This is a genomic window from Streptomyces uncialis (assembly GCF_001905345.1).
In the GTDB taxonomy this organism is placed as follows: Bacteria; Actinomycetota; Actinomycetes; order Streptomycetales; family Streptomycetaceae; genus Streptomyces; species Streptomyces uncialis.
Genome location: NZ_LFBV01000012.1, coordinates 1 through 230,686, shown reverse-complemented (window position 1 = coordinate 230,686; position 230,686 = coordinate 1). Strand labels below are relative to the sequence as shown.

Genomic DNA, 230,686 nt, shown 5'->3' with positions numbered 1-230,686 from the left:
CCAAGCTCAAGGAAGACCTCACCGCCGCCATCAGGGCGCGTGACGAACTGCGCTCGTCGACGCTCCGGCTGACCCTTACCGCTGTCACCAAGGAAGAGGTCGCGGGGACGACGGCGCGTGAGCTGTCCGACGACGAGGTGCGGCAGGTGATCGCCCGCGAGGCGAAGAAGCGGCGTGAGGCCGCGGACGCCTTCGCGCAGGGCGGCCGGGCGGAGTCGGCCGAGCGGGAGACCGCCGAAGGCGTGGTCCTCGCGGAGTACCTGCCCAAGCAGCTCTCCGACGACGAGCTGCGGGAGATCGTCACGCAGGCCGTCGCGGAGGCCCGCGCGGCCGGTGCGGAAGGGCCCCGCGCGATGGGCCAGGTCATGAAGATCGTCAACCCGAAGGTCGCGGGCCTGGCCGAGGGCGGCCGGGTCGCCGCCCTCGTCAAGCAGCAGCTGGCCGGCTGACCGGCCGTACACACGGCCGTCCACGGTCGTACGGCGGCTGTGCACGGGGTCGCACCCGGCTGTGCACGGAAGGTCGTACGCGGAAGGTCGTACGGCGGCTGTGCACGGACCTGTACGAAGGGCGCCCCCGGTCGATGAGACCGGGGGCGCCCTTCGTATGTGCGTCAGGCCGGGTACCGCCTGCTCCAGCCGCGTACCGCCTTGCTCAAGCCAGGCCCGGGTGACCCGCAGCCCTGGCCCCGATGCCGGAATCCGCCCCGGCCCGGACCTCAGCCCCGACCGCCGCCCATCCCAGCTCCGGGATGAATCCTGAGACCGGCCCCTGGGAGAGTCCCCGGGACCACCAGCCCCGGGATCAGTCCTGCTCGCCGTCGCCAGGCCCCGCCGCCGTGCCGTCCGTCGTGCCCACGTTGCCCGCGTTGTCGCCCGGCTGGCCGTTGCCGTTGCCGTCACCGCGGCCGTCGCCGTCGTTGCCGCCGAGGAGGCCGGCGATCAGGTTCTCGCCGGGCTTGCCGTCCTCCCGGTCGCGGTCACGGTCGCCGTCGCCGTCCTCTTCCTTGTCGCCCTTGTCCTTGTCCTTCTTCGGCGGGTCGGGGATGTCGATGATGTTGAAGCCGGTGGCGGGCCTGTCGGCGACGGCGCCGCTCATCGCGTCCCGCCAGATCGGGCCCGGTACCTGACCACCGAAGACCTTGTCGTGGTAGACACCGCCGATGGTGATGTCGATCATCTTGCGCTCATGGGCCGGGTCGCCGACCCACACCGCGCCCGCGGCGTTCGGCGTGTACCCGACGAACCAGGCCGCGTAGCGGAAGTCCGTCGTACCGGTCTTGCCCGCGCTCGGCCGGGAGCCGAGACCGGCCTCCTGGCCGGTGCCGGCCTCGACCACGCCCTTCAGGAGGGTGTTGACGGTGTCGGCGGTCTTCTCGGACATCGCACGCGAGCACGTCGACTTCGGGACCGGCAGGGACTTCTTCTCGGCGTCGGTGATCGACTGGATCGCCACGGGGGTGCAGTACGTCCCGCGCGAGGCGAAGGTGGCGTACGCGTTCGCCATGGTCAGCGGGGACATCTCCTGGGTGCCCAGGGCGATCGACGGCTCCAGCTGGAGCTTGCCGCCGTCGGCGCGCTCGGCGCCCATCTTCTTGGCCAGCTCGGTGACCGGGCAGATGCCGATGTCGCTGATCAGCTCGACGTAGTAGGTGTTGACCGACTTCGCGGTCGCCTCCTTCATGTCGTACGGGCCGACCTCGGTCTCGTTCTCGTTCTCCAGCTTCTGGCCGCTGGTGTTCAGCCAGGTCTTGCCGTCGCAGTTCGCGATCGGGCTCGGGTAGTCCATCTCGTACGGCGAGTCGTACACCTGGGTGGGGGGCTTGCCGCCCTCCATGGCCGCCGCCGCCACGATCGGCTTGAACGTCGAACCGGGCTGGAAGCCCGCGCCGCCGCCCATGTCGCTGTCGACCGAGAGGTTCAGCACGGTCTCGTGCTTGCCGAGGCCGTAGGGGCGGGACTGGCCCATCGCGAGGATCTTGCCGGAGCCGGGTTCCACGATCGACATGGCCGAGGCGACGTCGTCGGACTTGTAGACGTGGTCCTTGATCGAGTTCTGGACGGACTCCTGTGCCTTGCGGTCCAGGGTCGTGCGGATCGTGAGACCGCCGCGGTTCCAGATCCTCGCGCGGTCCGCCTTCGTCTTGCCGAAGGTGGGATCGGTGAGGAAGACGTTGCGCACGTAGTCGCAGAAGAAGCCGCCGCCGTTGACCGCGGTGATGCAGCCGTTCTGCGGCTTCTTCACCTTCAGGCCGAGGGGCTTGGCCCTGGCCCGGACCTCGTCGGCCCGGCTGATGTCACCGACCTCGGCCATCCGCTGGAGGACGACGTTACGCCGCTTGGTGGCTTCCGCCTCGTCGTTCACCGGGTCGTAGCGGCTGGGCGACTGGACGACACCGGCCAGCAGCGCGGCCTCCTCGACGGCCAGGTCCTTGGCGGGCTTGGAGAAGTAGCGCTGGGCCGCGGCCTCGACGCCGTACGCCTGCTGCCCGAAGAACGTGATGTTCAGATAGTTCTCCAGGATGCGCTTCTTGCCCAGCTCCTCCTCGACCTGGATCGCGTACTTCAGCTCGCGGACCTTGCGGCCGACGGTCTGCTGGGTGGCCTGCGCGACCTTGGTCGGGTCGTCGCCCGCCTCCTCCACGAAGACGTTCTTCACGTACTGCTGGGTGAGGGTGGACGCGCCCTGGGTGACGCCACCGCTCTGCGCGTTCTCGTTCAGCGCGCGCAGGATGCCTTTGGCGTCGATCGCCCCGTGCTCGTAGAAGCGGGAGTCCTCGATCGCGATGATCGCCTTCTGCATGTACGGCGAGATGTCCTTGAGGGGCACCACCGTGCGGTCGCGCGAGTAGACCGTGGCGATCTGGCCGCCCGCGGAGTCCAGGATCGTGGTCCGCTGGCTCAGCGGGGGGCGCTTCAGGTTGGCGGGGATCTCGTCGAACCCCTCGACCGAGCCCTTCGCCGCGAGGCCGAGCGCGCCCGCCGCGGGCAGTGCGATGCCTGCCAGCACCACGCCGGCGAGGACGCTGACACCGAGGAACTTGGCGGCCTGTTGTGTGGGGGACAGCCCGCCGCCCGAGCGCTTGTTTGGCATGGAGGCAGCCTACGTTCTGATTCGCCGGACACACGTATATGCCTTGGCCTAAGCTGCTGCCAACTGTCACAGCAGTACGCCCGGGCATCAACCCTTCAGATGGTCAAACCCCCTTCGCCCCCGGAAAGTTCCCCCTCCCGCGGAGCGCGTGGCGGACGCCGGGCGGCTGCCCGAATCCGCACCCTGTGTCACCCGCCGTCCGATGTGGCGTCAGGGATCTGTCCCGCTTTGTGGCCTACGTCACGTATGCCCCGGGCTCACTCCGTTGGGTGATCTGCCGCGTACGCATAGTCCGTTCGGACCATTCAAGATTGGGCCCGAAGGGGGTGTTGCGCTGTGCCCACCTTCCGTAACGTCCTCAACTGGCGGCGGTGCATATGCCGCTGCCGCCGTGGGGGAGCCTCGATTCGGGAGAGGACGGCGCCGGTATGGGCTGGGTAACCGACTGGAGTGCGCAGGCGGCCTGCCGCACTACCGATCCGGACGAACTGTTCGTACAAGGAGCAGCGCAGAACAGGGCCAAGGCGGTGTGCACCGGATGTCCGGTGCGTACGGAGTGCCTGGCCGACGCGCTGGACAATCGCGTCGAGTTCGGCGTCTGGGGTGGCATGACCGAGCGGGAACGCCGCGCGCTGCTGCGCAGGCGGCCGACGGTCACGTCCTGGCGCAGACTGCTGGAGACCGCGCGCACCGAGTACGAACGAGCCGCGGGCCTGCTGCCCGTGGCCATGGGTGAAGAGGAGACATACGACCAGACGTACGAGGACAGGTACGAGGACGCGTACGAGAGCTACGCGGCCGTCGGGTAGACGGAACGCGCGGATCCGCTCCGCCGGACGCCGCCCTGGTGGCGGACGTGGGCGGGGGCGTGGGTACGCGGGAGTGTCCCGTGGTGTCCGCTTCCGCGCGGCTGTACGTCGTGTGTCACCGTGCGCCGACCTCGTCTCGTCGTCGGGGGTCCGCCGGTACAGGACCGGATGCGGTCCGGTCCGTGCCGACGTGGGCATCCGCGACCGGGGCACGCGCGTGCGTGCTCGCGCCGGGGGCGTTCGCGGCCCGCCGGTGCCTGTCCGTGCGCGGTGTACGGGTGCGCCCGCGGGTGTCCCCGTGGCCGCTCCGCCGTACGCGCGCGTCCCGCTGGTGCTGGTCGGGTCGCGCCGGGTGTGGTGGGGGCTGTTCGTCAGGGAAGACGTGGTTTCGCGGCCGGAGGTTGCCCGGCCGTACGCACGGATCGCTCCGGCGGCCCGGTGGCCGTCGGTGTCCCGCGTACAGCCGTTCGGACGCGGTGTCCCACCGGCTGCCAGGTCGTACGTGGAGCTGTTCGGAGCGGTGACGGCGGTGACGCGAGCCGCTCGGCGCGGTGCTTTCCCGGCCGGTCGGCCGGCCAGGTCGTCGTGTGTGCGGCGGGTCGGGCCGGTGTCTTCCCGGCCGTCCTTCGCGCGACCGCTCAGGCCGGTGGTTCCCCGGTGGGTCCGGGGCCGGCGAGGCGGTCACCGATGTCGCGCAGTCCCGCCAGGTCGTGGACGTCGCCGGGCAGCGCGCCCACCTCCGCCACGGCCACTTCGGGGTGCAGCGCGGTGAAGCGGTCGCGGGTGCGCCGTTCGCGGTCGAGGAGCTGCATCCGCTCGGCGTGCAGGCGCAGCAGACCGACCGTCAGCCGGGCCGGTCCCTGGGGGTCGGCGGAACGCTTCGTACGGTGCGTGTCACGTGGTGCGGGGGTGTCGTCGTGGTGCTCGGGGGAGTCCGGACGGGGCCGGTCGTGGTGCTCGGGGGGCGTGGGTGATCCGGGAGAAGCGGGGGTGCTCCGAAGTCCAGCTTGCCCGGCCGTCTGATCGACAATGCCGCTGTCGGCAAGATTTTCCGGATCGAGATGTTCCGCAGCCGGACCATCCGTATCCGGATGTCCACCGGGGGCGGCCCCCGCGCGCGTGGCGGACGGCTCCGCGGCCCGGGCGTGATGATCGTCCGCACCGGGGCCGCGGAGGTGATCGTCCGCACCCGTCCCGGCGAGGTGGTCGTCCGCACTCGGGCCGGTGTGGTGATCGTCCGTACCGGTCCCGGTGAGGTGCTCGCCGAGGCTCTCGGCGGCGGCCAGCGCGCGTTCGGCCGGGAGATGGGCCGCACCGCTCACATGCACCCGGTTGAGGACCAGTCCGGCGAGCGGCATGTCCTCCGCCGCGAGGCGTTCCACGAAGTACGCGGCCTCCCGCAGGGCGTCCCGCTCCGGCGCGGCGACCACCAGGAACGCCGTACCGGGGGCCTGGAGCAGCCGGTACGTGGCGTCCGCGCGGGTGCGGAAGCCGCCGAACATCGTGTCCATGGCGGCGACGAACGTCTGCACGTCCCGGAGCAGTTGGCCGCCGAGGAGCTTGCCGAGGGCGCCGGTCATCATCGACATCCCGACGTTCAGGAACTTCATGCCGGCCCGGCCGCCGACCTTCGCGGGGGCCATCAGCACCCGGATGAGCTTGCCGTCCAGGAACGAGCCGAGCCGCTTGGGGGCGTCCAGGAAGTCGAGCGCGGAACGCGAGGGCGGGGTGTCCACGACGATGAGGTCCCACTCGTCCCGCGCGCGCAGCTGCCCCAGCTTCTCCATCGCCATGTACTCCTGGGTGCCCGCGAAACCGGCCGAAAGCGACTGGTAGAAGGGGTTCCCCAGGATCGCGGCGGCCCGTTCGGGGTCCGCGTGCGCCTCGACGATCTCGTCGAACGTGCGCTTCATGTCCAGCATCATCGCGTGCAGTTCGCCGCCCGCGCCGTTGTCGATGCCCTTCACACGGCGTGGTGTGTTGTCCAGGGAGTCGATGCCCATGGACTGCGCCAGCCTGCGTGCCGGGTCGATGGTCAGGACGACCACCTTCCGGCCGCGTTCGGCGGCGCGCAGTCCGAGCGCGGCGGCCGTGGTCGTCTTGCCGACACCTCCGGCGCCGCAGCACACGACGATGCGGGTCCTAGGGTCGTCCAGGAGGGGGTCCACGGCGAGCGTCCGCCGGGCGCGCAGCCCGTCCTCACTGCCCGCGTCCTCGGCGGGCCCGCTGCCCGCGGTCCGGTCGGCGGATGGCGTCATACGGCGTCCTGCTTCCTCGGGTCCGTGTCCTGCTTCCTCAGGTCCGCGGCGAGGCGGTACAGGCCCGCGAGGTCCATTCCCCCGGCCAGCAGGGGCAGTTCCCCCAGCGGCAGCCCCAGATCGGCCAGGACGGCCCGCTGGGCGTGCTCCAGGGCATGCCGCTCGGCGTACTCGGCGGCCTGCGCGAGCAGCGGGTCGACGAGGCGCTCGGCGTTGCCGCCCTTGCGCGCGCCGCCGAGTCCGGCGCCGGCGAGCGACTTGGCGACCGCGGTCCGCGCGATACGGCCCTCCCCGCGCACCAGCGCGAGGGAGTCGTCGTCGAGGAGCTGGGGGCGTACCAGGTTGACGATGATCCGGCCCACCGGCAGCCCCGCGGCACGCAGTTCGGCGATGCCGTCGGCGGTCTCCTGGACCGGCATCTCCTCCAGGAGCGTCACCAGGTGCACGGCGGTCTGCGGTGACTTGAGGACCCGCATCACGGCCTGGGCCTGGTGATGTATCGGGCCGATCTTCGCGAGGCCCGCCACCTCGTCGTTCACATTGAGGAAGCGGGTCACCCGGCCCGTCGGCGGCGCGTCCATCACCACGTGGTCGTACACGAAACGGCCGCTCTTGTCCTTGCGGCGGACCGCTTCGCACGCCTTGCCGGTCAGCAGGACGTCACGCAGACCGGGGGCGATGGTGGTGGCGAAGTCGATGGCCCCGAGTTTCTTGAGGGCCCGGCCCGCGCCGCCGAGTTTGTAGAACATCTGGAGGTAGTCCAGCAGCGCCAGCTCGGGGTCGATGGCCAGGGCGAACACCTCCCCGCCCCCGGGAGCCACCGCGATCTTGCGCTCCTCGTACGGAAGGCTTTCCGTCTCGAAGAGCTGCGCGATGCCCTGCCGGCCCTCGACCTCGACCAAGAGGGTGCGCTTGCCCTCGGTCGCGAGGGCGAGCGCCAGTGCGGCGGCGACCGTGGTCTTGCCGGTACCGCCCTTGCCGCTGACGACCTGGAACCTGCTCACGTATTCGAGCCTAACCACTGGCGCGGCGGCCTACGCAGGAGGCCGCCTTTCGCAGCGGATACAGTCGCCGCATGACCAAGTGGGAATACGCAACTGTGCCGCTGCTCGTCCATGCCACGAAGCAGATCCTGGACACCTGGGGCGAGGACGGCTGGGAACTGGTCCAGGTCGTCCCCGGACCGAACCCCGAGCAGCTCGTCGCCTATCTGAAGCGCGCGAGGTCGGCGTGAGCGGCGCCGTCGAGGCCCGTCTCGCGGAGCTGGGTCTGACCCTGCCGCAGGTCGCCGCCCCGCTGGCCGCCTACCAGCCCGCCGTACGCACCGGCTCGCATGTGTACACCGCCGGGCAGCTGCCCATGGTGGAGGGCACGCTCGCGGTGACCGGCAAGGTCGGCGCCGAGGTCACCGCCGAGGAGGCGAAGGAACTCGCGCGCGTGTGCGCGCTGAACGCCCTGGCCGCCGTGAAGTCGGTCGTGGGCGATCTGGACCGGGTGGCGCGCGTGGTGAAGGTCGTCGGGTTCGTCGCCTCGGCGTCGGACTTCACCGGCCAGCCCGGGGTCCTCAACGGCGCCAGTGAGCTGCTGGGCGAGGTCTTCGGCGAGAAGGGCGTGCACGCGCGCAGCGCGGTGGGCGTCGCGGTGCTCCCGCTGGACGCCCCGGTCGAGGTCGAGCTCCTGGTGGAGCTCACCGCCGACTGACGGCCCGCCTGCCGGTCGGTGGCCCCCGGGTGGCCCGTCCGGTCGGCGACCGCCCCACAGGGGCCCTGTGGGGCGGGTACGCGCGTTCCGGCCGTGCCCGTCGGCGCGCGGCCCAAAACGGTGTGATCCCGCACAACGGCGAACCCTCGAAGATCCACGCCCCCCGGGATAGCCTCCCGCCATGGCGAACGGGCAGTGGTACCCCCCTGAGTGGCCGGACCGTATCCGCGCGCTGGCGGACGGCACGCTCGTACCCGCTCCGCCCAGACGCGCCTCCACCGTGATGCTGCTGCGGGACACCGCGCGCGGCCCCGCCGTCCACCTGCTGCGCCGCCGCGCCTCCATGGCCTTCGCCGGGGGCGCGTACGCGTATCCGGGCGGCGGCGTCGACCCCCGTGACGACGACCCCGGCCTCCGCTGGGCGGGGCCCTCGCGCGCGTGGTGGGCCGAGCGGCTCGGCACCGACGAGGCCACCGCGCAGGCGATCGTGTGCGCGGCCGTCCGGGAGACGTACGAGGAGGCCGGGGTGCTGCTCGCGGGCCCCGCGCCCGACGCGGTGGTCTCCGACACCACAGGGGCGGACTGGGAGGCCGACAGAGCGGCCCTGGCGGCCCGTGGGACGTCGTTCGCGGAGTTCCTGGACCGCAGGGGCCTGGTGCTGCGCTCGGACCTCCTGGGCGCCTGGGCGCGCTGGATCACCCCCGAGTTCGAGCCGCGCCGCTACGACACCTGGTTCTTCGTCGCCGTCCTGCCGCCCGGCCAGCGCACCCGCAACGCCTCCACGGAGGCCGACCGTACGGTGTGGGCGCGCCCGGCCGGGGCCGCCGCCCGCTACGACCGGGGCGAGCTGACGATGATGCCGCCGACCATCGCGACCCTGCGTGGGCTCGCGGGCTTCGCCACCGCCGCCGACGCGCTCGCCGCCTCGGCGGACCAGGACCTGACGCCGGTCCTCGCGCGGGCCCGGCTGGAGGGCGACCAGGTGGTGCTGTCGTGGCCGGGGCACGAGGAGTTCACCAAGCAGGTGCCCGCCGGGGGCGCCGACGGGGGTGGCGGGGGTACTGATCAAGGCTTGAGCAGTGGGGTGTCCTCCGGCGGCGCGACCCGGGGCGGTACGTCCGGGGGAGAGGCCGCGCGATGACGGACGCCGCCGCACTTCCCGGCCAGCCGCGCGGCGAGGTCGTCTCCGGAGCGGCGACCACGCGCGCGGTGAACGTCCTCGCGCCGAACCCTTCGGTGATGACCCTGGACGGCACCAACACCTGGATCGTCTCCGAACCCGACTCCCCGCTCGCGGTGGTCATCGACCCCGGACCGCTGCACGGCGGTCATCTGCGTGCCGTCGTCGCGGCGGCCGAGCGGGCGGGCAAGCGGGTCGCCCTGACCCTGCTGACCCATGGCCACCCGGACCACGCGGAGGGCGCGGCCCGCTTCGCGGAGCTGACCGGTACGCCGGTGCGCGCGCTCGACCCGGCACTGAGGCTCGGGGACGAGGGGCTGGCGGCCGGTGACGTCGTCGGCACGGGTGGTCTGGAGCTGCGGGTGGTCGCCGCCCCGGGACACACCGCCGACTCGCTGTGCTTCCATCTCCCGGCCGATCAGGCCGTCCTCACCGGGGACACCGTCCTGGGCCGCGGCACGACCATGGTGGCCCATCCTGACGGCAGGCTGGGCGACTATCTGGACTCGCTGCGCCGGCTGCGCTCGCTCACGGTCGACGACGGCGTCCGTACGGTGCTGCCGGGCCATGGCCCGGTCCTCGACGACGCACAGGGTGCCGTCGAGTTCTATCTGGCCCACCGTGCCCACCGGCTCGCCCAGGTGGAGACCGCCGTCGAGGACGGTGTCGTCACGCCCGAGGCGGTCGTCGCCCGTGTCTACGCGGACGTGGACCGCTCGCTGTGGCCCGCGGCGGAACTGTCGGTGCGCGCGCAGCTGGAGTACCTGCGGGAACACGGGCTCATCTAGGACACCGGATGCCGCCCTGCCGTCGGATGCCGTCCGGGCGGCGGTGCCCGACGGGCCGACCGGCCGCGCGGGGGTGACATGCCGAGGGCCCGCCTCGGTGGGCGGGCCCTCGGGTCACGCGCGTCAGCGGGAGCGCTTCGCCAGCCGCTCCACGTCCAGCAGGATGACCGCGCGGGCCTCCAGCCGGAGCCAGCCACGGCCCGCGAAGTCCGCGAGGGCCTTGTTGACCGTCTCGCGGGAGGCGCCGACGAGCTGGGCCAGCTCCTCCTGGGTGAGGTCGTGCACCACGTGGATGCCTTCCTCGGACTGCACGCCGAAGCGGCGGGACAGGTCCAGCAGGGCGCGGGCGACCCGGCCGGGCACATCGGAGAAGACCAGGTCGGACATCTGGTCGTTGGTCTTGCGCAGGCGCCGGGCGACGGCGCGCAGCAGTGCGGCGGCCACCTCGGGGCGGGCGTTCAGCCAGGGCTGGAGGTCGCCGTGGCCGAGGCCGAGCAGCTTGACCTCGGTGAGCGCGCTCGCCGTGGCGGTCCGCGGTCCGGGGTCGAACAGCGACAGCTCACCGATCAGCTCACCCGGGCCGAGCACGGCCAGCATGTTCTCGCGGCCGTCCGGGGAGGTGCGGTGGAGCTTCACCTTGCCCTCGGTGACCACGTACAGCCGGTCCCCCGGGTCACCCTCGTGGAACAGGGCGTCACCGCGCGCGAGGGTCACCTCGCTCATTGAGGCGCGCAGCTCCGCGGCCTGCTCGTCATCGAGCGCCGCGAAGAGCGGGGCGCGCCGCAGAACGTCGTCCACGAGTTCTCTCCTTGTCGACCTGACTTGACGGGGTGCGTGCTCCCCATCTTGCCGGACGGTCCAAACAGTGTGACCAGTCACAAGTCTGCCGCACGTACGTCCCACACAGTGCCCGTGGGGGCCAATTGGGGGCCAATCCTCCAGGTCCCGGGCAGGTGTCGGTGCCGGGCTCTAGGCTGGCCGGGTGTCCAAATCGCCGGTGAGAGCACAGGCCAAGGGGGCTGGGGAGGTGACGGTGCGCAGTGATTCCGCTGTGGGCGAACATTCGTCCGGGCCTGTCGCAAATGCGGCAAAACGGTCGGGTGGTTCGAGTGGCCGGAGTGGTTCGGGTGCAGGCGCGACGTCGTCCGGCGAGGCTCCGGTGACGGCCTCCGGCGCGGCGTCGACCAGCGATTCCGGAGGGTCCGCGGGGCGGGACGGGTCGGCCGGGTCGGCCGCCGGGTCGGCTGCCGGAGCGTCCGGGGGTGCCCCGGCTGGTGCGTCCGGCGGTGCGCCCGCCAAGAGGTCCGCCAAGGCGCCCGCGAAGGCACCCACCAAAGCCGCCACGGGGTCGGCCAAGGCACCCGCGAAGGCTCCCGAGAAGGCTGAGGCGAAGGGGGCGTCCAAGGCACCCGCCAAGGCGCCCGCCAAGAGCTCCGCGAAGCCACCCGTGAAGGCGGCACGCGGCGAGTCCCGTACCGCTCTCGTGCGGCGGGCGCGGCGGATCAACCGGGAGCTGGCCGAGGTCTATCCCTACGCGCACCCCGAGCTGGACTTCGAGGACAGCTTCCAGCTCCTCGTGGCCACGGTCCTGTCCGCCCAGACCACGGATCTGCGGGTCAACCAGACGACCCCGGCCCTCTTCGCCGCGTACCCGACGCCCGAGGACCTCGCCGCCGCCGACCCCGCGCGCGTGGAGGAACTGATCCGGCCCACCGGGTTCTTCCGGGCCAAGACCAGGTCGATCATCGGGCTCTCCACGGCCCTGCGCGACGACTTCGGGGGCGAGGTCCCGGGCGAGCTCAAGGACCTGGTCAAGCTGCCCGGGGTGGGCCGCAAGACGGCGTTCGTGGTGCTCGGCAATGCCTTCGGGTTCGCCACTTAGGTACCACGGTGCAAGCAACGCTTGCGCTCCCCACCTAGGGACGTGACCCCCAAGGGTCCACTACGACCCTAGGAGTGAAGGCGTGGTCACCAACCCGCTTACCGACGTTCCCGGCACCTTCCTGTCTGCAACGGCCCTTGAAGCCATTGCCGTTGGCTACGTCCGGCAGTCGTCTGCCAAGACCAACAAGACTGAGGCGTCACCCCTCACTCAGCGCGCTGCCATTGAGGGCCGGGCCGCTGAACTCAACGCGCGGTTCGTCCGGCACTACGAAGACATTGGCATTTCCGGGTGGAACCCCGACGCTGAGCGGCCCGGCTTTGAGGAAATGCTCAAGGCGGCCCGTGCCGGTGCGTTCAACATGTTGATTGTGTATGACGTGAGCCGCTTTTCACGCCGGGAAGTGGTTGACGCAATTCCGATCGTCACGGAGCTTCATAGGCTTGGCGTCACCATCGTCAGCGTATGCGATGGTGTTTTCGCCCCGCGCGACACCATGGCGCTTATCTACCTGATCATGCGTCTTGATGCGGCAAACAAAGAGTCAGCCCTCAAGTCCAAGAAGGTGCGTGACGTGAAGGCCGCTCAGCGGGCAAAGGGTTCGTGGCTTGGCGGTCAGACACCGTACGGGCTAGATGCCGAATCGTACGTTGACGGCAAACTCCCGCTTATGCGCCTGATCCACAACAAGGCTGAATCTGCGAACCTTCGCCGGATTGTCGCGCTGATCTTCAAGCACATGAAGGACCCAAATGGACGGAAGCGCGGGCAGCGGAACCCCGGAACGCTTTCCGCGCTGTGCGACAACATGACGAGGGACAAGATTCCGACGCGCGGGCAACGCAAGGGAAAGGAACGCGCAAACTCAACGTGGCAAGTGAAGACGTTGAAAGGCATTCTCATGAATCCCGCCATTGCCGGTATGCGCGCTGAACCGGTCTACAAGCTGCGGGAGAACGGAACGCGAACCAACACGCTCATTGACTACCGGATCATTCGTGACGAAGACGGACGCCCCGAAAGGATCTGCGAAGCGATCATTCCCCCTGCAAAGTGGTTCGTACTTCGGGAATGGCTCAGGGGGCGCGGGCAGGGTGAAGGGGTGGCGCATGGTACGTCTCTCCTGAGCGGCCTTCGGAACGCGGATGGAAAGGCAATTCTCACGTGCGCTTGCGAACGGCCGCAGGGAGCGTTGAACAGTGGCCCAAAGCCTGTGTACCGATGCACGCGCGGGAGCAGCGTTCCGAGCAAGACGGGCGAACATGAGGCGCTGAATGCGGTCATGCAATCCCACCTTGACGCGCACGTTGCGGGCAAGGTATTCGCACTCATTCAGAGCGCCACGGCTGGGGACGCAGATGTCGAAACGGTGGCCATCATGATTGAAGCAACACGGGTATTCTCACGTTCGATTGAGCGCCCGGAAACGGCTGCCGAAAGGACTGAGGTAGTCACAGAACGGGTGGACGCGAACAACGCTCTTTCCGAACTGTACGACGATCTTGACGCCGGTCTTTACGCGGGCAGCATGGGGCGTAGTCGGTTCAAGGAGAAAAAGGCCCGAATTGAGGGGCGTATCACAGCGGCGGAAAAGCGGCTTGGGGAATTGGCCGATCCGGAATCGGTGACGCTGCCTCTTGCCGAGTGGCTGGACGGCGCAGAGAACGGCGACCCTTTGGGTAAGGGCTCATGGTGGGCACGTGCCGCGCTGGCCGACAAGCGCAAGTTCATTGAACTGTTCGTTTGCCGGGTCAGGGTCAAGAGCGTCAAGAACTCTCATCAAGGACGTACGCGGGGTGGCTACGATGTGGCACCGCGAATTGATATTGAGTTCGTTCGCCCCGAAGACGAAGAGGGGGCAGCGGCCAACTCCGCTGCCGCGTAGCGCTGGGGGTGTGACAGAGACGGCCACAACTCCCACTGAGAGCCCCTGAGAATGCCCCGGTAGGCACATCGCCTACCGGGGCATTCCCATGCTCCCTACGGGGTCTTCTTGCCGGTCGGATCAGTGATTCCCGCTCGAACACGGCCCGCGCTCAATGGACGTGCAGTTTCCGTTGTCGTCATAGGTGTGCGTAACCGTCACGGACCCATGGCAATTCGAATCCGGGCATGACTCGGTTGTTGAAGCAACCGCACCCAACGTAGCTACCCTCTTCCGTTCGTGTCTGCACAGACCGCACCGGCCATGAAAGTACGTGCCAACCAGGCACATTGCGCAGCGACCACCCGACCACGGTCGGACCGTCACCAGGTCCGTTGACATAGCCTTCCCTTCCCTTCCCTTCCCACGATGCACACCCTGAGCGCCGGATGTGGGAAGAACGCCGGAACCCGCCCCCGGACTGGCGTAGACGGCCCCCTGTAGCCCCCTGAGCCTTGGTACGGGCCCCTGAGCCTGCCGGGGCTTTCCCGTTCCCGTACGCGGGCGCTGACGGCCGTTCTAGGCTGCCCCCATGGAACGCGACTACAAGATCAGGGACACGGCCTTTACCGGGTGGCTACTCGACAAGGCACGCGCGGCCGGGTGGGACGTGGACAACGACCAGGAAGCCCATAGCACCCTTCGCCTGTCCGCAGCGTTCATCCGGAACGGCGATCTTGCCGACATGGACATGCCCCGACTGGCGGCAGCGCTGGGGGTGTCCGTTGACGACATCGTGGGGGCGGCAGCCAAGGAAATGGCGACGAACACGGCCCTGAACGTGCTACTTGACCGGCCGGACGTGGCGGAGCTGGACGAGCACTTGGATTCGGTCGCGTGGCCGGACGATGGGAAACCCGGAGACGGCCGGTAGCCGTGACCCCTACACTCCGCGCATGAGTGACTACAAGCGGCTTCAAGGCAGCGTGAGCGAAGACCAGTTGACCGACCACGATGTTCGGGCACTACTGCGCGCCCACCAAGACGGGGGGCCAATCAGCCACCTGTTCGAAACGGGAGAGATCAACGACGACACGTTTCCGGCGCTCAGTCAGGCAGCCGAACGCCTTACGGAACAGGGCGACCACGAAGGCGCTGAGACGTTGTGCGACGCGATCTCATACGCGGCGGCAGCCGGTGACCGCCCGCCCGTGGCAGGCTGGCCGACCCGTTGACGGCCCCTGAGAGCGCCTGAGACGGTACCCGGGGCGGCCACGGAGCGACAACAGCCCACGGTGCCCGCAGACGGCCCCTGAGCCCTTCGGGGTTAGGGGGCTTTTCTGTGCCCCATCTATTGGCATGTACATGACTCTACGACGCGGGTCGTGCGCGGAGCGTGAGCATCCGGCCCCTTTCAGCGCGGGTGGTGCGGTGAAACGGTGGTTCGTACCTCATTTTCGATATGCCATAAGAAACCTTCTAGGAAAACGAGGATCAGGCAAGAACCACCGTTTCACCGCACTGTGGCCACCATCACTCGGTACGCCGTCTTGTGATTCGGCAACAAGCGCGCTCTAGGGAACCCTTGCGCTCTAGTAGGGAGTAGAGAGAGCGAGGGAGTGCCGCGCACCCCTCTACAGAAACGGCGGACTGAGTACCCCCGCTCTCTCGACTTCTTGGGGCTCTTCGTGATCCCTTGGCGTGGTGGGTAGCTCTCACGGAATCGCCTAAAGCGTCCAGTCGTCCAGCGGCCTAGGACTCCCCCTTTCCGGGGGCAACCCCGGTTCGAATCCGGGCAGACGCAAGCTAGCCCGCCTAGCCCAACGGTAGAGGCGCACGGCCTAGACCCGTGTTGTTCCCGGTTCGAATCCGGGGGTGGGTACAGATCAGTGACTCACGTGAGTCACTGCCTAGGTAGGGGGTGGTCGTGTGCGCGTCCGGTGTCTTGACTGTCGAGAGTGGGCCATCCGTAAGGGTCGGTGCTCTGCTCACCACAAGGCGCACGAGAATGGTCGGTCGTACCAGTCGCACAGCAAGCGTCGTGCGGCTATCGCTCGTGGGCACAATGCGGCGGCACTGTTGCGTAGGGCTGTACGCAAGGCTGTGAGTGGGACGTGTGCCATATGTCGTGGCACCTTCCTGCCCAGTCAGGTGGACATTGATCACATCAGGCCCCTTGCTCTAGGTGGCGAAGACGTGGCCAGCAACGTTCAGGTGCTGTGCAAGTCGTGTCACAAGACGAAGACGGCCGTGGACTTCGGCAAGCGCCCGTTCTGACGCTCCGGCAGGGGGCGGGGCCGCTCCGAAGTTCCCCGGATTGGCGCGCTGGCGATCCCGGCCCAAGCTCGGAACGTGCGCGCTAGGTGTGACGCCGTTTTGGGGTGCCCGACCCTTGGGGCCACTGGGCAAGCGCGTATCCGGCCACGCGAGAAAGGCACCGTTAAGGGGCCTGTAAGGGCCGTGAAGGGGGTGTCAGCGTGTCCCGGAGCAAGAGCCCCGATCAGCGCACCGGCAACGCCAACACGGCTGCCGAGAGTGCCGCCCCCGTCGTCCATGAGGGACGGGCCCCGCGCGTGCCCGCTGGCCTCAAGCGGGTCGGTCGTGAGGTATGGCGGAACGTCTGGCAGGCGGGCAACGGGGCGTACTCCCCGGAGACTGACCGGAACATCATCTTGCGGTACGCGGAGCTTCACGACCGGCGCGCGTCGCTTCTCGCTGCCGTTGATAACGATGGGCTCATGACCGTGGGTTCGACCGGTCAGCCTGCCGTTCATCCGGCCATGCGTTATGTGGAGTCCACGGAGCGCGAACTGCGGGCGATTGAGACTGTCATCGGCTTCACGCCGGAAGCCCGTATGCGTCTGGGCATCGTGGCAGCGGAAGCGCGACGCGTAGCGGCTGGCCCCGAAGACTTCTGACCAGTGACTCACGTGAGTCACTGGTCAGGCAGAGAGAAAGCCCCCGACTTCCCGGGGACTTGCGGGTCTAGGCGGTGCGGATGAATCGATGGGGCCCCAGTTTGTTGCCGCTGCCGACCGACTGGACGCCGGTAGCGATCCAGCCCGTATGCATGCCGGTCCATTTCTTTAGGTCCCGGACGGAAGTTACCTTGCCCGGAGCCCATGGGCACGGCTCATCTTGGGCACGGAACCATTGGAACGTTCCGATCTCCCTGCCGTCCTCAAGCACGGTGACAGCTTCACCGAAGAAAGTTTCCTGAACGGCCTTCCATGCCTCCCCCTTCGTGGCGTACTCCCCGGGCAGGGGCATCGCGCGTCCGCTAATCATGGGCGTGATGGCGAGGGTGTAGGTGGGCACGTGCTTCCCTCCGTGGAATGCGTTCCAGCACTGCGCGTCGGCAAGTGCCATGCGAGCGGTCACGTAATCGGGGGTGCGGTACACGATGCGGTCACCCTGAACAACCGTGGCGTAGTGCTTGCCGTCAGCCTCTGTGGTCTTGATGTTCATCATGTCTGCCCCTCCCGCTGCCGTCCGTCCTTACGTCGAAAAACCTAGCATGGCGTACGCCGTGTGGGCGAGTGGTTTCCGGGTTTTTCTGGTTCTCGGTTTGCGTGGTGCGGGCTTTGGGTGGGGGTGGCGTATGTCTGGTATCGATCCCGTGATCGCACGCCATATTCCCGCTGACGCGCCGTTCCCTTCTGAGGGTTACCGGGTCGCCAATTGGATTGAGCGCTTTTGCTACCTCACTGGGAGTTTCGCGGGTCAGCCGTTCAAGCTCTTGTCGTGGCAGCGCGAACTACTCATTGACGCGTACCGGCTCGAACAGGATGCGTTCGGGCGTTGGGTTCGTCGGCACCGCATGGCCGTGGTCTGCATTGCCCGCAAGAACGGCAAGTCAACGCTTGCCGCTGCCATCATGCTCTATCACCTGATAGCCGACCGGGCCGATTCTCAGCGTCAGATCATCGCTGCCGCGAATGACCGCAATCAGGCGCGCATGGTCTTCGACGCTGCAAAGCAGATGGTCAATGCGTCCCCGAAGCTGTCGGCCGTCTGCACTGTTCAGCGCGACGTGATCCGTTTCAAGGACTGCACTTACCGTGTGGTGTCTGCGGACGCCGGACGGCAACAGGGGCTCAATCCTTCGGCTGTGTCGCTGGACGAATACGCGTTCAGCAAGTCGGCCGATCTGTTCGACGCGCTCACCCTGGGCAGCGCTGCACGGAACCAGCCGATCACGTGGATTGTCTCGACTGCCGGACCCGACCCGGACGGGCCTTTTGCCAAGCTCTGTGAGCAGGGTGAGCGGGTCAACTCCGGCGAAGCCGAAGACCGGACCCTGTTCTACCGGTCGTGGGGTCCCCGCATCGGGGAACAGGTGGACCACCTTGACCCGGCAGTGTGGCGCGCGTGCAACCCCTCGTTCGAGATCCTGAACGAAGAGGACTTCCGCGCTGCCGCTCAGCGGAGCACCGAAGCAAGCTTCCGGATCTACCGGCTCAGTCAGTTTGTCCGGGGCGCGTCCACGTGGCTGCCTCACGGCCTTTGGGACTCCCTTGCGGCCGATGACACCCTGAGCCCCGGCGAAGCCGTTGTGCTGGGCTTCGACGGGTCTTGGAAGGGTGACAGCACAGCGCTTGTCGCCACCCGCGTGCATGACCTTCGGGTGTTCGTGTTGGGGCATTGGGAAGCGCCTGCCGACGATGCGCATTGGCGCGTCCCCATGGCCGACGTTCGTGACGCTCTACGGTCCGCGCTGGACACGTACAGCGTGCGCACTCTCGTGGCCGACCCATACCGGTGGGAAGAGACGCTAGACAACCTTGAGGCTGAGGGGCATCCCGTTGAGGCGTTCCCAACCAACTCCCTAAAGCGCATGGTTCCGGCGACTCAGATCGTCTATGACGCGTGCCTTGACGGCCGACTGTCGCACGATGGGGACCCGGCCCTTGCCCGACACATTGGGAATGCCGTCCTTAAAGAGGACCGGCACGGCGCACGCGTCACAAAGGAATTCGCGGCATCGCGCCGGAAGATCGACCTTTGCATAGCCATGATCCTTGCCGTTCACGGCGCGGTCATGTTCCGGGAAGACAACCCCCACTTGATCGAAACGGCGATTCTCGCCACGTGGGAGGGAGAAGACGGCCGCGTGTTCAACGTCGGCTCCCCGGATTTCGACCAATACCTAGAAGACGACTAGCTGACTCAGGGCAGTGACTCACGTGAGTCACTGCCTAGGTGAGTCATGCGGGGGGTGGCTCACATGGGCTTTTGGCGTGCGCTCTTCCGGGGGCCGTCTCAGTCAGTCGAGAAGCGGGGATGGGACCCGGCGACGGACCTTTTCCCAATGCCCGGCGTCATATCCGCTGCCGGTCAGAAGGTGGACGCGAATTCGGCGCTCACGGTGTCTGCGGTCTTCGCGTGCGTCCGTCTTCTGAGCGAGACGATATGCACGCTGCCGGTGGCCACCTATTCCCGGAGGGGTGGGGTCCGCAAGGCGATCACTTCCCCAACGTGGCTTGACTACCCGAACGCTGAACCGGGTGGGCTTGGGCGCATTGATCTTCTGTCTCAGGTTGTGCTTTCCCTTCTTCTGGACGGTAACGCCTATCTGGCCGTTCTGTGGGACGGGCCCAACATCGTGGGGCTTGAGGTTCTGGACCCCAGTCGCATTGACACGCATACGGTCGTTGTGGACGACAAGCGGCGCAAGGTCTTCTATGTGGCCGACTATGACGAAGATGGCAACGAAGTCGCTCTAGGCTGGTTCACCACCCGGGAAATCCTGCACATCCCCGGGATGATGCTCCCCGGGGAGTTCACGGGTGTAAGCCCGATCGCCTTTGCTCGTGAGTCCATCGGGCTTGCTATGGCGGCACAGACCTACGGTGCCAAATTCTTTGCCAACGGGGCCATGCCGGGCGCGTTGATCGAAGTCCCCGGGGCGATGTCCGAAGAGGGGCTAGCGCGGGCACGTGAGGCATGGCGACTGGCCAACTCCGGTGCCGAGAATGCGCATCGCGTGGCGCTGCTGACTGAGGGTGCGAAGTTCTCGAAGGTCGCCCTTTCGCCGGACGAAGCACAGTTCTTGCAGACGCGACAGTTTCAGGTTCCGGAAATCTCCCGGATCTTCGGTGTTCCGCCTCACCTCATTGCCGACGCGACGAACTCAACGTCATGGGGTAGCGGCTTGGCTGAGCAGAACCAAGCGTTTGCGATGTTCTCGCTTCGCCCGTGGCTTGAGCGCATTGAGGCGGCCTTTACCCGGCTGCTCTTCGCGGAGACGGCCGACCGCATGAAGTTCGTGAAATTCAGCTTGGACGGTATCCAGCGCGGGGCCCCAAAGGAACGCATGGACATGTATTCCATCGGCTTGCAGCAAGGCATTTACAGCATTGACGAAGTCCGGGCGTGGGAAGACCTAGAGCCCCTGCCGGACGGCGCGGGAGAAGCGCACCGTGTGCCGCTGAACCTTGCCGATGTGACGGCCGATGACGAACCGGCCAAGCCCGCTGCCATTGAGCCCCCGCCCGCAGACGAACCCCCGGCATCCGGGGATGACGAAGAGGGGGAATCCACTGATGACGACGGAGCGAAGGAGTCTGGCCCGACCGGCTGAGATCCGGTCCGAAGGTGAAGCGGTGACCATGCGCGGATACGCGTATCGGTTCCATGAGCTGAGCCACGATCTAGGCGGTTTCCGGGAACGGATCATGCCGGGTGCCGGTGCGGATTCACTCCGCGTGAATGACGTTCTTGCCACCTTCAATCACGACGTGAACAACGTCTTGGGTCGTTCGTTTGCGGGGACGCTGCGGACCGGCGAAGACGGGGATGGGGGTTGGTACGAAATCGACCTACCGAACACCACGGTTGGCCGTGACCTTGCCGAACTACTCAAGCGCGGAGACGTGCGCGGGAGTTCGTTCACCTTCCATGTTCGTGAGGGTGGCCAGCGCGTACACGACGAACTTGACGAGACATCCGGCTTGCCCATTCGAGAGATCACCCGCATGGACGTGGTGGAACTAGGGCCGGTCCTCAATCCGGCCTATCCGACCACGGACGCCGGACTCATGCGCTCCATCGCGCTGACTCTCGGCATTGGCGAAACGCCTAGCAGTGACTCACGTGAGTCACTGCCCATCCATCCGGCGCGCGCCCTGTTTCGCGCGCTCGTACACAAGGGGGGTGTCCAGTAGTGGACGCACAGACTCTTTCCGCGAATTTTGAGGCGCGCGAGAAGGCTTCGGCCGAACTCCGGGCGCTGACTGAGGCGTTCGCCGGTAAGGACATGGACGCTGAGGCGCGAGAGAAGGAGACGCGCCTACTCGACGCCATTGCCGACTATGACGGCCGCGTGAAGCGCGGCATTGAGGCTATCAAGGCTTCCGATTCGGTGAGCGCGCTCATGGCCGGACTCAAGGGAACCGGTAGCAAGAGGGACACCCCGAACAAGCTTGCTGAGGCAGCGGAACAGCTTCGATCGCTCGGAGTCAATCAGTCTGCCGCGTTCGCCCCGGAGAAGCGGGCCGTGGACACCGTGACCGGCAAGAACGTCATGCCGCGAACCCTTTTCGGTCAGCTTCTCGCTGAGGCAATCGAGCGTTCCACGGTCATGCGGAATGGTGCTTCGATCCTTACCACGTCCGGGGGTGAGCCGATCGACTTCACGGTGGTCACTGGCCGCGCGGCTGCGGGCATCGTTGCCGAGAACGCGAACATTCCTGAGAGCACGCCGACCACGGTTCAGCGGTCGATCGGGTCTTTCAAGTACGCGTACGCTTCCGTGGTTTCCACGGAGTTCGTGCAGGATCAGGCGCTTGATCTGGTGGGCTTCCTTGTGGGGGACGCCGGTCCGGCGCTGGGACACGGAATGGGCGCTCACTTCCTGACCGGTACCGGTACGGGCCAGCCGAAGGGCATCCTTACCGCCGCTCCGGCTGCCGTCGCCACGTACGCGGCTACCGCGAAGGACAACACCGTTTCCGACGCGTTCATTGATCTGTTCTATGAGGTTCCGTCGTCCTACCGGGGCAACGCGGTATTCGTCGTTTCCGACAAGACGGCAGCGACTATGCGCAAGTTGAAGGACGCGAACGGTCAGTACCTTTGGCAGAGTGCCTTGACGGCCGGTGCGCCGGACACCTTCAACGGAAAGACCGTGTCCACCGACGCGGAAATGCCGGACGGCAAGGTTCTGTTCGGCGATCTCAGCAAGTACAAGGTTCGCCTTGCCGGTCCGCTCCGCGTTGAGCGATCGGTAGATGTCCGCTTCAACACGGATCAGATTGTGTTCCGGTTCATTCAGCGGGCGGACGGGCTTCTTGTGGATGAGCGTGCCGCGAAGGTTCTGACCGTTACCCCCCGTCCGTAGCGCGGGGATTTCATGGGGCCAGTGACTCACGTGAGTCACTGGCCCCCTTCGCTGGGGGTGCATGTGTCTTACGCGACCGTTGAAGATGTTCGCGCGCTGGACGGCATGGAAGATGTGTCGCTCTTCCCGAACGAGACACTGACGGACGCAATCGCGTACGCGGTTGAGACGGTAGAGAACTACTGCGGACGAAAGTGGGAGGGAACCGACGCGCCCCCGGAAACGATTCGGTGGTGTGTGCGGACTCTCGCGCGTCAATACTGCCTTGACCTTGTGTCCCGTGTGCCGGATCGGGCGCTACAGCTTCAAGGCGAATTCGGATCGGTCCAGTTGGCGCAAGCCGGGGGCACATGGCGACCTACCAGCCTGCCGGAAGTAAATGCCCATCTGAACAGGTACCGGGTGCGGCTACCTTTCATTTTCATCTGAGGGGGCATCCGTGGCGCTGGTATTCGAAGCGAAAGTTGCCCTGTTCGAAGCGCTCAAGGCAGCCGTTCCGGCAGGGGTGCAATGCACCTTCGCGGAGACAGGCAAGAGCGACAGACGGCAACAGGTGTGGCTAGGGGCCACGGGAGACGAAGAGCTTGCGGTCACCGCTATGAGGCAGGGTCCGCGCAAGCCCACGGCCGTCACAAGCTTCGTTGACGTTCACGCGCTAGTGATCCTGCCCGGTGACCCGGTAGGTGCTGAGCGGGCCGTGTACGGCCTTCGTGACGCCATTGTGGGTGCGTGCCGTGCGCTGGCCCCGGGTGCAGTGGTGGGGCTACTGGACGTACGGCCGGAATCCTCCGAATCGGAGACGGCCGAATCAACTGACGGCGCGTATGCCGCGCTGACTGTCCGCGTGAGGATTCGCGGGCGGATCACTTAGGGGGAACGCATGGCGCTAGACGCTGCCATTGGCATTGGCAAGGAAACGGCCTACGGCACTGCCGCCGCATCGACGCTGGGCTATGAGGGCAAATCCGATTCGTGGAAGACCACACGAGAGTTCATCGAATCCGTGGGATTCCGGGCGGGTATGCAGACGGCCCGCGCCGATCGCCGGAATGTGGTCAACATGGGTGGCGAAGGCGAGATAGAGATTGACGTACTGGACGCCGGTGCCGCCGCTCTTTTCTCCGCAATGTTCGACACGTACAACGGTGGCGTTCCGAATGCGACCACAGGGCTTACCACTCACATCTTCGAGAGTGGGGCCAACAGTGCCGCCCCCTCGTTTACGGCGCAGATGATCCGGCCGACCGTGGACGGCAAGTCAGTGGCTTACAAGCATGTCGGGTGCGTGGTCACTGAGTGGGAACTGACCGCTGAGGTAGAGAACGCGGTAACGCTCACGTCCACATTCGACTTTCAGGACGTGTCGCACTCCGATCGGCCAGCCGATGCGCTGCCGATCGTCTACCCGGACGAGTCATACGTCTACGACTGGACCCGTACCGCTATCGCGCTGACCATCAACGGCACGGCCGTTCCCGTGGATGCCAACAAGCTTGAGCTGACTGGCGATCGGGGAATGAAGACGGACCGGCGTTTTCTGCGCGGGAACGCACTCAAGAAGGCCCCTGTCCGGGCGGCTATGCCGACATATGAGGGGACGCTAGCGGGTGAGTTCACGTCCGACGCGCTCACGGTGTACGAAGCCTTCATTGCGGGAACCGTGTCTTCTCTCGTCATCGACTTCACGGGCATCACTCCGGGAACGTCCATGAAGATCGAATCCCCGGCGATTCAGTTCACGGGCGACAGTCCCGAAGCGTCCGTGGACGATGTGACCGTTTCCGAACTTCCGTTCCGGGTGCTGGACCCCGGGGGCGGACGCGCGGCTATCAAGCTCACGTACGTAGAGCCCACGCCGGGTTGGACCCCGCCCGGCCCGTAGCTGACCACCTACTCACGTGAGTAGGTGCTAGGGGGTAGCCGTGGCCGGTAGCCGGTTCTCGGTTCAGGTCGAAGGTTTGAACCAACTGAAGAGGACCCTTCGCACCCTCAAGGACAAAGACCTTTCCAAGCGGGTACGCGAAGTCAACAAGGCGGCAGCGGAATTGGTCCAGCCGGATGCCCGGAGGGGTGTTCCGCAGCGAACAAAGACGCCGAAGGACGCCAAGAAGTACCGGCCCGGAAAGTTGGCCAAGAGCGTCAAGGTGGTCGCGTCGGCCAACTCCGCTGCCGTCAAAGCGGGCACCGCTGCCCGCTCCCCGTACGCGGGAGCAATTCACTTCGGCTTCCCCCGTAGGGGCATCAAGCCGAACAGGTTCCTGTACCGGGCCATGGCCCGGAATTCTGCGCAGGTTTCCGAAACGTACGAGCGTGAGATATCCGCCGTACTCCGCAAGAAATTGGAGAGCTGACCATGCCCAAGAAGAATGTCCCCGCTGAGATTCTGTCGCTGGATATCGACAGCCTTTCCATCGATGAAATCGAGATTATCGAAGAAATCATCGACGGCCCTCTAGACCAGCTTGCCAAGCCGGGGGCGCGAAAGGCGAAGCTACTGCGCGCCATGGCCGTGGTCATCAAGCGCCGTGAGGACCCGTCGTTCTCGGCTGAGGATGCGGGCAAGCTTCGCATTCAGTTCAAGAGCAAGCCGAAGGACCCTTCCAAGCTCAGCGAGTGACCACATGCGCGCGGCTTGTCGGCCATTTCCGGGGCCTTACGTGGGCGGATGTCCGCGCGCTCTCGCTGAGGGATTTCAACACGCTTACAGACCAGATGGTTGCCGATCTTGAGGCACAGCAGAAGCAAGAGCGGCGCACGTCTCGTGGTCGCTCAGGGGGTTCGGCACAAGGGGAGCGGCGCACCCCCGTCATGACGTGAACGGGGGGTTCCAGTGGCTAAGCCGATCACTATCACGCTGTTGGGTGATCTGGACGACCTGAGCCGTTCTCTGACTGAGGGCACGGGCGACGTAACGCGCTTTGCCGACGAAGTCGAGAACGCGCTGAGGGAAGCGACCGAAGAAGCCGAAAGGCTAGGGGACGAAGTCGCCAACGCGGGTGACGAAGCCAGCGGGGAAATGGGCGGCTTCGCGGAACAGTTCGGGGGGCTCGCCGCTGCTGCCGGTCTTGCCATCGGTGCCGGACTGGTTGCCGGTATCGCGTCGGGAATGGAGAAGGAAGCCGGGACCGATCTCCTAGCGGCTCAGCTTGGCGCTTCCCCGGCAGAAGCGAAGACGCTTGGCGAAGCGGCAGGCGCGGTCTATTCGGCCGGATACGGCGAATCGGTGGCCGACGCGAATGAAGCCCTTAAGGGTCTGTGGTCAGAAGGTCTCGTTCCGGCTGGCGCAACGGCCGACGAAATGGCCAACATCAGCAAGCGCGCAATGGATGTTGCGTCTGTGCTGGGGGACGAAGTCGGGCCGACTTCCCGGGCGGTCGGTCAGATGCTCAAGACCGGAATGGCGAAGGATGCCGAACAGGCTTTTGACATCATCGTCCGGGGCGCTCAAGAGGGTGGAAACAAGAGCGAGGATCTTCTAGACACCTTCAATGAGTACAGCACCCAATTCCGGAAACTGGGGCTGGACGGCACTAGCGCCATGGGGCTCATTTCCCAGGGTCTACAGGGTGGCGCACGTGACGCCGATCTAGTCGCAGACACCCTCAAGGAATTCTCCATCGTCGCTATTGCGGGCGGCGAAGAGGTCGAGAGTGCCTATAAGTCGCTGGGGCTGAGCGGCAGGCAGATGCAAGCCGACGTGGCTGCCGGTGGTCCAGCGGCTCAGGCGGCACTAGGGGCGACACTCGACAAGCTAAGGGCCGTCAAGGACCCTGCCGAGAGATCCGCGCTTGCCGTCGCGCTTTTCGGAACGACCGCTGAGGATATGGGCGACGCGCTCTATTCGCTCGACGTGGATACGGCAGCGGCTTCGCTGGGCAAGGTCGAAGGTGCCGCGAAGCGCGCTGGCGACGTGATGCACGACAACGCCAAAAACCGGATCACGGTGTTTTGGCGGGGCCTTACGGGGCTTGCCGTGGACGCGATCGGGGGGACGCTGATACCGGCGCTGGATACGGTCGTAAGCAAGCTCACGACCATGGCTCAGTGGGTGGACCGGAATGCCACACCGATTAGCGTTGTGGCCGGACTCATCACCGCCGTAATGCTGCCCGCGCTGATCACGTGGGGAGTTACGGCTATCACGTCTGCCGCAACGGTGGTTACCGGATGGGTGACGACGGCAACCGCTTCGGTCGGGTCAGCGGCAACACAGGTGGCTAGCTCATGGCTGGTTGTTGGCGGGTGGCTCAAGGCGGGCGCTCAGGCGCTCATATCCGGGGCGCTGGTTGTGGGCCAGTGGATAGCGGCAGGCGCGGCGGCAATCGCCAATGCAGCCGTCATGGTGGCTCAGTGGGTTCTCATGGGCACTCAAGCGATGCTGCAAGCGGCCCGAATGGCTGCCGCATGGCTCATAGCCATGGGCCCGATTGCGTTGGTTATCGCTGCTGTTGTGGCCCTTGCCGTTCTCATCTGGCAAAACTGGGACAAGATCAAGCAATGGACCGGGGCAGCATTTCAGTGGGTTTGGGACAAGGTCAAGGCGGTCTTTGGGTGGCTCAAGGACCTGTTCCTGAACTTCACCGGCCCGGGGCTACTCATCAAGCATTGGGACACCATCAAGGAGAAGACCGCTCAAGCCTTTCAGTGGGTCAAGGACAAGGCTAGAGCCGGACTTGATTCGGTGGTGGGATTCTTCCGGGACCTCCCCGGACGCATCATGGGGCACGTCAGCCGTGTCGGCAGCGCGGCACGCGATATCGGCGCGGCCATCATCAGCAAGCTAGGCGAAGGACTATCGCGCCTTTCATCGTTCGGGCGCGATATCGGCGCTGCCGTTGGTCGGGGCGTCAAGTCCGCAATCAATTCGCTGGTTGACCTACTGAACTGGGCAATTCCTGACCGTATAGGAATCGGCCCTGTGGGGGTGGACCTTCCGGCCAACCCCATTCCGAAGATCAGAGCAATGGGCGGACCCGCTTCGGGACTAACCCGCGTGGGTGAGCGTGGCCCGGAATGGGTGAACCTGCCGGGTGGGTCAAACGTGATCCCGAATCATGCCGCCCCATCGTCCGGCGTCACGGTCAATGTGGCCAGCAATGCGGACCCGTTCGCAATCGGGCGCGAAGTCGCATGGGCGCTTCGGGTCGCGCCCCGGTAGACCAGTGACTCACGTGAGTCACTGGTCCGTTCTCACAAGGGGGATTCATGGCGGAGCTGGACGACTGGACGTGCGAATTCAACGGGCTGGCCATCGGGTTGCCTGACTCCGCCATTTCCCTCGTTTCCGTGGATGGCCTGATTTCGCTGCCGGACATGCGTACGGCGGATCTCACCCTGGTTCAGCGCCACGGCCTCTATCCGGGTGATGACTATATGGGCGGCCGTTCCGTGACGCTTACGCTTGAGGTCTACGGGTCCACGCGGGAAGAGTTCACAACCGCCCTGAACGCCGTTTACGCGGCCTTCGGGCCAGCCGACAGGGAAAGACCGATGCGCTTCCGATTCCCCGGCGTAGCGGGCGACCGAACGGCCTTTGTGAATGCTCGCCCCCGCAAGCGTTCCGGCCCGATTGATCTGAACTTCGCGCACTTCGTGTGTAACGTGGTGGTGGAACTCTTCGCCACCGATCCGCATATCTACGGCGATGGTCTGGTGAGTGCTTCGCTTTCGTCTCCGTGGCAGGGATCGAATCCGAAATTGAGGTTCACTCAGGTGGGGTCGGTGCCCGCGCTGCCAACGATCCGCTTCGACAACGCATTGAATGTCATCCTGGAAAACGAGCTTACCGGCGACTTTTTCGGCGTGACCTTCGGCGGAAATATGACCGTGGATGCGGCCCGGCAAACCGTACTCAGTGACGCGGGTACCGATCTTCGCGGCAGGCTTTACCCGGGGTCCACGTGGCCCGAATTCGGATTCGGGGATCATCGGCTCATCCTCACCAGTGAGGCAGTCACGCGCGCCACCGTGGCTACTTTCACATGGCGGAACAGGTGGGTGTGATGGCCAGCGCCGTGTACTCCGTCGTTCAGACGGACATGAAGACGGGAGATGTCGTTGGGCCCCTCCCCGTGACCGGTGTTGTGTTCACGCACTCGCTCAATGCCAGCGGCACGGCCACGGTGGGCATTCCACTGTTTGCGCCAGAAGCCAACCCCGCAAGCCTTGCGCCCGGCGTCAGCGGGCTTGCCGTACTGCGGAACGGGGCACCCGTGTGGGCGGGAATCCTGTGGGCACTCTCAGCCGATATCGACGCCGGGACGCTCACGCTCAGCGCGGCCGGATTCCACTCCCACTATCAGGGACGGCACTTCCTTACCGGGTGGTCGGCCAAAAGCCTTGAACAGGCGAACATCATCAAGGCTTGGTTCGCTCACCTCAACGCCCGGAACGGCATTGGCACGGACACTAGCCTTGTTCAGTCCACGGGGCGCATGAGAACAACGGTGTGGACCCGCTACGAACTCAAGAACGTTGCCGAAGCGATCGAAGAGCTTGCCGACAACATCGGGGGTTTCAACTTCCGGTACGTGCCCTACTGGGTCACGTCCGGTAAGAAGCTGGGGCATCGGTTCGTGATGTCAACGCGGTCCGGCACGGCACTGCATTCGCTGACGCACCGCGTTGACTGCAACGTGACCGGGGTGAGCTACGACAGTACGGCGCTTTGTACGACGGCCTATGCCACAGGGGCCGACCGGGGCAACGGAGAGAAGATGGTCGGCATCTTCCAGAACCCTTCGCTTGCCGCCCGAATGCCGGAAAGGGTCATGGTCGGCTCTTACACCGATGTGAAGGAAACAACCACGCTCATAGACAAGGCACAGGCCACCATCAACGCGGGGGCGGTACCGGTCGCCATTCCGGAACTCACGCTCTACCCCGGACAGTTCACACCCCTTGACTTCGTGCCGGGAGACGTTGCAGCCGTCACCGCAGACGCCGGATACGTGGCCGTACATGACGAATTCGTGGTGACGGAATGCGCAACCACGGTGGACGTGAACGGGGGCGAGAACATCACGCTAGCGCTAGCGAGTAAGGACCTGTGGAGCAATGCCAACCCAAGCTAATGCCATCCCCCCTTCGCTGGTGAACGAACTATCCGAACTCAAGCGCCGCTTGACGGCCATTGAACGCGCCCCGGCACCCATGGCGAAGTTCGACCGGTACCCGGCAATCGAGTGGGCAGCACAAGACCGGCCGGTCGTAGGCGGCAATATCTGGTCTTCGGTCTCAATCGCCAATGTAACCGGCATGACCTTTGACCGCCTTGAGTGCAAATTCATTACTGACTGGATTATCACCGGCAAGAGGGAAGCCGAAGTGAGGCTAGCCGCATTCCGTCACTACGGAAGCAATTCCCGGGAGTGCGTGAGCGCATCCGGCACGCTGAGACTCAAGGGGAACACGGCGCGCGTCGTCGGTGTCGGAACATTCCGATGGATTCATGGAATCCCGTTCGGGTGGGACTATGCCGACACCACCACCGTGTACACCGTTGAGCTACAACACCGGTATGCGGTCGGACCGGAGGCGTACGACCCGAACGAAATTCAGGTGTTCGGTATGTATAAGCGGGAGAAGGACCGACCCGCTTCTGAGGGTGGCCCCTTCGCCATCCGGAACAGTGCCAACACCGACTGGAATTGGGTTACATACCAGGCTGGCACGAACCGCTCACCGATCGGCTATGTCACCATTCCCGACCGGCAGACCACAAGCAACACAATCAACGGTTCTTACAGTGTTTCGGCTATGCATTATTGCGTGGGGCTTCCCCAGGACCGCATCCCCGAAGCGACCGTAAATGGGTGGGCTTGGTTCAGTGGCGGAGCTAGTCAGTGGGTGCGCGCACCGGACATCACAGAACCAACCTTCGACGTCTAGGGACGTGAAATATGGACACTGCCCGACTGTACGGGGCCATTGAGATCATCGTCCCCCTTCTCGTCTTCCTGGCTTTCGCCATGCATCGATTCCGCACGGGCATGGAAGCATCGTGGCGGGAAGAAGCGGAGAAGTACCGCAGCAAAGCGGAGCGTCAGAGCATAGAGCTTGCGGAACTTCACAAGGAAGTCAAGGAACTCCGGCGCGAGAACGCCGAACTCCGTGAGCAGATCGCGGAACTACTCAGCCGGTAGTCATTCGGGCCAGCGACTCACGTGAGTCACTGGTTCTCTTGCACTCAGGGGGACCCTTTGGCACCACTGCCCAGCAACATCCCCACCGTGACCGTGCGCGGTACCTACGCGGGGCCAGACGGCCGGTCGCTTGCCGGAACGGTCACGTTCAGCGCTCCGGCGATGCTGACGTTTCCGGACAGTGATCTGTTCATCGCTGGCCCCGTAGTCGCCACGCTGGACGAGAACGGGCGATTCTCCGTTCGCCTGCCAGCGACCGACGCCCCGAATATGCAGCCTTCCGGATGGGCCTACGTCGTCAAGGAAAATCTCTCCGGCGTCATCGGTGGTCGCATGTTCAACATGCTGTTGCCGAGAGCGGCAGGCGAGGTTGACCTAGCCGACATCGCACCGGCAGACCCGACTACTCCCAACTACGTTCCCGTTGTGGGGCCGAAGGGTGACAGGGGGAATACCGGGCCTGCCGGTGCGACAGGCCCCCCGGGTCCGACTGGCCCTATGGGTCCTCAAGGGACTCAAGGCGAGCCCGGACGGGATGGCACCGGTACCGGCACCGTGACCGGCGTGAACGGCGTGACACCCAACGCGGCAGGCGAATTGACGCTTACCGCTGCAAGTATCGGCGCGTCTGCCGCTGGCCACACTCACACTGCCGCACAGGTGGGTGCCGTACCGGCGACCGATAGGGGAGTTGCGGGCGGGGTTGCCGCGCTGGACGGTTCCGCCCGCATTCCAAGTGCCCAGCTCCCCGCGAAAATCCCCATTGCCAATCTGCCTGCCGGTACCGCAAGCGGTGTGGCAACACTTGGCGCGAACGGCTATATCCCGGCAGCGCAGATTGACGAAGCCATTGCCGTGAAGTCGGCAGACACCAGCCGTGTCAGTACCGCTACGGCAGCGAACGACAACCATCTAGTGGTTCCGGTTGCCGCGAACGCCACCTATGCCGTTGAGGCCGTAGTGGTGTGGACGAACGGGGGCGGTGGTATGCGGCTGGATTTCGGGGCTCCGTCCGGCGCGTCGATGGTGTGGACAGACAACGATGGAACGGGTGTTACATCGCTCGGCACTGACGTGACGTTCAGCGTCACATCCGGTACGAGCGTCAAGGGTGCACTCAAGGTCGCTGGCACTGCCGGAAGTCTCGCACTTCGATGGGCGCAGAACACGTCTAACGCGGGGGCAACCATCCTTAAGTCGGGTTGCTATCTCAGCGCCCGGCGTATCGCGTAACCCTTCTGCTAGTTCAGCAGACGGTCCTATCTGAATGGAGAACTCGAATGGCCCGATTCAGCGGCGCGACTTGGAAGCCGATTTCCGTCAACTTCAAGAGTGGGGGACAGGAATCCGTCTATGGCGTGGTGATCCACATCATGGACGGCACCCTTGCCGGAACGGATAGCTGGTTCCGCAACCCTGCCGCGAAGGCTTCCAGTCACTTCGGCACCGGACGGACGGGCGCGCTATATCAGTGGGTTGACACGGCCGACCGTGCTTGGACTCAGGCGGACGGAAACCGCACGTGGCTGAGCATCGAGAACGAGGGGCGTGGGGGTGACGCTCTCACGTCCGCTCAGATCGCCCGGTGCGCCGAAGTGCTGGCATGGGCCCACAAGACGCACGGCGTGCCGCTACAGGTCGCCTCAAGCCCTTCGGGGCGTGGGCTGGGCTATCACGCCATGGGCGGTAGGGCGTGGGGCAGTCACCCTTCATGCCCCGGAGCGCGCATCGTCGCTCAGCTTCCGGAAATCGTGAAGCGCGCGAAGGCGCTGACCGGCGAGAAGCCGAAGCCGTCCGGCTATGAGCCGTTCCCCGGCACGAAGTGGTTCAAGAAGAACCCCCGAAGCCCCATCGTGACCGCCATGGGCAAGCGTCTCGTTGCCGTGGGGTGCTCCACCTACACGACCGGCCCCGGACCACAGTGGACGGATGCTGACAAGGCTTCGTACGCCAAGTGGCAGCGCAAGAACGGGCACCGGGGGACCGACGCTGACGGCTGGCCCGGAAAGACCACATGGGATGCCCTCAAGGTCCCCAACGTTTCCTGACACCCGACACAAGGAGAAACCCGAATGACCTTTGCCAAAGAGCACGCCACCCGCCTTTACGCCGTACTGACGGCCGTTCTCGCGCTGACCGCGCATTACATGCCGTCGCTGCCGTCCGCTCTCATTCTCGGCATTGCTGCGGCCGTTCTCGGCACCGGTGAGGCAGTACAGCGTGTGGAGAACGCCAAGACCCTTGACGCGCTGGAAGCCACAGGGCTTGTCGTACGCGCCCGGAAGTACCAGCCGTAGGCAACTGGGGCGCTCTCATGGCTAGGGAAGTCGTCTAGCCGTGGGAGGTAACCCCGCATGAGGTACCCGCATATCGCACTCATTGGCCGTGCCCGGTCCGGAAAGGACACGGTGGCGGCACGGCTGATGTGGCGGTACGCCTACACCCGCGTAGCGTTCGCTGACCCGCTCAAGTCGCTGGCCCTGAGTATCGATCCGATCGTTGCCTATGAACCGTCCGGCTTTGAGCCCCTGCCGACGCGACTGAGTGCCGTTGTGGAGCGCTACGGATGGGAGACGGCCAAGGATCGGTTCCCGGAAGTCCGGCGCGCTCTACAGCGGACCGGGCAGGCGCTACGCGATCAAGACCCCGATCGCTGGCTCAGTATCGCGCTGGACAAGGTGAGCGTGGCCGACACGTGGAACCTCCCCGTGGTGGTGACCGACTGCCGTCATCCCAATGAGGCGGAAGCCCTATCGACGCGGGGGTTCCGGCTGGTCAGGATCGTGCGCCCCGGCGTCAGCGACCGGCCAGCCGACCATGTGAGCGAGACGGCCCTAGACGGCTTCCCTACCGATGCGACCATGGCCAACGCGGGCACGGTCGAAGACCTCAACACCCTTGCCGACGCGCTGATCTGAGCGTCTGTCACGATCGAATGTACGTGCCCCTCATCTGCGAACATGCAGGTGGGGGGCTTTCGTGCGTCCAGACCAGTGACTCACGTGAGTCACTGCCTTGCGTGCCCGTGTGCGCGTATGTCATTGTTGGCCCCGCAAGGCACCGCACAGGGTGGGGCCGGGGGCGAAGGGGCAGACAGTGAACGAGGTTCAGCGCTGGTTGGACGAAGCCCCTTCCCGGTCCTTCTGTGTCATCGGCAAGGGCAAGTCGGCCCACTTCAGTCGGGGCAATGACGAATCCATTTGCGGTCGACTGATGATGCCCGGTAGTCGGTACATCGACGCCAGCGACACGCTTGATTACAGGCCGTGCGGCTCTTGCTGGAAGATCATGGAGCGCGAAAGCGCTGAAATCGCCAAGCGCGAAAACGTCAACGAGGGGGACAAGGTGGCTGCAACAAAGCTCAAGCTCAGTCAGGTTCGGGGAGATGTTCGAGTCGGTGCCGTCCCGGGGTCCGACACCATCCACGCACTCAAGAACTCCGCAACCGCGACGGGGCGCAATATTCCGTACTGCGCCACCCGTACGAAGAACCCCATCCAGTCGTGGGGCAAGGCCAGTGAGCAGAAGCCGAATCTTGAGCTGTGCGTCAAGTGCAGCCCCCTTGTTCCGGCCGGGCGCGTTGAGGTGACCGAAACTCAAGTTTCAATTCCCGGTCTGGATCGTACGGTCTCCGTGAAGACCACAGTACCCACCACCGAAGAGAAGGCGGAAAAGAACATGGTTGCAAAGGGAATGGACAAGGCCGCTCAGGAAAAGGCCGCTGTGGAAATCCGAAGCAGTATCGAGCGTCTGCCTTCGCTGATCCTTGAGGGCAAGGAGGAAGCGGCGAAGGAGCTGACGGACACCATCACGAAGGAAACGAACAAGATCACCGGTACCGGCGCGGCTGCCCTCAAGGCCACTCTTCGTGCCGAGAAGGAAGGCACGGTCAAGAACGCTGAGCTGGACAAGGCGAAGGCGGACAAGGCGAAGGCGGGCAAGCCGAAGGGAACGGATGTCGTCACTCGTGAGACCAAAGACCCCATGAAGGTCAAGGGCATCCCGGAACTCATTGTTCAGGGCCGGGAACTGGTCAAGGAAGTTGCCGCCAACGAATTCAATGGCGCGTTGAAGATCGCTGAAACCATCTTCAAGATGCGGACTTCCATTCTTGACGAAATGGAAGACCCGGACCTTGGGGCCCGTCGGCAGGCTTCCCGCGACGCTGCCGCGCTGGTCTGGAACGGCGTACTTGAGGCGCTGCCCCCGGAGGGGGAAGACGAGAACGCGGACGTGATCCGGGCCTCTATCGGTCAGCTCAAGAAGCAGCAGCGCAACGCGATCGTCGATGTCAGCGTTCTGTACGTCCGCTGGCTGGACACCGAAACGCCGAAGGATGACGCGGAAGCCGACTCGCTTACCGTAGAGCGTGCGAAGTACAAGAAGATGTTTGAGGCGTACCCGGATCTCAAGCCTTCGGACGCCATCCACGCGTACTACGACAAGCACGAGAAGCCGTTGCCGAAGAAGACCCGCGCCGAGACGGCCAAGGAAAATCGGGAACGCAAGGCGCTCCAAGCGGCAAGGATCGAAGAGGCGGTCAAGGCTGGCGACCTCTCCGAGGAAGAAGCGGAAGCCACCCTGAACGGCGGGGAAGCGGAGAAGACGCCCAAGGAAATGCGGGCCGCGTACGCCAAGCGCGTGATGACCGGCTTCAAGTCGCAATTGAAGGCAGCGCGCGCCATTGAGGACACGAAGGCGCAGGATGATGCGCTGGCAGACCTTGAAGAACTTCTGTCGGACCTTCGCAAGGAAATGAAGAAGGCACCCAAGAGCAACTGACCGGCAACCAGGGAACCCCCGGACTCTTCACCGCAAGGGCCGGGGGTTCCTGCTCACAGACCAGTGACTCACGTGAGTCACTGCCGAGGAGGAGGGGGTATCCATGGGAATGGCCGACAACGGCGACCAACGGCACATGCGACGCATGACGCTGGACTACTCGTACGAGCAACTGAACGGACTTCTCACGACGCTGCAAATCGAGAAAGAGCGTTGCGAAGAGGGGGCCAGGAAGGCGACTCACTCGAACGACGCGTTGGGTTTCCGCATGATGGCTCAGTGGACTGGTGAGCACATCGACGCCCTACGGACCGCATGGGAAGGCGGCGAACCCCTTGAGGAGCGCGGGGAATCCCGGGGCGTCACGGTGACCGGCATTCAGAGCGCGGGCACCGTGTACGTCTTCGGTGACGATGCGGAAACGTGCGTCCGCTTTGAAGAGCGGAACGAGAACGGAGGGGACCGGTGACCGGCGAGATTATGGCGCTCTTCGCTTGCGCGGACTGCAAGGCGGAATTCACGGAGTGCCCCGACTGTGTATGCACGATTCGGATTGACCCGCTGACCGGACTTCCGCCCGACGTGATCAGGGTGGACGGACGGGCGGTGTACAACCCCGATTTCGATCCGGAAGCGCTGCACCGTTCTGTGAAGTCGCCCGTGTGTGACGCGTGCGTGAAAGTGCGCAACACCCTTATCCGGGAAGGTGTCTCGGAACCCCAGCTTCTCAAGCAGGGGATTTTCACGCTGGCGACCGACCGGCACCAGACAGCCCACCTTTGAGTGTGCTCCGTCAGGACGACTTCCGAAGCCCCTGAGCGACCATCTGAGCGCCTGCCAGCCCCATCCGGCCCCCGTTGGTCGGGTGGGGCTCTCTCGTGCCCGTAGACGGCCGTACAGGGACTTCCGGGCAGGGGGTTCCGTGCAACGGCTCAGCGCGGTACTTTCTCCCCACCGAACAGCACACACCGACCACACGGAGGATCGAATGCCCCCCAGGACGCGCACTCAGGACCCCAGGATTCCGCACGGTGCCACGACCGGACGCTACGCAATGACGCTCCCTCAAGAGCACGTGAACGCCGTTTTCTCGCTGGTGTCCGGGGCTGTGCCCCCGCTCTACCGGGAACACCCCCCGTACGTCACCCGCACGGGCACTCTCGTTCTCAGCGTGTGGTACCACGATGCCGTGTACATCGTGCACGTGGACGAAGAGCAGAAGTCCGCTGAGATCGATGGCTACTGGGGCGGTCGGCAACTTCACGTGGGTGCCCCCGCTTCCCCGGAACAGCTCACGGCACTGGTGAGCCGATGGGGCGACGTGCACGCGAACTTGAAGGCACGCGGCTGGAAGGCCGTGTAAGCGCCTCACAGGCTGCCCCCGGACTCTCAGGGTCCGGGGGCTTTCTCGTGCCCGCAGACGGCCGTACAGGGGCCTTCACGGGGCACGGCAACTCTCACGCTCCCCCGTAGGTGTCAGATCACCTACCCGAAGGGGAGACGCGTGGGACGCGTACGCACAATCCAGCGCGGGGGCACCCGCTTCTATATCCACCCCGAACGCCCTGAGATCAAGGTCCCCGGCGTTACGGCCGTCGTGGGGATGCTGCCCAAGCCTTTTCTGATGTTTTGGGCAGCCAAGATGACGGCTGAACTTGCCGTTGACGCGCTGCCGTTCGTGGCTCAGATGGCGGAGCGCGACCGGCAAGGCGCTATCGACTACCTCAAGGGGGCCGCGCGCCGGTACACGAAGCTCCGTGCCGACGTGGGCAGCAAGGCGCACGACCTGTTTGAGCGCATGATCAGGGGTGAGTACGTCGGCAGTGTCCACCCGGACCTTGAGCCCTACCGCGTGCATTTCGCCGCTTTCCTTGAGGCCGTGAACCCCCGTCTTGAGCGGGCGGAAGATGTGGCATGGTCGGACGCTCACAGCTACGCCGGAAGCTTCGATGCCGTTCTCACGGTATGGCTGGACGGCGAAGGCAAGCCGACTCCCGACCGGTCCGGGGTGCCGCATCTGCTCATGGTCGATTGGAAGACCAGCAAGGCCACATACGCCGATGTGGCGCTACAGATGAGCGCGTATGCCAACGCGGACCGGATCATCTCCCCGGACGGCGAGAGTGAGCCCATGCCGGAATTCGATGGCGCGGCCGTTCTCCACATCACGCCGGACCTGTGGGAGTTCAAGCCGGTGCGCGTGGATGAAGAGGTCTATTCCGTCTTCCTTGCGTTGCGCCGGATTTTCGATTGGGACCGGATCATGTCCAAGACCGTTCTTGGGCGCGCTATCGCCAAGAGCGTAGGCAGTCTGGTGACAGGCACTCAGCGCCGCGCCAAGTAGCGGGGAACCGACCCGCTCTAGGCCACACAGGAGGGGCGGGCCGAAGGTTGACCCCAGTGACTCACGTGAGTCACTGACCCGTGGTCCTTTCCGCTCGCCCCTCAGTCATCCCGTATCGCTGAGGAGTAACCACGCATGTCGCTACTGACCATTTTCGACACCGACCCGAACGCGAAGCCGAAGCCGAAGCCGGATTTCAGCGATGACACCGTGGGCCGGTTCCATTCCGGCCGACAGGTGGACGACGTTCCCGAAGCGCTTTCGGAGTGGCGCATCACCACGGGCGACATGGTTGTTGCTCAGTCCGTCGCTCAGCTCTTCGGGGGTGAGCCGATCGAGAACGAGGGAAGCACATCGGAGAATTTCATCGACGTGTTCACGGAGCGGGAAACCGTGCCGGTCATTCTCGACGGCCCCGAAGCCATTTACGCGGATCTCAAGCTCTGGAATCGCAACAAGCTCGTGCATCACTGTGACGGGACGAAGTTCCTTTCCCCGGATGAGAAGAAGGGGATGGCGTGCCACTGCCCGGAACTGTTCGCGGAGCGCAAGGCAGCCGCGAAGGACTTCATGGGCCCGTCCCCTTCCATCACGGTCACGTTCCGGCTGGCGGATGATCCGGAGCTTGGCGTGTTCAAGTTCCAGTCCGGAAGTTGGGTCATGGCTTCCGTGCTGCACGAGTATGAGAACGCCCTAGGCGCGATCGGCGGCCCCGCGCTGGCCGAACTCACCCTTGAGCTTGTGGAGTTCACCATCAAGAAGGGGAAGAACAAGGGGCTGAACGTCAGCTATTACAAGCCCGTGATCAAGGTGCTCAAGTCCTACGACGAAGCCATTACGGATGAGCGGTAGGGGCTGTGCCCAAGCTTGACGAAGGGGCCCCGCACGACTGGCCGTCAGCGCTGGCCGAAGCGGCTGACGAATCGGTCCGGTCGCCCCTGTGGGGCTTTCCGCCCGAAGCCCGCAAGGCGGTCATCCATGAGAGACGAAAGCGCTTCGGCGTGAACGACGAAGAGGGGTACGACATTGGGTAAGCGGGGAGTCGTTACCGACTACGCCGGGGAAGAGATTTACCCCGGCGACCTGATCAACTACGCGGCCCGGCAGGGGAACCGGGTGCGCGTCAGTGACGCGTACGTGGAAAAGGTGACGGCCGTTCTTGAGGGTGGACGACTTCGCCCCATGCTCAAGGTCCAGCCGACCGGCACGGAGAGTGGTTTCACGAAGCGCCGGACCATGCGAACTGAGTGGATCAGCGCGGAACACGCGCGGCTCATCATGGCCAACCCCGGACACGAAGACTGAGCAAGCCGAAAGGGCCGGACGGTTCCCAACTCTTGGGTGCTGTCCGGCCCTTCGGCGTACCGGCAGTGACTCACGTGAGTCACTGGAAAGGGGAGACATGGAACGTGAGATCAGGGCCGACGCTGCCCCCGCGCTGGGGGATGTGCGGCAGATGGGGGAGGGTGACACGGTGTGGCTCGCATCCAGCGTGAGGCAACGGGCTGACTGGCAGCGCTACTTGAGTGCCTGTTTTGCTGCGGTCAGTCGTGGCGCTGACGTTCGGTGGTGCCGACGTGGCTAACCCGAACAAGGCCAAGGGGACTCAGTGGGAGAGCGACGTACGCGACTACCTCAACGCCGTTCTAGGGCTTGTGGATGAGTACGGCAAGTTCCTTGACCCGTTCGACGCTCACAACGTCCGGCGACCGGCCCAAGAGGGTGCGCGCGATGTGGGTGATGTGCACGCGGTGCCGTTCGTCCTTGAGTGCAAGGACGTGAAGCGTCCAAGCGTCCCAACCTTCGTCCGCCAAGCGGAAGTTGAGGCCCGTCACGCTGGCTTCCCGTACGGGGTTGCCGTCGTCAAGGTGCGTCGGTCGAATGTCCGGAGCGGCAAGGTGCATGTGGGTATCCGAACATGGACGCGCGTGCGACTGGCACTAGGCATGGGCGCGCGGGAGTTTGCGGAACGCTACACCTTCACGGCCTCACTCAGGGGGCGGGACACGGCGCGTTGGTACATGACGACAGAGCTGGATTCCTTTGCCCGGATGCTTGCCGACACGCGGGCACTTTGTCACGCACAGTGAAAAATTGGCCCGGCGCCGGCAACGGATTACCGGGGTAATTCGGACATGACGGGCACCGCGGTAAGTACGCAGTGTGATGACCCGTTCCGGGCAACTCCTTCGCTCAAGGGTGAGTGAACGAAGGAGTGTGCCACGGAATGAAGTTCGCTCAGATACTCGCCCGATTCGCAGATGTGACCGAAGAGACGGACGGTGGTTACCTCGCACTTTGCCCGGCACACAAGGACTCTCGCCCTTCGCTACGCATCTGGCGTGGGGATGACGGCAAGGTCCGCATCACGTGCCGGGCAGGGTGCCAAACGGAATCCGTCATCACCGCCGTTTCGCTGGCGTGGGGTGATCTCTTCAACGCCACTGGCCCCGGTGCCACCGTGCCCCGTGAGCGGCCGTCCATGGTCGGTCCCGGCCCTACTGCCGCGCTTGCCGCCTATGTGGAGCACACCCTTGAGACCCTTCACGGGAACTCCGGCGTTGGGGCGGACGCCATGGCCTATGCGGCTCAGCGATTCGGCATCGACGTTGACACGGCCGAAGAACTCAGGCTTGGCGCTGACGATGGGGCAGCCACCCCCAACTTCCCCTACCGCTCAAGGGCGTTCACCCGGTACCCCCGGTTGACCGTTCCCCTTCTCGACTTCAACGGCGTGGCCCGTGGCTTGCAGGGGCGAGACCTTAGCGGGAAGTGTCCCGGTCGGTGGGTCTCTCTGCGCAACCCTCAAGGGTCACGGTGGGCCCCGTACGGCGTTCTGAGGGGGCAGGGTGGCTACGGGGTCACCATCGTTTCTGAGGGGCCCGGAGACGGCCTTACAGCCGTTGCCGTGGGGTACGACGTGGTACTCATCCGGGGGGCCGCTCTAGCCGGAAGTCCTGAGTTGCTGGCGGAGCTTGCCGAAGGGCTCAGGGGCACTCAGGTAATCGCGGCAGGGGACAACGACGAAGCCGGGCGACGCTTTAACCGGGCGCTTGCCGAAGGTCTCAAACCCCATGGTGTTGAGGTCTACGGGCTTCCCATTCCTCACGCTGGCGATGACCTCACGGAATGGCGGGGTAGGGACGCTCACGGCTTCCCTTTCGCTCTTCACTACGCGGTCAAGGCTGCCCGCCCGGTCCTGAGTGAGCAGGAAGACGAAGCGCAAGCCGTGTCGGCCGAACTCACCACCCGTACCGGAACGGACGTGGTGACCCGAGACGAAGGCACGGAAGCGGCGCGCATCCTCGCTGGTCTCATCAATCGGTACGGCGAGAGTGACGCGATGAATTCCCATGCGCTTGTTGCATGGGCGGACGGCTGCATTCGATACGCGCCCGGGTTGGGTTTCTACGTGTGGACCGGCCAGACGTGGCAGCGCTCCGAAGTCCGCGTACGGCAAGAGATTCACCGTATGGGGGCCGCGCTCGTTCTCGCTGGCGAGACTCAGAAGGCGCGGGGGTTCACGATGACCACTCGCATTGATGCCTTGCTGACGGAGCTTCGCAGTGTGCCAACCGTCCACGTGGATGCGTCCGAATTCGACAACCGGCCGAACCTGCTGAGTTTCAAGAACGGGACGGTTGACCTTCGGACCGGCGAACTCCGACCGCACGACAAGCGCGACATGCTCACGTACCAACTCGATCTGAACTACAACCCCGAAGCCGGGTGCCCGCGCTGGGAACAGTTCGTTGCCGAAATCTTCCCCGGTTCCCCGGAGTTGCCCGCGTACTTTCAGCGGCTCGTTGGCTACGGAATCACCGGCAGTAGCGCGGAGCAATGTTTCTGTGTCGCATGGGGGAAGGGGGCCAACGGCAAGAGCGTGGCGACGGACACCCTTACAGCGGTCTTTCGGAGCATCACGCGAACCACGCCCTTTGCCACCTTCGAAGAGAAGCCGTCCGGCGGCATCCCCAACGACCTTGCCGCACTCAGGGGTTCACGGCTGGTCATGGCCAGCGAAGGCGAGTCGGGCAAGCCTATGTCGGAAAGCGTGCTCAAGCGCGTGACCGGCAAGGACGAGATAGCCGCCCGCTTCCTGCGACAGGAATTCTTTACCTTCAAGCCGACATTCCTTCTGATTCTCGCCACGAATCACAAGCCGAAATTCCGGGGTCAGGATGAGGGCTTGTGGCGAAGAGTCAAGCTCTTGCCCTTCACTCGCTGGTTTGCTCCGCATGAGCGGGACTACGGCCTTGACGCGAAGCTCATGAAGGAATCCGAAGGCATCGCCGCATGGGCCGTACGGGGCTCTATCGAGTGGCACAGGGCCGGACTCCAAGACCCCGACGTGATCACGAAGGCCAGTAGCGAATACCGGCGCACAAGTGACGCGCTTGCGGGATTCATGCCCGGCGTTCTTGAGGCGTGCGAAGACTCCCACGTCATGAACGGAAACGACGTTTTCAATCACTACTTGGATTGGTGCGAAGCGGAAAATCTTCCTCAGCGCGAACGGTGGACGCGTCGCACCTTCTATGGCGCGCTTGAGGAACGGGGCGTCACTCGCGTCATGAAGCGCACGGGTGTGGCTCTCGCTGGCATCCGGCTGGCCGACTCGGTTCCGGACGGTCCCGGCATCTTCGCCAAGTAGCTACCCCGTACAGACCAGTGACTCACGTGAGTCACTGGTCTGTTTGCGTTCAAGGAGAGATCGCGTGCTGACCTACCGGCACAACGTTGCCAATGACGTAGTGACCATCCACGTACCGGCCACCCCTGAAGAGCTGGGCTTGTTCCTTGAGTGGGCGCGTCTCGCCAGTAAGCGGGGACCGGTCGCGCTGGACACAGAGACCAGCGGGCTTGAGGTCTATTCGACCGGCTACCGCCTGAGGACCGTTCAGTTCGGAGATGCGCACGACGCATGGGTAATCCACTGGGAGAAGGGGGGCCACTTCCGGCGCGCTGCTGTTGAGGCACTGACGAAGGTCCGCCGTTTCCTGATCCACAACGCGGCCTTCGATTGGGCGGTGCTGGACCGGCATGCAGGAATTCCGCTCGAAGACCTAGCGCCCCGGACGCGAGACACGCGCGTAATGGCCGCGCTGGTGGACCCGCGCCAAACTCACGAAGGGGGCATTGGGACGGCCCTCAAGCCCCTTTCGGCGTACTACGTGGACCGGGCGGCCCCGGACACCCAGGGGGACCTTACGGCCGTCTTTCGGTCGCTGGGGTTCACGAAGGCCAACGGCTTTGCCCGCATCCCGCTGGGGCACCCGACCTACAACCTGTACGCCGGACTAGACGTAATCCTCACGGCCCGGCTGGCACCGATCCTTGCCGCTGAGCTTGAGCGGCTGGACGTGCGCGAACGGCTCGTTGACTACGAACACGAGATATCCCGAATATGCGCGCACATGCAGCGCAAGGGAATGGTCCTTGACCGCGAATTCACCGTTGAGCTTGATTCGGCCCTTACGGAGGATGCGCGCGAGAACGCCGAAAGGGCAGCGCGGTACGGCGTCGAATCCGTCAACTCAAACCGGCAGATCGCGGAAGCCCTTGCCGGTATGGGGGAGTCGCTGACGGAGCGGACGGCAGGCGGGGCCGTCAAGGTGGACAAAGCCGTTCTCTTGGCATTGGCCGACATGGACTTGCAATGGGAACGCCTAGGCGTCCGGTCACCCAACCCGTTGGCCGAAGCGGTCTTGCGGAGCAGGCGCGCGGGCAAGTGGCGCAAGGCGTATGTAGGCACGTTCCTGGAGACTGCCGACGAACAGGGGCGCGTTCACCCGCAGATATCCCCCATGGCCGCGCGCACGGGGCGTATGTCGATCAGCCGTCCGGCACTCCAGACGCTCCCAAGCACTGACCACATGATCCGGCGTTGCCTTCTTGCCGACGAAGGCCACGTCATGGTGAGCACCGACTTTCAGGCCGTAGAAATGCGAGTGCTTGCCGCGCTGGCGAATGTGCGACGCATGAAAGAAGGATTCCAATCCGATAGCGCCGATTTCGACATTCACATGTTCACGGCTCGGCTCATCAAGGGTCTCGAAGCAACAGCGGGGGACCGGAAGCTCTTCAAATCCGCTGGACTGGGAAAGGTGTACGGGGGCGGGGTTGTGACGCTGGCCCGACAGACCGGGGCATCCGAAGAAGAGATCCGCCGAGCGGTAACGGAGTATGACCGCATCTTTCCTGAGATCCGGCGCGCGTCGGTCCGCTGGCAGCGTGAGGCGCGGGCAACCGGAATGGTCACCGTGTCGGCCACTGGCAGGCGTATGCCGCTCGACAGGGACCGCACCTATGCCGTCGTGAATTATCAGTGCCAGTCAGCCGCGCGGGACCTTTTGGGGCAGGCGCTCTTGAATGCCGAAAGCGCCGGTCTTCTCGACGCTATGCGCTTGCCGATCCATGACGAAATTCTCGCGTCGGTGCCCGCTGGCGAAGCCGAGGAATACGCGCGGGCATTTGAGAAAGCAATGACCGTCGACCTGTTCGGGGTCCCCATCGTCAGCGCGGCGGACGTGGGCGGCCGGTCATGGGGTTCGCTCTACGGGGCCGACGTCTAGGCAGTGACTCACGTGAGTCACTGCCCCGTTATCCGGTCGTGACCTTGTCGCCCCTAGGGATGAGAAGAAATTCGGGCGGTACTGCGCTGGGGGTAGTCGCATTGCGCCTTCGGCACGACCTGCAACCATCCAAAAGACCAACGGTCTAACCCCTCAGAAACACCGTTGTAGCTGACACCGATACGCCGTTGTCTGTGGTGCACGCCACGACGAAGGCAATGCGCAAGCCCCGTCCGAAGCGTCCCGGACGGGGCTTAGTCATACCCCCGCATGTCCAGACGCACGGCCCCTTCCCGGGGTCATCGGTCTTGCGCTTGCTTCGCCCCGTTCCGGGCAACCCTTGCGCTCCCCAGCGGAGTGCAAACACGCCACGGAACACGCGGAGCACTCCACATGATCGACCTTTCCGAAGCTCAGATTGCCGCTGCCAAGGACAACGACCTTGGAGCCGTCACGGCAGTCGTCAAGGCCACCGAAGAGCGCGTCAATCAACTTGCATGGAAGTACGCCACGGGTGGCGGGCGCACGGATCACACCCTTGCCGAAGACCTTGCCCAAGTCGGCCGGATAGCCATATGGGATGGCCTCAAGCGGTTCAACGGCACGACCGTGGCGGAGTTCTTCACCTTCATTGACCGCACCCTCAAAGGGGCCATGAGCGACAGTCGCAAGGAAGAGACCCGGCAAGGTGTTTCCCGCTCCGTTGCTGCCGCCTTCGAGCGGGCATTGTCCATAGCCGGTGGCGACCCGTACGAAGCCGAATGGATGGCGACCACGCCGGAAGCCATGGGGGACCGGCGACTCAGTGCGGAAATGGCGTACGCGGCCCGATTGAGCTACCAGGGTCTTGAGTACCTTGACGCCCCGCTTGGCGAGACGGATATGGGGGAAAGCGTCACGCTCGCTGACCGGCTGGCCGTTGAAGCCGAAGTTCCCGCCGATCTTCTCGAACCCAACGACTATGCCAAAGAGCGCAGCAAGCGCACCGGCGTCAAGGTCCGCAAGACCCTGAGCCGGATGGGCAAACAGCACAGGGTTGTTCTCATGGCCCTAACCGGCATCGTCCCCGTGGACTACTACGGCACGGAGCGGGACGAAGAACTCTCGCGCGATTACGGGATACCGCTCCGGCAAGTGCGCATCGTCCGCAGTAAGGCCAAGGACCGGTTCGCGGAACTCTGGACGGCAGCCGCGTGACGTACACAACCGCAGACGGCGGAACCGTCGAAGTCCGGCGTGTCGGAATGGCCGTGGACATGCACGTACGCGACCCTGCCGGGCGCACCGTGGCCACCGTGAACATGAGCGCCGATGACGCATACGCGCTCTTGCTTGACCTTGAAGAACTTGAACCCTGAGCGAAGGAGAAGCCGAATGCTGAACGTCACGCGTGAGACGAAGGGCACCCTTACCGTCAAGGGTGGGGGGCGGGTGCTGGCATGGCACAACGACAAGGAACGCGGGGTTCTCAGCGTCGCCATACCGGGGGACCGGGTGAAGCTGACGCCGGACGAAGCGCGGGTGCTTGCCGCGTGGCTCATCGATGCGGCGAAGGCCGTTGAGGTACCGGACCGTTCGCCGCTCCGCGCGGCACGGCTGGCCGAAGGTGTATCCCGCTGGTAGGCAGTGACTCATGTGAGTCACTGATCCGCACCGAAACCCGGAGGGGTAGTAGTGAGCAAGTCGGCAGAACATCACTCCTCATGTCACTGGCATGAAGGCTTCTCATGTACGTGCGGCGGCAAGCGGCATGTTCCCGTGTCGCTGGTTGACCGGGTGGTGATGGTGCTATTGATCGCCATTTCCCTGTACGTGCTACTCGACTGACGGGGGCCATGATGACCGACGAAACCCGTGCGGCATTCCTCGCTCAAGTATTCGGCGCTGCCGAAGACCTGAGTACGGATGCTCAGGCTTCGGCCGTTTTCGAAATCGTGAAGCGTGACGGCCGGACTCTCGCCGATTCCGCCACGTGGCAAGCCGCGTGCGACTGGCTTACCGCGAACTACGTGCAAGCCGAAGGGAACAGCGACCGTATCCGCCGTGTGGTGCATGAGGGAATTCGCCTCATGGTCGAAGCGGATTCGTATCTGTAGTGCTCAGCCCCCGCCAATTGGCGGGGGCTTTTCTATTTGGCTTGAATTCATCACGGCGTAAATTGGTTGTGACATACGTCACAATGAACTAGGGTGATCAAGGAACGGTAAAAACCGCAGGTCAGAGGCTACAACCATCTGTACGGTTAACGGGTCCTAACGTGCGCGGGGCGGGGGATTGCATCGTTCCGGATGTGCACTTCCGGAAATCGAACCCGTGTCCTATTGTGAAGTGATGGTTACACAGAGTGCGGGGGGAATCGTGGTGAATGTGAGCGTGCCGAAGCTGGAAGACAACAGACTGACGTGGTTCGAGTGCCCCCACCTGCCAAGAGAACTTGCCACCGAAGCAGTCACGGACTGTGAGGGAGTCGGGGCGGTGCTGCGGGCGCAAGGGGTGCTTGTCAGCCGTCTTCTGCCAGCGAGGTACGACGGGTTCCGCGTCATGGTGCGTGACGCTCAGACCGGGGCCATGGTGGGCGCGTCTGAGTGGTACCTGAACCCGGCGTCAGGCACCTACCACATGCACCCCGGAACCCTTTGGTCAGCGTGTGACTACGGGTGTCACGGGCACCACCAAGGCGACGTAGACGGCACGGCAATGGCCGCGTAGCACGACTGAGCCCCGTTCCCCAGCACAGGCGGGAACGGGGCTCACTGCGCCGTACAGGCGGGCATGGGGCTAGAGCTGGGCGCGCTTGGCCATCGTCACCAATCCGGCGAACGCGGTAGCAGACACCATGAGAACCGGGCCGTCAGGGGCCTTGCTGTCCCGTATGGGAACAGCACCGGTAGCGGACGCGTGCGCGGGTGCCCACTCGACGCATGTTCCGCCATCGGGGCCGCTATGGGTGCTCTTGCTCCAAGCGGCGCTTGTGGCGTCGAAATCGGAAATCATCGTGCGTACTCCTTGTGGATCTCTTGGATGTGGGCCACAGACGCATCATGCCCCAGCGCCTCAGCCCGTAGGCGATCAAAGATAGCCACGCCGGTCTTCACCGCCTTCGGTGTGTCCAGCGGGCGGCCCCCTTGAGGGCCTTCGACGTGAAGCACGGTCGAACCTCGTTCGAAGGTCAGAAGGGTGAACGCCGTGCCGATGGCTGGTACCACGTCGAACGGGATGAACTGAATGGTGACGTTCGGCGCGTCCGCCTCAGCCACTAGCCGCTCAAGCTGTTGAGCCATCACCCGGCGTGACCCAACTAGTGTGCGCACGGCCGCTTCGTAGAGAATTGCCCAGACTTCAGCGGGGTTGTCACGTTCGAGCACTTCATGTCGGCGCATACGGGCTTCTAGCCGAGACTCGATTGCCGCCCCTGACAGTCGGGGGGCACCCGCGCGGTAGAGGGCACGGGCGTAGTCGGGAGTCTGAAACAGCCCCGGCACGAACATGGTGCTGTAGTCGAAAATCTGAGCGGCCTTGCGCTCGCGCTGGGTGTACGGCTCGAACCAATCGGGGTGGTCTCCCTCAAGGGCACGCCTGAGTTGGTGCGCCAGTAGCGTTCCGGTGCCAAAGACTCTGTCGCACCCTTCCGCGAACCGCATGTTCGGCACAAGCTTCGCGGTCTCCACCTTGGAGACGTAGGCACCGGAACAACCGATCGCCTTGCCTAGCCCGCGCACGCCCATTTTGCGTGCTGTCCGCATCTCTCGAACGTGTACGCCGAATTGTTCAACGGGAGTTAACGGTGTCTGAGGGGTGTCATCATCCATAGCTCTGACCTCTTGCTTTCGCTCTCTCGAAGGCGTCGAACAACGTTCGATGTGTTAACGCTTCGCCGTTAACGGGGCTTCGCCTAGCTCTAGTTGTGCTCATCTGGTCACCCGCTGAAACCGGGGGGAGCAAGGAGGCAGCCATGACCAGTGGTTCCCGCGCCAGCGACTTGAAGCGCCGCGCCTTACTGCCCAGCACCGAACCGTTGCCGACACGAAGCCCCGCGCTGACGCCAGTTGAGCGACGCGCACGGGTAGCCGCACGCCTTGACAGCCACCGACCGGCGCTCAAGCGCCTTGCGGAGCACCGTGGCCCCCTGGTGGCGCTCACGACCGGCAGGAGGGGCGACCGGTGACGGGCGGGGGCAGCGTCGAACGGCCGTCAGCGCCCGGACTTGAGCCCGTACCCGTCCCTGAGTGCCGCATCTGCTTCGCGGCAGACCGGGGCCGGAAGAACACCACCCACGGCACCCGTGCGGGCTTCAACCGGATCATCACCCAACACCCCCACCGACGTTCCACGGACACCCGGGCGGGGCTGTGATGTCCGGCCAGTGGTGCACCCCCGAACAGCCGTCGTCCACGTCGGTCTTCGCGTGGCCCCCCTGCCGGTGCGGCAAGGCCCCGTGCCCCGACCGGTCAACGTGCTCCCCGGACGAAGACACGGACGACTCGCCCCCGGCCGACGACCGGTCGCACAGTCCCGTCATGGAGCGAATTCGATCCGAAGTGCAGACGGCAAACCGGCGCTCGGGAGGGTGGTTGTGAATACCTGCGAAGAATGTGACCGGCTGACCGGCGAATTGCAGACGGCTGAAGAAAGCGGAGACATGGCCAAAGCGATTGACTGCCGCGTTCTTCTCCGTCGCCACCCCCAGCATGACGGCCAGTCTGTGAAGAGCGAAGAGGTAACGCCATGAGCAAACGTGAGCAGTACAAGGACTGGAATCCGGAAGTGGTCGCATCCGAAGGCTACGAAGTAGCCGTTGTGTGCATCACTGATGACTGCAATGAGGCGTTGCCCGAACGGGAAAGGGAGAAGGAGCCCGATCACGAATACGCGGAAGCGTGGATGTCGTTTCACCTCATGACCACGGGCCACACGTTCTATTCGCGGACTGTCCATGACGCTCTTCGATGGCACCCGCCTACCGGCGTGGACCCCGAAACCGTCGCAGACGGAACGACGTGAAACGGCGCACCCGCTTCAGCTTATGGTTACGCGCCCGTGCCGTAGCCGCGTTCTTCTTCTTCTCGTACGTCGGCATTGGCTTCCTGCTCGTGTTGCTGGCCCGTACGGGCTGAAAGTGTCCGCCCCCTGAATACCCGGCCACTCAGAGATAGCGGGTTCATCATGTGGGGCGGCAAACCGGTCCGTCCGGCTGGTTCATGGACAGCGTCAGTCGGACGGACCACCCACACCCCTCCCGGTCAGATACCGGGAGGTGAGGGGGTGCCGCGCTCTGCACCCCCGGCCCCGATCACCGTCCGCCCCCGTGCTGGTGGTCGGGGCCACCACCCACGACGAAAGAGGGAGACATGGCGAGGACGACATTCCGAGTGCTCGGAATCGTGACCAGTCTCAACCAGCCGGACAAGGGAGTTTATGAAATGGTCACCGCAGAAACTCCCGAAGAGGCCAAGGAGATAGCGAAGCGGCGCGTGGAAAAGAAGTACCCGGACGGCAAGACGCTCATGCGGAACGCTGAACTGTCAGAGATCTGAGGAGGTAGCACGGTGATTCTGGTAGGGGCCCCCGGGGAACCGGGAGACGACGGAGCGCGCACGGTCGAACTCTGGAACGCGAACAATCCCGAAGTGCGTGTGACCGTGACCCGCGCGCAGGTGCGTTACTTCGTGGAGTCCTACGCCATGGGCGGTTATCCGGGCCTGGTAGCCACTGACGCAGAAATGGACGCCATGGCGGAAAGCTGGGACGCAATAGCCCGCGACGCTGGGGCGTAGCCCAAAGACCGGAGCCGGAATTCACCGGCTCAGGGCCATCGGAAATTCGGGGATTTCCGATGGTGTACGGCCCCCTTCTCTGACGCTGGGCGATCAGTGAAGGGGATGAGACGTGGCCACGTCGAAGCGCTCCGTCCGTGCGGTTGTCGATGCTTCGCGGACGGAGCATTCACACACCAACCGGCCCCGTGCTAGGTTCCGTTACACAACAAAACAAGGTGCCCCGGCGAGTGCTGGTAACACTCCCGGGGCGTGGCCAACAGATTGGACCTGTTGACGTGCGCAACCTTATCGTGCGCGCCTTCGTGGCGTGCCTTCGCATCCTGCTTCCCCTGTGCCTGCCCGCGAAGGGCCGACACCGGACCATCGCGGAACCCCTGAGCGCCCCTGTGAGCCGCATTCAGGTCCCGATCGGCCCCCCGGCCCTCAAGACTCCCCAAAGCCCGTACAGCGCCCCTGAGCCCCTTCGGGGGGAGGATGTACGGCTCATCCGGCCGTACGTGACCGCTCACGTACAGCGCCAAGAGCGATTGAGCCAGGAACGCGCACAGCTCACCCGTGAACGCCGTACGGCCCTGTTGCTGGCCACACACGGGCTGGACATCGGCCCCCACGTGATCCACGGCAAGCGCCTGCCTGCCTGATCCACAGACACGCAAAGCCCCGTTCGGCTACCAACCGGGCGGGGCGTTCCTGTGCCCGCAGACAGCCGTACAGGGCCTTCGCGGGCCCGTACTCTGACGGCATGGCGGAAGAAAACCGGCTAGCACGTGTCCGGCGAGCAAGGCGTATCAACCGTGCGCTTGCCGAGACCTACCCGTATGCGCATTGCGAACTTGACCACGTGAACGCGTGGCAACTGTTGCTCGCCACGGTGCTCAGCGCACAGACGACTGACCTACGCGTGAACCGGGTGACCCCGGCCCTGTTCGCCAAGTACCCGCGCCCGGCCGATTTGGCAGGGGCCGACCCGGCAGACGTTGAGAACCTGATCAGGTCCACAGGGTTCTTCCGTGCCAAGGCTCGAAGCGTCACCCGGCTTGCTGCTGCCGTGGTGGGAGACCATGACGGCATGGTCCCTGAAACCCTTGCTGAGCTGGTGAAACTCCCTGGTGTGGGCCGGAAAACCGCCTTCGTGGTCACGGGGAACGCGTGCGCCTGTGAGGCAAGCCGGGCGGGTGATCCGAACCATGGTGCTAATGTGTCGACCCCCTTCGGGCGGCCTGGCATCACCGTCGACACGCACTTCGGGCGGCTGGTGCGGCGCTGGAAGTGGACCGCGGAGACCGACCCGGACAAGGTCGAGACGGCGGTCGGCGAGCTCTTCCCGCAGAGCGACTGGACGATGCTGTCGCACCGGGTGATCTTCCACGGCCGCCGGATCTGCCACGCCCGCAAACCCGCCTGCGGCGCCTGCCCGATCGCCCCGCTGTGCCCTGCGTACGGGGAGGGCGAGACCGACCCGGACAAGGCCCGCAAGCTGCTGAAGTACGAGAAGGGCGGCTACCCGGGCCAGCGGCTGAACCCGCCGAAGGAGTATCTGGAGGCGGGCGGTCTGCCCGCGCCCCCGCTCGGTGCGGCCACCGCCTCCGGGACGGCCGGATGACGGCACCGGCACCCGTGCGCCGGGCGGTGCGTACGGGTCCGGTGAGGGCGGAACCATCCGCGGGGGCGTGGGCGTTGAGGTCGTATGGACGGGGGTGCCCATGACGCACACAGGCAACGGCGACTTCGGCGGCGAGCGGGATCTCGCGCGCGGCGGCGCCGACCGTGACACGTCCCGGAACGGCCGTGCGGGCCCGGGCCCGGGGCAAGGGCCGGGGCCAGGTCGTCCGGGGCCGGGTCACAGGGCGCGCCCGGTGGGCCGTTCCGCGCCCGCCCCGGGAGCCGTGGAGATGGCCTACGGGCCCTTCCAGGGCGCTGTGGAGGTCCACAGCGGCGGTCTCCCGCCCTGGCTCGCCCCCGTCGCCCGGGCTGCCGAGACCGTCGAGCCCACCCAGCTCAGCAGATTCCTGCCGCCAGAGGACGGCGCGGGCCGTCAGTCCGCGGTGCTGGTCCTGTTCGGTGAGGGGCGCCGGGGCCCCGAGCTGCTGCTGATGGAGCGCGCGGGCTCCCTGCGGTCGCACGCGGGCCAGCCCTCGTTCCCCGGCGGCGCCCTCGACCCCGCCGACGGCGATCCGCACGGCGAGGGCCCGGTGCGGGCCGCGCTGCGCGAGGCATGGGAGGAGACCGGTCTCGATCCGCACGGGGTACAGATCTTCGGCGTGCTCCCCAAGCTGTACATCCCCGTGAGCGGCTTCGTCGTCGCCCCTGTCCTCGGCTGGTGGCGAGAGCCCAGCCCCGTCGGGGTCATGGACCCCGCCGAGACGGCCCGGGTGTTCACCGTCCCCGTGGCCGACCTCACGGACCCCGAGAAGCGGGCCACCGCCGTCCACCCCGCGGGTCACAGCGGTCCGGCCTTCCTCGTGGAGTCCGCTCTCGTCTGGGGCTTCACCGCCGGTGTCATCGACCGGCTGCTCCACTACGCGGGCTGGGAGCGCCCGTGGGACCGCTCCAGACAGGTCCCGCTCGACTGGCGCGCGTGATCCTGGGTGCGCCCGCGCGGACCCGGGGCGCCCGCGCGCGGACCCGTGCGTGACAAGGTGGGCGACCGTGCGGTGCGCGACAGGGGCCCCGGCGGGCCCGGCCACGGCACGGAAATGGCGGACGGCGAGGCAATGCGAGGCGTGAAACGGTGAATGTGCTGGACATCCTGCTGCTGGTGGCCGCCGTGTGGTTCGCGATCGTCGGCTACCGCCAGGGATTCGTCGTCGGCATCCTGTCGGTCATCGGTTTCCTCGGGGGCGGGCTCGTCGCCGTCTATCTGCTGCCGGTGGTCTGGGACGCGTTCACGGACGACGCGGAGGTCGGGACCACCGCGTCCATCGTCGCCGTCGTCATCGTCATCGTCTGCGCGTCGGTCGGCCAGGCGTTCACCACCCACCTGGGCAACCGGCTGCGCCGCCACATCACCTGGTCGCCCGCGCGCGTCCTGGACGCCACCGGGGGCGCCCTGGTCAACGTCCTGGCGATGCTGCTGGTCGCCTGGCTGATCGGCTCGGCCCTCGCCGGTACGACGCTGCCCACGGTCGGCAAGGAGGTCCGCGGCTCCCGGGTGCTGCTCGGGATCTCCGAGACGCTGCCCGACCAGGCCGACACCTGGTTCGACGACTTCTCCTCGATCCTCGCGCAGAACGGTTTCCCGCAGGTCTTCAACCGTTTCTCCAACGAGCCCATCACCGAGGTCAGCCCGCCCGACGAGGCCCTCGCCAGCAGCGCCGTCGCCACCAACGCCAAGCGCTCCATCGTCAAGGTCCTCGGCACGGCGAGCAGTTGCGACAAGATCCTCGAAGGCACGGGCTTCGTGTTCGCCGACCGCCGGGTGATGACCAACGCGCATGTCGTCGGAGGGGTCGACGAGCCCACGGTGCAGATAGGGGGTCTGGGCAGGCTCTACGACGCGAAGGTCGTGCTCTACGACTGGCGGCGGGACATCGCGGTGCTGGACGTGCCCGACCTCAAGGCGCCCCCGCTCCAGTTCGTCACCGACAAGGACGCGGTCAGCGGGGACGGCGCGATCGTCGCCGGGTTCCCCGAGAACGGCCGGTACGACGTGCGCCCCGCGCGCGTACGGGGGCGCATCACCGCGAACGGCCCCGACATCTACCACCGGGGCACCGTCCGCCGCGACGTCTACTCGCTGTACGCGACCGTCCGTCAGGGCAACTCGGGCGGACCCCTGCTGACGCCCGACGGGCGGGTGTACGGGGTGATCTTCGCGAAGTCGCTGGACGATCCCGATACGGGGTACGCGTTGACGGCGGACGAGGTGCGGGAGGACATCCGGCTCGGCCGGATGTCCCAGCAGGAGGTCGACAGCGACAGCTGCGCGTTGTAGCTTCCAGCTCGGTTTCGGGGTTCCCCGCGCTGGGCGTACTTGTCCCGGTGCGGGTCGCCCGTGGGGTGCGCAGTTCCCCGCGCCCCTGGACGCTGCCCCATCACGGTCGCTCTTCGGGTGCGGGTCCGCCCTCGTCTTTCGCGCAGTTCCCCGCGCCCCTTCGGGGGCGCCTCAGCCTCGGAGGCTCGTCAGTCGTCTGCGGACCCCACCCCGAAGAACCGACAGGGGCGCCCCAAAGGGGCGCGAGGAACTGCGCACCCCCGTCGGACCCGCACGGGAAGAATCACGCCCACAGGTGGGACCTCAGGGGCGCGGGGAACTGCGCAAACCCACGAGCGACCGCACAGGAACAAGTACGCCCAGCCGGGCGAACCCAGGGGCGCGAGGAACTGCGCACCCACGAACGACCCGCGCAGGGAACAGGTGCGCCCAGCCGGACAGACCTCGGGAGCGCAAGCGAAGGCGACCTGCGGGGAACTGCGCACCCCCGTCGGACCCGCGCAGGGACAACCGCGCTCAGCCGGGAAGACCCACGGGCGCGGGCAACCACGGGGGAACCGTCGAGCCGCCCGCACGGGAACCGCGCTAGAACCGTCGGGCTCCCCGCACGGGGCTCAGCTTCTGGTGTGGCGCAAGCGGGCCGAGACCCACCGCGCACGGCGCCGCAGAATGCGGGGGATACCGATCGCCTCCGCGGTGGCGCCACCCCCGCTCACGTCCTGTGCCCCGCTCCGCCGCATCGCACCCCGCCCGGGGGCCGAGCGGCGGTCGCGTGCAGTGTCACTGTGGTCGTGCGTCCAGCCCATACCCCGACGTGTGCCCGGGGTCCAAGGTCGGTAATCGTGCCGAGCGCCCCCAATCGGCCTATGCGGGAGGCAATTGGCCAGACGTCACACGGCTGCTCCCGGAGGCGGGGTCAGCGGTCCGGCTCGGGGTCCTTCAGCCAGTTCACCAGCTCGGTGGAGAACGCCACGGGGTCCTCCTCATGGGGGAAGTGCCCGAGCCCGTCGAACAGCCGCCACCGGTAGGGCGCTTCGACGTACTCGCCGGAGCCCGCGGCGCTCCGCGTCCGCATCACCGGATCGAGGGAGCCGTGCAGATGCAGGGTGGGCACCCGCACCGGCCGCTTCATCCGCCGGTTGAACTGGATACCGTCGGGCCGCGCCAGCGACCGCACCATCCACCGGTACGGCTCGACCGCGCAGTGCGCCGTCGACGGGATGCACATGGCCCGCTGATACGTTTCCACCACCGGGTCGGAGGGGAACTCGCCGATCCCGGGCCCCGCCCAGTCCCGGATCAGACGCCCCACCAGGGCGCCCTCGTCCGCGACGAGCTGACGTTCCGGCAGCCAGGGCCGCTGGAATCCCCAGATATGGCCCCCGGCCGCGGTCTGCCGCGGGTCCGACAGCATCGCGGAGCGCCAGCGGCGCGGATGCGGCATCGAGGACACGGCGAGCCGCCGCACCAGCTTGGGCCGCATCACCGCCGCCGTCCACGCCAGATAGCCGCCGAGGTCGTGGCCCACCAGGGCCGCGTCCGGCTCGCCCAGCGACCGCACGACCCCGGTGATGTCGAGCGCGAGGTTCGCGGGGTCGTAGCCGCGTGGGGTGCGGTCGCTGCCGCCCACCCCGCGCAGATCCATCGCGACGGCCCGGAACCCGGCGTCGGCGAGCGCCACCAGCTGATGGCGCCAGGTCCACCAGAACTCGGGGAAGCCGTGCAGCAGCAGGACGAGCGGCCCGTCACCCAGCTCCGCGATATGGAAACGCGCGCCGTTGGCGGCGACGTCGCGGTGGGTCCATGGGCCCTCGATCCGTACGACCGAGGGAGGCTGCGCCGGAGGTGTGGCGGGGTCCGTCATGAGGTCGAGCGTGCCACAAGCTCGGGTGTTTCCAGGAACTCGTCGTCCTTGGGTGCCGGGCGCGGGTGAGGCTTGGCGTGCTGGAGCACGGCGGCCGTCTGCTTGGCCGACGCGGCGACCTTCTGCGGGCCCTTGCCCTTCTTGGCCTTCTTCGCGAAGGACACACCGATGAGCCCGAGCACGGCGGCGACGATGATGTTCGCGGCGAACGACAGCAGGAAGCACACGGAGATGTGCCAGCCGCTCCACGCCTGGATGCCGTACGCCAGGGCGAAACTGAGCATCGGCAGGGAGAAGAGCAGTACGGTCCCGGCGGCGATGAACGCGCCGCCGCTGAAGGCGCCGCGCTTGACGTCCTGCCGGAGCTGGGCCTTGGCCAGGGCGATCTCGTCGTGCACCAGTGCCGACATCTCGCTGGTGGCGCCGGCCACCAGGGTGCCGAGGCTGCGTTCGGCGCCGACGGGGGCGTCGGGTGCGCTCATCGCGTTCTTCCTCTCCTTGAGCTGCTCGGAGCCTCAGGGCTGCGAGCGCTGCTGCGGCTGATCCTCACATCCGCGGCGTCCGGGGAGCCGGACACCACGCGCGTCATCGCCGCCGCGAATCCGGTGCCCCGGCGGTGGGGCCGTCCGGGGCCACGGACCGGGCGGTGCGGTCCCGGCCCGGGGGCCGGGACCCCGGGGCGGCCGGGGTTCCGCGGTGATGACGCTTTGATGTCAGATCATGCCGGACTGTCGCTCCCGTCGCCTGCCCCGGCCGTCACTTTCGCAAGCCTCCGGTGTTCCTCGGCCTTGCGGTCGTGGATCGCGGCCATCCGGAGGTGGTACTCCGGGTTGTCCTGCTCGTAGACGTCGGGGATGCCGTCCAGGTCGTCGTCGCGGTTCTCGTCGTCCCAGAGGGTGCGGTACCGGTTGTTGCGGACCTTCAGCAGGATGCCCGCGAGGACGGCCGCGATGAGGGAGCCCACCAGTACGGATGCCTTGACCTCGGCGGTCAGCGCGGGGTCGTCGGCGAAGGCGAGTTCCCCGATCAGCAGGGAGACGGTGAAGCCGATGCCGGCGAGGGTCGCCACCGCGAACACGTCCGGCCAGGCCAGATCGTCGCTGAGCGAGGCGCGGGTGAACCGGGCGGTCAGCCAGGTGCCGCCGAAGATGCCGACCGCCTTGCCGAGCACCAGCCCGAGGACGACACCCAGCGTCTCGGGCCGGGTGAACACCTCGGCGAGCGCCCCGCCGGACACCGGCACCCCCGCGCTGAACAGCGCGAACAGCGGTACGGCGAGTCCCGCTGAGATGGGCCGTACGAGGTGCTCGATGTGCTCACCGGGGGAGTGCTTCTCGTCCTCGCGCCGGGAGCAGCGCAGCATCAGGCCCATGGCGACACCGGCGATCGTCGCGTGGACGCCGCTGTTGTACATCAGGCCCCAGACGACGAGCGCCAGCGGGACGTACACGTACCAGCCGCGGACCTCCTTGCGCAGCAGGAGCCAGAAGACGACCAGGCCGACGACCGCGCCGCCGAGGGCCGCGAAGTTCAGTTCGCTGGTGAAGAAGACCGCGATGATCAGAATGGCGAAGAGGTCGTCGACGACGGCGAGGGTCAGCAGGAACGCGCGCAGCGCGGACGGCAGCGAGGTGCCGATGACGGCGAGCACGGCGAGTGCGAAGGCGATGTCGGTGGCGGTGGGGACGGCCCAGCCGCTGAGCGAGCCGCCGCCGGCGAGATTGGTGACGACGTAGACCAGGGCCGGGACGGCCATGCCGCACAGCGCGGCGACCACGGGCAGTACGGCGGCCTTGGGGTCGCGCAGATCGCCTGCCACGAGTTCGCGTTTCAGCTCGATCCCGGCGACGAAGAAGAAGATCGCGAGGAGCCCGTCGGCGGCCCAGTGCCGGATCGAGAGGTCGAGGCCGAGGGCGGCGGGGCCGATATGGAAGTCGCTGACGCTCTGGTAGCTGTCCCGTAGCGGGGTGTTCGCCCAGACCAGCGCGGTGATGGCGGCGATGAGAAGCAGGACACCGCCGACCGTCTCGGTCCGCAGCGCCTCCGCGACGAAGTTCCGCTCGGGGAGCGACAGTCGTCCGAAGAGCTTGCGGGGGGTGTGCGGCGCGGTCACGGTGCGGACCTCCAGGGCGTGTCGGCTGACGGAGCCGGCGGGGTCGCCGACTCACATTGCCGACCAGACTTCCCGGCGCACCTGTGATACTCGCTGCGTCCTGGGGGTCGAGACGGGCCCTTCGGCCTGTGCGCGGGATCACTTGAGCCCGCGCGTCGATCTTGACGTGACCTTGACGCGTCGCACAGCTTACCGGTTGGTCGGACGGGCGTACTGGATGATCTTCACCATAAGCCGGACAGGGGCGTCCGGCGCGCGAGCGATGACGCGCTCGCGGGCCGGACGCCCCTGTCGGGTGACGCGGGTGGCCCCGTGGGGCCGGGGGTCTCAGTCCTCGCCGGGTGCGGCGGGGAGCTTGGTCTGGATGAGGTCCATCACCGACGAGTCGGTGAGCGTGGTGACATCGCCCAGCGCGCGGTTCTCCGCGACATCGCGCAGCAGCCGCCGCATGATCTTGCCGGAACGGGTCTTCGGCAGCTCCGCCACCGGGAGCAGGCGCTTCGGCTTGGCGATCGGTCCGAGGGTGCGGCCCACGTGGTTGCGCAGATCGGCGACGAGGTTCTCGTCGTCGGCGTTCGCGCTGCCCCGCAGGATCACGAAGGCCACGATGGCCTGGCCCGTCGTCTCGTCCGCCGCGCCCACGACCGCCGCCTCCGCGACCGCCGGGTGCGAGACGAGCGCCGACTCGACCTCGGTGGTGGAGATGTTGTGCCCGGACACGAGCATCACGTCGTCCACCCGGCCGAGCAGCCAGATGTCGCCGTCCTCGTCCTTCTTGGCGCCGTCGCCCGCGAAGTACTTGCCCTCGAAGCGGGACCAGTAGGTGTCGAGGTAGCGCTGGTCGTCGCCCCAGATGGTGCGCAGCATCGACGGCCACGGCTCGGTGAGCACCAGATAGCCACCGCCGCCGTCGGGGACCTCACGGGCCTCGTCGTCCACGACGGTCGCGGCGATACCGGGCAGCGCGCGCTGCGCGGAGCCCGGCTTGGTCTCGGTGACGCCGGGCAGCGGCGAGATCATCATCGCGCCGGTCTCGGTCTGCCACCAGGTGTCCACGATCGGACAGCGGTCGCCGCCGATGTGCTTGCGGTACCAGATCCAGGCTTCGGGGTTGATCGGCTCGCCGACCGACCCGAGCACCCGCAGGCTGCTCAGATCGAACTTGGCCGGGATCTCGTCGCCCCACTTCATGAAGGTGCGGATCGCGGTGGGCGCGGTGTACAGGATCGTCACCCCGTACTTCTGGACGATCTCCCAGAACCGGCCCTGGTGCGGGGTGTCCGGGGTGCCCTCGTACATGACCTGGGTGGCGCCGTTGGCGAGCGGGCCGTAGGTGATGTACGAGTGGCCGGTGACCCAGCCGATGTCGGCGGTGCACCAGTAGACGTCGGTCTCCGGCTTGAGGTCGAAGACGGCGTGGTGGGTGTAGGCCGCCTGGGTGAGGTAGCCGCCGGAGGTGTGCAGGATGCCCTTGGGCTTCCCGGTGGTGCCCGAGGTGTAGAGGATGAAGAGCGGGTGCTCGGCGTCGAACGCCTCGGGGGTGTGCTCGGTGGACTGGCGCTCGGTGATCTCGTGCCACCACACGTCGCGGCCCTCGGTCCATGCGACGTCCTCGCCGGTGCGGCGGACGACCAGGACCTTCTCGACGCCCTCGACGCGGCTCACCGCGTCGTCCACGGCGGGCTTCAGCGCGGACGGCTTGCCGCGGCGGTAGCCGCCGTCGGCGGTGATCACCAGCTTGGCGTCGGCGTCCTGGATACGGGCCGCGATGGCGTCGGCGGAGAAGCCGCCGAAGACCACGGAGTGCGCGGCGCCGATCCGGGCGCACGCGAGCATCGCGACGACCGCCTCGGGGATCATCGGAAGGTAGACCGCGACCCGGTCGCCCTTGCCGACACCGAGTTCGGTGAGGGCGTGCGCGGCCTTGGAGACCTCGTCCTTGAGCTGGGCGTAGGTCACGGCCCGGCTGTCGCCCGGCTCGCCCTCGAAGTGGATGGCGACACGGTCGCCGTGGCCGGCCTCCACATGCCGGTCCACGCAGTTGTACGCGACGTTCAGTTTGCCGTCGGCGAACCACTTCGCGAACGGCGGGTTCGACCAGTCGAGGGTCTCGGTGGGTTCGGTGGCCCAGGTCAGGCGGCGGGCCTGCTCGGCCCAGAAGCCGAGCCTGTCAGCCTTGGCCTGCGTGTACGCCTCCGCGCTGACGTTGGCGTGCGCGGCCAGCTCTGCGGGAGGCGCGAACCTGCGCTCTTCCTTGAGCAGGTTGGCCAGGCTTTCGTTGCTCACGACATCTCCCTTTCCCAGGGGGTCCGCGTCCGCTGTGTTCCGCGCCACAGCTCACCAGAAGCAAGGGCCTGGTGACAAGGGCTGGCCGGAAATTGGTTTAGACCTGTGTGAGAAACGTCTCGGGAGCTCGCGGGTCGGTCAAGGCCCTTTCCAGGGCCGGTTTCTACGCTGGCCGAGGGTTTCCTGTACTCCTGGGCGGGTGCGTGGCCCGGTCACGTACCGGATGCGCCCGGACCTGGGGGAGGGTCCCGCGTACCGGATGTGCCCGGACCTGGGGAGCGGCCCCCTGGGTCGGACGCACCCGACGCACCCGACGCACCTGATGCACCCGACGCACCCGACGCACCCGCTGTGCCCCCGCCCGGGGAGGGAGCCCACCCACCGGATGCCGTCGGGCCCGGAGAGAGGGCCGCCTGCCGGGGACTCGCGGGGGACAGGCGGCCTTCTCCGTGGGGGGTGGGATGGACCGGGGCCTTGCGGAAGGCTCTGGGGCGAGGCTCTAGGGCGAGGAGTCCTCCAGGGCGTTCACCTGGGTGAAGGCTCCGGCGGGCTCGTCCAGGAGATACGCCTGGGCCTCGCCCACATGGAAGTACATGCCGTGCAGCGTGAGGGAGCCGTCGGCCAGCCGACGCGCCACGGACTCGTGCGCGCGCAGATGGGTGAGCTGCTGGACCACATTGGTGAGGCAGAGCTGTTCGACGGAGTCGGCGGGCGCCCGGCCGGTGAGCCGCGCGGGGGACTCCTGGGTGGACGCCATCCGCTCCAGGCTGGGCGTCCCATGACGCAGCCACCGCCGCAACGGGCTCTGCGCGGCCGACGCCTCGGCGCTGAGCAGGGCCTGCATGGCACCGCAGCCGGAGTGCCCGCAGACGGTGACGGACCGGACCTTCAGTACGTCGACCGCGTACTCGATGGCCGCCCCGACGGAGTCGTCGCCGCTCTCCGCGCCGGGGGCGGGCACCAGATTGCCGACGTTGCGCACCACGAACAGGTCCCCGGGGCCGCTGGCCGTGATCATCGAGGTGACGAGGCGGGAGTCGGCGCAGGTGAGGAAGAGCTGGGAGGGCTGCTGCCCCTCCCGGGCGAGCCGCGCCAGCTCCCCACGGACGAGCGGGGCCGTGTGCCGCTGGAACGCGCCGATGCCACGGGCGAGTTGATGGCCGCCGGGGTGATGGCCGCCGGGGTGGTGGGTCTCGCGTGCGGCGGGTGCGTGCTGGGCCCGGGGGGCGCCGCTCTGGTGGTCGCGCCAGGGGTTCCAGGGGCGGCAGCAGGAGTGGGACGAGGCGCCGGGCTCGGTGCTGGGGGTTTCGGGGTCCCCGGGCGCGGCGGATTCCGCGCGTACTTCGGCCGGATCACGTACGGCGTTCCCGGCCCCGGGGGGTGAACAGGGGGGCGGGGCGGGGGCAACGCCGGTCGCATGGGGAGCCGGTGGGGACGGCGGGCCGTGCGGCGGGGACGGCGGGCTGTGCGGGGGGTGGGCCCGTGCCGTGCGGGTGGTCTGGTCGTCGGTGCGGGCGGGGACGCAGGCTGTCATGTTTCCCGTCTCCTCCGGGGCAGCGCGGTCGCGGAACAGGGTCCCCCGGGCTCAAGGCGGGGGCGGGTCGCGGCCGTGGGGTCACGGCGTGCAGCGGCGGGATATCTCAACTCTCGGTAAACGAATCGTAATCCAGAGTAAAGAAGAAGGCCGAACATTTGCATCAAACGGTGCAACCAATCACTCGGGTGAGTGAATGCATCATTTGATCGGCTTGTCATACAAACATCACGGAGGTCCCGTGCGAGGTTGGCCGCGCCCTGATTCGTCTTATAGGAAGAAGGTGGGCGGATGGCCGCCACCCAGAGGATCGCCGCGGGCCTCGCCGTGACCGCGGCCTGCGCCATGGCCGTGTCCGGCTGCTCGTCCGACGGCGGGCCGAGCAAGCGAGGCGGCACGGAGAAGAAACCGTCCCCGGCCGCCGCGCCCAAGAACGCGGTCCGGCTGATCGGCGACGGTTCCACCGCCTTCACCGGCACACAGCCCAAGCAGCCGCGCGCCGAACGGCTCGCGCCGGGGCAGCGTCCACCGCAGTTCGTCGTGTTCTCCTGGGACGGCGCGGGCGAGGACAGTCAGCGGCTCTTCTCGCACTTCAGGAAGGTGGCGAAGGCCAACAACGCCACCATGACCTATTTCCTCAGCGGGGTGTACATGCTCCCCGAGGACAAGCGGTCCCAGTACGACCCGCCGCAGCACAACGCGGGCAGCTCCGACATCGGCTTCAACGACGTCGCCGGTGTGAAGGAGACCGCCGAACAGCTGCGGGGCGCCTGGCTGGAGGGCAATGAGGTGGGCACCCACTTCAACGGGCACTTCTGCGGCAGCGCCGGTGGCGTCGGCCAGTGGTCCGTGGAGGAGTGGAAGAGCGAGATCACACAGGCCAAGTCGTTCGTGAAGTCCTGGAAGGGCAACACCGGGCTGAAGGACGCCGAGCCGCTGCCCTTCGACTACGACAAGGAACTCATCGGCGCCCGCACCCCCTGTCTCGAAGGCCAGAAGAACTTCATGCAGGCCGCCCGTGAGATGGGCTTCCGCTACGACACCAGCGGGGTCAACGACCAGGTCTGGCCGAAGAAGAAGGACCGGCTGTGGGATCTGTCCATGCAGCTCGTCCCCGTCCCCGGTCGCTCGTTCGAGACGCTGACCATGGACTACAACTTCATGGTCAACCAGTCCGGCACGGTCTCCCAGGGCGACCCGGACATGCATGAGTACTGGGGCGACCAGATGCGTGACGGTCTGCTCCAGGGCTTCGACCGCGCCTACAACGGCAACCGCGCGCCGCTGATCATCGGCAACCACTTCGAGTCCTGGAACGGCGGCACCTATATGCGTGCCATCGAGGAGACCATCGAGAGTGTGTGCAACAAGAAGGACGTGCGCTGTGTGTCCTTCCGTCAGCTCGCCGACTGGCTCGACGCCCAGGACCCGGCGGTCCTCGACAAGCTCCGCGCGCTGAAGGTCGGCCAGGAGCCCAAGGGCGGCTGGCCGGCCTATCTCTCCGCCCGCCCCGCACCGGCTCCCAAGGGCGTACCGGGAGCCCCGGCCGCCGGACAGCGCTGACCCCCGGACACCGGCCCTGACGTCCCCCGCACCGCGTGCCCGGGTGTGGGGGACGTCCATGTCCTGCCGGGACCCGGCGGCGCGGGCCCGCGGTCAGGCGGGCTGGGCCGCCACCGGCTGCTCGCGCAGCACGAACGCGGGGTCCACCTGGGAGGCGAGGTCGCCCCCGGTGCGCTCGTTGCCCCAGGAGCGGGCGTTCTTGAGGTGGAACTGCACCATCTGCCGGGTGTAGCGGTCCCAGTCCCGGTGCTCGTACATGGCGTCGGCCGCCGCCTGAAGGGTGCGCAGGGTGGCGCGGTTGCCGTCCTCCAGCCGGGCGAACGCGAGCGGGCGGCCCTTCTCCATGGCCCGCACCCAGTCCGAGTGCCCCACGGTGGCGATGAGGTCGTCGCCGACCTCCTCGCGCAGGAAGTCCAGATCGTCCTGGCCCTGGACCTTGTTGCCCACGACGCGCAGGGCGATGCCGAAGTCCCGCGCGTACTCCTTGTACTGGCGGTAGACGGACACACCCTTACGGGTCGGTTCGGCCACCAGGAACGTCATGTCGAAGCGGGTGAACATGCCGGACGCGAAGGAGTCGGACCCCGCCGTCATGTCGACCACCATGTACTCGTCGCGGCCGTCGACCAGGTGGTTCAGGCACAGCTCCACGGCGCCCGTCTTGGAGTGGTAGCAGGACACCCCCAGGTCCGCCTCGGTGAACGGCCCCGTGACCATCAAACGCGCGGTGGCGCCGTCGAGTTCCACGGGACGCGCGCACGCGTCGTACACCGGATTGTTCTCACGGATGCGCAGCAGCCGCGATCCCTCCCCGGGCGGGGTGGTCTTGATCATCGTGTCGACGGAGGCGATACGCGGGTTGGAGCCCCGCAGGTACTCCTTGATGAACGCGAGACGTTCGCCCAGGGCGGGCAGCCGCGCCGAGGTCTCGTCGTCGAGGCCGAGGGCGGCCCCCAGGTGCTGGTTGATGTCGGCGTCCACCGCGACGACCGGCGCGCCGGTGGCCGCGAGGTGCCGCACGAAGAGGGACGACAGGGTGGTCTTGCCGCTGCCGCCCTTCCCAACGAAAGCAATTTTCATGTTCAGTAAGCCTAGTGGCCCTCCGTGCCCCCCGGGGCCGCCGACGTGGAGAAGACCACTCCTTCGTGGGGCGTCGCCCCGGCGCGTGTGGGTGAGCCGGCGGGTGCGTAGGGTCGTACCCATGAGTAGTACGTCAGGTGCGTCCGCCGATCCGCTCGTCGCGCTGGGCACGCTGCCCGGGGTGCCCGACTCGGTGGCCGCGGTACGCAAGGCGGTGGACCGGGTCTACGGGCACCGCGTCATGCGCAGGCGCAGCAACGAGGTCACCTCGGAGGCCGCGTTGCGCGGTGCGCGCGGCTCGGCGGCCCTGTCCGGGGCGGACTGGGCGCTGGAGGAGGTCCGCAGGCGCAGCGACTTCGGCGCGGACGACGAGGCCCTCACGGTCGGCGCGGCCCTGCGGCTGACGGCCGAGGCGGGGCAACTCCTCTCCGTCTGGCGGCAGTCGCCGCTGCGGGTGCTGGCCCGGCTGCATCTGGTGGCCGCCGCCGACCGCGGGGAGCGCGTGGGGCGTCCCCGTCAGCAGGGCGAGCCGGTGGACGAGCCGCTGATCGAGCTGCCGCTGCCCGGTGCCGACGAGGTCGCCGCGCGGCTGGAGGGGCTGTCCGCGCTGGTCGTCGCGGGGGGCTCGGCACCGGCCCTGGTGACCGCCGCGGTGGTGCACGGTGAACTGCTCGCGCTGCGGCCCTTCGGCTCGTACAACGGGATCGTGGCGCGGGCGGCCGAGCGGATCGTCCTGATCGGCAGCGGGCTGGACCCCAAGTCGGTCTGTCCGGCGGAGGTCGGCCACGCGGAGCAGGGGCGCGCGGCCTACGCGGCGGCCCTGGCGGGCTATGCGACCGGTACGCCGGACGGGGTGGCCCGGTGGATCGCGCACTGCGGCCGTTCGGTCGAGCTGGGAGCGCGGGAGTCGACCGCGGTGTGCGAGGCGATGCAGCGGGGCGCCGCCTGACGCCGACGCGGTCCGGGGGCTCCGGCTCGACCGTGAGGCTGTCGGCCCGTGCGTCCGGTGGTCAGTGTGCGCGCTGGGCGCGAGGCCGCGGCGGTGGACGGGCCCGGGGCCTGGACATGGTTGCGGCGGTACGGATTCCGTACCGCCGCTGGCATGTTCACCTGGATACCAAGCGTCCTCGATGTATTGCCCATCAGGCCGGGGGCTCTGCCCGTTCCTGGTGCGGCTGGCCCGTATTCGACGGGTCGACGTCGCGTGGGTGCCTGGTGTTCATGCGCGGTCCGTGGGGCCTGGTTGAGTCAAAGGTGATCCTCTCGGATGTCCTTGGTCTCGCGGGCCGTTGATTCCTTTGTACTCCTGTCCGGAAAGAAGCGGAACCCCACGCCGCACTTCTTTACTTTTAGGTTCAAACAAGGGTCAAGCGGACAGGTGGTGAGGGGGGCCCGGGAGTGCGTCCAGAGGCGGGCCCGGCGGTGGTCCGCCCTGATTCCGCTCCAGTGCCGCCCTGGTCAGCTCGGTACGGGGCGCCGTCTGCTGGCGTACCAGACCAGTCCGGCCGTGGCCGCCGCCGCTCCGACCGCCGCCGCGGCGACCAGCGCCGGGCGGGGCGGGACCTTCAGGGCGGGGAGGCGCTGCTTGAGCCGTACGGGCCGGTGGAAGTCGAGAATCGGCCAGTCCCGGGCCAGGGCCTCGCGGCGCAGCGCGCGGTCCGGGTTGACGGCGTGCGGATGGCCGACGGACCGGAGCATCGGCAGATCCGTCATGGAGTCGCTGTACGCGTAGCAGCGCGCGAGGTCGTAACCCTCCGTCCGCGCCAGGTCCTTGATCGCCTCCGCCTTGGTGGGGCCGTACGCGTAGTACTCGACCTCGCCGGTGAAGCAGCCGTCGTCACCGACGACCAGCCGGGTGGCCACCACGCGGTCCGCGCCGAGCAGTTCACCGATCGGCTCCACCACCTCCGAGCCGGAGGTGGAGACGATCACGACGTCCCGTCCGGCGGTGTGGTGCTCCTCGATGAGGGAGGCGGCCTCGTCGTAGATGATCGGGTCGATGAGGTCGTGCAGGGTCTCGGCGACGATCTCCTTGACCTGCTGCACGTTCCACCCCCGGCAGAGCGCGGACAGGTACTCCCGCATGCGCTCCATCTGGTCGTGGTCGGCGCCGCCCGCGAGGAACACGAACTGGGCGTAGGCGGTACGCAGTACGGCCCGCCGGTTGATCAGGCCACCGTGATAGAAGGACTTGCTGAAGGTGAGCGCGCTCGACTTCGCAATGACCGTCTTGTCCAGGTCAAAGAAGGCGGCCGTGCGGGGCAGCGAGTGGTTTTCCACGAGCCCGAGCATAGGCGCCCACCATTCGGCGTAAGCTCCGGCGTGTGGGTTTGCCTGAGAAGGCCTTCGGGTACACCATGGAAGTCACGGATCGTTCGCGACCGTGCTAACCCGGTCCGACTCCACCCCCCCCGAGTCGGCCGTGGGGACGACCCCCGCTCTCCCCCCCGGCGGGGGTCGTCGCATGTCCGGACCGGTTTGGTCCGCACCTTTCCGACCCTCGCGCCCTTCGGCCGCTCTTCTCGGCCCGCGCAACCCTCCCCGAAAATGTTACGCAGAGTAACGATCTTGCTGCGCTGGGGAAAGCTTTGCGGTGTCACCTGTTCGGGTGATGGAGATATCCACAAGAGCCCTCTTGTCCACGGTATTCGACCAAGATCCACATGATTTTCCGGATCGGCGCATCGTGATTGCAGCGCGATCCGCTCATGGAGTTCGGACGGTTCGTTCACGGTGGTTCTGCTGGCCGGATTCCGATGGCCCGACGTATCACCGGGAACGGAACTCCACGTTCGGGATTCGCGGGTTCATCAGGAACCCGGGGACGCGCGGAACCACGGACGGATCGAGGGGGCTGGAGATCGTGAAGGACATCGTCGCCCGGCGCGGGGCGGACGGGGAGCGGGCGGGGCCGCCCCGGAGCGGCCCCCGGGCCCGTCCCGGGCATCCGGGGCGGACCCGGCCCGAGGCCGCCGGCGGGACCCGGGCGGTCGGGCGCCGAGGAGCGGACGCCGCCCCGGTGGAGCCCGTCGGCCCACTGATCCTCACGGAGGACGGCGCGCTGCTCGACGACCTGCTGAGGCTGTGCGCCGCGGCCGGGGCGAGGGCTCAGGTACGGCACGGCCCGCCGGACCGCGACCGCTGGGAGAGCGCGCCGCTCGTCATCGTCGGTGACGACGCGGCGGCCCGGCTGCGGGGCTCCGGCCGCAGGCGCGGAGTGGTCCTGGTCAGCCGGGCCCCGGAGTCCCCGGAGCTGTGGCGGCACGCGGTCGAGGTCGGCGCCGATCACGCGCTCGTCCTCCCGGATGGCGAGAAATGGTTGGTCGACCGGATCGCGGACGTCGCCGAAGGCGCCGGGCGCCCCGCCCTCACCGTCGGCGTCCTCGGCGGCAGCGGCGGTGCCGGAGCCTCCACCCTCGCCTGCGCCCTCGCGCTCACCTCCGCCCGGGCCGGGCGCCGCACCCTGCTGGTCGACGCCGACCCGATCGGCTGCGGGCTGGACGTCATGCTCGGCGCGGAGGAGGCCGAGGGCCTGCGCTGGCCCGCCTTCGCCGGATCACGGGGGCGGGTCGGCGGCGGCGCCCTGGAGGAGGCGCTGCCCGCGCTGCACGGTCTTCGGGTCCTCAGCTGGGACCGCGGGGAGCCGGTGCCCGTCCCGTCCCAGGCGGTGCGCGCCGTCCTCGCCGCCGCCCGCCGCGGCGGTGGCTCCGTCGTCGTGGATCTGCCGCGCCACGCCGACGACAACGCCTCGGAAGCCCTCGCCCAACTCGACCTGGCCCTGCTCGTGGTGCCCGCGACCCTCCCCGCCGTCGCCGCGGCGGGCCGGACGGCCGCTGTTGTCCGGCCCGTCCTGCGGGACCTGCGGGCCGTCGTCCGCCCGGCCCGCCGCGACCGCTCCGGCCGCGTACCCGACGGCGCCGAGGTCGCCCGGCTCCTCGGGCTGCCCTACGCGGGCGAACTGCCCCATGACCTCGGGCTCCCGGCCGCCCAGGACACCGGCCGCCCACCCGGGCACGATCCGCGCGGCCCGCTCGCCCGCTTCGGCACGGCCTTCTGGCAGCAGCTCGTCCCCGGACCGGACGGAGCGACGTCATGACCGCGGTGGTCGGCGAGCGCCTGCTCGACGGCGTACGGCAATGGCTCGCCCGCAGCGGCCTCGAAGCCACGCCCGCACATGTCGCCGAGGCGCTCCGGGCGCAGTCCGTCGTCCTCGGGGACGCCGAGGTCCTCGGCACGGCGAGGCGGCTCAGGTCCGAGCTGGTCGGCACCGGGCCGCTGGACTCCCTGCTCACCGACCCGGCGGTCACCGACGTGCTTGTCTCGGCACCCGACCGCGTATGGGCCGACCGGGGCCGCGGCCTCCAGCTCACCGACATCACCTTCCCCGACCCGGGCGCCGTCCGCCGGCTCGCGCAACGCCTGGCGGCGGCGGCCGGACGCCGGCTCGACGACGCCCGCCCCTGGGTCGACGCCCGGCTTCCCGACGGCACTCGGCTGCACGCGGTGCTGCCGCCGGTCGCCGTCGGCTCCACCTGTCTGTCCCTGCGGGTCGCCCGCCCCCAGGCATTCACCCTCACCGAACTCGTCGCGGCCGGGACGGTGCCCCCGGGCGGCGACCGCTTCCTGCGCGCCCTGCTGGACGCCCGGCTCTCCTACCTGATCAGCGGCGGCACCGGCACAGGCAAGACCACCCTGCTCAGCACCCTCCTCGGCCTCGTGGCGGCCGACGAGCGCATCGTCCTCGCCGAGGACTCCGCGGAGCTGCGCCCCGACCATCCCCATGTGGTCCGGCTGGAGGCCCGCCCGGCCAACCAGGAGGGCGCGGGGCTGGTGACCCTGCGGGACCTGGTGCGGCAGGCCCTGCGGATGCGACCGGACCGCCTTGTCGTCGGCGAGGTCCGGGGCCCCGAGGTCCTCGACCTGCTCGCCGCGCTCAACACCGGCCACGAGGGCGGCTCGGGCACGGTCCACGCGAACACCGCGGCGGACGTACCGGCCCGCCTCGAAGCCCTCGCCACCGCCGCCGGACTCGACCGCGCGGCCCTGCACAGCCAGCTCGCGGCGGCGGTGGCGGTCGTGCTGCACCTCGTACGCGACCGTCAGGGCTGCCGACGGGTCGCCGAGGTACGGGTCCTGGAACGCGCCCCCTCCGGCCTGGTCGTGACGGTGCCCGCCCTGCGCTGGGGGCCCGACGCGTTCACCCCCGACACCGGATGGCGACGCCTGAGGGCCCGCCTCGGGGACGCCCTGTGAACCCGGCGGCGCTGTGTGTCGCGGCGGCGGTGGCGTGCTGCGCGGGGGCGGGTGTGTGGCTGGCTTGGGCGTGGGGCCCGCGAGCGAGCCGGGCGGCTCGGCTGCGGGCGGTGCTGGCCCGGCCGGTGCGGCCTCCGGCGACCCAGCCCCTGGACCGGGCCCTGGGGCATCTGCTGGACCGGACGCCGGGTGGTGGACGGGGTGCCTGGCATGGGGTTCGGGCAGGGGCCCGGTCCGGAGTTCGGCCTGAGGTTCGGCCTGGTGGGACGGTTGCTGGGGCTTTCGGCGGGCCGTTCGGTGGGCTGGCCGGTGGGGCTTTCGGTGGGTCGCTCGGTGGGTTGGCCGGTGGGTCGCCCGGCGTGCTGATGGGTGGGGCGTCCGGTGGGTCGGCGCGTGGGCGGGTAGGTGTGACGGTCCGTCGGTGGGGGGCTGTTGTGGCGGGGCGGGTCGGGCACGAGGTGTGGGTGCTGGTTGTGGGGGCCGTGGTCGCGCTCGCCGGGCGGTCACCGCTGCCGTTGCTGCTCGGGGCGGCCGCCATGCCCGTGACGCGACGTGCGCTGCGTGCCCGCGCTCAGCGGGCGGCACGCGACCGGCGGGCCGACGAGGTGATCGCCCTGTGCGGCGCCCTGGTCGGTGAGATGCGCGCCGGACGGCACCCGGGCGAAGCCCTGTCCGAGGTTGCCCGCGCCCCGGACGGCGGGCTCGGCGCGGCCCGTACCACCGTGCTCGCCGCGGCCCGCTTCGGCGGGGACGTGCCGGGCGAACTCACCGCGGCGGCCCGGGAGCCCGGTGCGGAGGGGCTCGTGGGACTGGCCGTGTGCTGGCGGGTGGCCGTGGACCAGGGCGCGGGGCTCGCCGCCGGACTGGAGCGCCTGGAGGCAGCCTTGCGCGCCGAGCGGGACCAGCGCGCCGAACTGCGCGCGCAGTTGGCGGGTGCGCGGGCCACCGCCGTGATGCTCGCGGGCCTTCCCGTGGTGGGGCTGCTGCTCGGCGCGGCGTTGGGGGCGGAGCCGCTGAGGGTGCTGCTGCACACCGGTCCCGGTTTGGTGTGCCTCGCGGTGGGCGGCGCGCTGGAGGTCACGGGGCTCTGGTGGGCCTCCCGGATCGTGCGGGGGGCCGAGGTGGGGTGAGGGGCGGGGCGCCGGGGACGCGTGGGGTTGGTCTGACGCGGGGTGGGGCTGGGCCGGCCGGGGCGAGGGCTGGGGGTGCGGTCGGTGCGGAGGCGGGTGCGGGGTGCGGGGGAGCCGGGCTGGGTCTTGGGGTGCGGACGTGAGGAATGGGTCGGCCAGGGCGGCAGGGCTCGGGTTTGGGGCCGGGGCTGGGCCCGGTGTGAGGAGCCGGGTGCGAGGGGCTGAGTGGGCTGGATGTGCTCGGTGATGGGGGTTGTCCACAGGTTGGGGGTTGTTCATGTCGGGTTGGTTGGGCGCGGGGGTCGCGTGGTGGCTGTGGTGGCTGTTGTGCGGGGTGAGCGAGAAACGGTGCGGAGGGAACGTACGGGCGCGGTGGGGGCGAGTGCTCGGGACGACGGGTGCGGCGACGGGCAGGGGGATGCGCGTGGTCATGAGCGGGGCGGCGGCTGTGGCCGGTCCGGACGGGGGGATTCGGAGTCCGAACGGTCCGACTGCGAGGCGGGGGCGGGGCGCGGGGCGGGGCGAGGACGGCCGGTGGAGGGAGGCCGCGGGGAGCGGTGGCGGTGAGCGGGGACGGCGTGGGACGGAGGTCGTGCGGAGGTGGGCCGTGCGGAGGTGGGCGCCGGTGCTGGGCATCGGGTGCGCCGCGCTCCTGTTCGTGGAAGGTGCGGCCGGGCTCGTGGCCGGGGTGCTCGCCGGAGCCGGGGCGTGGTGGGCCGGGCGACGGGTGGGCTCGGCGACCGAGGGACCGGACCTGACGCGGGTAGCGGGTGAACTTCCGCTCGCGGCGGATCTCCTGGGCGCGTGCGTGGCCGCGGGTGCCGAGCCGGTCAGCGCGGCACGGGCGGTCGGTGACGCGCTGGGCGGGCCGGTCGGGGTGTGCCTGGCCCGGGGTGCGGCGGAGGTGCGGTTGGGCGCCGGACCGGCGTACGCCTGGCGGGAGTTGGCGGCGCTGCCGGACGGGGCGGGGCTGGCCCGGCTGCTGGAGCGCGCGGGGGACTCGGGGGCGCCGGCGGCAGCGCCGGTGGCCCGGTACGCGGCCCAGGCCCGGGCGCGGTGGAGTCGCACCGCGACGGCGCGGGCCCGGCGGGCGGGGGTGCTGGTCACGGCGCCGGTGGGGCTGTGTTTCCTGCCCGCGTTCGTGGTCGTCGGGGTGCTGCCGGTGGTGGTCGGCCTGGCGGGGCGGCTGTTGGCGGGAGGTGACGGATGACTCGGACACCGGGGTGAGGCGTCCCGGCCGAGGAACGGAGGTCGGGTCGGGGCGCCACGTAATGAGAGCAGTTGAAGGTTCAGGAACGTCAGGGAAATCGCGAGCAACGGGGGTTGCCATGGGTTGGGGAACACGGGTGCGGGCGGGTGTGCGTACCGGGATGAGGAAGGTGCGGGGTGCGGAGGGTGCGGTGCGCCGACGCCACGGACACGGGGACGGCCACGGGGACGGCCGACGCCACGGCCACGGGGACGGCGGGATCGTCACCTCGGAGTACGCGATGGGGCTCATCGCGGCGGTGGGGTTCGCCGGGGTGCTCTACAAGGTGGTGACCAGCGCGCAGGTGAGCGCCGCGCTGCAAGGGGTCGTCCAGAAGGCGCTCGATGTCCAGTTCTGAGGGCCGGGTTCCCAGGTCCGGGGTTGCTTCGGGTTCCGAGGCTGTTCCGACGTCCAGGTCTGTGGGGTGGCGCCCCGAGCGGGATGGCCCGAGGCGGAGGCCGTGGGGAGGCGTCGGGCAGCGCGGGGACCGGGGGTTCGTGACGGCGGAGGCGGCGGTCGCGTTGCCCGTGCTGGCGGTGTTCGCGATGGCGCTGGTGTGGGCGCTGCTCGCCGCGGCGGCACAGATCCAGTGCGTGGACGCGGCTCGGATCGGCGCGCGGGCCGCCGCCCGGGAGGACCCGGAGGCCGCTGTCGTCGCGGCGGCGCGCCGGGCGGCGCCCGCGGGCGCCAGGGTCTCGGTGCGCGGGGACGGTGATCTGGTGCGGGTGCGTGTCAGCGCCCCCGCCCCGGGGCCCGACGTGCTTCCGCTGTGGCTGTGGCACACGGCGGTGGCGCCGGCGGAGGACCCGGCCGTGACGGTTGCCGGTGAAGTGGGGGTCCTTGAGCGGGCAGGGGGCGGGGTCGGTGAGCGGTGACGGACCGGTGCTTTCCGGAGTGACGGACGGTGGTCGGACCGCGGGTGGGAAAGCCCGTTCCCGTTCCCGCTCATCCTTGTCCGGTGCGTCCGGTGCGTCCGGTGCGTCCGGTGCGTCCGGTGCGTGTCGCGGGGGTCGCCGTCACGGCAGGGATCGGGGCGCGGCGACTGTGTGGGCGGTCATGGCGGTCGCCGTCCTGGGGTTGGTCTTCGGGGTGCTGCTGGCTATGAGTCACGCGATGGTGGTCCGTCACAAGGCGGCGGGGGCAGCCGATCTGGCCGCGCTCGCCGCGGCGGAGCACTGGATGGCGGGGCAGGCGGGGGCGTGCGCGCGGGCCCGGCTGGTGGCTGGGGCGCAGGAGGGGCGGTTGGTGCGGTGCGTGCTGAACGGGGAGGTGGTGGAGGTGACGGCCGCGGTGGGCGAGGGCATGTTCGCCGCCGAGATGAGATCCCGGGCGGGCCCGGCGACGGTGCCTCTGCCGGGGGTGCGTTGAGGAGCCGTCGTGGGGGCGGAGCCGCCGTCCTGGCGCTTGACGGGGTCTCTGGGGTCCTTGGCGTCCGAGATAGTCCCCGGTGGTCGACAGGCTGTGCGACGGGCGTGGCGCCCCCCTGAGGGGCCGTCAGGGGGCATGTCCGCGGCGGTGCGGGCCTCCACCTTGCGGTATCCGGCTCCACGTCGGCCGTCGGCGCACACCGTACTCGGCCAAGGCGGCCCAGGGCCCTGCGCCGGAACCGGTCCCGCGTCCGGCCCAGTTCCGGGCTCAGGCTCTACGCCCGGTCCCGGTCCCGGTTCCGGCTGGGGCTCGGCTCACGCCTGCGGGCCAGGCCCCGGCTCAGCGCCAGGTCCCGGCTCAGGGTCAGGTCCCGGCTCGGGGTTCGGCCCGTGATCAGGTTCCGGCTCAGAGGTTCGCTCAGGGGGCGGTGCGTCGGTGAGGAGGGTGGTGAGGAGGCGGAGGGCGGCTCGTTTGTGGAGGGGCTCGTTGCCGTTGCCGCACTTGGGGGACTGGATGCAGGACGGGCAGCCGGCGTCGCACTCGCAGGCCGCGATGGCCTCGCGGGTGGCGGTGAGCCAGCCGCGGGCGGTGCGGAAGGCGCGTTCGGCGAAGCCCGCGCCGCCGGGATGGCCGTCGTAGACGAAGACCGTGGGAAGGAGGGTGTCGGGATGCAGGGGGACGGAGACGCCGCCGATGTCCCAGCGGTCGCAGGTGGCGAAGAGGGGCAGCATCCCGATGGAGGCGTGCTCCGCGGCGTGCAGCGCACCGGCGAGCTGTTCGGGTCCGATCCGGGCGGCGTCGAGCTGGTCCTCGGTGACCGTCCACCACACGGCGCGGGTGCGCAGGGTGCGGGGCGGCAGGTCGAGCTTGGTCTCGCCGAGCACCTCGCCGGTGATCAGTCGGCGGCGCAGGAACGAGACGACCTGGTTGGTGACCTCGACGGAGCCGTAGCAGAGCCGCCCGTCGCCCCAGGGGATCTCCGTGTCGGTCTCCAGGACGGAGATCGAGGTCACGTCACGGGCGACCGTGGAGTACGACGGGGCGGCCTGCTCGACCAGGGCGACGGAGTCGTCCAGGTCCAGTCGCCGGACGAGATAGGTGCGGCCCTGGTGGAGGTGGACGGCGCCCTCGTGGACGGAGGAGTGCGCGGCGGAGGCGTCGACGGTGCCGAGGAGACGGCCGGTGGCCTCCTCCACGATCTGCACCGGGGCTCCGCCGCCGCCCCGGATGTCGGTCAGGTCGGCGGCCCGTTCCCGGCGGGTCCAGTGCCAGGCGCTGGTCCGGCGGCGCAGCAGCTTCGCGGCCTCCAGCTGGGGCATCAGTTCCGCCGCGCCGGGGCCGAAGAGCGCCAGGTCGTCGTCGGTGAGCGGGGCCTCGGCGGCGGCGGCGCACAGATGCGGGGCGAGGACGTACGGGTTGTCGGGGTCGAGGACCGTCGACTCGACCGGCTGGTCGAAGAGGGCCTCAGGGTGGTGGACGAGATAGGTGTCCAGCGGGTCGTCACGGGCGATGAGCACCGCCAAGGCGCCCTCCCCGGAGCGCCCCGCGCGGCCGGCCTGCTGCCAGAGGGAGGCCCGGGTCCCGGGATAGCCGCAGATCAGAACGGCGTCCAGGCCGGAGACGTCCACCCCGAGCTCCAGGGCGGTGGTCGCGGCGAGGCCGAGGAGCTCGCCGGAGTGCAGGGCGCGCTCAAGGGCCCGGCGTTCCTCGGGGAGGTAGCCGCCCCGGTAGGCGGCCACCCGGCGGGGCAGGGAGCGGTCGACCTCGGCGAGCCGGTCCTGGGCGATGACGGAGATCAGTTCGGAGCCGCGCCGGGAGCGGACGAAGGCGACCGTGCGGACCCGGTCGACGACCAGGTCGGTGAGGAGGTCGGCGGTCTCGGCGGTGGCCGTGCGGCGGACCGGGGCGCCCTTCTCGCCGTGCAGCTCGGTGAGCGGGGGCTCCCACAGGGCGAACACCAGTTCGCCGCGGGGGGAGGCGTCGTCGGCCACCTCGCGCACCGGTACGCCGGTGAGCCGGGTCGCCGCGGCGGCCGGTTCGGCGGCGGTCGCGGAGGCCAGCAGGAACACGGGGTCGGAGCCGTACCGGGCGCACAGCCGCCGCAGCCGGCGCAGCACCTGGGCGACATGGGAGCCGAACACACCCCGGTAGGTGTGGCACTCGTCGATGACGACGTACCGCAGCGCGCGCAGGAAGGAGGACCAGCGCGGGTGCGACGGGAGGATGCCGCGGTGCAGCATGTCTGGATTGGTGAGGACGTACGTGGCGTACTGGCGTATCCACTCCCGCTCCTCGAACGGGGTGTCGCCGTCGTACACGGCCGGGCGGACCGCCTTGCCGAGCGGCGCGGTGAGGTCCCGCAAGGCGCGGTGCTGGTCGGCCGCCAGTGCCTTGGTGGGCGCCAGGTACAGCGCGGTGGCGCCCCGCCCGTTGGGTGCCTCGGAGCCGTCCATGAGCGTCGACAGGATCGGGACGAGATACGCCAGCGACTTGCCGGAGGCCGTCCCGGTGGCGACGACGACGGACTCGCCGTCGAGGGCGTGCCGCGCGGCGGTCGCCTGATGGGCCCAAGGCCGTTCGATGCCGGCTGCCCGGATCGCGTCGATCACTTCGGGCCGAATCGCCTCGGGCCAGTCGGCATGACGGCCCGCACGTGGGGGCAGGTGCTCCGTATGAGTGATGCGGGTGGCCCTGCCTTGCCGGGCCGCGAGACGGTCGAGCACGACGTCAGGAGCGTCGGCGGCGTCCGCCCGTGGTCCGGGGACACGAGGAAGATTAGTCAAATCGGCCATTGGCACCGAGTGTGTCACTGGTCTGGTGGACAATCACTGTCAGGCGTCCCTCGGGGTTCCTGCGGCTTTGGTCGTGCCCGCCGTCGCGGGGGCGCTCCATGATTGAATGCCAACGCGGCTGGCGATCCGTCCCGGGGGTTCAAGCCGAGGTGTCCCTAGGGGCGACCGCTCGATAGCAAGGTGCTGGAGGATGATCCGTGGACCTGTCCCTGTCGACCCGTACCGTCGGCGATCGTACGGTCGTCGAGGTCGGTGGCGAAATCGATGTGTATACCGCGCCCAAGCTGCGGGAGCAGCTGGTCGAGCTGGTGAACGACGGCAGTTTCCACCTGGTCGTGGACATGGAGGGGGTCGACTTCCTCGACTCCACCGGACTCGGCGTGCTGGTGGGCGGCCTGAAGAGGGTGCGGGCCCACGAGGGCTCCCTGCGCCTGGTCTGCAACCAGGAGCGCATCCTGAAGATCTTCCGGATCACCGGTCTGACCAAGGTGTTCCCGATTCACAACTCGGTCGAGGAAGCCGTCGCCGCCACCGACTGACCATCGTCCCCGGGTCCGCCCGGGGGACAGTGCGACCATCGGGGGGCCGGGCCGCAGGCTCGGCCCCCCGACACACGTCAGCCCGCCCGAGGGGGATGCATGGCAACCGTCGAACTCCGCTTCAGCGCGCTGCCCGAGCATGTTCGGACCGCCAGGCTGGTCGCGGCGGCCGTCGCCCGGCGCGCCGGGGTGGACGAGGCCGTGCTGGACGAGGTGCGGCTCGCGGTGGGCGAGGCGTGCACCCGTGCGGTCGGACTTCATCAGAGCGGCGGGATCGACGCGCCCGTCGAGGTGCGGCTGATCGAGGAGGAGAAGCAGTTCTCCATCGTCGTCGGTGACGAGGCACCCCGGGTGGGTTCCGCTTCCGACGCCTCCGGTGAGAGTGCCGAGAGCGAGGACGAGATGGGTCTCGCGGTGATCAGCGGTCTCGTGGACGATGTCGAGGTCACCGCTGGTGAGGCGGGCGGATCGATCCGGATGACCTGGCCCACGGCCGCGGCCTCCGCAGCGGGCTGACACCCGACACCGGACTCCGAACACCCGACACGTCCGTAGCCGGGCCGTCCCTCCTCCGTCCGGCCCTGCCATCCCTGGCCTCTGCCGGGTCCCGCTCGGCCCTGCGCCTGGCCATGCCCGCGCCGCCCGTACGGCGTCCCGGCGCCCCTGCCTGTGCCGGCCGAGGCCCGCGCGGGCCCGCGCGGGCCCGCGCCCCCGCCCACGGTCGTACGCGCAGCCCTGGCCGCACCGGCGCACAGCCGCACCGGACGGGTTGGACGGGGCCGGACGTACTGGATGGCCGCCCCGCCCCGCCTCGCGCACCCCGTCCGCCCCGCGCGGGCCGCCTGTGCCGTCCGAACACCACTTCGCACGAATGTGCCCCGCCGTACGAGCCCCGCTCCCACCCCGCTGGCGTAGCCGGTGTGCCGGGGCAGCCGGAGCAGCCGGGGTGAGCCGGGAGCGGCCATCCCGCTCCGCCGCCTGGCCCCGGCATCCGCACCCTCGCTCGGTCCCACAGCCCGCGCCCGGCCCCGGTGACCGCACTTCGGCTCCGCAGCCCCCGCTAGGTCCCGGAGCCCGGAGCCCGGAGCCCGCACCCGGCCCCGGTGACCGCACCGCCCCCGGGCGACCGCTCCCCGTATCCGCCGCCCCCGGATACCCGCCGGAATCCGCTCCCCGGAATCCGCCCCCGTATCCGCTCCCCGGAATCCCCTCCCGTACCGCGGCCGGTACCGCTCCCGTACTGCCGCTCCCGTACTGCCGCTCCCCGCGCTACCGCTCCGCTCCGCTCCCCGTAACCGTCTCCGGTCCGCACTCGTGTGGATGATCGGGAGCAACCCCCGACACACACTCGCGGCACTTTCCCACATGCCTCAAGGGCATTATTTTTCATGTGCGGATGCGAGAGCGAATTTCCCCCACCCTGCGGTCGCCACTCTGTTTGGATCGGGATTCTCTCCCTACAATCCGTCCACATCTTGAGCTCAGTCCAAGCGTCAAGGAGGACGAATGGCGGAGCTTTTCACCCCCCTGGGGAACAACCACTCCACCCCCCTCGCGGCGGCGGTCCTGACCGACGAGAACCGCCTCATCATCATGGTCGTCGCGGCTGTCGCCCTGGCCGCGCTGGTGGTGGCGGGAGTCCTGGTGCGCCAGGTGCTCGCCGCGGGCGAGGGCACCGACGGCATGAAAAAGATCGCGGCGGCTGTACAAGAAGGCGCGAATGCCTATCTGGCGCGGCAGTTGCGCACACTCGCGGTTTTCGCGGTGGCCGTGTTCTTCCTGCTCCTGCTGCTTCCGGCGGACGACTGGAATCAGCGGGCGGGCCGCTCGGTGTTCTTCTTGATCGGTGCGGTGTTCTCGGCGGCCACCGGCTATATCGGTATGTGGCTCGCGGTACGCAGCAATGTGCGGGTCGCGGCGGCGGCCCGGGAAGCCACGCCGAGGGAAGGCGAACCGGAAAAGGATCTCACCGCGGTATCGCACAAAGCGATGAAGATCGCTTTTCGTACCGGTGGTGTCGTCGGCATGTTCACGGTGGGGCTCGGGCTGCTCGGCGCCTCGTGTGTGGTGCTGGTGTACGCGGCCGACGCGCCGAAGGTGCTGGAGGGATTCGGACTCGGCGCCGCCCTGATCGCCATGTTCATGAGGGTCGGCGGCGGCATCTTCACCAAGGCCGCCGATGTGGGCGCCGACCTGGTCGGCAAGGTCGAGAAGGGCATCCCGGAGGACGACGCGCGCAATCCCGCGACCATCGCCGACAACGTGGGCGACAACGTCGGGGACTGCGCGGGGATGGCCGCGGACCTGTTCGAGTCGTACGCGGTGACCCTGGTCGCCGCGCTGATCCTCGGCAAGGCGGCCTTCGGTGACGCGGGGCTCGCGTTCCCGCTGATCGTGCCCGCGATCGGGGTCGTCACCGCGATGATCGGGATCTTCGCGGTGGCGCCCCGCCGCAACGACCGCAGCGGGATGTCCGCGATCAACCGGGGCTTCTTCGTCTCCGCGGTGATCTCCCTGGTCCTGGTCGGCGTGGCGGTGCTCGCGTATCTGCCGTCCTCGTACGCGGACCTGGAGGGCGTCACGGATGTGGCGATCCAGACCAGGGGCGGCGACCCGCGGGTGCTCGCCCTGGTCGCCGTGGCCATCGGTATCGTCCTCGCCGCGCTGATCCAGCAGCTCACCGGCTACTTCACCGAGACCGGCCGCCGTCCGGTCCGGGACATCGTCAAGACCTCCCTGACCGGCCCCGCCACCGTGATCCTGGCCGGGATCGCGGTCGGTCTGGAGTCGGCGGTGTACACCGCGCTGCTGATCGGGCTCGGGGTGTACGGGGCGTTCCTGCTCGGCGGCGCGTCGATCATGCTGGCCCTGTTCGCGGTCGCCCTGGCCGGTACGGGGCTGCTCACCACGGTCGGGGTCATCGTCGCCATGGACACCTTCGGTCCGGTCTCGGACAACGCGCAGGGCATCGCGGAGATGTCCGGGGACGTCGACGGCGCGGGCGCGCAGGTGCTCACGGACCTGGACGCCGTCGGCAACACCACCAAGGCGATCACCAAGGGCATCGCCATCGCCACGGCGGTCCTCGCGGCGGCGGCGCTCTTCGGCTCGTACCGGGACGCGATCACGACCGCGGCGGCGGACGTGGGGGAGAAGGTCGGGGACGGCGGTCCGCTGAACCTCGTCATGGACATCTCGCAGCCCAACAACCTCGTCGGGCTGATCGCGGGCGCGGCGGTGGTGTTCCTGTTCTCCGGGCTGGCGATCAGCGCGGTGTCGCGGTCGGCGGGCGCCGTGGTCCACGAGGTGCGCCGGCAGTTCCGCGAGCACCCCGGGATCATGGACTACACGGAGAAGCCCGAGTACGGCCGGGTGGTCGACATCTGCACCAGGGACGCGCTCAGGGAACTCGCGACCCCCGGGCTGCTCGCCGTCCTCGCGCCCGTCGCGATCGGTTTCACCCTCGGGGTGGGTCCGCTCGGGGCGTTCCTCGCGGGCGCGATCGGCACGGGCACGCTGATGGCGGTGTTCCTCGCCAACTCCGGCGGGGCGTGGGACAACGCCAAGAAGCTCGTCGAGGACGGGCACCTCGGCGGCAAGGGGAGCGAGGCGCACGAGGCGACCGTGATCGGTGACACGGTCGGTGACCCGTTCAAGGACACGGCGGGTCCCGCCATCAACCCGCTGCTGAAGGTGATGAACCTGGTGGCGCTGCTCATCGCCCCGGCGGTGGTCGGTTTCGGCTACGGCGAGAACGAGAGCCTGGCGGTGCGCGTGCTGATCGCCGGGTCGGCGTTCGCGGTGATCATCGGGTCCGTCTACATCTCCAAACGGCGGGGCATCGCCGTGGACGGGGACGACGGCGGCGAGGGCGGCGGAGGAGTGAAACGCTCGGCCGAACCAGGAGATCCGGCGGTGGTGTCCTGAACGGCGTCGCGCGGCCCGCCGCCGGGAGGTCACGCGCCGGCCGTGGCGGCGCCGCGCTCCGTCATCGCTGAGCGGCGAGCGATCCGCTGAGCGGCAAGCGGCGGGCGGACACCATGTGTTGACGTGGCGTCCGCCCGTGGCCGGGGGGCGCGCGTCCGGGAGCGGGTACGTCCGGCGGCCCGTGCCCGGCTCCGTGAGCCTTGTCTCGCCGTACGAGGATGCTCTTGGTGCAAATGGCTTCAATAGCGGGCAGAGGGGATGCCCCGCACCTGCTTGTCCCCCGATCGACGTGTAAGTTCCGGGGCCGAGAGGCCACGGAAGGGACCGATCCGGTGAACAAGAAGCTCGCTGTCGCACTGTCCGGCGGTGCGGTACTCGTACTGGCTCTGTCGGGATGCGGTGACGACGGCAACGAGAAGCTCGATTCCTGGGCCAAGACCGTCTGCGACTCCGTCGAGCCGCAGTCCAAGAAGATCGCGAGCGCCAATACCGCGATCCAGGCGCAGACCGCGGACAACAGCAAGCCGGAGGACGTCAAGTCCACCGACTCCAAGGCGTTCCAGGACATGTCCGACGCGTACAAGGCGATCGGCGCCGCCGTGCAGAAGGCCGGCGCCCCGCCGGTCGACGACGGTGAGACCAAGCAGCAGAACGCGGTGAAGGAGCTGAACGGGATCTCCGCGGCCTACGCCGGGCTCAAGAAGCAGGTCGACGCGCTCGACACCGACGACCAGGGCAAGTTCGCCAGCGGTCTCGACAACATCGCCGGTGAGCTGATCAAGCTCGGCCAGAGCGGGAACAACGCGCTGAAGACGCTGGAGGAGGGTGACGTGGGGAAGGCCATGCAGAAGCAGGAGGGCTGCAAGAACGCGGGCGCCTCCCCGGCGGCGGCCAGCGGCTGACCCCGGCCCCCGGGCTCGTCGCCCCCGGCCCCAGACCTCCGGCCCCGGTGAACCCTGACTCCGGTGCCCCGGCCCCGGCGGCCGACCGGGTCGTTCAGCCCCGGTGACCCGGCCCAGGTGACCCGGCCCAGGTGACCCGGGCCCGGTGACCCCGGACACCTGGCGACCCCGGACCTGACGACCCCGCTCCCGCCCCGCGCCCTGGCCCCGGTGACCCGGTAGCCGGCGCACCCGGCGACCTCGTGACCCGGGGACCCGGCCCGGCAAGCGGCTCGACTCCGGTGACCCCGGCCGTGGGCCGCCGCACCCCCGTCACCGCCCGGGGCCCCGCCTCGCCCGGGTGGCCCACCTGGGACGGTCCGGTTCCCGGCGCCGACGGGGTGGGCCCGGCCCGCCCGTTCCGCCTCCCGGAGCGCCCGCCGACGACGGCGGGCGCTCCCTCGGTGCTCCGGCCCGGGGCGGGGGCGGGGAGAATGAGGGCGTGACTCTCTCGCGTCTGCCTGTCCTCGATGTGTCCCGCGTGTCCCCGGTGCCGTCCGGGGCTCCGGTGTCTTCCGGGTCCTCGGGCTCCTCCGTGTCCTCGGTGTCCCCCGCGTCCTCCGCTCCCGGCGGTCCTGACGGTGCCGAAGGTTCCGGCGGGGGTTCCGGTACGGCCGGTGCGCTCAGGGAGGCGCTGCTGGCGGCCGACTTCACCGCCGACGGGCTGCTCGAACTGCTCGGGGCGTCCGCGTACGCCGCGCTGGCCCGGGGCGAGACCGTTCCCGCGCTGCGGGCCACCCGGGGGGACGGCGCCCTGGAGGCGCTCGTCCGGCTGCTGTTGCTCCAGCAGCCGGTGCCCCGCGCCCGGGTCGCGTCCGTGCTGCCGGTCGCGCGCTGTGTGACGGACGGCTGGCTGGCCGAGGTCGGCGGCGACGAGGTCGCCGCCCGGGTCGACGTACGGCCGTACGGCGGGCCCGACGGCGAGGACTGGTTCATCGTCTCGGACCTCGGATGCGCGGTCGGCGGCGCGGGCGGCGCGACCGGGGCGGACGGCGGCACGGCGGACGAGGGGGTCGTGCTGGGCGTGGGCGGCGCGTCCACGACCCTCGCGGGCATCACCGTACGGACGCCCGTCGAATCCGCGCTCGACCTCGGCAGCGGCTGCGGCATCCAGGCGCTGCACGCGGCCCGGCACGCCACCCGGGTCACCGCGACCGACCTCAACCCGCGGGCCCTGCACATCACCGCCCTCACCCTGGCGCTCTCCGGGGTCCCCGCCCCGGAGTTGCTGGAGGGTTCGCTGTTCGAGCCGGTGGGCGAGCGGCGCTTCGACCTGATCGTCTCCAACCCGCCGTTCGTGATCTCGCCGGGCGCCAGGCTCACTTACCGTGACGGCGGTCTGAGCGGCGACGACCTGTGCCGGAACCTCGTCCAGCAGGCCGGGGAACGGCTGAACCCGGGCGGCTACGCACAGTTTCTCGCCAATTGGCAGCACGTCGACGGCGAGGACTGGACGGAGCGGCTCCGCTCCTGGGTGCCGCGCGGCTGCGACGCCTGGATCGTGCAGCGCGAGGTCCAGGACATCGCCCAGTACGCGGAACTGTGGCTGCGGGACGCGGGCGACCACCGCGGTGACCCGGCCGCCTACGCCGCCCGGTACGACGCGTGGCTGGACGAGTTCGAGGCGCGCGGGACCAGGTCCGTCGGCTTCGGCTGGATCACCCTGCGCCGGACGGACGCGGCGCGGCCGTCGGTGACCGTCGAGGAGTGGCCGCACCCCGTCGAGCAGCCGCTCGGGGACACCGTCCGCGCGCACTTCGCCCGGCAGGACTATCTGCGCGGCCGGGACGACGCGGCGCTGCTGGCCGAGCGTTTCCGGCTCGCGGACGAGGTGGTGCAGGAGCAGGTCGGACTGCCCGGCGCGGAGGACCCCGAGCATGTCGTGCTGCGGCAGAACCGGGGCATGCGCCGAGCCGCCCGCGTCGACACGGTCGCCGCCGGGTTCGCCGGGGTGTGCGACGGCACGCTGAGTGCCGCCCGCATCCTCGACGCCATCGCGCAGCTGCTCGGTGAGGACCCGGTGGTGCTGCGCTCGCGGACCCCGGAGCAGATCCGTTCCCTGGTGGAGCAGGGATTCCTGGAGCCCGTCCAGGCGTGACGGGCCCGGGCGACGGCCGGGACCCGCACCCGTGCGACAGCCGGGGCGCGTAACGGGCCGGACGCGGGCCGGGCCGCGGGCACGCGCGCGTGAGGGCCGTTCCCGGTCTTCCGTGGCGGGTTTCGCACCGGCCGTTCCCGGGGTCCCGCGGCCCTCCCTCGGACCGTCGCGGGACGGGTTCACCCCGCGGAGGTCACGCCGTTCACCCTTGGTTCGCCGCACCGCCGTACGGACGTGCCAGCCTCCCACCGCTGGGGACCGGGGAAGGGGAGGCTAGGGCCATGGAAAACGCGCCGGCGATCTTCGCGGGATCGGTGTTCGCCCTGTTCGGAGGGGCATTGCTGCTGTGGACCGGGACGCGGCTGCGGCAGCGGCTGCCGGTCGCCGAGGGGGTGGCGCGGAGCACCTCGGTGGCCGTCGCGACCTCGGCGGGGGTGACGGCGCTGATGCTCGCCGTGTGGTGCTTCAGCGGAATCTGAGACGGGTCCCCGGGCGGGGCCCCGGACCGCCCCGGGGCGGGCGGTGGATCACCCGCCGCGCACCGCCGCCGGGGCCGGTCGGCACTCCGGGCGGCAGGAAAGGCGGTAGTCGGGTTACCGTTCGAGTGGCCGTTGCGGGCTTTTCCCGTTTGACACGGGGGCGGGATGTACCGTCACACTCCGCAGCGTCACGGTACGGCCCGCCGTACCGCACCAGCCATCGTGACGTAACGCAGCGTCATCGAGCGTCGACCGGAGAGAAGAGCGAAGTTGTCCCCGACCAGCGAGGCCGCACATGGCGGTCGCCGACTCGTGATCGTCGAGTCGCCTGCCAAGGCGAAGACGATCAAGGGCTATCTCGGCCCCGGCTACGTCGTCGAAGCGAGCGTCGGACACATCCGCGACCTTCCGAGCGGAGCCGCCGAGGTCCCCGAGAAGTACACCGGTGAGGTGCGCCGACTCGGGGTGGACGTCGAACACGACTTCCAGCCGATCTATGTCGTCAACGCCGACAAGAAGGCCCAGGTCAAGAAGCTCAAGGAGCTGCTCAGCGAGTCCGACGAGCTCTTCCTCGCCACCGATGAGGACCGCGAGGGCGAAGCCATCGCGTGGCACCTCCAGGAAGTGCTCAAGCCCAAGATCCCCGTCCACCGGATGGTCTTCCACGAGATCACCAAGGACGCGATCCGCGACGCCGTCGCCAACCCGCGCGAGCTGAACAAGAAGCTCGTGGACGCCCAGGAGACCCGCCGCATCCTCGACCGCCTCTACGGCTACGAGGTCTCGCCGGTCCTGTGGAAGAAGGTCATGCCGAGGCTGTCGGCGGGCCGTGTCCAGTCCGTCGCCACCCGGCTGGTGGTCGAGCGGGAACGCGAGCGCATCGCCTTCCGTTCGGCCGAGTACTGGGACCTGACGGGCACCTTCGGCACCGGCCGCGCCGGTGACGCCTCCGATCCCGCGGCGCTGGTCGCCCGGCTCACCGCCGTCGACGGACGCCGGATCGCGCAGGGCCGCGACTTCGACTCCCTCGGGCAGATCAAGGGCGCGAACACCCTCCACCTCGACGAGGGACAGGCCCGCGCGCTCGCCGCGGCCCTGGAGAACACCCGTTTCTCCGTCCGCTCCGTCGAGTCCAAGCCGTACCGCCGCTCGCCGTACGCGCCGTTCCGCACCACGACCCTCCAGCAGGAGGCGAGCCGCAAGCTCGGCTTCGGCGCGAAGGCCACGATGCAGGTCGCGCAGAAGCTGTACGAGAACGGCTTCATCACCTATATGCGTACGGACTCCACGACGCTGAGCGACACGGCGGTCCGCGCCGCCCGCGCCCAGGTCACCCAGCTGTACGGCGCCGACTACCTGCCCGACAAGCCCCGCACGTACGCCGGGAAGGTCAAGAACGCGCAGGAGGCGCACGAGGCGATCCGCCCGTCGGGTGATCGTTTCCGCACCCCCGCCGAGACCGGTCTCACCGGTGACCAGTTCCGGCTCTACGAGCTGATCTGGAAGCGGACCGTCGCCTCCCAGATGAAGGACGCGGTCGGCAACTCCGTCACCGTCAAGATCGGCGGCACCGCCGCCGACGGCCGGGACACCGAGTTCTCCGCCTCCGGCAAGACGATCACCTTCCACGGCTTCCTGAAGGCGTACGTCGAAGGCGCCGACGACCCGAACGCCGAGCTGGACGACCGCGAGCGCAGGCTTCCGCAGGTCGGCGAGGGCGACCCGCTGTCCGCCGACGCGATGTCCGTCGACGGCCACTCCACCAAGGCGCCCGCCCGCTACACCGAGGCCAGCCTCGTCAAGGAGCTGGAGGAGCGCGAGATCGGCCGCCCCTCCACGTACGCGTCGATCATCGGCACGATCCTCGACCGCGGCTATGTCTTCAAGAAGGGCACCGCGCTCGTCCCGTCCTTCCTGTCCTTCGCCGTGGTCAATCTGCTGGAGAAGCACTTCGGGCGGCTCGTCGACTACGACTTCACCGCCCGGATGGAGGACGACCTCGACCGTATCGCCAGCGGTGAGGCCCAGGCCGTGCCGTGGCTGCGCCGGTTCTACTTCGGCGAGGGCGGCCCCGGCGACGGCGCGGGCGCCGCGGCCGACGCGGGCAACGGCGACGGCGACCACCTCGGCGGACTCAAGGAACTCGTCACCGACCTGGGCGCCATCGACGCCCGCGAGGTGTCGTCGTTCCCCGTCGGGGACGGCATCGTGCTGCGCGTGGGCCGCTACGGCCCCTACATCGAGCGCGGCGAGAAGGACTCCGAGGGCCATCAGCGCGCGGACGTCCCCGAGGACCTCGCGCCCGACGAGCTGACCGTCGCCTTCGCGGAGGAACTGCTCGCCAAGCCGAGCGGGGACTTCGAGCTGGGCGCCGACCCGGTCAGCGGCCACCAGATCATCGCCAGGGACGGCCGCTACGGCCCGTACGTCACCGAGGTGCTGCCCGAGGGCACACCGAAGACCGGCAAGAACGCGGTCAAGCCGCGGACGGCCTCGCTCTTCAAGTCGATGGCCCTGGACACCGTCACCCTGGACGACGCGCTCAAGCTCATGTCACTGCCGCGCGTCGTGGGCAAGGACGCCGAGGGCGTCGAGATCACCGCGCAGAACGGCCGCTACGGCCCGTATCTGAAGAAGGGCACCGACTCGCGGTCGCTGACCAGCGAGGACCAGCTCTTCACCATCACCCTGGACGAGTCCCTCGCCATCTACGCGCAGCCCAAGCAGCGCGGGCGGGCCGCGGCCAAGCCGCCGCTGAAGGAACTCGGCGAGGACCCGGTCAGCGGCAAGCCCGTCGTGGTGAAGGACGGCCGCTTCGGCCCGTACGTCACCGACGGCGAGACCAACGCGACGCTGCGCTCCGGCGACAGCGTCGAGGAGATCACGCCCGAGCGGGGCTACGAGCTGCTCGCCGAGAAGCGGGCCAAGAGCCCCGCCAAGAAGACGGCGAAGAAGGCACCCGCCAAGAAGGCACCCGCCAAGAAGGCGCCGGCCAAGAAGACGGCCACGGCCGCGAAGAAGACGACCACGGCGAAGAAGGCCACGGCCAAGAAGGCGCCCGCGAAGAAGGCGTCCGCGACGAAGACCGCGGGCCCGGACGCCTGACGGTCCCGCCGTAGTCACGCCCCGGACGCGGGGCGTGCGGGGCCGCGGTGACGGCCTCAGGCGTGCGGCGTACGGGGTCGGAGTGGGTGAAGGCCGCAGGTCCGGGGGTGCCCGGATCCGGGGTGACGCCCGCAGGTCCGGGCCCTGACCGCCCGACGTTCGACATGTGCACCCCGTACGGGGCCGGGACCTCGCTCCCGGCCCCGTACGGCGTTCCCGGGCCGACTCCGGTTTCGCGGGCCCGGCCGCGCGGTGGTGCTGCGGCGGGGCGGCGGGCAGGGCGCCACCGGTGGGCCAGGGGCCCGGGGCCGGTGCCGGACACCGGGCGCGGGGCCGGGCGGGACAGGGCACGGGCCCGGTGGCGGGACGCGGGGCACGGGACGCGGGGTTGGTGTCGGCGCGGCCGGATAGGCTGTCAGGATGACGCGAGCCGAGCAGCCAACGGCCGGACAACCGGCCTCCGACACCGCCCTGGTCGCCGATTCCCGCGAGCGCGCCCTGCGCGCCCTGCTGCACAACGCCCCCCTCAAACGCCTCTGGGGAGCGCAGCTCATCGGCGGCATCGGCGACGCCCTCGCCCTGCTCGTCCTGGTGCTGCTGACCCTGGAGACGGCGGTCGGCCGGGGTTCCCTCGGCGGCGGCTACCAGGGCGCCGCCCTCGCCGTCGCGGCCGTCCTCGGCACCCGGATCCTCGCGACCCTGCTGTGCGGCGCCGTCCTGCTCGGCCCGCTCACCTCGCTCACCTCGCCCGGCGGTCTGCTGGACCGCCGCTGGACGATGGTCGCCACCGACGGGCTGCGGGCCGCGCTGCTGATCGTGGCCCCGCTGTGGATCCTGTGGACACCGGGCAGCGCCCTCGTGCTGCTCCTGGTCACCACGTTCGTCATCGGGGTCGCCGAACGCTTCTGGACGATCTGCCGGGAGAGCGCGGCCCCCGCGCTGCTGCCCCCGCCGCCGCCGGAGGGCGCGGCCGTCCGCCCGCTGCCCGACCACCTGGACGCCCTGCGCCGGCTGTCCCTGCGCACCGGCTTCGTCGCCTTCCCGCTCGCCGCCCTCACGCTCGTCGTGACCACCCTCGTCGGGAATCTGCTGGGCGCGGGCATCGACTGGTTCGGCGCCCACCAGGCGGCCCTCGCGTCGTACGCCGCGGCGGGACTGTTCGCCGCGTCGCTGTCCGTCGTCTGGTTCGTCGAACTGCCCGCCACCCCCACGCCCCGCGCGCGCTCCCCGCTCGAAGGGCTGCGCCGCCCCCGCACCGGCACCACGCCCGACCGGGGCCGGACGGGCGCGGTCACCCCGCTGGTCCTCGCCTGCGGCGCCGTCGCCGCCGCGATCGCCGCCGCCGTGGGTGTCGCCGTCCTGCACGCCGGCGACCTCGGCGGCGGGCCGGTGCTGTACGGCCTGCTGGTCCTCGCGCTCACCGGCGGCACCGTCCTCGGTATCCGTACCGGTCCCGCCGTCCTGCCGTCGCTCTCGCGGCGGCGGCTGCTCGCGCTCTCCGTCGCGGCCACCGGCGCCGCGCTGCTCGCGGCGGGCCTCGTCCCGGACGTCACCTCCGTCCTGCTGATCACGGCCCTCGCCGGGACGGCCGCCGGGATCGCCGCCAACACCGGGCACACCCTGCTCGACCAGGAGACCGAGGAGTACCGCAGGGCCCGCACCACCGAGCATCTGCACGCGGTCGTCCGGGTCTTCGTCGCGCTCGGCGCCCTGGTGGCCCCCCTGCTCGCCGCGCTGATCGGCCCGCACCGCCTGGAGAACGGCAAGTTCGTCTTCGACCACGGCGGCGCCGCGTTCACCCTCATGCTGGTCGGCGCCCTGCTGCTGCCCGTCGCGGCCCTCGTCCTCGCCCGGACCGACGACCGCTCCGGCGTCCCGCTGCGCAAGGACCTGCGGGACGCGCTGCGCGGCGGCGACCCGGCCCAGGCCCAGGCCGCCACCGGCTTCTTCATCGCCCTGGAGGGCGGCGACGGCGCCGGGAAGTCCACCCAGGCCGAAGCGCTCGCCGAGTGGATCCGCGGCAAGGGCCACGAGGTCGTCGTCACCCGTGAGCCCGGCGCCACCCCGGTCGGCAAGCGGCTGCGCTCGATCCTCCTGGACGTCTCCGACGCCGGACTGTCCAACCGCGCCGAGGCTCTGCTCTACGCGGCCGACCGCGCCGAACACGTCGACACCGTGGTGCGCCCCGCGCTCGAACGGGGCGCCGTGGTCGTCTCCGACCGCTACATCGACTCCTCCGTCGCCTACCAGGGCGCCGGACGCGATCTGTCCCCGACCGAGATCGCCCGGATCTCCCGCTGGGCCACCGACGGGCTCGTCCCGCATCTGACGATCCTGCTGGACGTCGACCCCGAGGCCGCCCGCGAGCGCTTCACGGAGGCCCCGGACCGGCTGGAGTCCGAGCCGATCGAGTTCCACGCGCGCGTGCGGGCCGGTTTCCTCACCCTCGCCGCCGCCGCGCCCGGCCGCTACCTCGTGGTGGACGCGAGCCAGGAGGCGGAGGCCGTCACCACGGTCGTCCGCAACCAGCTCGACGTACTGTTGCCGCTTTCCGAGGCCGAGATCAAGGCCCAGGAAGAGGCCCGCAAGGCCGCCGAGGAGGAGGCCCGCCGCAAGGCGGAGGAGGAGGCCGCGCGCAAGGCCGAGGAGGAGCGGCTGGAGCGCGAGCGCCAGGAGCAGCTCGCCAAGCTGCGCGCCGAGGAGGAGGAGCGCAAGCAGCGCGAGCTGGAGGAGGCCCAGCGCCGCGAGGCCGAGCGGCAGGCCGAGGAGGCCCGCCGCCGCGCGGAGGAGGCCCGCCGCAAGGCCGAGGAGGAGCGCGCCAGGCTCCAGGCCGAGGAGGAGGCGCGCGCCGCCGAGCAGGAGCGGCTGCGCAAGCAGGCCGAGGAGGAGGCCCGGCTGCGCGCCGAGGCCGAGGCCCGGCGGCTGGAGAAGCAGCGCAAGGCGGAGGAAGCCCTGCTCAGGGCGGAGGAGGCCCGCCGCGCCGCCGAGGCGGCGGAAGCCGAACGGCGCGCGGAGGAGGCCCGCCGCGCGGAGCGCGAACGCCTCGCCGAGGACGCCCGCCGCGCCGAGGAGGAGCGGCAGGCGGCCGAGGCCCGGCGCGCGGAGGAGGCGCGGGAGGCGGCCCGGCAGGCGGAGCGGGACCGGCGCGCCGAGGAGGCGCGCGGGCTGGCGGAGGCCCGGCAGGCGGAGCAGATGCGTGAGGCGGAGGCCGCCCGGCGCGCGGAGGCGGCCCGTCGGGCCGCGGAGGCACGGGACCGGGCCGCGTCCACGCAGCCCCCTCGGCCGGGCGGCGACCGTTCCACGGATGACCGGTCTGCGGACGGCCGTTCCGCGGATGGCCGTCCTACGGATGGCCGTTCCGCGGACGGTACGGAAGGCCGGTTCGCCGAGGGCGGGATCGCCGGGGGCGGGGCCGGCGGGGGTCGGTCCACGGATGGCCGGGGCGCAAGTGATCCGCGCACGGGTGATCGGCGCACGGGTGCCGGGGCCGACGACGACACGACGACGCTTCCCCGGGTGCCGTCCGGCCCGGCGGACCGAGGCGGTCCCCGCAAGGGCCCCGCGTCCGGCTTGCCGTCCGATGACACGGCGGTGCTGCCCCGGGTGCCCTCCGGTCCGGCGGACGAGACGGCCGTGCTGCCGCCCGTACGGCCGGACGGTTCCGACGACGACACAGCGGTGCTCCCGCAGATGCCCGACGACCGCGCGGCCGACGACACGGCCGTGCTGCCGCCGGTGCGGCCCCGGGGCACCGGCGCCCCGACGGACCGCGTGCCGCCCGGCTACTTCCGCGACGAGCGCCCGGCCGGACCCATGTCGGCCGGTGCCCCGCGCACCCGGGTGACCGGTCCCAACGACCGTACGCACGAGCTCCCGCAGCTGGACGAACAGGGCGTGCCCAAGCGGCGGCCCCGTTCCGACTGGGCGGAGGAGACCCCGCTCGACGACCTGCCGACCCTGGCCGACGAACTGCTCGGCGCGCGCGGAGAGGGCGACGACAGCGACGAGGGCGACGGCGGCAGGCGTGACGGGGACGCGTACGGGCGGGACGCGCACGGACGCGATCCTCACGGACGTGACGCGTACGGGCGGGGCGGTCGTGGTGACGGTGGGCGCGGGCCGGGCGGTTCGCGCCGCTGACGCCGCGCGGACCGGCCGGGTTAGCGCCGCTGAAGCCGCTGCTGGCGCTGACGGGGGATTGTGGGGCCGTGGCCGGGGCAGGGCGGCCGGTCGGACTCACGTGGCGGCCGGGGCCCGGTCGCCGTCGGTCCGGACGGTGATGTCAGTGGGGTCGTCCACAATGGACCGGGTGGGGGCACAGCCACGACGGGCGACGACGTGGACGGACAGCGGACGTAAGGGCGGCAACCCATGACGGTATGGGACGACTTGGTGGGCCAGGAGCAGGTGAGCGCGCAGCTCGGCGCCGCCGCCCGGGACGCCGACGCGCTGGTGACGGCCGTCGCCGACCGTTCCGCGGGGTCCGGCGCGCCGCCCCCGCCCGCCCCCGAGGCGTCCCGGATGACGCACGCGTGGCTGTTCACCGGCCCGCCCGGGTCCGGCGGTCCGACCGCCGCGCGCGCGTTCGCCGCCGCGCTCCAGTGCGTTAGCCCGGACCGCGCGCTCGGCGGTGTACCCGGCTGCGGTTTCTGCGACGGCTGCCACACCAGTCTGATCGGTACCCACGCGGATGTGCAGATCGTCCGTACGGACCTGCTGTCCATCGGTGTGAAGGACACCCGTGAGCTGGTCCGCCGCGCCCAGTTGTCCCCGGCCGTGGGCCGGTGGCAGGTCATCGTCCTGGAGGACGCCGACCGGCTCACGGAAGGCGCGGGCAACGTCCTGCTGAAGGCCGTCGAGGAGCCCGCGCCGCGCACGGTCTGGCTGCTCTGCGCGCCCTCGGTGGACGATGTCCTGCCGACGATCCGTTCGCGCTGCCGTCATCTCACCCTGCGCACCCCGCCGGTGGAGGCCGTCGCGGACGTCCTGATCCGCCGGGACGGCATCGAGCCGGAGGCCGCCATGGCCGCCGCCCGCGCCACCCAGGGCCACATCGGCCGGGCCCGCAAGCTGGCCACGGACCCGAGGGCCCGCGCGCGGCGCGCCGCCGTGGTGCGGATGCCGCTGCGGGTTTCCGACGTCGGGGGCTGTCTGAAGGCGGCCCAGGAGCTGATCGACGCGGCCACCGAGGACGCCAAGGAGGTCTCCGAGGAGCTTGACGTCAAGGAGACCGAGGAGCTGAAGGCGGCACTCGGCGCGGCCCAGGGCGGGCGGATGCCACGCGGCACGGCGGGTGTGATGAAGGACCTGGAGGACAGACAGAAGCGCCGCAGGACCCGTACCCAGCGCGACAGCCTGGATCTGGCGCTCACCGAGCTGACCGGCTTCTACCGCGATGTCCTCGCGCTCCAGCTCGGCTCGCGGCTGGCCATCGCGAACGCCGACGCGGGTGACGCGCTGGACCGGCTCGCCCGCGAGAGCACCCCGGAGGCCACGCTGCGGCGGATCGACGCGATCTCGGCGTGCCGGGCGGCACTGGACAGCAATGTCGCCCCGCTGCTGGCGGTCGAGGCGATGACGATGGCGCTCCGCACGGGGTGACGGCGGTATTCGGGGCGGGGTGACGCGCACGCTCCGGCGCGGGCCGGGCGGGGTGGACGTGGGGCGGGTCGGGCCGGGCCGGGGTCGAAGCGCGCGGTCGCGTTCCGGCGCGCGGCCTGGCGGGGGATGACGCGCGCGTTCGCGGGACCGTCCCGTCCGCTCCCAGCCATCCGTTCCCAGCCATCCGCTCCCGGTTGTCCTCCGGGGTCGGACGGCGCCAGCGGAACGGGAACGGAATTCACTCGTACGGACCGACCGTGCGGCGACGCCAGGTGATCGTACGGTCGCGCATCGTAGTCTCGTCGGATGCGCACGAGCAGCCGCCCACCCCGTCCCGCCCGTGACCCGCGTCCCCAGGGCCGTACCGCCCCCACCGGCCCCGGTCCTGGTCCTGATCCCGGTGGCCGAACGCCGGACGGACCCGCGCTCGGGGAACGCGGCCCCCGGGACCGTCCCACCCGTGACCACCGCACCCGGGGGCTGCGGGCGTTCGGCGTCCTGCTGACGGCGACCGCGCTGCTGGTCACCGGCTGCTCGGCGGGCGGGTCCGCGCCGGGCGGGTCGATGGTGGCGCCGCACGCGGGCAGCACTCCGGAGGAACTGACGCGGTACTACGGGCAGAAGCTCACCTGGCGCGACTGCGAGCCCACCGGCTTCCAGTGCGCGAAGCTGCGTGCTCCGCTGGACTACCGGCGTCCCGGGTCGGGCGAGATCGAGCTCGCGGTGGCACGCAAGGAGGCCACCGGTCCCGGTGAGCGGATCGGATCGCTGCTGGTGAACCCGGGCGGCCCCGGCGGCTCGGCGGTCGGCTACCTCCGTTCGTACGCGGGTGTCGGGTACCCCGACGACGTCCGGGCGCGCTACGACATGGTGGCCGTCGACCCGCGCGGGGTGGCCGGGAGCGAGCCGGTGCGCTGCCTCGACGGCAAGGAGATGGACGCGTACACGCAGACGGATGTCACCCCCGACGACCGTGGCGAACAGGACCGGCTCGTCGGCGCGTTCCGCACGTTCGCGAAGGGCTGCGAGAGCCGTTCGACGCGGGTGCTGCCCCATGTGTCGACGGAGGAGACCGCGCGGGACATGGACATCCTGCGCGCCGCGCTCGGTGACCGGAAGCTGACGTATGTGGGCGCGTCGTACGGGACGTTCCTGGGCGCGACGTACGCGGGGCTCTTCCCGGACCGGGTCGGCCGGCTGGTGCTGGACGGCGCGATGGACCCGTCACTGCCCGCCCGCCGGATGAACGAGGACCAGACGGCGGGCTTCGAGACGGCGTTCACGGCCTTCGCGAAGGACTGTGTGCGGCGTACGACTTGCCCGCTGGGCCGGGAGGCGGCGACGGCCGGGGCGAAACTGAAGGCGTTCCTGCGCGCGCTGGACCGGGAACCCGTCCGGACCGGCAAGCCGGGCCGCCGCCTCGGCGAATCGCTCGCCATGACCGGGGTGATCGCCGCGATGTACGACGAGGGCGCGTGGCCCCGGCTGCGCTCCGCGCTGACGGCCGGGATCGACAAGCGCGACGGTACGGGGCTGCTGGCCCTGTCGGACGGCTACTACGAACGGGGGTCGGACGGCGAGTACGGGAACCTGATGTTCGCCAACGCCGCCGTGAACTGCCTCGACCTGCCTCCGGCGTTCACGACGCCCGCCGAGGCCGCCGAAGCGGTGCCCGCCTTCGAGAAGGCGTCACCCGTGTTCGGTGAGGGGCTGGCCTGGTCGGCGCTGAACTGCGCGTACTGGCCGTTCGGCGCGACGGGTGGGCCGCAGCGCATCGAGGCCAAGGGCGCCGACCCGATCCTCGTCGTCGGCACCACCCGCGACCCGGCGACCCCGTACCGCTGGGCCGAGGCCCTCGCCGCCCAGCTCGACTCCGGCACCCTCCTCACCTACGAGGGCGACGGCCACACCGCGTACGGCCGGGGGTCCACCTGCGTCGACTCCACGATCGACCGATACCTCCTCACCGGCACCCCTCCCGCCGACGGAAAGCGCTGCTCATAGCCCCCGGACCACCCCTGCCCGGGGGTGGTCCGGCCCCCTCAGGAATCTGTGTAGAATTGGCGCGTCGCGCACCCCGGCACCGGTGGTGCAGACGCCAGCCGCCTTAGCTCAGATGGCCAGAGCAACGCACTCGTAATGCGTAGGTCTCGGGTTCGAATCCCGAAGGCGGCTCTGCAGGACCCCAGGACTCACTCGCCGTGACCTGGGGTTTTTCGCTTTTTCGGGGCATGGCGCGTCACACGGCCGGGGTGCCGCGAGATGGCTTGCGTGAGCGATGCGTGAGCGGAGCGGTCCGTGCCCTACTTCTCGCCCTTCTTCCGCTTGCCCTTCTTCTTGGTCCTGGCCTCGGCTTTCGCCTTGGACGCCGCCTTCTTGGCAGCCTTGCGGGCCTCCGTCGCCTCGGCCTTCCGCTGTAGCGGGACCAGCTTGGCGGTGGCTTCGGCGGCGTTCTTGCCGACGTGGGGAAGGACGCTCTGGTAGATGTCGCGCGTGATCCGGGTGTCGCTGTGGCCGAGGGTGTCGGAGACGATCTTGACGTCGATGCCAGCCGCGAGCATGAGGGTGGCCGCGCCGTGGCGGAGGTCGTGCAGCCGGATCGGCGGGAGGCCGGAGGCGGCGACGAGGCGTTCGAAGAGGTCGGTGACCTTGCTGGGGTGAAGCCAGGTGCCGTCTTCCTGGGTGAAGACCATGCCGGTCTCGACCCAGGCCGTTCCCCACTCCTCGCGGTCCGCGTCTTGGCGCTCGCGATGTTCCTTGAGCACGTTGACCGTGTCGTCGTCGAGCGCGATGACACGGAAGCCGCTGTCCGTTTTGGGTTCGGAGGTCTCGACAGCCCAGCCGTCCTGGACGAGCTGCGAAGACACGGTGAGGGAGTGGGTGTCGAGGTTGGTTTCCGACCAGGGCTGGCCGCACGCCTCGCCACGACGCAGACCGCGGAACGCGATGAGGTGCCACATGGCGTACAGCCGGTCCTCGGCGACGAAGTCGAGGAACGCGCCAGTCTGTGCCGGTGTCCAGACCATGACGGGTGAGGGCTTCTCGCCCGTCTGCTCCCACTTGGCGACGCGCTCATTCGTCCACACGAGGGCCTTGGGCTTGCGGACGGGGTCGAGTTCGACGTGGGCGGCGGGGTTGAAGGTGATGATCTGCTGGCCGATCGCGTCGTTGAGGGCGGCGCGGAGAGTGGCTTTGACGTGCTGGCGGGTCGCGGGGCCGGTGACGCGGCGGAAGGGCGGCATCGCGTCGATCGCGACCTTCAGCGCCTTGCGACGGGCCCGGTGCTCCGCGCCCTTCCACGGGATGGCCGCGAGTTCGTCGACAGCGGCTCGGCGTTGGACGTTCTGTTCGAGGATCTCGGCGTTGGCGTCGGTGATGGCGGTGAACATGTCGTTGAGGTGGCTCACGCGCAGCCGGTCGAGGCGCCGGTGGCCGATATGCGGTTTGAGGTGGACTCGGATATCGGTCTCGTAGCGGCTGATCCCGGACTTCCGGATGCGTTTGCCCGCCAGCCACCGGTCCAGCCATTCGGCCACGGTGAGACTGCCGACGAGGTCCTGGCCCGCGTTGAGACGCCGACGGGTCTCCTCCACATCGGGAAGCGGCGCCTTCTCGTCGCCGATCTCCTCCAGCATGGCCGCGATCAGCGCCAGGCCCTCCGGGTCGTCGGTGTCGGCGAGGCCGAGGAGGGCGCGGACGTGGTCGAGGTCGGCCTGGGCGGCTTTGAGGGTGTCGTAGCCGGCGCGGCTGAAGGAGCGGCGGGTGCCGTCTTCGCGGGGCGGGAGTTCCTGGCGTATGGAGTACGAGCCGTGCTTGCGGCTGGACAGTTGGGGGCACTTCTTGCCGAGCGGTTTGCCGGTGTGGACATCGCGGCAGTAGCAGCGGCGGTGCGTGGAGCCCTTCAAGCGGATTCCTCCGTGGGGTCGGTGTCGGTTTCGGGGTTGGTTCCAGGTGGGTCGACGTCGTGGAGTGCGGGTGGGAGATCAGGCGGGGTGGCGCCGTCCTCGCGGATCTCACGGCGGAGGACGCGGAGCTGGTACTTGGCGGCGATGGCCCGGTCGGCGTACTCGGCCTGCTGGCGTTCGGCGTTCTCCCGCTGGGCGCGGGAGGCGGCGGTCCTGGTGTCGAACCGGGCCTGCTTCTCTTCGTCGAGTGCGGCGAGGGCGGTTCGGACAAGAAGGGTGTGGTGCTCGAACTCAGACACCATTCCCGGGTCGTTCTCGAAGACGTCTTCCTCGCCGGTGAAGCGGCGCAGGGCGTCCCAGGTGGGGACGAGTTCCTGGAAGGGAAGTTCCTGAGTCTTCTCGATGTAGCCGACGGGGAAGATCAGGTGGACCGGGTAGGTCTCCAGGGCGGCGGCCAGGACCATGACGTCCACCAGGGGCAGGCTGGCGCGGCGGCCGGATTCCATGTTGGCGATCACGTTGCGCGGGATCGGGTGCCCCAGCTCCTCGCAGCGGTCCGCCAGATCCTGCGCGCTCCATCCCCTCCCCTTCCTTCTGCGCCGGACCTCGCCGGCCACGTTGGCCTTGATCCGGTCCACCCACTCCGGAAAGTCGTCTTCTTCATCATCGAAATCGCGTTGTGTCATGCAGACACATTAGCTTGAGGATTATCGATGAAGTGGCCCGGAGCCGGACGTGATGGACGCGTTCGCCGACGGCTGCATCGAAGAGGGGGTGCCGCATGCGCGGAGACGTCACGAGCGGGCAGCCGAAGGGGATGAGCCGGGAGGAGCTCCTTGCCCTCCCGGTTGCCGTTGACCTGGACACCAGCAACCGGGCACTCGGGTTGGGGCGGAGCAAGGGGTACGAGCTGGCGAAGCGGGGCGCCTATCCGTGCAAAGTGCTGCGGCTCGGCAACGCCTACCGGGTCGTGACGGCAGACCTGTTGAGCCTGCTCGGGCTGGCGGCTTGAGGGGCAGGGAGCGTAGCAGGCGGTTCTGCGCTGAGCTGACACAGAATCGCTGGACTGTGCAGGGGTGTGGACGTACTGTCCGTGTTCCCACGGGGAACGCCCGGCCTGTTCCGACTCGGAACACCGGCCGCGTTCACTCAGTGAACGGAGCGGGCCTCCGGCGGTGCAACGCCGGAGGCCCCGGCAACCCCCATCGGCCTGTCACGAACCAACCCAGCGGCAAGGGCGCGCAAGCCCGCCACCGCCAGAAGAGGAGCCGCCCAGTGGAACACGCCCCTACCGAGCCCTATTCCACCCCCACCAAGCCCATCTGGCCCCCGGTCGCCGTCCCCGGACGTCCTGGCCACCAGGGCGGCCAAGACGGGGAGCCCTCTGCGCTGGCAGAGGTGTCGCCCGGGGAGGCGGTGCTCGATCCGGAGCCGACTGCCGGGTCCGGCCTGCTGGACGAACTGCGTGCGCAGATCGCGAGGTTCGTGATTCTGCCCTCGCAGGAGGCGCTGGACGCGGTGACGCTGTGGGTGGTGGCTACTCATCTCCAGCCCGCGTGGCAGCACGCGCCGCGTCTCGCGGTGGTCGGTCCGGCGAAGCGGTGCGGCAAGTCCCGGCTGCTGGACGTGCTCACCGAGACGGTGCACGAGCCGATGCTCACCATCAACACCACCCCGGCTGCGGTCTTCCGGTCGATCACCGAGGAGCCGCCCACGCTCCTGGTCGACGAGGCGGACACCATCTTCGGCACTCCGAAGCAGGCGGAGAAGAACGAGGAGATGCGCGGCCTGCTGAACGCCGGGCACCAGCGGAACCGTTACGTCACCCGGGTCGTCGGCAACGACCACACCCCACACAAGTTCGCCACCTTCGCCATGGCCGCCATCGCGGGCATCGGCGACCTCCCCGACACGATCATGGACCGCGCCGTGGTGATCCGCATGCGCCGCCGGGCCGAAGGCGAGACCGTCAAGCCGTTCCGCTCCCGCCGCGACATCCCGGCCCTGCACGAACTGCGCGACCGGATCGCCGCCTGGGGCCGCCCGCTGCTGGACGAAGCTGCCGACCTGGAACCGGAACTGCCGGTCGAGGACCGCGCGGCCGACACCTGGGAACCCCTGGTGATCGTCGCCGACCTCTCGGGCGGGTCCTGGCCCCGTCGCGCCCGGACCGCGTGTGCACGGATGGTCGCGGCCGAGGAGCGAGCGGAGGAGGAGAACCCCAGCGGGGCGAAGATCCTCGCGGACATCCGGCGGATCTTCCACGCCAAGGGCGACCCGGAGAGCCTCAGCACCGACGACCTTCTCTTCGCCCTCAACGGCGACGCCGAAGCCCCCTGGGCCGAATGGGGCCGCAACGGGCTGACGCCGCGCGGACTCGGCGCGCTGCTCCGCGACTACACCATCGCCTCCGGGAACGTCCGCGTCGGCGAGATCCAGCGCAAGGGCTACACCCGCAATAAGTTCGCCGACGCCTGGCGCCGCTACTGCCCCACCGTCCACCCGATCGACGCCGGCCCCGTCACCGCCGAGGGCTGACCCAGCCCCGCCCCGATTGCCGTCCGTGCCGTCCCTGCCGTCATCCCGCAGGTCAACAGGCATCCCGCCAAGACGGCAACCGGGCCCAAGACGGAAACACGATCACCACCCGCCCCGGGGCTGCCCAACCGCGTCCCGATCCGTCTCGTGCCGTCCCAGCAGTACCCGCCGTATCGGCGCAGGTCACGGCCCCGCGCCACGGGACGGCAAACGCACCCCATCCGTCCACGGCCGTGCCGCCGGGACGGCACCGCGCCCTGCCTGCCGTCCCGGCCCTGACCTGCGGGTGCAACGGCCAAGACGGATAAGACGGACCACACCACCAGCCCCACGCACCACCCAGGAGCACTCCACCTCCATGGCCACATCCGCTGTACCGCCCGCGCCCGCGTATCCCGACACCGGTCACCGCATGACCGGCTGGGACCGCGCTGCGATCCTCTCCCTCGGTGCCGCCGCCTGCGCCCTCTCGTACGACGCCCTCCAGCAGATGGCCGTCGCCATCCACGTCCGCGGACTCCTCACCTACCTGTTCCCACTCGTCATCGACGGGTTCATCGCCTACGGCGTACGCGCCCTTCTCGTCCTGCGCACCGCCCCGTTCCGGGCCCGCCTCTACGTCTGGGCCCTCTTCGGCACCGCGACCTGCGCCAGCATCTGGGCCAACGCCCTCCACGCCGTACGCATCAACCAGCAGAACCCGCCTGGCACGCTCCACCTGAGCGACCTCACCGTCGGCATCCTGTCCACCCTCGCCCCACTCGCCCTCGCCGGAGCCGTCCACCTCCACATCCTCATCACCCGCGAAACCACCACCGACACGGCACCCCCGCCGGTAACCCTCCCCGACCCGGAACAGCTCACCAGCGAACCCGCGGCCACTCGCCGGGGCGGACGGCCAGCGGACGCGACCCTCGACGAACTCGTTGAGATAGGCCGGATCGCCGTAGCCGAGCACGGCCGTCTCTCCCGCTCCACCGTCCTCCAAGCGATCAGGGACAAGGGCCTCAAAGTCGGCGGCGAGCGGCTCACCGAGGTCATGAACACCCTGCGAGCCGAATCCGAGACCAGCTTCGTCGACGGCTGACCGCACGCCACCGGAACAGGCACGGGGTGGTCGGAACCCCTTCCGACCACCCCGGCCACGGACCACCTGTCGCGGACGGAACCGAGACGCCTCCGGGCTGCGGTACCGGATGGCGACGAGAAGGTGGCCTGCCACCGAGCCCTCCCCGCCCCATGCCAGTGGTCTCAGCACTCGCAGAGTGGATGTAGCCGTGGCTTTCCCGGGCCCGTCCGACGACTTCACCCACTTCACGAGCAGACCCCGAGGAGAACCACCACATGCCCCACCCGGACAGCCCTCACTCCTTCGACCACCAGGAGACAACCACTGCGGTCACCAGCGCAGCAAGGTATGCCGCTGGACCGTCCAAGGGCCGGTCCCATACGGATGCCTCCGCCCCGGGGGTGGCGGAGGGGCTCGGGCACCAGGGGGCGCCCGAGGGAGAAGCGTCAGCGTCTCCGACCGTCAGCCCGTTGCCGCGAGCAGCCGAAGCCGCCGCGTTGCATCGTGTCGCCCGTCGCCGCCGGCGTGATCCGAGCGGCCAGCGCAAGCAGCGTGTCGACGCCCGTTACAGCGTCGACGAGAAGAAAGCGATCCTCGCCCGAGCCAGGTCACTGAACATCGCCGGAGCCCACTACGTCGGTGCGGTCGTCATGGCCCACATCCACGGTGACCTCGCCCTGCCAGGCCAGCGCACCCCGCTCGACGACTACATCGACGAGCTGACCGCCCTCCGCGGGGAGGTAGCCAGGATCGGCAACAACATCAACCAGATCGCCCGCAAGCTCAACGCCGGTGGTCATCCCCAGCCTGGGGACACCGAACTCTTGGCCCAAGCCGAACGCACCCTGGCGGACACCGGGACCACCGTCCGTCGGATCGCAGCAGCCGCGAACCAAGCCCTCATGAGGAAGGAGGGCCAGTGATCGCGAGGATCAGCAGCGGCAAGAGCACCGCCGGCCTCATCCGGTACCTGTTCGACACGAAGAAGGCGAAGGACCACACCGACCCGCACCTGGTCGCCTCCTGGGACGGCTTCGCCCCGGACCCCGGCCGGGCCGAGGACTTCGACGCCACCAAGAAGCTCCTCGTCGCCGACCTCGACCTGCGGGTCAAACAGGCCAGGCGGCTCGGCCGGGCACCCGAACAGCATGTGTGGCACTGCTCGGTCCGGGCCGCGCCCGAGGACCGAGAGCTCACGGACGACGAGTGGGCCCAGGTAGCTCGCCGTATCGTCCACGCCACCGGCATCGCCCCCGAAGGCGACCCGGACGGATGCCACTGGGTAGCCGTCCGGCACGCCCCGGACCACATCCACATCGCCGCCACCAAAGTCCGCGGTGACCTGAGCAGCGTCCGCCACTGGCACGACTACCGCAACGCCGACCGAGAACTCGTCGCCGTAGAGAAGGAGTACGGCCTCCGCCAGGTCGCACGTGGAGACCGCACCGCCGCCAAGCGCCCCACTCGCGCCGAACAGGAGAAGTCCCGCCGCCGCGGCCGGGGAACCACCGCGCGTGAGCAGTTGCGCACCACCGTTCGCACCGCCGTTGCCGCCGCTTCCACCATCGAAGAGTTTGCCCACCTGCTCAGCCAGATCGACGGTGTGATCACCCAGGTCGTCTACTTCCCCTCCGGAGACGTACGCGGCTACAAGATCGCGCTCAAGGGTGACACCAATGCCCAAGGCGACCCTGTCTGGTTCTCCGGCTCCGAACTCGCCCCAGACCTGTCCTTCCCCAAGATCCGGGAACGTCTGAACGCCATCGAGCCAGCCACTGACCAGCAACTGAACCGGGGCAGGCCCGACCCATGGCACCAGACCATCACCATGATCGAACTCATCCCCCACCACCTGGATCAAGCCGACGACGAAGCCTCCCAGGCCCACCTCCACGCCTTCGGTGAAGTCCTCGACGCCCTTCCCCTCCTTGCGCCCCGACAGCTTCGGACCCAGCTCCGAGACGCCGCCACCGCGTTCGAACGCGCCACCCGCTCCCGCATCCGGGCCGAGCAGCACCAGGCTCGTGCGCTGCGCAGCGCCGCACGAGCAATGCTCCGGCAGCCCCCGCCTAAGGACGGAGCCCTCCTGGCGATGCTTCTCGACGCCGCCGTCCTCGTCGTCATCGCCGCAAGTCGCTGGCATCAGCGCCACCACCACGACCAGCAGGTCGAAGCCGCCCGTCAGGCTCTGCTGCATCTCCAGATCGCGTACGACCAGGCTGCCGTCGCCCCATTGGCTGCCCTTGCCCAAGGCCGGCCATCCCAGCAGATCGTGGAACGGCACATTCACCACGTACGTCGTGCTGTCCCCAGCCAAGCGGAGCGGGTCCTCGCAGACCCTGCCTTCGATGCCCTCATCACCGTTCTCTCCGACTCCGAAGCTGCTGGCCATGATCCGGATCAGTTGCTGCGGCAGGCCACTGATCAGCGCCCTCTGGATGACGCCCGTAACCCCGCCCGAGTGCTGACATGGCGCGTACAGCGAATCACTACAGGTCAGGCACTCAGTAGCCGAGACCGCGTGGCTGGGGTTCGCAGCACGGTCAAACTGCGCACCAGCGCTCCGGCTCATTCAGCAGAGTTCACGCCGTCACAGCCTTCGGCGCCGGGCCGCCGACGCTGATCACCGGAGCACGAGGCTGTCCCCGATCACCTTGTCGCTAGCGCGCAGGGCCGCTGCCAGTTCGCTGTGCAGATGATCCGGGATGGCCCCGGCTCCCAGCGCGCAGACCCTGACCAGGGCGCGGCAGTCCTGGGCTTCCCGATCTGTGGCCAGTGTGAGGAAGAGGGGGTGGGCCAGGACCTCGCGGGCCGCGTAGCCGTCCTCGGCTTCGACCGTCCTGCGGTGAAGCTCTTGCACCATGCGCTGCCTGGCGGGTGCTTCGGCGGGACCGACCGCGTCGAGAAGGGTGAGACCCAGCCGGATGTCGAAGACGATCATCCCGGGTTCGGTCGGTCGTTGAAGGTAGGCCGCGATCAGTTCTGTCAGATGGTCGTCGATCGGCTGCTGGGCATCGCGGCGGCACAGGACGGTCAGGCACGCCGTGACGAGCTGTTCCCAGGGGTCGCCGGGCGTCGTGTCGTGGAGGAGCTCTGCTGCCGATGCCGTGTCGCCGGAGACGAGGGCGGCCAGTACGGCGACTTGGCGGCCGTCGAGCATCCGCTGGCCGACGCCCCGGTGGGACTCGATGTGCGTCAGGGCCTCGGCCCAGCGGCCGGCGGTGGTGAGGGTGCGGGTGCCGTCGGCGAGGAGTACGCGCCAGAGCCAAGCACGGACTTCTTGGCGGTCGGCTTCGGTCGCCGTGAGGTCCGCCGGTATCTCCACGCCGTCGAAGCGGGCATGTGCGCCTGCTTCGACGGCTCCGTACAGGTCGAGCAGTCGCTGTCGTCCCTCGTCGGCGCGGCCGGCGCGGATCTGGAGGCGGGCGAGGTTGACGACGGGTTCCAGTCCGCGGATCGCGCTCATCCCAGGCAGCGGACAGCTGTGGAGGTACGCGGCGGCCTGCTGGTGGCACAGCTCGCGCGCCAGGTCGGGAAGGCCCAGGTCGGAGGCGATGAGCGCGGCCTGGTTGTAGACGGCCGACGCCAGGCCCTGGTCGGCCTTCCGTACCGCGGCGTCGGCCAGGTCGACGAGCGCGTGGACGCGTTGGGGCAGAGGTAAGCAGGCGGGACGGAATCGGGCGACGAGCGGGAAACGCTGGGCGGTGGGTCCGTGCGGGTCCATGAGTCCCCCGAGGCGTGGGTTGGAGACGGTGCCCGCCCGCCGTAGGCCGACGGACACCATCCTCTCTCTATCGGTTGTCACTGCCAGTCGACGACGATCCGGTTCAGCGGGGTGTCGAGGGCGAAAAGACCAGGGCGCTGTTCGATGGGCGGAGCGGCGAGGTGCTGGATCTCGAAGGTGGCCTCCCGGCCGCGGTACTCCCGGTCCCAGATGCGGATGGCGTCGGCGACCTTCGCGGCCAGCTCGTCGCTGCCGGGACCGTGGCCGATGACACCGAACTCCCAGAGCTTGCCGCCCTCCGGGGTCCTCTTCTCCAGCAGCCGCCGGGCCAGGTAGGTGACAGCGCTCTTCTCCACGGCCGCGGTGGATGACGGGTAGGGGTCCTCGGTGAGTAGCCCGCCCTTGGTGCCCTGCGGGAACAGCATCCGGATCAGGCCGGAGGGCAGGGAGCAGGTGAGGAACAGCTCCATCCACTCCGGCGACTCCATGGCGCGGACCGTCATACCGGTCCACTCCTCGGTGCGCGGCTGCTCCAGAACGCGGGCGAGGGCATCGGCGTCGATGTCCTGGCCGGCGGGGGCCTGGAGCCGGACGGTGCCGTCGGCGCTGAGCGGGACGACACGGCGGTCGTCGTCGGCGATCCCTCGCCGCAGCGGCATGAAGGTGTTCATCTCACTGCCGAGGGATACCCACCGGCCGTCGCGCTGTTCGTACGCGATGGAGCGGGCGACGCTGCCCTTGAGCCGCTGGGGAACGAGGAGCCGGCCACCAGGAGCGAGTTGGTCCAGCCAGGCGTGCGGCACACCGTGCGCGCCGACGGTGGCAATGATCCGGTCGTACGGCGCCCCCTCGGCGTATCCGAGCGCCCCGTCCCTGGTCACGGCCTCGACATTGGTGACCCCGGCGGCGGTGAGATGGGCGCGGGCACCCTCCACGAGGTCATCGTCGACATCAAGGGTGGTGACGTGACCGCCCTCGCCCACCAGGTGCGCGAGAAGTGCGGCGTTGTAGCCGGAGCCCGCGCCGAGTTCGAGGACGCGCTCGCCGGGCCGGACATCGAGCTGGTCCAGCATGAGGGCGACGACCCCCGGCTGGGAAGCGCAGGAGATGGACGCGCCCTCGGTGTCGTACTTGATATGCACCGGCGCGTTGGCGTACGCATCTTCGAGTGTCGCGTCGGGCACGAACACATGGCGGGGGACGGCCCGCAGAGCCTGCTCGACGGCGGGGGTACGGGCGTGGCCGTTCGCCAGGATCTGGTCGACCAGGGCGTTCCGGAGGCGCTCGGCCTCCGCCGAGTCGGTGGTGATCGTGTCGGTGTTCACCGCGCCGACGCTATCGACGTCCGCCGCTGCCCCGCTGGCCGACGCGGTGTTGTCACTGGTTCCCATGACTACCTCTCGTGCGATGTTGAACAGAGCGCTCTGGTCGTCCCGAAGGAGACCGGCGCGGTTGGCGTGGAAGATCACGTGGTGGGCGAGAACGGCGCGCAGGCCACGGGTGAGACCACCGTGGTCCGCGAGATCGGCGAGCGTCGCCCCCATCAACTCGAAGGCGGTGACCCATTCGGCGTGCCCGTGGAACGGGCCGCCCGGGTTGCAGAGACTGCGGGCGTCGACGGTCATCAGCTTGCGCACTGCGGGGGCCAACGAAGCGGTGCGTTCGGCCGGCAGCGGATAGGTGGCCGGTCGAAGGGCGGCGACCTTCGACCAGACGTCTCCCTGCTCGAACCAGTCGAGCCCGGCGCCACGCATCATCGCGCTCACCAGCAGTACAGCGGTCTCCCGGCGCCTCAGATGCTTCGGTCCCGGCTGGTACGTCAGCAGGTGACGGGAGTCGCTGTGGAACAGTTCGTGGGCTGCGTCCATGGCCGCCCGGCCGCCGAACGCGTCGGTCTCAGGCTCGTACGTACCCGGCAGCCATGACACGACCGAGCCTTCACCGACCAGGTTGTCCAGCAGCGACTCCACGGCTGGGGCCGGTTCGTCGGCGCGGTACCGCAACGGCCAGGGCTGCTTGTTCATGAACCACCAACCGGAGAGCTGTCCGGTCGCCTCGGCGGTGATCAGCGTTGGGGCGAGGCGCTCGGCGATGACGAGCTGGGCGTGTGAACGGTCGACGAAGGTGATGTTGTGCTGCTGCCAGCGGTCGGACGGCATCGGGGTCCTTCGGTCAGCGGATCAGGCGATGAGAAGGCAGGAGTCCCAGGCGGAACGGGGCGAGGTGGCGGTGCTGGGCGCGATGAGCGCCAGGGCGACACCGGCGGCACCGTCGAGCAGGCCAGGATTTCCGCTTCCGAGCGCCGCACCCAGTGGGTGGATCTTGTCCAGGAGCGCTGGGATCGCGGCGCGTATCCGGTCCACGGTCGTGGCATGGGCGTCCTCCGCGACACGGGCCGCCAGGTGGGCGAGCCCCGCGAAGCCGTGGCAGAGGCCGTTGTCCGTCGTGTCCCTGAGCTGGTCGGCATCGGTGAGGGCGACCACGAGAGCGTTCTCCGCCTTGATTCGGCGGCGGGTGTCGCCGAGGGTGAGCGTCGCGAGTTGCCGGGCACGGGCGAGGCCAGCGGTTCCGTAGCACCAGGACGGCCGCCGGGGCGTGGACGGGGTGGGGCGTCGGGTCCGCAGTTCGTCCCGGGTGATCCAGTACGGCCACGCCGAGCTGTCACCGCTCTCCCAGCGGTCCAGCCACGCCAGGATGGTGCGCATCGCCGCGTGGTGGCCACTGACGGCTATGCCGCGGCGGGCTGCCAGGGCCAGGAGGGCGAGTGAGCCACCGATGCCGTGCGCCATGCCATGGTTGGCGTGACCGCCGGGGAAGCGGTCGTCCGGGTTACCCGAGGGGCCGGTCTCCGTCCACCAGCCGGGCAGGGTCTCGTCCTGGTCGGTCAGCGGTTCGGTGAGGCGTACGCAGTAGTCGAGCACGGCACGCACCGTGTTGCCGTCGGGGCTGCGGTGCAGAAGATGTGCCCCGTATCCGGTGAGTCCTCGGATGACGTCGAACTCGGCGAGCTGCGGCAGGCGCCCGGCGTCGATGCGGCGGTGGGCGGCATCCAGACGGCGCCGGACGTCGACCACGATCCGTCGGTCCAACGAGTCCAGGGCGCTCTGATAGGCCCCGGGGAGGCTGTCCGCCGCGCAGGCCAGGGCATGGGCGAGGGCGGGAGCGCCGTAGAAGGGGTGGCTGTCGGGACCGCTGGTGAGGGGATGGCGGGAGGCGGCGGCGAGCCAGTCGTGAGCGCGCTGCCACGGTCCGAGGCCCCGCGCGGCCCGTTCGATGTGCAGGAGCGCGATGCCGGGAGGGCCGTAGGCCAGGTGCTGTCCGTACGCGGGCACTGCCCAGGACCGGGGCACATCGGGATCGGCGAGCTGGGCCGCGATGGCGTCGGCCAGGTCGAAAGCCGGGTGGGTGGTCATGACGGCCTCCCCTTTGTACGGGCGGTCCAGGCGAGAGCGGCAGCGCGCGCCAGGTAGAGGCACACCTCTTCCTCGGGGAAGTTGACCGCGACATGCCGTACGAAGTGGACGTGCAAGAGGGACGTCAGAACGTCGTCGACGGCGATTCCCTGAGTGTCCGGGCCCGGCAGGTGGGGCCGGTAGGCGGCAAGGGCCGCGTCCCGTTCCGCCCACCCGGACACGATGGCTTCCCCGCCGGGGACTCTGCGAAGCGCCGCCCAGTCGCCGCGGGGGTCGGCCAGCCGTACGGCCTCCATGAATTGCGGGCGCGGTACGGGAGTGGGAGCCGTCGGTGGAATGTGGTCGACCAGCCACCGCATCCCGGCTTCCGTGCTTCCGAGGAAGGCGGAGGCGATGGAGATGGTGTGGGCCGCCACCAGGGGTCGTTGGGTGGGTCGCTGTCGCTGCGCGAGTTGTGTCACCACGGCACGCGAGTCGGCCCGGAAGACGTCTTCGGCAGCCTTCCACGCCGCTCCGGAACCCCAGCGGCCCATCTCGCGGTACGAGGTGGGATAGCGCAGATCGGCCAGCAGGCCGGCCCGCCGCAGTTCGTCGGCCCACTCGCTCACCGTACGGGCGGTCTCGCCGAATGCCCCCGGATGGGGGAGGGCGATACGGAGGCGGAGGTGCTGGGCCTGGTCGCGGAAGCGGATGAACCACCAGGGCGGGTTGCCGAGCCGCTCCAGCAGGCCGGGCAGATGCTGGGCAAGCACGGTGTCCTGGCGACGGGCATCTCCGTACAGGGTGGCCAGGAGAACGGAGGAAGTGGCCGGGGTCTGCATTTGTGCTGGTGAGAGTGCACGAGCCGAGGTGGGGGCAGGCAGGGGCGGCCACGCCGTCGGCCGTACCGCCTTGAGCGGCAGGACGACCTCGTGGGCGCGCCCGTCGCACCAGCCGTACCTCTCCGGGGCTTCGACGAGCACAGCGGTGCGTGGCTGGTCGAGGTGCTGGCGGAGCAGCGTTCGGTGGCTGGCCTCGTCGAGGTCGAGGAAGAGGTGCTGGTCCCCCTCCACGAGATAGACCTGCCGCGGCAGCCGCCGTCGAACCCGCCAGCTGGCCAGTGCAGCGTCCCACTCGGCGCCGCTGGGCAACTCAGACGACTCCAGCCTCCAGCGTGCCGGGGCCAGCACCGTACGTTCGTACCGGAGGCGCGGAAGGAACGGCATCGCTGCGGCAACGCCCCAGTCGAGCACGGTGACCTGCGCGCACTGAGCGCGGGACAGCTCGGTGAGAAACCGCGCCAGCGGCGGAGTGTGCGTACGCAGGTTCAGCGCGTTCATCCCCACGGCTTCGACACGGTGGCCCCGGCCTGGAGCGGCCAGGTACATCCGGCGTCCGTCGCACGCGACCGCGAGGTCATCGAGGGTGAGCACGTCGGGGTCCGGGGCGCGATGCTCCTGGAGGCTGATCACGGTGGGCAGAACCTGAGGTGCGCGAGTGACGTGAGTGCTTTCGGGGAGCAGCGGCGGGAAAGAGAGCTGCGCGGGCACGGTGTCGCCGTCCGCGGTCGGCAGATCGGCCAACTCCTTGCTCAGCGCCTCGCGGTCTGCCGGTTCCAGCACACCGAGGAACCGGCCCGTAGAGACGCCGGCACCTCGTGACACGCTCACGATCTCCAGCCGGAACCGTCCGCGTTGCAACTCTTTCAGGCTGGCCGAGTGCACCCGTACGCCAACCTCCAGGTGCGGCGGCACCCGAGGTTCGTCTGGTCCCACATCGAGAGCGGCGATCAGTTCGTCAGTGAGGACGACCTCCTCCTGGCCTTCGAGCGCGGCCGTCTGCGCCAGGCGTACGAGTACGTCGTCCCGAGCAGAGACCCGAGGCCGGCGAGCACCGCCCGGCATACTCGGGTAGCCGTCGGGATAGCCGACGCCGCTGTCCGCCACGACCTCCTTGAGCGGCACCATCGTGCCGATGCCGTACCGCTCGTAGAACCGCTGGTGGTACTCACCCCACGCGGCGGTTCCGTACGGGCGCGCACTCAACCGGGTCAGAACGAGCGCTGCACGTTCGATTTCCTGGGCGACCACCTCCGGCAGCACGAGCTTTGCGTTCAGACGGAGGTCGAACGCGACGGGGTGGCGGTTCCCGTCTGGCACGAACTCCCGCATCCGGGCTGCGGCTCTGTACCGGCCGCCGCGCGTGGAGCACCCTCCCAAGGCTGCCCGGATCGCACGCAGCTCGGCCACCGTCTTCGAGATCGGCGCAACGCTCTCCGCTTCGACGGCGTCGAGTTGGTCGACGAGGTACCCGAGAGCGTCGGTCTCGGTGCTCGGCGCCCGCAGGCTGGTGATCAACACCCGCCGTCGGATCAGCTCCGCCAACAGCCGACGAGGCTTCTCAGGCCCCGCCTCGGGAAATTCCACCCTGAGTCTGCTCAGGAGCACGCCCACCCTGATCGGCGCCTCGGCCGCGGTGAGGGCCGCCAGCACTGGTGCGGTGAGGTCCAGCGATGCTTCGACAGCGCGGATCTCGTCGCCTCGGTCATCAGACTGAAACGGCACGATGAGCCGGTCCCCACGTACCGACGCGGTGCTGTTGGCGACGACGGGCAGCCGTTCGAGGAGTTCCGGGCACGACTCCAGTCGCTGTACGACCGTGGCCAGCCACTCTGCCCCAGCCTTGCCGACGAGCACGTGTTCTTCGCCCCAGCTCGCACTGGCCCGCGGTCTGAACGTCGCGGTTGTCACCCCAGCGAACAGCCCAAAGGGAGTCGCCCGGTGCTGGGCCCGCAATAAATACCGGATCACGGAAAGCACCGCACGCCGAAGGTCCCGTGGATCGGGCCGTTGTCCTGTGCACAGACTCTGCACTTGCGTGGCCAGCGCCGGGCTGGAGTGCTGCAAGGTCTCGGCGAAGTCCTCGTCCGCCCAGACCGCACGCAGCCACGCCGCTTGATCTGCTGCGGCACCGGGCAACCCGTCGCCCAGGTCGGGCCATGGAGGGACCACCAGCGGAGGCTGGGCGACGGCGCGCACAAGGGCAGTTGTTCCGGCGCGGAACGCCGCGGTCGCGGTAACCACGAACCACCTCCGTAGGGTGCGGGAACGGGCGGCTGGCGCCGCCGCACGAAGGCGGCGGCACCAGCCGAACTGGCCACAGAGCAGGTCAGGCGACGTTGGTCGTGCAGGCACCGCAGGTGGTGCCGCAGTTGTCGTCGGTCAGGTTGACCAGCCCCGCCGGGTCGGCGATCTCGACGAGGGAGACGTCCAGGTCGAAGCCGTCCGATGCTTCCGCCGCCTGGGGACGGACCTGGGTGAGACTGGGAATGACGGTGTTGCGCGTCATGGTGACTACCTCCTTGTTTGGTGGGTTCACTGATGGATGTGGCCGACGGGTCGTTGATCCGTCGCCGGTGAGCTGAAGCTCGGCCCAGACCTCCTTGCCCCATGGACACCTGTCCGAGCCGTAGAGGTCATAGCCCCAACAGTCCGACACCGCGTCGATGAGGAGCAGGCCGCGGCCGGACTCGTCGCCGTGGTTCGCGTGGCCTGCGGCGGGCAGGCGCTCCGGTTCCCAGTCCACGACGCCGACACGGACTCGCGACGCGCTTGGGCGTCCCACGGTCAGACGGATGTCGTGGCACGAGGTGTGCTTCGACGCGTTCGCGATCAGCTCCGTGACGATCAGCACGGCACCGTCGGCGAGTTCATCCAGGCACCACGCACCGAGTACACGGTGGACGAGCTTGCGGCAGGTCTCAGCGGTGGACGGCTGGCACGGGATGGTCTGGCTGTAGGCGGGGCGCCCGACACGGGCGGCATGAACAGGTGTGTTGAGACTCGTCATGGGGATGGAGCCTTCGGGTTGTCTCGGCGCCCGGTCCGCCCCTTGCGAGACGTGAGCGTGCGGACCGGGCCGTCAACAGCCACCCGGGATGGTGGGCGGCCGACACCCAGATAACCCCGGCTTCCGTTCGGCTGGTTAGGACCATCAGGCATGCGCTCAACGGGTCGACCTAGGGCGATTTGACCCAGCGCTTACCTGACGATTGGGCGACGCGAGCGCTACCGTGCCGGGATGGATGCCACGCGCAACACCGTTCTTGAGGCGTGGATGGAAGAGCACGGCTACAGCTCCAACAGCCTCGCCGACGCTGTGAACAGGTCCTTAGAGCAGTTGACCGGAAGGTCCGGAGGGCTCGACGGATCATCGGTCCGGGGCTGGAAGGCCGGCCGTGTGAAGTGGCCGAAGACGGCCACCCGCAAGGCGCTTGAGGAGATCGCCGGCCTGCCCGCCACCGCTTTAGGGTTCGTTCCACGGGGCAGGACTCCGTCGGCCCTGGTTCCACCGCAGCAGGAGGACCCTGACATGAAGCGCCGCACGCTCGTCGGCGGGATCACGGCGGCCGCCGTCGCCGCGGCGTCACCCGGCACCGCTTCGCCACGCCGGATCGGCATGAGCGACGTCGACCGTCTCCAGAAGCGCTTCGCCGAGATCATCGCCAGCGACCACCGCCACGGTGGACAGCTCGGTATCGAACAGCGAGCCGCCTCCCTCGCCGACGAAGCACTGAACCTCCAGAACTCGGGCAGTGCGACCCAGCGCGTACGCAGCAGCCTGTACGCCTCCGCAGCGGCGTTCCGCTCCTCGGCGATGTGGGCCGCGATCGACGGCCGGCGCTACGACGATGCCAAGACCCACATGCGGGAGGCACAAACCCTCGCCGAGATGTCCGGTGACCAGGCGATCAAGTTCCGCATCTGGAGCCACACCGGAACCATGTACCGGCACCTCGGCCGCCCCGCCGACGCGCTCGCCGCGAACGACGTGGCCCGCAACCTCTTCCTCACCCGGCGCGACCCCCTGTTCGCGTCCCTCGGCCTGGCCCGGCAGGGAGCCATCCAGGGCACAGCCCAGGACCGCAGCGGCATGCGTCGAACATTCGACCAGGCGCAGGAGGCCATGCTGCGCTCCGACCCCACCGAATACCGCCCCGTGTGGATGCTCGCCTTCTACGACCAGGCCGAGCTGGACTCGCTGGCCCTGTCAGCGAACCTGGCCCTGGGCGACTACCCGACCGCCGAGTACCACGCCCACCGCTGCTTGTCCGCGCTCCGCCCCCACATGATCAGATCCCGCGCCATCGCGACGACCCGCCTCGCCCACGCCCAGCTCGCGCAGGGGGCCGCGGACGCCGCCACGGCCACCGCGATGAAGGTCCCCACCGACGTCGCCACCCACCACGCCCGGGTAGCACGCATGCTCCAGGAGTTCGGCGCCGCCCTGCGCGCCACCGCCCCCGGCAGCACCACCGCGCAGACCTGGACCGAGCACGCCGCCACCTGGAGGACTACCGCATGACCACGGCCCCCACCATCGAACTGCGCACCTTCACCACCCTCGACCCCGTCCGCGGCGACCTCCTCGACGTCTACGCCGACGTACGCGCCCCGCTCCTCCACCTCCCGAATTACGCGGTCACCACCTTCGGCGAACGGCTGGACCGCCACGGCACCGAACCGGGCTTCGTCGCGGTCCTCGCGTACGCCGACGATGAGCCGGTCGGCTACGCCTACGGCAACACCATCGAACGCGGCGACCGCTACTGGCAGCGCACCACTCCCGAGCCGGCCGAGAAGTACACCGAGCGCCCGGCCCTGGCCCTGAAGGAGATCGGCGTCCGGCCCGCTTGGCGCAAGACGGGTACAGCTCGCCGCATCCACGACGCCCTCCTCGCCACAACCTGCGATGAGATGCATGTCACACTCATGGTCAATCCGGCTGCTGGCGACGGCAAGGTCCACGCGCTCTACAGGTCGTGGGGGTACAAGAACATTGCCCGGAGCCAACCGTCGCCAGCCTCGCCACTTCTGATCGTGATGGTCCGAGCGATCCGCTGACCAATAGCGGTGATCGCCTCCTTGAGGAACACGCCTGAGCAGGACCCGCAGTCGATACAGGGTCGGCTGCGGCCTATGAGGTGCGGCACATGGTGCCCGGGTCGGGTGGTGCCCCTCTATGGAACTGCGGCGCCGACGGTATCCAACCGACCGCCACTGTCGGCAGCGGCCGGTACGGTTGCAGCGAGTGTTGTGGTCCGCGCCGGGCGCCGGGGCCGATCGAGTGCAAAAGGGAGTGGTCGCGGGTGACGAGTGGGCGTCTGACCCTGTCGTGGGTCGGCAGGGATGAGGCCCTGCGAAACACAGCGGACGGCGGATACGAGTGGGTCTCACGACAAGACCCGCGGGTTACAGAAGTCCGCCTACTGCAGGAAACAGGCAAGGCTGGCGATGTCACCGGCACGGCAGCCGACAACCTTCTCATTCATGGCGACAGCTACGACGCTCTGCTGGCCCTGGTCCGTAACCCGGAGTACGGCGATCACTACCGCGGCAAGGTGAAGCTCGTCTACATTGATCCGCCGTTCAACACGGGCCAGGCTTTCCAGCACTACGACGATGCGCTTGAGCACTCTGTCTGGCTCACGATGATGCGTGACCGACTCCTGCTTATCCGTGACCTGCTTGCCCCTGGCGGATCAGTCTGGGTTCATCTGGACGATGCCGAGATGGCCTACTGTCGCGTTCTCATGGATGAGGTCTTCGGACGTGGCAACTTCGTCGGGACTGTCGTCTGGCAGAAGATCCACGCGCGCAATAACTCAGCCCAGCATCTCTCCTCGGTCCATGACTATCTCCTCGTCTACGCCCGCTCCAAGAGCGATCTTGTCCTCAACAAGATCGATCGCACGGAGCTGAGCGACCAGGAGTTCTGGAACCCGGACAATGACCCTCGCGGCCCCTGGCGCAGGTCGGATCTCACGGCTTCCCATGCGTACGAGGACGGACGCTATGAGGTGGTCGGTCCGCACGGGGACGTGTTTTCCCCGAGAGGAAACCGTTGGTGGTCGTGCTCAAGGGAGACTTTCGACTCACTACGTGAGGACAACCGGCTCTGGTGGGGGAAGACGGGGCGCACCTTCCCGTTCAGAAAGCGATTCCAGTCGGAACTGGGTGGCCTCGTGCCTACCACTTTCTGGACGCACGACGAGGTCGGCGACAACCGCCAGGCGAAGGCCGAGGTGACCAAGCTCTTCGACCGGTCGCGGATCTTCTCGACCCCGAAGCCTGAGGCTCTCTTGAAGCGCGTGATCCAGATTGCTACCGATCCGGGCGACGTGGTCGTCGACGTGTTCGCCGGTTCGGGCACTACCGCTGCGGTAGCGCACAAGATGGGACGCCGGTGGGTGACTGCCGAGATCCTCGAAGAGACGGCTGAGACCTTCACTCGGCCCCGCTTGGAGAAGGTCGTTGCCGGCGACGACCCGGGGGGCATCACGAAGACCGTTGGATGGGAAGGCGGAGGCGGCTTCAGGAGCCTCAAGGCATCGCCGTCCGCGTTCGAGATCGCCGATGGCCGAGTCTTCCTCGCGGATTGGGTCAAGGGCGAAGACTTTACTGCCGTCGTCGCAGCCCAGCTGGGCTTCATGTATGACAGCGCGGACGGTGGGCCGTTCTGCGGTACGAAAGGACGTGCCCGGCTGGCCGTTGTCGACGGCGTCGTGGACGAGGTCGTGGCCCGAGGCGTTATTGGGCATTTGGACGAGGGAGAACGAGCAGTGATCGTCGGCAGGGGCATCACGCCCGAAGCTGAGAGTCTCGTTGCGGAGCTGAGCCGAGGGTCCAAGGTGCTTAAGGCGCCTCGCGATCTGGTGCGTCGCGGGAAGGCTGTGCGATGACCTGGATCGACTACGATGCCTCGCTCGTGGACGACATCGCCGCGAGGTTGGACCTTCGGGCACCCAACGCAGCGGCCGTCCGCGCGGTTGCCGAAGCGATCGCGGACGGGAACGGCCGCGAAGTGGTGTGCGACCTGGCGACGGGCGTCGGCAAGACGTACATCCTTGCCGGCCTGGTGGACTACCTGGCAGCCCAGGGAGTTCGGAACATCCTGGTCGTCACGCCAGGGACGACGATCCAGGATAAGACGGTCGCCAACTTCACTCCCGGGCATGCGAAGTTCGTGAACGGCAGCGATGCCGAGCCGTTGGTGATCACCTCGGAAAACTTCTCCCGGGGACAGGTGGGCGATGCCCTGCACGACGACACGATCACGAAGCTGTTCGTCTTCAACGTGCAGCAGTTGATCCGGCCCAGCGACAAGACGTCCAGAAAAGTCCGGGCCCGAGACGAGTTCATCGGCACGGGTCTCTACCAGCACCTTCAGCAGGTAGAGGACCTCGTCGTCATCGCGGACGAGCACCACGTCTACAGCTCAAGAGCCAAGTCATTCAACCAGGCCATCGAGGAACTGGGCGCGCGGGCGGTCGTCGGACTCACCGCGACACCTGCACCAGGTGTCAAGCCGATCTTCCAATACTCCCTTGCCGAGGCCATTGCCGACGGCTTCGTGAAGATCCCTGTGATCGTCTACCGCCCGGATGGCCGGAAGGACGAGAGCACGGTCCTTGCCGATGCTTGCCATCTGCTGCGGATAAAGGACGCCGCATGGACTGCCTGGGCAGAAGCACAGGGCAGGACCCCCGTGCACCCCGTGTTGTTCGTGGTATGCCGTGACATCCCTGACGCCGAGCGCGTCGCAAACAGGCTGACAGCCGATGACATGTTTCCCGGTGAGGGACAAGTGCTCACCATCACGTCGCAGTCGAGCGACACCGCACTGCGGGCCCTGGCTGCGGTGGAAGAGGCCGACTCGCCGGTACGCGTCGTGGTCTCGGTGAACAAGCTGAAGGAAGGCTGGGACGTCAAGAACATCGGGGTGATCGTCGGCCTGCGAGCTCTTGCTTCGGAGACTCTGACGGAGCAGGTCCTCGGTCGAGGGCTGCGGCTGCCCTATGGGCGGAGGGTCGGCACTCCCATGGTGGACACAGTTGACCTTGTTGCCCACGAGTCCTACCGGCAGCTGCTGGCCAACAAGGACGCGCTGTTGCAGCAGGTTCTGCCCGCTGACGGCGGTGACCTGGACAAGGGCCGTCCGCAGCCGGCCCCTGTTGCGAACCAGCCGAGCAGCGGCGATGAGCAGCAGATCCTGACCTTTACGTCACGCCCGCGTGTCATCGGCGACGACTTGGTGGACGGCTCTCCGCTGCTGCATGTGGAGTCGTTTGACGCTGTCATGGCCCAAGGCAAGCGGGACGCGAAGGCCGTTACAACGCTCCGCACCAAGGTCCCCGGTGCACCGACGATCCGCTTCCCCAGGCGTGAGCGGGAGATTCTTCCTGTTCGTTTCTCCTTCAGCTACATCGACAATGCGGCCGTGCGGTCTGAGGGTGCCGCATACAAGCACGAGTTCAAGGTCCCGCTGGTGCGGCAGGCGGTCGACGCCCAGCGTGGCCTGGACAGCAAGGTGGGCACGTTCGTGACGGCAGCCGAATCGGTTGACGCCACCCAGAAGTTCATCTCGATCTCTGAGCTCCGCAACGATCTCTTTGGGCGGATCTGGAACATCGGATACGTGGAGGAGACGCTTGCCGAATCCCGAGCGGCCGAACGTGTTGTCCGCGAGTTCTTGGCGGGAGCCGGCGTCACCGCGGAAGACCAGGAACACGAGTGGAGTGAACTGCGTGCCGCCCAGGCAGCAACTTCCCTCGGAGAGTTGGTCAAGACCGCCTACGACACCCGTAAGCTCCAGCCCACTTACGCCTTCCGGCCGGTAGACGTCCCGACTGTTCCCCCGCCGCCCATGCCCTCGAACGTCGTCAGCAAGTGGGCGGATTTCCGTAAGGACCTTTGGTACGAGGGCTGGGAGCACTCAGTCGAACCGGTTGCCTCCTTCGACGCCGGCAGTACCGAGTACGCCCTGGCGCACCTGTTCGACGCGAGCCCCAGCGTCCAGTGGTGGCTGCGCAACTACGACCCGGGCCCCATTTGGATCGAGCGGGACAACGGGAAGAAGTACTACCCGGACTTCATCGTCCTCGACAACGAGGGAACGTACTGGGTCGTGGAGGGCAAGGCCAACGACCGAGCGAATGATCCCGAGGTGCTGGAGAAGCGGCGAGCTGCAGAGGATTGGGCGCGCTTCGTCCGGGACTATGGCGAGTTCGGCACATGGCGGTACATCTTCGCGACCGAGAAGATCATCAAGGGCGCCAAGGGGTCGTGGGAGTCCCTGATCGCGCTTGCCAAGCCGGAATGAACATCCTTACTGCGTGAGGGGACTGGGCGGTACCACGGTGGACCCGGCGCCTGGGTATTCAAGGCCGGGCGCCTCTGGTCTGGGGAATCGGTTACCTGCCATTCCAGGCGGCGACACCACCGTCCAGTCGTCAGATACTCGGCATGGCGCGCCTGTCACGAGTGACAGGCGCGCCACAAGGCGATGAGCATCAACGGCCGTAGGTCTTCTAGGCAAGGGGGAAGCGTGAACCCGTTCGAACTGCGCCGTACTGAGCAGGCGCTCCGCGAAGCGCTACAAGGAACCGCATTGGCCTGGGTTCTCGACGATGTCGATGCCGCGATCGCAGCAGGTGTGCCAGAGGAGAAAATCCTGCGTCGGCGCCCCCAACGCCGCGGTGATGAGTCCCATGCCGCAACGCCGGCATCGGCAGCGCTCCGCTACGAGGTGGTGGATCGGAACCTGCTCGGCGCCAGCGAGTATGAGGCGTCGCGTAAGCGAGGGACGCTGGTTATCGCTACGCGAGCCATGACGGACCAGGAACGTGTCCAGCTTTTGCTTGATGCGGTGAGGCGGGTGCTTGTCGAACTGCCTGAGATCGAACGGGAGACGCTGAAGACGCTTCAGGCGGAGCCCGGCGGTGACGACGGCCGCCGCACCATGGTTGAGGGAGTCGTGTTCGAACCAGACGAAAGAACTCGGTCGCGTCGCAGCCGAACGGAGATCCTGGTGAACCGGGTGCCCACGGAACGGCGTGAACGAGTCAGTCAACTGGTGACTGAGGTGTCGCGGGAGGTGCGGAGGTGACTGCGGTCGATCAGCTGATCGGGGAGATCAAGAGCTTTCTGGCGGCGGGGACGATTTCGTATGATGCCGCGTCGAAGCCGTCCGATGTCTACGAAGGATTCATCTTCTCACTGATCGTGGCTACCGCGAGTCGTCATGGTGCCACCGTCAGGTACGAAGACGTCTACGGGGCGAAGGTCAATAACCTCGTATTCCGGACAGGGCCGGGTCATCTCTACGGGGACAGTCAGCCCTTCACCCACGCTGTGATCGAGTTCGACGGCGCCCCCGCCCTCGAAGTCCACCTTGGCGTCTTCGTGACCGGCTCGTCAGGTGTTCTCCACGAATGCGACGTGTTGGTGCTGCCTGCCGAGGAAGCGGCCTTGAGCCGTGAACAGGGCGTTGAGCCGCGCGGAAGTCAGAGCATCCTCATCGTCGAGTGCAAGTACTACGTGTCCAACCTCGGCATCGGGCTGGCGCGGAACTTTGAGGGCTTGCGCGCCGACATCCGTACTCAGAGCGAGCTCTTCGTCTCCAACATCGGTTCACCGAGCATCGTCAGGTACCTCGATGCTCGGAAGCGAGGCTTCGAGCGTGACGTGGTGCCCAACTCGCCGCAGGCGGGTTATCTCCAGGCAGAGATCAGGAAGACCTTCAAGAGTTACCTGAACAAGCACTCGCCCTCAACGGTGATCTGAAGCCGCCAATCAAGCCTGCGACGGTTGCGATCTGCGTGAGCGCTGCGTGAGCGGACTGAGTGACACGGGGGCGGACCAGGCATCACGCCGATCAAGGCTACAAGCTTCTGATCAGCGGAAACAGGATTCTGCGGCACCGCCCAGCACCACCGGGGATGATCTTGCAGGCCCTCGTAATGCGTAGGTCTCGGGTTCGAATCCCGAAGGCGGCTCTGAAGGACCCCAGGACTCACTCGCCGTGACCTGGGGTTTTTCGCTGTTCGGGGGCGGTTTCTCGATGGGCGGGAGCCCTGACTTTGCGCTGGCCAACCCAAGGGGAGCGCATGTGCGCAGAGCCTGGACCGGTGGGAGCGCGCGGACAAGCCGACGGTGCCACACAGCCCCGTCGCACTGGACCGTCTGTAGTGCTCTGATCAGGGAAGACGGGACCAACGGGGGAGTCGATGCACATCAGCGCGTGGCGCCAAACCTTCGACTCCCGAATTTGGGTGGGCTCTGGGTCTATACCGGCCGTGGCAAGCTCCCCTGACGGCACAATGGATCACAGTGCAGCACCGCCTGCGTGGAGGGCGCCGTTTTCCACGTCGTCGACATGGACGATGGGATTCGGAATACTTTTGAAGAGCATGAGGGCCTTCACGGAGATCTTGTAGCCTCGTCCTGCTCGTGCTGCGGGGAATGGAAACTGTCCGGCCCTGATGAGCCGATACGCGGCAGACTCGGCTATATCCATCACGTCTGCGGCTTCCCGGAGTCCGATGAACGACGGGTAGAGGTCGGAGACGTAGTAGTAGAGGTTTGGGTCAGAGAACCAGGATCGAGAAAGCCCGGTCCTCACCGTCTGGTTGATTGACCCTGAACGGGTGCCAGTTCGAAGTTCGTCATGAAAATCTCGAACGGTTTCGGAGCAACCACGTAGCTGAAACAATTCCCCGATTCGTTCACCTCTGAGCTGCTCCGCGACATCGGCATCATGAATATTGCTGGCATCGATGATCGATGAAGCCTTCAGTGTGGAGTCCAGAAAAGAGCCTTCAGGTTGAACAAATATCTCGACGTCGTCCATCGAGTACTCAGAAGAGGTAGCGCTCCCCAGCCGGAAGGCCACCTCGAAGGCTGCCTTGACCATCCGATCCCTGACGTGACGTGGTGCGACTCCCCTAACGGTTTCGTCCCACACTTCCAACGCGGTTGCCACCATGGCCGACCGAATGTCTTCACACTCGACGTGAAAATCGCGAGAGATCCTTGCGGATAACGAGCGGAAGTAGGGAACGATACAGTCAAGAATCACCAAGCGCCACGTGTCGTCGCCGTCCAGGTCACACAACCTTCCCATGGCGATCAGGGACTCCCATAGGCGTGAGGTCGAGGCCGACCGAACCCCGGCAGAAATCGCCTCTGCGCGGAATTCCGAGTAAGTTGGATGTCGTTTAATGTCACACTCCTTGACATCCCCCACATGCGCACAGGCCGGCTCTCCTCCAAAAATATCCCGAACTTTCCATTCGATGTGATCGAAAATATCTGACATGACCCGTCCCGCGAATTCGCCGACTGTTCTTGGTCAAGTGTGCGGATTCGAAAAGATCTAAGCATTCTTTATGGGGAGAGTCGCCTAATCGTGTGAAGAATATTTAAATTCGAGTGTCCCTGGTTTCAAGGGGGGCTCATCAGGGTCTTTTGATGCGCCTGCATCACCAGCCTCCCTTCTTCAACAGAACAGCTCCGCTCACGCAAGCTCTTCTGCGGCGAATGCGCCTGCGGTTCTTCAGGTCCACCTTCTGGATGCGAATCTGGGACCTACAAACTACGTAACCGTCAGCGCTCGCTTTGTGTGGTGCCTGGCCGCGCCGCTGAGTGATGCACTACCTGCTCGGGTGCGAGCCGGACGAGCGCCCGGTGCCTGCTCGCTGAGAGCGGCAGCCCGTCGGTGAATGTGCTGAGTGCTCGGCTGCCGAGCGGTGCTCGTCCGCGGTCCACCTTCCGCCAGGTGTGCCGTCCGGGTCCGTCGCCGTCGGCTCCCAAGGTGAGGAGCCCCATCTCGATGGCCCTGACTACGGCGAGAGTGCAGTTCGGACAGTTCGGCTTCGCCAGGACGGCGGCGACCAGACGCTGCACCCTGTGCCAGGAGATGCCGAGCAGCCAGGCGACCTGATGGGGATTCCGTCCCCAGGCTCTCCGGACGGGGGCCCGCCCAGTTGAGGCAACTGGCCGCCCACGACGTCCCCGTTCCGTACGCCACTGGCGTGCAGCGTGTGGGATGTTTCGGGGGTGGAGCGGCTCAACTCGGCCCCCGAGGTCATATCGTCTCGTGAGTGAGGAGCCGGGCGATCAGAATTTGATGATAGCGCCGAAAGGATGTCTTAGGCGTAACTGTCATATCGCTCTGCTATCGGCCTTTTGGGCCGTCCCGCAGCCTCCGTCTATACCTCCAGCGAATTTTGATCCGCTGAGCCGATTGATTCCGGTCCTCTCGTTCGGCGGATATTCGGGACGGAAATTTCGGTGTGCCGAACCGATTGGTGGATCGAGCTGTCCGCACAGTGTTGCCGTTCAGGTGGTTCGTCGTTCTGGGCGGTACCGGTCGGGCCCCGGTGGGGAGGTGAGCGGCGGCGCCGGGGGGTGTGCCAGGGCCCGGGGGCGCCGGGCGTCCCTGCCCCGATTCCGGCTCCCGAAACGGAGTGCGCGCGATGTCGGAAAAGCAGGGTCAGAAATTGACAGGGCGCTCTGCGGTATGCCCTCGTGAGCCGCCGGAGGGGCGATTCTTTCGGGTGGTCAATAATTGACAGAGGGGTTGTCGGCGTGCCCTCGGTGACGCATGGATATCCGGGTCTCTACGTGGACCTCCGGGAATTGACAGATGCCTATCGGCTGCCTACGGTCCGGTCGTCAGGTATTCCCGATCGCATCCGAAGAAGGCATTCGTGACCGCGTCTGCGTTGCCGAAAGTGGAGCGGCAGTTGATTCTTGCCGTTCTCATGGTGTGTTCCCTGCTGATCTGGCTGGACAACACCGTCCTGAGTACCGCCCTGGAGACCCTCGCGGACCCCGTCCATGGGCTGAACGCCACCCCCTCCGCGCTTCAATGGGCCACCGGGTCGTACACGCTGACCTTCGCCACCTTGATGTTCACCGCCGGCGCGCTGGGTGATCGCTACGGTCACCGGTCCGTGCTCGTGACGGGGCTGGTGGTCTTCGCCGGGTCCTCGGTGTGGGCGGCGTACGCGGGTGACGCGGGGCAGCTGATCGCCGCCCGGGCCGCGATGGGCGTCGGCAGCGCGTTGATCATGCCCGCCAGCCTGGCCATCCTCATGTGGACCTTCACCGGCCCCGCGCGGTCGACCGCGATCGCCGTCTCCTCGACCTCCGCCGGTGCCGGGATGGCCGTGGGTCCGGTGCTCGCCGGAGTGCTCCTGGAGCACTACTGGTGGGGCTCGGTCTTCCTGGTCAATGTGCCGGTCGTGGTGCTGGCGCTGGTCGGCATCGCCCTGCTGGTGCCGGACTTCCGCAGCCCCGTGGTGCGCCCGCTGGACCCGGCCGGGATGCTGCTGTCGATCGGCGGCCTCGCGGCGCTCGCCTACGGGCTGATCCGCGCGGGGCAGGTGCCGGCCTGGAGCAGTACGGACGTCTGGGCGCCGATCGTCGCCGGACTGGTCCTGCTGGCCGTCTTCGTGCTGGTCGAACTGCGCGTCAAGGTACCGAGCTTCGATCCCCGGCTGCTCGCGCGACGCGCGTTCGGCGGCGGCAACGCGGCGCTCGGGCTGCTCCTCTTCGCCGTGTCCGCCCTCACCTTCTACAACGCGTTCTACATGCAGGGCGCTCGCGGATACTCGCCGATGGAGGCGGGCCTGGCCGGTCTCCCGACCGCGCTCGGCGCGATCCTGGGGGCGCCCCTCGGCGCGTACCTGGTGCGGCGCTGGTCGTTGCGGCTCGTCACCGTGCCCGCCCTCACCGTGGCGGCGCTGACCATGGGCGCGTACGGGCTCTTCGGGCTGCGGACGCCCCTCGGCTGGATCGAGCTCCTGCTGCTGGTCCAGGGTCTGTCCATCGGCATGGTGCTCGGCCCGGTGACCGCGGCGCTGATCAGCACACTGCCGCTGGACCGGGCCGGTGCCGGGTCGGCGGTCACCAACACCGTGCGGCAGACCGGCAGCGTGATCGGGATCGCCGTCGGCGGCACGATCATGTCGATCGTCTACCGGCGCGCCGTCGAACCCTCGCTGGACGGGATGCCCGGGCCGGTACGGGACCAGGCGCGGGTCTCCGCCGAACAGGCCCGGCATGCCGCCGCCATGACCGACCGGCCCGCGCTCGCCCGGGCCGCCGACGACGCGTTCGTCCACGCCATGCACGTCGGCGCCGTCTGGATCATGTTCGTCACGCTCCTCGGTGCGGTCGTGCTGCTGATCTCCCTGCGCTCGGGCCCGGGGAGCGAGGCGCCCGCCGGACATGACCTGGACCGCGGGCCGGGCCACGAGCCGGGCCATGACCTGGGCCACGAGCCGGGCCACGACTTGGGCCACGAGCCGGGCCATGAGCGGGACGGCGGCCCGGCCACGGGTGGGGCAACCCCCGGGAGCGGGGCCGATGTCCGACGCGGCCCCGACCCCGTACCGCCCGCCCCCGACCCGGACTGACGCGGCCCCGACCCCGTACGGCACGTCCCCGACCCCCTACCGGCCCGTGGCGGCCCCCGGCCCCATCAACCCGCTGCCACCGGTGCCGGACCCCGCCCCGGCGTCTCGTATGCTCCCGGCCATGAGCGGTGGGGATTCCGGTGGACGGGTGATCGACGGGCGCTTCGCGCTGGAGGCCCGGCTCGGCGGTGGCGGGATGGGCATGGTCTGGCGGGCCAGGGACTTGGTCCTCGACCGGGCCGTGGCGCTCAAGGAGGTGCGCCCGCCGGACCCCGCGCTTGCCGAGTACGACCCGGAGGCGGCCCGGCTGCTGCGCGCCCGGGTGCTGCGCGAGGCCCGCGCGCTGGCCCGTGTCGAGCACCCCAACGTCGTCACGATCCACCATGTCGTGGACGGCGGTGACGACACCTATCCGTGGCTCGTGATGGAGCTGGTGACGGGCGGATCGCTCCAGGACCGGCTCGCGCGCGGCCCGATGACACCCGCCGAGGCCGCCACGCTGGGCCGAGAGGTGCTGGCCGCGCTGCGCGCCGCGCACGGCGTCGGCATCCAGCACCGTGACGTGAAACCCGCGAACGTGCTGCTGCGCCCGGACGGACGTCCCGTCCTCACCGACTTCGGGATCGCCGCGATCCGCGAGTCGACCGCGCTGACCGCCACCGGCTCCATCATCGGGACGCCCGACTACATGGCGCCCGAGCGGATCACCGGCGACAACGGCGGCCCCGGCTCCGACCTCTGGTCGCTCGCGATGATGCTGTACGTGGCGGTGGAGGGCCACCATCCGCTGCGCCGGGCCACCACCCTGGCGACCCTCGCCGCCGTGCTCAACGAGACGCTGCCGCCGCCGGAGCGGGCCGGCGCGCTCACCCCCGTACTGACGGCGCTGCTGGTCAAGGACCCGGCCGCGCGGCCCGATCCGGAGACCTTCGACCGGATGCTGGCGAGCGTGGTGGAGGGCGTTCCGATCCAGGGCCTTCCGGTCCAGGGCGGCACGACCCAGGGCGGGGCCGCGCCCGGCGCGCGGCCCACCACCGCCCCGTTCGCCGCCCCCGGTACCGCCGCGACAGGTTCGTCCGCCGCACCCGGATTCGGCCCGCCCGGTTCCGGCACGCCGGTGTCCGCCTCGCCCCCGGTGCCCGGCGCGGCGCCCGGTACGGGTGCCCCCACCCCGCCCGCGTTCGGCCCGCCCTCCGACGGCACCTCGTACCGGCTGACGCCCCCGGCCGGGGCCGCGGCCGGGAACCCGTACACCCACGGCGCCGACCCGTACGGCGTCACCAGCCAGGGCCGGTCCCCCCAGGACCAGCGGATCGCGCGGCGGTTCCGGCGGATCGCCGTCGGCACCTCCGCGGTGAGCATCGCCGTCACGGCCGCGCTCGTCTGGCAGTTCCTGCCGGAAGGCACCGACGGTGACAGCGGTGACAGCGTGGGCGCCGGGGCCGGGAGCCGGACACCGTCCGCCACCACTCCCTCCCCCTCGGGCGGCGACCGGGCGTCGGACGAACCCGCCGCGGACGGCCCGCCGTCGGGTGAGCGGACGTCCGCCGCGCCCTCGTCGACCGCCCCCCGGCCCGGCGGCGGGGCCACCGACCTGCTCACCCCGGACGGCATCCGGCTCGCCGTCGCGGCGATCGAGAAGGAGACGGGTACGGACCGGGTCGGCAGGTTCACGGTCTATCCGGAGCACATCTCCGCGAACGTCCTGCTCAAGGGCAGCGACAAGCGGTACGACAGCTACACGTACCGCGTCGGCCGGGGCCTGGAGAAGGGCATCATCAGCGGCAGCCTCGCGAGCAGCCAACAGCCCATGGACCTGGACGACTTCGACTGGGACGTGCTGCCCGCGCTGCTGAAGCGCGCCGAGAAGGACCTGAACGTCAAGGAACCGACCGCGCGCTATCTGGTCGTCAACGAGCCGATCGAGCTCCTCGACACCCCGGTGACCCTCGGGGTCTACTTCAGTGACAAGTACGACGGCGGCTACCTGACCGCCGACCTCGACGGCAAGGTACGGGACATCTACCCCGCCGAGTCCTGACCTGTACCTGCTACCTGCTACCTGTACCCGTCACCCGTACACAGCCTCGGACCCGTACCCGTACCGGCCTACGTACCCCCGCCCGCACCCCGCACGGAGAGCCACCGCAGCATGCCCGCACCGGACGTGTCCCCCGTACCCGGCGATCTCGCGGCCGACCCCGCGTTCCTCGCCTTCTGGGAGGAGCGCCATCTCTGCTTCCTGACCACGACACGTCCCGACGGCACCCCTCATCTGGTGCCCGTCGGGGTGACGTACGACCCCGTGACCGGTATCGCCCGGGTCATCTCCAGCGGGACGAGCCGCAAGGTCCGCAACGTCCTCGCGGCCGGTCCGGGCGCGCGGGTCGCCGTCAGCCAGGCGGACGGGGGCCGCTGGGCGACCCTGGAGGGCATCGCCGTCGTGCGGGACGATCCCGCCTCCGTCGCGGACGCCGAGGCCCGCTACGCCCGCCGCTACCAACCCCCGCGTGTCAACCCGCGCCGCGTCGTCATCGAGATCGGCGTGACCCGGGTCATGGGCTCCGTCCGTACGAAGCGGCCCCCGCACCGGACTGAACACCCCCGAGGGCTGAACACCCCCGAGGGCTGAACACCCCCGAGGGCTGAACACCCCCGAGGGCTGAACACCCCCGAGGACTGAAAACCCCGGAGCGAACGAGCCTGACGGCGAGCCAGGTCGAGCCCCGGCGGACGAGCCCCGGCCACGGGTCGGGCCCGCGCCCGGGGGCCGATGGGCGGCCGGGGCCGAGGGCGGACGGCTCGCCCGCGCCGATGGGGTCGACGAGGTCCGCCGGGGTCCGCCGAAGCCGTTGCGGCCGATCGGGTCAGCGGGGGTCGGCGGAGAACACCGGGGTGCGGTCCAGATCGTGGCCGCGCAGCCGGTAACTGTCCCCCTGGAGCGTCACGACATCCGCGTGATGGGCGAGCCGGTCGATCAGCGCCTTGGTGACGGGGGTGTCCCCGAAGATCTCCGTCCAGCGGTTGAACGGCTTGTCGCTGGTGACGACGACGGACGCCCGCTCGTAGCGGTGGGAGACCAGCCGGAACAGCAGATGCGTCTCGTCCGGGGTGAACGGCACGTACCCGATCTCGTCCACGATCAGCACCGAGTACCGGTCGAGCCGGGCGATCTCCTCGGTGAGCCGTCCCGCCGAGCGGGCGGCGGCGAGCCGGGCCGTCCACTCCGCGCCGGTCGCGAACAGCACGTCGTGCCCGGCACGGCAGGCCCGGGTGCCCAGGGCGATGGCGAGGTGGGTCTTGCCGGTGCCGGGCGGCCCGAGGAAGACGGCGTTGGACCGGCCGTCGACGAAGTCCAGGGTGCCCAGCCGGGTGATGGTCTTCCACTCCAGGGCCCGCTGATGGTCGTCGTCGAACTCCTCCAGCACCTTGCGGGCGGGGAACCCGGCCGCGTGGATGCGGTCCTCGGCCGCCGCCGGGCCGGTCACGGCGTTCCGGATGGCGCCGTCACGGCTCCCGGGGGAGCCCTGCGCGGGGATGGCGGCGCGGCGGGGCCGGGGGATGCCGACGCCCTCGGTACCGTCACCGCCGGGGAGGCGGTATCCGTCGCGCTCGTCGTGTGCCGGGGTGCCGAAGCCCGGCTCGGCGAAGTCGTGTTCGCCCTTGGCGCCGGGCCGGCCGTGCTCGCCGGGCGGGCCGCTGTCCGGGTCGTCCGGGTCGTCGGGGCCCTTCGGCGGGGCGCCGCCGGTGTCCGGCCCGCCGCGCCCGCGCAGGGTCGGCCGGTCGCCGTAACTCTTGCGTTCGTTCCGGGCGGCCTCCTGCTCCGCCGCGAAGTCCGGGGGACGGCTGTGGGCCTCCATCGGCCCGGACATGTACGCGAGGATCGCCGCGGACAGGATGAAGGCCATATGGATCACGGTCCCCCACAGCAGCGAGTGCTGGGAGGTGTGGGACACGTCCACGAACATCTGGAGCAGGTGCACCGACGAGATACCGACGATCGCCGTGGCCAGCTTGACCTTCAGGACATTGGAGTTGACGTGCGACAGCCACTCGGGCTGGTCGCGGTGGCCCTGGAGACCGATACGGGAGACGAAGGTCTCGTAGCCGCCGACGATCACCATGATCAGCAGATTCGCGATCATCACCACGTCGACCAGCTTCAGGACGGCGAGCATCACATGCGTCTCGTCCGCCTGGCCGCTGATGACAGCGGTGATCAGATGCCACAACTCGTTGAAGAACTTGTAGACGTACACGCCTTGCGCGGCCACCAGCCCGAAATACAGGGGGGCTTGGAGCCAGCGGGTGGCGAACAGGGCGTAACCGAGGGACGAAGCCGCGTAGCTCCTGAAATCCGGCTTGCGCGTCGTGGGCGTGGCAGGACCGGTCAACGGCATCTCCCGGAGTGGCATGGGGGGTGGCAACCCGGGCGTGACCGCCCGCGTACACGCACCCAACGACCCGATGGAGCGGAGCGTCACCGCCGGACGGTCGGCGGTTGACGACTTCGGGCCGCACGCTTCCCGTCACCGGCGCCCGCCTTCCTCGCTCTGCCTGGGGTCGCGGTCCGCTCCCGGCGGGGATTCCCGCGCCCCGGAGGACGGCCCGGGGCGTCAACACCCGGGCGACGGAGGCGGGGTGGCGGGTGAGGAAGGTGTGACGGGTGGGGTCGGGAGTGGGGGGACGGGGCCGGGGTGGTGTCGCCGTGCGTCCTGAACTGCCCTACCGACCCGGTTACTTCCTATTGCGCGTCCGCGTAGCACCGCACGACCGAGGTGGTGAAGGGGAAGCGGACCGGGGTGGTGCCGAAGACGAGGCGGGCGGCGGTGGCCGCGGACTCCTGGATGGCCGCCGTGACCTGGTCGACCTCGTCGGCGGGGCAGTGGACGATGACCTCGTCGTGCTGGAAGAACACCAGCTCGGCGGCGAGGCCGGCGCAGGCCGAACGCAGGGCCGCGAGCACCAGGAGCGTCCAGTCCGCGGCGCTGCCCTGGACCACGAAGTTGCGGGTGAAGCGCCCCCGCGCGCGGGTGTTGGTGGACGCGTAGCCCGGGACGAACCCGCTCTCCCCGGCCGGGTCCTCCGGCTCGTCACCGGTCTGGGGAATGCCCGCCTCGTCCTGTCCCGCGTCGCCGGAGCCCGCCGCCGGGGGACATGTGCGCCCCAGCCAGGTCCGTACGAGACGGCCTTCCTCGCCTGCGCGCGCCGCGTCGTCCACGTACGCCACCGCGCGCGGGAAGCGGCGGCGCAGCGCGGCGAGATGCTTCAGTCCGTCGCCCGAGGTCTGGCCGTAGACCGCGCCGAGGACGGCGAGCTTCGCCTGCTCGCGGTCGCCCGCGAACGCGCGGTCGGACACCTCCTGGTACAGATCGGTCTCCCGGCCCGCGACCTCCATCAGACCGGGGTCACGGGAGATCGCGGCGAGCACCCGGGGCTCCATCTGGTCGGCGTCGGCGACCACCAGGCGCCAGCCCGGGTCGGCGACGACCGCGCGGCGGATCACCTTGGGGATCTGGAGGGCGCCGCCGCCGTTGGTGACCCAGCGGCCCGTGACCGTGCCGCCCGGGAGGTATTCGGGGCGGAACCGGCCGTCCCGCACCCAGTCCGCCAGCCAGGACCAGCCGTGGGCGACCCACACCCGGTACAGCCGCTTGTACTCGACGAGCGGCTTGACCGCCGGGTGGTCGATCTCCTCCAGCTCCCAGCGGCGGGTGGAGCGCACCCGCACGCCCGCCTGCGCGAACGCCTTGACGACATCCGCCGGCAGATCGGGCCGCACCCGGCGCCCGAAGGCCGCCGACACCTCGTCCGCGAGCTCGGCCAGCCTGCGGGGCTCGCCGCCCGCGTACCGCTCGCCCAGCAGGTCGCGCAGCACCTCGCGGTGCACATCGGCCCGCCAGGGCAGGCCCGTCGCGTTCATCTCGGTGGCGACGAGCGCTCCCGCCGACTCCGCCGCCGTCAGCAACCGCATCCGGCCCGGGTGCGCCGTGGCGTCATGGCGGCGCTGCTGGCCCGCGTACACCTCCAGCAGCTCCGCGAGCGGTACGGGCACCGGGCGGGGCTCGAACAGCGAGGACTGCGCGCCGGGCTCGGCGGAGCGCTGCGGGGGGTCGGGCGGCACCGGGCGGTCGTGCAGCCGGGCCCACGCGGCGGCGGCCGACCGGGGCTCGCCCAGGCGGCCCTCATGGCCGAGCAGCAGCCCTTCGGCGGTCTCGACGTCGTAGCACCGCGGCACCGGCACCCCGGCGGCGAGCAGCCGGGGGTACGTCTCCGCCGTCGAGCGCCAGATCCAGCGGGTGACCCCGGGCCGGGACCGTACGGCCTGAGCCAGGTCCGGCTCCCGCACGGGCGGGGCGGCGGGCAGCCCGTCCTCGCCGAGGGGGGCCAGCTCCGCGCCGCCGCCCTCGACCGGTGCCACGGCCCACCGTTCGCTCATGTGTACGAGTCTCGCACCGGCCACTGACAATGCCCCCTGGTGCGGCTCTGACCTGCTGATACGCGAGAATGTCCCGTCTTGGCGCGCGAGCTCCGGCGGCACTCCGGGCAGGCGCGCGGCGGACCTGCGGCGGCTGGGCGGTGGCCGAGGGCTGACGCGGCGGGCTCCCGTCGGGAAAAGTTGTCCACAGGCTGTGGACAATGTTTGGGGTGCGGAACGGCGCCGGGTGCCCGGCGGCTGCGACCATCCTGGTGAGCGGTGGCCACCGGGCGCGACCGCCGTAGGGAGGTATGTCGATGACAGCGGGGCACGGCCGGACGGCCGACGGAGGCCACGGCCGGGACGCCGGTGAGGACACGGTCGACCGCGCCTTCGCCGCCGCCCTCTACAGCGACGACGACACCGGTCTCGACACCGGCGCCTCGCTGCTCGCGGCCGACCCGGACGCCGACACCGAGCTGGGCCGCCGGGGCGAGGACCTGCTGACCACGGCCTGGCGGCGCGGCTGGCAGCCCGCCGATGTCGTCCGCATGGTCCGCCGTGAACTGACCGACGCCCAGGAGCGGTTGACGATCCTGCTCATCGGCCGGGAGACCCCGCGCCATGATCCGCTGCCGCCGCGCTGGGACGGACAACTGCGCGCGCTCGGCGCCCGGCCCGCCGCCTCCGCCCCGGGTGATCCGCTGCCGCGCGCGCCCCGCGACCACCCCGACCGCTTCTCCTGGGCGACGGCCGTCCTTGAGCTGTACCGGCTGCTGCTGCGGCTGCCCGCCGTCGAACCGGTCGGACCCCTGCCCGGTGAACCCCTGACCATGCCCTTCGCCGGTGAGCCGAGGACCCTGGCGCGGATCAGGGCCCTGCTGGCCAAGGCGGAGGCGACGACGTTCCCCGAGGAGGCCGAGGCGCTCAGCGCGAAGGCACAGGAACTCATGGCGCGGCACAGTGTGGACGAGGCCCTGCTGGCGGCCCGTACCCACGCCAAGGACGTGCCGGGGGCGTGCCGGATCGGGGTGGACGCCCCCTACGAGACGGCCAAGGCGGTCCTGCTGGACACCGTCGCCACGGCGAACCACTGCCGTGCCGTCTGGAACGGCGACCTGGGCTTCTCCACGGTGGTCGGCTTCGCGTCCGACCTGGACGCGGTCGAACTGCTCTACACCTCGCTGCTGGTCCAGGGCACCACGGCGATGACCCGCGCGGAGGCCGCGCAGCGCGCCGCCGGACGCAAGCGCACCAAGACGTTCCGCCAGTCCTTCCTCGCCGCGTACGCCCACCGGGTGGGCGACCGGCTCACCGCGACCGCGCGCGAGGTCACGTCCACGGTGCCGGAGTCACTGCCGGTGCTCGCCGCCCGGGAGGTGGCGGTCGCGGGCCACGTGGACAGCATGTTCCCCCGGACGACGTCCACCCGGCTGCGCGGTGTCACCGACGCGGCGGGCTGGGACGAGGGCACCCGCGCGGGCGACTCGGTGTCGCTGCGCGGCCGTGGACGCGGCGACCGGGCCGGACACGGTCCGGGACGGCTGACGGACGGCGACGACTGAGTGTGCCCGTACGTCACGGCATGTGACGTGACGTGACGTGACGCACGCACCCGCGCGCGGGAGGCCGTTGAGACCTCCCGCGCGCGGGTGCGTGACGTTGTGGGGTACCGGCCCCCGGGGGGCGTGTTCCCCGGGGGCCGGAGCCGGTGGGGTCCGCCGGTCAGCGGGCCTCGCGGCGTCCGTATCGGCGCTCGAAGCGCTCCAGTCGGCCGGCCGTGTCGAGCACGCGCGCGGTGCCGGTGTGGAACGGGTGGCTGGCGTCGGAGATCTCGACGTCCACCACCGGATAGGTGACGCCGTCCTCCCAGACGACCGTCTTGTCGCTCGTGGCGGTCGAACGGGTGAGGAAGGCGTGGTTCGCGGCCCGGTCCCGGAAGACGACCGGTCCGTACGAGGGGTGGATGGTGTGCTTCATGGCGTCTACCTGTGTCCTTCCTGGGAGGGTCCGGTGACGGTCGTCGTCACCGGTGCCGGCGCGGCTGCGGCCGACGGGGTCAGCGCTCCTCGCGGAACGCGACGTGCCGGGCGGCGACGGGGTCGTACTTCCGCAGCGTCACGCGGTCCGGGTCGTTCCGGCGGTTCTTGCGGGTCACGTACGTGTACCCGGTGCCCGCGGTCGACCTCAGCTTGATGATCGGTCGGAGTTCGTTGCGTGCCATGACGGCAGTGTACTGAAAATGAATCCCGTTTTTAAGTGTCCGTTCCATGCGGATACGGGGCCTCACGCGCGCGGGGCTTTCGCCAAGGGGCGCGCGCCCCTCTCCTGGTAACTTGCTGCGGACCTCCGGCCCACGCCGGAACCGCCGCTCCGCCCGGCATTTGGGGGACCCCGTGAAGCCATCGCCCTCGACGGATCAGGGGTCCGCGCCGCGGCGTCGGACGGCCGTGGGGCTCGCCGTCACGGCACTCCTGCTCACCCTGAGCGCCTGCGCCGGTGCCGACCGTGGTGCCGACGGTGAGGGGCCGGGCGCGGGCGGTGGCGGTCGGCCGTCCGGGCCGGACGGCGCTTCCGCGACGGCGCCGGGGGTGGCCGGGGCCGCGGCGGGGACGGACGGAAGCCTCCGTCGCGCCGACGCGCTGGAGGGCGGCTGGCTGGCGACCACCGGGGGCAAGGCCGTCGCCCTGGTCGTCACGGGCCGTGAGGCGGGGCTCTTCGCGAGCGGCGGCACGGTGTGCGGCGGTTCCACCGGCGAACGCGACGGCGACCGGACGATCACCCTCACCTGCACCAGCGGCGCGTCCGACCGGGTCGACGGCACGGTCACGTCCGTCGCCGACGACAGCCTCACCGTCGACTGGAAGGGCCGCCCCGACCCCGAGACGTACCGCAGGACCGAGAACGGACAGCTGCCGGGCGGCCTGCCGACCGGGGGCCTGCCGACCGGGGGCCCGTCGGGCGGAGCCCGGTAACCGTCCAAGCCGGTCGTAGCCGGTCGTCCAAGCCGGTCGTCCAAGTCGGCCGTCCGGGGCGGCGGGACATAGCCGACGGAGGTGGGGACGGCAAGGCTCGCGCCGGACACCGCGGGCGGTCCGGGGCGGGGCGGCCGGTTCCGCCGGGGGTGGCGACGGCCGCCCGGTTCGCGCCGGGGGCGGAACTCGCCGCGGTGGCCGGGCCGGATGTCCACGGCCCGGCGCGGTGACCAGGGCGGGTCCGGCGGTGGCGGGTGACGCGGGGAAGGGTTCCAGCCGTTTCCGCTCGGCGGTGGCCCCGGATCGCGCGGACGCGCGCGGTGCCCCGGTCTGGCGCGCGCCGAACAGGAGCGGGAGGCCACGGTGGCCTCCCGCTGAACACGAGGGGCCCGGCACGCGTCTTCTCCTGGGGGCGGGTTGACGCGATCCCGCCTACGGCTACGGGCCGCGGCTCCGCGATCATGGACAGCGGGTGGCCCGCACATGTCGGGTGGGCGCGCGGGAAGTCGCTCCACCGGGCGGTGGACCGAGCCGGGACCAGGAGCTGTAATCACGGGGCCACCCCCCGTGCACGTGCATCCGCCCATGCACTTGCATGTGAAACAGAGCTATGATCCGGCTCAGTTGACCGTTGCAGCAAACGCCACATCAGCCACTGCACCACCGGGAGCGACCTGTGCATGACGTGTACAACGGCATGGCCGCCGCAAAGCTGCGAGATGTGGCCTGGCAGAAGAGCAGGCACAGCAACTCGCAGGGCTCCTGTGTGGAGTTCGCCCGGCTGCCCGACGGTGAGGTGGCGGTACGCAACTCCCGCTTCCCCGAAGGTCCCGCGCTGGTCTACACGCGCGCGGAGATCGAGGCGATGCTGCTGGGCATCAAGGACGGCGAGTTCGACCACCTGGTGACCGGCCCCTGACGCTGCCCGGCAGCGGTACGACCTGGACGGCGCCTTCGGGGTGGCCGTCCGTCCGTGTGCACAGGGGAACATCCCGCCGGACCGGCCGTCCGGGCCGGGGCGGGTGCCGTACGCGTTCGTGCCCGGTGGCGCGGGGCCGCGCGGCGGTTCGCGTACAGGGCGGCGCGTGGAGCGGCGCACAGGTCCGCGCTCCCGCGCGCGGGAGCCGTCAGATCCGGAACAGGGCCCATACGACCTTGCCCGCCGGTGCGCCCGACAGCGGGTGCCAGCCCCAGCTGTCGCTGAACGAGTCCACCAGGAACAGTCCGCGCCCCGACTCGGCGGCGAAGTCCTCGGCGGCCTCCTCCGCGTCCCGGGCGACGGGGGACTCGTCGCTGGGGTCCCGTACCGCGCACACCAGGCGCCGGGTCCAGCGCATCAGATGCAGCCGGACCCCTGAGGTCTCCCCGTCCGGGGTGTCCTGCGGCAGCGCGTGGCGCAGCGCGTTGGTGACGAGTTCCGACACCACGAGACAGATGTCGTCGAAGCGCTCGTCGGCCCGCCACTCCGTGAGGGTGTCCTGGGTGAAGCGTCTCGCCTCGCCCACCGCCTCGTAGCGCGCCGACAAGGCGCAGGACGCGGCGCTGGAGACCGCCGTGGGGTCGATGGGGGGAAGCCCCTGCCTTAACGGCTCCAGCATGGTCGATCCGTTCGTCCCCATGCGAGGCACTCCCGTGTTCGCGGCCCTGGCGGTACTCCGGATACTGCGGTGGTGCGTCGACCATGGTTCCCAATGCGCACAGCAGATGCAAGGGCAGATGCACGTGCACGCGCCGGAAATGGACTGGACCATACTGCTTCTCGATGATTTCTTCCGTGGACTTCTTGTCCGGGCCTCTCACTGCCTTTCCCATTTCTGTAACCGTATGAGTACGGGCTGGAAGGTTTTAGTGGCAGACTTCGCCACCTGAAGACGTTGGGGAGGCTGACGAAGTGACCGCAGGCGAGTCATGGGGGGATCCCCAGACCGAGGCCGCCGGGGGAGGTTCAGTGGTGCGACGCATCCTGCTGGGCTCGCAACTCAGGCGACTGCGGGAGTCGCGCGGCATCACCCGGGAGCGGGCCGGCTACTCGATCCGAGCCTCCGAATCGAAGATCAGCCGCATGGAGTTGGGACGGGTGAGCTTCAAGGCTCGGGATGTCGAGGACCTGCTGACCCTCTACGGCGTGAGCGCCGACGCGGAGCGCGGACCGCTCCTCTCGCTCGCCAAGGAGGCCAACGTCGCCGGTTGGTGGCACAGTTACACGGATGTGCTGCCCGGCTGGTTCCAGACGTACGTCGGGCTGGAGGGCGCCGCGTCGCTGATCCGGGTCTACGAGGTGCAGTTCGTCCACGGACTGCTCCAGACCGAGGCGTACGCGCACGCGGTCGTCTCCCGGGGCGGTGCGAGCCGTGCCGACGTCGAACGGCGGGTCGCGCTGCGTCTGGAGCGGCAGAAGGTCCTGGTGTCGGAGCGCGCCCCGCACTTCCATGTGGTGCTGGACGAGGCCGCGTTGCGCAGACCCTACGGCGACCGCGAGGTGATGCGCGGCCAGCTCCAGCACCTCATCGAGATGTCGGAACGGCCGAATGTCACCCTCCAGGTGATGCCGTTCAGCTTCGGCGGGCACGCGGGCGAGAGCGGCAGCTTCACGATGCTCAGCTTCCCCGAGTCGGACCTCTCGGACGTCGTGTTCCTGGAGCAGCTCACGAGCGCGCTCTACGTGGACAAGCGGGACGAGGTCGCACAGTACGCAAAGGTCATGGAAGAACTCAGGACGGACAGCCCCGGTCCCTCCGAGACCCGTGACCTGCTCCGTGGTCTGCTCCAATTGTCGTAACACACAAGTACGATGACGTCTCATCAGGCACCGCCGCCTGCGCATGCCTTCTGCGGTTGGGGATCGTATGTCCTTCTTCACTGACCTGGCCCACCAGTACATCGATGGCGAATGGCGGACCGGCAGCGGCTCGTGGGACATCATCGACTTCAACCCGTACAACGGCGAGAAGCTGGCCGCCCTGACCGTTGCCACGCGCGCGGAGGTCGACGACGCCTACCGGGCGGCGGAGCGGGCGCAGAAGAGCTGGGCGGACGTGAGCCCCTACGAGCGGCGCGGCGTCCTGGAGCGGGCCCTGAGCATCACCGAGGGTCTTGAGGACGAGATAGTCGAGGCTCTCATCGACGAGCTCGGCGGCACCCGCGCGAAGGCCGTCGCCGAGGTGCACATGGCCAAGGAGTTCCTGCGCGAGTCGATGCATCTGGCGTTGCGCCCCGCGGGCCAGATCCTGCCGGCGGCCGAGCGGAGCCGGGAGAACCGCCTGTACCGGGTCCCGGTGGGCGTCGTCGCCGTCATCAGCCCGTTCAACTTCCCCTTCCTGATCACCCTCAAGTCGGTCGCCCCGGCGCTCGCCCTGGGCAACGCGGTCGTCATCAAGCCCAACCAGAACACCCCCGTGGTGGGCGGCGGACTGATCGCCCGGATCTTCGAGGAGGCGGGCCTGCCCGCCGGGCTGCTCAACGTCCTCGTGACCGACATCGCGGAGATCGGTGACGCGCTCATCGAGCACCCCGTCCCCAAGGTCGTCTCGTTCGCCGGATCGGACCGCGTCGGCCGTCATGTCGCCGCCGTCAGCGCGGCCCGCCTCAAGCGCTGCGTCCTCGAACTCAGCGGCAACAGCGCCCTGGTGGTGCTGGACGACCTGGACGAGGCCGGGCTGGACTACGCCGTCGGCGCGGCCGTGTACAGCCGGTACGTGTACCAGGGCCAGGTCTGCATGGCCGCGAACCGCATTCTCGTGGACCGCTCCCTGGAGCGCGAGTTCACCGAACGCTTCGTCGCGCGGGTACGGGCGCTGCGCACCGGTGACCCCCGTGACCCGGAGACCCATATCGGCCCGGTGATCAACGACTTCCAGGCCGAGGCCCTGACCAACCTCGTCGACCAGGCCCTCACGGAGGGGGCCACGGCCCTCCTGCACGGCCGGACGATCGGCAATCTCGTGGAGCCGACCGTCCTCACCGGGCTGCCCGACGATTCCCCGCTGCTGCGCCAGGAGATCTTCGGCCCGGTCGCGCTGCTCCTCCCGTTCGACGGCGAGGACGAGGCCGTCCGGATCGCCAACGACACCCCGTACGGGCTCGGCGGTGCCGTGCACACGGCCGACACCGAGCGCGGGGTGAGCTTCGCGCGTCGCGTCGAGACCGGGATGTTCCACGTCAACGACAGCACGATCCACGACGACCCGATGGTGGCCTTCGGCGGGGAGAAGCAGTCAGGTCTCGGCCGTCTCAACGGTGAGGCCACCGTCGAGGCGTTCACCACCTGGAAGTGGATCTCGGTCCAGCACGCCCGCCCCCCGTTCTCCTTGTGAGTTCCCCTTCCGGCCCCTGGTCCGGTACCCGGTTCCGGCACCTGGTTCCGCCCGGCACCCGGTTCCCCGGTGGGACGCCGCTCCGCGGAGTGCGGCGGGCCTGTGACGGCGGGACCGTCCGGGACCGCGCAGGGCGCTGCGGGGCTACTCTGGTCAAAATTGACCAGTGTGCAGGTGAAGGGTGTGGGGATGTCGGCGATCCGGCTGCTCGTTCTGGGGGCGGTGCGCCAGCATGTGCGCGCCCACGGCTACCAGGTGCGCAACGACCTGGAGTACTGGGGCGCCCATGAGTGGTCCAACGCCAAGCCGGGTTCGATCTACCACGCCCTGAAGCAGATGGCGAAGCAGGGCGTCCTGCGCGCGCACGAGGTGGCGCCCTCCACGGCCGGCGGCCCGCCCCGGGTGGAGTACGAGCTGACCGGGCGGGGCGAGGAGGAGTTCCTCACCCTGCTGAGGGGGGCCCTGACCACGTACGACCAGAAGTCGGACGTCCTCTCGGCGGCCATCGGCTTCATCGTCGACCTGCCCCGCGACGAGGTCGTGGACCTCCTCAAGCGGCGGGTGCGGGCCATGGAGGAGTGGCGGACCACGGTCCTGGAGTACTACACACCCGGGCCGGGGCCCGGCGAGACCGACCACATCGGCGAGATCATGAACTTCTGGGTCCACTCGGCCGACTCGGACGCGGCGTGGACCCGTGGGCTGATCGCGCGGATCGAGGGCGGCGCGTATGTCTTCGCGGGCGAGGGGGAGCCGTTCGTCGGCGTCCTGACCGAGGGCCAGGTCAATCCGTACGCCACCGGCGAGACCCATCCCGGGGACAAGCACTGACCGGTGCTTGAGGGTGCGTGGCGGGGGTCGGTGCGGCGGTCGGCGGAGAACTTCTTCTGATCAAGTTTGACTAGTGAACCCTGGGGCATTACCTTGTGCGAGCTGCTAGTCAAGTTTGATTAATGTGAGGGAGGGGCGATGGCCGAAACGGCGATCGTGGTCGAGGCGGTGCACAAGAGTTTCGGCGCCAAGCGGGCCCTGGACGGGCTGGACCTGAGGGTCGCCCGGGGCACCGTCCACGCCGTCCTGGGACCCAACGGCGCGGGCAAGACCACCCTGGTGCGCGTCCTCGCGACCCTGCTGCGCCACGACGGGGGCCGGGCGACGGTGGCCGGGCACGACGTACGCGCCGACGCGGACGGGGTGCGCCGGCGGATCGGTCTGCTGGGCCAGCACGCGGCGCTGGACGAGGAACTGGGCGGACGGCAGAACCTGGAGATGTTCGGGCGGCTCCACCATCTGGGCGCCCGTGGCGCGGGCGCCCGCGCCGACGAACTGCTGGAGCGGTTCGGCCTGGCGGACACCGGCCCCAAGCCGGTGAAGCGGTACAGCGGCGGCATGCGGCGCAGGCTCGACCTCGCCGCGAGCCTGATCACCGAACCGGAGGTGCTGTTCCTGGACGAGCCCACGACCGGGCTCGACCCGCGCGGCCGCGCGGAGGTGTGGTCCTCGGTCCGCTCACTGGTCGGCGGCGGCACCACCGTGCTGCTCACCACGCAGTACCTGGAGGAGGCCGACCAGCTCGCGCACCGGGTCTCCGTGGTGGACCAGGGGCGCGTCATCGCGGACGGCACCGCCGACGAACTGAAGGCACTGACCGGCGGCGACCGCCTCGACGTGGTCGTCCGGCGGCCGGACCAACTGGCCTCCGTGGCAAGGATGCTGCCCGGCGGAGCGGTGGCCGACCCGGACCGGCGGCTGGTCAGCGCCCCGGTCACCGACCGGATGGCCGCGCTCACGGGCGTCGTGCGCGCGCTGGAGGAGTCGGGCATCGAGGCGGAGGACATCGCCGTCCGCCGCCCCACGCTGGACGAGGTCTTCCTGCGACTCACCGAGGGAGCGGCCGTATGAGCACCACGGGCAGCGGCACCGACGGTACGGGCACCACGAGCAGCACGGGAGGACCCATCGCACTGGAGCAGGCTCCGACGGAAAGCGACGCCACGCGCGCGTACGGCACGGCCCGAGCAGGGGCGCCCGGCGGCGGTACCGCCCCGCGGCGGACCCCGCCCGGCGGCCGGCTGACCTGGGCGCTGGCCGACTGCTGGACCATGACCCGCCGCGAGCTGGCGCACTGGGCGCGGGAGCCGGTGCAGCTGATCGTGGGGCTCGTCTTCCCGGTGATGCTGCTGCTGATGTTCGGGTACCTGATCGGCGGCGGCCGGGGGGTGCGCGGCGACTACATCGACTTCCTGGTCCCCGGGATGCTGGTACTGGCCATGGCGTTCGGGCTGGAGTCCACCATGGTCGCGGTCACCCAGGACCTCAACAAGGGGGTGATCGACCGGTTCCGCTCGATGCCGATGGTCGACGGAGCCGTCCTGGTCGGCCGTTCCGCGGCGGACATGCTCCAGTCGGCGGCGGCGCTGGCCGTCATGGCCGGGGTCGGTCTCGCCGTCGGCTGGCGGGTGCACGGCTCGTTCTTGGGTGTCGTGGGCGCGGTCGGACTGCTGCTCCTGCTGCGCTTCGCGATGCTGTGGGTGGGCATCCACCTCGCCATGGTCGCGGGCCGTCCGGAGATGGTGCAGACCGTGCAGATCCTGGTGTGGCCGCTGGGCTTCCTGTCGAACGCGTTCGCCGTTCCCGAGGCCATGCCGTCCTGGCTCGGTCCGGTCGTGGAATGGAACCCCATGTCCGCGACGGCGACGGCGGTGCGCGACCTGTTCGGCAGCGAGGGCGGCGCCACGGCCACGTCCTGGGCGGCGGAGCACGCCGGTCTCCTCGCGGTGCTCTGGCCGCTGCTGCTCCTCGCGGTGTTCTTCCCGCTGGCCGTACGGAAGTTCGGCGCGCTCAGCAAGTGACGGTACGGGCGTCCGGCCGCCGGGCGGGTGACGGAACGGGGACCTGGCCGCGGGCGGGCTGAAGGTCGACTGGGCGGGGCCCTGGCCGACGGGCGGGCCGGCGGTGACAGCGCGGGGCGCCGACCCCGGGTGGGCTGAGGTGGCGGGGCGGCGGGGTTCGCGGGCCGCGGGCGGGCCGGGCGGCCGTCTGACGGCCCTCACCCGTCGCCCCGGCCCCCGGGGGTCGAACCGGGCCCCGGGGGCCGCCAGCGGCCGTCCAGGGCCCCGGGATGCGGGGCTCCGGGCGGACCGCCGCTCAGTGGTGGAAGCCGGTCGCGGCGTTCCGGTCCGTCACCAACGGCCCGCTCTGCGCCCGCAGTTCCGGAAGCAGCCGTTCCAGATCCTCCATGAACAGTGCCGCCAGATCCTCCGAGAACCCGTTGCGGCAGACCACCCGCAGCACCGCGAGATCCTCCCGGTTCGCCGGGAACGTGTACGCGGGCACCAGCCAGCCCCGCTCCCGCAGCCGCCGTGACACATCGAAGACGTCGAACGCGCTCACGTCGTCCGCGGTGGTCACCGCGAACACCGGCAGCTCGTCGCCCCTGGTCAGCAGCCGGAAGTCGCCCAGCGACTCCATGCGTTCCGCCAGTTCCCGGGCCACGTTCCGGGTCGACTGCTGCACCGCGCGGAACCCCTCACGGCCCAGCCGCAGGAACGTGTAGTACTGCGCGGCGACCTGCGCGCCCGGCCGGGAGAAGTTCAGCGCGAACGTCGGCATGTCACCGCCCAGGTAGTTCACCCGGAACACCAGGTCCTCCGGCAGTTCCGCCGCCGACCGCCACAGTGCCCAGCCCACCCCCGGGTACACCAGCCCGTACTTGTGGCCGGAGGTGTTGACGGACGACACCCGTGGCAGCCGGAAGTCCCAGACCAGGTCCGGGTCCAGGAACGGCGCGATCATCGCGCCGGACGCGCCGTCCACATGCACGGGCACGTCCAGTCCGGTGCGTTCCTGGAGGTCGTCCAGGGCCGCGCACAGCTCGGCCACCGGCTCGTAGGACCCGTCGAAGGTGGAACCGAGGATCGCGACCACGCCGATGGTGTTCTCGTCGCACAGTTCCGCCGCCGCCGCGGGGTCGAGGTGGAAGCGGTCGCCCTCCATCGGCACCTGACGCGCCTCGACCTCCCAGAAGTTGCAGAACTTGTCCCAGCACACCTGCACATTGACGCCCATCACCAGATTCGGCCGGGTCGTCCGCGACGGGTAGCGGTCGGCGTTGCGCAGCGCCCAGCGCCGCTTCAGGGCCATCCCGGCGAGCATGCACGCCTCGCTGGACCCGGTGGTGGAGCAGCCGACGGTGGTGTCCGGGTCCGGCGCGTTCCACAGATGGGCCAGCATCGACACACACCGCCGCTCCAGCTCGGCGGTCCGGGGGTACTCGTCCTTGTCGATCATGTTCTTGTCGCGGCACTCCGCCATCAGCACCCCGGCCTGCGGCTCCATCCAGGTGGTGACGAAGGTCGCGAGGTTCAGCCGCGCGTTGCCGTCGAGCATCAGTTCGTCGTGGACGAGCTGATACGCGGTGGTGGGCGGCAGCGGCCCGTCCGGCAGCCGGTGCTTGGGCGGGGCGTCGACCATGTCCCCCAGGGGGTCGGCCTCGCCGTAGAACGGGTTCACGGCCATCGGCCGGGCCCCGGGCCGCTGGGTGCCTCGGTGCAGGGACACGGATGCCTCCGGCGGCTGTGGGGGAGCCGCGGGCGACGGGCACCCGCGGGGGCCGCGCCGCGAGGCCCACAGACCACCGTAGGACCGGCTTGCACCTCACGCGACGTGAGGAAGCACGCTGGTGACCGCACGAGGAGAAAGGCGCGGGGCATGAGCTATTCCGTGGGACAGGTCGCCCGGATCACCGGGGTCACGGTGCGCACACTGCACCACTACGACGGGATCGGGCTGCTCACGCCCGGCGGGCGCAGCCACGCCGGGCACCGCCGCTACGACGACGCCGATCTGGACCGGCTCCAGCAGATCCTCTTCTACCGGGAACTGGGCTTCCCGCTGGAGGAGGTCGCCGTCCTCCTCGACGACCCGCGCGCGGACCCCCGCGCACACCTGCGGCGTCAGCACGGGCTGCTGACCGGCCGAATCGAGAGGCTGCGGCGGATGGCCGCAGCCGTGGAGACCGCCATGGAGGCACACCGGATGGGCATCCGACTGACACCCGAGGAGAAGTTCGAGGTGTTCGGCGACTTCGACCCGGACGCCCACGCGCGGGAGGCCGAGGAACGCTGGGGCACCACCGACGCCTATCGGCAGTCCAGGCGCCGCACCACCGCCTGGACCAAGGACGACTGGAAGGACGCCACCGTCCGCTTCGACGCGATCCACCGGCGTATGGCCGATCTGCTCGTCGCGGGGACGGCCGCCGACTCCGGGGCCGCGGCGGACGTCGCCGAGGAGCACCGCCGGTTCATCTCGGACCGGTACTACACCTGCGACCCCGCCATGCACGCCGCGCTCGGCGAGATGTACGTGGCCGATGAACGGTTCACCGCGACGTACGAGGCGATCGAGCCGGGTCTCGCGGTCTATATGCGGGACGCGATGCGGGCGAACGCGGAACGCGGGGGCCGCGGTTAGGCGGTGCGGTGCGGTCCGGTGGGCCGGGGGACGGCCCCGGTGGACGGGTCCGGTGGGTCGGGATGGGTAAGGGGCGTCGGCCATGGCCGACGCCCCTTACCGCGGTACGTACCCGTACGTACCGCTACTGCTGCTGCGGGACGATCACACAGGCGGTCCCGTACGCACAGACCTCGGTACCGACGTCCGACGCCTCGGTCACATCGAAACGGAACATCAGGACCGCGTTGCCGCCCCGCGCGCGGGCCTGCTCGATCAGCCGGTCCATCGCCTGGTTGCGGGTCTCGACCAGTGTCTTGGTCAGGCCCTTCAGCTCGCCGCCGATCATCGACTTCAGCCCCGCGCCGATCTGGCTGCCCAGATGGCGGGAGCGGACGGTGAGCCCGAAGACCTCGCCGATCACCCGTTCCACCCGGTAACCGGGCACGTCGTTCGTCGTCACCACCAGGACGTCCGACTCGGGGTTCATACCGCCGCCGTAGTCTTCGATGCCCACTATTGCCTCCTTTGTGACACTTTCTGTCGTCACCCCATGCTTCGGACTCGTCGCCGTACGGTACAACCTGAGGGGGTCGGCGGAACCAGATACACCTGACCCGCGTTGATAGCTGTGGCGCGCCCGACCGCGAGGTGGAGTCGCGCCACGGCCCGGATCATCCCCGCCCCGCCGTCTTCCCTCACCCTCAGGAGTCCGGAAACCGTGACGACGCTTGCGCTCGGACCGAGCTGGCTGGACCCGAACCATCTGCTCAACGAGTTCGGTGTCTACGGCCTGCTGATCATCGTCTTCGCCGAGTCGGGCCTGCTCATCGGGTTCTTCCTGCCGGGTGACTCCCTGCTGTTCACCACGGGCCTGCTCGTGACCACCGGGCAGCTCACCATGGACCTGTGGCTGGTGTGCGTGCTGATCTGCGTCGCGGCGATCCTGGGCGACCAGGCGGGATATCTGTTCGGCAAGAAGGTGGGCCCCGCGCTCTTCAACCGCCCCGACTCCCGCTTCTTCAAACAGGAGAACGTGCTCAAGGCGCACGACTTCTTCGAGAAGCACGGGCCGAAGTCGCTGGTCCTGGCGCGGTTCGTGCCCATCGTCCGCACGTTCACGCCGATCATCGCGGGCGTCAGCGGGATGCGGTACCGCTCGTTCATCACGTTCAACATCATCGGCGGCATCCTGTGGGGCGCCGGGGTCACCCTGCTGGGCGCGTGGCTCGGGCGGCACGCGCTCGTCCGCGACAACATCGAGGCGATGCTGATCGGGATCGTGCTGCTGTCGATCGTCCCGATCGTCATCGAGTTCGCCCGCGCGCGGGGCCAGTCCAAGAGGGCGGTCGCGGGGGCCCCGGACCCGGACGAGCCCCAGACCCGAGGCCGCCACGCCAAACGCTGACCGCCTTCGCTTGCGCCTTCGAGGTTCCCCCTGTGCTGGGCGTACTTGTTCTCGTGCCCCTGGGTTCCTTGTGCTGGGCGTACTTGTTCCCGCACAGGTCGTTCGTGGGTTTTGCGCAGTTCCCCGCGCCCCTTTGGGGCGCGTCCGGTCGGTTCTTCGGGTCGGTGCCGGTCGGGATTCTCCGTCCTCGATCCGACACGCTCGGTAACACGTCCAGTGGTCCTACTGAAGAGCATCGGAGTCTGCGAGCAGAGATTCCCGCCCACCCCCTCCCGCAGCAGCGCGAGTCCGCGAGGAGGATGGTCCAACCCCGTCCCCGCAGACGGAGAACAGCCCCAGGTGGCGCCCCCAAAGGGGCGCGGGGAACTGCGCAAGAACGAGGGCCGACCCGCACCCGAAGAGCGACCGCAATGGGGCAGCACCTCAGGGGCGCGGGGAACTGCGCAAAACCACCGAGCGACCTGTGCGGGAACAAGTACGCCCAGCACAGGAAACCCAGGGGCGCGGGGAACTGCGCACCCGATGAGCGACGGCGCAGGAACAAGCGCGTCCAGCCGGACAGACCCAGGGGCGCGGGGAACTGCGCAAGGACGAGGGCCGACCCGCACCCCAAGAGCGACCGCAATGGGGCAGCACCTCAGGGGCGCGGGGAACTGCGCGAGCAACCAAGGACCATCCGCAGCCGAACGGGAACCGGAAGGGCGCGGCCTCAGGGGCGCGGGGAACTGCGCACCCGATGAGCGACGGCGCGGGAACAAGCGCGTCCAGCCGGACGGACCCAGGGGCGCGGGGAACTGCGCACCCCACGAGCGACCTGTGCAGGGACGAGTGCGTCCAGCACAGGAAACCCAGGGACGGTGCGCACCCGGCACCCGAGGGGGCGGGGTACGACGCCCACCGGGGGGAACCCGCGTCGCGTAAGGCTCCCTAGAAGCCGCGCGTCCGCTTCGCCGCCCGCCGCCCCCCCGCCCCCGGAACCCGCAGGAACAACCGGGAGATCTCCGACCCGAGGTTCACCCCGATCGCGATCGCCATCGCCAGCGCCGCGGCCTTCGTGAGCGACACCAGCCCCGCGTCCAGCTCGTTCTGGGCGAACCCCAGCAGCCCGAAGTACGTCGCCGAACCGGGCAGCAACGGCCCGATCGCCGCCGTCACGTACGGCAGCGCGGACGCGTACCGGTAGCGGGACATCAACTGGCCGAACAGCCCCACCAGCCCCGCCGCGACAGCGGTGGACGCGACGGGCGACAGCCCGCCGACGTAGTGCATCGCCCCGTACACGACCCAGGCGACCCCGCCGTTGAGGGTCACCGCCAGCACGGTGGAACGTTCCTGCTGCAACAGCACGGCGAACGCGAGCGTCAGCATCATGGACGCCGCGATCTGCCACAGGGGCCGCTCGATCACCAGCAGCGCGGCGTCCGGATTGAGCTTGGCGTCCAGCCGCACCCCGAAGTACAGGATCAGCAGGACCCCGATGACGATGCCCACGAAGAAGTACATGACCTCCAGGAGCCGGGCGGAGGCGGTGATGTAGAAGCCGGTGAGCCCGTCCTGGACCCCGGCGACCAGCGCCCGTCCGGGCAGCAGCGCGAACAGTCCGCCGGTGATCACCGCGGACGCCCGTACGTCCGCGTGGGCCAGCGTGAGCGCCACCCCGATCGCCGCCGGCGGCATCGCGGCCACGATGAACTGGTAGAACTCCGGCAGCCCCCGCCCCGCGCACAGCCACGCCAGCCGGTCGCCCAGCATCGCGCCGACCGCCGCCGCCACGAACACGATCACGTCACCGCCCACCAGCACGGAGGCGGAACCCGCGAGCACGCCGTTGGCGGCGGTCAGGACCCATCCGGGGTACGGATGCCGGTTGCGGCGTATCTCCGCGAGCCGCCGGTACGCCTCCTCCAGGGAGACATCGGTCTGCGGGTCGCTGATGTCGTGGACGAGCCGGAAGACGGCCGCCAGCCGGGTGTAGTCGGTGCCCCGGCGGCGTACCGTCCGGGAGGCCGTCACCGGGTCCTCGACCAGGGACGGCTGATGGGAGATCGACAGCAGGGTGAACGTCACGGTCGGCTCGCAGCGGTCGAGCCCGTACGAGCGGCACACGGCGAACATCGCCGCCTCCACGTCCTCGGCGCCCTCACCGCCCGCGAGCAGCAGCTCCCCGATCCGCAGCGTCAGGTCGAGCACCCGCGGTACCGCGGGCCCCACCTCGTCCTCGTGGCGCTGCGCGTGCTCCGGCGCCGGGCGCTCGGTCACCGACATCCGCAGCATGGTCCGCATCCGGTCCTGCCAGGGCGCCTCCTGCGTCAGCCGGACCAGGGGCGTCCCGGCCGCCGGGGTGAACGCGGGCGGAGCGCTGCGCGCGCTGTAGGTGCGCGGGGCGGAGAACGCCGACCCCTCGGGCTCGGCGGCGGACGGTTCGGGCACCCCCTCGGGCACCGCGAACTCGGACGTCGTCTGGGAGTCCTCCTCGGCGGCCCCGGGCTGCGGATGCACCCCCGTCGGCTGACTGAAGGCGCTGCGCGCCTCGTCCGACACGGGCTTGCCGTCACCGGGACCGGCCGTGTCCGTCACCCCCGCCGGGGTCTTCCGCTCGCTCACCGCACCCCTTCCAGGACGTGCCGTCGTGCCACCTCTCCTGACCCTCACCACACACACGCGCGCGTGGACCGTGCCGCGGACCGTCGTACCCGGACCCCCTACCCGTGATCCGGACACCTACGTCCCCGCACACCACCTACGTACGCACAGATCCCGTCCGCACGCGCGGTGTGCGCGCACACCGGAGCGGGCCGTGCGGACCGGGAACCCCGGACGACGCACGGCCCGCTCCGGGCACCGCGTAATGCCGCGTACCCGCCGCCACTGCGACGGGACGCGGAGCAGCCGTCAGTGGCCGCCCTGCTCCTTCAGACGCTTGTAGGACCGCTCGATCTCGGCCTCGGCATCGGTGCGGCCCACCCAGTTGGCGCCCTCGACGGACTTGCCGGGCTCCAGGTCCTTGTAGACCTCGAAGAAGTGCTGGATCTCCAGGCGGTCGAACTCCGAGACGTGGTGGATGTCCCGCAGGTGCTCCACGCGCGGGTCCGACGCGGGCACGCACAGAAGCTTGTCGTCGCCGCCGGCCTCGTCCGTCATCCGGAACATGCCGATCGCGCGGCAGCGGATCAGACAGCCGGGGAAGGTCGGCTCGTCCAGGATGACGAGCGCGTCCAGCGGGTCGCCGTCCTCACCCAGGGTGTTCTCCACGAAGCCGTAGTCGGCCGGGTAGCTGGTCGACGTGAAGAGTCGACGGTCGAGCCGGATACGACCGGTCTCGTGATCGACCTCGTACTTGTTCCGCGAACCCTTCGGAATCTCGATCGTGACGTCGAACTCCACCGGTGGCTCCTCCATGATCAGCACATGATTGTCGTGACGCTGTGTCCACCGCGAGGGGCCTCCCGGGGGGCGGCTCGTCGCAGACGGCTGCCGCCCGCGGCTCGGTCCGGTCGGCTACCGCCGTACGGCCCCCAGGCCCCGCCCGGATCGTGGTCGGGGCCAGCGGGGTGCCATCCCGCGGCAAGACGCAGTGGTTAAGTGTCCCTCACGCCACAGTGTGATCGCGAAAGGGGCTGGTCGGTCGTGCCGGAGCTGCCGGAGACGAAGCTGTCAGCGCACGTACGGCGGCTCGCCGGCCGCCTCCGGGCGCTGCTCGCCGACCTCCGGACCCAGCGGCCCTCGCAGGTCAAGACGTGGCAGGTCACGACCGGTGCCACCGTGGCCGGACTGGCGATCGCGGCCACCTCCGTGACCCTGGCCGGCCCCTGGGACGGCTCCGGCCAGCGCAGCGCCGAACGCGACCGGGCCGCCGCGCAGCGCACCGAGGGTGGCGCACATCACGCGGGCGCCGAGGGCGGTACGGGGGCGAAGGCGCCCAAGGCCGCCCCGAGCGCCCCGTCCGTGCTCGACGCGCTGGGGGCGCCCGGCGGCACGGCCCCGCTGCCGAAGGGCCCCGCGCTCGACAAGCGACTGGCCCCGCTGCTCGACGGATCACCCGACGGGACCCGGACCGCCGCGGCCGTCGTGGACGCGGCGACCGGCAAGCTCCTGTGGGGCAGGAGCGCCGGTGACGCGCTGACGCCCGCGTCCACCATCAAGGTCGCCACGGCCGTCGCGGCGCTGACGGCCGCGGGCCCCGACCACCGGATCACCACCCGGACCGTCCATGAACCGGCCGGTTCCAAGGGGCCGGGCCGGGTCGTGCTCGTCGGCGGCGGCGACCCGACCCTCACCGCGCGGGCCCGCGCGGGCGGCAACGCCTCCCTGCGGACCCTCGCGGAGCGCACGGCCCGCGCCCTCACGAAGTCCGGCGCGCGCGAGGTGACCCTCGCGTACGACACCTCCCTGTACTCCGGGCCCGCGGTCCACCCGATCGGCCGCAACGACAACATCGCGCGCGTGAGCGCCCTGATGGTCGACGAGGGGCGGCTGGACGACTCCTCCAGCGGCCCCGCGCCTCGTGCCGAGGACCCCGCGAAGGACGCCGCCGCGCGGTTCGCCGATCTGCTCGCCGGGCACGGGGTGAAGGTCAAGGGCTCGCCGGTGGCGGCGAGGGCCGCGAAGGACGCGCTGCCGCTCGCGAAGGTGGCCTCGCCGCCGCTGTCCTCGCTGGTCGAGCGGATGCTCACCAGCAGCGACAACGACATCGCCGAGGCGCTCAACCGGCAGACCGCGCTCGTCTCCGGGCGGCCCGCGAGCTTCGGTGGCGGCGGCGCGGCCGTCAAGACCCAGCTCGGCAAGCTCCGGATGCCCCTCGGCGGCACCCGCTTCACCGACGGCAGCGGCCTCGACCGCGGCAACCGGCTGACGCCCGAGCTGCTCACCTCGCTGCTCGCGCGGGCCGCGCAGCCCGAACGCCCCGAGCTGCGTACGGCGCTGACGGGGCTGCCGGTCGCCGGGTTCACCGGCACCCTGAGAAATCGTTACTCCTCCGGGCCCGACGCGGGCGGTACGGGGCTCGTACGGGCCAAGACGGGCACGCTCACGGGTGTCCACACCCTGGCGGGCACGGTCGTCGACCGTGACGGCCGGCTGCTCGCCTTCACCTTCATGACGGACGGGCCCGCGACCGATCCCACCGCGACGCAGTCCCGGCTGGACCGGATGGCCACGAGTCTCACGACCTGCGGCTGCTGACCGCCTTCGCTTGCGCCTCCGAGGTTCCCCCTGTGCTGGGCGCACTCCGTTCCTGTGCCGTCGCTCGTGGGTGCGCAGTTCCCCGCGCCCCTGGGTGCTGCCCCTGTCCGTCGTTCTTCGGGTGCGGCCCGGTCCTCGTCCTGCGCAGTTCCCCGCGCCCCTTTGGGGCGCGTCCGGCTTGTTCTTCGGGTCGGTGCCGGTCGGGATTCTCCGTCCTCGATCCGACACGCTCGGTACGACGTACCCGTACCCGACTGAAGAGCATCGGAGTCTGCGAGCAGAGATTCCCGCCCACCCCCTCCCGCAGCCGGGCGCCTGCGAGAGGAGGGGGTATGAACCCCGGCCGGGCTGATGCCAGCCCGCAGGCTGACCGGCAGCCTCAGGTGGGCGCCCCAAAGGGGCGCGGGGAACTGCGCAAGAACGAGGGCAGACCCGCACCCGAAGAACGACGGACGGGGGCAGCACCTCAGGGGCGCGGGGAACCGCGCGAGAACGAGGGCGGCCCGCACCCGGAGAGCGACCGTTAGGGGGCAGCACCTCAGGGGCGCGGGGAACTGCGCACCCCCGGACGTACCCGCGCGGGGACAAGTGCGTCCAGGTGGGGAACCCCAGGGGCGCGGGGAACTGCGCGAGAACGAGGGCGGCCCGCACCCGAAGAACGACGGACAGGGGCAGCACCTCAGGGGCGCGGGGAACTGCGCACCCCTGGACGTACCCGCGCGGGGACAGGTGCGTCCAGGTGGGGAACCCCAGGGGCGCGGGGAACTGCGCAGCCACCGAGCGACGGCACGGGACAAGTGCGTCCAGCACAGGGAACCTCGGAGGCGCGAGCGAAGGCGACCCGTACTGACTCGGACGCCCCACGCAGCGGTCCCGTACCGTTGACGCCATGACGAGCATCGGTGGTGCGGAGATGGTCGACTGGAATCTCGCGGTGGCGACCGCGACCCGACTGGTGAGGCCGGGCCCCGAGGTGAGCCGCGACGAGGCCCGGGCCATCGTCGCGGAACTGCGCAGGCACGCCAAGGCGTCCGAGGAACACGTACGCGCGTACACCCGCATGGGCGGCCCGGACACCCACGACACGCCGGTGCTGGTCGTGGACCGCCCCGGCTGGGTCCGCGCCAACGTCGCGGGCTTCCGGGCGATCCTGGCGCCCCTGCTGGAGAAGATGCAGGAACGCCGCAGCGGCGGCCCGGGCGGCGCGGTCCTGGGCGCGGTCGGCGGCAAGGTCACCGGTGTGGAACTGGGCATGCTGCTGTCGTTCCTGTCCTCACGGGTCCTCGGCCAGTACGAGACGTTCGCCCCGGCGACCAGGGACCTCCCGGCGGGCGCGAACGGCGGTGGGCGGCTCCTCCTGGTGGCCCCGAACATCGTCCACGTCGAGCGGGAACTGGATGTGAACCCGCATGACTTCCGGCTCTGGGTCACCCTCCACGAGGAGACCCACCGGACCCAGTTCACCGCCGTGCCCTGGCTGCGGGACCATCTGGAGGGCGAGATCCAGACGTTCCTCGCGGAGACCGACGTCGACCCGATGACGTTCCTCGAACGCATCCGCGAGGCCGCGCAGTCGCTCGCCGGAGGGCGCCCGGAGGGCGAGGACGACGACGGCGGCCGCTCCCTGGTCGAACTCGTGCAGACCCCCGCCCAGCGGGAGATCCTGGGCCGTCTCACCGCCGTGATGTCGCTGCTCGAAGGGCACGCCGACCACGTCATGGACGGGGTGGGCCCGGCCGTGGTGCCGTCGGTCGCGGAGATCCGCGAGAAGTTCCAGCAGCGGCGCGCGCAGGGCGCGTCCCGCCTCGACCAGGCACTGCGCAAGCTCCTCGGGCTGGACGCCAAAATGCGCCAGTACCGCGACGGCGAACGCTTCGTCCGCGCGGTCGTCAACGAGGTCGGTATGGATGGATTCAACCGGGTATGGACCTCGCCCAACACCCTCCCGACGAAGGCGGAGATCGGCAAACCGGCGGACTGGGTCGCGCGGGTGCACCGTAAGGCAGAGTCGTGAGCCCGGGGCAGCCGAGGGCAGAAGAACGCCCCCGCAATCACCCGTCCGAGGGACCGTGAGCCCCTGACAGGCGTGCGATGCTCGGGGAACGGCTCGGCTCTGTCACCATCGACACACTCTGAGTGACCACAGGCGGTGCGACAGCGGCCCGCCCCGGTCGCCCGGCGGACGATCGAGAGCACGATCACTGACGCGCGGTCAGTCGTCGGCGACCCCACCGGGGCCACCGGCGGCGGCCACCGCCAGGGATCACCGACAGCCCCGAGCCACACCCCCCGAACTTCACGAAGGGCACCGGACATGGGTCCCCATCCAGCGGTCGCGGCGATACGCCTGGCGGTTCGCCGCGTACTCCACGACCTCCTCACCGAACACGACCTGCGCGCCCCCGCCGAAGACCGCCCCGCCCCCGTCACCCCCCTGAACGGGAGCCAGGCGGCCACCGCGCCCGCGCCCCGTACGGACACCACCCCCCGGGACCGTACGAGCGCCCCCATGAGCCGTGCCGGCACCGGCGCCCGACCAGGGGCCCGGAGCGCCCGGCGCGCGCCCGGCGCGTCCCTGCTGGACGACGACCCGCTCGCCCCCCTCGTACTCGTCGCCTGCTCCGGCGGCGCCGACTCCATGGCGCTCGCCTCCGCGCTCGCCTTCGAAGCCCCCAAGCTCGGCATCCGCGCCGGGGCCGTCACCGTCGACCACGGTCTCCAGCCCGGCTCCGACCAGCGCGCGGCGGAGGTCGCGGCCCGGCTCACCGGCCTCGGCCTCGGACCCGTGGACGCCGTCGGCGTCACCGTCGGCCGCGGCGGGGGCCCCGAGGCCGCCGCCCGTGACGCCCGGTACGCCGCGCTGGACGCCGCCGCCGAACGCCACGGCGCCACCGCCGTCCTGCTCGGCCACACCCGCGACGACCAGGCCGAGACCGTGCTCCTCGGCCTCGCGCGCGGTTCGGGCATCCGCTCCCTGTCCGGGATGGCCGCGGTCTCGGGCGCCGGTGGCCGCTACCGGCGGCCCTTCCTCCACCTCGACCGGCAGACCGCCCGCAAGGCGTGCCTCGTCCAGCACCTCCCGGTCTGGGACGACCCGCACAACGCCGACCCCGCCTACACCAGGTCCCGGCTGCGCCACGAGGGCCTGCCCGCCCTGGAGAAGGCGCTCGGCAAGGGCGTCGTGGAAGCACTCGCCCGGACGGCCCAACTCTCCCGTGACGACGCCGACGCGCTGGACACCTGGGCCGCCCAGGCGGAGAGCGCCGTACGCGACCCGGCCGGGCTCCTGGAGTGCGCCAAGCTGTACGCGCTCCCGCCGGCCGTACGGCGCCGGGTGCTGCGCCGCGCGGCCATCGACGCGGGCGCTCCCGCGGGTTCGCTGTTCGCCCGGCACATCGAGGAGATCGACCGGTTGATCACGGGATGGCGGGGTCAGGGAGCCATCAATCTCCCCGGCCGGGTCGTCGCCCAGCGCCAGGGTGGCAGACTGGTGATCCGGCAAAGCTGAGACGGGCCCCGCGCACGGCGGCCCGGAACCGGCCCGGACGACCGAAAGTGATGCGGGTGGACGCGAAAGACATGGGCACCGACCTACAGTCGGTGCTCATCACCAAGGAAGAGATCGACGCGAAGCTGGCGGAGCTGGCCGCGAAGATCGACGCGGAGTACGCGGGCAAGGACGTGCTCATCGTCGGTGTGCTCAAGGGCGCCGTGATGGTGATGGCGGACCTGGCGCGTGCGGTGTCCACCCCCGTCACGATGGACTGGATGGCGGTGTCCTCGTACGGCGCGGGCACCCAGTCGTCCGGCGTGGTCCGCATCCTCAAGGACCTCGACACCGACATCAAGGGCAAGCACGTCCTGATCGTCGAGGACATCATCGACTCCGGGCTCACCCTGTCCTGGCTGATCTCCAACCTCGGCTCCCGCGAGCCCGCGTCCCTCAAGGTGTGCACACTGCTGCGCAAGCCCGAGGCCGCGAAGGTCGCGATCGACGTGGAGTGGGTCGGCTTCGACATCCCCAACGAGTTCGTCGTCGGCTACGGCCTCGACTACGCGGAGAAGTACCGCAACCTGCCGTTCGTGGGTACGCTCGCGCCCCACGTGTACGGCGGCTGAGCCGACCGGGCCACGCGGACCCGGGTTCCGGGAACCCTTTCGGGACTCCCGCCGTTGGAGCATTCGGAGGCGGGATTGCCACGGGATTGGCAGTAGCACCCTGCGGCTTCGGGTGACAATGCTGGGGTACCGTCCGAAGAACAGTCTTTATCAAACTCACTATGGCAGGAGGGACGGGGCGGCATCGCTCCGTATGGATGGACGTGAAGCGATACTTCCGTGGGCCGGTCATGTGGATCGTGCTGGCCGTCCTTGCCGTGGTCGTGTTGATGCAGGTCGTCGGTTCGTCCGGTGGCCACAAGACGGTGGACACCGGCCAGGTCGTCCAGGCGATCAATAACAACCAGGTGGAGTCGGCCCAGCTCACCACTGGCAATTCCCAGACGATCAAGATCAAGCTCAAGGACGGCCAGAAGGTCGAGGGCCAGAGCAAGGTCCAGGCGAGCTACATCGGCGACCAGGGCGCCGACCTCGCCGCGGACCTCCAGGCCAAGTACCAGGACAAGCAGATCCCCGAGGGCTACACCGTCTCGCCCTCGAAGGACAACCCGTTCCTCGGCATCCTGCTGTCCCTCCTGCCCTTCGTCCTCATCGTCGTCGTCTTCCTGTTCCTGATGAATCAGATGCAGGGCGGTGGCTCCCGGGTGATGAACTTCGGGAAGTCCAAGGCCAAGCTCATCACCAAGGACACCCCGAAGACGACGTTCGCCGATGTGGCGGGGTCCGACGAGGCCGTCGAGGAGCTCCACGAGATCAAGGAGTTCCTCCAGGAGCCGGCGAAGTTCCAGGCCGTCGGCGCCAAGATCCCCAAGGGCGTCCTGCTCTACGGGCCGCCCGGTACGGGCAAGACGCTCCTCGCGCGCGCCGTCGCCGGTGAGGCCGGGGTGCCGTTCTACTCGATCTCGGGTTCCGACTTCGTCGAGATGTTCGTCGGTGTCGGTGCCTCCCGGGTGCGTGACCTCTTCGAGCAGGCCAAGGCGAACGCCCCGGCGATCGTCTTCGTCGACGAGATCGACGCCGTCGGCCGTCACCGCGGTGCCGGTCTCGGCGGTGGTCACGACGAGCGCGAGCAGACGCTGAACCAGCTCCTGGTGGAGATGGACGGCTTCGACGTGAAGGGCGGGGTCATCCTGATCGCCGCCACCAACCGGCCCGACATCCTGGACCCGGCGCTGCTGCGACCGGGCCGGTTCGACCGGCAGATCGCCGTGGACCGTCCGGACATGGTGGGCCGTCTGGAGATCCTCAAGGTCCACCAGAAGGGCAAGCCGGTCGCCCCGGACGTCGATCTGTCGGCGGTCGCCCGCCGTACCCCGGGCTTCACCGGTGCGGACCTGAGCAACGTCCTCAACGAGGCCGCCCTGCTCACCGCCCGCAGCGACAAGAAGCTGATCGACAACCACAGCCTCGAAGAGGCCATCGACCGTGTGGTGGCGGGCCCGCAGAAGCGGACCCGGATCATGTCGGACAAGGAGAAGAAGATCACCGCGTACCACGAGGGCGGACACGCCCTGGTCGCGGCGGCTTCACCGAACTCCGACCCGGTGCACAAGATCACCATCCTGTCCCGGGGCCGGGCGCTGGGCTACACCATGGTCCTGCCCGAGGAGGACAAGTACTCCACCACGCGTAACGAGATGCTCGACCAGCTCGCGTACATGCTGGGCGGGCGCGCGGCGGAGGAACTGGTCTTCCACGACCCGACGACCGGTGCGGCCAACGACATCGAGAAGGCCACGACCACCGCTCGCGCGATGGTCACGCAGTACGGCATGACCGAGCGTCTGGGCGCGATCAAGTTCGGCGGCGACAACACCGAACCCTTCCTGGGCCGGGAGATGGGCCACCAGCGCGACTACTCGGAAGAGGTCGCCGCGCTCGTGGACGAAGAGGTCAAGAAGCTCATCGAGAACGCGCACAACGAAGCGTGGGAGATCCTCGTCGAGAACCGCGACGTTCTCGACAGCCTGGTTCTCCAGCTTCTGGAGCGGGAGACGCTGGGCAAGGAGGAGATCGCCGAGATCTTCACCCACATCATCAAGCGTCCGGCCCGCCCGGCCTGGACGGGCTCGTCGCGGCGTACGCCGTCGACCCGTCCGCCGGTCCTCTCGCCGAAGGAGTTGTCCCTGACGAACGGCGCCGGCGGCGCCGCCCCGTCACTGACGACCGGCAAGCCCGATGTGACCCCGGTCTCCCCGACCGAGGCCCCGTCGCCGCAGGAGGACAACCGGCCGGAGAGCTGACACCGCCGCTGACGTGGCCGTGCGCCGGGGAGACCCCCTGGTGAGGCCCGTCGGCCGATGATCGGCACGGAATGGATGCCGCGCCCCCCTAGTTAGTCTTGGGGGGTGCGGCATTTCCGTGTGCCCGCCAGGTACCGGCTGTACAGCTGAGGAACGAGGCAGACCATGACCGACCCCGTGACGCTGGGCGGCGAGCGCACGATAGGCGAGTTCGACGAGAAGCGCGCCGAGAACGCGATCAGGGAGCTGCTGTTCGCGATCGGGGAGGACCCGGACCGCGAGGGTCTGCTGGACACCCCGGCGCGGGTCGCGCGCGCGTACCGGGAGATCCTGGCGGGACTCTGGCAGCAGCCGGAGGACGTCCTGACGACGACGTTCGACATCGGGCACGACGAGATGGTCCTGGTGAAGGACATCGAGATCGTCAGCCTCTGCGAGCACCATCTGCTGCCGTTCCACGGGGTCGCCCATGTGGGGTACATCCCCGCGGAGTCCGGCAAGATCACGGGGCTGTCGAAGCTGGCGCGGCTGGTCGAGGTGTTCGCCCGCCGGCCCCAGGTGCAGGAGCGGCTCACCACCCAGGTGGCGGATTCGCTGATGCGGATACTGGAGGCCAGGGGCGCGATCGTGGTGATCGAGGCCGAGCACATGTGCATGTCCGTGCGGGGTATCCGCAAGCCCGGCGCGAAGACGACGACCTCCGCGGTACGGGGTCAGCTGCGCGACTCCACGACCCGCGCGGAGGCGATGAGCCTGATCCTGGCCCGGTAGTCCGCCCGCCCGTCCGTCCGTCGCCGGGTCGCCTTCTCCCGCGCCCCGAGGTCTGTCCGGCTGGGCGTACTTGTTCCCGTGCGGGCCGTTCGTGGGTGCGCAGTTCCCCGCGGGTCGCCTTCGCTTGCGCTTCCCAGGTCTGTCCGGCTGGACGTACCTGTCCCTGTGCGGGTACGTCCGGGGGTGCGCAGTTCCCCGCGCCCCTGGGGTTCCACACCTGGGCGTACTTGTTCCCGTGCGGGTCGTCCGTGGGTGCGCAGTTCCCCGTGCCCCTGGGTGGTGCCCCCTTGCGGTCGCTGTTCGGGTGCGGGTCGCCCTCGTTTTCGCGCAGTTCCCCGCGCCCCTTTGGGGGCGCCACCTGGGGCTGTTCTCCGTCTGCGGGGACGGGGTTGGACCATCCTCCTCTCGCAGGCGCTCGGCTGCGGGAGGGGGTGGGCGGGAATCTCTGCTCGCAGACTCCGATGCTCTTCAGTCGGACCACTGGACGTGTTACCGAGCGTGTCGGATCGAGGACGGAGAATCCCGACCGGCACCGACCCGAAGAACCGACAGAACGCGCCCCAAAGGGGCGCGGGGAACTGCGCACCCCACGAGCGACGGCACAGGAACGGAGTACGCCCCGCCGGACGGACCTGGGAAGCGCAAGCGAAGGCGACCCGCGGGGAACTGCGCGAAACCACCGAGCGACGGCACAGGAACGAAGTGCGCCCAGCACAGGGGGAACCTCGAAGGCGCAAGCGAAGGCGTCACGCCGGGTGGGTGCCCGGAGGGTGCGGTGTGTCGTCGTCCTCGGGGAGACGGCACACCCGCTCCAGGAACAGCGCGGCAGCTATGACCAGCAGCCCCGCCACGACCGAGAAGCCCGCGTAGACGGCCTGGTCCCGACGGGCGGGCACATCGAGGGAGCCCAGCAGGAACGCCCCCACACCCCCGTAGAGCCCCGCGATCATCGCCGCGACCAGCGCACTCGCCTGCCCGAAGACCAGCGCGCGGGCGGCCATCAGCGGATCGACGCCCTTCGCCCCCGGCTGCCGCTCCCGCTGCGCGCGCAACCGCGCCCGCAGCGACAGCGCCGTGGCGACCAGGACGGCGGCGATCACGGCGAGCACGATGGGCGCGGCGAGCGGGACACCGGGCAGGGTGCCGACCGAGTCCCACAGCCGGGCTCCCGCCCAGGACACCACTCCGGCTCCGAGGAAGAGGCCGAGCAGGGTCCTGATGCGCAGCTGGTTCACGTCGTCCCTTCTGTCCCGGTCGGAGCCGGTGGTGTGCGGCTCGGGGCCGGGGTGTCCCGGTCGGTGGCGTTGATGCCCTCGCCCGACCTTAACGACTACTCGGGCAGCCGGAGTTCCAGGTCGGGCCGTGTGGTGACACCTTCCCGGGTGACTCCGGCGAGGAGATCGCCGACCGCGCCGTGTCCGGGGAGCTCGGCGCCGGGGTCGATGTCGGCCCACGGGGCCAGCACGAAGGCGCGTTCATGGGCGCGGGGGTGGGGGAGCGTCAGCACCGGGTCGTCCGAGGTCACATCGGCGTAGGCGACGATGTCGACGTCGAGGGTGCGCGGGCCCCAGCGCTCGTCCCGTACCCGTTCGAACGCCTCCTCGACAGCCTGCGCGCGTTCCAGCAGCGAGCCGGGCGGGAGGGTGGTGCGGATCAGGACGACGGCGTTGAAGTACGAGGGCTGGCTGCCCGGGTCGACGCCCCAGGGCTCGGTCTCGTAGACCGGGGAGACGGCCTTCACCCGCAGTCCGGGGGTGTCCTCCAGCGCGTCCACGGCTCCCTGGAGGGTCTCCAGCCGGTTGCCGAGGTTGCTGCCGAGGGACAGTATGGCGCTGCGGGGGTTGCTGAGGGTGGTGTCGGCGGCGTCCACCTGGGCCACCACGGAGGCGGGGACCGGCTGCACGGTGGGGTCGCTCTGCCCGCCGGGGTGGGTGTTCATGCGCGGCTCCGGGTGATGGTGACGGTCACGTCGTCGAAGGGCACGGTGATGGGCGCGTCCGGTTTGTGGACGCACACCTCGACCTCGTGGACGCCGTCGTGCCGCAGGCAGATCGTGGCGATGCGCTCGGCGAGCGTCTCGATGAGGTTGACGGGCTCGCCCTCGACGACGGCCACGACCTCCTCGGCGACGATGCCGTAGTGCACGGTCTTCGCCAGGTCGTCGTCGGCCGCCGCGGGACGGGTGTCGATGCCGAGGGTCAGATCCACGATGAAGGTCTGGCCCTCCTCGCGTTCCCTGGGGAACACCCCGTGGTGTCCGCGGGCCTTCAGGCCGCGCAGCGCGACACGATCCACGTACCTCACTCCTGCCGTCGTCGTTGTGGGAGGCCGCCCCCGGGTGCGCTCGGGCGCCGGCCTCGATCGAGGCTACCCGTGCCCACCGACAGGGCCCGTCCGAGGGTGCGGGCCCGCGGGGCGGTCAGAGGCCCGGGGCCTCGGTGTCCTCGTCGGAGTCGTCCTCGCTCTCGGCGAGGACGGGGGACGCGTGGTGCGACCAGAGCTTCCAGCCGTCGGAGGTGCGGCGGAACACGTTCGTGGCGACGACCAGCTGTCCGACCAGGGGGCCCAGTTCCTCGCCGCCCTCGGGGGCCGGGCCGCCGCTGAGGATGTTCTCGGTGCAGGTGACCAGGGCGGTGCCGGCGGAGACGGACATATGGACATCGGTCAGGAAGAACTGGATGTAGTCGGTGTTCGCCATGATCAGCGCGTACGACCTGAGGACCTCGCCGCGGCCCGTGAGCGGCGGCCAGCCCGGATGCACGCAGGAGATCTCGGGCGCCGACCCGGGGGTGGTGCCGGGGAGGTCACCGGCGTTCAGCCAGAGGTCGGAGAGGGTGTCGAAGTCGCCCTGCTCCAGTGCTTCGTAGAAGGCCGTGTTGGCACGCTCGACCTCTTCGAGGTCGGTGCCGGGCGTACCGGGTGCGGTCACCGGGCGCCCTCGACGGCGCGGGCGACGCGTACGGCGTCGGCGGTGGCGCGCACCTCGTGGACCCGGACGGCCCAGGCGCCGCTGTGGGCGGCGATCGCGGAGACGGCGGCGGTGGCGGCGTCCCGTTCGCGGGCGGGCGGCGGGGCGCCCTCCGGGCCCGCGAGGACCCGGCCCAGGAACCGCTTGCGGGAGGCGGCGACCAGGACGGGGTGGCCGAGGGCGCGCAGCCGCTCCAGGCGGGCGAGCAGGGCCAGGTCGTGGTCCACGTCCTTGGAGAAGCCGAGGCCGGGGTCGACGACTATCCGGTCGGGCGCGACCCCGCCCGCGATGACGGCCTCCACGCGCGCGTGCAGCTCGTCGACGACCTCCTTGACGACATCGGCGTAGACGCCCTGGATACGGGGGCCCTCCAGGAAGCCGCGCCAGTGCATCACCACGAAGGGGGCGCCCGCGGCGGCCACCACCGGGATCATGTCGGGGTCGGCGAGCCCTCCGCTGACGTCGTTGACAAGTACGGCGCCGGCCGCGAGCGACCGCTCGGCCACGGAGGCGCGCATGGTGTCCACGGACACCTTGGCCCCCTCCGCCGACAGACCGCGCACCACGGGGACGACCCGGCGCAGTTCCTCCGACTCGTCGACCCGGCTGGCACCGGGGCGGGTGGACTCACCGCCGACGTCGACGAGGTCGGCGCCCTGGTTCACGAGGTCGAGGCCGTGTTTGACCGCGGCGGTGGTGTCGAACCACCGGCCGCCGTCGGAGAAGGAGTCCGGGGTCACGTTGACGACGCCCATGACCCCGCAGCGGTCCCACTCGGGCAGTCCGTCGACCCGTCCGCGATCCTGGAGGCGATTCATGCTTTCCAGCCTAGGCCCGCGCGCGGGGTGCTGTTCTCCCGGTTCCCCCCGGGTCCTGCCTGCGACTCCATGGTCGCGTGCGACCCGTGCGTGGTGCCGCCCGGCGGGTCGGTGGTTCCGCCCGGCCGTCAGTGGTTCCCATCGGCGGCCCGTGGCTCCGCCTGGGGGCCAGTGGGTTCCGCCGGGCACCCTGGTCACGGCGGGATTCCGCCCCGGCACCCGGTCGCGCCGGGGCGGGACGGGGGGCACGCGCGCGGGACGTCGAACCGGGGCACGCGCGCGGGGGACGTGCCCCGGCTCGTCCGGGCACCCCGTTCCGGGGTGTGTGCGCCGTGTCACGCCCCGGCGGTGGCGGTGCCCGGGTCCGGGCCGGGTCCCCGGCGGGTACGGCGGCGTGGGGCGCGCCCCACGCGCGCGGGGCGACGCGCTGTCCGGTCCGCGTCTGCGGGTACGTGTCCGGGGGGCGGGCGGTCCCCGGGGGCCGTCGCCTCGTCGGGGGCCTGGGGGGCGAGGCCGGTCTCCCGGGTCCAGACCTCGGCGCCGGCCGGGGAGCAGCCGGTGACGGCGGGTGTCCAGGAGCGGGCCCTGGCCACGTCCATGAAGCGTTCGATGGCGCCGGGCCACGCCTCCGCGGCGCCCACCGGGTCGCCGTCCGCGATCATCACCCCGCGCACCACCCGGTAGCGGACGGCGGCCCGGCCGCTCGGGGAGAACACCACGCGGTGGTCCCGCCGGGTCCCCGGCCGGTCGAGCGGGCCCCGGCCGCCGTGCGGGTCGAGCAGGGCCCGCAGACGGTCCTCGTCGTCGGCGGTGGGCCGGGTGTCGGGCCCGCCGGGGCGCAGCGCCAGATGGACCGTGGTGACGCCCGTCAGCAGGCCCAGGGAGCCCAGACAGACGGCGACCGTCCATGCGGCGCTCCCCGTGTGGTCGAGGGGCCCCTCGACGCCCAGGAGCCCGTACAGGACGTGGGTCAGGCGGGCGGCGACGCTGGGGGCGCCGTCCATGCGGTCGGCGTGGGCGCCGACCAGGAGGAGGCCGAGGAGGATCGAGCCGGACCCCAGGAGGACGAAGTTCTTGAGCGCCCGCCAGCGGCTGCGCCGGTCCGGCGGGGCGGTGAAGCGGGCCCGGTGGCGCAGCAGCAGCGCGAGCAGCGCCAGGGGGACCAGCGTCCCGAACACGGAGTGGCGGTGCGCGAACTGCGCGGCGGCGCCCAGGGGCAGCAGTACCAGGGCGGCCCGCCAGGACCGGCGTTCGCCGCGGCGCAGTCCTCGGGCGAGCAGCAGGGTCAGTACGCCCGCGTTCAGCGCCAGGGCCGTGGCCAAGGACACGACGGGGTCGGGCCGTGCCCCGGCGGCGGGGGCCCGGGGTCCGCCTGACGGGCCGCCGGGCAGGACACCGGTCAAGGCGCCCGGCAGTACGCCGGGCAGGACGATCGGGGCGATGCCCAGCAGACCGGCGCACACGGCCGTCCACGCGGCCGTCGTGCCCACGGACCCGCGCGTGGGACGCGGTTCCCGCCCGTCGGGCCGGAGCCCGTCCGGGGTGGTGCCGTAGGCGTCGATGAGCATCGCATCACACAGTTCCGCGAGAGGTCCTTGGGCGTGGTGCCGCATCCGGTGTCCCGTGGTGCGGCGCTCTCTAGGACGGATGGTTCAGGAGCCCGGTTCACTTCGCGGTGGCCCGAGGGCGGGCGGGAGCCCTGGTCGGGTGGCCTGCTCGGGGGCCGCGCCGCGCGGCCGGGGGGCCCGGACGGCGGTCGCGGGTCCCGCCGGGTGGCTCAGCTCCCGGGCACCGTCTCCAGCTCGACCTCCGCGCGCGGGACGTCCCGCAGATCCGCCGCGGTGGACCTGCGCAGCGCCTCGTGGAGGCTCTGCGGGGTGAGGACGCCGAGGAACCGGCCCGCGCTCTCCTCGTCGATCACGGCGATCCACCCGGCGTCGTGCTGGAGCATCGTCGCGAACGCGTGCTTCAGGGACGCGCCCACCGGCAGCCACGCCTCCATCCGGCGGGCGTGCTCACGGACCGTACCGGTGCGCCCGCGCGCGTGCTCCTCGGATATCCAGCCGTGCAGATCGCCGTCGGCGTCCAGGACCACGGCCCAGCGCGCGCCCAGTTCCTTCGGCAACGCGTCGTCCAGCCGCACCACCGGGGGCTGCTCCAGATCGCTCTCCTCGATGGGTGTCACCGACAGCCGCTTCAGGCCCCGGTCGGCGCCCACGAACTCGGCCACGTAGTCGCCGGACGGGGCGCCCAGCACCGTGGCGGGGGTGTCGAACTGCTCGATGCGACCGGCCCCGTACACCGCGATCCGGTCCCCCAGCCGGACCGCCTCCTCGATGTCGTGGGTGACGAACAACACGGTCTTGCGCACCGACTGCTGGAGCCGCAGGAACTCCGACTGGAGGCGCTCGCGGACCACCGGGTCGACCGCGCCGAACGGCTCGTCCATGAGCAGCACCGGCGGATCGGCGGCCAGGGCGCGCGCGACGCCCACCCGCTGGCGCTGTCCGCCGGAGAGCTGGTCGGGGTAGCGCTCGCCGTGGACGGACGGGTCGAGGCCGACCAGGTCGAGGAGTTCGGCGGCCCGCGCGCGGGCCTTCTTGCGGCTCACGCCCAGCAGATGCGGCACGGTCGCCGTGTTGTCGAGGACGGTCCGGTGCGGGAAGAGGCCCACCTGCTGGATGACGTAGCCGATCCGGCGCCGCAGTTCGACGGGATCGCCTGCGGCGATGTCCTCGCCGTCGAGGAATATCCGTCCGCTCGTCGGCTCGATCAGCCGGTTCACCATCTTCATCGTCGTGGTCTTCCCGCAGCCGGACGGGCCGACAAGGGTGACCAGTTCACCGGCGGCGACCTCGAAGGACAGATCGTCCACGGCGGTGGTGCCGTCGGCGTAGCGCTTGCTGACGTTCTCGAACCGGATCATGAGTCCCCCTCGTGGTGCGGAATGCGTGGTGCGGAGTGTGCGCTGCGGATTGTGAATGCCGTGTTGCGTCGGTCCGACGCGCCTCAGCGATTGTCAGTGGCCGGGGTTAGGGTCGCCAGGTCGACCGGATACCCAGGTTGACAGATATCTGTTCGAGGAGTGCCCGGCGGAAAACGGGGGAGGTGGCACGGGTGAGCGCGCGCGACTGTCTGACGACGAACGAATGGATCTGCGGGGAGTACGTCACATCCCGGAGCCAGGAGCTGGTCGACGCGACCCTTCAGCACATCGCCATCACCGCCGCGGCGGTGGCGATCGGGGTCGCCGTGGCACTGCCGCTCGCCCTGCTCGCCCGCCGGTGGCGGGCGCTGGCGGGCCCGGTCCTCGGGATCACCACGGTGCTGTACTCGGTGCCCTCGCTGGCGATGTTCTCGCTGCTGCTGCCGCTGTTCGGGCTGTCGGCCGCGCTCGTCGTCACGGGCCTGGTGCTGTACTCGCTGACGATCCTCGTCCGGAACATCCTCATCGGACTGCGGTCCGTGCCCGAGGAGGTCAGGGAGGCCGCGCGCGGCATGGGCTACGGCCCGCTGCGCCGCCTCTGGGAGGTCGAGCTGCCGCTGGCGCTGCCCGCGCTCCTCGCGGGGGTGCGCATCACCACGGTGGCCACGGTCGCGCTCACCACGGTCGGCGCCATCGTCGGCCACGGCGGCCTCGGCACACTGATCCTCGACGGCCTCGACACCAGCTTCAAGGCGCAGGTCCTCACCGCGTCGGTGTTGTGCGTGCTCCTCGCCCTCGCTGCTGACGCGGCCCTGCTCCTGGTCCAGCGGCTGCTCACCCCCTGGACACGTCCCTCGCGCGCGGGCCGGTCCGCGCGCGCCTCCCGCGCGCCCCGGCCCGCTGTCGAGAAGGCGGCCGAGGCGGTATGAACGCGATATCGGGGGCGTACGAGTGGCTCGCGACCGGCGCCAACTGGCAGGGCGAGCGGGGCGTGTGGCACCGGCTCGCGGAGCATCTCTACTTCAGCGGTGTGTGTCTGCTGATCTCCTGTCTGATCGCCCTGCCGCTCGCCCTGTGGCTGGGCCACCTCGGCAAGGGCGGGGCCCTCGCGGTCAACCTCTCCAACGTGGGCCGCGCGATACCCACCCTCGCCGTACTGGTGCTGCTCACCCTCACCCCGCTGGGCCGCTACGGCGACGTACCGACGCTCATCGCCCTGGTCCTGTTCGCGGTCCCGCCGCTGCTGACCAACGCGTACGTGGGGATGCGCGAGGTCGACCGTTCCGTGGTGGAGGCCGCCCGGGGCATGGGTATGAGCGGTTGGCAGCTCTTCGCGCGCGTGGAACTGCCGCTGGCGTATCCGATGGTCATGGTGGGCATCAGATCGGCGGCGGTCCAGGTCGTGGCGACGGCGACCCTGGCGGCGATGGCGGGTGAGGGCGGTCTCGGCCGGATCATCACCGCCGGGTTCAGCTTGCAGAACACCCCCCAGGTCGTCGCGGGCGCCTTCCTGGTGGCGGTCCTCGCGCTGCTCGTCGAAGGTCTTCTCGCGCTCGCGGCACGGCTCTTCGACCCGATGCGCGGGCGCCCCGGAGCGGCGCGCTGAACCCGGCGCGGCCACGACCCCGCCGTACGGCCGCAGGACGCCGTACGGCAAGGCGGCGGGCACGCGTGTGTGCCCGCCGTCACGAACGACTGACACACACCCACTCCCGAACGGACGGTCGGCGATGAACAACGACAGCACCGCGTACGACGGCGCGCACCACGCGGCGTACGAGGACGGAATCACGGGCGGCGCACGGACCGGCGCCGCGCCCCTCGGCAAGGGGCGCGGGCGCGGCGGCACCCCACGCAGAGGCCGGCGGACCGCCGTCGCGACCCTCGCCGCCGTCGCCCTGACCGTCTCCCTCGCGGCCTGCGGCGGCGACAGCCTGGAGGACGGCGAAAGCGGCGGCGACGCCAAGAAGGGCTCCCTGGTGGTCGGCGCGGCCGGATTCACCGAGGCGAAGGTTCTCGCGCAGCTCTACAAGCAGATCCTGGACGACGCCGGATTCGACGCCTCCGTGAAGTCCGTCGAGAACCGCGAGATCTACGAACCCGAGCTGGAGAAGGGCTCGATCGACGTCGTCCCCGAATACGCGGCGACGCTCGCCGAATTCCTGAACGCCGCCAAGAACGGGCCGGACGCCGAGCCGGTGGCGTCCAGTGATGTCGCCGCCACGGTCGCCGCGTTGGAGAAGCTCGCCGAACCGCGCGGCCTGAAGGTGCTGCCCGCCGGGAAGGCCGTCGACCAGAACGCGTTCGCGGTCAGCGCCGAATTCGCGAAGGAGCACGGCCTCAAGACGCTTTCGGATCTGGGGAAGTCGGGCGAGAAGGTCAAGATCGCGGCCGGGGACGAATGCGAGGTGCGGCCCTTCTGCGCGCCCGGCCTCAAGAAGACGTACGGCATCGACGTGACCGGCGTCGATCCCAAGGGCGTCGGCACGGTCCAGTCGAAGCAGGCCGTGAAGAACGGTCAGGACCAATTGGTCCTGACCACCACGACCGACGCCACTCTCGACAGCTTCGGACTCGTCCTGCTGGATGACGACAAGAAGCTTCAGAACGCCGACAACATCCTTCCCGTGGTGAACGCGAAGGACGCCGGCGGCAAAGAGATCGCCGACGCACTCGCGAAGTTGACCGACGCGCTCACCACCGATGATCTTGTGGAGCTCAACCGCAAGGTCGACTCCGAGCGCCAGAAGGAAGCGGATGTGGCGAAGGACTATCTGGAGTCGAAGGGGCTGCTGAAGAAGTAGCCGGGACCCGTCGAAGAAGAGACCGGGGGCCGACCGGTGAGGTAAAGGGCGTGCGTCGGCCGGATTCTCCCGTACGCGGGGCAGCAACATTCACCTACGCGCGGTAAGTTTCTGGCCATGCCACGTGGACGTCACCGTCATTCACCACCCCTGCACCGGCTGCTCCCTCCCTCGGTGATCGCCGGAGTCTCCGTCGTCTGCGCCTCCAGCGCCTGGTTCTTCTCCGATACCGCGATCCTGCGCGGGCTCGCGGCGGGCGCGGGGGCGGCGGCCGTCGTGGGCTCCGTCGTGATGCGCCGCTGGGACCTGGTCGCGGGCAGACGGGTCGCGGAGCTGCTCCGTGCGCGCGCGGGCGACGAGTGGCGTTTCGAGGAACGTGTCGCCGAGGTCGAGTCCGATCTGGAGGAGTCGCGCGCGGCGCGCGGCAAGCTGGAACTGAAGCTGCGCGCCAAACGCACCGAACTGGCCGCCCTGCGCGGCGAGCACGCCGCGCTGCTGCGCCGGTACGCCACCGCCGAGACCGAGCGCGCGAGCGCCCTGGAGGGGCGGCGCAGGCTCGCGATAGAGGCCGCGGTCCCGGGGACCGCCGGGGCCGCGGCACCCGTGCCCGCGGATGACGACGCCGAGCCGTCGCGCGTCGAGCCCGCCGCGCCGGTGGCGACCGGCGCGCTGTATCTGCGCGCCAACTCCGCGCTCGACCGGCTGGGGCGCGGTAAGGAGGCCGTTGGTGGCCGTGCGCTGCCCGCCGGACCGCCTGCCGAGGCATCGGACGGACCGTCGGACGGGCCGTCGGACGGGCCGTCGGACGGGGCATCTGAGGGGGCATCGGACGGGGCGTCCGCCGGGCCCGCCACCGCGGGCCCCGTCGAGGCGTCCGCGCCCAAGGCCCCTGACGCTCCCGCCCCCCGGGACGGTTCCGGTACGCGGGCCGCTCCGCGTCCCCGCAGCGGGCCCCGTCCCGCGACCGCCCCCACCGGCGGCCGGGCCACCGTGGTGCCGGGCAACCGTTCCGTGCCCCGGCAGGGCGGCTCCGAGAGCCCCGCGCCGAAGGCGGCGGGCCGGGCGACCCCCGACGGCGCTCACCCGGCGAAGGAGGGTGAGGGCCGGGGGAAGGCCCCGGCGGCCGACGGGTACGCGCGTACGGTCGCCGCAGCCGACAGCGCCGGACACTTCAACGTCCCCACGGCCGCCGCCGTGGTGCCGCCCGCTCCCGCCCGTCGGCGGCCCGCTCCGGGGGGCTTCGACTTCTTCGGTGCCAAGGGCGAGCCCGAGGCGGCGGCTCTGGAGGCCGTGCAGAACGAGGACCTCGCGGATGTCGTCGGCGAGGAGGCCCTGGCGCTGCACAAGGCCGAGTCGGAGGCGGGCTTCAAGCGGTCCGGCGCGGCGGTGACGGGGGTGGGGCAGGTCGTCGACCTGACCGCCCACGACGAGACCGAACCGATCGACATCCAGGGACTCCGCTCGGCCCTCCAGGCGTGACGCCTTCGCTTGCGCTTTTGAGGTCTTCCCGGGTGGGCCTACTTGTCCCTGCACAGGTCGCTCGTGGGTGCGCAGTTCCCCGCGCCCCTGGGGTCGCGCCTCTTGCGGTTCCCGTTCGGCTGCGGGTGGTCCTTGGTTGCTCGCGCAGTTCCCCGCGCCCCTGGGTCCGTCCGGCTGAGCGCACTTGTTCCTGTGCCGTCGCTCGTCGGGTGCGCAGTTCCTCGCGCCCCTTCGGGGGCGCCTCCTGAGGCTGTCCTCAGGCTGCGAGGACGGAGAATCCCGACCGGCACCGACCCGAAGAACCGGCCGGGTGCGCCCCAAAGGGGCGCGGGGAACTGCGCACCCACGGACGACCTGTGCGGGAACAAGTACGCCCCGCACAGGAACCCCGCGGCGTGAGCAACCCCGCGCGAGCCAAGAGGCGGCCCGTCAGGACATCCAGCGGTCCGGGCGGGCGGCCTTCCGGCTCGTCCGGGACCGCTCGGCCTGCGAGGCCAACAGCGCCCGCGCCTCGTCCAGATCCCGCATCCGCGCGGGAACCGTGTTGTTCGCCCCGGTCTCCACATGCACGTCGGCCACCCCGTGCACCCGCTGCCAGGGCCCCTGGAGCAGCCGCACACTCTGCACCTTCGCGTGCGGCACCAGCGACAGACTGCGGCGCAGCAGCCCGTGCCGGGAGGCGAACACCGTGTCCGTGACGGCGAAACCGTAGCCACGCCACCACAGCGGCACGCACCAGCGTGCCCTGCGCGGCGGCCGGGACAGCGACTCGGGGACGGTCACACCGGGCAGCACGCGCGCGATGATGCCGACGGCAAGCGCGCGCGGGGCGACGGGGATCAGCACGGAGTTGGTGGAGCCCGCGACATCCAGCTCGACCCGCACCCAGTCGCGCCGCCGCCACATCAGCGGCTCCTCGATGCGTACCGTCTGCACCCGGCCGGGCGGCACCGTCTCGTGCATCCGGTCGAGCAGACCGTGGTCGATGCGCAGCCCGTCGGGCGACTCGCCGACGGTCCAGTCGTACTCCTTGATGAAGCGTCCCGCGCTGCTGGTGACCGCGGCGCCCACGAGGGGGAGCGCGGTGGCGAGGACCGTCCACACGTTGTGGGTGAGGAACCACAGGAACGCCGGTACGGCGACCGCGCCCATCAGCGCCAGCCAGGGCCCACCGCTCAGCAGCAGGGAGACGGCCAGCATCCGGGGCGCCACCCGGACCAGTTCACGTACCGGTGCCTCTCCGACCTCGTGCGCGGTCTCCGGCGCGAAGCCGGCCGCGCGGGCGAGGAGTTCGGCGCGCAGCGCGCGGGCCTCGTCGGCGCCGAGGAACGCCAGCTCGTCCTTGTTCTCCGTGCCGACGACGTCGAGTTTGAGCTTGGAGACACCGATGACCCGGGCGAGCAGCGGCTGGGTCACGTCCACGGCCTGGATGCGGTCGAGGCGGATGTGCGCGGTGCGTCTGAAGAGCAGTCCGGTACGGATGCGCAGCTCGGTGTCGGTGACCGCGAAGTAGGTGAACCACCAGGTCAGGAAGCCGTACAGGGCGGCTGACACGAGCAGTCCGGCGAGGCCGAGCAGCAGGGTCGTCGTGGCGAGGGAGGTGACTTGGCGCTGGGCGCCGTCGGGGTCGTGGACGGCCCATCCGACGAGGATCGCTATGGGCGCCCAGGCCCGCCGCAGCGGGGTTATGGGGTGCAGGCGCCGCTCGCCGACGGCGATGCCCGCCCCGCCCGTCACGGAGTTGCCGGTAGTGGCCCCGTCCGGGGCCTTCACGGTCCGGTGGGGGGCCGTGGACCCGTCCGGGCTCCCGGGAGCGCCCGCGAGGGCCTCCGGGCCGCCTGGAGGGGTCGTGAGGGCTTCCCCGCCCCCGGTGGCTCCGGTGGCCCCGGCTACGGTCCGCCCGGTCCCGTCGTCGGACCCCGGCGCACTCACAGGCCCGCCGATCGTGCCTCGCCCAGCTCGGTGAGCCGGTCACGCAGCCGTTCCGCTTCCTCGGGCAGCAGCCCGGGGATACGGGCGTCGCTCGCGGCGGCGGCCGTGTGCAGTTGCACACTGGCCAGTCCGAAGTACCGCTCGACGGGTCCGGACGTGACCTCGACGAGCTGCATCCGCCCGTACGGCACGATGGTCTGCTCGTGCCAGAGCACACCCCGGCTGATCAGCAGGTCGTCGGCGCGTTCCGCGTACCGCCAGGAGCGCCAGTTGCGGCCCAGCATCGGCCAGCCCCACAGCAGCACCGCCAGCGGCAGCGCGGCGAAGGCGGCCCAGCCGGTGCCCGCGAACAGCCCGAGGAGCACCCCCGTGGCCGCCGCCAGCGGCACCATCCACACCACGAGCAGCAGCCGCCGCATCCGCAGCAGTCCGGGCGGCAGCCCCGTCCACACCGGCTCACCCCCGGCGGTCTCCTCCGCCGGGCCCGCGACCCCGGTTCCTTCCGCGCTCCCCGTATCCATGACGCAAGCGTACGTAAGGGAGACTGTGCGCATGACACCCATGACGCCCGTGACCGGGCCGACGGAGACCGTGGTCGGTATCGGCGGTGCGGCGGAGAGCACCGACATGGTGCTCAACATCGGTCCCCAGCATCCGTCGACCCACGGGGTGCTGCGGCTGCGGCTGGTCCTGGACGGTGAGGTGATCCGGCACGCCGAGCCGGTCGTCGGGTACATGCACCGGGGCGCGGAGAAACTCTTCGAGGCGCGTGACTACCGCCAGATCGTGATGCTGGCCAACCGCCACGACTGGCTGTCCGCTTTCTCCAACGAGCTGGGCGTCGTCATCGCGGTGGAGCGCATGCTCGGGATGGAGGTCCCCGAGCGCGCGGTGTGGACCCGTACGCTGCTCGCCGAGCTGAACCGGGTGCTGAACCATCTGATGTTCCTGGGTTCGTACCCGCTGGAGCTGGGCGGGATCACCCCGGTGTTCCACGCCTTCCGGGAGCGCGAGGAGCTCCAGACCGTCATGGAGGAGGTCTCCGGCGGCCGGATGCACTACATGTTCAACCGGGTCGGCGGCCTCAAGGAGGACGTGCCCGCCGGGTGGACGTCCCGCGCGCGGGAGGCCGTCGCGTCGGTGCGGTCCCGGATGGACGTGTACGACCGGCTGGTGCTCGGCAACGAGATCTTCCGGGGACGCACCCGGGGCGTCGGCGTCCTCACTCCGGAGGCGGTGCACGCGTACGGGGTGAGCGGCCCCATCGCGCGCGCGTCGGGCGTCGACTTCGACCTGCGCCGGGACGAGCCCTATCTGGCGTACGGGGAGCTGGGTGACGTCCTGCGGGTCGTCACGCGCGAGGAGGGCGACTGCCTGGCCCGCTTCGAGTGCCTGCTGGACCAGACCCACAACGCCCTCGACCTCGCCGACGCCTGTCTCGACCGGATCGTGGAGCTGCCGCCCGGCCCGGTCAACCAGCGGCTGCCCAAGGTGCTCAAGGCGCCCGAGGGGCACACGTACGCGTGGACCGAGAACCCGCTCGGTATCAACGGCTACTACCTGGTGTCGAAGGGGGAGAAGACCCCGTACCGGCTGAAGCTGCGCTCCGCGTCGTACAACAACATCCAGGCCCTGGCGGAACTGCTGCCGGGCACCCTGGTGGCGGACATGGTGGCCATCCTGGGGTCGCTGTTCTTCGTCGTCGGGGACATCGACAAGTAGCGGCCGACCGCGCTAGCGGGGGTCCTGGGCCGCCGGTTCGGGCCGCAGGAGTCCGGCGGGGACACCGACCGGCTGGAGCAGCCATCCGAAGTCCCCGAGCCCGCCCCGGGCCGTCAGTTCGGCGGCCTCACCCGCGCGCGCGAGGGCCCGTACGTACCGGGCCGGATCGGTGGCCGCCAGGGACGGCGACGGGCGGGCGCCCGCCACCCCGAGCGCGTGCAGGGCGGTGCGCTGCGTGGTCCGTTCGGCGCCCGGCAGCGCGCACGCGTCCAGCGCCACATGCGCGGTGATGTCGCAGGACCCGTCGGGCACCGGCGGCACCTCACGGCCCGCGCGGAAGCCCGTGAGCGTGCCGAAGGGCGGGCGGGCGGTCCGCTCGTGGGCGTAGTCGACGGCGACCGCGAGCCCGGCCGCCAGGGTGGCCACGGCGGCGGCCCAGGCGGTGTCCCTGGGGTGCCCGATCTCGACCCGCAGTCCGGGCTCCGGCCGCCCGTCGGGGTCGGCGGGCAGCGGCCACCAGCGGGTCGTCCAGTCGGCGTCGGCACCCGTCAGCGGCGCGCCCAGGTGCTCACCGCCGTCCGGGGCGACCAGCACCCGGCGCAGTGTCCCGTCGGTGTCGGTCTCGGCCACGTCCAGGGGGACGTTGTCCAGCCACTCGTTGGCGAACAGCAGTCCGCGGGTGCCGGACGGCGGCTCGGGCAGCCACTCGATCCGGCCGTCCAGGACGGCCGGGCGGTCCGCGTGCTCCACCGCGACCGCCCGTACCCGTGCGGCCACCTCGGCGGGCAGCGCAGCCAGCACACCCGTCACCAGTTCGCCCCGGCCCGCGGCCATGTCCACGAAGGTCAGCTCCGCAGGGTGCCCCAGGACGGTGTCGACACGGCACAGCAGACGGGCGACGGCCCCGGCGAACAGCGGGGAGGCGTGCACGGAGGTGCGGAAGTGCCCGGCGGGGCCCTCCGGCCGCCGGTAGAAGCCCGAAGGGCCGTAGAGCGCCCGCTCGGCCGCCTCCCGCCACCCGGGCGGCCCGGTGGCCCCGTCGGCCTCCCCGGGCCCGTCAGGGCCTTCCTGGCCCGCCGCTGTCTCTTCCCGCACCGTCCCAGCCTAGCGAGGCCCCGTTCCCGGAGGCGCTCGCCTGGCGAGGGCCCCAGGCCCCGGGACGTGGCGAGGCCCTGAGCGCGGACGCGGGGGTGCGCCGGACCGGGGCAGGCCGGCGAGGGGTGACCGGCGTCGGAAGGGCCCTCACCGACCGCCGCGGACGGTGCCGTATCCACCTAGGGGAGTACAAGCGGACGATTCGGATCGATCCTCCGGTTGACCCCCACGCCCCGCACGCGTACCTACCCTGGGTTACGTGCAGCGCGTCTATGACTTCCTCCGCAGACACCCGACCGGTGTCGACTCCTTCTGGGCCGTCGTCCTGCTGGGTCTGAACTGCGCTGCCCTGATCAGTGCGAGGAACAACCCCGAGGCGCTGGCGGAGGAGCCCCCCGGGGCCGTGCTGGGCGTCCCCTCCCTGCTCGTCACCGTGGCGCTGTCCCTGGTCGTCGCGCTGCGCCGCCGCTGGCCCGAGCGGATGCTGGTCCTCGCCACGCTGACCGGTCTCGCGCAGATCGCGATCGACGTGCCCACGATGCTGTCCGACTTCGCGCTGCTCGTGATCGTCTACACGGTGGCGGCGGACGGGGTGGCCTGGGCGTCCCGCTTCGCGCTGATCGCGGGGTTCGCCGCCGCGCCCCTGTCGATGCTCCGCTGGCCGGACCCCGCGACGGACATCGTCCGCTCGGTGTTCTTCACGATCTTCATGATGGTGCCGTTCGCGCTCGCCTGGGTCCTCGGTGACTCGATCCGCACCCGGCGCGCCTATCTGGCGCAGCTGGAGGAGCGCGCGGCCCGGCTGGAGCGGGAACGCGAGGCACAGTCCAAGGTCGCCGTGGCCGCCGAGCGCGCGCGTATCGCGCGCGAGCTGCACGATGTCGTCGCGCACAACGTGTCCGTGATGGTGGTCCAGGCCGATGGCGCCGCCTATGTCCTCGACGCCGCCCCCGACCAGGCCCGCAAGGCGCTGGAGACCATCTCCGGCACCGGCCGGCAGGCCCTCGCGGAGATGCGCCGGCTGCTCGGCGTGCTGCGCACCGGGGAACCCGAGGAGTCCGGCGAGTACGTCCCGCAGCCCGATGTCGAGCAGCTCGACGATCTGATCGAGCAGGTCCGCACCTCGGGGCTCCCCGTCGACTTCAAGGTCGAGGGCACCCCCCGCCCGCTGCCCAGCGGGGTCGAGCTGACCGCCTACCGCATCGTCCAGGAAGCCCTGACGAACACCCGTAAGCACGGCGGCCCCAACACCGGCGCGAGCGTGCGCCTGGTCTACTTCGACGACGGCCTCGGCCTGCTCGTCGAGGACGACGGCAAGGGGGCGCCCCACGAGCTGTACGAGGAGGGCGGCGCCGACGGCCAGGGCCACGGCCTCATCGGGATGCGCGAACGCGTCGGCATGGTCGGCGGAACCCTGGACGCGGGCCCCCGGCCGGGCGGAGGTTTCCGGATCAGTGTCCTGCTCCCCCTGAAACCCGCACACTGAGGGACGTCCGTCCCCCGCCGCACACACTTCTGCCCACACCGCGAGATCCCGGTGGCCCCGTGGCCGCCCGGAGATCGGCTCAGGTCCGCTCAGGTCCATACAGGTCTCCACGGACCTGTACAGGTCCGTACAGGAAGGGAATGCCCCATGTCCTCGATCCGGGTGATGCTCGTCGACGACCAGGTGCTTCTGCGCACCGGCTTCCGGATGGTGCTCGCCGCCCAGCCGGACATGGAGGTCGTCGCGGAAGCGGGCGACGGGGTCGAGGCCCTCCAGGTGCTGCGCGGCGCCGAGGTCGACGTCGTCCTCATGGATGTCCGCATGCCCAAGCTGGACGGTGTGGAGACCACCCGCCGGATCTGCGCGGACCAGGACCCCCCGAAGGTCCTCATCCTGACCACGTTCGACCTCGACGAGTACGCCTTCTCCGGGCTGAAGGCCGGGGCGTCCGGGTTCATGCTCAAGGACGTGCCCCCCGGTGAGCTGCTCGCCGCGATCAGGTCCGTGCACAGCGGTGACGCCGTGGTCGCCCCGTCGACCACCCGGCGGCTGCTGGACCGCTTCGCGCCGATGCTCCCGGCGACCGGCGTGCAGCCCCAGCACAAGCGGCTGGAGCGGCTCACCGAGCGGGAACGCGAGGTCATGATGCTGGTCGCCCAGGGGCTGTCCAACGGCGAGATCGCGGCCCGTCTGGTGCTGTCCGAGGCCACGGTGAAGACCCATGTGGGACGCATCCTCACCAAGCTCGGACTGCGTGACCGGGTACAGGTCGTCGTCCTCGCCTACGAGACGGGCTTGGTGCGCGCCGGAGGCGGCGCCCACTGAGGCACCCCGCGCGGGAGGGCCCCAGACCGGGGCGCCCCGCGGCTTCTCGGCGGCAAGGACGCGCCGCCGCGCACCTGGACGGGCGGTGCCGCACCTCCAGGTGCGAGCGACCCACCAGCCCGTCCCCTTCGCGACCCGTCCCGCTCCGGTCAGCGCAGGATGCCCTCCAGGAAGTCCGAACCGAGCCGCGCCACGACGGTCACGTCGAGCTGGTGCAGCACATAGCGTCCGCGCCGACGGGTGCTGATCAGTCCGGCCTTCTTCAGCACCGCGAGATGACGGGAGACCTCGGGCGCGCTGATACCGAGCGCGTAGGCCAGCTCGCCGGTCGTGTACGGGGAGCGGGCGATGTTGCGGCAGATGCGCAGCCTGATCGGGTGGGACAGGGCCTCCAGCCGCCGCTCCAGCAGCTCCACCGGCGGCGCGGGCAGCTCGCCCGCCGAGACCGGGTACTGGACGACCGGCCGCCAGCCGGGGGCGTGCAGCGCCAGCAGATGCGGCCAGCCGAAGTGCGAGGGGATGAAGACCAGCCCGGGACCCACGGCCGGGTCCACCGCGGTGGTGGTGCCGTGGGCGAGCTTGTCGACCGTGAGCCGTCTGCGGTCGTCGTCCACCGAGAGGGCCGGGGAGACCGCCGCGACCGCCTCCGGCAGGCCCTTGTGCCGCAGGAGCTCCGTCTTGTGGCGGGCGTCGGCCACGAGCTGGCCTTGCACCCGGCGCCAGGTGTCGGCGAAGAACGCCTCGTCGCAGTCCTCCAGCAGCCGGCGTACCCACGCGCGGACGTCCGCCGGGTCCGTCAGCAGCCGCCGCGCGAAGTCGACCTGCTGGGGGCCGCGGGTCGCCGCCAGCTCCATGACCTGCGCCCGCCGGTCCGGATCGATGAGCGGGGACGGCTTGCCCACGTCGTAGCTGTGGCTGCACGTGAACTCAAGGGCGGCGTCGACGAACCGTTCGTCGGGCACCCGGTCCAGGACGTCCAGCTCCTCCGCGAGCGTCGCCCCCGGTCGGCCCGAGCCGCCGGGCAGACCCGCGAACGCCATGAAGATGTCCGAGAACGTCGTACGCCACAGGAAGTCCGCCTCGCACAGCCGGTCCGCCAGATCGGGCTTGAGCGACGCGGCCGTGGCCGTCGCCCAGCCGTGCAGCCCCGGATGGTGGCCGGGCTCGGCGAGCGCGTGCAGGGCGAGCCCCAGCTCGGCGAGCGGGGACGCCTCGAAGACGATCCGCTCCTGGGGCAGCCCCGCGATGTCGATACGCACGCTCATGACCCCATGGTGCACCCGGCCACCGACAACGCCCCGCCGATTGACGGCCCGCGTCAATCGGCGTGACCGGACGCCGGTGGCGGCGCACTGTTGAACACGTCGGGACCGATCCGGCGAATCGGTGGATATCCGCCATTTCTGCATGCCGGTAGGACGCCATGGCCGGGCACGAGCGGCCCACGAACGAGGGGTACGTCATGAGCCTCACCCAGCAGTACGCACTGGACCTCTACCGGGCCCGTCAGCGGGGCGAACCGCCGCCTCCGGCCCCCGGCCGCCACGACTGGCGGACCGTCCGGGAACTGCGCGACCACGGCCGCTTCGACGCGGTCGTCCAGGGCCGCCCGGCCCGGCGCCGCTGGCGCCACGCCCTGGCCGCGCTGCTGCGGCCGTCCGCCCGCCGCGGTACGTCCGCCTGAGCGGCCTCCCGCCCGCGACCGGTCCCGGCTACCGAGGCCCCGACCCCGCTTCCCCGTCCGGCCCGGGTACGGGCACGGACGCCGGTACGGGCACCCGGGCGACGAACCCGGCCACCGCCCGGACCACGTCCGCCGGGGTCCATTCCGTCCCCGGCCCCGCGACCGTCACCTCGGTCACCGACAGGCCCGGCGCCGCCCCCGGGTGCCAGCCGCGGAACAGGGCGGTACCGGTCTCCTCCGCCTGGCGCACCGCGGCCCGGGTGAGCGTGTCCGCGTCGTACGGGAGCCACACCTGGAACTGATGGGTGTGCGGGACCTCCGGATGGACCCGGAACCACGGCACCCGCGCGCGGGTGAGGCCGGTGCGCAGCGCGTCGGCCACCGTGCGCGCGTGGGCCACGTACTCCGGCAGCCGGGGCAGTTCACGGTCCAGCCCGGCGAGCGCGGACAGGGCCGTCGGGAACTGCTGGAAGACCTGGCCGCCGTAACGGTGCCGCCACGCGCGTGCCTCGTCGACCAGCGACGCGGGACCGGCCAGCGCGGCGCCCCCGATGCCGTTCAGAGACTTGTAGAACGACACGTACACGCTGTCCGCGAGCGCGGCCACCTCCCGCAGGGACCGCCCGAAGTGCGGCGCGCACTCCCACAGCCGCGCCCCGTCGAGATGGACGACGGCGTCCCGCGCGCGGGCGGCGTCCACCAGGTCGTTCAGCTCGTCCCAGGTGGGCAGCAGGAAACCCGCTTCCCGCAGGGGCAGTTCCAGCATGAGCGTGCCGAACGGCTCGTCCAGGTCCCTGATCTCGTCGGCCGTGGGCTGGCGCCGCTCGGTGGTCGGATGGACGGTCCGCAGACCGCTCAGCACGCTCAGCGCGTCCCGTTCGTGCACCTCCGGATGGGCGAGCGGATGCAGCGCCACCACAGGGTTGCCCGTCCGGGCCGCCCAGCAGCGCAGCGCGACCTGCTGCGCCATCGTGCCGGTCGGGAAGAACGCCGCGGCCTCCGTGCCCAGCAGCTCGGCGACCCGGCCCTCCAGGGCGGCGACGACCCCGTCGCCGTACACGTCGACCCCGTCGGACAGATCGTGGCTGTCGCCCGCCGTCCCGGTGAGCTCCGCCAGCCGCTCGGCCAGGGTGGCGTCCGTGCCGGGGCGCCACAGGGTCCGCGCGGCACCGCGGAACGCGGCCCTCCGGCGGGCCTGGGACAGCTCCCCGGCTTCCTCCACGGCCCCGTCCGGGGGCTCGGTCGATGAGTCCATGGGGCCGATCATGGCGTACGGGTGTGCGGCTGCCCACAGCCTGTGGACAACGCGGGGCCGCCGGGGGCAATCGCGTTAGCATGACGAGAAATCGTCCGGTACCCCGAGCGGACTGGAACGGAAGGCCGTCGTCGCGTGAACACACCTCACCCCCCCGACCCCAGGGACCGCCCCGCGCGCCTGTCGGTGGGCGTCGTCGGAGCCGGCCGGGTGGGTCCCGTGCTGGCCGCCTCGCTCCAGCTCGCCGGACACCGCCCGGTTGCCGTCTCCGGGGTCTCCGAGTCCTCGGTGCGCCGCGCGGCCCAACTGCTGCCCGATGTGCCGCTGGTGTCGCCCGCGGAGGTCCTGGCGCGCGCGGACCTGGTCCTGCTGACCGTCCCGGACGACGCGCTGCCCGGACTCGTGGAAGGGCTCGCCGACACCGGCGCCGTCCGCCCCGGTCAGCTCATCGCGCACACCTCCGGACGGTACGGCGCCAAGGTGCTCGACCCGGCGCTGCGCGCGGGGGCGCTGCCGCTGGCCCTGCACCCCGCGATGACGTTCACCGGCACCGCCGTGGACGTGCAGCGCCTCGCCGGATGCTCCTTCGGGGTCACCGCGCCCGACGAGCTGCGGATGGCCGCCGAGGCCCTGGTCATCGAGATGGGCGGCGAGCCCGAGTGGATCGCCGAGGAGTCCCGGCCGCTGTACCACGCGGCCCTCGCGCTCGGCGCGAACCACCTGGTCACCCTGGTCGCGCAGGCCATGGAGCTGCTGCGCGAGGCGGGGGTCGCCGCCCCCGACCGGATGCTCGGCCCGCTGCTCGGCGCGGCCCTCGACAACGCCCTGCGCTCCGGGGACGCCGCCCTGACCGGCCCCGTCGCGCGCGGGGACGCCGGTACGGTCGCCGCGCATGTCACCGAACTGCGCGCGCACGCCCCCGGGATGGTCGCCGGATATCTGGCGATGGCCCGCGCCACCGCCGACCGGGCGCTCGCCCACGGCACCCTGAAGCCCGAACTCGCCGAGGACCTGCTCGGCGTCCTCGGCGGAGACCCGGAAGGGCCCGCGACATGAGCGTTCGCCTGCTGCGCACCGCGGAGCGGTTGCACACCCCGGCGACCGGTACCGGTGCCGGCGGGGGCGGCATTGACGCCCCCGCGCGCGGGCCCGCCGCTCCCCGCCGGGCGGTCGTGATGACGATGGGCGCCCTCCACGAGGGCCACGCGACCCTGATCCGCACCGCGCGGGAGCGGGTCGGCCCCGGCGGCGAGGTCGTGGTCACCGTCTTCGTCAACCCGCTCCAGTTCGGCGCGGGCGAGGACCTGGACCGCTATCCGCGCACCCTGGACGCCGATGTGGAGCTCGCCGGACGGGCGGGCGCGGACATCGTCCTCGCCCCGTCGGCGGACGAGGTCTACCCGGGCGGCGCACCCCAGGTCCGCGTGTCGGCGGGACCGATGGGGGAGCGGCTGGAGGGCGCGTCCCGGCCCGGCCACTTCGACGGGATGCTGACGGTCGTCGCGAAGCTGCTGCACCTCACCCGCCCCGATGTGGCGCTGTACGGGCAGAAGGACGCCCAGCAGCTCGCCCTCATCCGGCGTATGTCGCGGGACCTGAACTTCGGCGTGGAGATCGTCGGCGTGCCCACCGTCCGGGAGGCCGACGGCCTGGCGATGTCCAGCCGCAACCGCTACCTCTCCCCGGCCGAGCGCCGGACGGCCCTGTCGCTGTCGCAGGCCCTGTTCGCGGGCCGTGACCGGCACGCCGCGCAGGAGGCCCTGCGGGCCCGTGCCGAGCTCGCACCCGCCACGCACGCGCGTGCCGAGGCCCTCGGAGCGCTGGGGGAGTCCCGTGCCGCGGCCGACGCGCACGCCGTCGCCCAGGTCGCGCCGGGCGCCCCCGCGGCGGTGCGCGCGGCGGCCGGGATCGTCCTGGACGCCGCCACCCGCCTCCGGCCGCCCCTCACCCTCGACTACCTGGCGCTGGTGGACCCGTCCGACTTCACCGAGGTCCCCGACACGTACACCGGTGACGCCGTGCTCACGGTCGCCGCGCGGGTCGGCACCACCCGGCTCATCGACAACCTGCCCCTCACCTTCGGGACGCCCGCGTCCTTCGGCGGGCCCGACACCCAGGGAGCCGCCTCGTGACCCGCGCAGCCCACCGAGACACCGGCACCGGCCATGGCGCGCCCACCGGCACCGGCGGCCCGGCCACCGGTGTCGCCCTGCACGCCCCGGCGCCCGGCTGGTCCCTCGCCGCCGATGTCGTCGTGGTGGGCTCCGGAGTCGCCGGGCTCACCGCCGCGCTGCGCTGCGCCGCCGCCGGGCTGGAGACCGTCGTGGTCACCAAGGCCAGGCTGGACGCCGGTTCGACCCGCTGGGCGCAGGGCGGCATAGCGGCGGCCCTCGGCGACGGCGACACCCCGCAGCAGCACCTCGACGACACCCTGGTGGCGGGCGCGGGCCTGTGCGACGAGGACGCCGTACGACTGCTGGTCACCGAGGGTCCCGACGCGGTCCGCAGGCTCATCGACACCGGCGCGCACTTCGACGAGTCCGCCGACGGCGGACTGGCGCTGACCCGGGAGGGCGGCCACCACCGCCGCCGCATCGCCCACGCGGGCGGCGACGCGACCGGCGCGGAGATCTCCCGCGCCCTGGTGGACGCCGTCCGCGCGCGCGGGATACCGACCGTCGAGAACGCGCTCGTCCTCGATCTGCTCACCGACGCCGAGGGCCACGCGGCCGGTGTCACCCTGCATGTGATGGGCGAGGGCCAGCACGACGGCGTGGGCGCCGTCCACGCGCCGTCCGTGGTGCTCGCCACCGGCGGGATGGGCCAGGTCTACTCCGCGACCACCAACCCGGCCGTGTCCACCGGCGACGGGGTCGCCCTGGCCCTGCGCGCGGGCGCCGAGGTCAGCGATCTGGAGTTCGTGCAGTTCCACCCCACGGTGCTGTTCCTCGGCCCCGACGCGGAGGGCCAGCAGCCACTGGTCTCCGAGGCGGTACGCGGTGAGGGCGCCCATCTGGTCGACGCCGACGGGGTGCGCTTCATGGTGGGGCAGCACGAACTGGCCGAGCTGGCGCCCCGGGACATCGTCGCCAAGGGCATCATGCGGCGGATGCGCGAGCAGGGCACCGAGCACATGTACCTGGACGCCCGGCACTTCGGCGCGGACATGTGGGAGCGCCGTTTCCCGACGATCCTCGCCGCCTGCCGCGCCCACGGCATGGACCCGGTCACCGAGCCCGTCCCGGTCGCCCCGGCCGCCCACTACGCCTCCGGCGGCGTCCGTACCGACGCCGACGGCCGCACCACCGTGCCGGGCCTCTACGCGTGCGGTGAGGTCGCCTGCACGGGTGTGCACGGCGCCAACCGGCTGGCGTCCAACTCGCTGCTCGAAGGGCTGGTGTACGCCGAGCGGATCGCCGCCGACATCGTCCGCGCGGACGCCGCCGGACGCCCCGCGCGCGTACCCGTCGCCACGGCCCGCCCGGACGCGCCCACGGACGTACCCGCGCGGTCGGACGAACCCGCCGAGTCGGGCGTACGCACGCACACAGGCGGACCTACGCGGCCCGACGTACCCGCGCACACCGACGTACCCGCCGGGTCGGACATGCCCGCGTATCCGCTGCTCGGCGCCGACGCCCGGTTCCGTATCCAGCGGATCATGACCGACGGGGCCGGGGTGCTCCGCTCGGCGACGTCGCTCGCCCGTGCCGCCGCGCAGCTCCAGGAACTCCACGACGCCGCCCGCGGCGACCTCGTCGAGCACGGCAAGACCGCCGAGCCCGGGGTGGACACCTGGGAGACCACCAACCTGCTGTGCGTCGCCCGTGTCCTCGTCGCCGCGGCCCTGCGCCGTGAGGAGACCCGCGGCTGCCACTGGCGGGAGGACCACGCCGACGCCGTCGACGACTGGCGCCGGCACATCGTCGTCCGGCTCGCCGCCGACCGGGCCCTCACCCTCACCACCACGCGCGCGGAGAACTTCCCCCCGACCCTCGAACCCGCACCGGCGCCCGGACCCGCGTCCGCGCTCGCGCCCGTCCCCGACGGAACCCCGCCCCGCCCGGACGCGTACGCTGACGCCGCACCCGCCGGGACCCCGCGCGCGGGAACCGCCCCGGCCGGGCCCGCCGACGACGCGTCCGCGCGGCCGACGCCCGCCGGGAGCACCGGGAACACCCCGCCGGGGACCCCGCCGCACGCACCGGCGGACACCTCCCCAGGGGCGCCGCACGGCCCCAGCACCGCCGACCGCCCGACCGCCGCCCGTCCCCAGGAGCACTGAGCCGTGAGCGACACCGACCTTCCCCTCGTCCCGGACGGAGGCTGCGGCGACGGCTGCGGCTGCGGCGCGGGAGCCGCTCCCGGGAGCGCCGACCACGACCAGTACGACGACGAGTGCGGGCTCGACCCGGCGCTCGCCGAACTCATCGCCGCGGCCGGACTCGATCCCATCGAGGTCGAGGACATCGCGCACATGGCCGTCGAGGAGGACCTGGCGGGCGGGGTGGACGTCACCAGCGTCGCCACCATCCCCGAGGACGCCGTCGCGACCGGTGACTTCACCGCGCGGGAGGCGGGCACCGTCGCCGGGCTGCGGGTCGCCGAGGCGGTGCTGTCGCTCGTGTGCACCGACGAGTTCGAGGTCGAGCGGCATGTGGAGGACGGCGACCAGGTGGCCGCCGGACAGCCGCTGCTGAGCGTCACCACCCGCACCCGCGACCTGCTGACCGCCGAACGCAGCGCGCTGAACCTGCTGTGCCGTCTGTCGGGCATCGCGACGGCCACGCGCGCGTGGGCCGACCTCCTGGAAGGCACCGGGGCCAAGGTCCGCGACACCCGCAAGACCACCCCGGGGCTGCGGTCCCTGGAGAAGTTCGCGGTCCGCTGCGGCGGCGGCGTCAACCACCGGATGTCACTGTCCGACGCGGCCCTGGTCAAGGACAACCACGTGGTCGCCGCCGGGGGCGTCACCCAGGCGTTCAAGCTGGTGCGTGAGGCGTTCCCCGAGCTGCCGGTCGAGGTCGAGGTCGACACCCTGCACCAGTTGCGCGAGGTGGTCGACGCGGGCGCCGATCTGATCCTGCTGGACAACTTCACCCCCGGGGAGACCGAGGAGGCCGTCGCCCTGGTGAAGGGCCGCGCGCTCCTGGAGTCCTCGGGCCGTCTCACCCTCGGCAACGCCCGCGCCTACGCGGACACCGGTGTCGACTTCCTCGCGGTGGGCGCCCTCACCCACTCCGCGCCGATCCTGGACATCGGCCTGGACCTGCGGGCACCCGACGAGCGCGACGCCCCGGACCAGGCACCGGGCACGGCAGGCGCGTCCACGCGCGGGACACACGACAGCGGAGCGGAGTAGACGCCATGCTGCTGACGATCGACGTGGGCAACACCCACACCGTGCTGGGCCTCTTCGACGGTGACGAGATCGTCGAGCACTGGCGCATCTCCACGGACGCCCGCCGCACCGCCGACGAGCTGGCCGTCCTCCTCCAGGGCCTGATGGGCATGCACCCGCTGCTCGGTGAGGAACTGGGCGACGGCATCGACGGCATCGCCATCTGTTCCACCGTCCCGTCCGTGCTGCACGAGCTGCGCGAGGTCACCCGGCGCTACTACGGCGATGTGCCGGCCGTCCTGGTGGAGCCCGGCATCAAGACCGGGGTGCCGATCCTCATGGACAACCCCAAGGAGGTCGGCGCGGACCGCATCATCAACGCGGTGGCCGCGGTGGAGCTCTACGGCGGTCCCGCGATCGTCGTCGACTTCGGTACGGCGACCACCTTCGACGCGGTCTCCGCGCGCGGGGAGTACACCGGCGGGGTCATCGCCCCCGGCATCGAGATCTCCGTCGAGGCGCTGGGGGTCCGCGGGGCGCAGCTGCGCAAGATCGAGCTGGCGCGGCCCCGCAGTGTGATCGGCAAGAACACCGTGGAGGCCATGCAGTCGGGCATCCTCTACGGGTTCGCGGGCCAGGTCGACGGGGTCGTCACCCGGATGTCCCGTGAGCTGGCCACCGACCCGTCCGAGGTCACCGTCATCGCCACCGGAGGGCTCGCCCCGATGGTTCTCGGTGAGGCGTCCGTGATCGACGAGCACGAGCCGTGGCTGACGCTGATCGGCCTGCGGCTGGTCTACGAACGCAACATCGCCCGGATGTAGCGGGACGTGCGGCCCGGGTGCGACGGGAACACCCCGGTGCGCCCCGCGCCGCCGCGCCCCCGGCCCGTACCTGTTCCGGCGCGGGGCGCACCGGGACCCGCACCGGGACCCGCACCGGGACCCGCACCGGGACCCGCACCGGGACCCGCACCGGGACCCGCACCGGGACCCGCACCGGGACGACCCTCGCGCCACCGGACCACTCCCGGACCCTCCCCGACCCGGCCGCCCCACCCGGGCGCGCGGGGCCACGCCACATCCCCGCAGTCAGCGAATTTTGTCTGATTAGCGCGTATCGTCACCCCATGCCCACGCCATACGGATCTCGCGGCGGCATGGCGTTCGGCGCGGAGGAGCTCCATGTGCTCCGCCGTGCCCTCGCTCTCGCCCTCCACCCCGGCCCCGTATCCGCCGAGGACGTCCACGACTGTCTCCGGCTCGCCGACTCCGTCGACGAGGCGGTGCGCGAGGGTGCCCGGCTGCGCGCCTTCCTGGTCGACGACCTGGACCGCTACCGGGCCGCCCTGCCCGGTACGGTCGGCGGCTATCTGTCCCTCCTGGAGGACGTGCTCGCCGCCGGGTACCAGCCCGTCCCCGACGATCTCGCCGCGCTGCGGGCGCTGCGCGGCAATCCGGTCGCCGCGGCCCTCCTCGAACGCTGCCGCACCCTGGCCGAACGCGCGGTGCGGGCCCGGCTCGCCGGACGGGCCGTCCCGTCCGCGCTGTCTGCCCCGGCGGCGAGCGTCCCCGCCGGGCGCAGGGCGTCCGTCCCGGGTTCCCGTGCCCGCCTGACGGCCCTGCCGGGCGGTCTCGCCCGGATCGGCGCCCCGGCGCGCCCGCAGGCCGCGGACAAGCCCGCCGAGCGCCCCGGGACCGACCCGAAGCGCAAGCCGGGCGAACCGGCGCCGCAGCGGCCCGTGCCGACGCCCGCGGAGGTCTTCCCGCCGCGCCGCCGCCCGGCCGGACCCGGTGGACCGGCCGCGCCGGACGGCACCCCGGGGCCCGCCTCCGAACCGCCGGCGGACCATCCCCAGCAGTGGGCCGCCGGATAGCGCTCGCTACCCTGGGCCCATGGACTACGTCTCCGCGCTCGTGCCCCCCGTCGTGATGGCAGTGTTCTTCACCGCGCTCATCGTGACGATCGTGAAGACCCAGGGTGGCGACAAGAAGGCCAAGGAGGACGCGGCGGTCGACCACGCGTTGCAGCAGCAGGCCGAGCAGGCCCGTCGCGCCGCGACGCCCGACAGCGCCGCCTGACCCGCTCGGGCGCCTGACGTACCGAGGCATCTGACGTACCGCCGTACCGGATCGTCGCGGTAAGGGCGTACGACTCGAAAGAATCGAGTCGTACGCCCTTTTTGTCATTTAAAGGCCATGTTCATTGCGCTATGCGCAACTTATACGGATATGGTGCGGACTGTGCCTCGCCCCTTGGGAGAACTCGAAGACGCGGTCATGACGCGGGTCTGGCAGTGGAACCGGCCGGTGACCGTTCGGGAAGTCCTGGAAGACATCCAGCGGGATCGCTCGATCGCCTACACCACGGTGATGACCGTCCTGGACAATCTCCATCAGAAGGGCTGGGTACGCCGTGAGGCGGAAGGCCGCGCCTATCGATATGAGGCGGTCTCCACGCGCGCGGCGTACGCGGCCGCACTGATGAACGACTCCTGGTCGCAGAGCGACAACCCGGCGGCCGCCCTGGTCGCCTTCTTCGGCATGATGTCGCCGGAGCAGCGGGAAGCCCTCACCGACGCCGTACGTATGGTCCAGGGTCCCGAGAACCCGCCGTCCGCCCCACCGCCGGAGAACCCCGCGAACCCCCCGGAGTCCGCGGAGCCAGAGGACACCGAGGAGCCGGCCGACGCCCGGAACGCCGGGAATCCGGAGATCCCGGGCACCGAGAACCTGGGCACCGAGAACCAGGGGAAGCCCGCGAACCGGCCCCCCGCGCAGAACACGGAGGGCGGGCGATAGCGTCCGCTCATGCCTCCAGAGCAACCCGAAGTCGCCGGGAAACCCGGGAAAGCGGTCACCGTACGCCGGGCCCGGACCAGTGATGTCCCCGAGGTGCGCGGACTCCTCGACTCGTACGTCCGCAAGGGCATCCTGCTCGACAAAGCCACGGTCACGCTTTACGAGGACATCCAGGAGTTCTGGGTCGCGGAACGCGACGACAACGCGCAGCTCGTAGCCTGCGGGGCGCTGCATGTGATGTGGGAAGACCTCGCGGAAGTCCGCACCCTGGCCGTGAACCCCGAGCTGAAGGGCGCCGGTGTCGGGCATCAACTCCTGGAGAAGTTGCTCCAGACCGCCCGCTGGCTCGGTGTTCGGCGCGTATTCTGCCTCACCTTCGAAGTCGACTTCTTCGCGAAGCACGGCTTCGTCGAGATCGGTGAGACCCCCGTCGACTCCGATGTGTACGGCGAGCTCCTTCGTTCCTATGACGAGGGTGTCGCGGAGTTCCTCGGACTCGAACGGGTGAAACCGAACACCTTGGGCAACAGCCGGATGCTTCTGCATCTGTGATCGACGGGACACAGTATTCCGCTGTGTCCCTGCCCTCGCGCCCTATGTCCGAAACGCGCACGTTTCCGGGCTTCTCGGGAGGGCCGGTCCTGTCCAGGGGTTTGTGTTTTTCCCGCAAAGGCGGTTTGCTTTCCGACGTACTGCTGTACTGCATATAACAAGGGGCGGCGAATCAGCGGCCAGTTGCCGCGGAGACCGGCCCGCACGTTATCGATGAAAGGAAAATCCGGTGGCACAGAAGGTTCAGGTCCTTCTTGTCGACGACCTCGACGGTGGCGAGGCGGACGAGACGGTGACGTTCGCGCTGGACGGCAAGACTTACGAGATCGACCTCACCACGGCGAACGCGGACAAGCTCCGCGGGCTGCTGGAGGCATATGTGAAGGGCGGGCGCCGCACCGGCGGCCGTTCCGCGGGCGGGCGGGGCAAGTCCCGTGCGGCCGTCGGCGGCAGCGGCCAGGAGACGGCGCAGATCCGTGCCTGGGCGAAGGAGAACGGTTACGAGGTCAACGACCGGGGCCGGGTCCCCGCGAACATCCGTCAGGCGTACGACGACGCCCACCGCTGATCGCCCGCCCGGCCCAACCGGACCCGCAGGCACTCCGTGGCCGCCGAGTCCACGAGCCGTACGAGGTCGGGGGCGCCCCCACCGCCCCCGGGTGCGCCCTCCCGCGCACCCGGTGACGGCAGCAGCCAAGGCGCCGGAAGCGTCGGCTCCACCGCATGCCCCGGCTCAGGGGGCCGCATCCAGGTCGCGGCCCCTTGTGAGTCACCCTCCCGTCCGGCGGCTCCCCCTCGGGGCGCATCCCCGTGGGGCGGCCACCCAGGCGGCCGGGGCGCCTCGATCCGGCCGCCCGCGCCGATCGCCACCAGGCCCAGCCCTTCCGGCAGCGCCCCCCACCCCAGCCACTCCAGCAGCCCCGGCAGTTCCTCGGCGCCCCCCGCGGCCATCAGGAACCAGGTCCGCCCGCCGGACCGCGCCACCGGAGCCGACGGGACACCGGGAGGCGCCCCGTCCGCGAACCGCCGCAGCACCCCGTCGGCGGCCCGGGACGGCATCTCCAGCACATCGAACCGCACTCCGCACACCAGCAGCGCCGGGCCCGCCCCGCCGGCGCCCGCACCGGGCGGACCGGGAACCGTGGGCCAGCCCAGCACGTTCTCGTACCACCGGCCCACGGGACCGCTCGCGGGGAGCGGCCGACGGGGGCGCGGGACGGTGGGATCCATGCCGGAGGAACAGCCGAAGCACCACCTCGGTTACGCACCGTGCGCGGATCTCCGCCCACGGTGGCCGGATCGAGGGGGTACGAGGCTTGGTGGCGGCGCGCGCTTGTTCGCCCGTAGCGGAGGGAACCGGTACACCCCGCATGGACTGTCAGTACGTGCGGGTAAGACATCCCTAGTGGGGAGGGGCGACACGCACGGCCCGGCGGTCTCACGTTCGCCATCGGCGTACTGATGGCGGGGGTATCTGCCTGGCCTGCGGGAACATCGTCTCGCACCATCGGGTTGGAGCACATGTCGGCGTTCGCGGTCAGGAGGCCACGCACGGGTGTCGGCAGTTGGAATGAGCGGTCCCCGCTTGCGGGACTAAGCTGCGGAAGGACAGGGAGGGGACCGACCCCTTTCACTGCCTGACCGCTCTGAGGAGCGATTAACGATGTTCGAGAGGTTCACCGACCGCGCGCGGCGGGTTGTCGTCCTGGCTCAGGAAGAGGCCCGGATGCTCAACCACAACTACATCGGCACTGAGCACATCCTCCTGGGCCTGATCCATGAGGGTGAGGGTGTCGCCGCTAAGGCCCTGGAGAGCCTCGGGATTTCTCTTGAGGCGGTCCGTCAGCAGGTGGAGGAGATCATCGGTCAGGGCCAGCAGGCCCCGTCCGGTCACATCCCCTTCACCCCCCGTGCCAAGAAGGTCCTGGAGCTTTCGCTCCGCGAGGCCCTTCAGCTGGGCCACAACTACATCGGCACGGAGCACATCCTGCTCGGCCTGATCCGTGAGGGCGAGGGCGTCGCCGCCCAGGTCCTGGTCAAGCTGGGGGCAGACCTCAACCGGGTCCGCCAGCAGGTCATCCAGTTGCTGTCCGGCTACCAGAACAAGGAGACCGCCACAGCCGGCGGTCCCGCCGAGGGCACGCCCTCGACCTCCCTTGTGCTGGACCAGTTCGGCCGCAACCTCACGCAGGCCGCCCGTGAATCCAAGCTCGACCCGGTCATCGGGCGCGAGAAGGAGATCGAGCGGGTCATGCAGGTGCTGTCCCGCCGTACCAAGAACAACCCGGTCCTCATCGGCGAGCCCGGCGTCGGCAAGACCGCCGTCGTCGAGGGCCTCGCGCAGGCCATCGTCAAGGGCGAGGTGCCCGAGACCCTGAAGGACAAGCACCTCTACACCCTCGACCTCGGCGCGCTGGTCGCCGGTTCCCGCTACCGCGGTGACTTCGAGGAGCGCCTGAAGAAGGTCCTCAAGGAGATCCGCACCCGCGGCGACATCATCCTGTTCATCGACGAGCTGCACACGCTCGTCGGCGCGGGTGCCGCCGAAGGCGCGATCGACGCCGCGAGCATCCTCAAGCCGATGCTCGCGCGTGGTGAGCTCCAGACCATCGGTGCCACCACCCTCGACGAGTACCGCAAGCACCTGGAGAAGGACGCGGCCCTTGAGCGCCGCTTCCAGCCCATCCAGGTCGCCGAACCGTCGCTGCCGCACACCATCGAGATCCTCAAGGGTCTGCGCGACCGCTACGAGGCCCACCACCGCGTCTCCATCACCGATGAGGCCCTCGTCCAGGCCGCCACGCTGGCCGACCGCTACATCTCGGACCGCTTCCTGCCGGACAAGGCGATCGACCTGATCGACGAGGCCGGTTCCCGGATGCGCATCCGCCGGATGACCGCGCCGCCGGACCTCCGCGAGTTCGACGAGAAGATCGCCGGTGTCCGCCGGGACAAGGAGTCCGCGATCGACTCGCAGGACTTCGAGAAGGCCGCCTCCCTGCGCGACAAGGAGAAGCAGCTCCTCGCCGGGAAGGCCAAGCGGGAGAAGGAGTGGAAGGCCGGCGACATGGACGTCGTCGCCGAGGTCGACGGCGAGCTGATCGCCGAGGTCCTCGCGACCGCCACCGGCATCCCGGTCTTCAAGCTGACCGAGGAGGAGTCGAGCCGTCTGCTGCGCATGGAGGACGAGCTCCACAAGCGGGTCATCGGCCAGAAGGACGCCATCAAGGCGCTCTCGCAGGCGATCCGGCGTACGCGCGCGGGTCTGAAGGACCCCAAGCGTCCCGGTGGATCGTTCATCTTCGCGGGACCGTCCGGCGTCGGCAAGACCGAGCTGTCGAAGACCCTCGCCGAGTTCCTCTTCGGTGACGAGGACGCGCTGATCTCCCTCGACATGTCGGAGTTCAGCGAGAAGCACACGGTCTCGCGGCTCTTCGGCTCGCCCCCCGGTTACGTCGGCTACGAAGAGGGCGGCCAGCTCACCGAGAAGGTGCGCCGCAAGCCGTTCTCCGTCGTCCTGTTCGACGAGGTCGAGAAGGCCCACCCCGACATCTTCAACTCCCTGCTCCAGATCCTGGAGGACGGTCGGCTGACCGACTCCCAGGGCCGGGTCGTGGACTTCAAGAACACGGTCATCATCATGACGACCAACCTCGGGACCCGGGACATCTCCAAGGGCTTCAACCTGGGCTTCGCCGCCCAGGGTGACGTCAAGACCAACTACGACCGGATGAAGGCCAAGGTCAACGACGAGCTGAAGCAGCACTTCCGCCCGGAGTTCCTGAACCGTGTCGACGACACGGTGGTCTTCCACCAGCTCACCGAGGAAGACATCATCCAGATCGTCGACCTCATGATCGACAAGGTGGACGAGCGGCTGAAGGACCGGGACATGGGCCTGGAGCTCAGCCCGAACGCCAAGTCGCTGCTGGCCAAGCGCGGCTACGACCCCGTCCTGGGTGCCCGGCCGCTGCGCCGGACCATCCAGCGGGAGATCGAGGACATCCTCTCCGAGAAGATCCTCTTCGGTGAGCTGCGCCCCGGTCACATCGTGGTCGTCGACACGGAGGGCGAGGGCGAGAGCAAGGCCTTCACCTTCCGCGGCGAGGAGAAGGCCGCGCTGCCGGACGCCCCGCCGATCGAGCAGGCGACAGGCGGGGGCGCGGGCCCCAACCTGAGCAAGGAAGCGTGACGCCCACGCGCTGAGCGCATGTGGCGAAAGGGGCTGTCCCCGGACCTTCAGGGTCCGGGGACAGCCCCTTTTCCGGTGTTCGGGTGGGTGTCAGGACCTGGATTCCTGGATCACTTCAAGGGATTCAGGGAGCCTGTCGAGTCCGAGCAGCGGCACATCGGCAGGCCCCATCGGATGAATGGTCAACAGGCTGAGACGCGGGAATCGGTCGGGGAACGCCGAAACGTCGATGGGCCCCGTCGGCCCTGCCACGAGCAGTACCAGGTCGGTGAGTTCGGGCAGGGTGAGCGTTTCCGCCATGGTGGGGAGTTGCCTCGCGTCCACACCGAGTTCAGTGAGGCACGGGATCTTCTCCAATTCCCGCCAGTCGTCCGAGGACACGGTGGAGTTGAGGTGCCAAAGACTCAGCCTCTCCAGTTCGTCCAACGACTGGAGCAACTTCCAGGGGGGCCGCGTGCGCGCCGGTGTGTCGAAGGTCAGTTCCTTCGGCCGATAACGGGATACGTACTCCGCGATCACGCTCGGTTCGATGGCGCCCCACAGTTGCACCAGCGGGCGTCCGCCGAGTTCTCCCAGGGCGCGTAGTTCCGCCTCGTTGCTCACCGAGATGAAGAGTCCCTCAGGGTCGAGCTCCGCGATGACCTCTTCGGCGTATCGGGCCGTGTCGAAGCGGAACCAGGACCAGGCGAGTTGGGAGCGCACGGAAAGGTACGGGGTGTCGGCGTAGCGGGCGAGGAAGGGAATCGCTGCGTCGGACTGCACTCGGGTGGCGGTGATGACCGCCATGCGGGATTCGTGCTCGCCGTATTCGCCGGGACCGGGCAGCAGATCGAGGACGAGCGGGCCCACGGTGGCTAGTTCCCGGGCGGCTCCCGGATTCGGTGGCGGAATCAGCGCGTTCACCCGTTCCGCGACCCGTGCGCGGACCGCCGGGTCGAGTTCCGTCGCGTGTTCCAGACAGGCGCCGGACATCAGATGGACCCGGTTGCGTTCCCGGCCCTCGGGCAGCGCGTCACCCGCGCTCAGCATTCCGTCCAGGAGTTCCGCGCGTTCCCTCGGGCGGGCGTGGGCGATCGCCATCCGGATGACGTCCTCCCACTGGTCGTCGGCGGCATGGCCGGTCAGCAGTCCGATGTCCCACGCCTCCACGGCCGCCCGCGCGCCCAGATAGTCCTGGAAGGTGCGGTGCACGAAGGTCACCGCGCCGGGGGAGGGCTCCAGCAGCAGACCGCTGCGCAGCAGCAGATGGGCGAAGACGGTCCGGGCGTCCCCGATCGCCGCCGCCTCGGGCATCGCGGGCAGCGCCTCACCGATGACGGCCTCGGCGCGGTCGCGGTCCATCTCGGTGCGGCCGTTGCGGATCAGCCAGTACGCGAGCCGCTGGAGCAGCTGTGTCTGCGGTTCCTGCCGCAGCTCGGCACCGGTGCCGCCGGGGATGTCCCGCTCCCGGTCCCGCCGGGACAGCAGCATCGCCAGGGCCGCCTCGTACAACTCCCGGCGGCCGTGCGGGAGATAGCCGTGCCGGTCACGGTGGAGGGCGCAGATCAGGCCGCACATCAGCGGGTTGGTGGCGAGCCGGCCGAGGTCGGGTTTGGTGCGCACGGCGGTGAGCAGCTGCCGCTCGTACCCGTCCAGGAGCGCGAGATGAGGTTCGGCGGCGCCGGAGCGGGCCGCCGAGTGCCAGCGGTGGATGAACGAGGCCACATCGGCCGCGTTCATGGGGGAGAGCGTGAGTTCCGCGAAGCCGTCGTCCGCGAGCCAGCGTTCCCGGACGGCGGACGGGCGTGAGGTGACCAGCCAGCGGTTGCCGGGGTACGCGGCGATCAGATCGGCGAGCCAGGTGCGGGCACGGTCGCGTTCGGGGGCGGGGACCTCGTCGATGCCGTCGACCAGGACCAGCCCGCGTCCGGCGGTCAGCACATGGTCGGCCCAGCCGTCGGGCTGCGCCCCGGCCAGCGGGGAACCGGCGGCTTCCAGGAAGCGCTCGGGGCCGGGCAGACGTTCGCCGTGCCGGGTCAGGGTCCGCAGCGGCAGGACGAACGGGATCAGGCCGTGCAGATGGCCGAGGGGCCCGTCGGGAGCCGCGCGGGTCGCGGAGACGGCGAGCCACTGGACGAGCGTCGTCTTGCCGGAGCCCGCGACGCCCCGCAGCAGGACCCGGGGGTGGAGGGCGAGAACCTGGTCGGCGAGGTGGGTGGTGGTGTGCGCCGGGACGAACCGGCCGGGGGACTCCTCCGTACCCGGCCCGCCGGTCCCGGGCCGTGTACCGCGCGTCGGGTGCTCGTCCGCCTCCTCGGTGTACATGAGGCTCAGATACGCCACGTCCAGCGGCCAGACGCCCGGGGTGGACGTCAGATCGATGCCGTAGATGGTGAGCTTGCCGTGCTTGGCGGCGAGCTGGGCGCGGTAGCGGCGTTCGAAGGAGGCGCGCCGGGCGTCGGGGCGGGGCGCGCGGGTGATCAGCTCGTCCAGCTTGGCGATCATCTCGCTCTGGGCGCGGCTCTGGTCGACCAGGGTGCGGGCCACGAACGTGGAGCGCTGGGTGAAGAACTGGAGGATGTGCAGGGACGCCCATTCCACGGCCGAGGTGAGGAACACCGAGGCGTCGGCGGAGAGTTCATGGTCCGGGGCGGGCCCGTCGGCGGCGGCGCGCGCGTAGAGGGTGCGGGCCAGTTCGCGGTGTCCGAGGCGTACGGCCTGGACGTCGTCCATGTCGAGGTCGCCGAGGGCGCACAGGGTCCGGGTGAGGGCGTCCACGACGGCGTTCTCCTCGTCGGCGGGGAACGGCCGCTCGCCCGGCGAGGCGACCGCGCCCCGGACCAGCCGCAGGGCGAGGCCCCGCACCTGGGTGGGGGTGAGGGTGCGCCGCTCGCCCCGGAGGGAGAAGTACGAGGAGAGCCGGACCGGGCGGTCGACCAGTCCCGCGCCGGGACCCTCCCGGACGAAGAGCTGCCTGATCAGAGGCGCGATCGCGCTGGACGCGAGGCGCACCCCCAGTACCGATGGATCCATCCGGTCTCCCCCCGAAGTCCGTGCCGTGCGATGCCGTGCCGTGCCGTGTCATGCCCTGCGCTGCGCTGCGCTGCCCTGGGACGCCGTGCCGTGCGCCGCCGTGCGGTCATCCCGCTGTCGCCGTGACGGAGAGGAGCGGTCCCGTGCGACACGGGTGGCGGGTGGGGCGGGGAGCTGTGCCCTGGGTCACCCCTGAACCCCTGAACCGCCCCTTCCCGAGCCGGAAATGAGTCGCACGGTGCCCCTCGGAACGGCTCTCCGAGGGTAGCCCGGGTCACATTCACAGGGTGCTGGATCTTGCTGCCCGGTGACATGGGGCACAGGCGTTTTGTCCGGTACTAGATGGAATAGTGGATTGCTGTCCCGGGGGCCGGGGACGGGTCACCCGCAGGGCGCCGGGCGGTCACGGGGCGTCGGAGGGCGCCCGCCCCCAGGGGCCTCGGAGGCCCGTCGAATCGGTGACCTCCCGCCTCAAACCCAGGTTTTCGCGCCATTTTGCCCCGATATGAAACCCAGGGTGAACGCTGTCAAGACCCTCGCGATGTGACGTTTATGTACGACTTCGCCTAGTAGTGGGGGGGTTTGAACCCGGGCCCCGTGGCGGGTTACCAAGGTATGGCCAGCCCGGCAGGTATGCGGGTCGGCCAGCCCGGCAGATACGCCGACGTACTCCGGGTCTCTCGTGCCCCATCCGGAGCCAGCGCGCCCCACGGCCCGTGCCACTCGCCCAGTCGAGCGTCACAGCGGTCAAGCGCGGCTCACAGCCGGACGGGCACTTCCCCCCAAGCCCGGAGGTTTGCATGTCCAAGTTCGCCACGTCCCTCATGTCCGGTTCGTCCCTGCTTCGCACCCGGACGATCGCTGTCGCCGCGGGCGTCGGAGTCTCGGCCGCGCTGGGTGCCGGGGTCGCGGCGGCTGCGACCCCCGGTCAGTCGGTGACCGCGATGCCGTCCACCGTCGCCGAGTCCGTCAAGGGCCAGGCCGCCGCCCAGGCGAAGGCCGCGAAGGCCACCGCCGCCAAGGCCACGGCCGCCGCGGAGAAGAAGAAGGCCGTCTCGGTCAAGCCCGTCGCCGCGAAGAAGAGCACCGGCTGGGTCAAGCCCGTCAGCTCCTACGCGCTGTCCGCGGGCTACGCCCAGGCCGGCGGTATGTGGGCCAGCAAGCACTCCGGCCAGGACTTCGCCATCCCGACCGGCACCCCCGTGATGTCCGTCAGCGGCGGCACCGTCGTCAAGGCGGGCCCCAACGGTGGCGGTGACGGTCCCGCGTACGGCAACGCGGTCGTCGTGAAGCACACCAACGGCAAGTACTCGCAGTACGCGCACCTGTCGAAGGTCAACGTCTCGGTCGGCCAGAAGGTCAACGCGGGTACGGTCATCGCCCTGTCCGGCAACACCGGAAACTCCAGCGGCCCGCACCTGCACTTCGAGATCCGCACCACCCCGAACTACGGCTCGTCCGTGAACCCGGCCGCCTACCTCAGCAGCATGGGCGTCAAGTTCTGATCGGCTGACGCCGACATCCGACACGGATGTGTTCACCCCCGGTCATCGCGTTCCGCGCGATGACCGGGGGTCCGTGCGTTCCGGGGCGGTACACCTACGGTCACCCTCCGGCGCGGGTCGCTCCCCGGGCCCGGGCCACCCTCGGGCACGGGTCACTCCCCGGACACAGGCCGTACCGGCCGTACAGGCCGTACCGGCCGTACAGGTCGTACAGGTCGTACGGGTCACCCTCCGAGCACAGGCCGTACCGGCCGTACAGGTCATTTCTTCGGGAAGGGGAGGACCGGGAAGCTGCCCGTGCTGGTCGGGGCGTGTTCCGGGAGCCACAGCACCGCCACCGCGCCCTCCGCGGGCACCTCGGGGGACGAGCCCGGTGGCCGGACGTTGCGGAAGGTGAGCCGTGCCCCGAGCACCCGGGCCTGACCCGCGGCGATGGTCAGCCCCAGACCGTGGCCATGACCGGCGCGGTCGCTGCTGCCGGTGCGGAACCGGCTGGGGCCCTCGTCCAGCAGCTCCTCGGGGAACCCGGGGCCGTGGTCACGGACCCGCAGCACCCGGCCCTCCACGGTGACCTCGACCGGGGTCCTGCCGTGTTTGGCGGCGTTCGCGAGGAGGTTGCCGAGTATGCGTTCCAGTCGGCGCGGATCGGTGGTGACCTCCGACTCATGGACGACGTCCACCCGTATGCCGCTGTCCCGGACGGCGACACGGCGGCTCACGAACTCACCGAGCAGGATGTCGTGCAGCTCGGCCCGCTCGGTGGCGCTGTCCAGCCGCGCGACCTCCAGGACGTCCTCCACGAGGGTGCGCATCGCCTGGGCGCGGTCCTTCACCAGTTCGCTGGGGCGGCCCGGGGGCAGCAGCTCGGCCGCCGTGAGCAGTCCGGTGACGGGGGTGCGCAGCTCGTGCGCGATATCGGCGGTGACCCGGCGTTCGGCCTCCAGCCGCTGGCGCAGCGCGTCCGCCATCGCGTCCACGGACCGCGCGAGGTCGTCGGTCTCGTCGCGGACGACGCCGCCGATGGCCTCGCCCACCCGTACGCCGGTGTGCCCCTGGGCGACCTGTCCGGCCGCCGCGGCGGCCTTGCGCAGCCGGCGGGACAGCTGTCCCCCTATGAGCACGCCCAGGGCGCAGCCGCCGAACACCACCGCGATCGATCCGATGATCAGCGCCTGGTCGAGATCCTTCATGATGGTCGCGCTGCGGTCGCGGAACGGGCTGTGCAGCGACAGCACCCGGCCGTCCTTCAGCGGCACGGCCGCCCAGATGTCGGGGGTGCTGGCCTCGTCGTCCTCGGCGACATAGGTCGCCCGGCGTCCCTCGGCGGTCTTCTCCCGGAGCTCGCCGGGGATGTTCGGGTCGTCGACCTTGGCGCCGAACTGGAGCCGCCCGGTGCCCTCGTAGATCCGCTGGGCGAACTGGGCGCGTTCGTCCTGGAGGTCACGGGCGTTGTCCAGCATCGACACCCGGGCGGCGTTGTGCACGACCAGGCTCAGGGCGAGAGCCACGAGCGCGCCCACCAGCGCGATGGCGGCGCTGAGCTTCCACCGCAGGCCGGTCCGCAGGCTGAGCCCGCGCAGCTTCCCCCACATCGTCCGGCTCATGCCCTCAGTTTGTAGCCGAAGCCGCGGACCGTCTCGATACGGTCCTGGCCGATCTTCGCGCGCAGCCGCTGCACATGGACGTCGACCACCCGGGTGTCACCGCCCCAGCCGTAGTCCCAGACCCGCTCCAGCAGTTTGTCGCGGGACAGCACGGTGCCGGGCGCGGCGGAGAACTCCAGCAGCAGCCGCATCTCGGTCGGGGTGAGTCCGACCGGCTTTCCCCCGCGGCGGACCTCCATCCCGATGGTGTCGATCTCCAGATCGCCGAAGCTCAGCACCCCGTCACCGGCGGGTTCCGCGGAGCCGGTGGGGGCCGGGGCGCCCGGCCCGGTGCCGCTGGCGTGGCCGAAGCGGCGCAGCACCGCGCGGATACGGGCGACCAGCACCGCCCCGTCGAACGGCTTGGTGACGTAGTCGTCGGCGCCCGCCTCCAGCCCGAGGACGACATCGATGGAGTCGGCACGGGCGGACAGCATGATCACGGGGACGGTCGACTCGTCACGGATACGGCGGCACAGGCTCACCCCGTCCAGGCCGGGCACCATCACGTCGAGCAGCGCGATGTCGGGCCGTCTCGCGCGGAACGCGTCGAGGCCCGACAGCCCGTCGGGCATCGCGGTGACCACGAAGCCGTCACGTTCCAGCGCGAGCTGGGTGGCCTCGCGGATGACGTCGTCGTCCTCCACGAAGAGGACGTGGGTCTGCTCTGCCATCCGAATCCGTATCCGTCGCTCTCAGTTGTCCGGCGGAGCGGCGGTGGTACCGGCCGCCGCGTTGCCGTAGTCGTTGTGGGTGCGGGCCCGTTCCGTGAAGGCGTCGGCGGCGGTGGCCCACCGGTATGTGACGACGTCCTCGCCGGAGGGGAAGGCGACCGGGTCCTTGTCGGCGTACACCTGCTGGGTCACGACCAGGTCCCCGCGGTCGATCTCGGCATACACCGGGGGCTCCTCGGACCGGAAGACGTTCTCGTACGCGCTGCCCTGGGGACGGTACACGTAGGAGCCGAGACCGACGGCGTCCTCGCAGCTCAGGACGTTGACGACCACATCCGTGGAGGTGACGCCGGTGAGGCTTCCGTAGATCACGTCGACGGGGTACTCGTCCCCGGTGCAGGGACGCAGACCGTCCTTGACCGCGGCGCTGACCTCGGGGTCGTCCAGGAGCAGACGCACCGCGTTGACGCGCTTGGGGGCGGGGGACGGGGTGGGTGAGGGGGTGGTCTGGCTGACGGTGTCCGTGCGGGCGGGGCCCTCGTCACGGGTGCCGGTGCCACCGGTGGAACAGGAGGCGACGAAAACGCCGAGGGCGGCGAGCACGGCTGCCGCCGTACTCCCCGCCTGCCAGCTGAGGGTTCCGCCCCTACCGTCCGCCGCCCCGGCCGCGGTGTCCGCTGTGTCCGTACGGGCCGGGGGCGGTCCGCCGGGCGGCCCCAAGTCCGCCACCGGCGTGCGGTGTTCGCCGGACGGGGGGCCCGAGTGCGGGCCCGCGCCGGTCGTGGGCGGGGTGGATCTGGTGTGCCGGGCGGCCCTCCAAGCCGCCCCGACCCGGGTCCCTACGCCGCGCAACGCTCCCGCTCCTCACGTTCGAGCGCGCGTGCGTCCAGGTCCCGGCTCTCCAACTCCTGCCGGAGCCGTGCGAGTGCCCGGTGCAGCGTGCTCTTGACCGTACCGGCCGACATGCCGAGGGCGGCGGCCGTCTCCTCCGTGGACATCTGCTCCCAGTGTCGCAGCACGACGACACTGCGTTGCTTCGGAGCGAGCACCTTCATGATGTCCATCAGCAGGGCGCGGTCGGCGTGCTGTTCGGTGGAGTCCTCGACACAGGGCTCCGGGAGCTGCTCGGTGGGCACTTCCTCCAGCTTGCGGGCGCGCCACCACTCCGTCCGCGTATTGATCATCACGCGGCGCAGATACGCGTCGGCCAGCCGCTTGTCCGCTATGCCGTCCCAGCGGCCGTACGTGCGCACCAGCGCGGTCTGGAGCAGGTCCTGGGCCTCCACCGGGTCGGGAACCAGCCGTCGGGCACTGCGCAGCAGGGCGTCCTGCCGTGTGCGGACGTACTCCTCGAATTCGAGCACCTCTCCCTGCGCCATGTCCCCGTCGCCTCCGATCCGGCCCCCCGGCCGCCGTCTTCCCGTGTGTGCCTCACCGGCACAGAACTGAAGGTACGGAGCAGTTGTCACGGCACTGTGCGGGCCAGCACGCGGGGGACGCACGGCTGTCCGTCGGTTGTGTAACAGATATAGGAAAGGGGTAGGGCCGCTGGAATTTAAGCCGGGTTTGGGGCGATTGGTCGCGCCGTCGAGGTGACGGACGGGGCGTCACCGGATGTACGGGGAGGGACACGCGTGACGTACCGGGGACGTGCGGAGGGCCAGGGGTGATCACCGCCGGGGGCGTACGGGGCGCGTCCGACGGTGGCACCGGGACGCGCGCCGGGGCGCGTCATGGGTGCGCGGGGTGCCGGTGCGTGGGTGCGTGGGTGCCTGGGCGTCCGGATGTCCGGGGTGGCCGGGCTGCCGGATGTCCGGGCTGGCCGGCTGCCCAGGGGCCGGGGGAGTCGGGGGAGTCGGGCCAGGCGCGGGGTGGGCGTGGGCCGGACATGGGGCGGCCCCGGTGGGTGGGCCACCGGGGCCGTCGTCGTGCGGTGGTGACGGGGCGTCAGGAGTGCGGGAGCCGGTACAGGCCGCCCGCCAGCGGCTCCACCAGGCCGTCCGAGACGAGTCCGTCGAGCGCGCGGGCCCGCTGCACCGGTTCGTCCCACACCCGGTTCAGCACCGTCTGCGGCACCGGGGCCGTGGCCTCCCGCAGCACCGCGAGCAGCTTGCCCCGCACCTGCCGGTCCGTCCCCGCGTACGTCTGCGCGCGCCGGGGCGGTCCCTGGTGCTCGGGCTTGCCCGCCAGCCGCCACGCGCACAGCGACGCGATCGGGCAGCGGTCGCAGCGCTCGCCCCGGGCCGTGCACAGCAGCGCGCCCAGCTCCATCGACGCGGCGGCCCACCGGGCGGCGGTGCTCTCCTCGTCGGGCAGCAGCGCGCGGGCGAGCTTGCGTTCGGCGGCGGTCGTCGCGTTCGGCGGGTACTGCGTCCCGGCCACCGCGCGGGCGATGACCCGGCGCACATTGGTGTCGAGGACGGCGTGCCGCTGTCCGTACGCGAACGACGCCACGGCGGCGGCCGTGTACTCACCGATCCCGGGCAGCGCGAGGAGCTGGGCGTGCTCGGCGGGCACATCGCCGCCGTGCCGCTCCGTTATGGCCGTCGCCGCGCCGTGCAGGCGCAGCGCGCGGCGCGGGTAGCCGAGCCGGCCCCACGCGCGGACCGCCTCACCGGAGGGTTCCTTGGCCAGATCGGCGGGGCGCGGCCAGCGGGCCAGCCACTGCTCGTAGACGGGCAGCACCCGGCTGACCGGGGTCTGCTGGAGCATGAACTCGCTGACCATCACACCCCAGGGGCCCGCCTCGGGGCGCCGCCACGGCAGGTCGCGCGCGTGGTCCTCGAACCACGAGATCACGGGTTCGTGCAGGGCGGGAAGGGAAGGGAGGGCCTCGGCGGCACGGGGTTCGGGGGTACGGGGCGTGGGCTTCGTCGGCACAGTCATGGCACGGGCGATCCTCCCACGGGTGTGCGGGCCGAGGGGGGCATGACGCCGAGCGAGGGCGGGTCGGGGCCCGCCCATGACGGCGGCCGGACGGCCTGGCGGGCGGCTGGGCGCCCGGGCGGGGCGGGCGTCCACGGGTCCGCGGCGGGGTGCCCGGGGCGGGGTTCGCGGCCGTGGCCCGGGGCCGGGTTCGCGGGCGGGGTGTCCGTGGGTGGGCGGGTCCGCGACGGGGTTCCGGCCGGTCGGGGCCCGGGCGAGGCGGGTGCCGGGCCGGGGCCGGGGCGGAAAGGGGTGACGATCGGCAGGGGTGGCGGGCGGGTGCGGGGCGGTAGCGTCGCGCGGCGGGCTGTCAGTGGGGGGTGGCACCTTGGAGGGGGACGGGAAGCGGGGAAGGGGTCGGGGCGGTATGAGCGCGGATGGGCCGGGCGCGCCGGGCCGGGCGTGGCGGGTACGGGACATGGGGCGGGTACGGGACGCGGGGTGGGCGGCGGTCGGGCTGTGGGCGGTACTCGCCGTCCCCGTGCTGGTGGCCGACCCGCTCGGGTTCGACGAACCGCGCCCCTGGTGGCAGCAGACCGGCGCGCTCGTCGTGCTGGCCGTGGCCGCCGTGCTGCGCCGGGCCCGTCCGGTGACCGCGTTCCTGCTGGTGGCGTCGCTGTCCGTCGCAGCCGCCGCCCCGGCCCTCCTCACGGCCGCCTTCGGGCCCTCGCTGGCGGCGTTCGCGCTGCTCATGGGCTTGTGGGCGGACCGTACCGGGCCCGCGCTCGCCGCCTTCGGCGCGCTGCTGGCCCTCGGGGGCGCCAGGATCGCGGTACGGAACGTCGACCCGGTGACCGAGGCCCTCGTACTCGTCGCCGCCCTGCTGTTCGTCGTGGTCCTCCCCTGGCTCGGCGGGCGGAACCGGCGGCAGGGCCGGGCACTCGCCGAGGCCGGATGGGCCCGCGCGCAGCAGCTCGAACGGGAGCAGCGCATCGTCGCGGACCGCGCGCGGCTGCGTGAGCGGGCCCGGATCGCACAGGACATGCACGACTCGCTGGGGCACGAGCTGAGCCTGATCGCGCTGCGCGCGGGAGCGCTCCAGGTCGCGCGGGACCTCCCGCCCCGGCACCGCGCGGCCACCGCCGAGCTGCGGTCGGCCGCCGCGGAGGCCACCGACCGGCTGCACGCCATCATCGGCGTGCTCCGCGAGCCGGACGAACCCCTGCCGCTGACCCCCGTGCCCACCGACAGCGTCGCGTCCCTGGTCCGCCGCGCCGCGGCCTCGGGCATGCCCGTACGGATGGTGGACGCGGTGCCGGACCCGGAGCCGCCGCCGGGGGTTACGGGGGTTACGGCGGCTCCGGGGGCTCCGGTCGGACCGGCGGTTCGGGGTGAGGACGGTGTTCCGCGCGCGTACGGGGCTGCGCGGAGACATCCCCGAACCCCCGGCGAGGAAGCCGGTGCTCCGCGCGCGTACGGGTCCGCGGGCGAGGGACCCGATGTCCCGTCGCCGCTCGCGGAGCAGGTCGCCCGCGGTGTCGTCCAGGAAGCACTCACCAACGCCGCCAAACACGCCCCGGGCGCGCCCGTGACGGTGTGTGCCGTGCGGGACCCGCTGGGCACGACCGTCACCGTCGTCAGCGGTCCGCCCCGGGACGCGCCCGTCACGGTCCCGGGCGGCTTTGGGCTGCCCGGCCTGCGCGCGCGGGTCACCGCGCTCGGCGGCACCTTCGAGGCGGGCCGCCACGGTACGGACTTCCGGGTCCACGCCCGCATACCGGGACACCCGGCTCCCGGCCCGACCCCTGAACCGACTCCCGGCCCGAACGTCGAACCGGCCTCGGGCCCGGTCGGCGCGGCCCGGTCCCCCGCAGGTGCGGTGACCGCGTCCGTCCGCCCGCCCCGTCGTACGCTGCCCGCCGTCGTCGCCGTACCGGCCGCCGGGGCCGTGTTCCTGGGCGGCGCGCTCGCCTGGTACGCCTACGCCGAGGCCCGCACCGTCCTCGCCCCTTCCGTGTACGCCGGTCTGCGCCCGGGGACCACCCTGGACGCGCTGCGCGCCGAACTGCCGGAGCGGGCCGTGCCCGACCCGCCGCGGGACCGGGCGCCCGCCGTTCCCGCCGGGGCCGACGAGTGCCGCTACTACCGCGCCGACGGGGAACTCTTCACCACCGTCCCCTACTTCAGGCTCTGCTTCGACGGGGACGGCGTACTGATCGCGAAGGACGTGGTGCCGAGGGCCACGACCGGACGCGCCGGGCCCGCCCCGGACCACGGCGCCCGGCTGCCGGGCGCGTCATCAGGAGGTGTGCGGTGAACAGGCCGATCCGGGTACTTCTCGCCGACGACGAGGCGATGATCCGCGCGGGGGTCCGGGCGATCCTCGCCGCCGACGACGGCATCGCGGTCGTCGCGGAGGCGGGGGACGGCCATGAGGCGGTCCGGCTGACGCAGGCGCACCGGCCCGATGTGGTGCTCCTCGACATCCGTATGCCGCGGCTCGACGGCCTCGCCGCCGCCGAGGAGATCCTGCGGACCGTGCCGGGTACGGCCGTCGCGATGCTCACGACGTTCTCCGAGGACGCGTACGTCGCCCGTGCCCTGGGCGGCGGGGCCACCGGATTCCTGCTGAAGTCCGGTGACCCCGACGAACTCATCGCGGGGGTACGGGCGGTGGCGGACGGTGCCGCCTTCCTCTCGCCGAAGGTCGCCCGTCATGTCATCGACAACCTCGGCGCGGAACGGCTCGGCCGCGCCACGGCCGCCCGCACCCGTACCGGCACCCTCACCCCGAGGGAACGCGAGGTGCTCGCCCTCGTCGGCGCGGGGCTGTCCAACCCGGAGATAGCCCGTCGGCTGCACCTCGTGGAGGGCACGGTGAAGGCGTATGTGAGCGCCATCCTGGACCGGCTATCCGTCAGGAACCGCGTACAGGCGGCGATCGTGGCGTACGAGGCGGGTCTGACGGCGAAGGACGGGGCGGCGGCACCGGGGCGTGGCGTTCGGTGACGCGGTGAGGTGGTGAAGCCCGGCCCGGGCCCTGACTTCTGGGCTCCGGCCGGACTCAGCCACGGGTGCGTCGCCCACGGGTGCGCTGCCCACGCCGGTGCCGTCCGGCGCTGAGCACCCGCGTCGCGGGGCCGGTGCCCGCCCGGACGGCCAGCAGTCCGACGGCCGCGCCGAGCAGCAGCCCGACCGCCACATCATGCGGAAAGTGCACGCCCACGAAGACCCGGGAGAACGCCAGCAGCAGGGCCAGCGGGACCGTGAGCCAGACCATGGCCCGCCAGGCCAGGGCCACCGTCACCGCCGACGCGCCCGCGATCGTCGCGTGATTGCTGGGGAACGACCAGTCACCCGCCTCCGGGCACTCCACCAGCGGCGCGACCGCGCCCGCCACCGTCCGGCAGGGCCGGTCCTGGTCGAAGAACGTCTTCAGGACCTCACTGACCACATAGGCGACGGCCGTCGCGACCGGCGCGAGGCAGGCCACCGCCACCGCACGCGGATCACCCCCGCGGACCCGCCACCAGGCGGCCACGAACAGCAGTCCGAAGACGAGGATTCCCGCCTCCGTGCCTATTTCCGCGGTGAGTTGGAGCCAAGAGGGGGAGTCCCGTGCGAAGGAGGTGATGTCCCGGTACCACTCGTCATCGGCATACGTCATGGTCACGGACCGTACGGAACGGCCCCCAACGGTCACACCCCGCAGTCGTCAGCTCCCGGACCTGACGAAAGACAGGGGTACGAAGGGCGCTGACGGACCGTCTCCGGGATGATGATCCGGAAAAGTTGCCTCAGGGGCGGCGGGTGGGGCGGGAGAAGAGGCCGATCTCTCGTACAGTTGCCGCCGTGGGATCTCTGCGCAATCCGATCGGGCCGCTTCCCTCCAGCATCTACTGGCGGCGGAGGGGCCTTCTGCTGATCATGGCCGCCCTGCTGGCGCTGCTCGTCGTGTGGATCGTGAGCTCACGCGGAGGTGACGGCGGCGGCGGGGACGACGCGGACGGCTCCAACAGCAAGAACCCCGTGGAGTCCATCACGCCCGGTCCCTCCGGGTCCGGCCCCGCGATCAGCGAGAAGCCGGGCGGCCGGGACGAGTCCGAGGGCAGCACGGAGGGCTCCGGCGGCTCGGGTTCCGCGGGCTCCGGAACGGGTGGCGGCTCAGGGGGCACGGAAGGCACTGGCGGTACGGGCTCCCCGTCCGCGACCGGCACCGGCGATCCGGCCGACTCCGGTGACACGGGTGGCACGGGCGGCAACGGCGGTCCCGCGAACGGCGGTACGGCCACGGGCGGCCGGCTGCCCGCCGGATCGAACCTGCCCAACTGCGCCCCGACATCGATGCGGTTGACGCTGCGCAGCGTCCAGAACACCTACGAGCCCGGCCAGACCCCGAAGCTCGAACTCGTCGCGCAGAACTCCTCGGCGTCCGACTGCAAGCTCGACCTCGGGCCCGAGCGGGCCGTGGTGACGATCACCCAGTCGGGCAGCGACAAGGACATCTGGGCCTCCGACCACTGCCCCGACCGCTCCGCGAACGTGCTGGTGCGGGTGCCCGCCGACGGCCGGACGACCCACACCTTCCCGTGGGACCGCGAGCAGAGCGCCCCGAAGTGCGCGACGCCCCCGGCCGGGGACGTCTCCCCCGGTACCTATCTGGTCGAGGCGAAGACCCCGGGCCTGCCGACCGCCCGCACCTCGTTCGTCCTGACACGGGACTGACGGCCGGGACCGGCGGACCGGGCGGGCCTGACAGTCCGGGACCGTCGGAACGGGGCCGTCGGCCGGGCCGACGGAACGGGACCGGCCGTGAGATCGGCCGGGAACCGACATCGCGGCTCCGGGCGCCTCTGGGGCCCGCCCGGGGCGGGGATACGCCTGGGCGGGACGGAAAGTGGCGGGAACCCGCCTCGCGGGCCGTACGCCACTCTTCCGGCAAAGCGCCCATACGGTGCCGAACCGCCGCCCGCCGAACCGTCAGTCGACCGACCGCCGAACCGCCGACGCCCGACCGTCGTCCGCCGAACCGCCGACGCCCGACCGTCGTCCGCCGAACCGCCCGGCGGCCGAACCCGGCGGCCGAACCCGGCGGCCGAACCCGGCGGCCGAACCCGGCGGCCGAACCCGGCGGCCGAACCCGGCGGCCGAACCCGGCGGCCGAACCCGGCGGCCGAACCCGGCGGCCGAACCCGGCGGCCGAACCTGACGGCCGACCAGCCCGGAGCGCCCGCCGAACCACGCGCCCACCGAACCACGCGCCCGCCCGAACCGGTCAGACGTAGCGTTCGAGGATCGACGACTCCGCGAGGCGGGACAGGCCCTCGCGGACGCTGCGGGCACGGGCCTCGCCCACCCCGTCGACCGCCTGAAGATCGTCCACGCTCGCGGCCAGCAGCTTCTGGAGTCCGCCGAAGTGCTCGACCAGCCGGTCGATGATCGCGCCGGGCAGCCGGGGCACCTTCGCCAGCAGCCGGAAGCCGCGCGGCGAGACCGCCGAGTCCAGCGCCTCCGGTGAACCGGTGTAGCCCAGCGCACGCGCCACCGTGGAGAGTTCGAGCAGCTCGGCGTGGGTCAGCGCGTCCAGCTCGGACAGCGCCTCGTCCACCGTGCGGGAACGCTTCGCCGTGGGCTCGGGCACATAGTCCCGGACCACCAGCTCGCGCTCGGGCTCCACGCCCGCGATCAGCTCGTCCAGCTGGAGGGCGAGGAGACGGCCGTCCGTCCCCAGCTCCACCACGTACTCGGCGATCTCCGTGGCGATCCGGCGCACCATCTCCAGCCGCTGCGCGACCGCGCTGACGTCGCGGACCGTCACCAGGTCCTCGATCTCCAGCGCCGACAGGGTGCCCGCGACCTCGTCGAGGCGCAGCTTGTACCGCTCCAGCGTCGCCAGGGCCTGGTTCGCCCGGGACAGGATCGCCGCCGAGTCCTCCAGGACCCGCCGCTGACCGCCGACGTACAGCGCGATCAGCCGCATCGACTGCGACACCGACACCACCGGGAAACCGACCTGCTTGCTGACCCGGTCCGCCGTGCGGTGCCGGGTGCCCGTCTCCTCGGTGGGGATCGTCGGATCGGGGACGAGCTGCACGCCCGCCCGCACGATCTTGGTGATGTCCTTGTCGATGATGATGCCGCCGTCGAGCTTGCACAGCTCACGCAGACGGGTCGCGGTGAACTCGACGTCCAGCACGAAGCCGCCCGAGCACATCGCCTCGACGCTCTTGTCGGAACCGAGGACGATCAGCCCTCCGGTATTGCCCCGGAGGATGCGCTCCAGGCCGTCCCGCAGGGCCGTGCCCGGCGCGACCGCGCTCAGCGCGGCCCGCATCAGTCCCTCGGCACCGGAGCTCCCGCCGGACTTTCCGGGAGCCGCTGCCCGGTCGTTGGCTGCCACTGCTCTCCTCCGGTCGCGGTTCTGGGGGGTGCCCGGTGCTCGTTTCGTACGGACGGGCGAGACCGGGGCAAAGTCTACCGGCGCTCCTCCCGCTCCCGTGGGGCCTCCGTACGACGGCTCCTCGGCAGCACCCGCAGAGCATCTCCCATGTCCGCGACTTCCGTGACCCGCATTCCCGCCGGGACCTTCCCCGGGTCGGCCGGAACCAGCGCGTGGGTGAAGCCCAGCCGGTGCGCCTCGGACAGTCTGCGCTGCACCCCGGTGACCCTTCTGACCTCGCCCGCGAGCCCCACCTCACCGATCGCCACGAGATTCTTGGGCAGCGGGGTGTCACTGGCCGCGCTCGCCAGGGCGAGCGCGACCGCGAGGTCGGCGGCGGGCTCCGAGAGCCGCACCCCGCCGACCGTCGCCGAGTAGATGTCCCGCTTGCCCAGCGCGGTGATCCGGCCCCGCTGCTCCAGCACCGCGAGCATCATCGACACCCGGGAGGTCTCCAGCCCCGAGGTCGTCCGGCGCGGGGACGGGATCTGCGAGTCCACGGTCAGCGCCTGCACCTCCACGACCAGCGGCCGGCGGCCCTCCAGAGTGACCGTCAGACAGGTGCCGGGCACCGGCTCGGCCCGCCGGGTGAGGAACAGGCCCGACGGGTCGGTCAGCCCGGTGATGCCCTCGTCGTGCAGCTCGAAGCAGCCCACCTCGTCGGTGGTGCCGTAGCGGTTCTTGACGCCGCGCACCAGACGCAGCCGGGCGTGCCGGTCGCCCTCGAAGCTCAGCACCACGTCCACCAGGTGCTCCAGCAGGCGGGGGCCCGCGATGGCGCCGTCCTTGGTGACATGGCCGACCAGCAGGGTCGACATCCCGCGTTCCTTGGACGCCCGGATCAGCGCGCCCGCGACCTCCCTGACCTGCGCCATACCGCCGGGCGCGCCGTCGACCTCGGGCGACGCCACCGTCTGCACCGAGTCCAGGATCAGCAGGGACGGCTTCACCGCGTCCAGATGACCGAGGACGGCCGAGAGATCGGTCTCCGCCGCGAGATACAGATGGTCGTCGATCGCCTTGATCCGGTCGGCCCGCAGCCGCACCTGGCTCGCGGACTCCTCACCGGTCACGTACAGGGTGCGGTGCTCGTCGCTCGCGGACTTCGCCGCCACGTCCAGCAGCAGCGTCGACTTGCCCACCCCGGGCTCACCGGCGAGCAGGACCACCGCGCCCGGGACCAGCCCGCCGCCCAGCACCCGGTCCAGCTCGGGCACACCGGTGCTCCGGGCGGTGGCCGTACGGACGTCCACCTGGCCGATGGGCACCGCCGACGTGGTGACCCGGCCCGGGGCCGTCGTCCGCACGGCGGGCGCGCCGTACTCCTCGACCGTGCCCCACGCCTGGCACTCGCCGCAGCGGCCGAGCCACTTGACCGTCTGCCAGCCGCACTCGGTGCAGCGGTAGGACGGACGGTCCTTCGCGGTTTTCGTACGGGCAGCCATGCACCGAACCGTAACCGCAACCGCTGACATCGCGTGCCGCCCCGCCTCCCGCCTGTGGACAACCCGTGCCGGGGCCGGCGGCGAACCCGTCCCGGGAGCACCGGCGGGCCGCGCTCGGGGCAACGCGCGTACGGGTTCCTGTCCCCAATTCGAGGGATCTGCTCACCCGAAGGGGTTAAAAGCCCTCAAGGTGACGGAACGGGGATTCCCGGGCGCCTACGGTCGCGAGGATGACGAGCAGCAGGACGCAACGCAGCAGCCGCGCGACCGGAGCACACCGGGCACACCGCGCGGAACCCCAGCGGACCACCCACCCCACCGTGGTCCAGCACCCGCCCGCCCCGCACCCGCCCGCCCGCTACGAGCCACACCTCGACGGCTTGTTCACCTACTGCCTGTCGGTGCTGTGCGACCACGACGCCGCCACCGCCGCCCTCGGTGATGTGCTCGCCCTCGCGCGGCGGCGCGCGAACCGCGCCCCCGCCGCCGAGAGCGACCACAGGCCGTGGCTCTACGCGCTCGCGCGCTGGGCCTGTCTGCGGCGTCTCGCGGAGAGCAAGAAGAAACGTCAAAGCAGCCATGCGCGGGGCCGTTCCCGGACCCCCTCCGCCCCGGGCGCGCCGCCCGGTCCTGACGCGCGCGGCGAGGGGGTCCCGGGAACGGAGGAACGCGGCGAGGGCGACCGGGGGGCGGAGGACGACAGGGCCGCGGGGGTCCGCCGCCGGGAACTCGCGCAGCTCGCCTGGCCCGAGGCCGCCGGGACCTCCCCCGAGCAGCGCGAGGCCCTGGAACTGGCCGTGCGCCACCGGCTCGCCGTCCACGAGGTCGGCGCGGTCCTCGGTCTGTCCCTCGCCCGGGCCCGTGACCTGCTGGCGTCCGCCGCCTGCGAGGTCGAACGCACCCGCACCGCGCTCGCGGTCGTGGAGAGCGGCACCTGTACCGGTGTCGCCCGGCTGATGACCGGCGACGAGGTGCTGCTCGGCACGACGCTGCGGGGCGAACTCGTCCGGCACGTCGACGACTGTCCGCGCTGCCGCCGCACCGCCGAACGGGCCGGGCCCGGTGCCTGGCCCGGCACCTCCATCAGCCCCTCGCAGCTTCCGCTGATCGTGGCGCCGCGCGCCGCCGTCCGTACGGCCATGGCCCACGCGCCCCGCGCGCGGGGCACCACCGCGCCCCGGTTCGACCGCCGGGGCTTCCCGCTGGACCCCAAGGACCGCGCGGCCCGCCGGGACCGTCTGCGTACGCGGGCCGTCACCACCACGGTGGTCGCGACGGTCGTCGCCGCGCCCGTCATCGCCCTGTGGGCCGCCTACCGGGGCGCCCCGGTGTTCGGGGGCGACGCCCGTCCCGTCACGGCCAGCGAGGCCGGGGACAACGCCGGGTCGGGGGACGAGCGCGCGCCCGACACCTACCCGAACACGGGGAACGCCGGGAACGCCCGTAGCGACGACGATCCGCGGCACGGCCCCGGCGGCGGGAAGGGCCGGATGTCCGCCGAGGTCATCAGCCCCGGCGGGGCGGCCGACGGCGGCGGCCGGCTCGGTGTCGCCGTCTTCCCCCGCGACGGCGCCACATTCATCGCCCTCACCGCCGCCCGGGGCGCACCGGTGCACTGGACCGCGACCCCGCACGCCCCCTGGCTCCACCTCAGCCGTACGTCCGGAACCCTGGCCCCGGGCGACACGTTCACCCTTCAGGTCCGCGTCGATACCCGCACCGAGCCGAGCGGACCCTGGCAGGCGCGTATCTCCATCGGCCCGTCCGGCGCGGTGGTCCTCGTCCAGGGCTACGGGGACAGCGCGCCCGAGCCGCCTCGTACCCGTCCCACGACTCCCGTACGGCCCGCGGACCCCGGCCCCCCGGGCGGCGGCACCCCAGGCGGTCCCGGCACCCCGCCCGGTCCCGCCCCGACGCCCACCTCTCCGGGCACCCCACCGGGCCCGGGACCCGGCGACCCCGGCCCGGGGCCGTCGTCCACCCCGGGCGCCCCGTCGGAGCCCGGCCCCGGTTCCCCGTCCGGCCCACCGGACCCCGGCCCGACCGACCCGGGCACCCCGCCCCCGGCCAGCCCCCCGCCGGGCGATTCACCGGCCACCGGCTGACGGCCCGCCTTCGCTCGCGCGTCCGGGGGTCCCCACCTGGACGTACCTGTCCCTGTGCGGGTACGTCCGGGGGCGCGCAGTTCCCCGCGGGTCGCCTTCGCTCGCGCCCCCGAGGTCTGTCCGGGTGGGCGCACTCGTCCCCGTACCGTCGTTCGTGGGGTGCGCAGTTCCCCGCGCCCCTGGATGCTGCCCTCTTGCGGTCGCTCTTCGGGTGCGGGTCGCCCTCGTCTTCGCGCAGTTCCCCGCGCCCCTGGGTTTCCTGTGCTGGGCGTGCTTCGTTCCCGTGCGGGTACGTCCGTGGGTGCGCAGTTCCTCGCGCCCCTGAGGTGCTGCCCTCTTGCGGTCGCTTTTCGGGTGCGGGTCGCCCTCGTTTTTGCGCAGTTCCCCGCGCCCCTCTGGGGGCGCCCACCTGGGGCTGCTTTTCACCCTCCTCCTTGTGCAGTCGCATGGCTGCGGGAGGGGGTGGGCGGGAATCTCTGCTCGCAGACTCCGATGCTCTTCAGTAGCTCCGCTGGACGTCGTACCGAGCGTGTCGGATCGAGGACGGAGAATCCCGACCGGCCCCGACCCGAAGAACCGGCCGGATGCGCCCCAAAGGGGCGCGGGGAACTGCGCGAACCCACCGAGCGACGGCACAGGAACGAAGTGCGTCCCGCCGGACGGACCTGGGAAGCGCAAGCGAAGGCGACCCGCCGGACAGACCTACGAAGCCCAAGCGAAGGCGACAGGCGTCACGCGTGGGGCGGGTCCGCCGGGTGCGGAGCGACGAGGGGGAGCTGGGACGCGAGACGCCGCTCGCACAGCTCGACGAGACGGTCGTAGCCGTCCTTGCCCATCATCTCGGTGAGCTCCGCGCGGTACGAGACATAGACGGGGTCACCCGCACCATGCGCGGAGGTCGCCGAGGTGCACCACCAGTGCAGATCGTGGCCGCCCGGCCCCCAGCCGCGGCGGTCGTACTCACCGATCGACACCTGGAGGACCCGGCTGTCGTCGGGGCGGTCGATCCAGTCGTACGTACGGCGTACCGGCAGCTGCCAGCAGACGTCCGGCTTGGTCTCCAGGGGCTCGCGCCCCTCCTTGAGGGCGAGGATGTGCAGCGAGCAGCCCGCGCCCCCCGCGAAGCCGGTGCGGTTCTGGAAGATGCAGGACCCCTCCCAGCGGCGGGTCTGGCGGTCGCCGTCCTCGTCCTCCTGGATCCAGCCGCCGTCCTTGGCGACCGGACGGGTGCCGACATCGTGGTGCTGCCAGATGTCGGGCGTGAGCCTCGCCACATGACCGGCGACCCGCGCCTCGTCGTCCTCGTCGGAGAAGTGGGCGCCCAGGGTGCAGCAGCCGTCGGCGGCGCGGCCGGTCTGGATGCCCTGGCAGCCGCTGCCGAAGATGCAGTTCCAGCGGGAGGTCAGCCAGGTCAGGTCGCAGCGGAAGAGCTGTTCGTCGTCGGCGGGGTCCGGGAACTCGACCCAGGCACGGGCGAAGTCCAGCCCCTTCTCGTCGGCCGGGCCGGCGGCCGGACCAGCGCCGCTACCGGCCGGGCCGGTACCCGCGCCGATCAGCGTCGTGCGCTTACCGCTTCCGCCGCTTCCGCCGCTCCCGCCGTTCGTACCGCTCTTGCCGTTCTTGTCGTCCCCGGCGCCACGGCCGGTCTTCCCCGCCTTGCCGCCCTTGCCGCCCTTGCCGCTCTTGCCGGTCCGCTCGGCGCCCGCCGCCGCCCGCCCAGCGGTCACCGCTCCGCCGGCGGCCCGGTCCTGGGGGGCCGAACCGGCGGATTCCTCGCGCTTCGCCTTTTTCGTCTTTGGCACACATCAAGGGTATGCGTGCGGAGCACCACATGGGGCAGGCCGGGCGCCGGACGCGCAGTAGCGTTGACGCTCATGAGACTCGGTGTCCTTGATGTGGGTTCGAACACGGTTCATCTGCTGGTGATGGACGCGCACCCGGGCGCGCGCCCGCTCCCCGCGCATTCGCACAAGGCGGAGCTGCGCCTCGCGCAACTGCTGGACGCGCGGGGAGCCATCGGCGCGGACGGGGTCGAACTGCTGGTCGCCACGATCCGGGACGCCGTCCAGGCCGCCGAGGACAAGGGCGTCGAGGAGCTGCTGCCGTTCGCGACCTCGGCCGTGCGGGAGGCCACCAACGCCGACGAGGTACTGGCCCGGGTCCGTACCGAGACCGGCGTCGAGCTGCGGGTGCTGACCGGCGAGGAGGAGGCCCGGCACACGTTCCTGGCCGCCCGGCGCTGGTTCGGCTGGTCGGCCGGCAAGCTCCTCGTCCTCGACATCGGGGGCGGTTCGCTGGAGATCGCCTACGGGATCGACGAGGACCCGGACGCCGCGGCGTCGCTGCCGCTCGGGGCGGGCCGTCTCACGGCGGGCTGGCTGCCCGGCGACCCCGTGGACGCGTCGGACGTGCGGGCGCTGCGACGGCACGTCCGCGCGCAGATCGCCCGGACCGTCGGGGAGTTCAGCCGCCTCGGGGGCGCCGATCGCGCGGTCGCCACCTCGAAGACGTTCAAGCAGCTCGCGCGGCTGACGGGCGCGGCCCGCAGCGGGGACGGGCTGTATGTGCAGCGGGAGCTGAAGCGGGAGTCGCTGGAGGCGTGGGTGCCGAAGCTCGCCGCGATGACCACCGCGGAGCGGGCGGGGCTGCCCGGGGTGTCGGCGGACCGCGCCAACCAGCTGCTGGCCGGGGCGCTGGTCGCCGAGGCGGCGCTGGACCTCTACGGGCTCGACTCGGTCGAGATCTGTCCCTGGGCGCTGCGTGAGGGCGTCATCCTGCGCCACCTCGACCATCTCCCGGTCTCCCACCCCCAGAGCCACCCCACCCCATGACCGCCGGTCGGCGGGGCGGGTCCCGGCCTCCGCCAGGGCCGCGCGGGGCCCCGTACGCTGTGCTCGTGGCAGAACCAGTGGTGCGCGTCCCGGATGCGAAGGTCGCCCTGTCGACGGCCTCGGTCTATCCGGAGTCGACGGCGACGGCCTTCGAGATCGCCGCGCGCCTCGGGTACGACGGCGTCGAGGTCATGGTGTGGACCGACCCGGTGAGCCAGGACGTCGAGGCCCTGCGGCGGCTCTCGGACCACTACGGGATGCCGGTCCTCGCGATCCACGCGCCCTGTCTGCTGATCACCCAGCGCGTGTGGTCCACCGACCCGTGGACGAAGCTCCAGCGCGCCCGCGCCGCCGCCGAGAAGCTGGGCGCCTCGACGGTCGTGGTGCACCCCCCGTTCCGCTGGCAGCGCCAGTACGCGCGTGAGTTCGTCCAGGGCGTCTGGCGGATGGCGGACGAGACGGACGTACGGTTCGCCGTCGAGAACATGTACCCATGGCGCTACCGCGACCGCGAGATGCTCGCCTACGCGCCCGACTGGGACGTCACCAAGGAGGACTACCGGCATTTCACGGTCGACCTCAGCCACACGGCGACCTCGCGGGTCGACACCCTGGCCATGGTCGACCGGATGGGGGACCGGCTGAGCCATGTCCACCTCGCCGACGGCAACGGTTCCGCCAAGGACGAGCACCTGGTGCCCGGACGCGGCGGCCAGCCCTGCGCCGAACTGCTGGAACGCCTCGCGACCAGCGGTTTCGACGGCCATGTCGTGATCGAGGTGAACACCCGCCGGGCGATGTCCAACGCCGAGCGCGAGGCCGACCTCGCCGAGGCGCTGGCCTTCACCCGGCTGCACCTCGCCTCCGCCGCCCGCGCCCCCGGTGCCGGGACGATCTCCGGTGCCTCCGCCGCCGGGACGCCCCCTGGTGCTTCCGCCGCCCGGACGGCCTCCGGCGACGCCGACCGCCCGGACCGTCCGCGCCAGCCGCGCCGCCCGGACCCCGTCCGCCGCGCGCACCACCCGGACCCCTCGCGTGAGGCGCCCCGCCAGTGACCGCCGACCCGCCCCGCCGCCGGGGCCGTCCCTCCCACGACGGGACCGCGCCCGGCCCGGGCACCCGTGAGCGCATCCTGCGCACCGCACGTGAGGAGTTCTCGGCGCGCGGTTACGACAAGACCTCCGTACGCGCGATCGCCAAGGCCGCCGGGGTCGACCCGGCACTCGTGCACCACTACTTCGGGACCAAGGAAGAGGTCTTCGCCGCCGCCATCGAGGTCTCGATGGAACCGGCGCTGCTGGTCGCGTCGGTCCTCGGCCGGGACGGTGGCGGCATCGGTGACGTCAGCGACATCGGTGAGCGGCTGGCCCGGCAGTTCCTCGGTATCTGGGAGAACCCGGCGACCCGCGGCCCGCTGCTCGCGGTGATCCGTTCCGCGCTGACCCACGAGGCCGCGGCGAAGGTGCTCCGGAGTTTCGTGCTGCGGCAGATCCTGGAGCGGATCGCCCGTGAGCTGGACGTACCCGACCCGAAGTTCCGCGCCGAACTCGCCGCGTCGCACATGATCGGTATCTCGATCCTGCGGTACGTGATCCAGGTCGAGCCGCTGGCGAGCGCGGACCCCGAGGACATCGTGGCCATGGTCGCCCCCACCCTCCAGCGCTACCTCGTGGAACCCTGACCGCCCCCGGCCCCGGCCCCGGCCCGACGCCGCCACCTCGGCCCGGCGCCGCCCCGACCGACCCCGGCTTGACGCCGACCCGGCCGAACCGGATCAGCCGGACCCGACCCGGACCCGAACCCGGCCTAGGCCGCCCCCGTCCCGCCCCCTCGGCCGCCCCCGGCCAGGCCCGTGCCACCGTCCGGCACGACCCCGCCGGAATCGCCCGATTTCCGAGATATCCGTCTCACATTCCGGAAGAGCGTGTCCGGATCTTGGAGGGGCGGCGTACTCTCGATTCAGCCCCAACTGCCTCGAACGACCCTCCGCAGCCGCGCGGGGGGTCACCCCGAAGGAGCGAGCGACGATGCCCGAGCTGAGGTCCCGCACTGTCACCCACGGCCGCAACATGGCAGGCGCACGCGCCCTGATGCGGGCCTCCGGGGTAGCGAGCGAGGACATCGGCAAGCCGATCATCGCCGTCGCGAACTCCTTCACCGAGTTCGTCCCCGGACACACCCACCTCCAGCCCGTCGGGCGGATCGTGAGCGAGGCGATCAAGGCCGCCGGAGCCGTCCCCCGCGAGTTCAACACCATCGCCGTGGACGACGGCATCGCCATGGGCCACGGCGGGATGCTCTACTCCCTGCCGTCCCGCGACCTGATCGCGGACAGCGTCGAGTACATGGTCGAGGCGCACTGCGCGGACGCCCTGATCTGCATCTCCAACTGCGACAAGATCACCCCCGGGATGCTGATGGCCGCGCTGCGCCTCAACATCCCCACGGTCTTCGTGTCCGGCGGTCCGATGGAGGCCGGACAGGCCACCCTCGTCGACGGCACGGTCCGCAAGCTCGACCTGATCAACGCGATCAGTGACGCGGTCAACGAGAACGTCTCCGACGAGGACATCCTCCGTATCGAGGAGAACGCCTGCCCGACCTGCGGATCGTGTTCGGGCATGTTCACCGCCAACTCGATGAACTGCCTCACCGAGGCGATGGGCCTGTCCCTGCCCGGCAACGGCTCCGTCCTCGCCACCCACACGGCCCGGCGCGCGCTGTACGAGAACGCCGGGCGGACCGTGGTCGACATCACCAAGCGGTACTACGAGCAGGACGACGCGAACGTCCTGCCGCGCAACATCGCCACCCGGGCCGCGTTCGACAACGCCATGGCGCTCGACATCGCGATGGGCGGCTCCACCAACACGATCCTGCATCTGCTCGCCGCCGCGCAGGAGGCCGAGCTGGACTACGACCTCAGCGACATCGACGCCGTCTCCCGCCGCGTCCCCTGTCTCGCCAAGGTCGCCCCGAACGTCGCGCCCACCACCACGTACTACATGGAGGACGTGCACCGGGCGGGCGGCATCCCCGCGATCCTCGGCGAGCTGTACCGGGGCGGACTGCTCGACGAGGACGTGCACACCGTCCACTCGCGGTCCGTCAAGCAGTGGCTCGACGACTGGGACATCCGCGGCGGCTCCGCCTCCCCCGAGGCCGTCGAGCTGTGGCACGCGGCCCCCGGCTGCAAGCGCTCCGCCGAGGCGTTCTCCCAGTCGGAGCGCTGGGACACCCTCGACACGGACGCCGCCCACGGCTGCATCCGCGATGTCGAGCACGCCTACTCCAAGGACGGCGGACTCGCCGTGCTGAAGGGCAACATCGCCGTCGACGGCTGTGTCGTGAAGACCGCCGGTGTCGACGAGTCCATCTGGACGTTCGAGGGCCCGGCCGTCGTCTGCGAGTCCCAGGACGAGGCGGTCGACAAGATCCTCCGCAAGGAGATCACCCCGGGCGACGTCGTCGTCATCCGCTACGAGGGCCCCCGGGGCGGCCCCGGGATGCAGGAGATGCTCTACCCCACGTCCTTCCTCAAGGGCCGGGGCCTCGGCAAGTCCTGCGCGCTGATCACCGACGGCCGGTTCTCCGGCGGCACCTCCGGGCTCTCCATCGGCCACGCCTCGCCCGAGGCCGCGTCCGGCGGCACCATCGCCCTGGTGGAGGACGGCGACCGCATCCGTATCGACATCCCGAACCGCACCATCGACCTCCTGGTCGACGAGGACACCCTGGCCGTCCGCCGCGAGGCACTCGCGGGCGTGTACGAGCCGAAGCAGCGTGACCGCAAGGTCTCGGCCGCGCTGCGCGCCTACGCGGCGATGGCCACCAGCGCCGACAAGGGCGCGGTGCGTGATGTGAGCCTGCTGGGCTGAGCCTTCCGGCGGGTGCGGGCTGCGCCCGCTGAACCCGCGCGGACTCCCCTGAAAACAGGACGGGACATACGCCCCTCACGGTGCAACTGCACGGCCGTGGGGGGCGTCTTCCGGTGTGTCCGCACTTGCTGCGGCACATGCCAGAGGGAGGTTCTTCCGGAGGTGACGGCCCGCCGCCGCTGTCCGGAAACCGCCCACCACGCTCCTCGGGGGAGGAACACATGAGCGAGAACATCACGACGACCGAGGCCACCGCCACGGCCACCGTCACCGCCACGGACACCGATGTGCTGCGGCCCGTCACCGTCGACGCCGGTGACCCGATCGCGGCCGCCGCGCTCGGCATCGAGGTCATGGACGCGCAGGCCGCCGCCACCACGTACCTGGTCGTCGCCACGGTCAACGTCCGCAGCGGCCCCGGCCTCTCACACCCCGTCGTTCTCCAGATCAGCGGCGGTTCACGGGTCTCGATCATCTGCCAGAAGCCCGGCACCACCGTCAACGGCCCGCTGGGCACGTCGAACCTGTGGGACAAGATCGGCAACCAGCGCTTCGTGTCCGACTCCTACATCCAGACGGGCACCGACGGGTACGTACGTCCGCAGTGCGCCTGAGCTGCCGATCCGGCTGAGCGATGGCCCCGGCTGAGCGGTCGCCCTGGCCGAGCCGCCGTCCGATATGAGCGCCGGCCCTGTCGGAGCGGGGCCGGAAGCACGCCGAGCCGTACGTCTTCCCGGGCGCCGTACACCCCGTCCCGCAACGAACGGGCCGTCGGCCCCGCACCCCGTCCGCCCGTACTCCAGCCGGATCGCACCCGTCCCGCATCGCACCCGAGCCGCCGCGCGGTCACTCACCGCGCGGCGGCTCCGCCACGTCGAACGCGGACAGCGCGTTGTCACCGGCCGCCGCGACCAGGACCCGGCCCACGAGCGTCAGCCGGGAGCCGGAGCCCATGAACCCGCCGGGGCTGCTCGCGTGCGCCGGGGTCGTCCACAGATGGTGTCCGTTCCGCGCGTCGAGCGCCGTCACCCGGCCCGTCGGCGATCCGAGGTACAGCACGCCGTCCACCGCGAGCGGCACCGACGCCCACTCGGACTCGGTCCGCTCGGTCCACTTCTCCTTGCCGGACACCGGGTCGACCGCGCTGACGGCGCCGGTCGGGGACGTGAAGTAGAGCGTGCCGCCCGCGAGTCCCGGCGCGGTCCCCGGGTACTCGCCGTCGAGATCGGCCGAGTCCCGGCGGCCCGAGGCCACATCGAGGCGCACCACCTCGGCGAAGCCGTCACCCGCCGGGTCGGTCGTCTCCCGCAGGAGCAGCAGCCGCCCGTCCCGCGCGCCCACCGGCCGCAGCCGCCCGTCGGCGGCGGCCGGGGCACCGAGCGTGCCCTTCTCGATGTCGAGGACCCGGAACTCCGCGTCGCCGGGCCGGCCGGTGGCGGCCTGCGCGGCCGGTGCGCACATCGCGTACGCGGCCCGGTTCGCGAGGAACGGGGCGCACCAGGAGCCCGCGGGGAAGGGGGTCTCCCAGAGCAGCCGGCCGTTGCGCGCGGATCGGGCCTCGATCCGGGTGGAACCGGCGTCCACGGTCAGTACGGTCGACCCCGACAGCACCGCGAACCGCGGTTCCCGCAGCAGATACGTCGCCTTGGTGCCGACCCGGGTCCGCCACCGTTCCTTCCCGCTGACGGCGTCCAGCGCGACGACCTCGACGCGCTCGGTGCCCTCCGCCGGGATGTGGTAACCGATGACGGTGCCGCCCGCGAGGTCCGGCCCCGAACCACCGCTCACCCCGACGAGATGCAGCCCCTGTACGGGGACCCCGGGGTACGTACGGCGCCACTCCACCTCGCCGTCGGCGGCCCGCACCCGGCTCGCGAGGACCCCGCCGCCCCCGCAGAACAGGGTCTCGGCACGGGCGACACAGCGCAGTTCGTCGGCGAAGGAACGTTCCCCGCGGACGTTCTTCCGCCAGGGGGCGAACCCGGCGGGGAGCGCCGCCCCGCCCCCGGCGACCACCCGGCTGTCCTGGGTCTGCCGGGTGGTGCCCGCGGTCCCGCCCGTCCCGGATTCCCCGTCGGGCCCCAGCAGGGCGACCCCGGTGGTGATCAGCGCGACGGCCGACGCGGCGACCGCGGCGACGAGGAGGGCGCGGCGGGTACGGGCGCGGGTGCGGGTGGTGGGGGAGCGGGAGCCGTGGGAGGCGGTGCCGGCGCCGGTCGCCGGGTCGGCGTCCGAACGGTCGCTGTCGGAACGGGTGCCGGTACCGGGGGCGAGGGCGTCACGGTCGTCGCCGTCCTCGTCATCGGACACAGCACCGGACCCGGACCCGGGAGCGCCACCGTCGGCGGAACCGGAACCGGAACCGGAACCGGAACCGAAGTCCTCGGATGACAACTCCCAGAGGGCACCCCCGTCCCCGAACCCAGCCCCGTCCCCGAACCCGGTACCGCCCGCGTCCGCGTCCCAGCCCCCGTGCGGGCTGTCGTGCGGGCCGTCGGACGGGCCGCCAGGCGTGCTGTCGGGCGTGGTGTCCGTGGTCGGGTGTCCGGTGCCCGGCAGGGTCGCGAGTTCGGACATCGGCGCGGACGCGGGGCCCAGGTCCTCGGGCAGCGCGCGCAGCGCGACAAGCAGTTCGTGCGCGGACGGCCGCCCCTTGCGCTCCTTCGCGAGGCACGGCTCGACGACATCCCGCAGCACCGCGGGCATCGCGCCGAGGACGGGGTCCTCGTGCACGACCTGGTACGCCGTCATGTACGGGCTGTCCGCGTCGAACGGCCCCTGCCCGGTCGACGCGTACACGAGCAGGGTCGCCAGCGAGAACACGTCGGACTCCGGCCCGACCGTACGCGGCGACTGCAACTGCTCGGGCGACATGAACGGCGGCGTACCGATGACCCGGCCCGTCATCGTGAGCGTCTGATGGCCCGTGGCCGCCCGGGAGATGCCGAAGTCGATGACCCGGGGTCCGTCGGGGGACAGGACGACGTTCGACGGCTTCAGATCCCGGTGGATGACGCCCGCGCGATGGATCTCGCGCAGCGCCTCCGCCAGCCCGATGGCGAGTCTGCGCAGTTCGGCGCCGTGCAGCGAACCGCCGTCGCTGATGCGCTGGGCGAGGGTCGGCCCGGGGATGTACGCGGTGGCCATCCAGGGGTGCGCGCCCTCGGGGTCGGCGTCGACGACGGCGGCGGTGAACACCCCGCTCACCCGGCGCGCGGCGGACACCTCCTGCCGGAACCGGATACGGAATTCCTCGTCGTCCGCGAACTGCTTGTGGATCAGCTTGATCGCGACGGGACGGCCGGATTCGGTACGCGCCAGGAACACGGTTCCCATGCCGCCGGAACCGAGGCGCGCCTCCAGGGGGTAGCCACCGATCTGTTCAGGGTCCCCGCCCCGAAGCTGCACAACTCCCCACCCCACCCGTTCCACGGTCAAGAGATCCCGCCTCGGTGAACAAACTAGCGGTTCGCCGGGGGAACGCGGGTGGGCGGAAGCCGCCCAAGAGGTGATCGGTCCGGCATACCGGCCAGTAGGCGGCGCGGGACGGTGCGGAAGTGCTCCCGGTGACTCAAGCGCCCCCACCCGGAACAGGTGTCCCACTGGCCCCGACCGGGAACCGCCCCACCCCCGGCCGGGAACCACCCCTCCACCGGCATCCCACCACCGGCACCCCGGCCACCGCGCCCGCCCCACCTTTCTCCGCCGCCCTCTCCTCCGCCGCCCGATCTCCGCGCCGGCCGTCCCCGCCGCCTCGGCCCTCCCGCCCGACCCTCCCGGCCCACCCCCTGCTTGCGACCGGAACCGTCCCACCGGGTCCCCGCTCAGCCATCCGGGCGCCCGTACCGGCGACCCGCCCCCGTACGCGCCCGCCGCGCCCACCCCGGGGCGACAATCGGCCGGTGAGCGAACCCCCCACCCCGGTGACGGGGCCCCGGCCCGCCCCCCTGCGGTTCTTCGGTACGACCTGGGTGCGGCACGACGGTCATTACGCGCTGCGCCGCGCGGGCGTGGCGACCGGCTCCCTCACCGCCGCGTTCGGCGGATGCCTGGTGCTGCGCTTCGCCCACCAGGGCCTCGCCGCCGGTCAGGTCGGCCCGTATGTGAACCTCCTGGTCCTGGGCACGTTCGCGCTCTGTTCGGCGCTCGCGTTCCGCCGTACCTGGACGGGCTTCCGCGGCGGCCCCGACCCCGGCGCCGCACCCCCGGCCCGCGCCACGATGGCCCTCGGTTTCCTCGGCACGCTGCTGGCCTACTTCCTGCGTTCCCTCGCCGAGGCGCCCGGCGAGAAACGGCTCCGCGCCCGGTACGAGGAGGAGCGCGCCCAGTACGTACGCCGGGTCGCGCGCCGCACGGGCAACCCCGCGAAACGCGGCCCGGGGTAGCTGCCGTACCCCTGCGCCGTTCCGTTCCGTCCGCCTTGACGGGCGGCACCGCCAGGAGGAGTATTCATCACATGATGAATAAAATTCGGGAGCATCCGCCCGGCCCCCTCGGCCCGGCGGTCGACGCGGCCGGCCTCACCGTCGTACGGGGTCCGCGCACCGTCCTGAAGGGCCTCACGTTCACGATTCCCCGGGGCCGGATCACCGGTCTGCTGGGCCCCTCGGGCTGTGGGAAGTCGACCTTGATACGGGCGGTCGTCGGCACCCAGGCCAAGGTCACCGGCACACTCGACGTCCTCGGCCACCCGGCCGGCACCCGGTCGCTGCGCTCACGCGTCGGCTACGTCACCCAGGCGCCCTCCGTCTACGACGACCTGACCGTCCGCCAGAACCTCGACTACTTCGCCGCCGTCCTCGACCCGGGCCGCCCGGCGGCCGACCGCCGACGCCACCACGTCGAACGCGCCCTCACCGATGTCGCCCTGACCTCCCACGCAGACGCTCTCGCGGGGAACCTCTCCGGCGGCCAGCGCAGCCGGGTCTCCCTCGCGGTGGCCCTGCTCGGCACCCCCGAACTGCTCGTCCTCGACGAACCGACCGTCGGCCTCGACCCCGTGCTCCGCCGCGAACTGTGGAAGCTCTTCCACCAGCTGGCGGCCGAGCGCCAGGTCACGATCCTCGTCTCCTCCCATGTCATGGACGAGGCGGAACGCTGCCACCGGCTCCTGCTGATGCGCGACGGCGAACTCCTCGCCGACGACACCCCCGAGGCGCTGCGCACCCGCACCGCCACCGACACCGTCGAGGACGCCTTCCTCACCCTCGTGACCCGGGCGGCCCCGGCCAAAACCCCCGCCACCTGACCCCGACCGACCGGTTCGAAGGAGGCCCCATGAACACCGCACGGACCCTGGCCACGGCCACCCGCGTGCTGCGCCAGCTCAGCCACGACCGCAGATCGCTCGCCCTGCTGCTGCTGGTCCCCTGCGTGATGCTCTTCCTGCTGCGCTACGTCTTCGACGGTGACCCCCGCACCTTCGACTCCATCGGCGCCTCACTGCTCGGCATCTTCCCGCTGATCACGATGTTCCTGGTCACCTCGATCGCGACCCTGCGCGAACGCACCTCCGGCACCCTCGAACGCCTCCTCGCGATGCCGCTGGGCAAGGCCGACATCATCGCGGGCTACGCCCTCGCCTTCGGCGCCCTCGCCGTCGTCCAGTCCGTCCTCGCGACCGCCCTCGCGCTGTGGGGCCTGGGCCTGGACATCAACGGTTCCGCCTGGCTCCTGCTGCTCGTCGCACTCCTCGACGCCCTGCTGGGCACCGCGCTCGGCCTGTTCGTCTCGGCGTTCGCGGCCTCGGAGTTCCAGGCCGTCCAGTTCATGCCGGCGGTGATCTTCCCGCAACTCCTGCTGTGCGGACTGTTCGCCGCCCGCTCCAGCATGCAACCCGTCCTGGAGGCCGTCTCGAACGTCCTGCCCATGTCGTACGCGGTGGACGGTATGAACCAGATCATGATCCACCCGGACGTCACCGCCGACTTCGTCCGGGACGCCGGTGTCGTCGCGGGCTGCGCGCTCCTGGTCCTCACCCTCGGCGCCGCCACCCTCAGACGCCGCACCCGGTGACACCGCCCGGACCCGGTGACACCGCCCGCACCCGGTGGCACAGACCGGACCCGGTGGCGCAGGCCGGACCCAATGACACCGCCCGCACCCAGTGACACCGCCCGGACTCGTTGACACCGCCCGCACCGGAGTCACCGCCCGCACCGGGAGCCACTGCCCCCGCACCCGAAGCCCCCGCCCCCGCACCTCGACCGGACCGGTAGGGCAGGCACCCCGGAAAGGCCACGGCGTACGCGCTCCGCGCACCCGCGCCGAGCGGACGACGAGCCCCGCGTACCCCCTCTGAAAGGATGAGCGGCAACAACCGTCCCGCGGAAGGCCGCACGTCATGCCCCAGAAAGTCGCAGTCCTCGGCACCGGAAAGATCGGCGAGGCACTGCTCAGCGGAGTCATCCGGTCGGGCTGGCCCCCGGCCGACCTCTTCATCACGGCCCGCCGCCCGGAACGCGCGGAGGAACTCCGGGTCCGCCACGGTGTCGTCCCCGTCACCAACCAGGAGGCCGCCAAGCAGGCCGACACCCTGATCCTGACGGTCAAGCCCCAGGACATGGGCGCGCTGCTCGACGAACTGGCCCCCCATATCCCCGCCGGCCGTCTGGTCATCAGCGGCGCCGCGGGTATCCCCACCACGTTCCTGGAGGAACGGCTTCCCGAGGGCACCCCCGTCGTCCGCGTCATGACGAACACCCCCGCCCTCGTGGACGAGGCGATGTCCGTGATCTCCGCCGGCACCCACGCCAGCGCCCAGCACCTCGCCCACGCGGAGGAGATCTTCGGCGCCGTCGGCAAGACCCTCCGGGTCCCCGAGTCCCAGCAGGACGCGGCCACCGCGCTGTCCGGCTCCGGCCCGGCGTACTTCTACTACCTGGTCGAGGCGATGACCGACGCGGGCATCCTGCTGGGCCTGCCCCGCGACAAGGCCCACGAACTCATCGTGCAGGCCGCGATCGGCGCCGCCGTGATGCTCCGCGACAGCGGCGAACACCCCGTCAAGCTCCGCGAGAACGTCACCTCACCCGCCGGTACGACGATCAACGCGATCCGCGAACTGGAGAACCACGGTGTCCGGGCCGCCCTGATCGCCGCCCTCGAAGCGGCACGCGACCGCAGCCGTGAACTCGCCTCCGGCACCAGCACCTGAACCCACCCCCGTCCCGCCCACCAGGCCCCGGGCCCGTCGACCGGCCACCACCCCCGCCCGTCGACGCACCCCGCCCGTCCGCCCCGGCGCCCAAGGCCCACCGCCACCCGCCGGGAACCCGCCCCGCAAGCCGCCCACAAGGCGGCCGGGCAACGGCGCCCCCGCACCCGCCCGGCAATTCCGGCCCGCCCGCACCGGACCCGCCCGGCCGTACGCCAGCCGTGACCCGTGACCCGTGACGCGGCCCCCGTCACCGGCCCCCGGGCTCGCTTGGCGGCCCGGCAGCCCGCGCCCCGCTACCCGCGGCCCGGCAATTCCCTTCAGGCACCCGGCAATTCCCCCGGGCGCCCGGCCAGGCCCGCCTCATTGCTCCCCCAGCACCATCCACTTCTCCACGTTCTTCATCGGGGCGAACCCCACCCGGGCGTAGACCTCATGGGCGTCGGCCGTCGCGAGCAGGATCCGGCGCAGCCCGTACGCCGCCAGACGGTCACGGACAGCGGCCGTCAGCGCCGTACCCACTCCCGCGCCGCGTGCCGCCGGTGCCACGTACACATCGCACAACCACGCGAAGGTCGCCCGGTCGGTCACCACCCGCGCGTACGCGACCTGCGCCCCGGAACCTTCCTCGTACACACCGAAGTTCAGCGACCCGTCGATCGCCTGATCCTGCTTCTCCCGTGAGCGCCCGAGCGCCCAGTACGAGTCCTGCGACAACCAGCGATGCACCTCTGCGCGATCGACCCGCGCGACATCCTCGGACAACTCGAAGCCTTCCGGCAGCACCTCACTCATCCCCCCAGCCAACCACCACCCCCGGACCCCACCCCGAGCCACCCCACCCCCGGACCTCAGCCGGGGAACCCCGAGACCTCAGCCGTCAGCAGCTTCACCCGCACCCCCACTCCCACCTCCACCGGCGGACTTCCCCGCGTCCTCCCGCCCCCCGGACACCGCACCACCCCGCCGCGGGCCGTTCCGCCCACCGGACTCCGCACCCCCGGTACCGCTGCCGTCCCCACCCACGGAACCGGCCTCCCGGGCATCTCCCGCCCCACCGGCCACGCTCCAGGAGGGCTCCGCGTCCACCGGGCCCCGCAGCCCCGGGGCCAGGGCCACCGTCACAGCCACCGACATCGCGGCCATCACCCCTATCGCCACCGACGGCGAGGTCCACTGCGCGACCGCGCCCGCGAGCCCGGCGGCCAGCCCCTGCGCCGTCATCATCCCCGCGCCGTGCAGCCCGAGTGCCTGCCCGCTCAACTCCTCCGGGGTGAGCGCCATCAACCGCTCCTGCAACAGCAACGTCGACGCGAACCCCACCGAGGCCAGCGTCACCGCCACCACCGCCAGCGCCGTCGGCGGACCGAACAGGAACACCACGTACGGCACCGCCAACAGCAACCGCAACGGCGAGTCGAGCCGCGCCCGCCACCGCGGCGGCAGGAACCGCCCCGCCACCGTGTCCCCGATGAACATCCCCAGCGCCGCGAACGCGAACAACAGCCCCGCCCGCTCGGGGTCGTACGGCACGAACAACGCCTCGCACCCGACGACCAGGCCGTTCGGCACCCACAGCGCGAGATACGTGTACCGCCGTGGCCGCGACGACCACAGCAGCCGGTTCGTACGCCATGTCTCCGTGACCGACGCCCGTCCCGCCACCCTCGGCGCCCGCTCGGTCAGCCCGAACCGGGTGATGACCGCCGAACCCAGATACAGCCCCGCCCCCAGCAGCAGCGCCCCCCGCGGCGACATCAGTGTGATCAGCACCCCGCCCACCGCGAACCCGGCCACCTGCATCAGTCCCGTGGCCATGTTCATCACCGACCGCCCCAGCAGATACCCCTCCCGCGCGAGGATCTCGTTGAGCAGCCCGTACCGCACCCCGCCCCCGAGCGACGCCGCCGCGCCCATCACGAACAGGACCACGAACAGCGCCCACACCGGCATCCCCGGCACGGCCTGCACCGCCGTCCCCACCGCGAACAGCGCCGCCAGCCCCACGAGCGCCGCCCTCGGCGGCACCCGGTCCGCCGCCGACATCAGCACCGTCGCCCCCACGACCTGGGCCAGCGCCTGCCCGAACATGCTGAGCGCCGCGAGCAACGGCGACCCCGTCGCCCCGTAGACCAGCACCCCCAGCGCCAGCCCGCTGACCGTCGACGCCGCCACATGCAACGAACTGCTCAAGAACAGCGGCGTGAACTCAGGCGCCCCGAACAACTCCCGGTAAGTACGCATCCTCGGAGTCTCAACACCCCACCCCTGAACCCCTTAGTCTTTCGCCCCCACGCGAAACCCAGCTCGGCCCGGCGCCACCCCGCGATCCCCCAAAGAGGCAACACCGGCCAACGCACCGACCAACGCAGAACAGAAGACGAGGCGGAACAAGACGGAACAAGACAGAACAAGGCGAAGTAGGTCGGAATGGTTCAGAACAGGACAGGAGAAGGTACATGGGCTGGTGGCACGTCGACGCGGACACCCTCGCCGCCAGCCGTTTCACTCTCTCCCCGCTCAGTGAGACCGTCGCCGCCGTCATGAGCCTCGAACGCGGTGAACCGGCCCACCCCGGCGACCAGCACTGGCTCAACCTCCACCGCCCCGCCTACCGCGAACGCCTCGCCGCCGACCCCACCACCGCCCAGCTGATCCGCGCCGCCCTCGGCCGCTTCTGGCTCGCCGACTACCTCACGCCCACCCCCACCGGTGATCTCACCCCCACCGACGACGCCACCCCCGTCCTCGAAACCGAACTGTCCCTCGTCCGCTCCACACCCCCCGCCATGGCCCGCGCCCACCTCACCCGCTCCCTCGCCGGCCCCCTGCCCGCCCTGCTCGACCGTTCCGACCTACCGGAACGCACCGCCGACCTCCTCCACTGGGTCTGGACCGAAACCGTCCTGCCCACCTGGCCCCGACGCCGCCGCATCCTCGAAGCCGACGTCATCGCCCGCCTCCAGCACCTCACCCGCGGCGGATGGGCAGCCGCCCTCGACGGCATGCGCCCAGGAGTGCGCTGGCTCGGCGAAGGCCGCCTCCAGGTCAACGTCGACGAGTACCCACCCCGCGACCTCACCGGCACCCAGCTCTTCCTCGTCCCCGTGACCCCCCAGCACGGCTGGGTGTCCTGGAACGCCCGCACCCACGCCATCACCTATCCCTGCACCGGCGCCCTCACCCTCGCCCCCCGCCACCCCACCCCGGTACCCGCGTCCCTCCCGTCACCCCACTCGCCATTTCACTCACCCTCCCGCCGTCCGGGCCCCCCAGCCAGGGACACCCGCCCCGCCCCGCCGCACCCCGTCACCCCGCCGCTCGCCCCCGAAGCCCTGACCCGGCTCCTCGGCCCCGTACGCGCCACCGTCCTGACCTTGCTGGACACCCCCAAGAGCACCACCCACCTCGTCGCCCTCACCGGCCAGGCCCTGGGCACCATCGGCCGGCACCTGAAGATCCTTCACGACGCCCACCTCGTCGAACGCCGCCGCGCGGGCCGCTCCGTCCTCTACTACCGGACCCCCACAGCGGAAGCCCTTCTCAGCGCCCAGCACCCTCCAACCCAGCACCCTCCAACCCAGCGCTGACCCCCACCGCATCGAGCACCTCAGCCGTCCGCACCACCTGGGCGAACCCACCGCCGTGCAAGGACACCGCGGTGGCCCGCGCCAGCTCCTCCGCCGGCAGTCGCCAGCCGAACGGCCCCTCCAGATCGAACGTGTGCGTCGCGTCCAGCACGAACAGCACGTCGTACCCGAGGTTGCCGCCCATCCGCGCTGTCGTCTCCGCGCACATGTTCGTCTGGATACCGGTGACCACCAGCTGCCCCACTCCCGAGGCCCGCAGCCAGGCGTCCAGGTCCGGCGACCCGTAGAAGGCCGAGTTCACGGTCTTCGTCACCAGCAGCTCCGCCGCGGCCCCCTTCCCCCGTCGTTCCTCCACGTACCCCTTGAAGTCATTCCCCTCGTCCCCCTTCCGCAGCGGCGACCCCGGCTGAACCGAGTCGTGCCGCGTCCACACCACCGGCCGTGCCGTCGCCTGCCAGGCATCGATCAGTGCGGCGATATGGCTGTCGGCCGCCGGATTGTTCCGAGGCCCCCAGAAGTCCAGGTCCTCGAATGCCTTCTGGACGTCGATCACCAGCAGTGCCGCGTTCTCCGCAATCTCCATACCTCCGATGCTGCCGCCCGCAACCACCCCGCCCCAGAGGGTGGGAAGACAGCGATCGATGGTTTACTGCCACGGTGGACGAGCACCGGACCCCCCAGCACCGGACCCCCCAGCACCGGACCCCCCAGCACCGGACCCCCCAGCACCAACCCCCCGGGACGCCCCCGCACCAGGCGACACCCCCGCACTCCACCTCCTCCACCAGCACCCCGGGCTGCCCAAGCACTCCGGCCACCCCACCGCACCGCGTGGCCCTGCTCGCCTTCCCGGGTATCCGGGCGTTCGACGTCGCCGTGATCACCGAGGTCTGGGGAACCGACCGCACCGACCGGAACGCACCCGCCTTCGAACTGCGCCGGGTCGCCCCCGGCTCCGCACCCGTCCCGATGCGCGGCTCCCTCGCCCTCACCCCCGACCGCACCCTGAGCTGGCTGCACCGCGCCGACCTGGTCGTCGTCCCCGGCCTCGACGACCACCTCACCCCCGCACCACCCCCCGTCCTCGCCGCGCTCCGCGACGCCCACACACGCGGTACCCCCATCGCCGCCCTCTGCGGAGGCGCCTTCACCCTCGCGCAGGCGGGACTCCTCGACGGCCGCCGCGCGGTCACCCACTGGAACCTGGTCGACCTCCTCCGCGCCCACCACCCCCTCGTCGGTGTCCACCCCGACGCCCTCTTCATCGAGGACGACAACATCTGGACCTCGGCCGGCACGGCTGCCGGTATCGACCTCTGTCTGCACCTTGTCCGCCGGAGCCACGGCGCGGAAGCCGCCGCCACCATCGCCCGGTCGATGGTCACCGCCCCCTTCCGCACCGGGACCCAGGCCCAGTTCATCGAGCACCCCACACCCCTGGCCGACCGGGACGCCGACGCCCTCGCCGCCGTACGGGAACACGCGCTGCGCCACCTCGACCAGTCCTTCACCGTCGCCGACCTGGCCGACCGGGCCGGAATGTCACCCCGCTCCTTCACCCGCCACTTCACCGCCGCCACCGGCACCACCCCGCTGCGCTGGCTCCTCGACCAGCGCCTCGCCGCCGCCCAGAAGCTCCTCGAACGCACCGACCTCCCCATGCCCGACATCGCCCACCGCGCGGGGTTCGGCAGCGAGGTCACGATGCGCCAGCACTTCTCCTCACGCCTCGCCACCAGCCCCCGCGCCTACCGCGCGGCCTTCAGGCAGGCGGAAGCAGACCGATCGCCCGGTAGGCCGCGTCGACCGTAGGACGGGCCATCGCCCTCGCCTTCTCCGCACCCCGGCGCAACACCTCCTCCACATATCCGGGATCACGCACCAGCTCGCTGTGCCGCTGCTGCACGGGCCTCAGCAGCTCCACCACGGCCTCGGCGGTCTCCTTCTTCAACGAGCCGTACGTTTTATGTACACCGCTGAGGGCCTCCGGGTTCCCGGTCCCGGCACCCGACTTCTGCGCCTCGCACGCGGCGAGGATCTCCAGCAGATTCGAGACCCCCGGCTTCGCCTCGGGATCGTGGACGACCTCGTCCCCGCTGTCCGTCACGGCTCGCATGATCTTCTTCCGCACCACGTCCGGGTCGTCCAGCAGATAGACGATGCCGGACCCGCCGCCGTGGGACTTCCCCATCTTCGACGTCGGGTCCTGAAGATCCATGACCCGCGCCGCCACCTCCGGATGCGCGGCCCGCGGCACCACGAACGTGTGCCCGTACCGCTGGTTGAACCGCACCGCGAGATCCCGCGTCAGCTCGACGTGCTGCGCCTGGTCGTCGCCCACGGGAACCACGTCGGTCCCGTACGCGAGGATGTCGGCCGCCATCAGCACCGGATACGTCAGCAGCGACAGCCGTACGCTCCCGCCGCGCTCACGTTCCAGGGCGGCCTTCTCCTTGTACTGGATCATCCGCCGCATCTCCCCGTCGTTCGCGACGCACTCCAGCAGATACGAGAGCCGGGCGTGTTCGTCCACCTGACTCTGGACGAACACCGTGCACCGCTCCGGATCGAGGCCGGCCGCCAGCAGCAGCGTCGCCGCCTGCCGGGTCAGCCGCCGCACCCGTCCCGGATCGTGATCGACGGTGAGCGCGTGCAGATCGACCACACAGAACAAGGAGTCCGCCCGGTACTGGTCCACCGCGGCCCACCGCCGGACGGCCCCCAGATAGTTGCCGAGCGTCAGATGCCCGGTCGGCTTGACCCCGCTGAATACCCTTGCCATCTCTCCACCTCCTGGTCAGGACCCCCGCTGCCCGTCGGCCGGGCTCCGGGTCCCCAGGAGGGACGCAGAACGGCCGCCGGATTGCGGCGGCCGTCGAGTGCATGCGTGAGCCGGCCGCCGTCAGGCGGGCCACCACTGGTGCGTGGACGCATGCTTCATGCCCGACAGCGTAGCCACGCCAAGGCCTCCTGACCCGGAGTTGACACTCTTCCGCGCGATACGTAATGTTCTCCGAGCTGTCCGACGTGAGCGCCGACCCACGGTCGGTCCCCGGACAGTCATTCCGTACCAACTCACCAAGAAGCGATGACTCGTCATCTGCTCCTTTGCGCGTGTTTTTGCAGAATGAGGAATCCGCGTTCGATAAGAACGCGGGCGACCGCCCCCGATTAGCGGGGAGGCCGGGATTCCGCTAAAGTCTCACTCGTCGGAACGGCCCAACAGCCGGAAAGACAAACCCCGCTGACCGGGGATCAGGTCCGAAAGGATCTGATAGAGTCGGAACCGCCGGAAAGGAAAAGCGCGGAAGCGGTTTTCCCGGAAAGCACCGAGGAAATCGGATACGGAAACGGTCTGATAGAGTCGGGAACACCGAAGGGAAGCGCCCGGAGGAAAGCCTGAGCCGAATGGCTGGGGTGAGTACGAAGGAAGCGTCCGTTCCTTGAGAACTCAACAGCGTGCCAAAAGTCAACGCCAGATATGTTGATTACCCC

General features: G+C 70.4%; 190 protein-coding genes, 3 tRNA genes and 4 pseudogenes (1 of these 197 cut by a window edge). 135 read left to right on the top strand and 62 right to left on the bottom strand.

Annotation, left to right across the window (positions count from 1 at the left end; genetic code table 11):
• Positions 1 to 449, top strand: the 3' portion of a protein-coding gene (locus AB852_RS36240) for a GatB/YqeY domain-containing protein (RefSeq protein ID WP_073795549.1). 16 nt of this gene lie to the left of the window's left edge; 449 of the gene's 465 nt are visible here — the last part of the coding sequence; its start codon lies off the left edge, out of view; it ends in the stop codon at positions 447 to 449.
• A 355-nt stretch (positions 450 to 804) separates the two neighbouring features.
• Here the strand turns inward: AB852_RS36240 and AB852_RS36235 are convergent, their stop codons facing one another.
• A complete protein-coding gene (locus AB852_RS36235; protein WP_073795546.1) occupies positions 805 to 3,093 on the bottom strand; it encodes a transglycosylase domain-containing protein in 2,289 nt (762 codons plus the stop codon).
• Positions 3,094 to 3,521: 428 nt separating this feature from the next.
• On the opposite strand from AB852_RS36235, the gene AB852_RS36225 reads away from it, so the two are divergent.
• Positions 3,522 to 3,902, top strand: coding sequence for a WhiB family transcriptional regulator (locus AB852_RS36225; RefSeq protein ID WP_178391209.1), 381 nt, complete (start codon positions 3,522 to 3,524; stop codon positions 3,900 to 3,902).
• A 638-nt stretch (positions 3,903 to 4,540) separates the two neighbouring features.
• On the opposite strand, the gene bagB is transcribed toward AB852_RS36225, so the two are convergent.
• Both bagB and bagA read right to left on the bottom strand, forming a co-directional pair.
• Positions 4,541 to 6,160, bottom strand: coding sequence for an ATPase BagB (gene bagB / locus AB852_RS36220; RefSeq protein WP_073795541.1), 1,620 nt, complete (start codon positions 6,158 to 6,160; stop codon positions 4,541 to 4,543).
• Complete coding sequence (gene bagA, locus AB852_RS36215; RefSeq protein WP_073795539.1) at positions 6,157 to 7,164, bottom strand: ATPase BagA; 1,008 nt, start codon at positions 7,162 to 7,164, stop codon at positions 6,157 to 6,159. The genes bagB and bagA overlap by 4 nt, the downstream gene beginning before the upstream one ends.
• A gap of 71 nt (positions 7,165 to 7,235) precedes the next feature.
• On the opposite strand from bagA, the gene sp36 reads away from it, so the two are divergent.
• From sp36 to AB852_RS36200, 4 genes are all read left to right on the top strand, one after another.
• Positions 7,236 to 7,394 (top strand): Sp36 family protein, encoded by a 159-nt coding sequence (sp36, locus tag AB852_RS39430; protein WP_099282727.1) that lies wholly within the window; start codon positions 7,236 to 7,238, stop codon positions 7,392 to 7,394.
• Positions 7,391 to 7,861, top strand: a complete 471-nt coding sequence (locus tag AB852_RS36210) for a RidA family protein (protein ID WP_073795536.1) — start codon at positions 7,391 to 7,393, stop codon at positions 7,859 to 7,861. Before sp36 ends, AB852_RS36210 begins: the two co-directional genes overlap by 4 nt.
• Before the next feature lie 181 nt (positions 7,862 to 8,042).
• A complete protein-coding gene (locus AB852_RS36205) occupies positions 8,043 to 9,002 on the top strand; it encodes an NUDIX hydrolase (protein ID WP_079185183.1) in 960 nt (319 codons plus the stop codon).
• Positions 8,999 to 9,829 (top strand): MBL fold metallo-hydrolase, encoded by an 831-nt coding sequence (locus AB852_RS36200; RefSeq protein WP_073795533.1) that lies wholly within the window; start codon positions 8,999 to 9,001, stop codon positions 9,827 to 9,829. The genes AB852_RS36205 and AB852_RS36200 overlap by 4 nt, the downstream gene beginning before the upstream one ends.
• A 123-nt stretch (positions 9,830 to 9,952) precedes the next feature.
• On the opposite strand, the gene AB852_RS36195 is transcribed toward AB852_RS36200, so the two are convergent.
• On the bottom strand, positions 9,953 to 10,627 hold the full coding sequence (locus tag AB852_RS36195; RefSeq protein WP_016642758.1) for a Crp/Fnr family transcriptional regulator: 675 nt from the start codon (positions 10,625 to 10,627) through the stop codon (positions 9,953 to 9,955).
• Between the two features lie 229 nt (positions 10,628 to 10,856).
• Here AB852_RS36195 and AB852_RS36190 point away from each other — a divergent pair.
• The 8 genes and pseudogenes from AB852_RS36190 to AB852_RS36150 all read left to right on the top strand — a co-directional run.
• Positions 10,857 to 11,699: pseudogene (locus AB852_RS36190) on the top strand (endonuclease III domain-containing protein); the annotation flags it as partial.
• A 94-nt stretch (positions 11,700 to 11,793) separates the two neighbouring features.
• Positions 11,794 to 13,596: a recombinase family protein gene (locus AB852_RS36185; RefSeq protein WP_079185182.1), complete on the top strand. Its 1,803-nt coding sequence runs from the start codon at positions 11,794 to 11,796 to the stop codon at positions 13,594 to 13,596.
• Between the two features lie 571 nt (positions 13,597 to 14,167).
• On the top strand, positions 14,168 to 14,509 hold the full coding sequence (locus AB852_RS36175) for a hypothetical protein (protein WP_073795529.1): 342 nt from the start codon (positions 14,168 to 14,170) through the stop codon (positions 14,507 to 14,509).
• Between the two features lie 22 nt (positions 14,510 to 14,531).
• On the top strand, positions 14,532 to 14,810 hold the full coding sequence (locus tag AB852_RS36170) for a hypothetical protein (RefSeq protein WP_073795527.1): 279 nt from the start codon (positions 14,532 to 14,534) through the stop codon (positions 14,808 to 14,810).
• Positions 14,811 to 15,307: 497 nt separating this feature from the next.
• Positions 15,308 to 15,379: transfer RNA gene (locus AB852_RS36165), tRNA-Glu, on the top strand.
• A gap of 5 nt (positions 15,380 to 15,384) precedes the next feature.
• Positions 15,385 to 15,457: transfer RNA gene (locus AB852_RS36160), tRNA-Leu, on the top strand.
• Positions 15,458 to 15,504: 47 nt separating this feature from the next.
• On the top strand, positions 15,505 to 15,852 hold the full coding sequence (locus tag AB852_RS41560; protein ID WP_073795524.1) for an HNH endonuclease: 348 nt from the start codon (positions 15,505 to 15,507) through the stop codon (positions 15,850 to 15,852).
• Between the two features lie 296 nt (positions 15,853 to 16,148).
• Positions 16,149 to 16,493: a phage terminase small subunit P27 family gene (locus AB852_RS36150; RefSeq protein ID WP_425444213.1), complete on the top strand. Its 345-nt coding sequence runs from the start codon at positions 16,149 to 16,151 to the stop codon at positions 16,491 to 16,493.
• Between the two features lie 67 nt (positions 16,494 to 16,560).
• Here AB852_RS36150 and AB852_RS36145 read toward each other — a convergent pair whose 3' ends face one another.
• Complete coding sequence (locus AB852_RS36145) at positions 16,561 to 17,046, bottom strand: hypothetical protein (RefSeq protein WP_073795519.1); 486 nt, start codon at positions 17,044 to 17,046, stop codon at positions 16,561 to 16,563.
• A 130-nt stretch (positions 17,047 to 17,176) separates the two neighbouring features.
• On the opposite strand from AB852_RS36145, the gene AB852_RS36140 reads away from it, so the two are divergent.
• From AB852_RS36140 to AB852_RS35980, 29 genes are all read left to right on the top strand, one after another.
• Positions 17,177 to 18,739 (top strand): terminase large subunit domain-containing protein, encoded by a 1,563-nt coding sequence (locus AB852_RS36140; RefSeq protein WP_073795517.1) that lies wholly within the window; start codon positions 17,177 to 17,179, stop codon positions 18,737 to 18,739.
• A gap of 147 nt (positions 18,740 to 18,886) precedes the next feature.
• Positions 18,887 to 20,158 (top strand): phage portal protein, encoded by a 1,272-nt coding sequence (locus AB852_RS36135; RefSeq protein WP_218623301.1) that lies wholly within the window; start codon positions 18,887 to 18,889, stop codon positions 20,156 to 20,158.
• Positions 20,097 to 20,741 (top strand): HK97 family phage prohead protease, encoded by a 645-nt coding sequence (locus tag AB852_RS36130; protein WP_073795515.1) that lies wholly within the window; start codon positions 20,097 to 20,099, stop codon positions 20,739 to 20,741. Before AB852_RS36135 ends, AB852_RS36130 begins: the two co-directional genes overlap by 62 nt.
• Complete coding sequence (locus tag AB852_RS36125) at positions 20,741 to 21,916, top strand: phage major capsid protein (protein ID WP_073795512.1); 1,176 nt, start codon at positions 20,741 to 20,743, stop codon at positions 21,914 to 21,916. Before AB852_RS36130 ends, AB852_RS36125 begins: the two co-directional genes overlap by 1 nt.
• Positions 21,917 to 22,355: 439 nt before the next feature.
• Positions 22,356 to 22,787, top strand: a complete 432-nt coding sequence (locus AB852_RS36115) for a hypothetical protein (protein WP_073795506.1) — start codon at positions 22,356 to 22,358, stop codon at positions 22,785 to 22,787.
• Positions 22,788 to 22,796: 9 nt separating this feature from the next.
• Positions 22,797 to 23,798 carry a phage tail tube protein gene (locus AB852_RS36110; protein WP_073795504.1) on the top strand — a complete coding sequence of 334 codons (1,002 nt, stop codon included), beginning with the start codon at positions 22,797 to 22,799 and terminating at the stop codon, positions 23,796 to 23,798.
• A 40-nt stretch (positions 23,799 to 23,838) separates the two neighbouring features.
• Positions 23,839 to 24,267, top strand: coding sequence for an HK97-gp10 family putative phage morphogenesis protein (locus AB852_RS36105; RefSeq protein ID WP_073795502.1), 429 nt, complete (start codon positions 23,839 to 23,841; stop codon positions 24,265 to 24,267).
• A 2-nt stretch (positions 24,268 to 24,269) separates the two neighbouring features.
• Positions 24,270 to 24,533 (top strand): hypothetical protein, encoded by a 264-nt coding sequence (locus tag AB852_RS36100; RefSeq protein ID WP_073795499.1) that lies wholly within the window; start codon positions 24,270 to 24,272, stop codon positions 24,531 to 24,533.
• Positions 24,534 to 24,746: 213 nt separating this feature from the next.
• Complete coding sequence (locus tag AB852_RS36090; RefSeq protein WP_218623299.1) at positions 24,747 to 27,074, top strand: phage tail tape measure protein; 2,328 nt, start codon at positions 24,747 to 24,749, stop codon at positions 27,072 to 27,074.
• Between the two features lie 47 nt (positions 27,075 to 27,121).
• The gene (locus AB852_RS36085; protein ID WP_073795494.1) at positions 27,122 to 27,919 is read left to right on the top strand and encodes a phage tail family protein; all 798 of its coding nucleotides are present in this window, start codon (positions 27,122 to 27,124) and stop codon (positions 27,917 to 27,919) included.
• Positions 27,919 to 28,989, top strand: coding sequence for a hypothetical protein (locus tag AB852_RS36080; protein ID WP_073795623.1), 1,071 nt, complete (start codon positions 27,919 to 27,921; stop codon positions 28,987 to 28,989). Before AB852_RS36085 ends, AB852_RS36080 begins: the two co-directional genes overlap by 1 nt.
• A 19-nt stretch (positions 28,990 to 29,008) precedes the next feature.
• Positions 29,009 to 29,806, top strand: a complete 798-nt coding sequence (locus AB852_RS36075) for a hypothetical protein (RefSeq protein WP_218623298.1) — start codon at positions 29,009 to 29,011, stop codon at positions 29,804 to 29,806.
• An 11-nt stretch (positions 29,807 to 29,817) separates the two neighbouring features.
• Positions 29,818 to 30,060 carry a hypothetical protein gene (locus tag AB852_RS36070; protein ID WP_073795490.1) on the top strand — a complete coding sequence of 81 codons (243 nt, stop codon included), beginning with the start codon at positions 29,818 to 29,820 and terminating at the stop codon, positions 30,058 to 30,060.
• A gap of 87 nt (positions 30,061 to 30,147) precedes the next feature.
• Complete coding sequence (locus AB852_RS40140) at positions 30,148 to 31,293, top strand: hypothetical protein (protein ID WP_178391208.1); 1,146 nt, start codon at positions 30,148 to 30,150, stop codon at positions 31,291 to 31,293.
• 47 nt (positions 31,294 to 31,340) lie between these two features.
• The gene (locus AB852_RS38220) at positions 31,341 to 32,108 is read left to right on the top strand and encodes a peptidoglycan-binding protein (protein ID WP_079185180.1); all 768 of its coding nucleotides are present in this window, start codon (positions 31,341 to 31,343) and stop codon (positions 32,106 to 32,108) included.
• 24 nt (positions 32,109 to 32,132) lie between these two features.
• Positions 32,133 to 32,357: a hypothetical protein gene (locus AB852_RS36055; protein ID WP_073795488.1), complete on the top strand. Its 225-nt coding sequence runs from the start codon at positions 32,133 to 32,135 to the stop codon at positions 32,355 to 32,357.
• Between the two features lie 57 nt (positions 32,358 to 32,414).
• Positions 32,415 to 32,978, top strand: coding sequence for a deoxynucleotide monophosphate kinase family protein (locus AB852_RS36050; protein ID WP_073795485.1), 564 nt, complete (start codon positions 32,415 to 32,417; stop codon positions 32,976 to 32,978).
• Between the two features lie 178 nt (positions 32,979 to 33,156).
• The gene (locus AB852_RS39420; RefSeq protein ID WP_143201328.1) at positions 33,157 to 34,842 is read left to right on the top strand and encodes a hypothetical protein; all 1,686 of its coding nucleotides are present in this window, start codon (positions 33,157 to 33,159) and stop codon (positions 34,840 to 34,842) included.
• Positions 34,843 to 34,945: 103 nt separating this feature from the next.
• The gene (locus AB852_RS36040; protein WP_073795481.1) at positions 34,946 to 35,311 is read left to right on the top strand and encodes a hypothetical protein; all 366 of its coding nucleotides are present in this window, start codon (positions 34,946 to 34,948) and stop codon (positions 35,309 to 35,311) included.
• Positions 35,308 to 35,625, top strand: a complete 318-nt coding sequence (locus AB852_RS36035; RefSeq protein WP_073795478.1) for a hypothetical protein — start codon at positions 35,308 to 35,310, stop codon at positions 35,623 to 35,625. The genes AB852_RS36040 and AB852_RS36035 overlap by 4 nt, the downstream gene beginning before the upstream one ends.
• 721 nt (positions 35,626 to 36,346) lie before the next feature.
• Positions 36,347 to 37,186, top strand: a complete 840-nt coding sequence (locus tag AB852_RS36025) for a hypothetical protein (protein ID WP_073795474.1) — start codon at positions 36,347 to 36,349, stop codon at positions 37,184 to 37,186.
• Between the two features lie 135 nt (positions 37,187 to 37,321).
• Positions 37,322 to 38,038, top strand: coding sequence for a recombination directionality factor (locus tag AB852_RS36020; protein WP_073795472.1), 717 nt, complete (start codon positions 37,322 to 37,324; stop codon positions 38,036 to 38,038).
• Positions 38,039 to 38,212: 174 nt separating this feature from the next.
• A complete protein-coding gene (locus tag AB852_RS36015) occupies positions 38,213 to 38,491 on the top strand; it encodes a hypothetical protein (protein WP_073795469.1) in 279 nt (92 codons plus the stop codon).
• Positions 38,492 to 38,736: 245 nt separating this feature from the next.
• Positions 38,737 to 39,276 (top strand): hypothetical protein, encoded by a 540-nt coding sequence (locus AB852_RS39415; RefSeq protein ID WP_178391207.1) that lies wholly within the window; start codon positions 38,737 to 38,739, stop codon positions 39,274 to 39,276.
• A gap of 137 nt (positions 39,277 to 39,413) precedes the next feature.
• Positions 39,414 to 41,840: a phage/plasmid primase, P4 family gene (locus AB852_RS36000; protein WP_073795460.1), complete on the top strand. Its 2,427-nt coding sequence runs from the start codon at positions 39,414 to 39,416 to the stop codon at positions 41,838 to 41,840.
• 64 nt (positions 41,841 to 41,904) lie between these two features.
• A complete protein-coding gene (locus AB852_RS35995) occupies positions 41,905 to 43,761 on the top strand; it encodes a DNA polymerase (protein ID WP_073795458.1) in 1,857 nt (618 codons plus the stop codon).
• A gap of 393 nt (positions 43,762 to 44,154) precedes the next feature.
• Positions 44,155 to 44,958: a sigma factor gene (locus AB852_RS35990; protein WP_073795456.1), complete on the top strand. Its 804-nt coding sequence runs from the start codon at positions 44,155 to 44,157 to the stop codon at positions 44,956 to 44,958.
• Between the two features lie 177 nt (positions 44,959 to 45,135).
• The gene (locus AB852_RS35985) at positions 45,136 to 45,384 is read left to right on the top strand and encodes a hypothetical protein (RefSeq protein ID WP_073795454.1); all 249 of its coding nucleotides are present in this window, start codon (positions 45,136 to 45,138) and stop codon (positions 45,382 to 45,384) included.
• Positions 45,385 to 45,596: 212 nt separating this feature from the next.
• Positions 45,597 to 45,857: a hypothetical protein gene (locus AB852_RS35980; RefSeq protein WP_073795452.1), complete on the top strand. Its 261-nt coding sequence runs from the start codon at positions 45,597 to 45,599 to the stop codon at positions 45,855 to 45,857.
• 682 nt (positions 45,858 to 46,539) lie between these two features.
• Here the strand turns inward: AB852_RS35980 and AB852_RS35970 are convergent.
• Positions 46,540 to 46,755, bottom strand: a complete 216-nt coding sequence (locus AB852_RS35970) for a DUF397 domain-containing protein (protein ID WP_073795448.1) — start codon at positions 46,753 to 46,755, stop codon at positions 46,540 to 46,542.
• Positions 46,752 to 47,570: a helix-turn-helix domain-containing protein gene (locus tag AB852_RS35965; protein ID WP_073795445.1), complete on the bottom strand. Its 819-nt coding sequence runs from the start codon at positions 47,568 to 47,570 to the stop codon at positions 46,752 to 46,754. The genes AB852_RS35970 and AB852_RS35965 overlap by 4 nt, the downstream gene beginning before the upstream one ends.
• A 916-nt stretch (positions 47,571 to 48,486) precedes the next feature.
• Here AB852_RS35965 and AB852_RS39060 point away from each other — a divergent pair.
• The 7 genes from AB852_RS39060 to AB852_RS35935 all read left to right on the top strand — a co-directional run bounded on the left by AB852_RS39060 (position 48,487) and on the right by AB852_RS35935 (position 53,472).
• Positions 48,487 to 48,762 carry a hypothetical protein gene (locus AB852_RS39060; protein ID WP_107499449.1) on the top strand — a complete coding sequence of 92 codons (276 nt, stop codon included), beginning with the start codon at positions 48,487 to 48,489 and terminating at the stop codon, positions 48,760 to 48,762.
• A 347-nt stretch (positions 48,763 to 49,109) separates the two neighbouring features.
• The gene (locus tag AB852_RS35955) at positions 49,110 to 49,295 is read left to right on the top strand and encodes a hypothetical protein (RefSeq protein ID WP_073795441.1); all 186 of its coding nucleotides are present in this window, start codon (positions 49,110 to 49,112) and stop codon (positions 49,293 to 49,295) included.
• A gap of 12 nt (positions 49,296 to 49,307) precedes the next feature.
• Positions 49,308 to 49,535 (top strand): hypothetical protein, encoded by a 228-nt coding sequence (locus AB852_RS39410; RefSeq protein WP_143201327.1) that lies wholly within the window; start codon positions 49,308 to 49,310, stop codon positions 49,533 to 49,535.
• A 500-nt stretch (positions 49,536 to 50,035) separates the two neighbouring features.
• On the top strand, positions 50,036 to 50,179 hold the full coding sequence (locus AB852_RS41225) for a hypothetical protein (RefSeq protein WP_245877052.1): 144 nt from the start codon (positions 50,036 to 50,038) through the stop codon (positions 50,177 to 50,179).
• Positions 50,176 to 51,141, top strand: a complete 966-nt coding sequence (locus AB852_RS35945) for an endonuclease III domain-containing protein (RefSeq protein WP_425444212.1) — start codon at positions 50,176 to 50,178, stop codon at positions 51,139 to 51,141. Before AB852_RS41225 ends, AB852_RS35945 begins: the two co-directional genes overlap by 4 nt.
• A gap of 289 nt (positions 51,142 to 51,430) precedes the next feature.
• The gene (locus AB852_RS35940) at positions 51,431 to 52,120 is read left to right on the top strand and encodes an NUDIX hydrolase (RefSeq protein ID WP_073795433.1); all 690 of its coding nucleotides are present in this window, start codon (positions 51,431 to 51,433) and stop codon (positions 52,118 to 52,120) included.
• 149 nt (positions 52,121 to 52,269) lie between these two features.
• A complete protein-coding gene (locus AB852_RS35935) occupies positions 52,270 to 53,472 on the top strand; it encodes a MarP family serine protease (RefSeq protein WP_073795430.1) in 1,203 nt (400 codons plus the stop codon).
• 614 nt (positions 53,473 to 54,086) lie between these two features.
• Here the strand turns inward: AB852_RS35935 and AB852_RS41220 are convergent.
• The 6 genes and pseudogenes from AB852_RS41220 to AB852_RS35905 form a co-directional block, all read right to left on the bottom strand.
• Positions 54,087 to 54,278, bottom strand: a complete 192-nt coding sequence (locus tag AB852_RS41220; protein ID WP_073795427.1) for a hypothetical protein — start codon at positions 54,276 to 54,278, stop codon at positions 54,087 to 54,089.
• Positions 54,279 to 54,388: 110 nt separating this feature from the next.
• Positions 54,389 to 55,336 (bottom strand): alpha/beta fold hydrolase, encoded by a 948-nt coding sequence (locus AB852_RS35925; RefSeq protein ID WP_073795425.1) that lies wholly within the window; start codon positions 55,334 to 55,336, stop codon positions 54,389 to 54,391.
• Entirely contained in the window at positions 55,333 to 55,818 is a 486-nt protein-coding gene (locus AB852_RS35920; RefSeq protein WP_073795422.1) for a phage holin family protein, read from the bottom strand. Before AB852_RS35920 ends, AB852_RS35925 begins: the two co-directional genes overlap by 4 nt.
• 236 nt (positions 55,819 to 56,054) lie before the next feature.
• Positions 56,055 to 57,449 (bottom strand): Na+/H+ antiporter NhaA, encoded by a 1,395-nt coding sequence (gene nhaA / locus AB852_RS35915; protein ID WP_073795420.1) that lies wholly within the window; start codon positions 57,447 to 57,449, stop codon positions 56,055 to 56,057.
• A 327-nt stretch (positions 57,450 to 57,776) separates the two neighbouring features.
• Positions 57,777 to 59,735 (bottom strand): acetate--CoA ligase, encoded by a 1,959-nt coding sequence (gene acs, locus AB852_RS35910; protein ID WP_399504915.1) that lies wholly within the window; start codon positions 59,733 to 59,735, stop codon positions 57,777 to 57,779.
• 499 nt (positions 59,736 to 60,234) lie between these two features.
• A pseudogene (locus tag AB852_RS35905) lies at positions 60,235 to 60,897 on the bottom strand (carbonic anhydrase); the annotation flags it as partial.
• 663 nt (positions 60,898 to 61,560) lie between these two features.
• Between AB852_RS35905 and AB852_RS35900 the strand changes: the two are divergent.
• Positions 61,561 to 62,832, top strand: a complete 1,272-nt coding sequence (locus AB852_RS35900; protein ID WP_073795415.1) for a polysaccharide deacetylase family protein — start codon at positions 61,561 to 61,563, stop codon at positions 62,830 to 62,832.
• A 93-nt stretch (positions 62,833 to 62,925) separates the two neighbouring features.
• Here the strand turns inward: AB852_RS35900 and AB852_RS35895 are convergent, their stop codons facing one another.
• Positions 62,926 to 63,912, bottom strand: coding sequence for an ATP-binding protein (locus tag AB852_RS35895; protein ID WP_073795412.1), 987 nt, complete (start codon positions 63,910 to 63,912; stop codon positions 62,926 to 62,928).
• 121 nt (positions 63,913 to 64,033) lie between these two features.
• Here AB852_RS35895 and AB852_RS35890 point away from each other — a divergent pair, with 121 nt between their 5' ends.
• Positions 64,034 to 64,861, top strand: a complete 828-nt coding sequence (locus tag AB852_RS35890; protein WP_073795410.1) for a Fic family protein — start codon at positions 64,034 to 64,036, stop codon at positions 64,859 to 64,861.
• A gap of 509 nt (positions 64,862 to 65,370) precedes the next feature.
• Here the strand turns inward: AB852_RS35890 and AB852_RS35885 are convergent.
• Positions 65,371 to 66,204: an HAD family hydrolase gene (locus AB852_RS35885; RefSeq protein WP_073795406.1), complete on the bottom strand. Its 834-nt coding sequence runs from the start codon at positions 66,202 to 66,204 to the stop codon at positions 65,371 to 65,373.
• Positions 66,205 to 66,931: 727 nt separating this feature from the next.
• On the opposite strand from AB852_RS35885, the gene ssd reads away from it, so the two are divergent.
• The 7 genes from ssd (at position 66,932) to AB852_RS35845 (ending at position 72,912) form a co-directional block, all read left to right on the top strand.
• Positions 66,932 to 68,008 (top strand): septum site-determining protein Ssd, encoded by a 1,077-nt coding sequence (ssd, locus tag AB852_RS35880; protein WP_073795621.1) that lies wholly within the window; start codon positions 66,932 to 66,934, stop codon positions 68,006 to 68,008.
• A complete protein-coding gene (locus AB852_RS35875) occupies positions 68,005 to 69,165 on the top strand; it encodes a TadA family conjugal transfer-associated ATPase (protein ID WP_073795403.1) in 1,161 nt (386 codons plus the stop codon). Before ssd ends, AB852_RS35875 begins: the two co-directional genes overlap by 4 nt.
• Before the next feature lie 365 nt (positions 69,166 to 69,530).
• Complete coding sequence (locus tag AB852_RS35865; RefSeq protein ID WP_073795618.1) at positions 69,531 to 70,295, top strand: type II secretion system F family protein; 765 nt, start codon at positions 69,531 to 69,533, stop codon at positions 70,293 to 70,295.
• Positions 70,296 to 70,713: 418 nt separating this feature from the next.
• A complete protein-coding gene (locus tag AB852_RS35860; protein ID WP_425444211.1) occupies positions 70,714 to 71,505 on the top strand; it encodes a type II secretion system F family protein in 792 nt (263 codons plus the stop codon).
• Positions 71,506 to 71,695: 190 nt separating this feature from the next.
• A complete protein-coding gene (locus tag AB852_RS35855) occupies positions 71,696 to 71,902 on the top strand; it encodes a DUF4244 domain-containing protein (RefSeq protein WP_073795616.1) in 207 nt (68 codons plus the stop codon).
• A 139-nt stretch (positions 71,903 to 72,041) separates the two neighbouring features.
• On the top strand, positions 72,042 to 72,419 hold the full coding sequence (locus tag AB852_RS35850; protein WP_245877051.1) for a TadE family type IV pilus minor pilin: 378 nt from the start codon (positions 72,042 to 72,044) through the stop codon (positions 72,417 to 72,419).
• A 76-nt stretch (positions 72,420 to 72,495) separates the two neighbouring features.
• A complete protein-coding gene (locus AB852_RS35845; RefSeq protein WP_073795394.1) occupies positions 72,496 to 72,912 on the top strand; it encodes an Rv3654c family TadE-like protein in 417 nt (138 codons plus the stop codon).
• A gap of 314 nt (positions 72,913 to 73,226) precedes the next feature.
• Here the strand turns inward: AB852_RS35845 and AB852_RS35840 are convergent, their stop codons facing one another.
• Positions 73,227 to 75,704, bottom strand: a complete 2,478-nt coding sequence (locus AB852_RS35840) for a DEAD/DEAH box helicase (protein ID WP_079185175.1) — start codon at positions 75,702 to 75,704, stop codon at positions 73,227 to 73,229.
• Positions 75,705 to 75,901: 197 nt separating this feature from the next.
• Between AB852_RS35840 and bldG the strand changes: the two genes are divergently transcribed.
• From bldG to AB852_RS35785, 11 genes are all read left to right on the top strand, one after another.
• Positions 75,902 to 76,243 (top strand): anti-sigma factor antagonist BldG, encoded by a 342-nt coding sequence (bldG, locus tag AB852_RS35835; protein ID WP_073795391.1) that lies wholly within the window; start codon positions 75,902 to 75,904, stop codon positions 76,241 to 76,243.
• 99 nt (positions 76,244 to 76,342) lie between these two features.
• Positions 76,343 to 76,759, top strand: a complete 417-nt coding sequence (locus AB852_RS35830) for an ATP-binding protein (RefSeq protein ID WP_073795388.1) — start codon at positions 76,343 to 76,345, stop codon at positions 76,757 to 76,759.
• Positions 76,760 to 77,749: 990 nt separating this feature from the next.
• A complete protein-coding gene (locus AB852_RS35825) occupies positions 77,750 to 80,170 on the top strand; it encodes a sodium-translocating pyrophosphatase (RefSeq protein ID WP_073795387.1) in 2,421 nt (806 codons plus the stop codon).
• 332 nt (positions 80,171 to 80,502) lie between these two features.
• Positions 80,503 to 81,072: a small secreted protein gene (locus tag AB852_RS35820; RefSeq protein WP_073795386.1), complete on the top strand. Its 570-nt coding sequence runs from the start codon at positions 80,503 to 80,505 to the stop codon at positions 81,070 to 81,072.
• A gap of 574 nt (positions 81,073 to 81,646) precedes the next feature.
• A complete protein-coding gene (locus AB852_RS35815) occupies positions 81,647 to 83,209 on the top strand; it encodes a DUF7059 domain-containing protein (RefSeq protein WP_405674934.1) in 1,563 nt (520 codons plus the stop codon).
• Between the two features lie 281 nt (positions 83,210 to 83,490).
• Complete coding sequence (locus AB852_RS35810; protein ID WP_073795385.1) at positions 83,491 to 83,688, top strand: hypothetical protein; 198 nt, start codon at positions 83,491 to 83,493, stop codon at positions 83,686 to 83,688.
• 270 nt (positions 83,689 to 83,958) lie between these two features.
• Positions 83,959 to 86,793 carry a type I DNA topoisomerase gene (gene topA / locus AB852_RS35805; protein WP_073795384.1) on the top strand — a complete coding sequence of 945 codons (2,835 nt, stop codon included), beginning with the start codon at positions 83,959 to 83,961 and terminating at the stop codon, positions 86,791 to 86,793.
• 420 nt (positions 86,794 to 87,213) lie between these two features.
• The gene (tmk, locus tag AB852_RS35800) at positions 87,214 to 90,933 is read left to right on the top strand and encodes a dTMP kinase (protein ID WP_079185174.1); all 3,720 of its coding nucleotides are present in this window, start codon (positions 87,214 to 87,216) and stop codon (positions 90,931 to 90,933) included.
• A 231-nt stretch (positions 90,934 to 91,164) separates the two neighbouring features.
• Complete coding sequence (locus tag AB852_RS35795) at positions 91,165 to 92,394, top strand: DNA polymerase III subunit delta' (protein WP_073795383.1); 1,230 nt, start codon at positions 91,165 to 91,167, stop codon at positions 92,392 to 92,394.
• Positions 92,395 to 92,700: 306 nt separating this feature from the next.
• The gene (locus tag AB852_RS35790) at positions 92,701 to 94,398 is read left to right on the top strand and encodes an alpha/beta hydrolase (RefSeq protein ID WP_079185173.1); all 1,698 of its coding nucleotides are present in this window, start codon (positions 92,701 to 92,703) and stop codon (positions 94,396 to 94,398) included.
• A gap of 97 nt (positions 94,399 to 94,495) precedes the next feature.
• Positions 94,496 to 94,569 (top strand) — tRNA-Thr (locus AB852_RS35785).
• Between the two features lie 128 nt (positions 94,570 to 94,697).
• On the opposite strand, the gene AB852_RS35780 is transcribed toward AB852_RS35785, so the two are convergent.
• Complete coding sequence (locus AB852_RS35780; RefSeq protein WP_073795382.1) at positions 94,698 to 96,299, bottom strand: tyrosine-type recombinase/integrase; 1,602 nt, start codon at positions 96,297 to 96,299, stop codon at positions 94,698 to 94,700.
• Entirely contained in the window at positions 96,296 to 96,985 is a 690-nt protein-coding gene (locus AB852_RS35775; protein WP_073795381.1) for a helix-turn-helix domain-containing protein, read from the bottom strand. Before AB852_RS35775 ends, AB852_RS35780 begins: the two co-directional genes overlap by 4 nt.
• Before the next feature lie 95 nt (positions 96,986 to 97,080).
• Between AB852_RS35775 and AB852_RS35770 the strand changes: the two genes are divergently transcribed.
• From AB852_RS35770 to AB852_RS35750, 5 genes are all read left to right on the top strand, one after another.
• On the top strand, positions 97,081 to 97,311 hold the full coding sequence (locus tag AB852_RS35770; protein WP_073795380.1) for a hypothetical protein: 231 nt from the start codon (positions 97,081 to 97,083) through the stop codon (positions 97,309 to 97,311).
• Positions 97,312 to 97,574: 263 nt separating this feature from the next.
• Positions 97,575 to 98,837 (top strand): DUF3631 domain-containing protein, encoded by a 1,263-nt coding sequence (locus AB852_RS35765; protein ID WP_073795379.1) that lies wholly within the window; start codon positions 97,575 to 97,577, stop codon positions 98,835 to 98,837.
• 358 nt (positions 98,838 to 99,195) lie between these two features.
• Positions 99,196 to 99,924: a DUF2637 domain-containing protein gene (locus tag AB852_RS35760; protein WP_073795378.1), complete on the top strand. Its 729-nt coding sequence runs from the start codon at positions 99,196 to 99,198 to the stop codon at positions 99,922 to 99,924.
• A gap of 452 nt (positions 99,925 to 100,376) precedes the next feature.
• The gene (gene mobC / locus AB852_RS35755) at positions 100,377 to 100,829 is read left to right on the top strand and encodes a plasmid mobilization relaxosome protein MobC (protein ID WP_425444210.1); all 453 of its coding nucleotides are present in this window, start codon (positions 100,377 to 100,379) and stop codon (positions 100,827 to 100,829) included.
• Positions 100,826 to 102,529, top strand: a complete 1,704-nt coding sequence (locus AB852_RS35750) for a relaxase/mobilization nuclease domain-containing protein (protein WP_073795376.1) — start codon at positions 100,826 to 100,828, stop codon at positions 102,527 to 102,529. The genes mobC and AB852_RS35750 overlap by 4 nt, the downstream gene beginning before the upstream one ends.
• Here the strand turns inward: AB852_RS35750 and AB852_RS35745 are convergent, their stop codons facing one another.
• From AB852_RS35745 to AB852_RS35720, 6 genes and pseudogenes are all read right to left on the bottom strand, one after another.
• Complete coding sequence (locus AB852_RS35745; RefSeq protein WP_079185172.1) at positions 102,530 to 103,630, bottom strand: hypothetical protein; 1,101 nt, start codon at positions 103,628 to 103,630, stop codon at positions 102,530 to 102,532.
• 77 nt (positions 103,631 to 103,707) lie between these two features.
• Positions 103,708 to 105,789, bottom strand: a complete 2,082-nt coding sequence (fxlM, locus tag AB852_RS35740; RefSeq protein ID WP_073795375.1) for a methyltransferase, FxLD system — start codon at positions 105,787 to 105,789, stop codon at positions 103,708 to 103,710.
• A 21-nt stretch (positions 105,790 to 105,810) separates the two neighbouring features.
• Positions 105,811 to 107,043 carry a lanthionine synthetase C family protein gene (locus AB852_RS35735; protein WP_073795374.1) on the bottom strand — a complete coding sequence of 411 codons (1,233 nt, stop codon included), beginning with the start codon at positions 107,041 to 107,043 and terminating at the stop codon, positions 105,811 to 105,813.
• On the bottom strand, positions 107,040 to 110,012 hold the full coding sequence (locus AB852_RS35730) for a lantibiotic dehydratase (RefSeq protein ID WP_178391210.1): 2,973 nt from the start codon (positions 110,010 to 110,012) through the stop codon (positions 107,040 to 107,042). Before AB852_RS35730 ends, AB852_RS35735 begins: the two co-directional genes overlap by 4 nt.
• Positions 110,013 to 110,190: 178 nt before the next feature.
• Positions 110,191 to 110,370, bottom strand: a complete 180-nt coding sequence (locus tag AB852_RS38205; RefSeq protein WP_079185188.1) for an FxLD family lanthipeptide — start codon at positions 110,368 to 110,370, stop codon at positions 110,191 to 110,193.
• A 60-nt stretch (positions 110,371 to 110,430) separates the two neighbouring features.
• Positions 110,431 to 110,871, bottom strand: a pseudogene (locus AB852_RS35720) (ATP-binding protein); the annotation flags it as partial.
• Positions 110,872 to 111,102: 231 nt separating this feature from the next.
• On the opposite strand from AB852_RS35720, the gene AB852_RS35715 reads away from it, so the two are divergent.
• The 6 genes from AB852_RS35715 (at position 111,103) to AB852_RS35690 (ending at position 118,646) form a co-directional block, all read left to right on the top strand.
• Positions 111,103 to 112,386 (top strand): NsdA family TPR-like regulatory protein, encoded by a 1,284-nt coding sequence (locus tag AB852_RS35715; RefSeq protein WP_245877049.1) that lies wholly within the window; start codon positions 111,103 to 111,105, stop codon positions 112,384 to 112,386.
• Complete coding sequence (locus AB852_RS35710; RefSeq protein WP_073795369.1) at positions 112,383 to 112,925, top strand: GNAT family N-acetyltransferase; 543 nt, start codon at positions 112,383 to 112,385, stop codon at positions 112,923 to 112,925. Before AB852_RS35715 ends, AB852_RS35710 begins: the two co-directional genes overlap by 4 nt.
• 245 nt (positions 112,926 to 113,170) lie before the next feature.
• On the top strand, positions 113,171 to 114,763 hold the full coding sequence (locus AB852_RS35705) for a site-specific DNA-methyltransferase (RefSeq protein ID WP_073795366.1): 1,593 nt from the start codon (positions 113,171 to 113,173) through the stop codon (positions 114,761 to 114,763).
• Complete coding sequence (locus AB852_RS35700) at positions 114,760 to 117,183, top strand: DEAD/DEAH box helicase family protein (RefSeq protein ID WP_073795363.1); 2,424 nt, start codon at positions 114,760 to 114,762, stop codon at positions 117,181 to 117,183. The genes AB852_RS35705 and AB852_RS35700 overlap by 4 nt, the downstream gene beginning before the upstream one ends.
• A 225-nt stretch (positions 117,184 to 117,408) precedes the next feature.
• Positions 117,409 to 117,969 carry a hypothetical protein gene (locus AB852_RS35695; protein ID WP_143201325.1) on the top strand — a complete coding sequence of 187 codons (561 nt, stop codon included), beginning with the start codon at positions 117,409 to 117,411 and terminating at the stop codon, positions 117,967 to 117,969.
• On the top strand, positions 117,966 to 118,646 hold the full coding sequence (locus AB852_RS35690) for a hypothetical protein (protein ID WP_073795358.1): 681 nt from the start codon (positions 117,966 to 117,968) through the stop codon (positions 118,644 to 118,646). Before AB852_RS35695 ends, AB852_RS35690 begins: the two co-directional genes overlap by 4 nt.
• A gap of 541 nt (positions 118,647 to 119,187) precedes the next feature.
• On the opposite strand, the gene AB852_RS39400 is transcribed toward AB852_RS35690, so the two are convergent.
• Positions 119,188 to 120,180, bottom strand: a complete 993-nt coding sequence (locus tag AB852_RS39400) for a helix-turn-helix domain-containing protein (protein ID WP_143201324.1) — start codon at positions 120,178 to 120,180, stop codon at positions 119,188 to 119,190.
• Between the two features lie 1,393 nt (positions 120,181 to 121,573).
• On the opposite strand from AB852_RS39400, the gene AB852_RS35685 reads away from it, so the two are divergent.
• From AB852_RS35685 to AB852_RS35675, 3 genes are all read left to right on the top strand, one after another.
• The gene (locus AB852_RS35685; protein ID WP_245877048.1) at positions 121,574 to 123,286 is read left to right on the top strand and encodes an MFS transporter; all 1,713 of its coding nucleotides are present in this window, start codon (positions 121,574 to 121,576) and stop codon (positions 123,284 to 123,286) included.
• Between the two features lie 121 nt (positions 123,287 to 123,407).
• A complete protein-coding gene (locus AB852_RS35680; RefSeq protein WP_073795604.1) occupies positions 123,408 to 125,327 on the top strand; it encodes a serine/threonine-protein kinase in 1,920 nt (639 codons plus the stop codon).
• A gap of 111 nt (positions 125,328 to 125,438) precedes the next feature.
• Entirely contained in the window at positions 125,439 to 125,918 is a 480-nt protein-coding gene (locus AB852_RS35675) for a pyridoxamine 5'-phosphate oxidase family protein (RefSeq protein ID WP_073795356.1), read from the top strand.
• Between the two features lie 235 nt (positions 125,919 to 126,153).
• On the opposite strand, the gene istB is transcribed toward AB852_RS35675, so the two are convergent.
• Together istB and AB852_RS35665 are read right to left on the bottom strand one after the other, a co-directional pair.
• Positions 126,154 to 127,686 (bottom strand): IS21-like element helper ATPase IstB, encoded by a 1,533-nt coding sequence (istB, locus tag AB852_RS35670; protein WP_079185169.1) that lies wholly within the window; start codon positions 127,684 to 127,686, stop codon positions 126,154 to 126,156.
• A gap of 344 nt (positions 127,687 to 128,030) precedes the next feature.
• The gene (locus tag AB852_RS35665) at positions 128,031 to 129,725 is read right to left on the bottom strand and encodes a bifunctional 3'-5' exonuclease/DNA polymerase (RefSeq protein ID WP_073795351.1); all 1,695 of its coding nucleotides are present in this window, start codon (positions 129,723 to 129,725) and stop codon (positions 128,031 to 128,033) included.
• Between the two features lie 296 nt (positions 129,726 to 130,021).
• On the opposite strand from AB852_RS35665, the gene AB852_RS41450 reads away from it, so the two are divergent.
• A complete protein-coding gene (locus AB852_RS41450; RefSeq protein WP_073795348.1) occupies positions 130,022 to 131,269 on the top strand; it encodes a DUF2786 domain-containing protein in 1,248 nt (415 codons plus the stop codon).
• 160 nt (positions 131,270 to 131,429) lie between these two features.
• Here the strand turns inward: AB852_RS41450 and AB852_RS35655 are convergent, their stop codons facing one another.
• Both AB852_RS35655 and rpmG read right to left on the bottom strand, forming a co-directional pair.
• Positions 131,430 to 131,684 (bottom strand): type B 50S ribosomal protein L31, encoded by a 255-nt coding sequence (locus AB852_RS35655; protein WP_073795345.1) that lies wholly within the window; start codon positions 131,682 to 131,684, stop codon positions 131,430 to 131,432.
• Positions 131,685 to 131,763: 79 nt separating this feature from the next.
• On the bottom strand, positions 131,764 to 131,928 hold the full coding sequence (gene rpmG, locus AB852_RS35650; protein WP_073795342.1) for a 50S ribosomal protein L33: 165 nt from the start codon (positions 131,926 to 131,928) through the stop codon (positions 131,764 to 131,766).
• A 172-nt stretch (positions 131,929 to 132,100) separates the two neighbouring features.
• On the opposite strand from rpmG, the gene AB852_RS35645 reads away from it, so the two are divergent.
• Together AB852_RS35645 and AB852_RS35640 are read left to right on the top strand one after the other, a co-directional pair.
• Entirely contained in the window at positions 132,101 to 132,679 is a 579-nt protein-coding gene (locus tag AB852_RS35645) for a hypothetical protein (RefSeq protein WP_107499448.1), read from the top strand.
• Positions 132,680 to 133,376: 697 nt separating this feature from the next.
• A complete protein-coding gene (locus AB852_RS35640; protein ID WP_073795602.1) occupies positions 133,377 to 133,598 on the top strand; it encodes a DUF397 domain-containing protein in 222 nt (73 codons plus the stop codon).
• Between the two features lie 208 nt (positions 133,599 to 133,806).
• On the opposite strand, the gene AB852_RS35635 is transcribed toward AB852_RS35640, so the two are convergent.
• On the bottom strand, positions 133,807 to 134,298 hold the full coding sequence (locus AB852_RS35635; RefSeq protein WP_073795337.1) for an ATP-binding protein: 492 nt from the start codon (positions 134,296 to 134,298) through the stop codon (positions 133,807 to 133,809).
• Between the two features lie 272 nt (positions 134,299 to 134,570).
• Here AB852_RS35635 and AB852_RS35630 point away from each other — a divergent pair, with 272 nt between their 5' ends.
• The 5 genes from AB852_RS35630 to AB852_RS35610 all read left to right on the top strand — a co-directional run bounded on the left by AB852_RS35630 (position 134,571) and on the right by AB852_RS35610 (position 139,844).
• On the top strand, positions 134,571 to 135,458 hold the full coding sequence (locus AB852_RS35630; RefSeq protein ID WP_073795335.1) for a helix-turn-helix domain-containing protein: 888 nt from the start codon (positions 134,571 to 134,573) through the stop codon (positions 135,456 to 135,458).
• Between the two features lie 67 nt (positions 135,459 to 135,525).
• Positions 135,526 to 136,992: an aldehyde dehydrogenase family protein gene (locus tag AB852_RS35625; protein ID WP_073795333.1), complete on the top strand. Its 1,467-nt coding sequence runs from the start codon at positions 135,526 to 135,528 to the stop codon at positions 136,990 to 136,992.
• 189 nt (positions 136,993 to 137,181) lie between these two features.
• Positions 137,182 to 137,823, top strand: coding sequence for a PadR family transcriptional regulator (locus AB852_RS35620; protein ID WP_073795599.1), 642 nt, complete (start codon positions 137,182 to 137,184; stop codon positions 137,821 to 137,823).
• A gap of 138 nt (positions 137,824 to 137,961) precedes the next feature.
• Positions 137,962 to 138,894 (top strand): ATP-binding cassette domain-containing protein, encoded by a 933-nt coding sequence (locus AB852_RS35615; RefSeq protein ID WP_073795330.1) that lies wholly within the window; start codon positions 137,962 to 137,964, stop codon positions 138,892 to 138,894.
• 200 nt (positions 138,895 to 139,094) lie between these two features.
• Complete coding sequence (locus AB852_RS35610; protein ID WP_107499455.1) at positions 139,095 to 139,844, top strand: ABC transporter permease; 750 nt, start codon at positions 139,095 to 139,097, stop codon at positions 139,842 to 139,844.
• A gap of 295 nt (positions 139,845 to 140,139) precedes the next feature.
• Here AB852_RS35610 and gad read toward each other — a convergent pair whose 3' ends face one another.
• Positions 140,140 to 141,552, bottom strand: a complete 1,413-nt coding sequence (gene gad / locus AB852_RS35605) for a glutamate decarboxylase (RefSeq protein ID WP_073795328.1) — start codon at positions 141,550 to 141,552, stop codon at positions 140,140 to 140,142.
• Positions 141,553 to 141,702: 150 nt separating this feature from the next.
• Between gad and AB852_RS35600 the strand changes: the two genes are divergently transcribed.
• Complete coding sequence (locus AB852_RS35600; RefSeq protein ID WP_073795325.1) at positions 141,703 to 142,467, top strand: MerR family transcriptional regulator; 765 nt, start codon at positions 141,703 to 141,705, stop codon at positions 142,465 to 142,467.
• Positions 142,468 to 142,591: 124 nt separating this feature from the next.
• Here the strand turns inward: AB852_RS35600 and AB852_RS35595 are convergent, their stop codons facing one another.
• Positions 142,592 to 142,963 carry a YbjQ family protein gene (locus AB852_RS35595; RefSeq protein WP_073795322.1) on the bottom strand — a complete coding sequence of 124 codons (372 nt, stop codon included), beginning with the start codon at positions 142,961 to 142,963 and terminating at the stop codon, positions 142,592 to 142,594.
• Positions 142,964 to 143,167: 204 nt separating this feature from the next.
• Here AB852_RS35595 and AB852_RS35590 point away from each other — a divergent pair, with 204 nt between their 5' ends.
• Positions 143,168 to 143,854: a DedA family protein gene (locus tag AB852_RS35590; protein WP_073795319.1), complete on the top strand. Its 687-nt coding sequence runs from the start codon at positions 143,168 to 143,170 to the stop codon at positions 143,852 to 143,854.
• Positions 143,855 to 144,781: 927 nt separating this feature from the next.
• Here AB852_RS35590 and AB852_RS35585 read toward each other — a convergent pair.
• Together AB852_RS35585 and AB852_RS35580 are read right to left on the bottom strand one after the other, a co-directional pair.
• Positions 144,782 to 146,458: a threonine/serine exporter family protein gene (locus AB852_RS35585; protein ID WP_178391206.1), complete on the bottom strand. Its 1,677-nt coding sequence runs from the start codon at positions 146,456 to 146,458 to the stop codon at positions 144,782 to 144,784.
• 288 nt (positions 146,459 to 146,746) lie between these two features.
• A complete protein-coding gene (locus tag AB852_RS35580; protein ID WP_073795593.1) occupies positions 146,747 to 147,238 on the bottom strand; it encodes an inorganic diphosphatase in 492 nt (163 codons plus the stop codon).
• Between the two features lie 243 nt (positions 147,239 to 147,481).
• Here AB852_RS35580 and dacB point away from each other — a divergent pair, with 243 nt between their 5' ends.
• The 6 genes from dacB to folE all read left to right on the top strand — a co-directional run bounded on the left by dacB (position 147,482) and on the right by folE (position 156,168).
• Positions 147,482 to 149,035: a D-alanyl-D-alanine carboxypeptidase/D-alanyl-D-alanine endopeptidase gene (dacB, locus tag AB852_RS35575; protein ID WP_425444209.1), complete on the top strand. Its 1,554-nt coding sequence runs from the start codon at positions 147,482 to 147,484 to the stop codon at positions 149,033 to 149,035.
• An 889-nt stretch (positions 149,036 to 149,924) separates the two neighbouring features.
• The gene (locus AB852_RS35570) at positions 149,925 to 151,049 is read left to right on the top strand and encodes a zinc-dependent metalloprotease (RefSeq protein WP_073795317.1); all 1,125 of its coding nucleotides are present in this window, start codon (positions 149,925 to 149,927) and stop codon (positions 151,047 to 151,049) included.
• A gap of 300 nt (positions 151,050 to 151,349) precedes the next feature.
• Complete coding sequence (gene tilS / locus AB852_RS35565) at positions 151,350 to 152,543, top strand: tRNA lysidine(34) synthetase TilS (RefSeq protein WP_073795315.1); 1,194 nt, start codon at positions 151,350 to 151,352, stop codon at positions 152,541 to 152,543.
• Between the two features lie 50 nt (positions 152,544 to 152,593).
• The gene (gene hpt / locus AB852_RS35560) at positions 152,594 to 153,154 is read left to right on the top strand and encodes a hypoxanthine phosphoribosyltransferase (protein WP_073795312.1); all 561 of its coding nucleotides are present in this window, start codon (positions 152,594 to 152,596) and stop codon (positions 153,152 to 153,154) included.
• Between the two features lie 197 nt (positions 153,155 to 153,351).
• Positions 153,352 to 155,397 carry an ATP-dependent zinc metalloprotease FtsH gene (gene ftsH, locus AB852_RS35555; protein ID WP_073795310.1) on the top strand — a complete coding sequence of 682 codons (2,046 nt, stop codon included), beginning with the start codon at positions 153,352 to 153,354 and terminating at the stop codon, positions 155,395 to 155,397.
• Between the two features lie 165 nt (positions 155,398 to 155,562).
• A complete protein-coding gene (folE, locus tag AB852_RS35550; protein ID WP_073795307.1) occupies positions 155,563 to 156,168 on the top strand; it encodes a GTP cyclohydrolase I FolE in 606 nt (201 codons plus the stop codon).
• Between the two features lie 746 nt (positions 156,169 to 156,914).
• On the opposite strand, the gene AB852_RS35545 is transcribed toward folE, so the two are convergent.
• From AB852_RS35545 to AB852_RS35515, 7 genes are all read right to left on the bottom strand, one after another.
• On the bottom strand, positions 156,915 to 157,403 hold the full coding sequence (locus AB852_RS35545) for a DUF3180 domain-containing protein (protein WP_073795305.1): 489 nt from the start codon (positions 157,401 to 157,403) through the stop codon (positions 156,915 to 156,917).
• Between the two features lie 95 nt (positions 157,404 to 157,498).
• The gene (gene folK, locus AB852_RS35540) at positions 157,499 to 158,107 is read right to left on the bottom strand and encodes a 2-amino-4-hydroxy-6-hydroxymethyldihydropteridine diphosphokinase (protein WP_073795303.1); all 609 of its coding nucleotides are present in this window, start codon (positions 158,105 to 158,107) and stop codon (positions 157,499 to 157,501) included.
• Positions 158,104 to 158,463 (bottom strand): dihydroneopterin aldolase, encoded by a 360-nt coding sequence (gene folB / locus AB852_RS35535; RefSeq protein WP_073795301.1) that lies wholly within the window; start codon positions 158,461 to 158,463, stop codon positions 158,104 to 158,106. Before folB ends, folK begins: the two co-directional genes overlap by 4 nt.
• 124 nt (positions 158,464 to 158,587) lie before the next feature.
• Positions 158,588 to 159,097 (bottom strand): nuclear transport factor 2 family protein, encoded by a 510-nt coding sequence (locus AB852_RS35530; protein WP_073795298.1) that lies wholly within the window; start codon positions 159,095 to 159,097, stop codon positions 158,588 to 158,590.
• Complete coding sequence (gene folP, locus AB852_RS35525) at positions 159,094 to 159,954, bottom strand: dihydropteroate synthase (protein ID WP_073795296.1); 861 nt, start codon at positions 159,952 to 159,954, stop codon at positions 159,094 to 159,096. The genes AB852_RS35530 and folP overlap by 4 nt, the downstream gene beginning before the upstream one ends.
• Before the next feature lie 335 nt (positions 159,955 to 160,289).
• Entirely contained in the window at positions 160,290 to 161,522 is a 1,233-nt protein-coding gene (locus AB852_RS35520) for a phosphatidylglycerol lysyltransferase domain-containing protein (RefSeq protein ID WP_073795294.1), read from the bottom strand.
• Positions 161,523 to 161,731: 209 nt separating this feature from the next.
• A complete protein-coding gene (locus tag AB852_RS35515) occupies positions 161,732 to 162,880 on the bottom strand; it encodes an ABC transporter ATP-binding protein (RefSeq protein WP_073795292.1) in 1,149 nt (382 codons plus the stop codon).
• A gap of 191 nt (positions 162,881 to 163,071) precedes the next feature.
• Between AB852_RS35515 and AB852_RS35510 the strand changes: the two genes are divergently transcribed.
• The 4 genes from AB852_RS35510 (at position 163,072) to AB852_RS35495 (ending at position 167,163) form a co-directional block, all read left to right on the top strand.
• A complete protein-coding gene (locus AB852_RS35510; protein WP_073795588.1) occupies positions 163,072 to 163,809 on the top strand; it encodes an ABC transporter permease in 738 nt (245 codons plus the stop codon).
• The gene (locus AB852_RS35505) at positions 163,806 to 164,486 is read left to right on the top strand and encodes an ABC transporter permease (protein WP_073795289.1); all 681 of its coding nucleotides are present in this window, start codon (positions 163,806 to 163,808) and stop codon (positions 164,484 to 164,486) included. Before AB852_RS35510 ends, AB852_RS35505 begins: the two co-directional genes overlap by 4 nt.
• 124 nt (positions 164,487 to 164,610) lie before the next feature.
• Entirely contained in the window at positions 164,611 to 165,684 is a 1,074-nt protein-coding gene (locus tag AB852_RS35500; RefSeq protein ID WP_079185165.1) for an ABC transporter substrate-binding protein, read from the top strand.
• A gap of 117 nt (positions 165,685 to 165,801) precedes the next feature.
• The gene (locus AB852_RS35495; RefSeq protein WP_073795287.1) at positions 165,802 to 167,163 is read left to right on the top strand and encodes a hypothetical protein; all 1,362 of its coding nucleotides are present in this window, start codon (positions 165,802 to 165,804) and stop codon (positions 167,161 to 167,163) included.
• Between the two features lie 429 nt (positions 167,164 to 167,592).
• Here AB852_RS35495 and AB852_RS35490 read toward each other — a convergent pair whose 3' ends face one another.
• Both AB852_RS35490 and AB852_RS35485 read right to left on the bottom strand, forming a co-directional pair.
• Positions 167,593 to 168,936 carry a PH domain-containing protein gene (locus tag AB852_RS35490; RefSeq protein WP_107499447.1) on the bottom strand — a complete coding sequence of 448 codons (1,344 nt, stop codon included), beginning with the start codon at positions 168,934 to 168,936 and terminating at the stop codon, positions 167,593 to 167,595.
• A 155-nt stretch (positions 168,937 to 169,091) separates the two neighbouring features.
• Positions 169,092 to 169,616 (bottom strand): PH domain-containing protein, encoded by a 525-nt coding sequence (locus AB852_RS35485; RefSeq protein ID WP_073795284.1) that lies wholly within the window; start codon positions 169,614 to 169,616, stop codon positions 169,092 to 169,094.
• Between the two features lie 40 nt (positions 169,617 to 169,656).
• Between AB852_RS35485 and AB852_RS35480 the strand changes: the two genes are divergently transcribed.
• Positions 169,657 to 170,817, top strand: coding sequence for an NADH-quinone oxidoreductase subunit D (locus AB852_RS35480; protein WP_073795581.1), 1,161 nt, complete (start codon positions 169,657 to 169,659; stop codon positions 170,815 to 170,817).
• 12 nt (positions 170,818 to 170,829) lie between these two features.
• On the opposite strand, the gene AB852_RS35475 is transcribed toward AB852_RS35480, so the two are convergent.
• Entirely contained in the window at positions 170,830 to 171,912 is a 1,083-nt protein-coding gene (locus AB852_RS35475; protein ID WP_073795282.1) for an SAM-dependent methyltransferase, read from the bottom strand.
• A 259-nt stretch (positions 171,913 to 172,171) separates the two neighbouring features.
• On the opposite strand from AB852_RS35475, the gene AB852_RS35470 reads away from it, so the two are divergent.
• Both AB852_RS35470 and AB852_RS35465 read left to right on the top strand, forming a co-directional pair.
• Positions 172,172 to 173,398, top strand: coding sequence for a sensor histidine kinase (locus AB852_RS35470; protein ID WP_073795280.1), 1,227 nt, complete (start codon positions 172,172 to 172,174; stop codon positions 173,396 to 173,398).
• 147 nt (positions 173,399 to 173,545) lie between these two features.
• Positions 173,546 to 174,223: a response regulator gene (locus AB852_RS35465; protein WP_073795277.1), complete on the top strand. Its 678-nt coding sequence runs from the start codon at positions 173,546 to 173,548 to the stop codon at positions 174,221 to 174,223.
• Between the two features lie 149 nt (positions 174,224 to 174,372).
• On the opposite strand, the gene AB852_RS35460 is transcribed toward AB852_RS35465, so the two are convergent.
• Positions 174,373 to 175,488 (bottom strand): DUF5937 family protein, encoded by a 1,116-nt coding sequence (locus AB852_RS35460; RefSeq protein ID WP_073795275.1) that lies wholly within the window; start codon positions 175,486 to 175,488, stop codon positions 174,373 to 174,375.
• A gap of 158 nt (positions 175,489 to 175,646) precedes the next feature.
• On the opposite strand from AB852_RS35460, the gene AB852_RS35455 reads away from it, so the two are divergent.
• Complete coding sequence (locus tag AB852_RS35455) at positions 175,647 to 175,907, top strand: hypothetical protein (protein WP_425444208.1); 261 nt, start codon at positions 175,647 to 175,649, stop codon at positions 175,905 to 175,907.
• Positions 175,908 to 175,935: 28 nt separating this feature from the next.
• Here AB852_RS35455 and AB852_RS35450 read toward each other — a convergent pair whose 3' ends face one another.
• Positions 175,936 to 177,162: a threonine aldolase family protein gene (locus AB852_RS35450; protein ID WP_073795272.1), complete on the bottom strand. Its 1,227-nt coding sequence runs from the start codon at positions 177,160 to 177,162 to the stop codon at positions 175,936 to 175,938.
• 135 nt (positions 177,163 to 177,297) lie between these two features.
• Here AB852_RS35450 and AB852_RS35445 point away from each other — a divergent pair, with 135 nt between their 5' ends.
• The 10 genes and pseudogenes from AB852_RS35445 to AB852_RS35395 all read left to right on the top strand — a co-directional run bounded on the left by AB852_RS35445 (position 177,298) and on the right by AB852_RS35395 (position 186,424).
• Complete coding sequence (locus AB852_RS35445; protein WP_073795269.1) at positions 177,298 to 178,218, top strand: Rossmann-like and DUF2520 domain-containing protein; 921 nt, start codon at positions 177,298 to 177,300, stop codon at positions 178,216 to 178,218.
• Positions 178,215 to 179,294, top strand: coding sequence for a pantoate--beta-alanine ligase (gene panC / locus AB852_RS35440; RefSeq protein ID WP_079185162.1), 1,080 nt, complete (start codon positions 178,215 to 178,217; stop codon positions 179,292 to 179,294). Before AB852_RS35445 ends, panC begins: the two co-directional genes overlap by 4 nt.
• A gap of 77 nt (positions 179,295 to 179,371) precedes the next feature.
• The gene (locus tag AB852_RS35435) at positions 179,372 to 181,447 is read left to right on the top strand and encodes an L-aspartate oxidase (RefSeq protein ID WP_245877056.1); all 2,076 of its coding nucleotides are present in this window, start codon (positions 179,372 to 179,374) and stop codon (positions 181,445 to 181,447) included.
• A gap of 3 nt (positions 181,448 to 181,450) precedes the next feature.
• Positions 181,451 to 182,446 (top strand): annotated as a pseudogene (gene nadC / locus AB852_RS35430) (carboxylating nicotinate-nucleotide diphosphorylase); the annotation flags it as partial.
• Positions 182,447 to 182,529: 83 nt separating this feature from the next.
• Complete coding sequence (locus tag AB852_RS35425) at positions 182,530 to 183,327, top strand: type III pantothenate kinase (protein ID WP_073795267.1); 798 nt, start codon at positions 182,530 to 182,532, stop codon at positions 183,325 to 183,327.
• Positions 183,328 to 183,662: 335 nt separating this feature from the next.
• Positions 183,663 to 184,379 (top strand): hypothetical protein, encoded by a 717-nt coding sequence (locus AB852_RS35415; protein WP_073795249.1) that lies wholly within the window; start codon positions 183,663 to 183,665, stop codon positions 184,377 to 184,379.
• Positions 184,380 to 184,398: 19 nt separating this feature from the next.
• On the top strand, positions 184,399 to 184,584 hold the full coding sequence (locus tag AB852_RS35410) for a hypothetical protein (RefSeq protein ID WP_073795247.1): 186 nt from the start codon (positions 184,399 to 184,401) through the stop codon (positions 184,582 to 184,584).
• A 198-nt stretch (positions 184,585 to 184,782) separates the two neighbouring features.
• The gene (locus AB852_RS41210; RefSeq protein WP_245877055.1) at positions 184,783 to 185,304 is read left to right on the top strand and encodes a BlaI/MecI/CopY family transcriptional regulator; all 522 of its coding nucleotides are present in this window, start codon (positions 184,783 to 184,785) and stop codon (positions 185,302 to 185,304) included.
• Positions 185,305 to 185,313: 9 nt separating this feature from the next.
• Positions 185,314 to 185,856 carry an amino-acid N-acetyltransferase gene (locus tag AB852_RS35400; protein WP_073795245.1) on the top strand — a complete coding sequence of 181 codons (543 nt, stop codon included), beginning with the start codon at positions 185,314 to 185,316 and terminating at the stop codon, positions 185,854 to 185,856.
• Between the two features lie 229 nt (positions 185,857 to 186,085).
• The gene (locus AB852_RS35395) at positions 186,086 to 186,424 is read left to right on the top strand and encodes a histone-like nucleoid-structuring protein Lsr2 (protein WP_073795243.1); all 339 of its coding nucleotides are present in this window, start codon (positions 186,086 to 186,088) and stop codon (positions 186,422 to 186,424) included.
• Here AB852_RS35395 and AB852_RS35390 read toward each other — a convergent pair.
• Positions 186,397 to 187,086, bottom strand: a complete 690-nt coding sequence (locus tag AB852_RS35390; RefSeq protein ID WP_073795240.1) for an SCO3374 family protein — start codon at positions 187,084 to 187,086, stop codon at positions 186,397 to 186,399. The genes AB852_RS35395 and AB852_RS35390 overlap by 28 nt on opposite strands.
• Before the next feature lie 433 nt (positions 187,087 to 187,519).
• On the opposite strand from AB852_RS35390, the gene AB852_RS35380 reads away from it, so the two are divergent.
• Positions 187,520 to 190,048: an ATP-dependent Clp protease ATP-binding subunit gene (locus AB852_RS35380; protein WP_073795237.1), complete on the top strand. Its 2,529-nt coding sequence runs from the start codon at positions 187,520 to 187,522 to the stop codon at positions 190,046 to 190,048.
• Positions 190,049 to 190,138: 90 nt separating this feature from the next.
• On the opposite strand, the gene AB852_RS35375 is transcribed toward AB852_RS35380, so the two are convergent.
• Positions 190,139 to 193,060: an NACHT domain-containing protein gene (locus tag AB852_RS35375; RefSeq protein WP_073795234.1), complete on the bottom strand. Its 2,922-nt coding sequence runs from the start codon at positions 193,058 to 193,060 to the stop codon at positions 190,139 to 190,141.
• An 800-nt stretch (positions 193,061 to 193,860) separates the two neighbouring features.
• Between AB852_RS35375 and AB852_RS35370 the strand changes: the two genes are divergently transcribed.
• Positions 193,861 to 194,565: a M23 family metallopeptidase gene (locus AB852_RS35370; protein WP_073795231.1), complete on the top strand. Its 705-nt coding sequence runs from the start codon at positions 193,861 to 193,863 to the stop codon at positions 194,563 to 194,565.
• Between the two features lie 260 nt (positions 194,566 to 194,825).
• Here AB852_RS35370 and cseC read toward each other — a convergent pair whose 3' ends face one another.
• The 5 genes from cseC to AB852_RS35345 all read right to left on the bottom strand — a co-directional run bounded on the left by cseC (position 194,826) and on the right by AB852_RS35345 (position 199,768).
• Positions 194,826 to 196,169 carry a two-component system sensor histidine kinase CseC gene (cseC, locus tag AB852_RS35365; RefSeq protein ID WP_073795228.1) on the bottom strand — a complete coding sequence of 448 codons (1,344 nt, stop codon included), beginning with the start codon at positions 196,167 to 196,169 and terminating at the stop codon, positions 194,826 to 194,828.
• Positions 196,166 to 196,882, bottom strand: coding sequence for a two-component system response regulator CseB (cseB, locus tag AB852_RS35360; RefSeq protein ID WP_073795225.1), 717 nt, complete (start codon positions 196,880 to 196,882; stop codon positions 196,166 to 196,168). Before cseB ends, cseC begins: the two co-directional genes overlap by 4 nt.
• Positions 196,883 to 196,903: 21 nt before the next feature.
• Positions 196,904 to 197,602 (bottom strand): hypothetical protein, encoded by a 699-nt coding sequence (locus AB852_RS35355; RefSeq protein ID WP_079185186.1) that lies wholly within the window; start codon positions 197,600 to 197,602, stop codon positions 196,904 to 196,906.
• Between the two features lie 119 nt (positions 197,603 to 197,721).
• Positions 197,722 to 198,261, bottom strand: coding sequence for a SigE family RNA polymerase sigma factor (locus tag AB852_RS35350; RefSeq protein ID WP_073795219.1), 540 nt, complete (start codon positions 198,259 to 198,261; stop codon positions 197,722 to 197,724).
• Positions 198,262 to 198,829: 568 nt separating this feature from the next.
• A complete protein-coding gene (locus AB852_RS35345; RefSeq protein ID WP_073795216.1) occupies positions 198,830 to 199,768 on the bottom strand; it encodes an HhH-GPD family protein in 939 nt (312 codons plus the stop codon).
• A gap of 406 nt (positions 199,769 to 200,174) precedes the next feature.
• Here AB852_RS35345 and AB852_RS35340 point away from each other — a divergent pair, with 406 nt between their 5' ends.
• Both AB852_RS35340 and AB852_RS35335 read left to right on the top strand, forming a co-directional pair.
• Positions 200,175 to 202,064: an ATP-binding protein gene (locus AB852_RS35340; RefSeq protein ID WP_079185160.1), complete on the top strand. Its 1,890-nt coding sequence runs from the start codon at positions 200,175 to 200,177 to the stop codon at positions 202,062 to 202,064.
• Positions 202,065 to 202,102: 38 nt separating this feature from the next.
• Positions 202,103 to 202,756 (top strand): response regulator, encoded by a 654-nt coding sequence (locus AB852_RS35335; protein ID WP_073795575.1) that lies wholly within the window; start codon positions 202,103 to 202,105, stop codon positions 202,754 to 202,756.
• Positions 202,757 to 202,811: 55 nt separating this feature from the next.
• Here the strand turns inward: AB852_RS35335 and AB852_RS35330 are convergent, their stop codons facing one another.
• Positions 202,812 to 203,414 carry a phosphatase PAP2 family protein gene (locus tag AB852_RS35330; protein WP_073795211.1) on the bottom strand — a complete coding sequence of 201 codons (603 nt, stop codon included), beginning with the start codon at positions 203,412 to 203,414 and terminating at the stop codon, positions 202,812 to 202,814.
• Between the two features lie 185 nt (positions 203,415 to 203,599).
• Here AB852_RS35330 and AB852_RS35325 point away from each other — a divergent pair, with 185 nt between their 5' ends.
• Positions 203,600 to 204,472, top strand: coding sequence for a hypothetical protein (locus AB852_RS35325; RefSeq protein WP_073795209.1), 873 nt, complete (start codon positions 203,600 to 203,602; stop codon positions 204,470 to 204,472).
• 550 nt (positions 204,473 to 205,022) lie between these two features.
• Here AB852_RS35325 and disA read toward each other — a convergent pair.
• On the bottom strand, positions 205,023 to 206,147 hold the full coding sequence (gene disA / locus AB852_RS35320; RefSeq protein WP_073795206.1) for a DNA integrity scanning diadenylate cyclase DisA: 1,125 nt from the start codon (positions 206,145 to 206,147) through the stop codon (positions 205,023 to 205,025).
• Between the two features lie 74 nt (positions 206,148 to 206,221).
• Positions 206,222 to 207,631, bottom strand: coding sequence for a DNA repair protein RadA (radA, locus tag AB852_RS35315; protein ID WP_073795204.1), 1,410 nt, complete (start codon positions 207,629 to 207,631; stop codon positions 206,222 to 206,224).
• A gap of 230 nt (positions 207,632 to 207,861) precedes the next feature.
• Between radA and AB852_RS35310 the strand changes: the two genes are divergently transcribed.
• Positions 207,862 to 209,736 carry a BACON domain-containing protein gene (locus AB852_RS35310; protein WP_073795192.1) on the top strand — a complete coding sequence of 625 codons (1,875 nt, stop codon included), beginning with the start codon at positions 207,862 to 207,864 and terminating at the stop codon, positions 209,734 to 209,736.
• A 731-nt stretch (positions 209,737 to 210,467) separates the two neighbouring features.
• Here the strand turns inward: AB852_RS35310 and AB852_RS35305 are convergent.
• Positions 210,468 to 211,292 carry a DUF3109 family protein gene (locus AB852_RS35305; RefSeq protein ID WP_073795573.1) on the bottom strand — a complete coding sequence of 275 codons (825 nt, stop codon included), beginning with the start codon at positions 211,290 to 211,292 and terminating at the stop codon, positions 210,468 to 210,470.
• A 318-nt stretch (positions 211,293 to 211,610) separates the two neighbouring features.
• Here AB852_RS35305 and AB852_RS35300 point away from each other — a divergent pair, with 318 nt between their 5' ends.
• The 5 genes from AB852_RS35300 to AB852_RS35280 all read left to right on the top strand — a co-directional run bounded on the left by AB852_RS35300 (position 211,611) and on the right by AB852_RS35280 (position 217,059).
• Positions 211,611 to 212,567: a Ppx/GppA family phosphatase gene (locus AB852_RS35300; protein WP_073795189.1), complete on the top strand. Its 957-nt coding sequence runs from the start codon at positions 211,611 to 211,613 to the stop codon at positions 212,565 to 212,567.
• Positions 212,568 to 212,632: 65 nt separating this feature from the next.
• Positions 212,633 to 213,622: a sugar phosphate isomerase/epimerase family protein gene (locus AB852_RS35295; protein ID WP_107499452.1), complete on the top strand. Its 990-nt coding sequence runs from the start codon at positions 212,633 to 212,635 to the stop codon at positions 213,620 to 213,622.
• Positions 213,619 to 214,248, top strand: coding sequence for a TetR/AcrR family transcriptional regulator (locus tag AB852_RS35290; RefSeq protein WP_073795186.1), 630 nt, complete (start codon positions 213,619 to 213,621; stop codon positions 214,246 to 214,248). Before AB852_RS35295 ends, AB852_RS35290 begins: the two co-directional genes overlap by 4 nt.
• 346 nt (positions 214,249 to 214,594) lie before the next feature.
• Positions 214,595 to 216,445, top strand: coding sequence for a dihydroxy-acid dehydratase (gene ilvD, locus AB852_RS35285; RefSeq protein ID WP_073795184.1), 1,851 nt, complete (start codon positions 214,595 to 214,597; stop codon positions 216,443 to 216,445).
• A gap of 221 nt (positions 216,446 to 216,666) precedes the next feature.
• Positions 216,667 to 217,059 carry an SH3 domain-containing protein gene (locus tag AB852_RS35280; protein ID WP_323181515.1) on the top strand — a complete coding sequence of 131 codons (393 nt, stop codon included), beginning with the start codon at positions 216,667 to 216,669 and terminating at the stop codon, positions 217,057 to 217,059.
• A 232-nt stretch (positions 217,060 to 217,291) separates the two neighbouring features.
• Here the strand turns inward: AB852_RS35280 and AB852_RS38195 are convergent, their stop codons facing one another.
• Positions 217,292 to 219,853: a protein kinase domain-containing protein gene (locus AB852_RS38195; RefSeq protein WP_079185158.1), complete on the bottom strand. Its 2,562-nt coding sequence runs from the start codon at positions 219,851 to 219,853 to the stop codon at positions 217,292 to 217,294.
• A gap of 494 nt (positions 219,854 to 220,347) precedes the next feature.
• Between AB852_RS38195 and AB852_RS35260 the strand changes: the two genes are divergently transcribed.
• The 4 genes from AB852_RS35260 to proC all read left to right on the top strand — a co-directional run bounded on the left by AB852_RS35260 (position 220,348) and on the right by proC (position 223,601).
• The gene (locus tag AB852_RS35260) at positions 220,348 to 220,830 is read left to right on the top strand and encodes a hypothetical protein (protein WP_073795181.1); all 483 of its coding nucleotides are present in this window, start codon (positions 220,348 to 220,350) and stop codon (positions 220,828 to 220,830) included.
• A gap of 71 nt (positions 220,831 to 220,901) precedes the next feature.
• Positions 220,902 to 221,693 carry an ABC transporter ATP-binding protein gene (locus tag AB852_RS35255; protein WP_073795179.1) on the top strand — a complete coding sequence of 264 codons (792 nt, stop codon included), beginning with the start codon at positions 220,902 to 220,904 and terminating at the stop codon, positions 221,691 to 221,693.
• 29 nt (positions 221,694 to 221,722) lie between these two features.
• Entirely contained in the window at positions 221,723 to 222,460 is a 738-nt protein-coding gene (locus tag AB852_RS35250) for an ABC transporter permease (protein ID WP_073795176.1), read from the top strand.
• Positions 222,461 to 222,788: 328 nt separating this feature from the next.
• On the top strand, positions 222,789 to 223,601 hold the full coding sequence (gene proC / locus AB852_RS35245; protein ID WP_073795173.1) for a pyrroline-5-carboxylate reductase: 813 nt from the start codon (positions 222,789 to 222,791) through the stop codon (positions 223,599 to 223,601).
• Between the two features lie 363 nt (positions 223,602 to 223,964).
• On the opposite strand, the gene AB852_RS35240 is transcribed toward proC, so the two are convergent.
• Positions 223,965 to 224,396 carry a GNAT family N-acetyltransferase gene (locus AB852_RS35240; RefSeq protein WP_073795170.1) on the bottom strand — a complete coding sequence of 144 codons (432 nt, stop codon included), beginning with the start codon at positions 224,394 to 224,396 and terminating at the stop codon, positions 223,965 to 223,967.
• A 78-nt stretch (positions 224,397 to 224,474) separates the two neighbouring features.
• Positions 224,475 to 225,845 carry an MFS transporter gene (locus AB852_RS35235; RefSeq protein WP_107499446.1) on the bottom strand — a complete coding sequence of 457 codons (1,371 nt, stop codon included), beginning with the start codon at positions 225,843 to 225,845 and terminating at the stop codon, positions 224,475 to 224,477.
• Positions 225,846 to 226,060: 215 nt separating this feature from the next.
• Between AB852_RS35235 and AB852_RS35230 the strand changes: the two genes are divergently transcribed.
• Positions 226,061 to 227,191, top strand: a complete 1,131-nt coding sequence (locus AB852_RS35230) for an ArsR/SmtB family transcription factor (RefSeq protein WP_073795167.1) — start codon at positions 226,061 to 226,063, stop codon at positions 227,189 to 227,191.
• Here the strand turns inward: AB852_RS35230 and AB852_RS35225 are convergent.
• Positions 227,145 to 227,774 (bottom strand): cysteine hydrolase family protein, encoded by a 630-nt coding sequence (locus AB852_RS35225; protein WP_073795164.1) that lies wholly within the window; start codon positions 227,772 to 227,774, stop codon positions 227,145 to 227,147. The two genes, AB852_RS35230 and AB852_RS35225, sit on opposite strands and share 47 nt — an antisense overlap.
• Positions 227,775 to 228,022: 248 nt before the next feature.
• Here AB852_RS35225 and AB852_RS35220 point away from each other — a divergent pair, with 248 nt between their 5' ends.
• Positions 228,023 to 229,003, top strand: a complete 981-nt coding sequence (locus AB852_RS35220; protein WP_073795161.1) for a GlxA family transcriptional regulator — start codon at positions 228,023 to 228,025, stop codon at positions 229,001 to 229,003.
• Here AB852_RS35220 and trpS read toward each other — a convergent pair.
• Positions 228,954 to 229,973, bottom strand: coding sequence for a tryptophan--tRNA ligase (trpS, locus tag AB852_RS35215; RefSeq protein ID WP_073795158.1), 1,020 nt, complete (start codon positions 229,971 to 229,973; stop codon positions 228,954 to 228,956). The genes AB852_RS35220 and trpS overlap by 50 nt on opposite strands.
• Positions 229,974 to 230,686: the final 713 nt, after the last annotated feature.

Coding starts and splice junctions, on each gene's coding strand:
- AB852_RS39400 (WP_143201324.1), bottom strand. CDS start 120,180: ATGTCAGATATTTTCGATCACATCGAATGGAAAGTTCGGGATATTTTT.
- AB852_RS35415 (WP_073795249.1), top strand. CDS start 183,663: ATGGCGTTCGGCGCGGAGGAGCTCCATGTGCTCCGCCGTGCCCTCGCT.
- AB852_RS35990 (WP_073795456.1), top strand. CDS start 44,155: ATGATCGACCTTTCCGAAGCTCAGATTGCCGCTGCCAAGGACAACGAC.
- AB852_RS35515 (WP_073795292.1), bottom strand. CDS start 162,880: ATGATCCGGTTCGAGAACGTCAGCAAGCGCTACGCCGACGGCACCACC.
- AB852_RS35965 (WP_073795445.1), bottom strand. CDS start 47,570: ATGGATGATGACACCCCTCAGACACCGTTAACTCCCGTTGAACAATTC.
- AB852_RS35760 (WP_073795378.1), top strand. CDS start 99,196: ATGGCCACATCCGCTGTACCGCCCGCGCCCGCGTATCCCGACACCGGT.
- AB852_RS35250 (WP_073795176.1), top strand. CDS start 221,723: ATGAACACCGCACGGACCCTGGCCACGGCCACCCGCGTGCTGCGCCAG.
- folE (WP_073795307.1), top strand. CDS start 155,563: ATGACCGACCCCGTGACGCTGGGCGGCGAGCGCACGATAGGCGAGTTC.
- AB852_RS35225 (WP_073795164.1), bottom strand. CDS start 227,774: ATGGAGATTGCGGAGAACGCGGCACTGCTGGTGATCGACGTCCAGAAG.
- ilvD (WP_073795184.1), top strand. CDS start 214,595: ATGCCCGAGCTGAGGTCCCGCACTGTCACCCACGGCCGCAACATGGCA.
- AB852_RS35235 (WP_107499446.1), bottom strand. CDS start 225,845: ATGCGTACTTACCGGGAGTTGTTCGGGGCGCCTGAGTTCACGCCGCTG.
- AB852_RS35345 (WP_073795216.1), bottom strand. CDS start 199,768: ATGACTGTGCCGACGAAGCCCACGCCCCGTACCCCCGAACCCCGTGCC.
- tilS (WP_073795315.1), top strand. CDS start 151,350: ATGGGTCCCCATCCAGCGGTCGCGGCGATACGCCTGGCGGTTCGCCGC.
- AB852_RS35340 (WP_079185160.1), top strand. CDS start 200,175: ATGAGCGCGGATGGGCCGGGCGCGCCGGGCCGGGCGTGGCGGGTACGG.
- AB852_RS35280 (WP_323181515.1), top strand. CDS start 216,667: ATGAGCGAGAACATCACGACGACCGAGGCCACCGCCACGGCCACCGTC.
- sp36 (WP_099282727.1), top strand. CDS start 7,236: ATGACCAAGTGGGAATACGCAACTGTGCCGCTGCTCGTCCATGCCACG.
- AB852_RS35570 (WP_073795317.1), top strand. CDS start 149,925: ATGACGAGCATCGGTGGTGCGGAGATGGTCGACTGGAATCTCGCGGTG.
- AB852_RS36040 (WP_073795481.1), top strand. CDS start 34,946: ATGGGAATGGCCGACAACGGCGACCAACGGCACATGCGACGCATGACG.
- AB852_RS35865 (WP_073795618.1), top strand. CDS start 69,531: ATGGGTGGGGCGTCCGGTGGGTCGGCGCGTGGGCGGGTAGGTGTGACG.
- fxlM (WP_073795375.1), bottom strand. CDS start 105,789: ATGCCGTCCGACCGCTGGCAGCAGCACAACATCACCTTCGTCGACCGT.
- AB852_RS36145 (WP_073795519.1), bottom strand. CDS start 17,046: ATGATGAACATCAAGACCACAGAGGCTGACGGCAAGCACTACGCCACG.
- AB852_RS36200 (WP_073795533.1), top strand. CDS start 8,999: ATGACGGACGCCGCCGCACTTCCCGGCCAGCCGCGCGGCGAGGTCGTC.
- AB852_RS35715 (WP_245877049.1), top strand. CDS start 111,103: ATGGATGCCACGCGCAACACCGTTCTTGAGGCGTGGATGGAAGAGCAC.
- AB852_RS36170 (WP_073795527.1), top strand. CDS start 14,532: ATGAGTGACTACAAGCGGCTTCAAGGCAGCGTGAGCGAAGACCAGTTG.
- AB852_RS35390 (WP_073795240.1), bottom strand. CDS start 187,086: ATGGATCCCACCGTCCCGCGCCCCCGTCGGCCGCTCCCCGCGAGCGGT.
- AB852_RS35370 (WP_073795231.1), top strand. CDS start 193,861: ATGTCCAAGTTCGCCACGTCCCTCATGTCCGGTTCGTCCCTGCTTCGC.
- radA (WP_073795204.1), bottom strand. CDS start 207,631: ATGGCTGCCCGTACGAAAACCGCGAAGGACCGTCCGTCCTACCGCTGC.
- AB852_RS35900 (WP_073795415.1), top strand. CDS start 61,561: ATGGCCGCCACCCAGAGGATCGCCGCGGGCCTCGCCGTGACCGCGGCC.
- AB852_RS35920 (WP_073795422.1), bottom strand. CDS start 55,818: ATGAGCGCACCCGACGCCCCCGTCGGCGCCGAACGCAGCCTCGGCACC.
- AB852_RS35795 (WP_073795383.1), top strand. CDS start 91,165: ATGACGGTATGGGACGACTTGGTGGGCCAGGAGCAGGTGAGCGCGCAG.
- AB852_RS36055 (WP_073795488.1), top strand. CDS start 32,133: ATGACCTTTGCCAAAGAGCACGCCACCCGCCTTTACGCCGTACTGACG.
- panC (WP_079185162.1), top strand. CDS start 178,215: ATGAGCGTTCGCCTGCTGCGCACCGCGGAGCGGTTGCACACCCCGGCG.
- AB852_RS35230 (WP_073795167.1), top strand. CDS start 226,061: ATGGGCTGGTGGCACGTCGACGCGGACACCCTCGCCGCCAGCCGTTTC.
- AB852_RS35425 (WP_073795267.1), top strand. CDS start 182,530: ATGCTGCTGACGATCGACGTGGGCAACACCCACACCGTGCTGGGCCTC.
- AB852_RS36205 (WP_079185183.1), top strand. CDS start 8,043: ATGGCGAACGGGCAGTGGTACCCCCCTGAGTGGCCGGACCGTATCCGC.
- AB852_RS36085 (WP_073795494.1), top strand. CDS start 27,122: ATGGCGGAGCTGGACGACTGGACGTGCGAATTCAACGGGCTGGCCATC.
- AB852_RS35665 (WP_073795351.1), bottom strand. CDS start 129,725: ATGAGCGAACGGTGGGCCGTGGCACCGGTCGAGGGCGGCGGCGCGGAG.
- AB852_RS35680 (WP_073795604.1), top strand. CDS start 123,408: ATGAGCGGTGGGGATTCCGGTGGACGGGTGATCGACGGGCGCTTCGCG.
- proC (WP_073795173.1), top strand. CDS start 222,789: ATGCCCCAGAAAGTCGCAGTCCTCGGCACCGGAAAGATCGGCGAGGCA.
- AB852_RS35620 (WP_073795599.1), top strand. CDS start 137,182: ATGTCGGCGATCCGGCTGCTCGTTCTGGGGGCGGTGCGCCAGCATGTG.
- ftsH (WP_073795310.1), top strand. CDS start 153,352: ATGGACGTGAAGCGATACTTCCGTGGGCCGGTCATGTGGATCGTGCTG.
- AB852_RS36130 (WP_073795515.1), top strand. CDS start 20,097: ATGACGAAGAGGGGGAATCCACTGATGACGACGGAGCGAAGGAGTCTG.
- AB852_RS35655 (WP_073795345.1), bottom strand. CDS start 131,684: ATGAAGCACACCATCCACCCCTCGTACGGACCGGTCGTCTTCCGGGAC.
- AB852_RS35890 (WP_073795410.1), top strand. CDS start 64,034: ATGAGTAGTACGTCAGGTGCGTCCGCCGATCCGCTCGTCGCGCTGGGC.
- AB852_RS35710 (WP_073795369.1), top strand. CDS start 112,383: ATGACCACGGCCCCCACCATCGAACTGCGCACCTTCACCACCCTCGAC.
- AB852_RS35635 (WP_073795337.1), bottom strand. CDS start 134,298: ATGGGGACGAACGGATCGACCATGCTGGAGCCGTTAAGGCAGGGGCTT.
- AB852_RS36235 (WP_073795546.1), bottom strand. CDS start 3,093: ATGCCAAACAAGCGCTCGGGCGGCGGGCTGTCCCCCACACAACAGGCC.
- AB852_RS35240 (WP_073795170.1), bottom strand. CDS start 224,396: ATGAGTGAGGTGCTGCCGGAAGGCTTCGAGTTGTCCGAGGATGTCGCG.
- trpS (WP_073795158.1), bottom strand. CDS start 229,973: ATGGCAAGGGTATTCAGCGGGGTCAAGCCGACCGGGCATCTGACGCTC.
- AB852_RS35940 (WP_073795433.1), top strand. CDS start 51,431: ATGGCCTACGGGCCCTTCCAGGGCGCTGTGGAGGTCCACAGCGGCGGT.
- AB852_RS35700 (WP_073795363.1), top strand. CDS start 114,760: ATGACCTGGATCGACTACGATGCCTCGCTCGTGGACGACATCGCCGCG.
- AB852_RS35985 (WP_073795454.1), top strand. CDS start 45,136: ATGCTGAACGTCACGCGTGAGACGAAGGGCACCCTTACCGTCAAGGGT.
- AB852_RS36070 (WP_073795490.1), top strand. CDS start 29,818: ATGGACACTGCCCGACTGTACGGGGCCATTGAGATCATCGTCCCCCTT.
- AB852_RS35310 (WP_073795192.1), top strand. CDS start 207,862: ATGACGAGCAGCAGGACGCAACGCAGCAGCCGCGCGACCGGAGCACAC.
- AB852_RS35500 (WP_079185165.1), top strand. CDS start 164,611: ATGAACAACGACAGCACCGCGTACGACGGCGCGCACCACGCGGCGTAC.
- AB852_RS35810 (WP_073795385.1), top strand. CDS start 83,491: ATGGAAAACGCGCCGGCGATCTTCGCGGGATCGGTGTTCGCCCTGTTC.
- AB852_RS38205 (WP_079185188.1), bottom strand. CDS start 110,370: ATGACGCGCAACACCGTCATTCCCAGTCTCACCCAGGTCCGTCCCCAG.
- AB852_RS36020 (WP_073795472.1), top strand. CDS start 37,322: ATGTCGCTACTGACCATTTTCGACACCGACCCGAACGCGAAGCCGAAG.
- AB852_RS35955 (WP_073795441.1), top strand. CDS start 49,110: ATGGCGAGGACGACATTCCGAGTGCTCGGAATCGTGACCAGTCTCAAC.
- istB (WP_079185169.1), bottom strand. CDS start 127,686: ATGCCGTTGACCGGTCCTGCCACGCCCACGACGCGCAAGCCGGATTTC.
- hpt (WP_073795312.1), top strand. CDS start 152,594: ATGCGGGTGGACGCGAAAGACATGGGCACCGACCTACAGTCGGTGCTC.
- tmk (WP_079185174.1), top strand. CDS start 87,214: ATGACGCGAGCCGAGCAGCCAACGGCCGGACAACCGGCCTCCGACACC.
- AB852_RS35495 (WP_073795287.1), top strand. CDS start 165,802: ATGCCACGTGGACGTCACCGTCATTCACCACCCCTGCACCGGCTGCTC.
- AB852_RS35625 (WP_073795333.1), top strand. CDS start 135,526: ATGTCCTTCTTCACTGACCTGGCCCACCAGTACATCGATGGCGAATGG.
- AB852_RS35745 (WP_079185172.1), bottom strand. CDS start 103,630: ATGGACCCGCACGGACCCACCGCCCAGCGTTTCCCGCTCGTCGCCCGA.
- AB852_RS35480 (WP_073795581.1), top strand. CDS start 169,657: ATGACGCCCGTGACCGGGCCGACGGAGACCGTGGTCGGTATCGGCGGT.
- AB852_RS41450 (WP_073795348.1), top strand. CDS start 130,022: ATGACAGCGGGGCACGGCCGGACGGCCGACGGAGGCCACGGCCGGGAC.
- AB852_RS36100 (WP_073795499.1), top strand. CDS start 24,270: ATGCCCAAGAAGAATGTCCCCGCTGAGATTCTGTCGCTGGATATCGAC.
- AB852_RS35970 (WP_073795448.1), bottom strand. CDS start 46,755: ATGATTTCCGATTTCGACGCCACAAGCGCCGCTTGGAGCAAGAGCACC.
- cseC (WP_073795228.1), bottom strand. CDS start 196,169: ATGAGCCGGACGATGTGGGGGAAGCTGCGCGGGCTCAGCCTGCGGACC.
- AB852_RS35455 (WP_425444208.1), top strand. CDS start 175,647: ATGGCCGGGCACGAGCGGCCCACGAACGAGGGGTACGTCATGAGCCTC.
- AB852_RS35255 (WP_073795179.1), top strand. CDS start 220,902: ATGATGAATAAAATTCGGGAGCATCCGCCCGGCCCCCTCGGCCCGGCG.
- AB852_RS35980 (WP_073795452.1), top strand. CDS start 45,597: ATGATGACCGACGAAACCCGTGCGGCATTCCTCGCTCAAGTATTCGGC.
- bagB (WP_073795541.1), bottom strand. CDS start 6,160: ATGACGCCATCCGCCGACCGGACCGCGGGCAGCGGGCCCGCCGAGGAC.
- AB852_RS36225 (WP_178391209.1), top strand. CDS start 3,522: ATGGGCTGGGTAACCGACTGGAGTGCGCAGGCGGCCTGCCGCACTACC.
- AB852_RS36000 (WP_073795460.1), top strand. CDS start 39,414: ATGAAGTTCGCTCAGATACTCGCCCGATTCGCAGATGTGACCGAAGAG.
- AB852_RS35400 (WP_073795245.1), top strand. CDS start 185,314: ATGCCTCCAGAGCAACCCGAAGTCGCCGGGAAACCCGGGAAAGCGGTC.
- AB852_RS35885 (WP_073795406.1), bottom strand. CDS start 66,204: ATGCTCGGGCTCGTGGAAAACCACTCGCTGCCCCGCACGGCCGCCTTC.
- AB852_RS35600 (WP_073795325.1), top strand. CDS start 141,703: ATGAGCTATTCCGTGGGACAGGTCGCCCGGATCACCGGGGTCACGGTG.
- AB852_RS38220 (WP_079185180.1), top strand. CDS start 31,341: ATGGCCCGATTCAGCGGCGCGACTTGGAAGCCGATTTCCGTCAACTTC.
- AB852_RS36135 (WP_218623301.1), top strand. CDS start 18,887: ATGCCCGGCGTCATATCCGCTGCCGGTCAGAAGGTGGACGCGAATTCG.
- AB852_RS41220 (WP_073795427.1), bottom strand. CDS start 54,278: ATGGGCTGGACGCACGACCACAGTGACACTGCACGCGACCGCCGCTCG.
- AB852_RS35675 (WP_073795356.1), top strand. CDS start 125,439: ATGCCCGCACCGGACGTGTCCCCCGTACCCGGCGATCTCGCGGCCGAC.
- AB852_RS36080 (WP_073795623.1), top strand. CDS start 27,919: ATGGCCAGCGCCGTGTACTCCGTCGTTCAGACGGACATGAAGACGGGA.
- AB852_RS35925 (WP_073795425.1), bottom strand. CDS start 55,336: ATGACGGACCCCGCCACACCTCCGGCGCAGCCTCCCTCGGTCGTACGG.
- AB852_RS35775 (WP_073795381.1), bottom strand. CDS start 96,985: ATGACACAACGCGATTTCGATGATGAAGAAGACGACTTTCCGGAGTGG.
- folP (WP_073795296.1), bottom strand. CDS start 159,954: ATGAATCGCCTCCAGGATCGCGGACGGGTCGACGGACTGCCCGAGTGG.
- AB852_RS35520 (WP_073795294.1), bottom strand. CDS start 161,522: ATGCTCATCGACGCCTACGGCACCACCCCGGACGGGCTCCGGCCCGAC.
- AB852_RS35895 (WP_073795412.1), bottom strand. CDS start 63,912: ATGAAAATTGCTTTCGTTGGGAAGGGCGGCAGCGGCAAGACCACCCTG.
- AB852_RS35380 (WP_073795237.1), top strand. CDS start 187,520: ATGTTCGAGAGGTTCACCGACCGCGCGCGGCGGGTTGTCGTCCTGGCT.
- AB852_RS36050 (WP_073795485.1), top strand. CDS start 32,415: ATGAGGTACCCGCATATCGCACTCATTGGCCGTGCCCGGTCCGGAAAG.
- rpmG (WP_073795342.1), bottom strand. CDS start 131,928: ATGGCACGCAACGAACTCCGACCGATCATCAAGCTGAGGTCGACCGCG.
- AB852_RS35330 (WP_073795211.1), bottom strand. CDS start 203,414: ATGACGTATGCCGATGACGAGTGGTACCGGGACATCACCTCCTTCGCA.
- AB852_RS35875 (WP_073795403.1), top strand. CDS start 68,005: ATGACCGCGGTGGTCGGCGAGCGCCTGCTCGACGGCGTACGGCAATGG.
- AB852_RS35735 (WP_073795374.1), bottom strand. CDS start 107,043: ATGACCACCCACCCGGCTTTCGACCTGGCCGACGCCATCGCGGCCCAG.
- AB852_RS35485 (WP_073795284.1), bottom strand. CDS start 169,616: ATGGATACGGGGAGCGCGGAAGGAACCGGGGTCGCGGGCCCGGCGGAG.
- AB852_RS35860 (WP_425444211.1), top strand. CDS start 70,714: ATGCGCGTGGTCATGAGCGGGGCGGCGGCTGTGGCCGGTCCGGACGGG.
- AB852_RS35640 (WP_073795602.1), top strand. CDS start 133,377: ATGGCCGCCGCAAAGCTGCGAGATGTGGCCTGGCAGAAGAGCAGGCAC.
- AB852_RS35830 (WP_073795388.1), top strand. CDS start 76,343: ATGGCAACCGTCGAACTCCGCTTCAGCGCGCTGCCCGAGCATGTTCGG.
- AB852_RS35335 (WP_073795575.1), top strand. CDS start 202,103: ATGATCCGCGCGGGGGTCCGGGCGATCCTCGCCGCCGACGACGGCATC.
- AB852_RS39060 (WP_107499449.1), top strand. CDS start 48,487: ATGAGCAAACGTGAGCAGTACAAGGACTGGAATCCGGAAGTGGTCGCA.
- AB852_RS35790 (WP_079185173.1), top strand. CDS start 92,701: ATGCGCACGAGCAGCCGCCCACCCCGTCCCGCCCGTGACCCGCGTCCC.
- AB852_RS35505 (WP_073795289.1), top strand. CDS start 163,806: ATGAACGCGATATCGGGGGCGTACGAGTGGCTCGCGACCGGCGCCAAC.
- AB852_RS41210 (WP_245877055.1), top strand. CDS start 184,783: ATGACGCGGGTCTGGCAGTGGAACCGGCCGGTGACCGTTCGGGAAGTC.
- AB852_RS35350 (WP_073795219.1), bottom strand. CDS start 198,261: ATGGCGCAGGGAGAGGTGCTCGAATTCGAGGAGTACGTCCGCACACGG.
- AB852_RS36110 (WP_073795504.1), top strand. CDS start 22,797: ATGGCGCTAGACGCTGCCATTGGCATTGGCAAGGAAACGGCCTACGGC.
- AB852_RS35450 (WP_073795272.1), bottom strand. CDS start 177,162: ATGGACTCATCGACCGAGCCCCCGGACGGGGCCGTGGAGGAAGCCGGG.
- AB852_RS35770 (WP_073795380.1), top strand. CDS start 97,081: ATGCGCGGAGACGTCACGAGCGGGCAGCCGAAGGGGATGAGCCGGGAG.
- AB852_RS35840 (WP_079185175.1), bottom strand. CDS start 75,704: ATGGCCGATTTGACTAATCTTCCTCGTGTCCCCGGACCACGGGCGGAC.
- folK (WP_073795303.1), bottom strand. CDS start 158,107: ATGAACACCCACCCCGGCGGGCAGAGCGACCCCACCGTGCAGCCGGTC.
- AB852_RS35610 (WP_107499455.1), top strand. CDS start 139,095: ATGACCCGCCGCGAGCTGGCGCACTGGGCGCGGGAGCCGGTGCAGCTG.
- AB852_RS35410 (WP_073795247.1), top strand. CDS start 184,399: ATGGACTACGTCTCCGCGCTCGTGCCCCCCGTCGTGATGGCAGTGTTC.
- AB852_RS36140 (WP_073795517.1), top strand. CDS start 17,177: ATGTCTGGTATCGATCCCGTGATCGCACGCCATATTCCCGCTGACGCG.
- AB852_RS35375 (WP_073795234.1), bottom strand. CDS start 193,060: ATGGATCCATCGGTACTGGGGGTGCGCCTCGCGTCCAGCGCGATCGCG.
- AB852_RS35465 (WP_073795277.1), top strand. CDS start 173,546: ATGTCCTCGATCCGGGTGATGCTCGTCGACGACCAGGTGCTTCTGCGC.
- AB852_RS35825 (WP_073795387.1), top strand. CDS start 77,750: ATGGCGGAGCTTTTCACCCCCCTGGGGAACAACCACTCCACCCCCCTC.
- AB852_RS35615 (WP_073795330.1), top strand. CDS start 137,962: ATGGCCGAAACGGCGATCGTGGTCGAGGCGGTGCACAAGAGTTTCGGC.
- cseB (WP_073795225.1), bottom strand. CDS start 196,882: ATGGCAGAGCAGACCCACGTCCTCTTCGTGGAGGACGACGACGTCATC.
- AB852_RS35300 (WP_073795189.1), top strand. CDS start 211,611: ATGAGACTCGGTGTCCTTGATGTGGGTTCGAACACGGTTCATCTGCTG.
- AB852_RS36175 (WP_073795529.1), top strand. CDS start 14,168: ATGGAACGCGACTACAAGATCAGGGACACGGCCTTTACCGGGTGGCTA.
- AB852_RS35460 (WP_073795275.1), bottom strand. CDS start 175,488: ATGAGCGTGCGTATCGACATCGCGGGGCTGCCCCAGGAGCGGATCGTC.